Origin of the sequence: Fibrella aquatilis, assembly GCF_017353255.1 — a bacterium.
GTDB classification, from domain to species: domain Bacteria; phylum Bacteroidota; class Bacteroidia; order Cytophagales; family Spirosomataceae; genus Fibrella; species Fibrella aquatilis.
The window spans coordinates 1-229,526 of sequence record NZ_JAFMYU010000006.1 but is presented as its reverse complement, the minus strand read 5'-3'; the positions used below and the strand labels follow the sequence as shown (position 1 = coordinate 229,526).

Annotated in this window: 207 protein-coding genes and 1 riboswitch (1 of these 208 running past the window's edge); of the genes, 103 read left to right on the top strand and 104 right to left on the bottom strand. The window is 55.2% G+C overall.

Annotated features, from left to right (window positions below; all coding sequences use genetic code 11):
• Together lepA and J2I48_RS10260 are read right to left on the bottom strand one after the other, a co-directional pair.
• Window positions 1-1,263, bottom strand: the 5' portion of a protein-coding gene (gene lepA / locus J2I48_RS10265) for a translation elongation factor 4 (RefSeq protein ID WP_207335342.1). Its footprint begins 525 nt before the window's first position; only the first 1,263 of its 1,788 coding nucleotides appear in the window; it begins with the start codon at window positions 1,261-1,263; its stop codon lies beyond the left edge, outside the window.
• Window positions 1,264-1,423: 160 nt separating this feature from the next.
• Window positions 1,424-4,432: an RICIN domain-containing protein gene (locus J2I48_RS10260; RefSeq protein ID WP_207335341.1), complete on the bottom strand. Its 3,009-nt coding sequence runs from the start codon at window positions 4,430-4,432 to the stop codon at window positions 1,424-1,426.
• A 218-nt stretch (window positions 4,433-4,650) separates the two neighbouring features.
• On the opposite strand from J2I48_RS10260, the gene J2I48_RS10255 reads away from it, so the two are divergent.
• The 4 genes from J2I48_RS10255 (at window position 4,651) to J2I48_RS10240 (ending at window position 10,288) form a co-directional block, all read left to right on the top strand.
• Window positions 4,651-6,861, top strand: coding sequence for a DUF5916 domain-containing protein (locus tag J2I48_RS10255; RefSeq protein WP_207335340.1), 2,211 nt, complete (start codon window positions 4,651-4,653; stop codon window positions 6,859-6,861).
• A gap of 122 nt (window positions 6,862-6,983) precedes the next feature.
• Window positions 6,984-7,334, top strand: coding sequence for a winged helix-turn-helix domain-containing protein (locus J2I48_RS10250; protein WP_207335339.1), 351 nt, complete (start codon window positions 6,984-6,986; stop codon window positions 7,332-7,334).
• A gap of 92 nt (window positions 7,335-7,426) precedes the next feature.
• Window positions 7,427-9,988: a TonB-dependent receptor gene (locus J2I48_RS10245; RefSeq protein ID WP_207335338.1), complete on the top strand. Its 2,562-nt coding sequence runs from the start codon at window positions 7,427-7,429 to the stop codon at window positions 9,986-9,988.
• A 141-nt stretch (window positions 9,989-10,129) separates the two neighbouring features.
• Complete coding sequence (locus J2I48_RS10240) at window positions 10,130-10,288, top strand: hypothetical protein (protein ID WP_207335337.1); 159 nt, start codon at window positions 10,130-10,132, stop codon at window positions 10,286-10,288.
• 273 nt (window positions 10,289-10,561) lie between these two features.
• On the opposite strand, the gene J2I48_RS10235 is transcribed toward J2I48_RS10240, so the two are convergent.
• The 10 genes from J2I48_RS10235 to J2I48_RS10190 form a co-directional block, all read right to left on the bottom strand.
• Window positions 10,562-11,965, bottom strand: a complete 1,404-nt coding sequence (locus tag J2I48_RS10235) for a DUF4932 domain-containing protein (RefSeq protein WP_207335336.1) — start codon at window positions 11,963-11,965, stop codon at window positions 10,562-10,564.
• 57 nt (window positions 11,966-12,022) lie between these two features.
• A complete protein-coding gene (locus J2I48_RS10230; RefSeq protein ID WP_207335335.1) occupies window positions 12,023-12,772 on the bottom strand; it encodes a LytR/AlgR family response regulator transcription factor in 750 nt (249 codons plus the stop codon).
• Window positions 12,769-14,415, bottom strand: coding sequence for a sensor histidine kinase (locus J2I48_RS10225; RefSeq protein WP_207335334.1), 1,647 nt, complete (start codon window positions 14,413-14,415; stop codon window positions 12,769-12,771). Before J2I48_RS10225 ends, J2I48_RS10230 begins: the two co-directional genes overlap by 4 nt.
• 294 nt (window positions 14,416-14,709) lie before the next feature.
• Window positions 14,710-14,949, bottom strand: a complete 240-nt coding sequence (locus J2I48_RS10220; protein ID WP_207335333.1) for a hypothetical protein — start codon at window positions 14,947-14,949, stop codon at window positions 14,710-14,712.
• 127 nt (window positions 14,950-15,076) lie between these two features.
• Window positions 15,077-16,180, bottom strand: coding sequence for a Gfo/Idh/MocA family protein (locus J2I48_RS10215; RefSeq protein WP_207335332.1), 1,104 nt, complete (start codon window positions 16,178-16,180; stop codon window positions 15,077-15,079).
• 362 nt (window positions 16,181-16,542) lie between these two features.
• The gene (locus tag J2I48_RS10210; RefSeq protein ID WP_207335331.1) at window positions 16,543-17,124 is read right to left on the bottom strand and encodes a YdeI/OmpD-associated family protein; all 582 of its coding nucleotides are present in this window, start codon (window positions 17,122-17,124) and stop codon (window positions 16,543-16,545) included.
• A gap of 110 nt (window positions 17,125-17,234) precedes the next feature.
• Window positions 17,235-17,843: a hypothetical protein gene (locus J2I48_RS10205; RefSeq protein ID WP_207335330.1), complete on the bottom strand. Its 609-nt coding sequence runs from the start codon at window positions 17,841-17,843 to the stop codon at window positions 17,235-17,237.
• Window positions 17,844-17,978: 135 nt separating this feature from the next.
• Window positions 17,979-18,869, bottom strand: coding sequence for a sterol desaturase family protein (locus J2I48_RS10200; protein ID WP_207335329.1), 891 nt, complete (start codon window positions 18,867-18,869; stop codon window positions 17,979-17,981).
• Window positions 18,870-18,926: 57 nt separating this feature from the next.
• Complete coding sequence (locus J2I48_RS10195; RefSeq protein ID WP_207335328.1) at window positions 18,927-20,006, bottom strand: AI-2E family transporter; 1,080 nt, start codon at window positions 20,004-20,006, stop codon at window positions 18,927-18,929.
• Window positions 20,007-20,063: 57 nt separating this feature from the next.
• Window positions 20,064-21,851: a family 43 glycosylhydrolase gene (locus J2I48_RS10190; protein ID WP_207335327.1), complete on the bottom strand. Its 1,788-nt coding sequence runs from the start codon at window positions 21,849-21,851 to the stop codon at window positions 20,064-20,066.
• A 296-nt stretch (window positions 21,852-22,147) separates the two neighbouring features.
• On the opposite strand from J2I48_RS10190, the gene J2I48_RS10185 reads away from it, so the two are divergent.
• Together J2I48_RS10185 and J2I48_RS10180 are read left to right on the top strand one after the other, a co-directional pair.
• Window positions 22,148-24,655 (top strand): zinc-dependent metalloprotease, encoded by a 2,508-nt coding sequence (locus tag J2I48_RS10185; protein ID WP_207335326.1) that lies wholly within the window; start codon window positions 22,148-22,150, stop codon window positions 24,653-24,655.
• Window positions 24,656-24,847: 192 nt separating this feature from the next.
• The gene (locus tag J2I48_RS10180) at window positions 24,848-27,334 is read left to right on the top strand and encodes a zinc-dependent metalloprotease (RefSeq protein ID WP_207335325.1); all 2,487 of its coding nucleotides are present in this window, start codon (window positions 24,848-24,850) and stop codon (window positions 27,332-27,334) included.
• 95 nt (window positions 27,335-27,429) lie between these two features.
• Here J2I48_RS10180 and J2I48_RS10175 read toward each other — a convergent pair whose 3' ends face one another.
• Window positions 27,430-28,920, bottom strand: a complete 1,491-nt coding sequence (locus J2I48_RS10175; RefSeq protein WP_207335324.1) for a mandelate racemase/muconate lactonizing enzyme family protein — start codon at window positions 28,918-28,920, stop codon at window positions 27,430-27,432.
• 98 nt (window positions 28,921-29,018) lie between these two features.
• Here J2I48_RS10175 and J2I48_RS10170 point away from each other — a divergent pair, with 98 nt between their 5' ends.
• Together J2I48_RS10170 and J2I48_RS10165 are read left to right on the top strand one after the other, a co-directional pair.
• On the top strand, window positions 29,019-29,939 hold the full coding sequence (locus tag J2I48_RS10170; RefSeq protein WP_207335323.1) for an RraA family protein: 921 nt from the start codon (window positions 29,019-29,021) through the stop codon (window positions 29,937-29,939).
• 144 nt (window positions 29,940-30,083) lie between these two features.
• Complete coding sequence (locus tag J2I48_RS10165; RefSeq protein WP_207335322.1) at window positions 30,084-30,521, top strand: GNAT family N-acetyltransferase; 438 nt, start codon at window positions 30,084-30,086, stop codon at window positions 30,519-30,521.
• A 21-nt stretch (window positions 30,522-30,542) separates the two neighbouring features.
• Here J2I48_RS10165 and J2I48_RS10160 read toward each other — a convergent pair whose 3' ends face one another.
• From J2I48_RS10160 to J2I48_RS10150, 3 genes are all read right to left on the bottom strand, one after another.
• Window positions 30,543-33,239: a TonB-dependent receptor gene (locus tag J2I48_RS10160; RefSeq protein WP_207335321.1), complete on the bottom strand. Its 2,697-nt coding sequence runs from the start codon at window positions 33,237-33,239 to the stop codon at window positions 30,543-30,545.
• A gap of 21 nt (window positions 33,240-33,260) precedes the next feature.
• A complete protein-coding gene (locus tag J2I48_RS10155; protein ID WP_207335320.1) occupies window positions 33,261-34,445 on the bottom strand; it encodes a DUF4249 domain-containing protein in 1,185 nt (394 codons plus the stop codon).
• A gap of 64 nt (window positions 34,446-34,509) precedes the next feature.
• Window positions 34,510-35,703 (bottom strand): PQQ-binding-like beta-propeller repeat protein, encoded by a 1,194-nt coding sequence (locus tag J2I48_RS10150; protein WP_207335319.1) that lies wholly within the window; start codon window positions 35,701-35,703, stop codon window positions 34,510-34,512.
• A gap of 286 nt (window positions 35,704-35,989) precedes the next feature.
• Here J2I48_RS10150 and J2I48_RS10145 point away from each other — a divergent pair, with 286 nt between their 5' ends.
• From J2I48_RS10145 to J2I48_RS10135, 3 genes are all read left to right on the top strand, one after another.
• Window positions 35,990-36,586, top strand: coding sequence for an NADH-quinone oxidoreductase subunit E (locus J2I48_RS10145; RefSeq protein ID WP_207335318.1), 597 nt, complete (start codon window positions 35,990-35,992; stop codon window positions 36,584-36,586).
• A 183-nt stretch (window positions 36,587-36,769) separates the two neighbouring features.
• Window positions 36,770-37,315 carry a hypothetical protein gene (locus J2I48_RS10140; RefSeq protein ID WP_207335317.1) on the top strand — a complete coding sequence of 182 codons (546 nt, stop codon included), beginning with the start codon at window positions 36,770-36,772 and terminating at the stop codon, window positions 37,313-37,315.
• 95 nt (window positions 37,316-37,410) lie between these two features.
• Window positions 37,411-37,851, top strand: coding sequence for a hypothetical protein (locus tag J2I48_RS10135; protein WP_207335316.1), 441 nt, complete (start codon window positions 37,411-37,413; stop codon window positions 37,849-37,851).
• 9 nt (window positions 37,852-37,860) lie between these two features.
• Here the strand turns inward: J2I48_RS10135 and J2I48_RS10130 are convergent, their stop codons facing one another.
• Window positions 37,861-38,766 carry a hydrogen peroxide-inducible genes activator gene (locus tag J2I48_RS10130; protein ID WP_207335315.1) on the bottom strand — a complete coding sequence of 302 codons (906 nt, stop codon included), beginning with the start codon at window positions 38,764-38,766 and terminating at the stop codon, window positions 37,861-37,863.
• A 148-nt stretch (window positions 38,767-38,914) separates the two neighbouring features.
• On the opposite strand from J2I48_RS10130, the gene J2I48_RS10125 reads away from it, so the two are divergent.
• From J2I48_RS10125 to J2I48_RS10090, 8 genes are all read left to right on the top strand, one after another.
• Window positions 38,915-39,676, top strand: coding sequence for a hypothetical protein (locus tag J2I48_RS10125; RefSeq protein WP_229376055.1), 762 nt, complete (start codon window positions 38,915-38,917; stop codon window positions 39,674-39,676).
• Window positions 39,677-39,773: 97 nt separating this feature from the next.
• Window positions 39,774-40,700 carry a hypothetical protein gene (locus tag J2I48_RS10120; protein WP_207335314.1) on the top strand — a complete coding sequence of 309 codons (927 nt, stop codon included), beginning with the start codon at window positions 39,774-39,776 and terminating at the stop codon, window positions 40,698-40,700.
• Between the two features lie 36 nt (window positions 40,701-40,736).
• Entirely contained in the window at window positions 40,737-41,609 is an 873-nt protein-coding gene (locus tag J2I48_RS10115; RefSeq protein WP_207335313.1) for a helix-turn-helix domain-containing protein, read from the top strand.
• Window positions 41,610-41,632: 23 nt separating this feature from the next.
• A complete protein-coding gene (locus J2I48_RS10110; RefSeq protein ID WP_207335312.1) occupies window positions 41,633-42,484 on the top strand; it encodes an aldo/keto reductase in 852 nt (283 codons plus the stop codon).
• 47 nt (window positions 42,485-42,531) lie between these two features.
• Window positions 42,532-43,020, top strand: a complete 489-nt coding sequence (locus J2I48_RS10105) for a nuclear transport factor 2 family protein (RefSeq protein WP_207335311.1) — start codon at window positions 42,532-42,534, stop codon at window positions 43,018-43,020.
• Window positions 43,021-43,052: 32 nt separating this feature from the next.
• Window positions 43,053-43,499, top strand: coding sequence for a nuclear transport factor 2 family protein (locus J2I48_RS10100; protein ID WP_207335310.1), 447 nt, complete (start codon window positions 43,053-43,055; stop codon window positions 43,497-43,499).
• A gap of 159 nt (window positions 43,500-43,658) precedes the next feature.
• Window positions 43,659-44,114, top strand: coding sequence for a (2Fe-2S)-binding protein (locus tag J2I48_RS10095; RefSeq protein ID WP_207335309.1), 456 nt, complete (start codon window positions 43,659-43,661; stop codon window positions 44,112-44,114).
• A gap of 1 nt (window position 44,115) precedes the next feature.
• A complete protein-coding gene (locus J2I48_RS10090) occupies window positions 44,116-46,368 on the top strand; it encodes a xanthine dehydrogenase family protein molybdopterin-binding subunit (RefSeq protein WP_207335308.1) in 2,253 nt (750 codons plus the stop codon).
• A 161-nt stretch (window positions 46,369-46,529) separates the two neighbouring features.
• On the opposite strand, the gene J2I48_RS10085 is transcribed toward J2I48_RS10090, so the two are convergent.
• Together J2I48_RS10085 and J2I48_RS10080 are read right to left on the bottom strand one after the other, a co-directional pair.
• Window positions 46,530-47,447, bottom strand: a complete 918-nt coding sequence (locus J2I48_RS10085) for a helix-turn-helix domain-containing protein (protein WP_207335307.1) — start codon at window positions 47,445-47,447, stop codon at window positions 46,530-46,532.
• 16 nt (window positions 47,448-47,463) lie between these two features.
• Entirely contained in the window at window positions 47,464-48,324 is an 861-nt protein-coding gene (locus J2I48_RS10080) for an SDR family oxidoreductase (RefSeq protein ID WP_207335306.1), read from the bottom strand.
• Between the two features lie 304 nt (window positions 48,325-48,628).
• On the opposite strand from J2I48_RS10080, the gene J2I48_RS10075 reads away from it, so the two are divergent.
• Together J2I48_RS10075 and J2I48_RS28235 are read left to right on the top strand one after the other, a co-directional pair.
• The gene (locus J2I48_RS10075; protein ID WP_207335305.1) at window positions 48,629-49,615 is read left to right on the top strand and encodes an aldo/keto reductase; all 987 of its coding nucleotides are present in this window, start codon (window positions 48,629-48,631) and stop codon (window positions 49,613-49,615) included.
• 42 nt (window positions 49,616-49,657) lie between these two features.
• Window positions 49,658-50,809, top strand: a complete 1,152-nt coding sequence (locus J2I48_RS28235) for a carboxymuconolactone decarboxylase family protein (RefSeq protein ID WP_229376053.1) — start codon at window positions 49,658-49,660, stop codon at window positions 50,807-50,809.
• 374 nt (window positions 50,810-51,183) lie between these two features.
• Here J2I48_RS28235 and J2I48_RS10065 read toward each other — a convergent pair whose 3' ends face one another.
• Window positions 51,184-52,842, bottom strand: a complete 1,659-nt coding sequence (locus tag J2I48_RS10065; RefSeq protein WP_207335304.1) for a carboxylesterase/lipase family protein — start codon at window positions 52,840-52,842, stop codon at window positions 51,184-51,186.
• A gap of 73 nt (window positions 52,843-52,915) precedes the next feature.
• Here J2I48_RS10065 and J2I48_RS10060 point away from each other — a divergent pair, with 73 nt between their 5' ends.
• The gene (locus J2I48_RS10060; RefSeq protein WP_207335303.1) at window positions 52,916-53,764 is read left to right on the top strand and encodes a ThuA domain-containing protein; all 849 of its coding nucleotides are present in this window, start codon (window positions 52,916-52,918) and stop codon (window positions 53,762-53,764) included.
• Between the two features lie 17 nt (window positions 53,765-53,781).
• Here J2I48_RS10060 and J2I48_RS10055 read toward each other — a convergent pair whose 3' ends face one another.
• Together J2I48_RS10055 and J2I48_RS10050 are read right to left on the bottom strand one after the other, a co-directional pair.
• Entirely contained in the window at window positions 53,782-55,818 is a 2,037-nt protein-coding gene (locus J2I48_RS10055) for a tetratricopeptide repeat-containing sensor histidine kinase (RefSeq protein WP_207335302.1), read from the bottom strand.
• A gap of 3 nt (window positions 55,819-55,821) precedes the next feature.
• A complete protein-coding gene (locus tag J2I48_RS10050; protein WP_207335301.1) occupies window positions 55,822-56,541 on the bottom strand; it encodes a LytR/AlgR family response regulator transcription factor in 720 nt (239 codons plus the stop codon).
• 161 nt (window positions 56,542-56,702) lie between these two features.
• Between J2I48_RS10050 and J2I48_RS10045 the strand changes: the two genes are divergently transcribed.
• A complete protein-coding gene (locus tag J2I48_RS10045; RefSeq protein WP_207335300.1) occupies window positions 56,703-57,581 on the top strand; it encodes an SGNH/GDSL hydrolase family protein in 879 nt (292 codons plus the stop codon).
• Between the two features lie 138 nt (window positions 57,582-57,719).
• The gene (locus J2I48_RS10040; protein ID WP_207335299.1) at window positions 57,720-58,172 is read left to right on the top strand and encodes a lipocalin-like domain-containing protein; all 453 of its coding nucleotides are present in this window, start codon (window positions 57,720-57,722) and stop codon (window positions 58,170-58,172) included.
• An 80-nt stretch (window positions 58,173-58,252) separates the two neighbouring features.
• Here J2I48_RS10040 and J2I48_RS10035 read toward each other — a convergent pair whose 3' ends face one another.
• On the bottom strand, window positions 58,253-59,146 hold the full coding sequence (locus tag J2I48_RS10035) for a helix-turn-helix domain-containing protein (protein WP_207335298.1): 894 nt from the start codon (window positions 59,144-59,146) through the stop codon (window positions 58,253-58,255).
• Between the two features lie 182 nt (window positions 59,147-59,328).
• On the opposite strand from J2I48_RS10035, the gene J2I48_RS10030 reads away from it, so the two are divergent.
• The 9 genes from J2I48_RS10030 to J2I48_RS09990 all read left to right on the top strand — a co-directional run bounded on the left by J2I48_RS10030 (window position 59,329) and on the right by J2I48_RS09990 (window position 69,007).
• Entirely contained in the window at window positions 59,329-60,264 is a 936-nt protein-coding gene (locus J2I48_RS10030) for an alpha/beta hydrolase (RefSeq protein ID WP_207335297.1), read from the top strand.
• A 44-nt stretch (window positions 60,265-60,308) separates the two neighbouring features.
• Entirely contained in the window at window positions 60,309-61,619 is a 1,311-nt protein-coding gene (locus J2I48_RS10025) for an MFS transporter (RefSeq protein WP_207335296.1), read from the top strand.
• On the top strand, window positions 61,616-62,590 hold the full coding sequence (locus J2I48_RS10020; RefSeq protein ID WP_229376045.1) for a VOC family protein: 975 nt from the start codon (window positions 61,616-61,618) through the stop codon (window positions 62,588-62,590). The genes J2I48_RS10025 and J2I48_RS10020 overlap by 4 nt, the downstream gene beginning before the upstream one ends.
• Before the next feature lie 91 nt (window positions 62,591-62,681).
• Window positions 62,682-63,395 (top strand): PIG-L deacetylase family protein, encoded by a 714-nt coding sequence (locus J2I48_RS10015; protein ID WP_207335295.1) that lies wholly within the window; start codon window positions 62,682-62,684, stop codon window positions 63,393-63,395.
• A 61-nt stretch (window positions 63,396-63,456) separates the two neighbouring features.
• A complete protein-coding gene (locus J2I48_RS10010; RefSeq protein WP_207335294.1) occupies window positions 63,457-64,053 on the top strand; it encodes a 4-carboxy-4-hydroxy-2-oxoadipate aldolase/oxaloacetate decarboxylase in 597 nt (198 codons plus the stop codon).
• 38 nt (window positions 64,054-64,091) lie between these two features.
• Window positions 64,092-64,874, top strand: coding sequence for an NAD(P)-dependent oxidoreductase (locus tag J2I48_RS10005; protein WP_207335293.1), 783 nt, complete (start codon window positions 64,092-64,094; stop codon window positions 64,872-64,874).
• Window positions 64,874-65,971: a 4-oxalomesaconate tautomerase gene (locus J2I48_RS10000; protein ID WP_207335292.1), complete on the top strand. Its 1,098-nt coding sequence runs from the start codon at window positions 64,874-64,876 to the stop codon at window positions 65,969-65,971. Before J2I48_RS10005 ends, J2I48_RS10000 begins: the two co-directional genes overlap by 1 nt.
• A gap of 31 nt (window positions 65,972-66,002) precedes the next feature.
• Entirely contained in the window at window positions 66,003-67,076 is a 1,074-nt protein-coding gene (gene hemH, locus J2I48_RS09995; RefSeq protein ID WP_207335291.1) for a ferrochelatase, read from the top strand.
• A 197-nt stretch (window positions 67,077-67,273) separates the two neighbouring features.
• Window positions 67,274-69,007: a serine hydrolase gene (locus J2I48_RS09990; protein ID WP_207335290.1), complete on the top strand. Its 1,734-nt coding sequence runs from the start codon at window positions 67,274-67,276 to the stop codon at window positions 69,005-69,007.
• 9 nt (window positions 69,008-69,016) lie between these two features.
• Here the strand turns inward: J2I48_RS09990 and J2I48_RS09985 are convergent, their stop codons facing one another.
• The gene (locus tag J2I48_RS09985; protein WP_207335289.1) at window positions 69,017-69,415 is read right to left on the bottom strand and encodes a Dabb family protein; all 399 of its coding nucleotides are present in this window, start codon (window positions 69,413-69,415) and stop codon (window positions 69,017-69,019) included.
• A 102-nt stretch (window positions 69,416-69,517) separates the two neighbouring features.
• Between J2I48_RS09985 and J2I48_RS09980 the strand changes: the two genes are divergently transcribed.
• Window positions 69,518-70,555 carry a zinc dependent phospholipase C family protein gene (locus tag J2I48_RS09980; RefSeq protein ID WP_207335416.1) on the top strand — a complete coding sequence of 346 codons (1,038 nt, stop codon included), beginning with the start codon at window positions 69,518-69,520 and terminating at the stop codon, window positions 70,553-70,555.
• Window positions 70,556-70,686: 131 nt separating this feature from the next.
• Here J2I48_RS09980 and J2I48_RS09975 read toward each other — a convergent pair whose 3' ends face one another.
• A complete protein-coding gene (locus J2I48_RS09975; RefSeq protein ID WP_207335288.1) occupies window positions 70,687-71,562 on the bottom strand; it encodes a sugar phosphate isomerase/epimerase family protein in 876 nt (291 codons plus the stop codon).
• Window positions 71,563-71,770: 208 nt separating this feature from the next.
• Here J2I48_RS09975 and J2I48_RS09970 point away from each other — a divergent pair, with 208 nt between their 5' ends.
• Window positions 71,771-73,585, top strand: a complete 1,815-nt coding sequence (locus J2I48_RS09970) for a purple acid phosphatase family protein (protein WP_207335287.1) — start codon at window positions 71,771-71,773, stop codon at window positions 73,583-73,585.
• 146 nt (window positions 73,586-73,731) lie between these two features.
• Window positions 73,732-74,928, top strand: a complete 1,197-nt coding sequence (locus J2I48_RS09965; protein WP_207335286.1) for a class I SAM-dependent rRNA methyltransferase — start codon at window positions 73,732-73,734, stop codon at window positions 74,926-74,928.
• A 10-nt stretch (window positions 74,929-74,938) separates the two neighbouring features.
• On the opposite strand, the gene J2I48_RS09960 is transcribed toward J2I48_RS09965, so the two are convergent.
• Complete coding sequence (locus tag J2I48_RS09960) at window positions 74,939-75,334, bottom strand: hypothetical protein (protein WP_207335285.1); 396 nt, start codon at window positions 75,332-75,334, stop codon at window positions 74,939-74,941.
• Between the two features lie 240 nt (window positions 75,335-75,574).
• Between J2I48_RS09960 and rpsT the strand changes: the two genes are divergently transcribed.
• The 5 genes from rpsT to J2I48_RS09935 all read left to right on the top strand — a co-directional run bounded on the left by rpsT (window position 75,575) and on the right by J2I48_RS09935 (window position 79,845).
• Window positions 75,575-75,841, top strand: a complete 267-nt coding sequence (gene rpsT / locus J2I48_RS09955; protein ID WP_207335284.1) for a 30S ribosomal protein S20 — start codon at window positions 75,575-75,577, stop codon at window positions 75,839-75,841.
• A 102-nt stretch (window positions 75,842-75,943) separates the two neighbouring features.
• Complete coding sequence (radC, locus tag J2I48_RS09950) at window positions 75,944-76,657, top strand: RadC family protein (protein WP_374758156.1); 714 nt, start codon at window positions 75,944-75,946, stop codon at window positions 76,655-76,657.
• An 89-nt stretch (window positions 76,658-76,746) separates the two neighbouring features.
• Complete coding sequence (locus J2I48_RS09945; RefSeq protein WP_207335283.1) at window positions 76,747-77,373, top strand: HAD family hydrolase; 627 nt, start codon at window positions 76,747-76,749, stop codon at window positions 77,371-77,373.
• 11 nt (window positions 77,374-77,384) lie between these two features.
• A complete protein-coding gene (locus tag J2I48_RS09940; RefSeq protein ID WP_207335282.1) occupies window positions 77,385-78,542 on the top strand; it encodes a site-2 protease family protein in 1,158 nt (385 codons plus the stop codon).
• Window positions 78,543-78,594: 52 nt separating this feature from the next.
• Complete coding sequence (locus J2I48_RS09935; RefSeq protein WP_207335281.1) at window positions 78,595-79,845, top strand: 3-deoxy-D-manno-octulosonic acid transferase; 1,251 nt, start codon at window positions 78,595-78,597, stop codon at window positions 79,843-79,845.
• A gap of 19 nt (window positions 79,846-79,864) precedes the next feature.
• On the opposite strand, the gene J2I48_RS09930 is transcribed toward J2I48_RS09935, so the two are convergent.
• Window positions 79,865-82,366 (bottom strand): glutaminase family protein, encoded by a 2,502-nt coding sequence (locus J2I48_RS09930; protein WP_229376034.1) that lies wholly within the window; start codon window positions 82,364-82,366, stop codon window positions 79,865-79,867.
• Window positions 82,367-82,732: 366 nt separating this feature from the next.
• Here J2I48_RS09930 and J2I48_RS09925 point away from each other — a divergent pair, with 366 nt between their 5' ends.
• From J2I48_RS09925 to J2I48_RS09910, 4 genes are all read left to right on the top strand, one after another.
• A complete protein-coding gene (locus J2I48_RS09925) occupies window positions 82,733-83,806 on the top strand; it encodes an NADH:flavin oxidoreductase/NADH oxidase (protein WP_207335279.1) in 1,074 nt (357 codons plus the stop codon).
• Window positions 83,807-83,910: 104 nt separating this feature from the next.
• On the top strand, window positions 83,911-85,164 hold the full coding sequence (locus J2I48_RS09920) for a metal-dependent hydrolase family protein (protein ID WP_207335278.1): 1,254 nt from the start codon (window positions 83,911-83,913) through the stop codon (window positions 85,162-85,164).
• Window positions 85,165-85,537: 373 nt separating this feature from the next.
• Window positions 85,538-88,138, top strand: a complete 2,601-nt coding sequence (locus J2I48_RS09915) for a DUF5686 and carboxypeptidase-like regulatory domain-containing protein (RefSeq protein ID WP_207335277.1) — start codon at window positions 85,538-85,540, stop codon at window positions 88,136-88,138.
• A gap of 100 nt (window positions 88,139-88,238) precedes the next feature.
• A complete protein-coding gene (locus J2I48_RS09910; RefSeq protein ID WP_207335276.1) occupies window positions 88,239-88,814 on the top strand; it encodes a Maf family protein in 576 nt (191 codons plus the stop codon).
• Window positions 88,815-88,831: 17 nt separating this feature from the next.
• Here J2I48_RS09910 and J2I48_RS09905 read toward each other — a convergent pair whose 3' ends face one another.
• The 5 genes from J2I48_RS09905 to J2I48_RS09885 all read right to left on the bottom strand — a co-directional run bounded on the left by J2I48_RS09905 (window position 88,832) and on the right by J2I48_RS09885 (window position 93,043).
• Window positions 88,832-89,641, bottom strand: coding sequence for a mechanosensitive ion channel family protein (locus J2I48_RS09905; protein WP_207335275.1), 810 nt, complete (start codon window positions 89,639-89,641; stop codon window positions 88,832-88,834).
• Between the two features lie 45 nt (window positions 89,642-89,686).
• The gene (locus J2I48_RS09900; RefSeq protein ID WP_207335274.1) at window positions 89,687-90,418 is read right to left on the bottom strand and encodes a LytR/AlgR family response regulator transcription factor; all 732 of its coding nucleotides are present in this window, start codon (window positions 90,416-90,418) and stop codon (window positions 89,687-89,689) included.
• A 120-nt stretch (window positions 90,419-90,538) separates the two neighbouring features.
• On the bottom strand, window positions 90,539-91,639 hold the full coding sequence (locus tag J2I48_RS09895) for a histidine kinase (protein WP_207335273.1): 1,101 nt from the start codon (window positions 91,637-91,639) through the stop codon (window positions 90,539-90,541).
• Window positions 91,636-92,841, bottom strand: coding sequence for a sensor histidine kinase (locus J2I48_RS09890; protein WP_207335272.1), 1,206 nt, complete (start codon window positions 92,839-92,841; stop codon window positions 91,636-91,638). Before J2I48_RS09890 ends, J2I48_RS09895 begins: the two co-directional genes overlap by 4 nt.
• 16 nt (window positions 92,842-92,857) lie before the next feature.
• Window positions 92,858-93,043, bottom strand: coding sequence for a hypothetical protein (locus tag J2I48_RS09885; RefSeq protein ID WP_207335271.1), 186 nt, complete (start codon window positions 93,041-93,043; stop codon window positions 92,858-92,860).
• A gap of 152 nt (window positions 93,044-93,195) precedes the next feature.
• Here J2I48_RS09885 and J2I48_RS09880 point away from each other — a divergent pair, with 152 nt between their 5' ends.
• Window positions 93,196-93,696, top strand: coding sequence for a DUF5946 family protein (locus J2I48_RS09880; RefSeq protein ID WP_207335270.1), 501 nt, complete (start codon window positions 93,196-93,198; stop codon window positions 93,694-93,696).
• 10 nt (window positions 93,697-93,706) lie between these two features.
• Here J2I48_RS09880 and J2I48_RS09875 read toward each other — a convergent pair whose 3' ends face one another.
• Together J2I48_RS09875 and J2I48_RS09870 are read right to left on the bottom strand one after the other, a co-directional pair.
• Entirely contained in the window at window positions 93,707-95,443 is a 1,737-nt protein-coding gene (locus J2I48_RS09875; protein ID WP_207335269.1) for a hypothetical protein, read from the bottom strand.
• A complete protein-coding gene (locus J2I48_RS09870; protein ID WP_207335268.1) occupies window positions 95,433-96,035 on the bottom strand; it encodes an RNA polymerase sigma factor in 603 nt (200 codons plus the stop codon). The genes J2I48_RS09875 and J2I48_RS09870 overlap by 11 nt, the downstream gene beginning before the upstream one ends.
• Before the next feature lie 366 nt (window positions 96,036-96,401).
• On the opposite strand from J2I48_RS09870, the gene J2I48_RS09865 reads away from it, so the two are divergent.
• Entirely contained in the window at window positions 96,402-97,013 is a 612-nt protein-coding gene (locus J2I48_RS09865; RefSeq protein ID WP_207335267.1) for a hypothetical protein, read from the top strand.
• A gap of 61 nt (window positions 97,014-97,074) precedes the next feature.
• Entirely contained in the window at window positions 97,075-97,722 is a 648-nt protein-coding gene (locus J2I48_RS09860) for a PepSY-like domain-containing protein (RefSeq protein WP_207335266.1), read from the top strand.
• A 72-nt stretch (window positions 97,723-97,794) separates the two neighbouring features.
• Here the strand turns inward: J2I48_RS09860 and J2I48_RS09855 are convergent, their stop codons facing one another.
• The 3 genes from J2I48_RS09855 to J2I48_RS09845 all read right to left on the bottom strand — a co-directional run bounded on the left by J2I48_RS09855 (window position 97,795) and on the right by J2I48_RS09845 (window position 103,852).
• Window positions 97,795-99,459 (bottom strand): peptidase dimerization domain-containing protein, encoded by a 1,665-nt coding sequence (locus J2I48_RS09855; RefSeq protein WP_207335265.1) that lies wholly within the window; start codon window positions 99,457-99,459, stop codon window positions 97,795-97,797.
• Between the two features lie 47 nt (window positions 99,460-99,506).
• Complete coding sequence (locus J2I48_RS09850) at window positions 99,507-100,346, bottom strand: M23 family metallopeptidase (RefSeq protein ID WP_207335264.1); 840 nt, start codon at window positions 100,344-100,346, stop codon at window positions 99,507-99,509.
• Between the two features lie 98 nt (window positions 100,347-100,444).
• Window positions 100,445-103,852: a SprB repeat-containing protein gene (locus J2I48_RS09845; RefSeq protein ID WP_207335263.1), complete on the bottom strand. Its 3,408-nt coding sequence runs from the start codon at window positions 103,850-103,852 to the stop codon at window positions 100,445-100,447.
• A 320-nt stretch (window positions 103,853-104,172) separates the two neighbouring features.
• Here J2I48_RS09845 and J2I48_RS09840 point away from each other — a divergent pair, with 320 nt between their 5' ends.
• Window positions 104,173-105,405, top strand: a complete 1,233-nt coding sequence (locus J2I48_RS09840) for a DUF418 domain-containing protein (RefSeq protein ID WP_207335262.1) — start codon at window positions 104,173-104,175, stop codon at window positions 105,403-105,405.
• A gap of 85 nt (window positions 105,406-105,490) precedes the next feature.
• On the opposite strand, the gene J2I48_RS09835 is transcribed toward J2I48_RS09840, so the two are convergent.
• The gene (locus tag J2I48_RS09835; protein WP_207335261.1) at window positions 105,491-105,673 is read right to left on the bottom strand and encodes a hypothetical protein; all 183 of its coding nucleotides are present in this window, start codon (window positions 105,671-105,673) and stop codon (window positions 105,491-105,493) included.
• Between the two features lie 227 nt (window positions 105,674-105,900).
• Between J2I48_RS09835 and J2I48_RS09830 the strand changes: the two genes are divergently transcribed.
• Together J2I48_RS09830 and J2I48_RS09825 are read left to right on the top strand one after the other, a co-directional pair.
• Window positions 105,901-107,118 (top strand): NADP-dependent isocitrate dehydrogenase, encoded by a 1,218-nt coding sequence (locus J2I48_RS09830; protein ID WP_207335260.1) that lies wholly within the window; start codon window positions 105,901-105,903, stop codon window positions 107,116-107,118.
• Window positions 107,119-107,249: 131 nt separating this feature from the next.
• Window positions 107,250-107,603: a Dabb family protein gene (locus J2I48_RS09825; RefSeq protein WP_374758155.1), complete on the top strand. Its 354-nt coding sequence runs from the start codon at window positions 107,250-107,252 to the stop codon at window positions 107,601-107,603.
• Window positions 107,604-107,780: 177 nt separating this feature from the next.
• Here the strand turns inward: J2I48_RS09825 and J2I48_RS09820 are convergent, their stop codons facing one another.
• From J2I48_RS09820 to J2I48_RS09795, 6 genes are all read right to left on the bottom strand, one after another.
• A complete protein-coding gene (locus J2I48_RS09820) occupies window positions 107,781-108,128 on the bottom strand; it encodes a DoxX family protein (protein WP_207335258.1) in 348 nt (115 codons plus the stop codon).
• A gap of 28 nt (window positions 108,129-108,156) precedes the next feature.
• Complete coding sequence (locus J2I48_RS09815) at window positions 108,157-108,498, bottom strand: nuclear transport factor 2 family protein (protein ID WP_207335257.1); 342 nt, start codon at window positions 108,496-108,498, stop codon at window positions 108,157-108,159.
• Between the two features lie 213 nt (window positions 108,499-108,711).
• Entirely contained in the window at window positions 108,712-110,115 is a 1,404-nt protein-coding gene (locus J2I48_RS09810; RefSeq protein WP_207335256.1) for a tetratricopeptide repeat protein, read from the bottom strand.
• A 284-nt stretch (window positions 110,116-110,399) separates the two neighbouring features.
• Window positions 110,400-111,422 carry an NAD-dependent epimerase/dehydratase family protein gene (locus J2I48_RS09805; RefSeq protein ID WP_207335255.1) on the bottom strand — a complete coding sequence of 341 codons (1,023 nt, stop codon included), beginning with the start codon at window positions 111,420-111,422 and terminating at the stop codon, window positions 110,400-110,402.
• Window positions 111,403-111,900, bottom strand: coding sequence for a hypothetical protein (locus J2I48_RS09800; RefSeq protein WP_207335254.1), 498 nt, complete (start codon window positions 111,898-111,900; stop codon window positions 111,403-111,405). The genes J2I48_RS09805 and J2I48_RS09800 overlap by 20 nt, the downstream gene beginning before the upstream one ends.
• Window positions 111,881-112,966, bottom strand: a complete 1,086-nt coding sequence (locus tag J2I48_RS09795) for an AAA family ATPase (protein ID WP_207335253.1) — start codon at window positions 112,964-112,966, stop codon at window positions 111,881-111,883. Before J2I48_RS09795 ends, J2I48_RS09800 begins: the two co-directional genes overlap by 20 nt.
• Before the next feature lie 142 nt (window positions 112,967-113,108).
• Here J2I48_RS09795 and metG point away from each other — a divergent pair, with 142 nt between their 5' ends.
• On the top strand, window positions 113,109-115,238 hold the full coding sequence (metG, locus tag J2I48_RS09790) for a methionine--tRNA ligase (protein ID WP_207335252.1): 2,130 nt from the start codon (window positions 113,109-113,111) through the stop codon (window positions 115,236-115,238).
• 104 nt (window positions 115,239-115,342) lie between these two features.
• Here metG and J2I48_RS09785 read toward each other — a convergent pair whose 3' ends face one another.
• Complete coding sequence (locus J2I48_RS09785; protein WP_207335251.1) at window positions 115,343-116,245, bottom strand: DUF2911 domain-containing protein; 903 nt, start codon at window positions 116,243-116,245, stop codon at window positions 115,343-115,345.
• A 92-nt stretch (window positions 116,246-116,337) separates the two neighbouring features.
• Here J2I48_RS09785 and J2I48_RS09780 point away from each other — a divergent pair, with 92 nt between their 5' ends.
• Together J2I48_RS09780 and J2I48_RS09775 are read left to right on the top strand one after the other, a co-directional pair.
• Window positions 116,338-116,883, top strand: coding sequence for an NUDIX hydrolase (locus tag J2I48_RS09780; protein WP_207335250.1), 546 nt, complete (start codon window positions 116,338-116,340; stop codon window positions 116,881-116,883).
• Between the two features lie 50 nt (window positions 116,884-116,933).
• Window positions 116,934-117,341, top strand: a complete 408-nt coding sequence (locus J2I48_RS09775) for a hypothetical protein (RefSeq protein WP_207335249.1) — start codon at window positions 116,934-116,936, stop codon at window positions 117,339-117,341.
• A gap of 19 nt (window positions 117,342-117,360) precedes the next feature.
• On the opposite strand, the gene J2I48_RS09770 is transcribed toward J2I48_RS09775, so the two are convergent.
• The 7 genes from J2I48_RS09770 to J2I48_RS09740 all read right to left on the bottom strand — a co-directional run bounded on the left by J2I48_RS09770 (window position 117,361) and on the right by J2I48_RS09740 (window position 124,113).
• Window positions 117,361-117,903, bottom strand: a complete 543-nt coding sequence (locus J2I48_RS09770) for an O-acetyl-ADP-ribose deacetylase (protein WP_207335248.1) — start codon at window positions 117,901-117,903, stop codon at window positions 117,361-117,363.
• Complete coding sequence (locus J2I48_RS09765; protein ID WP_207335247.1) at window positions 117,900-119,636, bottom strand: hypothetical protein; 1,737 nt, start codon at window positions 119,634-119,636, stop codon at window positions 117,900-117,902. Before J2I48_RS09765 ends, J2I48_RS09770 begins: the two co-directional genes overlap by 4 nt.
• A gap of 59 nt (window positions 119,637-119,695) precedes the next feature.
• Entirely contained in the window at window positions 119,696-121,336 is a 1,641-nt protein-coding gene (locus tag J2I48_RS09760) for a S8 family serine peptidase (RefSeq protein ID WP_207335246.1), read from the bottom strand.
• The gene (locus J2I48_RS09755) at window positions 121,323-122,012 is read right to left on the bottom strand and encodes a hypothetical protein (protein ID WP_207335245.1); all 690 of its coding nucleotides are present in this window, start codon (window positions 122,010-122,012) and stop codon (window positions 121,323-121,325) included. Before J2I48_RS09755 ends, J2I48_RS09760 begins: the two co-directional genes overlap by 14 nt.
• Window positions 122,013-122,169: 157 nt before the next feature.
• Window positions 122,170-122,826: a response regulator transcription factor gene (locus J2I48_RS09750; protein WP_207335244.1), complete on the bottom strand. Its 657-nt coding sequence runs from the start codon at window positions 122,824-122,826 to the stop codon at window positions 122,170-122,172.
• A gap of 12 nt (window positions 122,827-122,838) precedes the next feature.
• Window positions 122,839-123,648, bottom strand: a complete 810-nt coding sequence (locus J2I48_RS09745) for a sensor histidine kinase (RefSeq protein ID WP_207335243.1) — start codon at window positions 123,646-123,648, stop codon at window positions 122,839-122,841.
• 138 nt (window positions 123,649-123,786) lie between these two features.
• Window positions 123,787-124,113 (bottom strand): HesB/IscA family protein, encoded by a 327-nt coding sequence (locus J2I48_RS09740; protein ID WP_207335242.1) that lies wholly within the window; start codon window positions 124,111-124,113, stop codon window positions 123,787-123,789.
• A gap of 99 nt (window positions 124,114-124,212) precedes the next feature.
• Between J2I48_RS09740 and mce the strand changes: the two genes are divergently transcribed.
• Entirely contained in the window at window positions 124,213-124,635 is a 423-nt protein-coding gene (mce, locus tag J2I48_RS09735) for a methylmalonyl-CoA epimerase (RefSeq protein ID WP_207335241.1), read from the top strand.
• Window positions 124,636-124,913: 278 nt separating this feature from the next.
• On the opposite strand, the gene J2I48_RS09730 is transcribed toward mce, so the two are convergent.
• Entirely contained in the window at window positions 124,914-125,579 is a 666-nt protein-coding gene (locus J2I48_RS09730; protein ID WP_207335240.1) for an ABC transporter ATP-binding protein, read from the bottom strand.
• A 162-nt stretch (window positions 125,580-125,741) separates the two neighbouring features.
• Here J2I48_RS09730 and sucC point away from each other — a divergent pair, with 162 nt between their 5' ends.
• Complete coding sequence (gene sucC / locus J2I48_RS09725; RefSeq protein WP_207335239.1) at window positions 125,742-126,959, top strand: ADP-forming succinate--CoA ligase subunit beta; 1,218 nt, start codon at window positions 125,742-125,744, stop codon at window positions 126,957-126,959.
• A gap of 113 nt (window positions 126,960-127,072) precedes the next feature.
• Here the strand turns inward: sucC and J2I48_RS09720 are convergent, their stop codons facing one another.
• Window positions 127,073-127,897 carry a M48 family metallopeptidase gene (locus J2I48_RS09720; protein ID WP_207335238.1) on the bottom strand — a complete coding sequence of 275 codons (825 nt, stop codon included), beginning with the start codon at window positions 127,895-127,897 and terminating at the stop codon, window positions 127,073-127,075.
• 259 nt (window positions 127,898-128,156) lie between these two features.
• Here J2I48_RS09720 and J2I48_RS09715 point away from each other — a divergent pair, with 259 nt between their 5' ends.
• The 10 genes from J2I48_RS09715 to J2I48_RS09670 all read left to right on the top strand — a co-directional run bounded on the left by J2I48_RS09715 (window position 128,157) and on the right by J2I48_RS09670 (window position 136,518).
• Window positions 128,157-128,768, top strand: coding sequence for a fumarylacetoacetate hydrolase family protein (locus tag J2I48_RS09715; protein ID WP_207335237.1), 612 nt, complete (start codon window positions 128,157-128,159; stop codon window positions 128,766-128,768).
• 18 nt (window positions 128,769-128,786) lie between these two features.
• Window positions 128,787-130,811 carry a M23 family metallopeptidase gene (locus J2I48_RS09710; RefSeq protein ID WP_207335236.1) on the top strand — a complete coding sequence of 675 codons (2,025 nt, stop codon included), beginning with the start codon at window positions 128,787-128,789 and terminating at the stop codon, window positions 130,809-130,811.
• 108 nt (window positions 130,812-130,919) lie between these two features.
• Entirely contained in the window at window positions 130,920-131,369 is a 450-nt protein-coding gene (gene bcp / locus J2I48_RS09705) for a thioredoxin-dependent thiol peroxidase (RefSeq protein WP_207335235.1), read from the top strand.
• A 72-nt stretch (window positions 131,370-131,441) separates the two neighbouring features.
• Window positions 131,442-132,299 (top strand): transketolase, encoded by an 858-nt coding sequence (locus tag J2I48_RS09700; RefSeq protein ID WP_207335234.1) that lies wholly within the window; start codon window positions 131,442-131,444, stop codon window positions 132,297-132,299.
• A gap of 89 nt (window positions 132,300-132,388) precedes the next feature.
• Window positions 132,389-133,345: an AAA family ATPase gene (locus J2I48_RS09695; RefSeq protein ID WP_207335233.1), complete on the top strand. Its 957-nt coding sequence runs from the start codon at window positions 132,389-132,391 to the stop codon at window positions 133,343-133,345.
• Window positions 133,342-133,926 (top strand): DUF4276 family protein, encoded by a 585-nt coding sequence (locus J2I48_RS09690; protein WP_310587266.1) that lies wholly within the window; start codon window positions 133,342-133,344, stop codon window positions 133,924-133,926. The genes J2I48_RS09695 and J2I48_RS09690 overlap by 4 nt, the downstream gene beginning before the upstream one ends.
• Window positions 133,927-133,931: 5 nt before the next feature.
• Complete coding sequence (locus tag J2I48_RS09685) at window positions 133,932-134,885, top strand: transketolase family protein (RefSeq protein WP_207335231.1); 954 nt, start codon at window positions 133,932-133,934, stop codon at window positions 134,883-134,885.
• Between the two features lie 83 nt (window positions 134,886-134,968).
• Complete coding sequence (locus J2I48_RS09680) at window positions 134,969-135,529, top strand: RNA polymerase sigma factor (protein ID WP_207335230.1); 561 nt, start codon at window positions 134,969-134,971, stop codon at window positions 135,527-135,529.
• A gap of 30 nt (window positions 135,530-135,559) precedes the next feature.
• Window positions 135,560-136,057 (top strand): hypothetical protein, encoded by a 498-nt coding sequence (locus tag J2I48_RS09675; protein ID WP_207335229.1) that lies wholly within the window; start codon window positions 135,560-135,562, stop codon window positions 136,055-136,057.
• Window positions 136,058-136,080: 23 nt separating this feature from the next.
• Window positions 136,081-136,518, top strand: a complete 438-nt coding sequence (locus tag J2I48_RS09670) for a hypothetical protein (protein ID WP_207335228.1) — start codon at window positions 136,081-136,083, stop codon at window positions 136,516-136,518.
• Window positions 136,519-136,636: 118 nt separating this feature from the next.
• Here the strand turns inward: J2I48_RS09670 and J2I48_RS09665 are convergent, their stop codons facing one another.
• Genes J2I48_RS09665 through recQ form a run of 3 tightly spaced genes read right to left on the bottom strand, consistent with a single transcriptional unit; the run spans window position 136,637 to window position 140,661 of the window.
• A complete protein-coding gene (locus J2I48_RS09665) occupies window positions 136,637-137,758 on the bottom strand; it encodes a vWA domain-containing protein (RefSeq protein WP_207335227.1) in 1,122 nt (373 codons plus the stop codon).
• 24 nt (window positions 137,759-137,782) lie between these two features.
• Window positions 137,783-138,484 (bottom strand): MBL fold metallo-hydrolase, encoded by a 702-nt coding sequence (locus J2I48_RS09660; RefSeq protein WP_207335226.1) that lies wholly within the window; start codon window positions 138,482-138,484, stop codon window positions 137,783-137,785.
• Window positions 138,485-138,513: 29 nt separating this feature from the next.
• Window positions 138,514-140,661, bottom strand: coding sequence for a DNA helicase RecQ (gene recQ, locus J2I48_RS09655; protein WP_207335225.1), 2,148 nt, complete (start codon window positions 140,659-140,661; stop codon window positions 138,514-138,516).
• 250 nt (window positions 140,662-140,911) lie between these two features.
• On the opposite strand from recQ, the gene J2I48_RS09650 reads away from it, so the two are divergent.
• Window positions 140,912-141,514, top strand: a complete 603-nt coding sequence (locus J2I48_RS09650; protein WP_207335224.1) for a hypothetical protein — start codon at window positions 140,912-140,914, stop codon at window positions 141,512-141,514.
• Between the two features lie 107 nt (window positions 141,515-141,621).
• Here J2I48_RS09650 and msrB read toward each other — a convergent pair whose 3' ends face one another.
• The 3 genes from msrB to J2I48_RS09635 form a co-directional block, all read right to left on the bottom strand.
• On the bottom strand, window positions 141,622-142,125 hold the full coding sequence (gene msrB / locus J2I48_RS09645) for a peptide-methionine (R)-S-oxide reductase MsrB (RefSeq protein ID WP_207335223.1): 504 nt from the start codon (window positions 142,123-142,125) through the stop codon (window positions 141,622-141,624).
• A 56-nt stretch (window positions 142,126-142,181) separates the two neighbouring features.
• Window positions 142,182-142,826 carry a peptidoglycan DD-metalloendopeptidase family protein gene (locus J2I48_RS09640; RefSeq protein WP_207335222.1) on the bottom strand — a complete coding sequence of 215 codons (645 nt, stop codon included), beginning with the start codon at window positions 142,824-142,826 and terminating at the stop codon, window positions 142,182-142,184.
• A 118-nt stretch (window positions 142,827-142,944) separates the two neighbouring features.
• The gene (locus J2I48_RS09635; protein ID WP_207335221.1) at window positions 142,945-144,555 is read right to left on the bottom strand and encodes a hypothetical protein; all 1,611 of its coding nucleotides are present in this window, start codon (window positions 144,553-144,555) and stop codon (window positions 142,945-142,947) included.
• Between the two features lie 275 nt (window positions 144,556-144,830).
• Between J2I48_RS09635 and J2I48_RS09630 the strand changes: the two genes are divergently transcribed.
• The gene (locus J2I48_RS09630; RefSeq protein WP_207335220.1) at window positions 144,831-146,147 is read left to right on the top strand and encodes a sialidase family protein; all 1,317 of its coding nucleotides are present in this window, start codon (window positions 144,831-144,833) and stop codon (window positions 146,145-146,147) included.
• A gap of 20 nt (window positions 146,148-146,167) precedes the next feature.
• Here J2I48_RS09630 and J2I48_RS09625 read toward each other — a convergent pair whose 3' ends face one another.
• A complete protein-coding gene (locus J2I48_RS09625) occupies window positions 146,168-147,004 on the bottom strand; it encodes a ThuA domain-containing protein (RefSeq protein ID WP_207335219.1) in 837 nt (278 codons plus the stop codon).
• 86 nt (window positions 147,005-147,090) lie between these two features.
• On the opposite strand from J2I48_RS09625, the gene J2I48_RS09620 reads away from it, so the two are divergent.
• Window positions 147,091-147,942, top strand: a complete 852-nt coding sequence (locus tag J2I48_RS09620) for a sugar phosphate isomerase/epimerase family protein (RefSeq protein WP_207335218.1) — start codon at window positions 147,091-147,093, stop codon at window positions 147,940-147,942.
• A gap of 98 nt (window positions 147,943-148,040) precedes the next feature.
• On the opposite strand, the gene J2I48_RS09615 is transcribed toward J2I48_RS09620, so the two are convergent.
• From J2I48_RS09615 to J2I48_RS09580, 8 genes are all read right to left on the bottom strand, one after another.
• The gene (locus J2I48_RS09615) at window positions 148,041-149,186 is read right to left on the bottom strand and encodes a Gfo/Idh/MocA family protein (protein ID WP_207335217.1); all 1,146 of its coding nucleotides are present in this window, start codon (window positions 149,184-149,186) and stop codon (window positions 148,041-148,043) included.
• 16 nt (window positions 149,187-149,202) lie between these two features.
• Window positions 149,203-150,576 (bottom strand): Gfo/Idh/MocA family protein, encoded by a 1,374-nt coding sequence (locus J2I48_RS09610; RefSeq protein WP_207335216.1) that lies wholly within the window; start codon window positions 150,574-150,576, stop codon window positions 149,203-149,205.
• 22 nt (window positions 150,577-150,598) lie between these two features.
• Window positions 150,599-151,393: an SDR family NAD(P)-dependent oxidoreductase gene (locus tag J2I48_RS09605; RefSeq protein ID WP_207335215.1), complete on the bottom strand. Its 795-nt coding sequence runs from the start codon at window positions 151,391-151,393 to the stop codon at window positions 150,599-150,601.
• On the bottom strand, window positions 151,359-152,588 hold the full coding sequence (gene uxuA, locus J2I48_RS09600) for a mannonate dehydratase (RefSeq protein ID WP_207335414.1): 1,230 nt from the start codon (window positions 152,586-152,588) through the stop codon (window positions 151,359-151,361). Before uxuA ends, J2I48_RS09605 begins: the two co-directional genes overlap by 35 nt.
• Window positions 152,589-152,616: 28 nt before the next feature.
• A complete protein-coding gene (locus J2I48_RS09595) occupies window positions 152,617-154,320 on the bottom strand; it encodes an FAD-dependent oxidoreductase (RefSeq protein WP_207335214.1) in 1,704 nt (567 codons plus the stop codon).
• A gap of 141 nt (window positions 154,321-154,461) precedes the next feature.
• Window positions 154,462-155,802: a Gfo/Idh/MocA family protein gene (locus tag J2I48_RS09590; protein WP_207335213.1), complete on the bottom strand. Its 1,341-nt coding sequence runs from the start codon at window positions 155,800-155,802 to the stop codon at window positions 154,462-154,464.
• 150 nt (window positions 155,803-155,952) lie between these two features.
• On the bottom strand, window positions 155,953-157,629 hold the full coding sequence (locus J2I48_RS09585) for a RagB/SusD family nutrient uptake outer membrane protein (protein WP_207335212.1): 1,677 nt from the start codon (window positions 157,627-157,629) through the stop codon (window positions 155,953-155,955).
• Window positions 157,630-157,665: 36 nt separating this feature from the next.
• Complete coding sequence (locus tag J2I48_RS09580; protein WP_207335211.1) at window positions 157,666-160,743, bottom strand: SusC/RagA family TonB-linked outer membrane protein; 3,078 nt, start codon at window positions 160,741-160,743, stop codon at window positions 157,666-157,668.
• Window positions 160,744-161,059: 316 nt separating this feature from the next.
• Here J2I48_RS09580 and J2I48_RS09575 point away from each other — a divergent pair, with 316 nt between their 5' ends.
• From J2I48_RS09575 to J2I48_RS09555, 5 genes are all read left to right on the top strand, one after another.
• The gene (locus J2I48_RS09575; protein ID WP_207335210.1) at window positions 161,060-161,674 is read left to right on the top strand and encodes an RNA polymerase sigma-70 factor; all 615 of its coding nucleotides are present in this window, start codon (window positions 161,060-161,062) and stop codon (window positions 161,672-161,674) included.
• Window positions 161,675-161,810: 136 nt separating this feature from the next.
• Window positions 161,811-163,307: a glucuronate isomerase gene (gene uxaC / locus J2I48_RS09570; RefSeq protein WP_207335209.1), complete on the top strand. Its 1,497-nt coding sequence runs from the start codon at window positions 161,811-161,813 to the stop codon at window positions 163,305-163,307.
• Entirely contained in the window at window positions 163,201-164,241 is a 1,041-nt protein-coding gene (locus J2I48_RS09565) for a sugar kinase (RefSeq protein ID WP_229376029.1), read from the top strand. The genes uxaC and J2I48_RS09565 overlap by 107 nt, the downstream gene beginning before the upstream one ends.
• 99 nt (window positions 164,242-164,340) lie before the next feature.
• Window positions 164,341-164,979 carry a beta/alpha barrel domain-containing protein gene (locus tag J2I48_RS09560; protein WP_207335208.1) on the top strand — a complete coding sequence of 213 codons (639 nt, stop codon included), beginning with the start codon at window positions 164,341-164,343 and terminating at the stop codon, window positions 164,977-164,979.
• A gap of 113 nt (window positions 164,980-165,092) precedes the next feature.
• A complete protein-coding gene (locus tag J2I48_RS09555; protein ID WP_207335207.1) occupies window positions 165,093-166,415 on the top strand; it encodes an MFS transporter in 1,323 nt (440 codons plus the stop codon).
• A 202-nt stretch (window positions 166,416-166,617) separates the two neighbouring features.
• Here the strand turns inward: J2I48_RS09555 and rhaM are convergent, their stop codons facing one another.
• The 3 genes from rhaM to J2I48_RS09540 all read right to left on the bottom strand — a co-directional run bounded on the left by rhaM (window position 166,618) and on the right by J2I48_RS09540 (window position 170,480).
• Window positions 166,618-166,932 (bottom strand): L-rhamnose mutarotase, encoded by a 315-nt coding sequence (rhaM, locus tag J2I48_RS09550; protein ID WP_207335206.1) that lies wholly within the window; start codon window positions 166,930-166,932, stop codon window positions 166,618-166,620.
• A 113-nt stretch (window positions 166,933-167,045) separates the two neighbouring features.
• Window positions 167,046-169,928: a glycosyl hydrolase gene (locus J2I48_RS09545; RefSeq protein ID WP_207335205.1), complete on the bottom strand. Its 2,883-nt coding sequence runs from the start codon at window positions 169,926-169,928 to the stop codon at window positions 167,046-167,048.
• A gap of 75 nt (window positions 169,929-170,003) precedes the next feature.
• Window positions 170,004-170,480: a nuclear transport factor 2 family protein gene (locus J2I48_RS09540; RefSeq protein WP_207335204.1), complete on the bottom strand. Its 477-nt coding sequence runs from the start codon at window positions 170,478-170,480 to the stop codon at window positions 170,004-170,006.
• Window positions 170,481-170,554: 74 nt separating this feature from the next.
• Between J2I48_RS09540 and J2I48_RS09535 the strand changes: the two genes are divergently transcribed.
• From J2I48_RS09535 to J2I48_RS09515, 6 genes are all read left to right on the top strand, one after another.
• A complete protein-coding gene (locus J2I48_RS09535) occupies window positions 170,555-170,899 on the top strand; it encodes a cupin domain-containing protein (protein ID WP_207335203.1) in 345 nt (114 codons plus the stop codon).
• A gap of 24 nt (window positions 170,900-170,923) precedes the next feature.
• Window positions 170,924-171,196: a hypothetical protein gene (locus tag J2I48_RS09530; protein WP_207335202.1), complete on the top strand. Its 273-nt coding sequence runs from the start codon at window positions 170,924-170,926 to the stop codon at window positions 171,194-171,196.
• Window positions 171,197-171,312: 116 nt separating this feature from the next.
• Complete coding sequence (locus tag J2I48_RS28445; protein WP_262899087.1) at window positions 171,313-171,438, top strand: hypothetical protein; 126 nt, start codon at window positions 171,313-171,315, stop codon at window positions 171,436-171,438.
• 6 nt (window positions 171,439-171,444) lie between these two features.
• The gene (locus J2I48_RS09525) at window positions 171,445-171,717 is read left to right on the top strand and encodes a hypothetical protein (RefSeq protein ID WP_207335201.1); all 273 of its coding nucleotides are present in this window, start codon (window positions 171,445-171,447) and stop codon (window positions 171,715-171,717) included.
• Window positions 171,718-171,821: 104 nt separating this feature from the next.
• Window positions 171,822-171,974, top strand: coding sequence for a hypothetical protein (locus J2I48_RS09520; protein ID WP_207335426.1), 153 nt, complete (start codon window positions 171,822-171,824; stop codon window positions 171,972-171,974).
• Between the two features lie 60 nt (window positions 171,975-172,034).
• Window positions 172,035-172,382 (top strand): HigA family addiction module antitoxin, encoded by a 348-nt coding sequence (locus J2I48_RS09515; RefSeq protein WP_207335200.1) that lies wholly within the window; start codon window positions 172,035-172,037, stop codon window positions 172,380-172,382.
• Between the two features lie 140 nt (window positions 172,383-172,522).
• Here J2I48_RS09515 and J2I48_RS09510 read toward each other — a convergent pair whose 3' ends face one another.
• Both J2I48_RS09510 and J2I48_RS09505 read right to left on the bottom strand, forming a co-directional pair.
• On the bottom strand, window positions 172,523-173,089 hold the full coding sequence (locus J2I48_RS09510; protein WP_207335199.1) for a hypothetical protein: 567 nt from the start codon (window positions 173,087-173,089) through the stop codon (window positions 172,523-172,525).
• A gap of 109 nt (window positions 173,090-173,198) precedes the next feature.
• On the bottom strand, window positions 173,199-174,221 hold the full coding sequence (locus tag J2I48_RS09505) for a LacI family DNA-binding transcriptional regulator (protein WP_207335198.1): 1,023 nt from the start codon (window positions 174,219-174,221) through the stop codon (window positions 173,199-173,201).
• Window positions 174,222-174,316: 95 nt separating this feature from the next.
• Here J2I48_RS09505 and J2I48_RS09500 point away from each other — a divergent pair, with 95 nt between their 5' ends.
• The gene (locus J2I48_RS09500; protein WP_207335197.1) at window positions 174,317-175,672 is read left to right on the top strand and encodes a cytochrome P450; all 1,356 of its coding nucleotides are present in this window, start codon (window positions 174,317-174,319) and stop codon (window positions 175,670-175,672) included.
• 200 nt (window positions 175,673-175,872) lie between these two features.
• Here J2I48_RS09500 and J2I48_RS09495 read toward each other — a convergent pair whose 3' ends face one another.
• The 4 genes from J2I48_RS09495 to J2I48_RS09480 form a co-directional block, all read right to left on the bottom strand.
• A complete protein-coding gene (locus J2I48_RS09495; protein ID WP_207335196.1) occupies window positions 175,873-176,277 on the bottom strand; it encodes a hypothetical protein in 405 nt (134 codons plus the stop codon).
• Between the two features lie 91 nt (window positions 176,278-176,368).
• Window positions 176,369-176,848 (bottom strand): GNAT family N-acetyltransferase, encoded by a 480-nt coding sequence (locus J2I48_RS09490; protein WP_207335195.1) that lies wholly within the window; start codon window positions 176,846-176,848, stop codon window positions 176,369-176,371.
• A gap of 9 nt (window positions 176,849-176,857) precedes the next feature.
• Window positions 176,858-178,000 carry a DEAD/DEAH box helicase gene (locus tag J2I48_RS09485; protein WP_207335194.1) on the bottom strand — a complete coding sequence of 381 codons (1,143 nt, stop codon included), beginning with the start codon at window positions 177,998-178,000 and terminating at the stop codon, window positions 176,858-176,860.
• A gap of 58 nt (window positions 178,001-178,058) precedes the next feature.
• A complete protein-coding gene (locus J2I48_RS09480) occupies window positions 178,059-179,387 on the bottom strand; it encodes a DEAD/DEAH box helicase (protein ID WP_207335193.1) in 1,329 nt (442 codons plus the stop codon).
• A 115-nt stretch (window positions 179,388-179,502) separates the two neighbouring features.
• On the opposite strand from J2I48_RS09480, the gene J2I48_RS09475 reads away from it, so the two are divergent.
• Entirely contained in the window at window positions 179,503-180,822 is a 1,320-nt protein-coding gene (locus tag J2I48_RS09475; protein WP_207335192.1) for a DEAD/DEAH box helicase, read from the top strand.
• Window positions 180,823-180,840: 18 nt separating this feature from the next.
• Here the strand turns inward: J2I48_RS09475 and J2I48_RS09470 are convergent, their stop codons facing one another.
• Both J2I48_RS09470 and bla read right to left on the bottom strand, forming a co-directional pair.
• A complete protein-coding gene (locus tag J2I48_RS09470; RefSeq protein WP_207335191.1) occupies window positions 180,841-181,368 on the bottom strand; it encodes a helix-turn-helix domain-containing protein in 528 nt (175 codons plus the stop codon).
• 159 nt (window positions 181,369-181,527) lie between these two features.
• Window positions 181,528-182,439, bottom strand: coding sequence for a class A beta-lactamase (bla, locus tag J2I48_RS09465; protein WP_229376027.1), 912 nt, complete (start codon window positions 182,437-182,439; stop codon window positions 181,528-181,530).
• 73 nt (window positions 182,440-182,512) lie between these two features.
• Between bla and J2I48_RS09460 the strand changes: the two genes are divergently transcribed.
• Together J2I48_RS09460 and J2I48_RS09455 are read left to right on the top strand one after the other, a co-directional pair.
• Entirely contained in the window at window positions 182,513-184,147 is a 1,635-nt protein-coding gene (locus J2I48_RS09460) for a carboxylesterase/lipase family protein (protein ID WP_207335190.1), read from the top strand.
• Window positions 184,148-184,151: 4 nt separating this feature from the next.
• Window positions 184,152-185,195 carry an NAD(P)-dependent alcohol dehydrogenase gene (locus J2I48_RS09455; RefSeq protein ID WP_207335189.1) on the top strand — a complete coding sequence of 348 codons (1,044 nt, stop codon included), beginning with the start codon at window positions 184,152-184,154 and terminating at the stop codon, window positions 185,193-185,195.
• Window positions 185,196-185,296: 101 nt separating this feature from the next.
• Here J2I48_RS09455 and J2I48_RS09450 read toward each other — a convergent pair whose 3' ends face one another.
• Complete coding sequence (locus J2I48_RS09450; protein ID WP_207335188.1) at window positions 185,297-186,397, bottom strand: alpha/beta hydrolase; 1,101 nt, start codon at window positions 186,395-186,397, stop codon at window positions 185,297-185,299.
• Between the two features lie 175 nt (window positions 186,398-186,572).
• Here J2I48_RS09450 and J2I48_RS09445 point away from each other — a divergent pair, with 175 nt between their 5' ends.
• A complete protein-coding gene (locus tag J2I48_RS09445; RefSeq protein ID WP_207335187.1) occupies window positions 186,573-187,070 on the top strand; it encodes a DinB family protein in 498 nt (165 codons plus the stop codon).
• A 27-nt stretch (window positions 187,071-187,097) separates the two neighbouring features.
• Here the strand turns inward: J2I48_RS09445 and J2I48_RS09440 are convergent, their stop codons facing one another.
• The 6 genes from J2I48_RS09440 to J2I48_RS09415 all read right to left on the bottom strand — a co-directional run bounded on the left by J2I48_RS09440 (window position 187,098) and on the right by J2I48_RS09415 (window position 192,081).
• Window positions 187,098-187,499 (bottom strand): hypothetical protein, encoded by a 402-nt coding sequence (locus tag J2I48_RS09440; protein ID WP_207335186.1) that lies wholly within the window; start codon window positions 187,497-187,499, stop codon window positions 187,098-187,100.
• 37 nt (window positions 187,500-187,536) lie between these two features.
• The gene (locus J2I48_RS09435; protein ID WP_207335185.1) at window positions 187,537-187,932 is read right to left on the bottom strand and encodes a hypothetical protein; all 396 of its coding nucleotides are present in this window, start codon (window positions 187,930-187,932) and stop codon (window positions 187,537-187,539) included.
• A gap of 103 nt (window positions 187,933-188,035) precedes the next feature.
• Window positions 188,036-188,569, bottom strand: a complete 534-nt coding sequence (locus J2I48_RS09430) for a helix-hairpin-helix domain-containing protein (protein WP_207335184.1) — start codon at window positions 188,567-188,569, stop codon at window positions 188,036-188,038.
• A 180-nt stretch (window positions 188,570-188,749) separates the two neighbouring features.
• Window positions 188,750-190,213, bottom strand: a complete 1,464-nt coding sequence (locus tag J2I48_RS09425) for a DUF6600 domain-containing protein (RefSeq protein ID WP_207335183.1) — start codon at window positions 190,211-190,213, stop codon at window positions 188,750-188,752.
• Between the two features lie 65 nt (window positions 190,214-190,278).
• Complete coding sequence (locus J2I48_RS09420; RefSeq protein WP_207335182.1) at window positions 190,279-190,452, bottom strand: hypothetical protein; 174 nt, start codon at window positions 190,450-190,452, stop codon at window positions 190,279-190,281.
• A gap of 30 nt (window positions 190,453-190,482) precedes the next feature.
• Window positions 190,483-192,081 carry a serine hydrolase domain-containing protein gene (locus J2I48_RS09415; protein ID WP_207335181.1) on the bottom strand — a complete coding sequence of 533 codons (1,599 nt, stop codon included), beginning with the start codon at window positions 192,079-192,081 and terminating at the stop codon, window positions 190,483-190,485.
• A gap of 138 nt (window positions 192,082-192,219) precedes the next feature.
• Here J2I48_RS09415 and J2I48_RS09410 point away from each other — a divergent pair, with 138 nt between their 5' ends.
• The gene (locus tag J2I48_RS09410; RefSeq protein ID WP_207335180.1) at window positions 192,220-192,840 is read left to right on the top strand and encodes a hypothetical protein; all 621 of its coding nucleotides are present in this window, start codon (window positions 192,220-192,222) and stop codon (window positions 192,838-192,840) included.
• 80 nt (window positions 192,841-192,920) lie between these two features.
• On the opposite strand, the gene J2I48_RS09405 is transcribed toward J2I48_RS09410, so the two are convergent.
• Window positions 192,921-194,339: a Gfo/Idh/MocA family protein gene (locus tag J2I48_RS09405; protein ID WP_207335179.1), complete on the bottom strand. Its 1,419-nt coding sequence runs from the start codon at window positions 194,337-194,339 to the stop codon at window positions 192,921-192,923.
• A gap of 71 nt (window positions 194,340-194,410) precedes the next feature.
• On the opposite strand from J2I48_RS09405, the gene J2I48_RS09400 reads away from it, so the two are divergent.
• A complete protein-coding gene (locus tag J2I48_RS09400) occupies window positions 194,411-194,641 on the top strand; it encodes a DUF3820 family protein (RefSeq protein WP_207335178.1) in 231 nt (76 codons plus the stop codon).
• On the opposite strand, the gene J2I48_RS09395 is transcribed toward J2I48_RS09400, so the two are convergent.
• Together J2I48_RS09395 and J2I48_RS09390 are read right to left on the bottom strand one after the other, a co-directional pair.
• Entirely contained in the window at window positions 194,642-195,943 is a 1,302-nt protein-coding gene (locus J2I48_RS09395; RefSeq protein ID WP_207335177.1) for an alpha/beta hydrolase family protein, read from the bottom strand.
• A 77-nt stretch (window positions 195,944-196,020) separates the two neighbouring features.
• The gene (locus J2I48_RS09390; RefSeq protein ID WP_207335176.1) at window positions 196,021-196,434 is read right to left on the bottom strand and encodes a helix-turn-helix domain-containing protein; all 414 of its coding nucleotides are present in this window, start codon (window positions 196,432-196,434) and stop codon (window positions 196,021-196,023) included.
• 180 nt (window positions 196,435-196,614) lie between these two features.
• Here J2I48_RS09390 and J2I48_RS09385 point away from each other — a divergent pair, with 180 nt between their 5' ends.
• Window positions 196,615-197,334 (top strand): ClpP family protease, encoded by a 720-nt coding sequence (locus J2I48_RS09385; RefSeq protein WP_229376025.1) that lies wholly within the window; start codon window positions 196,615-196,617, stop codon window positions 197,332-197,334.
• 83 nt (window positions 197,335-197,417) lie between these two features.
• Here the strand turns inward: J2I48_RS09385 and J2I48_RS09380 are convergent, their stop codons facing one another.
• Window positions 197,418-198,425 (bottom strand): homoserine O-acetyltransferase family protein, encoded by a 1,008-nt coding sequence (locus J2I48_RS09380; protein WP_207335175.1) that lies wholly within the window; start codon window positions 198,423-198,425, stop codon window positions 197,418-197,420.
• Between the two features lie 137 nt (window positions 198,426-198,562).
• Window positions 198,563-199,879: an O-acetylhomoserine aminocarboxypropyltransferase/cysteine synthase family protein gene (locus tag J2I48_RS09375; RefSeq protein ID WP_207335174.1), complete on the bottom strand. Its 1,317-nt coding sequence runs from the start codon at window positions 199,877-199,879 to the stop codon at window positions 198,563-198,565.
• A 182-nt stretch (window positions 199,880-200,061) separates the two neighbouring features.
• Window positions 200,062-200,171, bottom strand: a riboswitch (SAM riboswitch).
• A gap of 143 nt (window positions 200,172-200,314) precedes the next feature.
• Here J2I48_RS09375 and J2I48_RS09370 point away from each other — a divergent pair.
• The 9 genes from J2I48_RS09370 (at window position 200,315) to J2I48_RS09330 (ending at window position 210,263) form a co-directional block, all read left to right on the top strand.
• Complete coding sequence (locus J2I48_RS09370) at window positions 200,315-201,139, top strand: rhomboid family intramembrane serine protease (protein WP_207335173.1); 825 nt, start codon at window positions 200,315-200,317, stop codon at window positions 201,137-201,139.
• A gap of 199 nt (window positions 201,140-201,338) precedes the next feature.
• Window positions 201,339-201,911: a C40 family peptidase gene (locus J2I48_RS09365; protein WP_207335172.1), complete on the top strand. Its 573-nt coding sequence runs from the start codon at window positions 201,339-201,341 to the stop codon at window positions 201,909-201,911.
• A gap of 139 nt (window positions 201,912-202,050) precedes the next feature.
• Window positions 202,051-203,064: a YheT family hydrolase gene (locus tag J2I48_RS09360; protein WP_207335171.1), complete on the top strand. Its 1,014-nt coding sequence runs from the start codon at window positions 202,051-202,053 to the stop codon at window positions 203,062-203,064.
• Window positions 203,061-204,968: a phosphoglycerate dehydrogenase gene (serA, locus tag J2I48_RS09355; protein WP_207335170.1), complete on the top strand. Its 1,908-nt coding sequence runs from the start codon at window positions 203,061-203,063 to the stop codon at window positions 204,966-204,968. The genes J2I48_RS09360 and serA overlap by 4 nt, the downstream gene beginning before the upstream one ends.
• Window positions 204,969-205,059: 91 nt before the next feature.
• Window positions 205,060-206,139, top strand: coding sequence for an aminotransferase class V-fold PLP-dependent enzyme (locus J2I48_RS09350; protein ID WP_207335169.1), 1,080 nt, complete (start codon window positions 205,060-205,062; stop codon window positions 206,137-206,139).
• 100 nt (window positions 206,140-206,239) lie between these two features.
• Window positions 206,240-207,025, top strand: a complete 786-nt coding sequence (locus tag J2I48_RS09345; RefSeq protein WP_207335168.1) for a hypothetical protein — start codon at window positions 206,240-206,242, stop codon at window positions 207,023-207,025.
• A gap of 108 nt (window positions 207,026-207,133) precedes the next feature.
• Entirely contained in the window at window positions 207,134-208,060 is a 927-nt protein-coding gene (locus J2I48_RS09340) for an SDR family NAD(P)-dependent oxidoreductase (protein ID WP_207335167.1), read from the top strand.
• Between the two features lie 97 nt (window positions 208,061-208,157).
• A complete protein-coding gene (gene glgP / locus J2I48_RS09335) occupies window positions 208,158-209,816 on the top strand; it encodes an alpha-glucan family phosphorylase (RefSeq protein WP_207335166.1) in 1,659 nt (552 codons plus the stop codon).
• A 51-nt stretch (window positions 209,817-209,867) separates the two neighbouring features.
• Entirely contained in the window at window positions 209,868-210,263 is a 396-nt protein-coding gene (locus tag J2I48_RS09330) for a helix-turn-helix domain-containing protein (protein ID WP_510186077.1), read from the top strand.
• A 3-nt stretch (window positions 210,264-210,266) separates the two neighbouring features.
• On the opposite strand, the gene J2I48_RS09325 is transcribed toward J2I48_RS09330, so the two are convergent.
• The 8 genes from J2I48_RS09325 to J2I48_RS09290 form a co-directional block, all read right to left on the bottom strand.
• Window positions 210,267-211,202, bottom strand: a complete 936-nt coding sequence (locus J2I48_RS09325; protein ID WP_207335165.1) for a bifunctional riboflavin kinase/FAD synthetase — start codon at window positions 211,200-211,202, stop codon at window positions 210,267-210,269.
• 88 nt (window positions 211,203-211,290) lie between these two features.
• Entirely contained in the window at window positions 211,291-212,010 is a 720-nt protein-coding gene (truB, locus tag J2I48_RS09320; protein ID WP_207335164.1) for a tRNA pseudouridine(55) synthase TruB, read from the bottom strand.
• 8 nt (window positions 212,011-212,018) lie between these two features.
• Entirely contained in the window at window positions 212,019-212,882 is an 864-nt protein-coding gene (locus J2I48_RS09315; protein ID WP_207335163.1) for an undecaprenyl-diphosphate phosphatase, read from the bottom strand.
• Window positions 212,883-213,024: 142 nt separating this feature from the next.
• Window positions 213,025-213,327 carry a DUF3098 domain-containing protein gene (locus tag J2I48_RS09310; RefSeq protein WP_207335162.1) on the bottom strand — a complete coding sequence of 101 codons (303 nt, stop codon included), beginning with the start codon at window positions 213,325-213,327 and terminating at the stop codon, window positions 213,025-213,027.
• A 12-nt stretch (window positions 213,328-213,339) separates the two neighbouring features.
• Window positions 213,340-214,218, bottom strand: coding sequence for a cell division protein FtsX (locus J2I48_RS09305; RefSeq protein WP_207335161.1), 879 nt, complete (start codon window positions 214,216-214,218; stop codon window positions 213,340-213,342).
• Between the two features lie 188 nt (window positions 214,219-214,406).
• On the bottom strand, window positions 214,407-215,675 hold the full coding sequence (locus J2I48_RS09300; RefSeq protein WP_207335160.1) for a serine hydrolase domain-containing protein: 1,269 nt from the start codon (window positions 215,673-215,675) through the stop codon (window positions 214,407-214,409).
• 25 nt (window positions 215,676-215,700) lie between these two features.
• Complete coding sequence (locus J2I48_RS09295; RefSeq protein ID WP_207335159.1) at window positions 215,701-216,474, bottom strand: SDR family NAD(P)-dependent oxidoreductase; 774 nt, start codon at window positions 216,472-216,474, stop codon at window positions 215,701-215,703.
• A gap of 108 nt (window positions 216,475-216,582) precedes the next feature.
• Window positions 216,583-217,398, bottom strand: coding sequence for a phytanoyl-CoA dioxygenase family protein (locus J2I48_RS09290; RefSeq protein ID WP_207335158.1), 816 nt, complete (start codon window positions 217,396-217,398; stop codon window positions 216,583-216,585).
• A 394-nt stretch (window positions 217,399-217,792) separates the two neighbouring features.
• Between J2I48_RS09290 and J2I48_RS09285 the strand changes: the two genes are divergently transcribed.
• The 3 genes from J2I48_RS09285 to J2I48_RS09275 all read left to right on the top strand — a co-directional run bounded on the left by J2I48_RS09285 (window position 217,793) and on the right by J2I48_RS09275 (window position 220,257).
• Window positions 217,793-218,035: a GlsB/YeaQ/YmgE family stress response membrane protein gene (locus J2I48_RS09285; RefSeq protein ID WP_207335157.1), complete on the top strand. Its 243-nt coding sequence runs from the start codon at window positions 217,793-217,795 to the stop codon at window positions 218,033-218,035.
• Between the two features lie 174 nt (window positions 218,036-218,209).
• Window positions 218,210-219,430 (top strand): MFS transporter, encoded by a 1,221-nt coding sequence (locus J2I48_RS09280; RefSeq protein WP_207335156.1) that lies wholly within the window; start codon window positions 218,210-218,212, stop codon window positions 219,428-219,430.
• 332 nt (window positions 219,431-219,762) lie between these two features.
• The gene (locus tag J2I48_RS09275; protein WP_207335155.1) at window positions 219,763-220,257 is read left to right on the top strand and encodes a DUF6036 family nucleotidyltransferase; all 495 of its coding nucleotides are present in this window, start codon (window positions 219,763-219,765) and stop codon (window positions 220,255-220,257) included.
• A gap of 77 nt (window positions 220,258-220,334) precedes the next feature.
• On the opposite strand, the gene J2I48_RS09270 is transcribed toward J2I48_RS09275, so the two are convergent.
• Complete coding sequence (locus J2I48_RS09270; protein ID WP_207335154.1) at window positions 220,335-221,396, bottom strand: agmatine deiminase family protein; 1,062 nt, start codon at window positions 221,394-221,396, stop codon at window positions 220,335-220,337.
• A gap of 75 nt (window positions 221,397-221,471) precedes the next feature.
• Between J2I48_RS09270 and J2I48_RS09265 the strand changes: the two genes are divergently transcribed.
• Window positions 221,472-223,859 carry a leucine-rich repeat domain-containing protein gene (locus tag J2I48_RS09265; protein WP_207335153.1) on the top strand — a complete coding sequence of 796 codons (2,388 nt, stop codon included), beginning with the start codon at window positions 221,472-221,474 and terminating at the stop codon, window positions 223,857-223,859.
• 34 nt (window positions 223,860-223,893) lie between these two features.
• On the opposite strand, the gene J2I48_RS09260 is transcribed toward J2I48_RS09265, so the two are convergent.
• Complete coding sequence (locus J2I48_RS09260; RefSeq protein WP_207335152.1) at window positions 223,894-225,768, bottom strand: tetratricopeptide repeat protein; 1,875 nt, start codon at window positions 225,766-225,768, stop codon at window positions 223,894-223,896.
• A gap of 108 nt (window positions 225,769-225,876) precedes the next feature.
• On the opposite strand from J2I48_RS09260, the gene J2I48_RS09255 reads away from it, so the two are divergent.
• Window positions 225,877-226,596: a universal stress protein gene (locus J2I48_RS09255; RefSeq protein WP_207335151.1), complete on the top strand. Its 720-nt coding sequence runs from the start codon at window positions 225,877-225,879 to the stop codon at window positions 226,594-226,596.
• On the opposite strand, the gene J2I48_RS09250 is transcribed toward J2I48_RS09255, so the two are convergent.
• A complete protein-coding gene (locus J2I48_RS09250) occupies window positions 226,535-227,359 on the bottom strand; it encodes a LytR/AlgR family response regulator transcription factor (RefSeq protein ID WP_207335150.1) in 825 nt (274 codons plus the stop codon). The genes J2I48_RS09255 and J2I48_RS09250 overlap by 62 nt on opposite strands.
• A 181-nt stretch (window positions 227,360-227,540) precedes the next feature.
• On the opposite strand from J2I48_RS09250, the gene J2I48_RS09245 reads away from it, so the two are divergent.
• Window positions 227,541-228,668: a dioxygenase family protein gene (locus tag J2I48_RS09245; protein ID WP_207335149.1), complete on the top strand. Its 1,128-nt coding sequence runs from the start codon at window positions 227,541-227,543 to the stop codon at window positions 228,666-228,668.
• 254 nt (window positions 228,669-228,922) lie between these two features.
• Here the strand turns inward: J2I48_RS09245 and J2I48_RS09240 are convergent, their stop codons facing one another.
• Window positions 228,923-229,456: a DUF4494 domain-containing protein gene (locus J2I48_RS09240; RefSeq protein WP_207335148.1), complete on the bottom strand. Its 534-nt coding sequence runs from the start codon at window positions 229,454-229,456 to the stop codon at window positions 228,923-228,925.
• Window positions 229,457-229,526: the final 70 nt, after the last annotated feature.

Genomic DNA, 229,526 nt, shown 5'->3' with positions numbered 1-229,526 from the left:
GCACAGGCCCATAATGCCACCCACGTAATCGGCTTTGGTGATGATCTGCGCCCGGATAAACGGCTCTTCGATGTAGTCGATCAGGTTGGGTTCGGGCATCTCGGCGGGGGCCGACACCTGTAACAGGTCGCCTTTGGTGGTCATCACCTCAAACCGAACCGAAGGCACGGTGGTGATCACGGTCATGTCGAACTCGCGTTCCAGCCGCTCCTGCACAATTTCCATATGCAGCATGCCCAGAAAGCCACACCGGAAACCGAAGCCCAGTGCCGCCGACGTTTCGGGTTCCCAGACCAGGGCGGCGTCGTTAAGCTGTAGCTTTTCCATGGCTTCGCGCAGTTCTTCAAACTCGCTTGTTTCCACGGGGTAGATGCCCGCAAACACCATTGGTTTCACGTCGGCAAAGCCCTGAATGGCGGCGGCAGCGGGCTTATCGAAACTGGTAATGGTATCGCCCACCTTCACTTCCTTGGCCACCTTGATACCTGAAATGAGGTAGCCCACGTCGCCGCATTCCATCCGGTCGCGGGGCTCCTGCTCCAGGCCAAGTATGCCAATTTCATCGGCATTGTATTCTTTGCCGGTGTTCATGAACTTCACTTTCTCCCCCTTCCGAATCGACCCGTTTTTGATGCGGAAAATAACTTCGATACCCCGGTAGGAGTTGAAGTGCGAGTCAAAAATAAGCGCCTGCAGGGGAGCGTTGGGGTCGCCGGTGGGTGGCGGAATACGCTCAACAATGGCCGCCAGAATTTCGGGTACGCCGATGCCTTCCTTGCCCGACGCCGGAATGATGTCGTCGCGGTCGCAGCCGAGCAAGTCGACCATCTCGTCTTTGATCTCTTCGGGCATGGCACCCGGCAGGTCGATCTTGTTGAGGACGGGAATAATGACGAGGTCGTTATTCAGTGCCAGGTACAGGTTTGAAATGGTCTGAGCCTCAGTGCCTTGCGAGGCATCGACCAGCAACAGAGCACCTTCGCAGGCGGCAATAGACCGCGATACTTCGTAGCTAAAATCGACGTGGCCGGGCGTGTCGATCAGGTTCAGGGTATATGTCTCGCCTTTGTGGACGTAGTCCATCTGGATGGCGTGGCTCTTGATGGTGATGCCTCGTTCGCGCTCCAGGTCCATATCGTCGAGCAACTGGGCTTGCATATCACGGGCACCGACGGTTTGGGTGAATTCCAGCAGCCGGTCGGCAAGGGTACTCTTGCCGTGGTCGATGTGGGCGATGATGCAGAAATTTCGAATGTGCTTCACGTTGAAAGAACGGGGGTTGTGCCTATGATTTAAGGGGCAAAAGTACGAAAAAAGGAGGAAAGGAGGCGGGAAAGCCGATGGGCTACTATAGCAAACGCCTGATTGACTGTAGCGCAGGCTTCAGCCAATCAGGCGTTTGCTATAGTAGTCTCTGGTTGTTCTATCGCTGAATCAGCAGCCGCAGCGTGGTGGGTACCTGTCTGGCTGGCGTAATCTGCATCAGATAAAGCCCTTCAGGTAGTTGGTCAGTACTATAGCTGTAGGGCGTAGCCGGAGCAGCCTCTATCTCTGTTTGCCGAAGAGTGCGCCCGAGCATGTTGTGCAACGTCAGTTGTACGGGTAGGCCCTCGCTGGCACTCAGGTCAATCAGCACCTGGTTGCTGGCGGGCGTGGGATAGAGCGAAAACGACCGGCTTGGCTCGGCTGCGGCCATGCGTGCTTCCGTGGCCATGCGCCCTCCCGCCGGGCAGGTGGTTTCTACAAGGCTCCACTGCTGCTGGTTGCCTGTACCCAGCGTTTGCTGGACAATGGCAGCTCCTTCGGCGGTGCTGGCGTTCAGTACCGAAATAACCTTATTGGCATTGCGGTTGCTAAACGTGTAGTAGCCTTCGTTGTTGCGTTGCGCTGTCCACTGCTGATGGCCACCACCCCAGTAGGTCCACTGTTCGAGCAGGGCGTTTTCCGCTGTAGAGGCATTAACAACCTGAATGCCTTTGAGCGTATGCAGCACCGACATCCGGTAATACGTCCCGTCGGGGGTGAACCGCCACTTCTGCCAGGCCTGATCGGCATTGGCACGTTGCTGTAGACCAACACCGTCGGCACTTGCCCCGGCGGGTACGGTCAGCACCAGTCCGCTACTCCGCGACTGAATGCGGTAGCACTTGGCGGGGTCGATAGATGCGACCGGAGCCGGATTTTGCAAGGCAACGTAAAACGTTTGCACAGGGCTTCGAAGACCCTTGTTGTCGATGACCGTCAGCCGAACCGTGTAGTTGAGGATTAGTCCGATACCCAGTTTGGCGGGCTTGGCCACAAACACTTTTACGGGGTTGGCCTCGGTCACGTAGGAAGTCTCATCGCCAAAGTCCCATTCGTAGGTGATGGGGTCGCCATCCGGGTCGTACGATTTACTACCGGTGAAGGTAACGCTTAGGGGCGAGGTGCCACTGAGCGAGGTGGCTGTGGCCACGGCCACGGGGGCACGGTTGGTGGGGGCGGTGGCATTGCAGGTGCGTTCTTCAATGCGCCACTGTTGCTGTTGACCAGCCCCCGGTATTTGCTGACCAACCTCGGCCCCGTCGGCAGTGTTGGCGTTCAGCACCGTCATGGCCTTGTTTGAGTTGCGATTGATAAAGGTAAAATAACCCTCGTTAGTGCGCCGAACGGTCCACTGCTGATGGTTACCTCCCCAGTAAGTCCACTGTTCGAGCAGGGCATTTTCCGCTGTAGAGGCGTTAACAACCTGAATGCCTTTGAGGGTGTGCAGGGCCGAGATGTTGTAGTAGGCACCGTCGGGCGTAAAGCGCCAGCCCTGACTTAACAGATTGCCGTCGGTACGCTGCCGTATAGATGCCCCGTCGTTTGTGGCGTTGCCTTCTACCCCCAGTACCTTACCGCTTAGCCGCGACACCAGCCGGTAGCACTTGCCCGGTTCCACCGCCGTTACGGCTGTTGGCGAGGTGGTAGTGGCCGCCGGGATGGTAATGCTCGTTTCGATACCCCCTGACCAGGCTTTGTCGGTGATTGCGTTGGGAACGCGCGTGTAGACCCGGAAGAAATACCGTTGCCCCGGCGTGAGGTTGGTAACCACCAGCGACGAGTCCAGCCCCTGATACAGGGCCTTACCACCGTCGTAAGCGGCCCCGTTGCCCGTGAAACTAGTGCTTGTTATGTAACTGGCGCTGGCCGGGCGGTCGGTGAAGCTGCCGCCTGCTCTGCCCACCACCAGCACATCGTGCGAATTGTTGCGAACAACTATGCCTTTATTCCAATTCAGCTTTACGCTACCGTTGGCAAGTGTGGTGGCGGTTAGCCCACTGATGTTTACGTTGACAATACTGCAATCGGAGATAGGGTAAGCTCTTGACGTGTCTGTAAATGTCAGGCCTTGTCCATCGGTCACTTTAAGGGTGATCAGGTAATAATAGTTTTCGCCGTTGCAGCCTACCGGTTCAAAGGTCGTTTGGGATCTAACGCTGCCATTCAAAGACCCATTGACGGTGATGGGCGGCTGCGGAAACTCCCGGTTGTTGTAGTGCAGAGTGGCCTGCCAGGTAGTAATTGGATTGCCTACCGTAAACACCTTTGCCGACAAGGGATAGACCTGTGCTTCCATAAGCCGATAGGAACTGATTTTGCTTGGCGATTCAATCGTAACATCGGGGCCAACATTTGTGAGTTGAATGCGAATACGGCCCGAGAAGCTGACCCCGCCCCCGGCATCCCGAACAAGCAACTCCACTTCGTAGGAGGTTATCAGGTTGCCGCCCCGAGTTTGTTGGGGATAGAACGTCAGCACGGGATTAGCCTCGTTGGAGAGTGTTTTGAACGTGTTGGCATCCCGCCATTCGTAGTAAATAAGTGCGTCGCCGTCGGGGTCATACGTTTTGCTGGTGTTGAACGAAACGCTAAGGGGAGATGTGCCGCTGAGCGACGTGGCCGTAAACAAAATGACCGGCGCCCGATTGGCAACCCTAACTGGCAACTCTACGCCCTCGTTCCAGACCGTCCCTTTCCGGGTGAACACCCGCAAATAGTACAGCTGTCCGGCAGTCAGGTCTGTGATGACCACACTCTCGTTTCTTCCCTGATAAAGCACCTTACCACCGTCGACGGTACCGCTGCTTGTGCTGGTAAAACTGGCAGCTGCCGTATAGGTTGCGCTGGTAGGCTTGCCGGTTAGGGAAGCCCCCAGTTTGCCAACCACCAAAATATCATCGAAGGCGACCAGCGGGTTACCCCAGCTGAGCCGGACGCTGGTGGCCGAAAGGGGGGTGAACCCTATACCCGTAATAGCCAGATCGTCAGCGTAGTGATCCGGTGTCGACGTGCGTGTGGGGTTCGTGGGTCGGGCGTGGCCGACAGTAGTTGTGAGGAGTACCAGCCAGAGGCAGGCAGGTAGCGTGCTTCTCCAGCCAATGGAGCGCTTTGGGGCGTGGGTAAACATGGATCAATACGGAGTGATATGGGTTAGAAAAAAATGGAATGCACGAAACTATCCGAGACAACATGACCAGATTGGATCGCTTCTTAAGTTACTATTCTTGTGAATTTTTGACGATAATAATACATTCCGTCACTTGAATACACCGCTCATAATGAATGAATAAAATGGACATAGCCGCCTGCCAGGACAGCTGGTCTGTTAGGTACCTTTGTACCCATATGCATCAACGACTACTATTTATCCTGCTCTTCCTGCCTCACCTGCTCAACGCCCAAACCCTGCATGTGGCCCCAACTGATTCAGCCGTTCACCTCGACGGGCTGCTGACGGAGGGCATCTGGCAACGGGCGGCCGTGGCCACCGGCTTTATTCAAAACTTTCCCAACGACACTGCACCGGCCTATAACGACACGCAGGTACGTATGACCTTCGATGCCACGCACCTGTACGTGTCGGTGGTTTGTTTTGACAAAAACCCGGAGAAACGGTTCATCGCTTCGTCATTGAAACGGGACTTCGAGTGGGACCAGAACGATAACTTCACGGTTTACCTTGACCCGTTCGGCGACCGCATCAACGGCTTCACCTTCAATGTGACGCCCTATGGTGTGGAGCGCGAGGGGCAGATGTTCAACGGCGAACGGGTGGCCTCGGAGTGGGACAACAAATGGCGGTCGGCGGTGAAAGTGCTGCCTGACCGCTGGCAGGCCGAAATGGCCATTCCATTTAAGAGCTTTCGGTACCGGAAAGGGGCCGCGTGGTTTTTGATGAACTTCGCCCGGCATGACCTGAAAAATAACCAGCGCAGTAACTGGCGGCGGGTGCCCATTGCCTACCGACCGTCGGCGCTGGCCTTTGCCGACACCGTCCGGTTCAGCCGCCCCCTGCCCGACCCCGGCCCTAATGTCTCGCTTATTCCGTATGTCAGCTCTCGTTATTCCGACGACCTGGGCGATCCGGGTGATTTGGGGGGCAAACGGACATTCAAGCAAGGCATTGGCTTCGATGCCAAGATTGGTGTCACGCCCTCATTGAACCTCGATCTGACCGTAAATCCCGATTTCTCGAACGTCGAGGCCGATCAGCAGGTGACCAACCTCAGCCGATTCGAGATTTTTTACCCCGAACGGCGGCAGTTTTTCATTGAAAATCAGGACCTCTTTGCCAGCTTTGGCTTCGAGCAGAACCGCCCGTTTTTCAGTCGCCGAATTGGCATCAGCTACGATACTACCACCAGCGTAATTGTGCAAAACCCGTTGCTCTACGGGGCGAGGCTGAGTGGCAAAATTGGTAAAGACTGGCGCGTGGGGCTGCTGAACACCCAAACGGCCAGCCAGCCCGACAAGGGCATTACGGGGCAGAACTACACCATGGCCGTATTGCAGCGGCAGATTTTTGGGCGGTCCAACATCTCGGCCATTCTGGTAAACCGGCAAGGCATTGGTGCCCTGCCCGACAGTATGCGCTACACCCGGCTGGCGGGGCTGGAATACAAACTACAAACCGACGACAACCGCTGGAGTGGCAAGCTGTTTTATACCCGCGCGTTTCGTGCTGCCCAACCCGGCGAAGCCCGCAACGGCGTAGACATCGACCAGGATGCCTACACCCACGGGGCTACCCTCAGCTACACCAGCCGCAACCTGACCCTGACCTGGACGCACGAGTACGTAGGGCAGCAGTACAAGATCAACGACGTGGGCTTTGTGAACCGACGCGGGTTCTGGCGGGTGTTGCCCGAACTGGAGACCACCTTCTACGTACCGGGCAACCGCAAGCTGATCTCGCACGGTCCCTTCACCGACCTCATGCTGATTCGCAATAAAGACGGCCGCCTCACCGACCGCGAGTGGAACGTGGGCTATAACCTTCAGTTTCGCAGCACCGCGGAAGGAGGGCTGGGCTACTACGCTTACTACACTTACCTGTTCTTCCCTTATGATCCCACTAACTCCGACGGCCGCGAACTGCCCGAAGGCTCAGGCTTTGCCACGCGGGGGTGTTTTGGCTACTTCAATACCGATAAGCGTAAACTGCTGAATGCCAGCGTAGAAGGGTATGCTGGCGGGTATTTCAACGGGCAAAATACCAGCTTCACGGCCCAGCTACAGTACCGGTTTCAGCCCTACGGTGCGCTGAGCGTCTACAGCGAATACAACAATATCCGGTTGCCGGAACCCTACAAGTCAGCGCAGTACCTGCTGGTTGGCCCCCGGCTCGACGTGACCTTTTCGCGGAAACTGTTCTGGAGTACCACCGTGCAGGTAAACAGCCAAACCGACAATACTCTGCTGAACACCCGCCTGCAATGGCGCTACGCCCCCGTGTCTGACTTGTTTGTGGTCTATCAGGAAAACTATTTTCCCGGCTCGCTCACCAGCAAAAACCGGGCATTGGTGCTGAAGCTCTCGTACTGGTTTAATGTGTAGGCAATGGGTTATTCAGTGGTCATTCGCTGCGCTGTCATTTGGTGCAAAAACGATGAATGACTACTGAATGACCATCGAATGACCGGTACGCCGGTGCGGGCGTAGCGAATGACCAATGACCAATGACTAATCTAACCCTGAATGGCCGAATTTGGCTTGAAACCACGTCTGGCGACGTAACCGAGCGTTTTATGGGCATTGGGCGGCTGGAACTGCTGGGTCATATTCAGCGGACAGGCTCGATCAATCAGGCGGCCAAGGCTATGCAAATGTCTTATAAGCGTGCCTGGACACTAGTGCATTCGATGAATCAGCAGGCCGACCACGATTTAGTTATTACCCAAACCGGCGGCGAGAAGGGAGGGGGCACGCTGATCACCGCCGAGGGCGAAAAGTACCTGAACCATTTTCAGGCGTTACAGGAACGGTTTCAACAATTCTTGCGCGACGAAATAAGCCGACTACCCGGTTGATAGGCCCTCTTTAATCTGCTACCTCGCTTAACATACCGGGAAAGCTGACCAACGGCCCGAAGGGTTATATTTGTTTGGAAATAACGCCCTTTATGAATTACCTCTTCCCGGCTTTACTGCTGATTAGTGCCACGCTGAAGGCGGCTGTCCTGCCCGATAGCACGATTACCCCGCACGATTCGCTACGGCAGATTCAGTTGAGCGACGTAGTAGTGTCGGCGTCTCGGGTTGCCGAAAACATCCTGACATCGCCCGTTAGTATTGAGGTGATCGACGCCCGGCGCATCCGGCTGTCGGCCCAGCCTTCCTATTTCGACGCCATCGAAAACCTGAAAGGCGTTCAGCTGCTCACCTCCAGCCTGGGCTTTAAGGTCTACAATACCAGGGGTTTTGCTGCCACCACCAACGTCCGTTTTGTGCAGCTTGTCGATGGCCGCGATAACCAAGCTCCGCACATTGGGGCACCCATTGCCAGTGCCCTGGCTCCGTCTGACCTCGACATTCGGCAGGTAGAGCTGGTGCCGGGTGTGGCGTCGGCGCTTTATGGCCTCAATGCGCTCAATGGTCTGGTCAACGTGCTCACCCGAAGCCCCTTCGATTCGCCGGGGCTGAGTATTGGTCAGAAGACGGGTGTCAACCACGTAAACGATCCGGCTGTTGGCCCCAAACTGTATGCCGAAACCTCGCTACGCTATGCCCATCGGCTGGGCAATCGGGTGGCGTTTAAGGTGAATCTGGTCTATCAGCAGGGGTATGACTGGGTGGCCGACAACCGCGCCGACCTGAACCCCAACGGGAATGCCTCGCTCAACTTATTCGGCCCTGATAATCCCGCCTACGACCCGGTAAACGGCTATGGCAACGAAGCCGCCAACCGCCGAACGCTCACGCTGGGCGGCAAACGCTACAGCGTGGGCCGGACGGGTTATTACGAAGCCGAGGCAACCAACTACGGCCTGCGGAACCTGCGGGGCGACGTGTCGCTGCATTACCGCTTCTCGCCAACGGTCGAACTGGCCTATACCTACCAGGGCGCTACCCTCGACAACGTATATCAGCGCACCAACCGTTTTCGGCTCGACAAGTACCGGCTCGATCAGCACAGCCTTACGTTTACCACGCCGTCGGTTCAGATTCGGGCCTACCAAACCCACGAAAACACGGGTAATTCCTACAACATCCGGTCGATGGCCGAAAATATTGATAAAGCCTACAAATCTGACAATCAATGGTTTGGTGATTTTGTGAGCCAGTTCAATGCCGATACCAAAGCCGGTATGGCCGTGCCCGCTGCCCTGCGCGATGCCCGTGCCGTGGCCGACAGAGGGCGCCCGGTACCCGGTACGCCCGTGTTCAACGACCTGGTTGCCCGGCTGCGCGACATCAACAACTGGGACATTGGTGCTGCCCTGCGGGTGCAGTCCTGGATGTATCATGCCGAAGGGCAGGTGGAACCAACGCGGGTATACTGGCAGCGGTTTCGTGAGCAGACAGGCCTGACTATTCAGGCGGGGTTCGACTTCCGGCGGTATGTGGTGTTTCCCGATGGCAACTATTTTATCAACCCTTCCGAGCCGGGCCGCAACCTGGTGTATGGCAAAACTGGCGGGTTTGTGCAGCTCAGCCGCCTGTTTTTCAACGAAAAACTCAAGGTGGCGGGGTCGCTCCGGCTCGACAAAAATGACTATTTCGCTGCCCGCCTGAACCCCCGGCTGTCGACGGTGTATTCACCGGCCGAGGCGCACACCATCCGAGTGTCATACCAGAATGGCTACCGCTTTCCGTCGCTCTTCGAGGGGTTCACCAACATCAATTCGGGTGGGGTAAAACGAGTGGGTGGCTTACCGATCATGTCGCAGGGGATCTACGAGAACGCCTACCTGGTTACCTCCATCAATGCTTTCCAGTCGGCGATCACCACCGACGTCAACACCAACAAACTCACCACCGATCAGGCCATTGAGAAAAATAAGGCGTTGTTAAAACAAAGCCTGTACAACTACCTGAAACCCGAGCAGGTGAATAGTATAGAACTGGGCTACAGGGGGTTAGTCTGTCGGCAGCGTCTTTACCTAGACGTCGATGTGTACTATAGCGCTTATCAGGATTTTATTGCGCAGGTCAACGCCAACCTGGCCAAAGGCAAAAACCCCGATTCGCTGGCCTCCTATTTTTCGGCCTCAACGACTCAGGATCGCTACCGGCTCTGGACCAACTCGCAAACGAGGGTCTACAACTACGGGGCCAGCCTTGGGCTGCGCTATAGCCTGACCCAACACTGGTCGGTGGGGGGTAATGCGTCGTTTTCCAAACTCGACCGGGCCGAAAACGGCGATGGGCTGGAAAGCTCGTTCAACACCCCCCGCTGGATTACCAACCTGAGCATCTCGAATGGCAGTTTAGGGCGGGGCTTTGGCTTTTCGGTCAATTATAAACACCAGGACGCATTTTTGTGGCAGTCTGAACTGGCTACGGGCAGCGTAGCGGCCATCAACACGCTGGATGCTCAGGTCAGTTACCCGCTCCGGGCGTTGCATCTTTTCATAAAAGCAGGCGGGACGAACCTGACTAATAAACCTTACTATACCTTCATTGGCGGTCCGGCAGTGGGTGGGTTTTACTACACAAACCTGGTCTGGGAGCCTAAATTGTAGGCCAGGGCAGCGTATGGGGAGGCAAGAAAAGCAACGGAGCGGAGAATAGACCAGCCCTTGTTGCGAATGGGAACGGGGCAAAAACGTTATTGGTAACCAGAACGTTGTATGTTTACGAACAACTAGTCAACGAAGCTGGCCATGGAAACGAAACCGAAAGTTCATGATTTGGGTAAAGCCATTCAACGTATGAAAGCAGATAAGGAAGCTATTAACAAGCACTTAGACGAGCACGGTACGCTGAAAAATTTCACTGGTGTCAAGATTATCCAACCTCCCAAGTTACCCACTGAGCAGTAACGGTAAAGACTTCTATTTTGTAACAGACGATGCTGTTCCTTATGAAATCTACCTCACAGCTGGAGAGGATTATATTCCTGAAGAACCCTTCTCTACGCTTGTTCGGATGGTTGGTTTTAGGCCATAAAACAAAGCATTAGTTGCGAAATCAGGTGCTGATGCACGCGTTCATCAGACAATTATCAAGGCCCTATCGTTGTACTTTCAGGAACAGCCAGACATTGTATTGGTCTACGTCTGCGATATGATGGACGGCCCAATGGCACTCGACCCTTAGTTGGTGGCGACCTTGATATTGATACGACTGTATGGCGGCAGATCAACGCCCTTACTATTGCGGAGGGTGATTTGGGTTTTCCAGGGATAATTGAAGACAAGGGTATTCACGGCTCCGTTTAGCAGCGGCAGAGTAAACAACAGGGTCGTATTTTGCGCTGTCCAGACCAGCTTGTTTGTTTCAGGGGTCAATACCAGCCGGTCCTGCCTGGCGCTACCTCCCTGCTCAACTACCCTGATAAGATCGAGTGACTGGCAGGGGGTCATCGGTTCGGAGAAGTGAAGAATAACTGTGGTTATCGAATCTGTAACCGTCTGATTATCAAAACTAAAATCGGTAATCGCTGGTTGGCTCAGCGACGCCTGCCGGATGCCCAGCCGCTTGACCAAAGCCGGATAAAGATCCCGAATGGTTTGGCCCCGTCGGCGGTTGTTGTAGAGGTGGGTCAGCTCCTGATTGACTAACGAACTGGCAAAAAAACCGCGCGTGGCGTTCTGTAAGGCCCAATCTTGGCTTACGTTGGCCGCCACGGCGGGGAAGTAGGTCTGCACGTACAGGTCATACACGGCCCAGGTCATGTATTCGTTAAATGTCGATACGCTGTCTTTGTCATACCCGCTACCCTTGTCCCACTTTGTAACGGTAAAATTGGCCCGCAGCAATGCCCGGTGCTGGTAGGTGAGCGGATTTACAAAGGCGTGGTCCAGTTCGGTAAATAGCATGTGCGTACCGGAGGCAATCTCTGCCTGGGTGACTGTGTGTGGGGCTTTGCCCGTGAGCAGAAAATCGGGCAGGGAAATAAAGTCGGTGCCTACGCCCGCCACTATGCGGTGACAGTTCATGCGCCCCACCAGCGGCGAGACCACGATGGCATAGGTGGCTATTTCCGGTCGTTCGCCGAACTCACGTTCCAGGAAGTGCCGCATCTCGCCATACCGTTGCGACTGCAAATAAGCCGTGGCCAGGTCCTGATAATAAGGCAGGTGATCGCGGTAAAACCGGCGGAATCCGGTCGTTTTCACAAAGTCATGAATCAGCTCCAGATGCTCCTCGAACGGATTAAAGCCCTGATTCGCGTGAAAGTCAATGGTCCTGACCAGGCGGCTGTTGGTGTCGAATGAAAAGGCGTAGGCATCGGTGCGGAAACTGAGGTAGCTCTCCCATTTTTCGCGCGAATAATTCACCCTGGTCAGGAGAGGATGGCTGGCATAGGGCGCAAAGTAGGCACGCACCTGCTGGTAATAGGCCGACTGCTGAGCCACTTCCCAACGGTCTGTTTTGCCATAGTCGGTGAGTGCCAGAATGATGTTGGCCAGTTCGTAAGTTTCCGACAACCGAACGGGGCTGCTGGCTTTGGGGGGTGCGCTTGCGGGCGACTGATGCCCTAAAAAAAAGAGCATAAGGATAGTAGCGACTGAATTTCGCATCAGCGTAGAAATTTAATTAAATAGATTGATTTACAGCAGGTTAAGCGCTCGTTTGATCGCTTCGCGCTTGCCCCTGGAGATGGGTATTTCAGTGCCGTTGGTTAAGAGCAGGAAGTCGCCGTATACCTTTTTCCAGCTTTTGATCCACTGCTTATTCACCAGATGAGACTGGTGGCAGCGCAGAAAACCGTGGGGCTGGAGCAGTTCTTCGTATTCGTAGATGGGCTTGCACACCAGCAATGCCTCGCCATCACCCAGAAAGAACGTCGTGTAGTTATTGGCCGACTCGCAACGGATGATCTCGCCCACTTTCACGAGCCGGGTTTCCTTTGCGGTGGCCAGGGCTATGCGTTGCTCTTCGTTGGCTTGGCCGCTCGTGAGCAGAGCTAACAGGTTGGTTAACTGTTGGTTATGTGCTTTTAGTCGGCGCTGCTTCATGGCCTTGTCTACAGCCGCCTGTAACTCGCCGATGTCGACCGGTTTGAGCAGGTAATCGACGGCGGCCAACCGCATGGCCTGAATGGCGTACTGATCGTAGGCGGTCACGATGATGACCTCGAAATCATAAGCGGGCAGGCTCCGAAGCAGGTCGACCCCACTTTGGCCGGGCATCTGAATATCCAGAAACACCAGGTCGGGTTGGTGTGCATAGAGCATGGCGCGGCCCGCTGCTGCCGATAGTGCCGTGGCGCACAACGTCACTTGCGGGCAGTAGGTCTGTAGCAGCGCCTGTATGTTGTCCAGGCTGTGGGGTTCGTCGTCGATCAGAATCGCCTTCATGCAAACCAGTTATTAAACCGTAGTAGTACCTCAGTACCGTTAGTAACCAGCTGATTGATAGTTAGTTGAATAGGCTGTTCGCTGTTCAGTTCATTCAGCAGCTTGATCCGGTCGTGGGTTAGTTTCAGGCCAAATCCGCCCGTTGGCTGGCTGGCGTCGAAGCCCCGGCCATTATCAGTAATGCAGATGGTCATGGCCTCGCCGGTTTTGTCGAAACGGACCGTGATCAGACCCACCTCCCGAAGCGCCGAAACGCCGTGCTTCACGGCATTTTCGACCAACGGTTGCAACAATAGGGCAGGCAGGCTGGTGTCGAATTGGTTGATGGCTTCGTCGAGGGTGAGTTGATACCGAAACCCAAACCGGAGTTGTTCCAGCTTCAGGTATGTGTCCAGCCCCTGAAGTTCTTTATCCAGCGATAGTTCTTCCTTGTTGCTGTTGGCCAGCGACTCGCGCATGAGCCGGGCAAAATCAGCCAGGTACGTGTTGGCTCCCTGAATGTCGCCCGTGTTGATCAGGCCCTGAATAGAGCTTAGGGCGTTGAACACGAAATGGGGGTTCAGTTGAGCATAAATGGCCTTTAGCTCCAGTTGCAGCTTGGTTTTGTTGGCCACTGCCTCGCGGTTTTTCTGTTTCTGCCGGACAAAAAGCACCCCAAAAGCACCCGCCCCCAGACAGGCGGTAATAAACAAGCCCACCATACTCCTGAACCACAGCGACTGATACCAGGCTGGTTGCACGGCAAAATAATAGCTGGTTACGTGCTGCGGCTGCACAGTGTAGCGAATGTTAAGCCGGTAACTGCCGGGCGTATAGTCTTTGAGCCAGATGAAGCTGTTATCGTACTCATTCGACTGCCAGGGCCTAATAACCTGCCCATCCCAAATCAACTCATACTGCACCTGCTCTTTGCTATAAATCTCCGCGTCGGTTAAATAGAAGATCAGGTTTCTATTGGTAGCTGGTAACGTCAGCGGGTCGGATGGCTTGTCTACCCGGCCCGACAGGCTGCCCGTGCCCGCATCGGTTTCTTTTGCCCAGGGGTATTGCAACTTCTTCAGAAACGCATCCAGGTTGTTTGACGTGTACAGACTGGAAATGGCGGGGCTGATGGGCACCCAGGCAATTAGCGAGGCACCCACGAGTTGCTGGTTGCCCGTTTGGCGAGCCTCCACGCTTATCATGTGGCCCAGGGGAGCCGTGAAACCACCCAAATAAGCCATTTGAGGCCAATCGCGGCGGTTAGACTCGGTGAATCGGTGGGGGCTACCCCAGGGCACCAACACCGTTTGGCCAGGATATTCTTTCACCCGAAACTGATACTCAGCAGCGTTTTTTGGGGTCACGCCGTGCAGGAAAAAATGCACACGGGCGGTATCAAACGTGGTGCGGGCTACGATATCGGCGAGTGGAAATCCCCGAAACAGTGAATCGCCAGCCAGTTGAGCCAGTTTATCAGTGCTGGCTTTCATATCCCAATACGAATCGTTCGGTTTGGGAACTGCCGCTATAATCCCAACTACTGAGGGATTGTCTGTCGTGCCGTCGGGGAAACTATGGGAGTATTTACCCCAGTCGAACTGCGCATGGGCAGTCTGGGTGGTCAGGAGCAGCAGGAATAAAAACGAGGTTGCCTTGTTCATGCCATCGGGATTGTTTGGCAAAGGTCAATTCCTTGTTTTATCGTATTCGCTCAACTGTGAATTCGGGCCAATCGGCTGTGAATTTGTGTGGGTCGAGGAGGTTGGTGGTTGCTTCGCTAGCTAGGCCCCGCGGCGGCGGACCGTCTCGACTGCGCTCGGGGTGACAATAATCTTGTCTCAAGAACTTGAATCTAGTGGCCTGTCACCCCGAGCGCAGTCGAGACGGTCCGCCGCCGCGGGGCACTAAGCGCGAAGCAACCACCAACCACAAACTACAAACCCTTTAACCCCCCCTCAATAAGCCTCTGTCAAATAAGGCAAATAAGGCTCCAGCTTATCGGTTGATTTAAACGCGCTGACCTGCAAAATGCGGTTGGTGTAGGCGTCATGGCGGATTTCGACGTAGAAACTGTCGAGGCTATAGAGCAGGAAAATAAATTCGTCTTCGTACCGATTGGCCAGCACACTGCCTTCGAAATAAAGGGCATTCAATTGGTCTTCGGTGTCGAGGCTGGTAAAGTGCGCGGGGTCCATACGGTGTCGATTTAGGGCGAATATAGGCGGGTGGGTTTAAAGTTCAAGGTCTAAAGTCCAATGTTATTTGCGCTTAGTAAAGCCGAGTTAACGCAACATTGGACTTTAGACCTTGAACCTGAAACTCTTATAAAGTGACCCGCCGTCCTTCTTTTGCCGCCTTATAAATCGCTTCGACAATACGAATGTCGGCCAGACCTTCTTCGCCGGGGACGAGCACGGGCTTGTTTTGCATGATGGCCTGTGCGTCGTTGTCCATCTGCGTCATCTGCTGCCAGGGGGCCTTGTAGGCCACGTCGGTGGTGAAGCCGTTGCTGCCCGTGCCCTTCACGCCCTCGTAGGCCGAATAAGGCTCCATCTCTAGTTTGCCTTTCTGACCCGTCACGTTCAGGAAATTCATGTTCATGCCGTAGCTGCTCTGCACTGCCGCCCGTGCCCCGCTGGGGAATTCGAGTTGGGCCATGCTGGTCTCGTCGAGGCCATTTTTATAGACCTCCGGGCGGGTGGTATACTGCTGGGCGGTGAGGGCAATCGGCTCTTCGCCGGTGGCGATGCGGGCACCCTGTAACACATACACGCCCATATCATACATGACGCCGCCGCCCATTTCTTTCTTCTGTTTCCAGTGATCGGTGCGGCCATCGTAGTAGCCCGCCGAGCAGCTCACCATCTGGATTTTGCCAATGTTGCCATCGCGCAAAAACTTGCGGTAGGACTGCGTGTTGGGGTCGTGGTGCAGGCGGTAGCCCACCGTGAGCACGCGCTTATTTTTCCGGCAGGCATCAATCATGTTCTGACATTCTTTGGTCGTCACGGCCATGGGCTTCTCCACCCAGACGTGCTTACCGGCTTTGGCGGCCCGTACCACATATTCTTCGTGCATCGACGGCGGCAGCACCACATACACCACGTCGATATCGGGGTTATTGGCGATCTGGTCGAACGTCTGGTACGAATAGATGTTTTTGTCGGGGATGTTGTACTGTTTTTTCCATTTTTCGGCCTTGGCGGGTGTGCCCGTTACGATGCCCGCGAGGTAGCAGTGTTTGGTCATCTGGAGGGCCGGGGCCAGCAGGTCGGTGCTGTAGTAGCCCAGCCCCACCAGGGCCACGCCTAGTTTTTCCTTTTTAGGCGAGGTGGCCGCCAGCAGCGTGTGCGGCGAAACAATAGTAGAGGCTGAAGCTACGGCGGAGGCCAGCGAAAGGGTCTGAAGAACGGTTCGGCGAAGCATGGGAAGGGAGTTAACTACGGAAGTGCGAAGGTTATACCGAAAAGAGTATTGGCTGGTTGATTTACCAATTTGCTAGTTCTAAATGACTTGTGTGATATTAGCCGCTGGTTGGGTAGTTTAGGCACAGAGTGCCGCAACGTCGGTAGAAGTAAAGCCGACACCGTGGCGACGAAGCCCTAGCGGGGCGCAACATGCGGATACGGTAGCAAAATCCTAAGCTAGAACTCATCTTCTGCGTATCCGCATGTTACGCCCCGCTGGGGCTTAGCGACTCCCAACCATTTCTCTGTTTTACCGACGTTACGGCACTCTGTGCCTAAGCTACCCCAGCCTACGCTCACACAGATCGCGTAGAAACACTACTACACATCATTCAACCCCTTCCCGACCAGAATTTGCGGTACGGATTTGTCAATTCTGGCTTCCCGTGTTTTGGCTTGTTTGGGTGCCGAAAAATGGAGCAAATACGCCCGTTGCCGACCCGGCGTTAAGGCCTCAAACGCCGTTTTCAGCGCCGGATTTTCGTCCAGTCTACGTCGAAATTCTTCGGGCATGGCGTAATCTGTTGTCTGTTTCAACGCTACCGTCAAGCCAAGCTTTTCCACTTCACAGGCCTCAAAAATGTAGGCTTTCAAAACGGCCGTCATCTCCGTTATTTGCTGCAAACTAGTAAACCGAATCTGCCGCGCCGATTGCACATTTTCCGTTTGCTGAACCAAAATACCTTCGGCATCCTGTAACAGCGTCCCTTTGACAAATAACACCGCACAATAGTCCTTGAACACATGCAGCAGCGCCACGTTATTCTGCTGAAATGTATAGCAAGGCACGCCCCACTTCAATTCCTCCGCCAGCCCACAGTCGAGCATGATCGTTCTTAGAAGTGCTAACTCTTCCTGCCACTTTTCGGCTTTGTTAAAGTAAAAATCAACTTTTGGATTCATGGATTGAATATTTACTTTTGTTAAGTTATTTATTATTCAATGATATGGTTAACAACTGAAATATTGATCTGCTTGCAACCTATAAAGACACAGAAAATGCGCCTCTAAGGTTAATAGCCGGCAGTCAATCCCTCCCTTTTTAGTAATTCGACTAAACGTGTGATGTCATTCAGAACCTCGTTTGAAGATATATTTTTTTTGTTGGAAGTACGGTATGGTATTGTAATTCCATGCCAGTGATATTCTATTTTCCATCTGCCAAATTCAGCGCTTATTTTTTTTCTGTGCTCTCTTCTTATTTTGGCCATGTTCGTAAGAATCATGATATACACAACAGAATTATTTACATGGCAAATCATTGAATAACTATCAAGCTCTCCTATGAGTCCGAACTGCGTGTAATTCCATTTGCTGTCTTTGTGAGTATATATTTCGCTAAAGCCATGTTTAGTTAATTCATTGAAAGGATATTTACTTAAAGCCATTCTTGATTTTCTGTAAGTCTGAAACTCCTTAAGTGTTCCTATTGTAATTGTAAAAATAGGAAAAAATATACTTATCGAAAACAAAATAGCAAGAAACAATTCGTACTTTGGTCTGTACCCATAAAAAAAACCCACTGCAAAACCTGATATAGTTAGGATAGTAAATATCGCTGATGTCCATTTTAACATAAGCAGATACTTGTCCTTGTTGAATTCTATAAATTCTTTAAGCATATTTTTGTTCTTAGAGTATTTGGAAATCTGTATGCTTGTCTGCGCGTTTTCATTTATATGAGACCGCTGGGTACGTTGGTAGTTCGCCAATTCAATCAAGCTACATCAACGCACCCAGCAGCCCCCTCTAATGCGTTACTTGCTGTGTTCCATGCCACTTAAGGCACCTGTTTGCCGGACGTAATTGCCGGGTTGAGCATGAGGCTCACCGACGGGTTGGCGGTAGGGCTGGAAGGGGACTTTCAGGATGCCGCCGATGTGGCTGTGTTCGTGGGCGTCGGGGTGGGTATCGACGCCGTAGATGAGGTCTTTGCCCGCCCGTTCTGCGTGGGTTTGGAAGAGGCGGTCCCAGACTGAGAAAATGTTGCCGTAGTTGGTGTTCGAGTAGGGGAGTACGTAATGGTGGTGCACGTGGTGCATGTTGGGCGTGACAAGCAGCCAGTTAACAGCCCGGTCGGCCCAGCGGGGTAGCTCGATGTTGGCGTGGTTAAACTGCGACAGAATCACCGATAACGCCTGATATAGGAACACCAGCCACATGGGCGCGCCCACCACCAGCACGGCGGCGGTGGTAAACAAAAACCGAATCACGCTCTCGCCGGGGTGGTGGCGGTTGGCCGTGGTGGTGTCTACATACTGATCCGAATGGTGTACGACGTGAAACTGCCACATCCATTTTACGTGGTGCTCGGTCCAGTGGGCCAGCCAGGCACCGCCCAGATCGAGCAGGAGCAGGCCCACCACGGCCTGTGCCCAGAGCGGCATGACTACCCATTGCAACAGGCCCACGTGATTGGCCACGGCCCAGTCGGACGTTTTGACGAGGATAAACGCCAGCGAAAAGTTGACGAGGATGGTCGTGAACGTAAAAAAAATGTTGATGCCCGCGTGTTTGGGCTTGTGGTAGTCGAACCGGATCAGGGGCACGATGCTTTCCAATAACCAGAAAAAAGCAATGCCACCCACCAGAATCAGGCTGCGGTGGGCCGAGGGAATATGTTCAAAGTACTGGACAAGACGCTCCATTGGTTCTGTGATTCGTGTAATTAAACCACAAAATACGAATAAAAAAGGACTTTAAACTCACTGTTCAGCCTTTGCTTCCGCGCGTTTTTCTACGTTGGCTTCATCGAGTTCGGCTTCCTCGCGTGATGCTTTATTCTGTTTGGCGAAGACCTGCATCAGCACGATGAAAAAAGAAAGAATGGTTGGGCCGATGACCAGGCCAAGGATGCCGAAAATGGGTACGCCCACCACAATGCCCACCAGCGTAACCAGCGGGTGTACGTCGCCCATGCGCTTGGCTAGTGTGATCCGCAGGACGTTATCGATGTTGGTGATCACAATGGCCCCTACCAGCAGGATGCCCACCCCCTGCGAGGTGTTGCCCTGCGAAAGTTGGATCAGGCCCGCCGGCGCCCAGACCAGGGGCGTGCCCAGTACGGGAATAAAGGCCATAAAAAAGGCCACCGTACCCCAAAACGCGGCATCGGGAACGTCGAAGATCCAGAGCGTAAGGCCGGTGAGGACGCCCTGCACAAACGACACCACTACCTGCCCCAACACGTTGGCATTCACGTTGTTGCGTAGTTGTTCACCCAAATCACTCAGGGTGTCGCGCTTAAACGGCAGGTAGCGACGGAGACCTTCCTTAAACGTCTCTTCGTCAGACAACATGTAGAAGAGCGTGAAAAACATCAGGCCAATGATGACTAGAAAATCGAGCAGACCACCCGCCAGCGAGGGCAGCTGCCGCGAGGCCAGCGTACCGCCCTGCTGAAGGATTTTACGGACATTTTCCTGACTGGTGATCTTGATGTGCGTGAGGTTCTCTACCTGTTTCACCAACCCCAAAATCTGATCGGTATGGGCTGCGTAGTACTGGATCCGGTCGATGAGCAGGAAGCTCAGCACCAAAAAAGGCAGGATGATAGCCAGCAGTGAGAAGACAATAATGCCCGATATCACCAGCGTCCGGTTCCACTTTTTGCGGTAGACCAGCTTGTAGAATATAGACCGGAAGATGACGTATAAGATCCCCGCGCCAAAGAACGCTGAGACATACCCCTGGAGGCCCGCTATAATAAAACCACCTAGTACCAATAGGCTGGTTATGAGCAGGATGCGCTGTTGTTGTGGAGTATAGATAGGGTAGTGGGCCATAACGTGTGTTGTGTACAATGTGTATATAACCGCGTTATGAGGAAGAGTGTTGTTGGACTATTTGGCCGCGACAACGTCGCTCAGACCGGAAACACCGGTTTCATTGAAAGCCTCGACGGCGAAAAAATAGGGTACGCCGCGGTTCAGGGCACGGAGCTCGAAGGGTTTACCAGGGCGGCCAACGGGGTCGTCGGCCCAGAACTGATAGGTTTGGTAAAGCTTGTCGGGCGCAATGCCCCAGCGGACGTTGTAGCCCAGCGCCCCCGGCACCGGCTGCCAGCTCAGGTCGGCATTCCTGTCGTCTTTCTGGCGTTTTGCCAGCAGCCCGGCAGGCGTGACCGGGGCTTTGCCTGTGCCGTTTCCGAAGATGCGAAACCCGTTGATGGCCAGATAGGGTCCGGCGGTATAAACATGCTCATAGCGCACGTATCGGGCTTTTTCGGCTTTAGGGAGGGCCACATACGCGCAAGCCCGGTCGCGCTTGCCCCAGCGGGTGGTGTCGGTCAAATCGGCCAGGGGGCGCCACGTTTTTCCGTCGACCGACCCTAGCAATTTGAACTGTGTGTAAACCGACGCATCAGTTTTGAAGATCGTGTTTTTGTGGTCCACGTAGTTCACCTGCGCGGCCCGCACGGTCTGTTCGCTGCCCAGGTCAACGGTCAGGGTCTCGCCGGGTTTGTTGCGCGTGGCCCAGAATGTACGCGGGTTTTCGTCCACAGCAAACGCGGCCCGGAGGGTATCTAGTGTAGAGCTAGACGTAACAGGTTTTTTATAGTTCAGCAGCATCCAGCCCATAAATGTGTCATCGCCTTTGGGGCCGTTTTGGGTGTCCCATTTACTTGTCGGCATCTTGTGCGGCCAATCGCCGAAGCGGGTGTCAGCGTAGAGTTGATCGGTTTTGTCGAAGCCCGCCGGGTGCATCACCATCCGCCGTTCCATGCCCCAGACCAGGCCAATCCAGGTGGTGCCGGTGTTCCAGTAGTTTCCCCATTCGTCCTGAAACGTGTTGCCGTGGCCGCAACCCGTGGCATAGCCGCCGGGGTGATAGGCAATGGGGTTATAGGGCGCGTAGTCCCACGGCCCCAGCGGCGACTTACTGGTGTAGGTGCCGTTAGCGTAGACGTTGTATTCGGTGCCGGGTGCGCCATATTGCAGGTAATAGGTGCCATTGTGCTTGGTCATCCAGGCTCCTTCGGTGAAGGGTTTCACCAGGTCGGCATGGTTAGGGCCGAAGCGTTCCCAGCCGTGCACCCAAGGGTCGAGCCAGAACATGGGCTTGGCTACGGTGGCAGCGTTGCGGTCGGCGTAGGTCAGGTTGCGGCTTTTGTCCAACTCAGCCCCAAACAGCGGATACACGTTCGACGACCCCCAGTACATATACCATTTATTGGTGTCTTTGTCATGGAACAGGGCCGGGTCCCAGGGGCCAATGTCTTTGGGCAGGCGCGGTAGCCAGCGGTTATAGAACTGGAGTTTACCTGTTTCGGGGGCTGTGGACATTAGAATGGGCCGCTGCTCAAATGTAGACTGAAACAAATACAGCGTATCATTCACCGACTCGACGGCGGGGGCGCACATATCTTCCATGGGCCACATTGAGGGGGTCACAAACCGCCAGTTGAGCATATCGGTCGAGTGCCAGTAGCCGCCCTGAATGGTGGCAAAAAGGTAGTAGGCGTTCTGGTGGCGAATGATCACCGGGTCGGCCCCGGAGCGGTAGGAGATGCCCTCATTGGTCTGCTCAAAATTATAGCGGTAGTCCAAGTCGATGGGGTTGCAATAGGTGGTCTGGGCTACAGCCAGCCCACTAACCAGCAACAGGATTAAGCACACACAGGGCTTCATGGGGTGAGTCGTTGTTTTTTCTACGAAGCAGACCAGTGCACTGATTTACTTTGGCGGGCCAGGTCACCCAGGTCAACCGTGGTAATTCGCTAACCATTCAATATATAACTAAGTAGTTTTCGGCTGATAGCGCACTGAATACTTACGATTTGGAAATAGTAAAGTATGTTTACTCTTTCATGAAAACTCTACCAACTGAGTTCCATTGAGAAAAATCCGTCTTACCCGTCCAACCTATATTACCCAGCATTTAGTCTATGGTTTTACCACTACCTATACGCGTAATCCTTTTGGCTTTGGCCTTTTGTTTGCCATCGGCTAGCCTGTTTGGTCAGCAGACCTTTTTCGAGTCGGCGGCACATCTCCGTTTTTCCACACCGGCCGCTCAGACTGTTCGGGCCTCTTCGGCCTACCTGCTCAGCGCTGATAAGCTGCGTAGTTTTCTGGAAAAGGCGCCGCTTGAATTTGACCGAAAAACCCCTGCCCTGCGCCTCAACATACCCCTGCCCGACGGGACTACCGAGTCGTTTCAGGTGGTGGAATCACCCATACTTGCTCCGGCCATTGCGGCCCAGAACCCAACTATTAAGACGTATTCTGGTACGGGAACCAGCCATCCTACTTACAGCCTGCGGTTTAGCCTGACTCCCAGCGGGTTCGATGCCATCGTGTTGGGGGTGTCAGGCGATGCTGTTTACGTCACCAAAACCAGCACTGATCCTACAGACCGGCTGTATCTTACCTACTTTGCCCGCGACGTGATTAAGGCACCGGCTGTTGTTCCCAAAGCAACCAGCCAATGTGGCACCAACAGCCCTCAGGCCCTCCCCACTACCGATAAGCAAGGCCGAAAAGGGGCACAAACCAACGTGGGCACTACCCTGCGGACGTTCAAACTGGCGGTGGCTGCTACCGGCGAGTTCACCGCACAACGGGGTGGTGGTGATGTCAATGCGGCCTATACGGCGCTGGTTGCCTTTGTTAACCGGATGAACGCCGTGTACCGCCGCGAGCTAAGTGTTGCCTTCACGCTGGTTAGTGGCGTAGGCCTGGTATACCCCAACGCCGCCACCGATCCCTACACCAACACGAACCAGATCACCATGCTGGGCGAAAATCAAACCAACCTGGATAATGTCCTGGGCAATGCCGCCTATGATGTGGGGCATGTAATCAGCTATGAAGGTGGTTCGGGTGGTGGTATCGCCAGTTCGCCATCGGCCTGCGTATCGGCTGATAAGGGCAAGGGCGTGTCGGGGGTGGGAAACCCGGCGCAGTTTGCCCCCGTGTTCGACGATCAGTTGCTGAGCCACGAGGTAGGCCATCAGTTTGGCATGAGCCACACCTTCAACAGCAGCATTCCCGTTTGCACCACCCGCGAGGCTACCACCTCGGTAGAGCCGGGTGCTGGCACAACCATCATGAGCTACGGCTTTACCTGCTCCGACGCCACCGGCAACGATGACTATGAAGCTGGTTACCAGCCATTTTTAAACTTTCACACGGTCAGCTACGAGCAGGCGGTCACCTACATCAACACGCTCTCCTGCTTCACCAGCAGTGGGTTGGGCAACGCCATTCCGGTCATCACCAGCTTCCCAACTGCAGTGACGATCCCTAAATCAACGCCGTTTATGCTGTCGGGTACGGCTACTGATGCAGACGCTGCCGACGTGCTCAGCTACGCCTGGGAGGGCACCAATATTGGCACCGTAACGCCCACGCCAGCCACGCTGGCCAACACGGCCATGCCCCCATTTTCGCGCAGTTACCCGCCTGTATCATCAGGTACACGTACTTACCCTCGGCTGGAAGCCATCCTGAACGGCAGTAATTACGCCAAAGGCGACAAACTCGCCTCGGTGGGGGTGGCAACCAACCACCGGCTAACTGTGCGCGACAATGTGGGCGGGGTGACCAACCAGAGCGTGACGATAACGGTAGATGGGGGGTCGGGGCCTTTTCTGGAAACTACCAACCTGGCTGGCAGCTATCCCGGCAATTCCGTGCAGACCATTACCTGGGACGTGGCCAATACCACTGCTCCGCCCGTTAACTGCGCTGCGGTAGACATTTTGCTTTCGACCGATGGCGGACAAACGTTTCCGACTACGCTGTTGAGTAATACGCCCAACGACGGGACCGAACCAGTCACGCTGCCTACCGTACTCACCAGTACAGCCCGGATTAAGGTTAAGGGTAGCAACACCATCTTCTTCGACATATCGAACGTTAATTTTAGCATTACCGCCAGCCTCCCCGTCGAGTTGATGGTGTTCCGGGCCGAAGCAGCCGTCAATCAGGTGCGGCTGAGCTGGTCTACGGCCAGCGAACATAACAGCGATTACTTTACGGTAGAGCGCAGCCAGCAACTAGGTGAATTTGGCCCGGTGGGCAACGTGACCGCAGCGAGAGAATCAGCGCAAATTCGGCACTACGGTCTCAACGACGATGCCCCCCTGCTGGGTACGAGCTACTACCGCCTGCGCCAAACCGACCGCGACGGCCAGATTCAGTTTAGTAAGCCGGTGGCTGTCACGCTCGACCCCTCGGCTCCGCTCTTGCTGGTGTCGCCCAACCCAGTGTCGTCTACGCTCATCCGTTACCAACTCTACAACATGCCCACCCCCGATATTAGCTTGAGTACGCTGACGGGCAAAGCTGTTGCCGTACAGGTGATCAGCGCAGAGCAAGCTGGTAGTCAAGCGCTTCGTCCAGTGGGGGCGTTGCCGGTGGGTGTTTATATTTTACGCGCCGTGTCGGGTACTACGCAACTATCACAGCGTGTGCTGGTAACCGACTGATGACCTTAGCTTGCCGATTGCCGCACCCGTCAGCCTCCGGGCAGCGTAATTGGCTGTTTAAGCAAAAAGGGAACCCGCAAGGTGTTCCCTTTTTTGTTTTGTGTGCCTCAATTATAAAAGCAGCCAATCTCGGGTGGTGGTGCAAACTGCCTGAAAAACCGCTATTTTCCCGGTCTATACAACCTGCTCAATATGCGCCAACGCTACTCGCTTGTTCTGCTGCTTTCGCTGCTTACGGCTCCGCTCTTTGCCCAGACCATCGCCACCTTCGCCGCCGGCATGGAGAAACATCCGGGCTTTCTGACCTATTACTGGGATGCCAAGAAAGGCAAAATCTGGCTCGAAATTGATAAGTTCGGGCAGGAGTTGCTCTACTATCCTACCCTGGCACAGGGCGTGGGGTCCAACGACATTGGCCTGGACCGGGGCCGCCTCGGTGCCGAACACGTGGTGACCTTTGAGCGCAGCGGCAACAAAGTGCTCATGATTGAACCCAATTACGGTTACCGCGCCCTCAGCCGCGATTCGCTGGAGCGCCGCGCCGTGGCCGAGTCATTTGCGCAGTCGGTACATGCTGGTTTTGAGATCGTTGCCGAAGAAGGTGACGGTCCGACGGGTCGGAAAGTACTGGTAGACCTGACGCCGTTTCTAATGCAGGACGCTGTGGGGGCCGTGCAGGCTATTTCACAGACCAAACAGGGCAGTTTCAAAGTCGATGCCAGCCGCTGTGCGCTCTACCTGCCCCGCACGAAAGCCTTTCCGAAAAACACCGAATTCGAGGCCACCATCACCCTCACCGGCGATGCCCCCGGACCGTATTTGCGGCAGGTGGTGCCCACGCCCACGGCCGTGACCATGCGCCAACACCACTCGTTTGTGGAACTGCCCCCGCTGGATGGCTCCTATACGCCCCGCCTGTTCGACCCGCGGTCGGGGCTAAACAACATCGAGTTTTTCGATTATGCCTCGCCAGTGAGTCAACCTATTCAAAAGCGGTACATCACGCGGCACCGGTTGGCCAAGAAAGACCCGTCGGCCGCCATTAGCGACCCGGTGAAGCCAATTATCTATTATATGGATCCCGGCGCACCCGAACCAATCCGGTCGGCGCTGATGGAGGGCACGAGCTGGTGGAATCAGGCGTTTGAGGCGGCGGGCTATCGTAATGCGTTTCAGGTGAAGCTCTTACCAGCCGATGCCGACCCGATGGATATACGTTACAACCTGGTGCAGTGGGTACACCGGTCTACGCGCGGCTGGAGCTACGGGGCCAGCATCACCGACCCCCGCACGGGCGAAATTCTGAAAGGCAAGGTTACGCTGGGGTCGCTGCGGGTACGGCAGGATTACCTCATTGCCCAGGGGCTGATGGCCCGTTTCGAGAATAATGCCGCCGACACCGCCGCCTTGATGCCCATGGCTCTGGCCCGGCTGCGGCAGTTGGCGGCGCACGAGGTGGGCCACACGCTGGGGTTGCCACATAACTACATCGCCAGCACCATCAACCGGTCGTCGGTGATGGATTACCCGCATCCGCAGGTGAGCATCCTGGCGGGTGATAAACTCACGCTCGACAGTGCTTATGCCCGTGGAATTGGCGAGTGGGATAAGGCGGCGATTATATACGGCTACCAGGATTTTCCGAAAGGCACAAATGAAAAGGTGGCCCTGGATGGTCTTATTCAAGCTTATCTAAAAAAAGGCTTGAAATTTTTGAGCGATCAGGATGCCCGGCCCGAAGGCAGTGCTCACCCCCAAACGCACCTTTGGGATGCGGGCGGCACCGACGCCGTAGCTGAACTGTCGCGTACGCTGAAGATCCGGCAAATTGCCCTCGCCAATTTCAGTGCGTCGAAGATTCCGGTGGGTATGCCGATGGCTAATCTGGAAGAAGTGCTCGTGCCGATGTACATGTTTCACCGCTACCAGGTAGAGGCCACGAGCAAGGTGCTGGCCGGGGTCTCGTACAGCTATGCCCTGCGCGGCGACGGACAGCCGGTGGTCGAGACCGTCCCCGCCGATGCACAACGCCGGGCGCTGACCGTGCTACTATCTACATTGGACCCTAAAACGCTGGCCGTACCAAGGGCTATTCTGGACCTGATTCCGCCCCGCGCGTTTGGCGTCGACCCCAACCCCCGCGAGGTATTTAAACGCCATACCGGCCTTACGTTCGACCCAATGGGGCCACCCGAAGCTGCCGCTAACCTTACCCTCCGGCTGCTACTAAACCCCGAACGTGGCGCCCGCCTGTTGAACCAAAAAGCACAGAACCCCGCCATGCCCGGTCTGGCTGACGTAATGAAAGGGTTAATCGACGTTACGTTTAAACCACTGCTGTACTACAAAGGCGAGGCGCAGACTTACCCCGAAGCCATTCAGCAGATGACCAGCCGCCGCCTGCTCGAAAGCCTCATTGCCCTGGCCACCGACCGCGATGCCGACAGCCGGGTGCGGGCCGTAGCGCACGACGCCATCCAGCATATTCGCTACTATTTCGTCATAGACCACTCCGTGCGCAGCCCGCTATATCACGGCAGTGACAGCCAGTTGCAGTGGCTCATTGAACAATACCTCCGCAACCCACAGCAGCCCCCCGTAGCCAGCCCCAGCCTCTCCGCCCCCGACGGCGCCCCCATTGACCCAGGCTATGAGTGGCTGGACTGTGAAAAGGAGTGATAAGTGATGAACGATGAGTGGTGAGTTTGCTTCCGCAAGAGCATTTACGCTGGCGGAAGCAAACTCACCACTCATCGTTCACCACTCATCACTTTTTAACTCCACTCCCGATCCCACGAATCCCGCGTGTTCCAGATGTCGGTGGGGGCGAACCAGGTGCCGCCTTTTTTGAGGAATTTCTTGGCCACCTCTTCGTTTAGCTCCACACCCAGGCCGGGCTTGTCGGGTACGCGCACAAAGCCGTTGTCGACAATCGGTTTCAGGCCCGTCACGATGTCTTCCCAACCTTCTACGTCTACGCCGTGGTGCTCCAGGGCCACGAAGTTTTCGGTGGCGGCGGCGCAATGCACGTTGGCCAGCATAGAAATGGGTGATCCGGCAAAGTGCATGGCCATGGGAATGCCCGCCTCTTCGGCGTAATCACCAATTTTTTTCGTCTCCAGAATCCCGCCCGACGACGCCAGATCGGGGTGGATCATGTCGATGGCGCGGTTGTCAATAAGCTTGATGAACTCTTCTTTCAGGAAAATATCTTCGCCGGTGAGTGTGGGCGTGTCAATGGCGTTGGTGATTTGTTTCCACTGATCGGTGTAGAACCAGGGTACCATGTCTTCGAGCCATGCCAGCCGAAACGGCTCCATGGCCTTACCAATCTGAATGGCCGTGTTCACGTCGAAATGGCCGAAATGGTCGGCGGCGAGGGGGATGTCGTAGCCTACGATCTCACGCACTTTGCCCACGTGTTCCACTAGTTTGTCGAGGCCTTTTTTCGTAACCTGAATCCGGGTGAAGGGGTGCTTGGTCTGGCCATAGTTACCCACCTTATTCTCTTTGCCGTTATACTGGTTGGTAATGTCCCAGACGTTGGCGCCGACGAGCATGTCTTTTTGCCCGGCCAACATACCGATGCCGAAATCCATCTTCAGAAAAGAATATCCCTTGCCCGTCCGCTTTTTCATGTTGGTGGCAAACTCCTCATACGTGCCACCTTCGGGGGTGTCGGCGTAGAGGCGCACCTGATCGCGGTATTTGCCGCCAAGCATTTGATAAACAGGTACGTTATAGGCTTTTCCGGCTAGATCCCACAGGGCCATTTCTACGCCACACACGCCGCCCGCCGCCCGGCTGTGCCCGCCAAACTGCTTGATAGCTTTGAAAATCTGCTCCACATTACACGGGTTTTTACCCAGTAGCCGCTGCTTCAGCATCAGCGCATAGTTGGGGCTGGCTCCGTCGCGCACTTCGCCCCAGCCTACTAACCCCTGGTTGGTATCGATGCGGATGATGGGGCTACTGAAGGGCACCCCCACCAGGTTGGCGATGCGCATATCGGTGATTTTCAGGTCCGACGGAGCGCCTGCTCTGTTCACTTTCTGGGTGGTGAATTCCAGTTCCTGATCGGCGGCAAACGGGCTTTTCAGTTTGTCGAACAGCAGCCCGACAGACAGCCCGCCGAGGCTGGATTTCTGAAGAAAATCACGCCGCGAAGGGGCTGCGGATACTATGAGTGGAGGTGTGGCGCTGGAAGTTAGCGGAACAGGTTTGTCGGGCGTCTGCCGAAGCAAGTTGAGTAGGGACTTCTTCATGTGTGAAAAGGGTCATTTCCCTCAAAACCAGCCCCTCTTAGTATTTTACTTACACCTGCTTCTTTCAGCCATAAATTGGTAACAGCCAGCTCTTTCTTATGAAAAAACAACTCCTACTACCCTTACTCACCCTTGCTTGCCTGCCCGCCTTGGCGCAGATTCAGCTGCCTAAAGATCAGCTCCAGTTTTACACCGCCGCCTGGACCGGCGAACGCATGGCCGATGGTCGCCCGAAGGTGGCCGACGGACTGTTGCAGCGCCTGAAAAAAGTGTCGTTGGAAGAAGCTTGGGGTATTTTGAAAGGTGAAGGCTATACTAATCAGTTCGACGGCAACTGGCAGATCATCCGGCCCGACCAGCCTATGGTGGGGCGCGTGCTCACGGCCCAGTATATGCCCTCGCGGCCCGACATGGAGAAGCCCATTAAAGAAATGGGCAAGAATCAGGGGCGCAAAGGCAACACTAACTCGTGGCCCATTGACATGCTCCAGAACGGCGATGTCTACGTGGCCGACGGCATGGGGAAAATAGTCTGGGGTACGCTAATCGGCGACAACCTGGGCAACTCAATTTACGCCAAAACGAAGACGGGCATCATCTTCGATGGAAGTGTACGCGACCTGGAAGGGCTGGAAGACATTCCCGGCTTCAACGGTTGGGTACGCGGCTTCGACCCCAGCTATATTCAGGACATGACCATGACCTGCGTGAACTGCCCCATCCGCATTGGGCGGGCCATTGTGTTGCCCGGCGACGTGGTGCTGGCCAAAAAAGAAGGCGTCATTTTCATCCCCGCGCACCTGGCCGAGAAGGTGATTCTCAACGCCGAATTTATTGGTTTGCAGGATGGGTTCGGCCACCAGATGCTGCGCGAAGGCAAATACACGCCCGGCCAGATCGATCAGGCCTGGACCGCCGACATTAAACAGGATTTTATGAAGTGGATCGACGCCAACCCTACCAAAGTGCCCATGCCCCGCGCCGATCTCGACAAATTTTTGAAAGACAAAAACTGGTGATGGGATTTACGACTTACGATTGACGAGCGGTCCGCCGCCGCGGTTACGATTTTTGCTGACGCCAGTTGGCTGAAGCAAGCGTACACTGGCGTCAGCAAAAATCGTAACCGCGGCGGCGGACCGCTCGTCAATCGTAAGTCGTAAATGACAACCCGTTCCGCCTCCCTAGCTGACCTGCCGTTTGTGTACCAATGCCTGTGCGATTTGGAGGAAATGGTGCTGGATAAAGTCGCGTTTGGGGCTGTTTTTGAGCGAAATTTGGCTAATCCAACTGTGCATTATGTGCTTGCTGAAGCTGACAATCAATTGGTTGGCTTTGCCAGTTGCCACGTGCAGGCGCTACTACATCATGCCGGACTGGTAGGTGAAATTCAGGAAATGTACGTGCTGCCCGACTGGCGCAGCCAAGGCGTTGGGCAACAGTTAGTCGAGCATTTTATGGACCTGGCCCGCCGCGAAAACTGGGTACATCTAGAGGTAACGTCCAACCGCCGCCGCACCCAAACGCACCGTTTCTATGAACGAATCGGCTTCGTACAGCCGAGTTTGAAGTTTGTGTGGAAAGGGGAGTTTAAAGTTTAAGGTCTAGAGTTTAAACTCCCCTTACTTGAACACAAAATTATACGCCAGCGAGGCGATGGGGGCGGCGAAAATCTGGAGCTGGTAGGCCCGGGTACGGCCGTTTTCGGTTTTGAAAAAGACGGAATACGCATTGTCGCGGCCATAGAGGTTGTAGACCGTAAATGCCCAGCGCCCCTCCCAGCGCCGACTCTTCATGCTGGGATTATAGATGTTCCAGACAAAATCGAGGCGGTGGTAATCGGGCAGGCGGGCCTGGTTGCGTTCGCCGTAGTACGGGTATTGCAAATCATCAATCGTAACAAAACCCGTGGGGGCTGTGTAGGGGCGACCTGTGCTGTAGGCGAAGGTTAAGCCAAAACTATTGTGCTTGTCGACGTCGATGGTCATGGAGGCGTTGAGCGTGTGTGGGCGGTCGTAGTTGGCACGGTACCAGGTGCCGCCGTTCACGTTTTGCTCTACCGACGCACCCTCGTAGACCTGATTCAGCGTCCGGGCGTAGGTGTAGTTGATCCAGCCCGTTAGCTCGCCTTTTTTCTTCGAAATCATTGTTTCCAGTCCGTAGGCGCGGCTTTGACCCTGCAACAACTGCGTTTCAGGGTAGGGTTGCAGCAGAAAATCGGCACCGGGCCGGTAATCGATAATGTGCTGTGTACTGCGATAATACCCCTCTACGGTTAGCTCGTAAACGTTGCTGTGGAAGTTCAGAAAATACCCCGCCGTGAGCAGTTGACTCACCTGTGGCCGAATGTTAGCGTCGGATGTTTTCCAGCGCGAGGTAGGCAGCGGCGTGGTGGTGTTGGTAACTACCTGCAAAAACTGCCGCATGAGGTTATACCCCACTTTCAGCGAGGCGTTGGGGCCTAGCGTATACCGCAGGCCGATGCGCGGTTCGGGGCCACCATACGTCTTCGATACCTGCCCCGCGCCGTAGCGCACTGAGTCAATTATTGATACATCGTCGCGGGGTTCGCCGGGGCGATACTGCCGCACCAACGACGGCCCCAGCGATAAGAATTGGGCGTAACGCAACCCCACCGACACGGCTAGGTTAGGCCCCAGGTTTCGCTCATAATCGGCGTGAAGGGCCAGTTCAAGGGCATTTTCTGTGGGGGTGGTGATATAATTGACCTGCGTACTACCGCCCGGCAATAACGTGCCCGGCTCAATCTGATAATGAACACCGCTGAGACCAATTTCCAGCTTCTGGCTGGGCAACGCAATGTTCAGCGCCGACTTCACCTGCCGCTGCAATACCGACGACCGCAACTGCACCACATTACCTGAGTTGAGTTCGGGCGAGAGGATCGTGGGCACATAATGCACGTAGAGGGCGGTGGTTTGCAGGTCGGCGCGGGGCGAGAGCGTCCGAAACCAACGGGCCATCAGGTTCAGCGTCTGGTGGTCGTAGCGGGTAGCGGTGCCGTTTACGTTGGGCAGGTTGGCCAGCAGTCCCGTCTGGAAGAGGTCTTTGCTGTAATAGCCCGTGGCGGTCAAGGTATTGCGGTCATTAATGCGCCAGAATGCCTTGATAACCCCGTCGCCAAATTTGGCTCGGATATCGGCTAAGCGGTCGGAGATACGGGGCAGGAGAAAGTCGTTGAATGCCCCGCGCCCGGCCACCAAAATACCCAGTTTCCCCTTCACAATCGGAATGTCGGCGGTGATTCTGTCCGACACAAAGCTGATGCCTCCGGCCAGTTGTGCTTTGTTAAGGTCAGGGTTGCGCAGGGTCACGTCGAGCACCGCCGCGGCCCTGCCCCCAAAACGGGCGGGCACGTTGCCTTTGTAGAGATCAACCGTGCCGAGCACATCGGGTGGGAACACCGAAAACAGGCCAAACATGTGGGTGGGATTGAAAATCGGCGTGTCGTCGAGCAGGATCAGGTTTTGGTCGGTAGTGCCGCCGCGGATGTTAACCCCGTTGCTGGCTTCGCCCACGCTCGTTACGCCCGGCAGCAGTTGCAGGCCGCGCAGCAGATCGACCTCACCCAGTGCGGAAGGTATCTTTTTAAGTGTATTGATATTCAACTGATTAACGCCTAGAATTGGCTTCCGCACATAGTCATCCACACCCTGGGTAGTGACCACCACTTCTTCCAGCTGACTGGCCACGCTTTCCATGTTCACGTCGAGCGTTTCTGCCTCGCCCGTTATGCGTACCACCCGCCGCTCCGGTTTGTAGCCCACCAGCCGCAGCACCACACTATGTTCGCCCAGGTTTAGCCGTAGACTGTAATGCCCGTCGGCGTCGGTGGTAGTACCAGTAAGCTGTTTTCGGTAGTCGACCACTACGGCTACTCCTGCCAACGGTCGTTTTGTCAGCGAATCGTATACTGTGCCGCTCAGGGTGTAGGGTATACCTTTTCGACCCACCGTATTATCCTGCACTATCGGCTGCTCCGTTAGTGGTGTACCTACAGTGAGCCGAGCCGTTACGGAAAAATGTAGGGTGGCAACCGTAGGTATGCTATCTGGACTACTGGCCACAACCGTTACTGTCTGGGGACCGTCGGCAAAAGCTATTGCCAACGATGCCCAGGCTCCTGTGATGGGGTCGGCTGTTAGCACCACCGGCCCACCGGTTGAGGCCGGACCGCCAATCAGCGTAACGGCACTACCCGGCGTAGCCACCCCCGCCAATAGAGGTCTGGTACGCACTGACTGGGCAACGGCAGTCTGAGCTAACAGTAAAAAACAAAAAAAATACAGTCGGTTCATAGGCGTTGAGGTCGCAGGCGTCTATTGATTCCAGCCCGGTGGCAGTTGGTCAGTGCGGTTGCGGCTCGGAATGCACAAGGCCGAGGGTAAGCCTTTACCATATTCGGTTTCACCTTTGGGCACCTCCACGTTGGGGACGCGGCCATTTTGAGCGTAAAACAGCCCCTGAAATTTCCCCGTAGAGGTCACATTCTGCCGGTTGATCTTGTACCGGTTCACCGCCACCGACGATGCCGCGAAGTAGCCCACCACATTTTCGGCGGGGTTAGCCTGGTTTTTCACATTACCTGAAATGGGGGCGGGGGGGGCATCGGCCAGGGTGCCCGTATTTTGCACCTGATCGGCGAAGAGTTTGTAATACCGATACGCGTTGGGCGACAGCGACAGTTGTTCAATCACGATCAGGGCCGGGTCGCGCTGGTAGACGGGTATACTCGCCACTTTATGCCCCGCCTGCGGTTGGCCGTTGGTATAGCTGTCGGCAAACACGTCGATGCTGGTGCTATAAAAAATATCCCAGCAATTGCCCCGGCAAGTGTAGTCGTACAGGTTTGTGACAGACAACGACGAGTCGGGCACGCAGCCAATTACTTCAATCGGGCCGGACCCCAGCGGGCCAATGTCGCGCAAGACGTAGCGCCCCTGTTTGCAGGTGGCGCACCAGGCCTGGGTTTCGTAGAGCCGCCACCGCCAGAGGTAAAAATTACGCGTACCAGCCGGGTCAGCAAAGTCCACATAAACATCGTTGGCGGGAATGGGCAGGCCGTCGGCGTTGGTTTTTGGGCCGCGTGGGTTGAATTGGTCGTAGGCCCGGTCAATGCCCGGAACCGCCGCCATCGCCTCCTCCGACGAGGCATAGCGTCCGCCTTCGGACGTTCGAAAACGAAGTTGATAGGTGTTACCCACCTTGCCGCGAAAACCGGTTGGCAGCACATACGTGCCCGGTTGTGTTTCGGTTAGCAGTAGCGTCTCGGCCCCGTTCACTACCACCTCGGCTACGGCGTTGCTGATGGGCGTGCTTACATTGGCGCTGTCCCGGCCAGAGCGCGATCGACTCAGCGTAATTACTTGCTGCTCAGGCAGATCAGTAAGGGTGCCGCTTACCACCACCAGCCGGGCGTTCAGCGCCAGGTCGGGGTCATAGGTACTGACGCACCCCAGCAGTAGCCCCAGCAACCCAATAAGTCCATACTGTCGAACGTGCATATTCATTCCTTTTCTTCCGGCAGTTGCCAGCGCGTTAGCCACTGCCAAACTGCCACTTGCTTAGCTACTTGCCTCCCCCACTCACGGTTGGGTAAGCACCCAGGGCCACTTCTTTTTGGGCCGCCACTGGACTCGACACCACTACGCCGCCCGTCTGGAAGGACCACCGGGCCTGCTTCGTGGCGCGGTCAACGGCATATATGCGCCCGTCGTTGCTGCCCACATAAACCGTTCGGCCAGAGACAAAGGGCGTCCCGTATATATCGAACTGGGTTCGAAATGTCCATTGCACGGCCCCGGTGGTGGCACTAAGGGCGTAAAGAGCATGGTCACGACTACCGATATAGACCGTGCCGCCCGCCACCACCGGGCTGCCGTTGATGCCCGCAGTGGTCTGAAACGCCCATTGCTGTTGGCCGGTGGTGGCGTTCAGCGCGTATAACTTACCGGAAGCCTCTGCCACATACAGCCTCTCGCCTGCCACCACCGGGCTGCTGTCGATAGCCGAACCAGCTTGAACAAACCATCGGGGTTTTCCTGTGAGGGCATCTACGGCATATATTTTTTTGTCGTTGCTGCCGATATACACAGTTCCGTCCGCCACCACCGGGCTAGAGAGGATGTAGTCGTTTGTTTTTGTCAGCCATTTCAGCGTGCCGGATTCGGTCGTTAAGGCGTAGAGGTTTCCATCGAGGCCACCGACATAGACCAGGCCATTAGCCACGGCGGGGCTGGCGTAGAAACCGTAGTTTGCCCTGTATAACCAAAGCGGTCGGCCCGTCATGGCGTCAAGGGCGTAAATGTTGTTGTCCATGCTGCCCACAAACACCCGACCGTCCACTACTGTGGGGCTTGCGTAGACGTATGACCCTGTTTTGAACTGCCACCGCTGCTTGCCCGTCGCGCCGTCAATGGCATGAACAGACTTGCCATTGCTACCCACAAACACCAGTCCGTAGGCTACCACCGGACTGGATTTGATAGACGTATCGGCTCGGAACGTCCAACGGGGTTGGCCGGTGAGGGTGTCAAGGGCGTACAAATTGCCGTCGAAGCTGGCCGCGTAGAGCAGCGGGACCGAGATAGACGCGGCCACGGGCGGGGTTACGGATGTGGAAGCAGGCTGCGAAATGGGCGTCAGATCGGGCGTGTTTCTCTGCTCGCAACCCACCATACCCATTACGACCACAGCCCAACAGCCTAGCAAACAGACGCATACCCCCAAACGGCGAACCGCATATCGGCAGAAGAACGACATAGCGCAGTGAGTGAACGTTGAGTTAACCAAAAAACCCACTTATTTGATTGATCTACTTTACTGAGGAAAGGTTGGCATCGTCTCTTGTAGACTTGCAGTGGGGGGGGTATTGGTTGGTGGTTGCTACGCACACGCGACAGCAACCACCAATCAATACCCCCGATTATCAAAATAACCCCCTCTTTATAAGCGCATCACCCTCATCACCACAAACCATTTACCCTATTTATATAATCCCTTGCGGCCTGAGCGCGTTGTAAAGAAGCGTCTTTATCCAACTTATTCTATGCGTGTACCTGCCGGTCTGTTGGCCGTATGTATTGGTCTGTCGATGTCGGGTTGCCACCGACCCACCGCTACGTTTCAGCGCGCCCACCGCGACGTTTTTTACACCCCTATTACCGCCCGGCCTGCCACAGATCCTGCCCTACCCGCCACCGAACCACCCGCTGAGGCTACAACGCCCCCTGTTGCCTACGTTGACGTTACGCCCTCGGCTATACCAGCCAGCCAGCGTATTCAGGAGCACCACGCCCGTGCGCAACGGCTGCTAACCCGCCGCCCTACTTCACCTGCCGCGCCTGATCAGAGAAACAAACCAGCCGACGAACTAGAAAACGGCCCTGGGCCTGGCCCCAAGCAGCGCAAAACCCTACGCGAAATTTTGGGCTTGCCACCCAAGAAAAAACTGAACTGGTGGCAGCGTATCTCGTGGCAATTGAAAGCGTCGGTGATCGTGATTTTGGTGGCCGTTGTGTTTGCTATTTTGCAGATCACCATTCTGGCCATCATTTTCGGCCTGATTGGCGCCTACCTGCTGGTCCGGGGACTGAAAAAGAGTTTCAAAGTGCGGCGGGGCTTATTTGGCCTGGGAGGTGGTTAACGAATATAGCCAGTTAGTACCGGTTACGAAATATAGCAACGTTAAGCCACTGATAGCCAGCAGGGTTTTAGTTGACGTACGGTTGTTTACTCGGTTTGCCTGAACATCGCTTAGCTGTTACCGTTCTAAAACTATCGGTTAAACAGGTTAGCCGATGGCATTCAACAAAACCACAACCTTAGTATGACTACTGATTCGATGGGCAGCCAGAACACCACGACTGGGCAAGGCACTATGCCAATGATGACTGAACTTTTCAATGATCGCCAGCAGGCCGAGCAGGCTTACAATTCGCTGATCAGCCACGGCTTTTCAAAAGAAGACGTAAACCTGGTGATGACCGACGAAACCCGCGAACGGCATTTCGCCCATGACAACGCAGGCACCGACCATTCGGCGCTGGGCGACAAGGCCATGGAAGATGCAGGTAAGGGGTCGGCCATTGGGGGTACCATTGGCGCGGTAGCTGCTGCCATTGCGGCTATTGGTTCTAACCTGGTGTTGCCGGGCCTGGGTCTGGTGGTAGCGGGTCCGTTGGCGGCGGCGTTTGCTGGCGCCGGCGTAGGTGGTTTGGCAGGCGGTTTAGTAGGTGCCCTCGTAGGCTCGGGTATACCCGAAGCCACGGCACAGGCTTATGAAGAAGGTTTGAAAGGCGGTGGCATTGTGGTGGGCGTTCACCCCCGCAACGAAGCCGACCGTACGTACTTAACACAGCAAGGGTTCCACTAAGCGAACATCGTTTTCGCCTTAATTAAAAGCGGGTTGGAAGTATGCTTCCAGCCCGCTTTTTGCATCTACCAGTACATCATAATCTTTGGTAGCTTATGCAGGTCCTAATTGGTAAATACAGCCTCATGGCGCTGGTATTGATAGTAGGATCAGCCACTCACCTATACGCTCAGGAGCCATATATCCCAGGCGTAACAGATATTACTACTATAACGACACCATCGGAGCTTGACTCGGCCGGTATGGTGAAGTTCCTGAAAAAGAGTTGCCAGGATACCACACAATTTGTACAGCAAGTAGTCGATTGTGAAGGCTTTGTCGAATACAGAGACGACCTAAAATCGTATGTGATTAGCACCGGGGTGCCCAACACCATTGACAGCGTCTGGGTAGGTATTGTTTGCAATTGGCCCCAGGCATCTCGTTGGCTTGGTAAGCGGGTAGTCTTCAACGGCCGGTATTTTCAGGCCCGTGGTTTTGACCCAAAATATGGGGGCGAAACCATTTATTACCTGCACCTGTCGGCCATTCGGTAAGTCCACTTGCTATACATTCTTTATTTCCATTGGCAGATGTGCCAGAATTTCTTTGCGGAGGGCGTTGATGAGGCTGCGTTTCAGGAAACTGCGGTGCATAACCAAGCTGATGTCGCGGGCGGGTTGCTCCCCGGCAAAACGACGGATGCGGGCCTGCCGGGCGGGGTCGAGGTCGAGGGTGGCGAGTTCGGGGAGGAGCGTGAACCCACCCTGCCGGTCGATGAGTTTGATGAGCGTTTCCAGCGACCCCGTCTCGTATTGTAGCGGTGTTTCGCGGACGCGGTTAGATCCACACAGATTCAGCACCTGCTCGCGAAAACAGTGGCCTTCCGACAAAAGCCAGAGGCCGTCGGCTGCCAGGTCGGGGGGCGAGATAACCTTTTTTTCCAGCAAGGGATGCCCAACGGCGGCGTAGACCGTAAACGGTTCGCGGAAGAGGGGCAGTTCGGTCATGGTGTTTTCGCGGAGGGGCGTCACCACAATGCCCACGTCGAGCAGGCCGTTGCGCAGGCGTTCGGTGATCTGGTCGGTCAGTAGCTCCTGGAGATGCACCGTCACCTGCGGGTGGCGTTTCATAAAGGCACCGATGAAGTGGGGGAGTAAGTACGGTGCCAGCGTCGGAATAATGCCCAGCCGCAGTTCGCCACCCACCTCATCACGCGATTCCTGCGCCATTTCGGGAATCCGTCGCGACGTTTGCAATACCATACGGGCCTGTGCTACAATGAGTTGCCCCATATCGGTCGGCACTACCGGTTGCTTCGACCGGTCGAACAAAAGCACGCCGAGTTCATCTTCCAGCTTCTGAATCTGCATACTCAACGTAGGCTGCGTCACGTGGCAGTGTTCAGCCGCCGTGGCAAAGTGGCGATGGGTATCTATAGCAACGATATACTCAAGCTGGGTGAGGGTCATGGGAGGGAGTTTTCAGTTTGAAGTTCAAGAAAGTTTACAGTTTAGACGTAAGCGATGGCCTTCCAACTGAAAACTCCCTTAAACTCTAAACTGTAAACTGTTATGAATCGGCTTTCTTTGTTACCTCATCTCAATCTCGTCATCGTCCATGAACCGCTTTTACCCTTTCTTGCTTTTGCTGTTGCTGGTGACCATGCCCCTGCTGGCCCAAAAAAAGAATAACCCCGCCGCGCCCGGCTTCGACATGGCCGGTTCGGATAAACGCGCCATTCAGATTGCCGATGAGGTGATGGCTGCACAAGGTGGCCGCAAAGCCTGGGACCAAACCCGCCACATTGCCTGGACGTTTCTGGGGTTTCGTCGCCTGCACTGGGACAAGTGGACAGGCAACGTGCGGGTAGACAACCTCAAAAATGACCAGTCGGTGGTGCTCAACATCAACACCGACAAAGGCCGCGTGTTTCGCAATGGCAAGGAAGAAACTCAGCCCGACAGCGTGGCCAAGTTTGTGAAAGCCGCCAAAAGTGCCTGGATTAACGACTCGTACTGGCTGCTGATGCCCTTCAAACTGAAAGATTCGGGCGTGACGCTCAAAGACCTCGGCGAAGCCAAAACGCAGGATGGCCAACCCGCCGATTTGCTTCAGATGACGTTCAAAGGCGTAGGCGACACCCCCCAGAATAAGTATCAGGTGTGGGTTGACAAAACCACGCGCCTGGTGTCGCAGTGGGCTTATTACCCCAAATTTTCGGACGAAAAACCGGGCTTCGTCCTGCCCTGGACCGACTACAAAGATTACGGAAAAATTAAGCTGTCTGGCAAGCGCGGCCCCCGCGAACTAAGCGACATCAAGGTAGCCGATACCCTGCCCGACGCCGTGTATACGTTGCTGGACCGGCCAAACCTATAAGGTCGAAAGAGACCTTATAGGTTGCATCAGCGTAGCTTACGCCAGTTCAACCTATAAGGTCTCTTTCGACCTTATAGGTTTACTCCTCTCAACGCTTGTGACGAAACTGCATCTTACCTGCGCTGGGCTGCTCTTGTCTGTGGCCGTTGCTACTGCTCAACCTGATTCGGCGTCGTTTTTAAATCATCGCTACAACGAGTTTTTCCGGGCCAACCGTGATCCGTCCTACATATCGCCCAATGGCGAGTTGGGGGCACCGGGCAAATATGCGCTTAATGGTGAGCTGATTGCGGCTTATTTTCTGCTTGACAATCCCAAGTCGCGGCTGTCGGTGGCGGTTACGCAGCGATTCATGGCCCGTGTGCGCACCGACCGCTCGTCGCCCATTCGTACGCCAAGTTTCCGGCTGGGGGCGCAGGTGTTCTACCGCCTCAGTGCCAACGTGATTCACTACAAGTACTTGGAAGGCCAATATTTTCATCACTCCAACGGGCAGGATGGCGAGGTATTCCGGCCCAACGGCACCTACAACACCGAAACCGGTGATTTTTCGACCAACTACCTTCAGGCTACCTACAACTGGGGTACGCACGGCAAAGGGCAACACGGTACCTACTACAATCTCGGTTTCCGCTGGCACGCCCCCGTTTTCAATGCGTCGGACGGGTTGGCGGGGCAGTATGGTTTTGCCCGCTTGCTGGGACAGGCCACCTACCGAATTTTTTCCCGCAAGAATACTACGGTATCGTCTGCGGTCACCACCGAACGCCTACGCATGACCCTACAGGCCTCCTACGCTACCAACAGCCTGAACGGCTGGCCTATTGATGCCGCCGGGCGACGATTCAACGCTGAACTCACCGTTTGGTACATACCGCCCTTCAGCCGCGACGCGGGCTTGTTTACTACCCTGGGCTACTACGGCGAAGACCCCTACAACATCTACTTCAACGACCGCTACAGCTTCATCCGCGTAGGCATTGCCGCCGGGTTTACCCGCTACACCAACACGCTGCGGGAGTAGCAGGCTGTGTTTGTTTGAATTTATTAAGTTTGCACGATGACAAATCAACCTGACACGCAGAACGCCGAGGCCAACTCAAGCGAATTAAAGCTGAAGGGCTTTAAGGTGTATGCCGTTGACTCGTCAGTCAGTCGCCCGCACCTGTACGCCCGCCGGGACTTCTACAAGGTCGTATTGAGCACGGGGCATCTGCTGATTCACTATGCCGACCGGAGCCTGGAACTACAGGGTACGTCGCTATTTTTCGCCAATCCGCACGTGCCGTATTCAGTAGAGCGGCTCGCCGACCTGCAAACGGGCTATGCCTGCGTGTTTACCGAGGAGTTTCTCAAGCCCCACGACCGCTCGGAGAGCTTGCAGCAATCGCCCCTGTTCAAGATTGGTGGCACCCCCGTTTTCCTGCTCAACGACGAACAGCGGGCGGTCATAACCCCCCTTTTTCAAAAGATGCTGGCCGAACAGGACACCGACTATGTCTTTAAGGGTGAACTGATTCGTACCTACATCAACCTCATTATCCACGAAACCTTGAAGCTACAGCCCCCCGACGGGCTGGTGAAGCCCCAAAATGCCGCCTTCCGCATTGCCTCGCTGTTTCTGGAACTGCTGGAACGACAATTTCCCATTGAAAACCCCGACAAACCCCTGACGCTACGTACCGCGCAGGATTATGCACTCCGGCTGTCGGTACACGTCAATCACCTGAACCGGGTGGTAAAGGAAGTGACGGGGCGCCCCACCACGGCCCATATTGCCGACCGGGTCATCAGCGAAGCCAAAGCCCTGCTGCAACATACCGACTGGAGCATTGCCGACATTGCCTACGGCCTGGGCTACGACTACCCGACGTATTTCAACAACTTCTTCAAGAAAATAACCGGTGCCAGTCCCAAGTCCTTCCGGTCCTGATGGCACGCTACCCTAACAAGCCCATGCAACACGTAACCTTGAACAACGGCGTGACCATGCCCATCCTGGGCTTTGGGGTCTTTCAGGTGCCTGACCTGGCCGAATGTGAACGCAGCGTACTGGATGCCATCGACGTAGGCTATCGGCTGATCGACACGGCGGCGGCATACAGAAACGAAGAAGCCGTTGGGCAGGCCATCAAAAAATGTGGTGTCCCCAGAGAAGATCTGTTTATCACCACCAAACTCTGGATTCAGTCAGACGGGTATGAGGGAGCAAAAAAGGCGTTCGACAGTTCGCTCAACAAACTGGGACTGGATTACGTAGACCTGTACCTGATTCACCAGCCCTTCGGCGATGTGTATGGCGAATGGCGGGCCATGCAGGAAATCTATAAAGAGGGCCGGGCGCGGGCCATTGGCGTGAGCAATTTCCACCCCGACCGACTGATCGATCTGATTATCCACAACGAAATCGTTCCGGCGGTGAACCAGATCGAAACGCACCCGTTTCACCAACAGGTTGCTAGTCAGCAGTTTATGGTGGAGCAAAAGGTGCAGATCGAATCGTGGGGGCCGTTTGCGGAAGGTAAAAACGACATTTTCCAGAACGAACTACTGCGTTCCATCGGCGCGAAATACAACAAATCGGTTGCCCAGGTTATTCTGCGCTGGCTGACACAGCGCGGTGTGGTGGCCATCCCGAAATCGGTTCGGAAGGAGCGCATGGCCGAGAATTTCAACAGCCTCGATTTTGAGTTAACGGCCGACGATATGGAGGCCATCAAAACGCTGAATACCAACGCCAGCCTCTTCTTCGACCACCGCGACCCGGCGATGGCGAAATGGCTGGGCGAACGAAAAATAACCGATTAAGGCACGTTAACCAGATACCCAATCACCATAAACTTCTAATAATCAGCATGAAATCAACCATTCTTGGCCTGTGTTTTTTCATCATGGGTGCCTCATCGGCCATTGCCCAATCTAACCCGACTAGTGCCTCAGCAGCCACTCCGCCTACCAAGGCTGAACAGGAAATCATTGACCTCTCGAAGCAAAAGTGGCAATGGATGGCCGACAAGAACGTAGACAAACTGGCCACCCTCTTCGACAACAAGTCGAAATTTGTCCATATGAGTGGCACCTGGAAAAAGGACGAAGAACTCGATATCATCAAGACTGGCAGTATCTGGTACAAGCAGGCGGATGTACACGATGTAGCGGTAGAGCTTTTCGACGACAATACGGCCATTATCTGGAGCCGGATTACGCTGGTGGCCATGGTTCGGGGTACCGAGGCAAAGACCGAGTTTACGGTTACTGAGGTCTACAAAAAACAGGCGAAGGCCTGGAAAATCTTAGCCCTGACCTTCAGCAGTGTGCGCGACACCCACGTAATCAAGCATTAACACAACTATTGCTAACCCTTTATCAATCAAATATGAAAGCATCAATTTTCGGCCTGTGTTTCTTCATCATAGGCGCATTATCGGCCTCTGCGCAAACCAAGGCAGAGCAGGACGTCATCAACCTCTCAAAGGAAAAATGGCAATGGATGGCCGACAAGAACGTGGACAAGCTCGCTACGCTCTTCGATGCCAAGTCGATGTTTGTTCACATGGGCGGCTCGTGGGGCAAAGAGCAGGAGCTGAACGTCATCAAAAGCGGAAATATCTGGTACAAAAAAGCAGAGGTATATTCGGCCACGGTGAACATGATTGGCAACACGGCTATCCTCTTAAATGACATCGACCTGGTGGCTGTAGTGGGTGGCAACGAAGTGGTCAACCCGTTTATGGTGACGGAGGTATACGTCAACGAAAACGGCAAGTGGACGATGGGGTCGCTCACGTTCTCGAAGCTTATGCGGCCCGTTAAGCTGAAATAGGCCGCTACCCTACCACCTGGTTAGTAGCTTTTCCGCCAGTATGTTGTCAGCACCCGTCTATTACCCGTTTGAAATCCATACAAGATTATTTGTTTTTCGTAACGCGCAGGTTATCAGTACGAATATCTTTGTAGACGCACAAAAGACGTTTCTTCGCCGATGGCAACCATAACCTTCACACTCAACGGGAAACGCAAAACCCTCAGCGTTGACCCCCAAATGCCCCTGCTGTGGGCACTCCGCGACACCATGGGCCTTAAAGGCACCAAATATGGCTGCGGCATTGCCCAGTGCGGCGCCTGCACGGTACACGTCAATGGCGTAGCAACGCGCTCGTGCCAACTGCCTATGTCGGCGGTGGCGAGTCAGCAGATCACGACCATCGAAGGGCTATCGGTCACCGGCGACCACCCTGTGCAGAAAGCGTGGCTGGAACACGACGTAGCCCAGTGCGGCTACTGCCAGTCGGGGCAGATCATGAGCGCGGCGAGCCTGCTCAAGACCACGCCTAACCCAACCGCCGCCGACATTGACGGGGCCATGAGCGGCAACATCTGCCGGTGCGGCACCTATACGCGTATCAAAGCAGCCATCCACTCAGCCGCGAAAAAATAAGATGAAGACCACGAAGACCAATCTAAACCGGCGTTCGTTTCTGAAGGCCTCGGTGCTCAGCGGCGGAGGTATGCTGCTCAGTGTCAGCTGGTTCACTACCGCGCAAGGTGCCGATAAGCTACCGGCAGAGGCACTGCCCCTCCCGTGGGTCGAACTTAATGGCTATATCCAGATTACGCCCGACAATGTCATCAAGCTGATGTGCCCGAATCCTGAGTTTGGGCAGAACGTGATGACCTCCCTACCCATGATTCTGGCCGAAGAACTGGATGCCGACTGGAAAAACGTAGTGGTCGACATGGCCGCGCACGACGGCGTAAAGTACGGGTTCCAGTTTACGGGGGGCAGTCAGTCGGTGCGGGCCTACTGGAAACCCCTCCGGCAGGCGGGTGCTTCGGCCCGGCACATGCTCCGCGAAGCCGCCGCCCAGGCCTGGGGTGTTCCCGTCGAAGAGGTCACCACGAAAGCAGGTACGCTAAGCCACGCCAGCGGTAAATCGGCTACCTATGGTGAGATGGCGTCTAAGGCCGCTACCATAACAGTACCCAAAACGGCGAAACTCAAAACCCCGGCCGACTTTTCGGTGGTTCGACACTCTAAGAAAAACGTAGAAGGCAAAAAGGTTGTAACGGGCAAACCGCTTTTCGGCATCGATTACGAGCAGCCGGGGATGTTGCTGGCCATGGTGCAGCACCCGCCCGCCTTTGGCATGAAACTCAAATCGTTCGATGCCAGCCAGGCCTTGAAAATGCCGGGTATCAACGCCATTTTTTCGTTTAAAGTGTTTGAAGACGGCTCTGAACGGGGCATGTTTGAAACCCGCACGTTCAACGAACTGGTGGCCATTGTGGGCAACAGCACCTGGGAGGTGATGAACGCCCGCAAGAAGCTGAAAGTGAACTGGGAACCCGCGCCTGACTTTAAGGAAGTGCTCAACATGCGGGGCAACAAACGCGAAGAGTTTACACCCGGTGGCCTAGAGAGCACGGCTGCTCAGTTTGCCAAAATGGACGAGCGCGCCAAACAACCAGCCACCGTGCTCCGCAAAGACGGCGACCCCGAAACGGCGTTCAAAAACGCAGCGCAGGTGCTGGAACGTACCTACACGGCTCCGTTTCTGGCCCACAACACCATGGAGCCGATGAACTGCTTTGCCCACGTCACGGCCGACAAAGCCTTGTTTGTGGGGCCGCTACAGGCACCGGGACTGGCCGAAGAAACGCTGGCAAACCGGTTTGGCCTGCCCAAAGACAAAGTAGAGATCCAGATGACCCGCATGGGCGGCGGCTTCGGGCGGCGGGCCTACCCGCATTATATGGTCGAGGCGGGCGTGATTTCGCGGCAGGTTAAGGCACCCGTTAAGCTGGTCTACACCCGCGAAGACGACATGACCTACGGCATCTACCGGCCCATGTATACGGCCACCTACCGGGCTGCCCTGGATGCCGACAAAAACCTGATTGGCTTCCACGTGAAAGGGGGTGGAATTCCCGAACACCCGGTGCATGCCCACCGCTTCCCGGCGGGGGCCGTGGCCAATTACCTGGCCGAGGGCTGGGAGATTCCGTCGAATATCACGATTGGTGCCTTCCGCGCGCCGCGTTCCAACTTTAACGCCGCCGCCGAGCAGTCGTTTCTTGACGAACTGGCCGAGTTGATGGGCAAAGACCCCTTCGACCTCCGGCTCGATCTGCTAAAACAGGCCAAAGCAAACCCTGTTGGTAAGTTCAACGACTACGACGCCGACCGCTACGCCGGGGTACTGACCCTGCTGCGCGAAAAATCGGGCTGGGACAAACCCGAAAACAAGGCCAAAAACCGGGGCGTGGCGGCGTATTTCTGCCACAACTCATACGCCGGCCACGTGGTGGAAATGACCCTGCGTAATGGACAACCTTACGTGCAGAAAACCTACAGCGCCATAGACTGCGGGGTGGTGGTCAACCCAGATGCCGCCCGCAACATGGTAGAAGGTGCCGTGGTCGATGGCATTGGCAATGCCCTGTATGGTGGCCTGGTGCAAAAAGAAGGTGTGCCTGAGCAAACCAACTTCGACCGGTACCGGATGATTCGGCACAACGAAGCACCCCAACATATTGAGGTTCATTTTGTGCAAAACGACATTGACCCCACGGGTCTTGGCGAGCCGCCCTTCCCACCGGTGTTTGGGGCCGTAGCCAACGCGCTATACAAAACCACCGGCAAACGGTCATACAATCAGCCGTTTGGGCGTGAGATTGACAAGCGAATTTGAACGCAGGCGGCTAGCCCCACTGATTATCCATCCAGAAACCCGTCAGAAGTCCGTTTTCAGGTCTTTCGGCGGGTTTCGTTTCTACTCACTGATCCGAAAACACAGGGCGTTGATCAAACTGACCACCTAGTTCAGTATACGCACTAAACCAGCCGCCCTATTTAGTTGAACGACTGCCGGAAGGCCAATGGCGACAGGTTAGTTTTGGTTTTGAACAACCGGTTGAACGACTGCGGATGCTCGAACCCCAGCGCGTAGGCGATTTCGCCTACGGTCAGCTCTGTCGTAGATAGCTTCTCTTTGGCCTTCTCAATCAGCTTGTCGTGGATATGCTGCTGCGTACTCTGGCCTGTTAGCACGGTCAGCAGGCTGCTCAGATAGTTTGGCGACACGTTGAGGGCATCAGCCACGTATTGAACTGTAGGCAAGCCGTTTTTTGCTAACGTATCACGCTCGAAACATACTCTCAAAACAGCTTCTAACTGACTCAAAATCTGATGGTTGGTAATTTTGCGCGTGATAAACTGCCGGTGGTAAAACCGTTCGGCATAGGTCAGTAGTAACGCCAACTGCGTCACCATCACGCCCTGACTGAACTGGTCGATGTTGGCGCGATACTCCCCCTCAATGTTTCGCAAAATACCTGTAACGGTGGCTTCTTCTTTTTCAGATAGATGCAGGGCTTCATGAACTTCGTAACTGAAGAATTCGTACTGCCGGATGGTTTTGGCCAGCGGGGTATTCCACAGAAAATCGGGGTGGACAATAAGCAGCCATCCCGAGTGCCGGATCGTCTCGTCGGTTTCGACGGAAAATACCTGACCAGGTGATATAAAGACCATCACGCCCTCATCGAAGTCGTATTCCTGCTGACCGTATCGCAGCTTGCCGTTGAAATCCCGCTTCAGGGCAATGGAATAAAAGTCATGCACCAGGCTACCCGGCCGTTCGCCACCCGCTACCCGTCGCATGTCGTCAAACCGGACCAGGCTGATCAGCGGATGCTCTGGCCTGGGTAGCCCCACCAGTTGGTGGTACTCGGCAATGGTCCTGATTTTATAGGGTTGCGTCTGTTTCATGGGCAGCGTCAGCGCGTTACAGCGTGTATAAAGTGGGTAAACCGTCGCGGAGTGAGGCGGGTTTGCGGCCGAGCCATGTTTCCAGGTCGGTGCTCACGGGTGCCTCCTGCCCATGTTTGATGTCGGTCATAAACCCGATGGTCCGTTGAATGGCGGTATCGGGCACTCCACGCCCCTTCATTCGTTCGGCCATAACAGTTGGGTCGATATTGGTATAGGTTACGGGCTTCCCGGATAGTTCGGTCAGCGCAGCCGCCACATCATCAAATGAGTAGGCGTCGCTGCCCGTGAAATTATAGATTCTGTTCGCACCATCATCCGCCATCAGCACGTTGGCTATGGCTTCGCCCTGTTCACGGCGGAGTGCAAAAGCCACCCGACCCTGCCCCGCCGGCAGGGCAATGCCCGTCTCGAAAACGGCTGGCCCCGTGAAGACAGGGAGTGTGTCCATATATAGGCTATTTCGAAGTAGTGCGTAGGTCAGCCCACTGGCTTTAATGTAATCTTCTGTCTCAAAATGTCTCATCATGAGTTGGTTAACCAGCGTGTCGGGGTCTTTCAGCGAACGGCTGGTGTAGGCCATATAGCCAACGCCCGCTTTTTTGGCGGCATCGACCACGTTCTGGTGCTGTTGCAGTCCATTGGGCGCGTCGCCACCAGCAATCAGCAGTACCTTGTCGACACCCTGCATAGCCCGGTCAAGGGCCTCCGTGTTGTTATAATCGCCCACCCGGATGTTCACTCCCTGCTGCTCCAAGCGGTCGGCTTTGGTTTCGTTCCGTACCAGGGCCACAACCTCATTGGCCGGGGTTTTTGTCAATAAAGTCTGGATAACGGAGGTGCCTAAGTGGCCGGTAGCGCCTGTAATTAGAATCATAACGTGATCGGTTTGTTTACGAACACAAAGTTCATTGCTATAAAGCAGCCGGTTGTAGCCGAATCTACGAACGTTGTAGCCGAAAAAGACCAGCTTACGTATGGGCTTTCCCAGCTCACCTATGCCACTATGGCCTAACTCAGTGGCACCCTGCCTGATTCTGTTTTATCAACTGGGAGGAGGATTCTGGAGACAATAACCTGTTTGATTTTCGTAAGCTATTGATTGGTTTTCATTGGCCCCGGCATAGATAATCCCGTAGGTTTGTATCGTTGTCAAAGGGCTTAACCAACTGAATACAAGTATGCAAACGCGCACATTAGGAAACAGTAACCTAAAGGTGTCGGCCATTGGGCTGGGCTGTATGGGTATGAGCTTCGGCTACGGCCCACCTGCTGATAGGGGAGAGATGATTGCCCTAATGCGAGCTGCCGTAGAGCAGGGCATCACCTTCTTCGACACCGCCGAAGTCTACGGCCCCTTTACCAACGAAGACCTGGTGGGTGAGGCGCTGGAGCCGTTTAAAGGGCAGGTAGTCATTGCCACCAAATTCGGCTTCAACATCCAGGACGGGAAAATGGCCGGGGTAAACAGCCGTCCGGAGAACATCCGCAAGGTGGCCGAAGCCTCCATGAAGCGCTTGCGCGTAGACGTGATCGACCTGCTCTATCAGCACCGCGTGGACCCAAACGTGCCCATCGAAGACGTGGCCGGCACTGTGCGTGACCTGATTCAGGAAGGTAAAGTAAAGCACTTTGGCCTCTCGGAAGCAGGCGCGCAGACCATTCGTCGTGCCCATGCCGTACAGCCCGTTACGGCCCTGCAAAGCGAGTACTCACTCTGGACCCGGCAGCACGAACGCGAGATCATTCCGACCATCGACGAACTAGGCATTGGTCTGGTGGCCTACAGCCCGCTGGGTAAGGGTTTTCTGACCGGCAAAATGGATGAAACAGCCTCGTTTGCCGAAGGCGATATCCGGAACATCCTGCCCCGCTTTACCGAAGAAGCCCGCAAGGCGAATCAGGCCCTGATTGACCTGATTAACACATTTGCGGTTGTCCACAACGCCACCCCCGCCCAAATCGCCCTGGCCTGGGTGCTGGCTCAGAAGCCTTGGATCGTGCCCATTCCCGGCACAACGAAGCTGCACCGCCTGACGGAAAATAACGGGGCCGCCGCCATTCAGCTCACAGCCGACGAGCTTCAGGAAATTGAAACCGCTTCGGTGCAGATCGAGGTGGTGGGTACGCGCTACCCCGAGCAGATGGAGAAATCGACGGGTCTGTAAGCTGCCTCCTTCACGCTGATTCACCACCAGACCCACCGCACGATGCCACCAATAGCCGTGTCTACCGTAATGGCCATGCTTGCTTTGGTACTGAATGTCAGCAGGCTAAACGCGCAAGGCAACCCCGACCAACCCGCTCTTTCGCCCCGGCAGCAGCAGATTGTGGTTATCTCGGCCCTAACTGCCAAAGGCGATCTGCAACGCCTGCCAGCAGCTTTGGCTAGGGGGCTGGAGGCAGGTCTGACTGTGAGCGAAATCCGGGAAGTACTGGTGCATTTGTATGCCTACTGTGGTTTTCCCCGCAGTATCAGGGGCCTGCAAACGTTTATGGCCACGCTGGATGAACGAAAGAAACGGGGCGTTACCGATGTCGCGGGCAACGAAGCAACGGCCACGACCAGTGGCGAGAGCAAATACGAACGGGGCAAAAAAACGCTGGAAACGCTTACCGGCCAGCCACAAACCGGCCCCGCCAGGGGGTATGCGGCCTTTAGCCCCGAAATAGACGTGTTTTTGAAAGAACACCTGTTTGCCGATATTTTCGGGCGCGACGTGCTGAGCTATGCCGACCGGGAGTTGACAACCATTGCGGTGCTCAGTAGCTTGGGCGGGGTAGAACCCATGATGCAGTCGCACATGGGCATTGGGCTGCGGGTGGGCCTTACGGCACCTCAACTCATGCAGGCTCTTGACCTGATCGAGGTAAACGTGGGCAAAGCCGAGGCCACAGCCGGGCGGGCAGTGCTGGCGGTGGTTCGTGGGGGCGTAACTGCCGCCATCAGCCCAACTGCGCCGGCCAAGCCCGATACACTCGATAGAGGCGAGCGATTACCGGCCACCCATTTCACCGGAGCCGCCTGGGTGCGTATGCTCGTCCCAGCCGACAGTGCCTTCAACGTGCCGGTTGGGCAGGTCACGTTTGAACCGGGTGCCCGAACGTACTGGCATACCCACGCGGGCGGACAGGTGCTGCTGGCTACCGATGGCGTTGGCTATTATCAGGAAAAGGGCAAACCGGTTCAGGTACTCCGAAAGGGCGATGCCGTTAAGTGTCCGCCCAATGTGCCGCACTGGCATGGTGCCTCGCCACAGAGCGGTTTTACGCAGGTGGCTATAACGCCCAATACCGCAACCGGACGAACAACCTGGCTACAACAGGTAACCGAAGCCGAATACAACAACCTGAAAGAATAAACTGGCTACCCAGCTCCATTCTGAAAGTATGTAGAGGTACTACCGGCTACGTTTCCATCTGGTGTAGCTACTCATCCCATTGGGATTTAATAGCATAGCTTTGGTAGCTGTAGGGTTGGGGTTTCCTACTCCCGCGTGCCGTAGGTACACTACTACACGTGCGCGGTCGTCGCGTACCTACGGCACGCAGGCGCAATTCGAGGCCATTTTTCTACCGACGCTACGCCATGATGTCCCGATGGGACAAGCAGCTACACCAGATGGAAACGCGCCATGTAATTCACCCGGTTAGTCTTTAGTCAGAGCATCCTAGCCAGACAGCTAAGAGCAAATAACTTTACTAACTGACTATAATATTTCGTCAACAAACCCCTCTACACCAACGCTTTGCGTGCCTCGCGGTCGGGGTCGTTGGCCAGGGCGGGGAGGTCGTCGAGGATCATGGTTTCGCCGTGCTGGACGGTGTAGGGTTTCCAGGTGGGTAAACCGCCGCCGTTGGGGTTGCCGGTTTTCATGAAATTCAGGAACGACCGCGCCATTTTCTCCGAGAGGGTACGGGGCCGTTTGCCGCCGCCCGTGTGGGTCAGCATGAGGTCGGTGTTGTAAAACCAGAAGCAGATATCGTCGCAGTGGAAAGCGCGCATACGGCCGTCGAATAGGGGCGGTTGCCAGCCAAACCAGGCCACGTAAACGGGCGCTTTCTGGCCCGTCACCTTCGCGTCGGCGGTGGCGATGGCGTTCTTGCGGTTCGAGACAATCAGCGACCATAGCTCAATGGGACGGGCCTTCGGGAAGTTTTTGGCGTAGGCATCTACGATTTCACCCGCCTTGTCGCCGAAACGGGGTTTGACTTTCTCCTTGACCTCGTCGAGCGTGATGGTCTCTAGTTTGGCGTCGGTCCGGCTGGGGCTTTGCTCGTGGAAGGTAGAGCAAATCAGCAGCGGAATAGTGGCCGAGAAATGGTTGGGATCGGTGAAGAAAGTGCCCTCGGCCAGGTACGTTCCGTCGGCCACGGGGGCGTACCCGCCGCGCTGAATGTTGAGGCGTTTGGCTTCGTCGGTCATTTTGTCCACGGCCCGGTTGGCAATGTCGATGTACTCACGCCACGGAATCTGCTGGAGCTTATCCACCTCGCCGGGTTTTAAACCTGCTTCTTCCATCACTTTCAGGCCCAGCTTTTCGGCGTATTCTTTGTTAGTTCCCGCCAGCGAACTGCCGCTCAGCGCTACGGCCTTATGAAACAGCCCTTTCGCAGCGGGCATGTTCATCAGCGTGGTCACCTTGGCCCCACCACCCGACTGCCCAATGATGGTCACGTTGGCCGGGTCGCCGCCGAAATTGGCAATGTTGGCGTTGACCCATTCCAGCGCCGCCACCATGTCCAGATTACCCACGTTACCAGAGGCCGCACTACTACCCGCCGCTTTCAGGTTGGTGTAGCCCAGCGCACCCAGCCGGTGATTGAGCGAACAGAACACCACGTTCCCCAGCCGGGCCAGGTTTTCGCCATGATAGCCGTCCTGTTCAATGCCGTTGCCATTCACAAACCCGCCCCCGTGCAGCCACACTACGACGGGGCGTTTTTGACCGTCCAGCGCCGGTGTCCAGACGTTAAGTTTCAGGCAGTCTTCCGACACGTCGTCGTAGTTCCAGTGGTCAACAAACGAGGCGTAAGTATTGGCGTAGCGCTTGTCCATGATCTGGGGCGCTGAGTTTCCCCACCACAGCGCGGGCCGGACGTCGGTCCACGAAGCTGGTTTTTGGGGCGGCATAAACCGGTTCTTCCCCGACGTATCGGCACCGTAGGGAATGCCCAGAAACTGATGGATGCCCCGCAAAATGCATCCCCGCACCTTGCCATATTCGGTGCTGGCAATGGCAATGGTATCGCCTACAAACAGCACCTGATCGTCGGCAGAGGGTTTTAAGTTTTTGGGCGGTTTTGTACCGGTGGCCGTGGCCTGCTGGGCGATGCTCAGGCTGGCAGCACCCACACCCAGCGATTGTATGAAATTGCGTCTCGACGGTTTCATGATTGAACGGTTAAGTGAAGGGTAGAAAAAAGAGGAAGCGTCTTACTCGTTTAATTTAACCTACCGTACCAACATGAAACGAATTGCTAAAGTCATTGGCTGGACCCTGCTGGGCCTTATCCTGCTGGTTGTGGCAGCAGGCGGTTTATTTATCTACAAAGTCCAGAACGGCTTTCCGGTATCCTATGAAACCGAAAAACCCGTTATTACCTTCCCACCAAACCAACCGGCTATCCTGGTTTTCTCGAAAACAACCGCCTTCCGGCATGGCGAATCGATTGAGGCGTCGTTACCCGTTTTTTCGGCGATGGCCCGGCAATATGGCTGGTTTGTGTATGAAACAGAGGACGGAGGTGTTTTTAACCCAGAGCAACTGACTCATTTCAAGGCCGTTATCTTCAACAATTCGACTGGTCCGGTGCTCAATGAGGCCCAGCAGCAGACCCTGAGCCAGTACGTAGAAGCGGGTGGCGCGTTGCTGGGTATTCACGGTGCCGGCGACGGGTCGCACCATTGGCCGTGGTACGAGCAGCACTTGCTGGGCACTCGTTTTTCCCACCACCCGCTCAGTCCCCAGTTTCAGCAGGCCGATGTACACGTGGAAACCGCCGTTGACTCGACCCTGACCCGTCAGTTGCCTGCTTCCTGGGGGCATACCGACGAGTGGTACGTTTTCCAGGGACAGCCCAAGGACGTTCAGATCGTGTCGTATATAGACGGTACCCATATTGTTCCCAATGGCAATATCCTCTGGGTGAAGGACAAAAACTTTGGCATGGGCAAGTACCACCCCGTAGCCTGGTGCCGGTCGGTGGGCAAAGGCAAAACGTTCTATACCTCCATGGGCCATGCCAAAGACGCCTGGCAGGACCCGGCCTTCGTGCGGCTGCTGGAAAACGCCATCAACTGGACCCTGCATTAGCAGCCCCGTTGAATACATCATGAAAACGCCAGCCGGAATTCTGTACCAACCCCGGGCTGAGACTGAACGCTGATCTGACAGGAAATGGCGCGGGCCAAATCGCGAATCAGGTGCAGGCCCAGCCCGCTTTTGCCGCTGATGGCCGCGTCGTCGGTGTAGAGGGCTGTTAACTGACTGTGGGACATACCGGGGCCATTGTCGCTGATAGCCAGTATAATCTGACCCTTTTTGGAGTAAGCCTGCCAGTGAATTTGAGCATCACCGCCGGTGGGGTTGGGGGTGTCTTTGAGGGCGTTTATGGCGTTGCTGGTGAGGTTTTGCATGATCGTGCGGAGGTAGTCTTCGTCGGTCGCCACCAGTAAGCTATCCGGCGCGTCGAAGCTAAGCTGAACGTTCGCTACCCCCGCAAAAAGCCGTTGCAGGTAACCAAAGAGCGTTTCGACCGGAATTTGCTTTACGTCGGGTTTGAAATGCTGCATTTGCCCCTTGCTCCACAGAAGCATCGATTCCATGGTGTCGAGCAGCCCCTCGGCGGCTTCGGTGATGTTTCGCTCATGGCGGGCCACCTGATCGGGCGGGAGCAGGTCGGGGCTTTCGCGCTGAAGGTGCAGAAAACTAATCAGGTTGGCCACGGGGCCGCGCAGGTCGTGGCTCAGGATGGCAAAGAACCGGGCCTTCACCCGGTTGGCCTCGTCGAGTTCGCCATTGAGCCGGAGCAGCGTGGTGTTGGTGCGTTTGCGAGTGCGGTTTTGCCAGTAGAGCAACCCCCCAATCACCAGGAATAGCACCAAACCGCCAGTCAGGGCAAGTTGTTGGCGGTGTTGGTTGGCAATGGTTAGGCGGTTGATCTCCAGTTGCTTATCGCGCAGATCGATTTCTCGTTTTCCTTCCAGCCCGGCAATTTTGTTCTTGCTTTCCTGCGAATACAGCGAGTCCTGTACTGCCTGATAGGCGCGAAAGTTTTGGTAAGCCCCTTTGTAATTGCCCGTTAACGCCTGTAGCTCGGCCAGATTCCCCCGGAAATGGGCCTGATCGCCCACTTCGCCCTTGTCCGCACTGAGCCGGATAGCTTCGGTTAAGTAGTGTTCGGCCAATTGCAGCCGGGCGGTGCGGTCGGTGGGTTGAATGATGGTTGTGCTTGCGTTGGGATAACGAACCAGATCAAAATACGCCACGCCGAGGTTGGCCAGATTATTGACGGCATCGAGGTGGCGGGGGTTGATGGCATCCCAAAGACGTTTGGCGCGCAGGGCGTAGTCGATCTTTTTGTCGTAGTCGCGTTGCATGGCTACAGACAAATTGCCGTAGGTTCTGGCCAGACCGTCTTTGTTGTCTATTTGCTTATGGACGGCCAACGCCTGCAAGCCGTATTGTCTGGCTTTGGGCCAATTTTCCATCTGCGTGTACAAAGCGGCCATGCTCGTGAGCGAAGCGGCCAATTCACGCCGGGCGTTGATGTCATGATTGCGTTGTTGCTGGCGCAACGTCAACGCCCGTTGCCCAAATTGCAGCGCTTTCGGAACGTTTTTCTGAATCCGGTAGATCTCCGAAATATTGTCTAAACACAGCCCTATCAGGTAGTTATCGCCCGTTTTCTCGGCCTGTTTCAGGCCCTCAAAGTAGTAGCGCGTAGCTGCCGGATAATCAGAACGGATATTCTGTTCGGCTACGCCAAGATTGTTGGTCGTGCTGGCCAGGTTCCAGGTATCGTCCAGCGTTTTGTATATAGCAATGGCTTTCAGAAAGTAGTGGCGGCAGGAGTCGTAGTTGCCTTTGTCGCTGTAGGCCCGGCCAATGTATCCGTTGAACACCCCAATACCCCGTTGCCACTTCATGCGGGTGGTGTGTTGCAGGCCCAGTTGACTGTAGTGCAATGCCTGATCGACGTTTGTAAAAAAACACTCTTCGGCAATGACCCGGTATAATCGACCCTTCACGGTATCGGTAGCCGCTTTGGGAAGCTCAGCCACCAGCGAGTCGATGAGCGCGCGACCCTGCTTTTGGGCGAAGAGGGCAGATGGCAGGAGAAAGAAGAGGAGTACTATTCGGGGCATGCGTCAGCCGTTTTTCATGTCAATGTCACTTAACACAGCTTTGTAGCTTCGCCCAACGGGTAGCGTAAACTGTTGCGCCTGAACTTGTTGCGCGCTAACCCGGTCAATGTAATGGCGTTGCACCGCATAACTCCGATGAATCCGTACGAACGAACCAAACGGTTTGCGCTGCAACAGATTCCCGATAGACGACAACACCGTGTAGTGATGCGTCGCCGTGACGAGGCGCGTGTAGTCTTTTAGCCCTTCCAGATAGACAATCTCGTGCAGGTTCAGCTTGATTTGCTCGTGGCCATCTTTGATAAACACCGTATCGGTACCAAGGCTCAGGTCGAACAGCTGGGCTTTGCGGGTTAGCTCGAAAAAAGCGGCCACCCGGCTCATGGTGTGGGCAAAGCGGTCGCGCCGGAGGGGCTTCACCAGATAATCGAAGGCATCGACGGCGAAACTCTCGGCGGCATAGTCGGGGTAAGCGGTAATGAACACACAAACCGGCACCTGCATCAGGCTTGCCCGGAGTTCCAGCCCGTTCAGGCCCGGCATATCCACGTCGAGCAGCAGGACATCGACGGGCTGATTTTGCAGAACGGAAAGGGCTTCCGTAGCTGATTCAAACGCGCCCACCACGTTGAGCAATGGGTACTGCCGGGCATGAGCAAGGGCCGTGAGCCGATCAATCTCATTATCGTCAACAATAACGCAGGAATGGGCATTGTGCGGCATCACCTTACCAGATAGTCAGCAACCAAATATAGATGCTTTCAGGTGCAAATCAACCACTTGCTCAAATGAGCCGGTTGTTGGTCGATTCAAACGGTCGTTGGTCGATACGGGCTTGTGGCGACGGGGCAATCGGGGCAGTTTTGAGCCATCAACGCACGATCATGAACACGAAACCAACACTCCTGCTGCTGAGCTTTTTGCTGGCCTGTGGCACCGCCAAAACCCCCGAACCCGATCCTAACGCGGGCAATCCGACAACCCCCACCAACCCGGCTTCCGGCGGAACGGTCAGCCTGGGCAACGGTCAGCCGGGTGTGGTAGGCCTGTCGGGCATTAGCGCCTGGGATAACCTGTCGGCCACCGAAAAAGGCAGAGTAAAGGGCTGGAACAGCCTGTTTATTCATGCCTCGGTGGGGGGCGACCTCGAAGACGGCAGCTTGAACAACGGGGTCAAGTTTGAGTTTTACGACGGCGACAAACTCAACGACGGGCCAAACGGTGCCGACTGGAATTCGATCAACAATGGCATCAACATCTCGAACGGTGAACCCGACAAAAAGATGGCGGCTTTCAAACGGGAGGCTCTTCAACAAAAAGACAAACTCCAGATCGCCATTTTCAAATTTGGCTACGCCGACATCACCGATGCCAACGTGGAGCAGGTGAAAACGGCCTACAAACAGCTGATCGATGACCTGCGGGCGGGGGGCATCAAGCGGTTTGTGCATATCACCCCGCCCCTGATCTACATTGTCACGAAAGACGATGGCAATGCGGCTAAAATGAAAGTGGGTCAGTGGATGCGCGACACCTTCAAAGCGCAGGACGTGGTGTTCGATTTGCAGGAAATAGAATCCGACAACGGGGCCTGCAAACTTGGCTCAGTCTGGACCATCTGCGCTGCCTACCGCTCTACCGCCAGTTGCCCAAGCAAAGGGCAGGGCGTGGATGCGCCCGAAGGTCAGGGTCATCTCTGCGAGAAAGAAGCCACCCGTATGAGCAAGGCGTTTCTGTACAGCATCTACCAGGCCGGACGATAACGGGTTGCTTTGGTGAAAACGTCCGTTTCTTACCACCGACCAGACTCCACATCACAACACCTTTGTCTATGAGGTAGGCTACTCAGATGGAATAGACAATGACGCGAAACCCTTACGTCAATAAAACCCAGTTCCCACATGAAACGCACCCTGATTTGCCTGCTTTTTTCGCTGTTCCTAATAACTAACGTGCTGTCGCAGAGCGTGGTTGGTACCTGGAAACGCACGGCCATGTTGCTCACCGAAGCCAACGGCAACACCGACGACTCGATGCCCGACATGACCAAAGCCATGCCCTGTACCGCCCGGATTACTTACACGTTTCTGGCCGATGGCACCATGAGTACCAACGTACCCGACGATTGCGGAGTGATCAAAAAAGCGACCGATAAGATCAACAAAACGTCCCGGTGGGCGGTCAGCGGCAACAAACTGAAGGTCTGGGTGCTCGACAAAAGCCTGCCCGATTCAGAGCAGGTGCTGACCTTCAGTGGCAACACCATGACCTGGACGTTCGACTATGCGGCCAACCCCCAAATGCCCAACCCCACCAAGGCCAAACGGCTGGTAATTAATTATGTGCGCCTATAGCTTAGCGTGAATGGGTGCCCAGGCCATCTTCCTGATTCATTCTCTGGACCCTGCACTAGCAAATTTGCGACGCGCTAGTGTTACTCCGCCTGTTTCCCTTCCCGAAATTCGGTGGGCGACAGGCGGGTGTGTTTTTTAAAAAAACGGGCGAAATAGTTGGGATACTCGAAGTGCAGCAGGTAAGCTATTTCAGATACTGAATAGTTTGTGTAGGTCAGGTATTTGCGGGCTTCGCTGATGACGTGTTCCTGCACCAGCTGGCTAGCCGATTTGCCCGCCATAGCCTGACAGATACGGTTCAGGTGTACGGGGGTAATAGCCAGTTCGTCGGCCAGTTGCACAATGCTGTGGGTAGTGCCCACCTGCCGCACCCGCTGCTGAAACCGCCTGAAATATTGTGCTGGCAGGCTGTTGGCCGTGTGCTGAACGGTCTCCCCGTGCTGCCAGAGGCGGTAGAGTACCAGAAACAGCCGTTGAATGTCGAGGTGGAGCATTGTGCGCTTTTCGGGCTGATCGCCAAACAGTTCCTCGTCAATTTGGGCAAATAATTGTCCCACCACGGGGGCCAGATAAGGCTCGTCGAATGCCTGAATGCACTGCACCGCCCCCAGCATGGCCGACAGCGCCGAAGTAGCGGGAAAAAGCTGGTCGATAAGGGAGTCGGCCAGGGTCAGGATGCGGCCTTTGGCATCGGGCGTGTAGATGAACCCATGCAACAACGCAGGCGGAATCAGCAAGATCACTGGCCCCGTTAGCTGACGCTGTTGCGTGGCCTCTGAAAATTCGACACCACCCGTTTCGAGGAAAAAGACCTGGAACAAACGGGCATGTACGTGTGGCTGAATAACCCAGTCGAACGCCCGGCTGCGGGTTTCGAGCAGTTCAGAGAACAGGTATTCTCCCCCCGACGGGACATTGGCCTGCTGCGGCCCGGCCTCACCATACAGGCCGTCGAATTGCGTGATCCGTTTCATCGGTATAGGTGTAATGGGCAACGGCCACAAATCGAGCAGCCGATGTTCGATTTGTGGCCGTCAATCATCTTTTCGTTTCCTGCTTGTGATGACGAAATAAAGCAATTTTGATCGCTTAAATCAGTCAACCGTCAATCATGATCTCAACTCATCATTTCGTACTTGCTGCGGTAGTATGCCTTATGGCAGGTACTACTCAAGGTCAGCCAACCGGCAATGGGCCTGCGGGAGGCCCTCCGCCAGGTATCCGCCCCGGCGGGCCAATGCCCAGCGCCAATACGGCAGGCATCAATAACAAGACACTCGACGTGCCTTACGCTGCCACGTCGCCCGCTCAGAAGTTAGATATTTATCTACCCAACGAAGGCACAGGCCCGTTTCCGGTGATCGTTTCTATCCACGGCGGGGCGTTTAAAATGGGCGATAAAGGTGATTTTCAGGTCAACTCTGCCTTGCAGGGGTTAAAACGGGGCTATGCCGTAGTGAGCATCAACTACCGCCTAAGTGGAGAAGCTATTTTTCCGGCGCAGATTCAGGATGTCAAAGCGGCCATCCGGTTCCTTCGTGCCAACGCAAAAACCTATAAGCTCAACCCCGACAAACTAGCCACGTGGGGCGGGTCGGCGGGCGGGCACCTGTCGGCTATGGCAGGCACTACCGGCGACGTGACTGACTTTGACGATGCCTCTCTGGGCAACGTGACGCAGAGCAGCCGGGTGCAGGCGGTGGTTGACTGGTTCGGGCCGATTCAGTTCGATCAGATGGACCCGCAGTTTAAGGTCAGTGGCAAAGGCCGCACCGACCACGACGAGGCCAATTCGCCCGAATCGGAACTAGTGGGTAAGCAAATCACGAAAGCCCCTGAACTGGTGAAACGCGCCAGCCCGGCCACCTATATTTCTAAAGCCGACCCGCCGTTTCTGATTGAACACGGCACCAACGACCCCCTCGTGCCCACGCAGCAGTCTATTCTTTTTGCCGCCGAACTAGAGAAGCAACTGGGCAAAGACAAGGTAACCTACATACCCATCGACGGCGCGGGGCACGGTGGGCCTATGTTCGAGACACCAGCCAATCTGGACAGGGTGTTTGCCTTTCTGGATAAGTACCTGAAGTGAACTCCGGGCTTTGTTGGCCAACACCCCGTAACTCTTTCCGATTTATGTTAACCGCCCCTGCGCTTCAGGAAGCCCGCCCCATGTCGCGGCTTCAATACACGGCTATCTTCGTCTGTTTCCTGATGAACATGCTCGACGGCATGGACGTGATGGTGATCTCCTACACCGCCCCGGCTATTGCCAAAGACTGGGCGCGGCTGGGTATTTCGCTGGCCGCCACCAACCTGGGGCTGGTGTTTAGCATGGGACTGCTGGGCATGGCTATCGGGGCCATGTTTCTGGCCGCTCAGGCCGACGTGATTGGCCGCCGACGTATGATCTTGCTCTCGGCGGTACTCATGGGCAGTTGCGTGCTGGCAACTCAGTACGTGCAGTCGGTGCCTATGCTGGTGCTGGCCCGGTTCATCAGTGGGCTGGGCATTGGCAGTATGTTGGCCAGTACGGCTACCATGACGGCCGAATATGCCCCCGCCCGGACGAAGGATTTTTGGGTCAGTTTTGCCATGTCGGGTTATCCCATCGGGGCGGTGCTGTCAGGTATGGTGGCGGCTCGAATCATACCTGTCTACGGCTGGCAGAGCATGTTTCTTGCGGCCGGTGTGGCTACGCTACTCACGGTACCGCTCAGCTACTTTTTTCTGGCCGAATCGCTCGACTTCCTGTTAAAATCGCGTCCAAAAAACGCCCTTGTCCAGGCCAACCGGATCTTGCATAAGATGGGCGAGAAGCCACTGCCAGCCCTGCCAACCGTAGAAACCAGCGTGACGAAGGCGGCTGTTCGGGCGTTGTTTGTCGGCCACCGGCGCAGCGCCACGCTGTTGTTATGGGGTGCCTTGTTTATGTCGTTTGCCACCCTGTATTTCCTAACCATGTGGATTCCGAAACTGGCTTCCAACGCCGGTTTGGCCCTGAACCTGGCCATTTATGCCGGTACCGTCTTCAACTTGGGCGCATTTTTTGGCATCATCAGCCAGGGGTATCTGTCCGCTCAATTTGGCTTAAAACGGGTCATTAGCGGGTTTCTGGTTGCCACTGCCCTGCTTATGACTGGGTTTGGGTGGGTAAATGGGTCGGTGTGGGTGCTGGTATTCTTCGGGCTGATCGGCTTTGGAGTTCAGGGCGGCTTTGTAGGCATGTATTCGCTGGCCGCCCGGCTTTACCCCACGCGCATCAGGGCCACGGGCGTGGGCTGGGCAGTGGGGGCCGGGCGTATCGGTGCCGTAGTTGGCCCCCTGGTGGGGGGCCTGCTGATTGGGGCTGGTTGGCCCATGTCGGCCAGTTTCGTTGCTTTTGCCGTACCTGCTCTCATCGCAGCGCTCGTCACCCTCTTTATTCGTGTACCCGACCAATTATGATGAACGACCCAACGAGCGAACCCATTTGGGATCTGGCCCACCTGGCCCATGTGGAGTTGCTGACACCCAAACTGGACCAAAGTACCCGCTTTTTCACCGACATCATGGGCATGTCGATCACCGCCACGCAGGGTGATTCGGTCTACCTGCGGGCCTATGACGACTACGAACACCATACGCTGAAACTCACGGCCAGTTCGGAGGCCGGTATGCGGCACTACGCCTGGCGCACCCGCAGCCCACAAGCCCTTGCCCGACGTGTGGCGGCTATCGAGGCCACCGGCCTGGGCATTGGCTGGAACGGCGGCGACCTCGGCCACGGCCCCGCCTATGCGTTCCGGTCGCCCGATGGCCACCTGACAGAGCTTTACTTCGAGACCGAAAAGTACGCTTGCGGGCCACACGACCAGTCGGCGCTGAAAAACACGGCGAGCCGGTTTCCGGGGCGGGGTATCAACGTGCGGCGCATTGATCACCTCAACCTCTTTGCCGCCGACATCAGGGCCTTCCGCGATTTCCAGCTTAGCAATCTGGGCGGTATCCTGACCGAGACCATCGTAGACAATCTGGACGAACGGAACCCCCGTGCCGTGTGGTTTATGGTCAACTCCAAGTCGTATGACCTGGCCGTAACGCTCGATTACCTGGGTGCAAGAGGGCGTTTTCACCACCTCACCTACGCCGTTAACAGCCGCGAAGAGGTGCTCATTGCCGCCGACATTTGCCTTGAAAATGGTATTCAGATCGAAACGGGACCACACAAGCATGCCATTCAGCAAACGTTTTTCCTCTACGTCTACGAACCCGGCGGCAACCGCATTGAAGTAGCCAACACCACCGCCCGCCTCATCACCGACCCCGATTACCAAACCGTTTTCTGGACTCTGGAGGAACGCAAAAAAGGCCAGGCCTGGGGCCTTCCCACCATCCCCAGCTTTCATACCCAAGGCACACCAATGGTGAAAGAGTGAAAGTTCCTGATGCAAACGAATGCTGGCATAAGCAACTTTCCGCTCTTTCACCATTCGCTCTTTCCCTCTTTCACCATTCACTCTTTCACTCATGAAACTCCTTGTTATCGGTGCCCATAGTGGCGATTTTGTTTGGCGGGCGGCAGGAACCATCGCCAAAGCCCTGGAAGACGGGGCCGAAACGTTGGTGGTTGCCCTATCCTACGGTGAACGCGGCGAGTCGGGGGAACTCTGGAAAGAAGACCCCAACCGCAGCGTCGAGAGCGTGAAAGTGATCCGCCATGCGCAGGCGCAACAGGCCGCCGACATCATTGGGGCGCCCATCCGGTTTCTGGATTGGGGCGACTACCCCATGCTGTTGTCCGACGAGCGGATTGAACAACTCACCCACCTCATCGGCGATTTCGAACCGACGGTGATCCTGACCCACAGCAAGGAAGACCCCTTCAATCCCGACCATCCACTGGCGTTTCAGGCGGTGCAGCGGGCGCGGCTGCTGGCGTCGGGGGCGGGTGTGCCGAGTGCGTTTAAACAGATTGACCCGCCAGCCTGGTATGCGTTCGAACCGCACCAGCCCGAACTGTCGGGGTTTGTGCCCGATACGTTCGTGGATATTACGTCGGTGATGGAGAAAAAGCGGGCGGCTATGGCCTGCATGGGTGCGCAAACGTACCTGCGCGACTATTACGCCGAACTCGCCAGTCGCCGGGCTAACCATGCCCGCCGCATTTCGGGCCAAAAGCAGGTATTGTTTGCCGAAAGCTTTCAAAGCCAGGTGCCAAGAGTAACAGACACTATTTTTTAGTCATTGGTCATTTCGCTGCGCCCGCACAGGGCGCAGCGAAATGACCAATGACCAATCACCAATGACAAACGTCCTTTCTCAATTCTCGACCGCAACCCTTCATGAAGCCCTTGGGCGGATTGGTAATTTACCGTCAGTGATCAAGCCGATCTCGCCAGGCATGAGACTTTGTGGTCCGGCCTACACGGTACAGACCATGCCCCGCGACAATAAAATTCTGCACCGTGCCTACGCCAACGCGAAAGCCGGTGATGTGCTAGTGGCCAGTTGTTCAGGCTTTTACGAATCCGGTTACTGGGGCGACCTTATGAGCCTGGGTGCCCAGACAAGAGGCCTGGCCGGGCTGGTGATTGACGGTTGCGTGCGCGACGCTGATGACATCGAGGCCATGGGGTTTCCGGTGTTCAGCCGGGGGTTGTGCATCCGGGGAACCACCAGTTTTGAAGATGGTACCCTGAATCAACCCATCGTCATCGGCGGGGTTATTATCTACCCCGGCGACATTATTGTGGGCGACCGCGACGGCATAATGGTCGTGCCACAGGCCCGCATTCAGGAGGCCATAGAGAAAGCCACCGCCCGCGAAGCCCGCGAAGAAGCCATCCGCCAACAACTCCGCCAGGGAAAAACCTCCGTCGAGATATATGGGTGGGAGTAGACATAATTCGCTCATTCACTCAATCACTCACTGAAATTATGCAGATAGCCATCTTAGGCCTGGGTGAAGCAGGCAGCCACTTCGCCAATGATCTGGTCGATTTAGGTGTAACCGTAACGGGTTATGATCCAGCCTGGACTGGCCCGGCATTGAAACGGGCGCTGCATCCTTCGGTACGGCAGGCGGCAAGCAATGCCGAGGCAGCGCAGGGGGCCGATATTATCTTCAGTGTGAACCTCTCGGCAGTGGCCGAAACGGTAGCCGCTGAGGTATTGCCCGTACTAAAGCCGGGGCAACTTTACGCCGAAATGAACACCGCCTCGCCGGGCACCAAGCAAGCCGTTGCCGCCCTCATCGAGCCATCGGGTGCGTTGGCAGTCGACGTGGCCATTATGGCCCCCGTCCCCCCCAAAGGCATCCTGACACCCTTGCTGATATCGGGTCCGGGGGCAGCTTTGTTTGCCGAAAAATTTTGTCCGTTAGGCCTGATTATCAGCGTAGTAACTGGCACAATGGGCGATGCCGCCACGCGAAAATTGCTGCGTTCCATCGTCTACAAGGGCCTTGCTGCCGTCATTGGCGAGGCCATAACAGCAGGGCGTTCGTTCGGGCTGGAACCTTATATCCGTGAGCAGATCGGCACGTTGATTGGAGGCAACGACGCGCTGATCGACCGGTTTCTAGAAGGCAGCAAAACCCACGCCCTCCGCCGTAGCCACGAGTTGGAAGCCGTCGTAGCTATGTTGACCGCCCAAGACGTCGACCCCATTATGTCGGCGGCTACGCTCACGAGTTTACAAAACCTGATCGACCCATCGTAATGCCACAAATCGCCATTCCTTACATGCACTTTCGGGGCGGCTCGTCTAAGGGGTTGTTTTTCAACGCCCACGACCTGCCTACCAACTCAATCGAGCGTGACCGGCTGTTGCTGGCCGCCATGGAAGGCGTGGGCATGGGCGATCCACGCCAGATCGACGGGCTGGGGGGGGCTACTTCATTGACCAGCAAAATAGCCGTGGTTAGTCTGTCTGACCACCCCGCCGCCGATCTCGACTATTTGTTTCTCCAGGTCGTTTTGGGAAAAGGGCGGGTGTCGGCCGGGCAAAACTGTGGCAATATGCTGGCGGCGGTGTTACCGTTTGCCATCGAATCGGGGTTGTTTCCGGCGGATAACCCCATCACCACCGCCCGCATTCATATGGTCAACACGGGCGGAATCTGCGAGGTAACGGTACAAACGCCGGGCGGATACGTGGCGTATGCAGGGAACGCAGGCGTGGGCGAGGCCAAAGTAGATGGCGTACCAGGAACAGCCGCCCCCATCCTCTGCAACTACCTCGACATTGCCGGGTCGAGTTGCGGGGCTTTGTTGCCCACCGGCCACGTGCGCGACGTGGTAGATAGCCTGGCCGTAACCTGCATTGACAACGGTATGCCCGAAGTGATTATCCGTGCCACCGACCTGGGGCTGACGGGCTATGAATCTCCGGGACAACTTGAAGCGAATGAGGTACTTAAGCAGCGTCTCGAACGTGTTCGGCTGGCCATTGGCCCACTGATGAACCTGGGCGATGTGGCCAACAAAACCGTGCCCAAGCTGTGTCTCATTGCCGCGCCCCGGCAGGGGGGCATGGTCAGTACCCGCACCTTCATTCCGTATACAGTACACGAAGCCATTGGCGTATTGGGTGCCGTTTCAACCGCCACGGCCTGCCTCCTGCCTGGTTCTGTAGCCGAGGGCGTGGCTGTTTTGCCTGCCAGCCCGGCAGCAGGCTACTCTGTTGAGCACCCATCGGGCGAGTTTACGGTGCAACTCGATGTCACAACCCAAAACGGAACAATGCAGGTTGGCAAATCGGGCGTGATCCGAACGGCGCGGCTGCTGAGCCGGGGAGAGGTGCTGGTGCCGCAGTAAACCGATTTTGGCCAAATTGGGTTATTCACCTATGGAAGCCACTGCTTTACAATCTCCCATGTCAACGGCCAACGGGTCGGGGCAAAAATCGCTCGGAAAAACCGGCGTACTCCTGGTTAACCTCGGCACGCCCGACAGCCCGGCCGTGCCCGACGTGCGCAAATACCTCCGCGAATTTCTGATGGATGGCCGCGTCATCGACGTGCCCTACGCCGTGCGGACCGTGCTCGTGAATGGCATTATCGCCCCGTTTCGCGCGCCCAAATCGGCCAAGATCTACAAAGAACTCTGGGACGAACAGGGGTCACCGCTGAAATATTACGGCTACAAAGTAGAGAAACTGGTGCAGGCCGAACTCGGCGACGATTACGTGGTGAAACTGGCCATGCGCTACCAAAGCCCCAGTATCGACACGGCCCTGGATGCGTTTCAGAAACTGGCCCTGACCGACATTGTGGTGCTGCCGTTTTTCCCGCAGTACGCTTCGGCCAGCACCGGTTCGGTGTATGAAAAAGTGATGGATATCCTGAAAACGTGGCAGGTAATTCCGAAGGTGCGGTTTGTGAATCGGTTTTTAGAGCACCCCAAGTTCATCGAGGGGTTTGCGCAGAATGCCCGCAACTACATGGCTACCCACGAGTTCGACCACTTTCTATTCAGCTACCACGGCCTGCCCGAACGCCAGATCCGCAAGGGCGACGTGAGCAAGGCGGTGTGCAAATTTGGGGCGTGCTGCGAATCATTACGTGCTGATAATCAGTATTGTTACCGCGCTCAGTGCTTTGAAACTACCCGCCTGCTGGTGAAAGCGCTGAACATTCCCGAAGGCAAATACACCACCAGTTTCCAGTCGCGGCTGGGCAACGACCCCTGGATTAAGCCCTACACCGACGACATCATTAAGGAGATGCCGGGCAAAGGCATCAAGAGTGTACTGGCCTTTTCGCCCGCCTTCGTAGCCGATTGCCTGGAAACCACCATTGAAGTAGGCGAGGAGTACAAAGAGATCTTTGAAGAAGCCGGCGGCACCCACTGGCAACTCGTCGAAAGCCTCAACGACAGCCCGCTCTGGATTGAGACCGTGGTTGATTTGGTGAAGGGCTAGAAATGTACAATGTATAATGAACAATGTACAATGGGCCGGGCGGCGGACCGCTTATGCGAGCACACCCATGCGTCAGCCCATTGTACATTGTTCATTATACATTGTACATTTCTCCCCCCGTTCATCCAATTTCTATACCCCTCTTTCCTGCGTCGGTATACCTTGTGCTATTGATTGGATCATACCCCACTTAGCACATGAACGCACGCATACGTATAGGACTCGCCATTGGGCTGCTACTACTCAGCCACGGACTGTCATTTGCCCAGACCAAGGCCGCTAAAATTGACGATCTTGTCCGGCAATATGTTGATAACAAGCAGTTTAACGGCACCATACTCGTGGCCGAAAAAGGGCAGGTCATCTTTAAGAAAGGCTATGGCATGGCCAATATGGAGTGGGCCATTGCCAACACGCCCGACACCAGGTTCCGGCTGGGGTCCATCACCAAGCAGTTTACAGCCATGCTCATCATGCAGCTGGTAGAGCAGGGAAAACTGAAGCTAACCGACCCCATCACCACCTACCTGCCCGACTATCCTAAAGCCACCGGTGACAAGATCACTACGCATCACCTGCTCACCCACACAGCAGGCATTCCCAACTACACCAGCTTTCCGGGGTTCTTTGAAAACCAATCCCGCGAGCCATCTACGCCCACAGCGTTCGTGAAGAAATTCCAGGATATGCCGCTGGAGTTCGAGCCGGGTAGCAAGTTTTCGTACAGTAATTCGGGCTATTTTTTGCTGGGTGTGCTCATCGAAAAATTGACAGGTAAGCCTTACGCGCAGGTCTTGCAGGAAAACATTCTTTCACCACTGCAAATGAAGGATACGGGCTATGACCTGTTTGCGCCAATTATGCCTAAACGCGCGGCTGGGTACGAAAAAGCAGGTGGCAGCTACATAAATGCGCCCTATCTGGACATGTCAATTCCCTACGCGGCGGGGTCGTTGTATTCTACCGTCGAAGATCTGTACAAATGGGACCAGGCGCTGTATACAGATAAACTAGTGTCGGCAAAGGGAAAAACCGCCATGTTTACGCCGTTTAGAGATGGCTATGCCTATGGCTGGGGCGTGGGTAAGACTAAAGTGGGCGACCGCAAAGACAGTCTGCTGGTTATTGGTCACGGCGGGGGCATCAATGGTTTCAACACAGACATCAGTCGGCTTCCGCAGGATAAACAACTGGTCGTGCTGCTCAACAACACGGGCGGTGCTCCCCTTGGCGACATGCGCCGCAATATTCTCCGTATCCTGTATGATCAGCCCGTGCAGGCTCCCAAAAAGCCCATCGTTGATCTGCTTCGCCAATCGGCGCTGACAGATCCGGTGGCTACCGTACGGCAGAAATTTGCGGGCTGGCGGGCCAATAAAGCCTATGATGTCAGCGAAGAGGCGATTAACAGCCTGGGCTATGAGTTGCTGGGCAGCAAAAAACTAACCGAAGCCATCACCGTCTTCGACCTTAATGCCGAGGCATTCCCCACTTCGTTTAACGTTTACGACAGCCGGGGCGAGGCCTATCTCGCAGCTGGTGACAAGGCTCAGGCCATCCGCGACTACAAGAAATCGGTAGAACTGAATCCAAAAAACACGGGTGGCCTGGCTAAGCTAGCAGAACTGGGCCAACCCGTAGCCGCCGCAGCACCCACAACTGCCACCGTAGACAGCACCGTGTTGGCATCGTATGTGGGTGAGTATCAGCTGGCTCCTTCGTTTTCTATCAAGGTCACGCAGCAGGGTAGCCGCCTGCTGGCACAGGCTACAGGGCAGGAGCAGTTTGAAATTTTCGCCCAATCGCCCACCGAGTTTTACTACAAAGTGGTTGACGCGCAGGTGTCGTTTGTGAAAAACGATAAGGGTGAAGTAGACGGCATGGTGCTTCACCAGGGTGGCCGCAACATTCCCGGCAAGCGGGTAAAATGAGTCTAAGGTCTACGGCTGAATCTCAGCATTCACCACTAGGGTCTTAGCCCAGTTGGCTTTGTTCTCGTTAACGAAGGTTTTGTAGGCTTCGCTTTGGGCGAAGGCCTTCATATCTTCTTCGCTTTGGAAGGTCAGGTAATGCATGGCATCGTAGTCCTGATTGGTCGTTCCTGCCACAAACGTCTTTCCGGCCGTGTAGCCCACGACCTGTGGAATTTCGTGTTTTAGGGTAGCAAAATCGCGCATATGCTTTTCAACAGCTTGCGTTTTTACATCTTTCACGAAAGAAAAGCAGAAAATCTGCTGTTTCTGGGCTTTGCGAGCGGGTGAATAGGCACCATATATTAATAAACCGAGGATACAAAACAGGCCTACGATGAGGGCATATCCTTTAGATTCGCGTTGCATTACTTTGGCAATTATGTGGTTTGACAGAATTTTCTTTGCTATTTGTCATGCTTTTATTTGATACATCTTATTTTGTCTTCAAATAGTACCATGACTGAACAAATGTACAGGAATAGTATTTGGCGGTATATTTTTCACGAAAAATATTTTTTGCGGGCTTGCCTTGCGCTTGTCTGCCTGTTTGCCATTGCTCCGTTACGAGCTAACCCAAAGCCCATCAGGATGGCACCACAGTGGGGGTTCTTTGCCCATCAGCAGATCAACCGCATGGCCGTGTTTACCCTGCCACCTGAGATGATGCCGCTCTACAAAAGTCGCATTCAGTTTTTGACCGACAATGCCATCAATCCCGACAAGCGACGCTATGCCGTAGTGGACGAGGCTCCGCGCCACTTCATCGACCTCGACATCTATGCCGACACCACCCGCGAAACCCTGCCCCGGTCCTGGTCGGCGGCAGCAGCGAAATTTGGGGCCGACACCCTGGCCATGCATGGCATTGTGCCCTGGCATATTCAGTTGGTGAAATACCAGCTAACAGAGGCGTTTAAGGAAGGTAACGTCCGCAAAATCCTCCGCCTCTCGGCCGACATTGGTCACTACATTGCCGACGCCAACGTGCCGCTGCACACCACCCGCAACTACAACGGGCAGCTAACCAATCAAACGGGTATTCACGGGTTCTGGGAATCGCGTCTGCCTGAACTGTTTTCTGCTGATTACGACTGGGTAGTTGGCCCCGCCGATTACCTCGAAAAGCCTCAACAGCGAGCCTGGCGAGCCGTTTTCGATGCCCACGCCGCGCTTGATTCTGTCCTATTAATGGAGCGCAATCTCACTACCGAACTGGGTGAGGCGGGCAAGTGGAACTTTGAAGACCGCAATGGTCAGACAATCAAGGTGTATTCGGCGGCATTTTCGGCGCGGTATCACGAGCGCCTGCGTGGGCAGGTGGAGCGACAAATGCGGGCATCCATAAAAATGGTCGGCGATTTCTGGTACACCTGCTGGGTAGACGCGGGCCAACCCGACCTGAAAAAATTAGCCCGCCAAGTGGGTGACGAGGACGAAGAGCAGGCAGATATTGTTGAAAAGAAAAGCTGGCTAAAAAGGCTCTTCCAGGCGCGGGAAGAAAATTAGTCATTGGTCATTCAATGGTCATTCGCTGCGCTGTCATTTGCCTACGGCGTCATTCAATAGTCTATAACGAATGACTACTGAATGACGCCGTAGGCAAATGACAGCGCAGCGAATGACCATTGAATGACCAATCAAACTCGCAATGCCTTCATATAGGCCGAATCGGCTTCCATGCTGTTCATGGGTGCTTTTGGGTACTCTTCCTGCTCTACCAGGAAATACTTCATACCGCTTTTGCGGGCCTGTTTCAGGATGGCTTTGTAGTTCACGATGCCCTCGCCTAGGTTCTGCTGCACCACCTTGGTCCCCTCGCGTTTGTAGTCTTTGATGTGACAAAGCTCGTAGCGGCTGCCGTGCTTCTTGAGGTGATCTACTGCATTCTGGCCCGCCGCTTCTATCCAGCACATGTCCAGTTCAAACATCACGTTGAGCGGGTCGGTATTGGTCAACAGGTATTCCTGCGGCAGTTTGCCGTCCTGCGTTTTGAACGAGTAGTCGTGGTTGTGGTACCCGAATTTCAGGCCTGAACCTGAATTCCGCACGGCCTCACCCACGCGGTTGAAGCTGTCGGCCACGCGCTTCCAGTCGTCCCACGTTTTTTGGGGACCGATGTAGGGGCAGAGCATGTATTTCAGCCCCGCGCCGCTGGCCATGTCGATGTATTTGCTTAGGGTATCCGGGTTTTCCGAAGCGCCCTTAAAATCGAAGTGAGTGCTGACCATGCGCACACCGATACCATCGAGAAATGATTTCATGGCGGCGGGTTCCATGCCCCACAAAAAGCCCTGTTGCCCCTGGTAGCTTTCAAATTGCTTGTAGCCCATGTTGGCCAGTTGGGTCATCACACCTTTGGGATCATTAGGCAGCACATCGCGCACACTGTAGAGTTGCAGGCCGTACGTTTTGAACGAACCACCAAGGGCATCGGTCAGGGAAGTAGATAAAGCTACAGTACTGGCCGACAGCAGGCCCGCCTGTTTCAGAAAGTCACGTCTAGTTGATTGCATAAGGTTCGATTTTGGGCAAAAGTGCAAAAATAAGGCGATCTAATGGGCACTGGATATTGGTTGCCGAGACGTGACTACCAGACCAGCACCAGGCCAGTGGGTCGTTGCCAAGCCGCCTACGGTCTAACAGCCAACTACCAACGTCTACATTTTTGCGTACTATTGTCAAACCAAACTTGCAATAATTAACTAGCTGACTGTCAGTACAATGAAACTTATAAAGCGATGGTTTGTCGTGGTTACTGCGCTGCTGGTAAGTACTTCTTACGACACGGTATCGGCCCAGACGCCCGTCATTACCCGTGGACCATACCTGCAACTGTGTACGACCACCACCATGACCATCCGCTGGCGCACCGACCTGACCAGCGTTGGTCGGGTTACCTACGGCCTGTCGGCCAGTAGCCTTACCGGTGTAATGAGTGAAACGGCCAGCACCACCGAGCACGAATTACAACTGACAAACCTGTTACCCGACCAGCGGTACTACTATGGCGTGGGGACCACCACGGCCGTTATGGAACAAACCACCGCCAACTTCTTCCAGACCAACCCGCCCGCCACCACCAAACGCCCCCTGCGTATTGCGTCTTTTGGCGACTGCGGGGTGCTTAATACCAATCAGGCTAACGTCCACACGGGCTTTCTGAACTACCGGGGCACTACCCCCACCGACCTCTGGATGCTCATTGGCGACAATGCCTACGACGGCGACGATGCGCAGTATCAGAACAGCTTTTTTCAGCCCTACCGCGACAACCTGCTGAAGAACACCACTCTATTCACTATTCCCGGTAACCACGACTACATCAACAGTGCCGCTCTGGCCGCCAGCCACGCTATTCCCTACTTTTCTATATTCACCCTGCCCGCCAACGCCGAAGCAGGCGGGGTGGCATCGGGCACACGGGAGTGGTACTCGTTCGACTATGGTCCCATCCATTTTGTCATGCTCGACGGCTACGGTACCCGCACCGTGGGCGGCATGCAAAAGAAAGTATACGACGACACGCTAAACCACCCGCAGGCCATTTGGCTGAAGCAGGACCTGACGGCCAACACCAAAAAATGGACCATCGTCTACCTCCACTTTCCGCCCTATACGCAGGGGTCGCATAACTCCGAAACAGAGGGCGACCTGATTGCCATTCGGCAGCGGGTGAACCCCATCCTGGAGCGGTTTGGTGTCGATATGGTGGTCACGGGGCATAGTCACGTCTACGAACGGTCGTACCCGATTCATGACCACCGCGGCCCCATGGCTGAGTTTGCGGCCAGCCCCGCCAACTTTCGCTACCCTGCCGATGCCAGTTCGGGCCGCTACGACGGTTCTGCCAACTCGTGTCCCTACCTCCGGAAGTCGGCGAAGCAGAAGCAGGGCACGGTCTATGTGGTGTCGGGGTCGGCCGGGCAGCTGGGCAAAATTGCCGGTCTGGGTAACCACCCTGTGATGGCTTTTACGGAAAAAAACGTGGGCGGGTCGTTCTATATGGAGGTGGAAGACAACCGGCTCGATGCCAAATTTATCCAAGCCAATGCCCCCAGTTTCGGTGTGGTAACGGATCAGTTTACGCTTATGAAAGACGTGAGCAAAACGCAGTCGCTGACTAATACAGCAGGTCAATCTGTCACACTAACAGCTTCGTTTATAGCCGATTACCAGTGGAGTAATCCCGCCAGCAGCACGTTTACTGCCGTGGGCCGTACGCTGACAGTGACCCCGTCAGCAGGCACGGTACAGACTTACGTGGTTACCGACAGCAAGCAATGCCTCCGCGATGTGTATACCGTTTATACCTACGACGGCGACCTGAGCACAACCAAAGTTGGCAACTGGAATGATCCCTCCGTCTGGTCGGCCAACCGAGTACCCAACCGTTTCGACATGGTACGCATTGGACACGCCATTACGATCCCCGCCAATGTGCAGGCGCTAGCCGGGCAGGTACGTTACGCCTCCGGAAAACGTCTGTTCTACGCTACCGGGGCTAGGCTGCAAATCAGTATGCAGCCTTTACGGTGAACAGTTCTACAGTATGCAGTATGCAGTGTTGTCTATGCCAGAGCACTATATGCTAGCCTATTCTCTTGCGCTGAGATGTCGGACCGCAGCAACACTGCATACTGTAGAACTGTTCACTGCATACTGTAAACTACCTTTGCCCCACAATGACATACCCCCAAGTTATTCTCCAAAAAGGCCGCGACGAGGCCGTGCGCCGGTTTCACCCCTGGGTGTTTTCGGGTGCCGTAGCCAAACGCGACCCACACCTCGAAGACGGTGATATCGTTGATGTGCTCGATAGCCGCAATACCTACCTCGGCACAGGGCATTTTCACGACGGCAGCATTCTGGTACGCCTGTTTTCGTTTGCGGCCCACACCAACGGACAAACCATAGTACCCGACGTCGATTTCTGGACCCAAAAACTCGCGCAGATCCGGGCGGTACGCACCGCGCTGATTCCTCCACATACCAACTGCTACCGCCTGGTTCACGGCGAAGGCGATGGTTGTTCGGGCCTCATTATCGACATCTATGACGGAGTGGCCGTGTTGCAGGCGCACTCCATTGGTATGCACCGACAGCGGCAGCCCATTGTAGAGGCTCTGCAACGCGTTTTCGGCCCTGACCTGGTAGCCGTTTATGACAAAAGCGTGGAATCACTGCCCGACAATTACGCCGCCGGGGTGCAAAACGGCTACCGCTACGGCCGCGCCGACACACCGCGGCCCGTTATGGAAAACGGCCACATGTTTATGGTCGACTGGATTACGGGGCAGAAAACGGGTTTTTTCCTCGATCAGCGTGACAACCGCCAACTATTGGCTCGCTATGCACCTGGCAAACGCGTACTAAACGCGTTTTGCTACTCAGGCGGGTTCTCGGTCTATGCCCTCACGGCTGGTGCCAGCCTCGTGCATTCCGTCGACGTGTCGCAAAAGGCTATCGAACTGACTAACCAGAATGTGACGGCCAACCCCGGTTTTCCCGGCACGCACGAGGCCATTGCCGACGACGTAATGCACTATTTGAAAGAACACGATCATCAGTATGACGTGGTGGTGCTCGACCCACCGGCCTACGCCAAAAGTCAGTCGGCCCGGCACCGGGCGGTGCAGGGCTACAAACGGCTGAACGTGGAGGGCCTCAGGCGCGTGGCACCGGGCGGCATTCTGTTCACGTTTTCGTGTTCACAGGTAGTAGACCGTGAGCTATTCTACAACACTATTGTGGCCGCCGCCATCGAAGCCGGTCGGCAGGTGCGTGTACTCCACCACCTGAGCCAGCCTGCCGACCACCCCGTGAGCCTCTTCCACCCCGAAGGTGGCTACCTAAAGGGGTTGGTGCTGTGGGTGGAATAGTGGTCAATGACTAATTCAAGTGCACCAAGGCCGATTTGTAGACGCGTGATTCGAGCGTGTCGAGCCACTGGTTGAGGTGGTCGCTTTGGTCGCGGGCAGTAGCAAGCTCGGCGTCTACCTGGCGGAGCAGGAAATAAAGCTCGTGCACATGGCACCACTGCTGGTTGAGGGCGGCGGCATGGTCGGCGGAGCTAGGGCGCTGGCGGCTTTCGGCGGTGAGACGGCGGAGGCTCTGGCGCAGGTGATAGCGCAGGGTCATCAATCGGCTGGCTACTGGCAGCGACTGGTATTGCCGCTCTAGTTGCGTGATACCCCGCGAGAGGAGGGTGTTGCGCTGATTGAGCTGGTCGGAAACGACCATCCAAGCTTGTTCGGCCTGAAGGGCTTCATACGTGATGCTTCTCATAGTAGTAAATGTTACGGACTCAAATCTATCAATTTGACCGAATAAATACCGTGCCGGTTTAGTGAATTAATAGATTAAATTTTGCATATAAATGAATTGGCCAAATAACTACTCAGTTTTTGTCCACCGTCAGCCTGTTGGAACAAATACAGCTCTGAATTGGGGGTAATTGCTTGTGATTACCGGCATAAACTGCTACTTTTGCGCACTCATTTCGGAAACCGAACACATTCAGTACCAATGGCAAATCATAAAAATACCAAGAAAGCGATACGGACTAATGCCAAAAAGCGTCTTCTGAACCGCTACCAGGCCGTAACCGCCCGCAACCTCGTGAAGCGGCTGCGTCTGAGCAACGATCACGCTGAAGCCAACGACCTGCTCAAGACCGTGATCTCGAAGCTTGACAAACTGGCTAAGAAAAACATCATCCACAAGAATAAAGCCGCCAACAATAAGTCAAAGTTGACGCGTATGGTGAACAAACTGGCACCTGTGGCCGCCTAAGTAACAGGCCGGTTTGCCCAGTACCACACGGACCTTATCTGCCTAGTCGGATAAGGTTTTTTGTTGTCCGGGCCGTACTTTGCAGCACCACCTGTAACCTACCTGACCGTGAACGATACGCCTGCTTACCAGCCCCTTCGCAGTATTAAAAGCTGGGCCGAAGAAGACCGCCCCCGCGAAAAACTGATGCTCAAGGGCAAAGCCGCCCTAACCGACGCCGAACTACTGGCTATCCTGATCAATTCCGGCACCGCCGACCTGTCGGCGGTTGACGTGGCGCGAAAGATTTTGGAAGGAGTGGGGGGCAGCCTGCATGAACTGGCCAGGCGCAACGTAAAAGAGCTGTCCAAGTTCAGGGGCATTGGTGAGGCGCGGGCTATCACCATTGTGGCGGCGCTGGAACTGGGTCGGCGGCGGCGGGAGCAGGAACCTCTGCAACGGCGGCGTATCACCTGCTCGCGTGATGCCTATGACGAAATCCGCCCGCATTTGCTTGACAAGCCACACGAAGAGTTCTGGGTGCTGCTACTTAACCGGGGGAACGAAGTGATCCGGCCTGTGCAGATCAGCGCGGGGGGTATTTCGGGCACCGTGGCCGACCCGCGCATTATTTTCAAAGCGGGACTGGAGCAACTGGCCAGCGGCATTATTCTGGTGCACAACCACCCGTCGGGCAACCTGACCCCCTCACAAGCCGACCGCGACCTGACCCGCAAACTAAAAGACGGTGCCCGCCTGCTCGACATGCCCATTTTAGACCACCTGATCCTCTCTGACCGAACCTACCTGAGCTTCGCTGACGAGGGGATACTATAGTTGGATGCTGGACACTGGATGTTGGATATTGGACACTAGACATCTGACATCCCCTATAATCCAGTGTCCAACGTCCAACTTCTTTTCCTATGAAAAACCTCATTTTCGACCTTGGCGACGTGATTATCCCGATTGATCTGCGGGCACCGTTGCGCAATTTCGCCATGCTAGCCAATATGACCGAGGAGGCTACGGAGGCGCTTTGGAAGCAGCACGGCATCTGGCAGCGTCACGAAACCGGCCTCATTGACGACGATACCTTCCGGGCGGCGGTACGCGAGATCATGGGTAACCAGCCCAACAGCCCCGCCAACTGGGCCGACGAGGTGATTGACACGGCCTGGAATACGGTGCTGCTCGATTTGCCCGTCGAGCGCATTGAGCGCATCAGGGCTTTGGCGCTAAACTACCGGCTATTTTTGCTCAGCAACACCAACGCCATTCATATTCGGGAAGTTAACCGGCGGCTGGATTCGCTGGGTCAGCCACCGCTGGAGACCCTGTTTGAGCGGGTATTCTATTCCCACGACCTGAAAATGGCCAAACCCAGTCCCGGCATTTTTCAGCACGTGCTCCGCGAAGCAAGCCTGGCAGCTGAAGAAACCGCCTTTTTCGACGATAACGCGGGGAACATCGAGGCAGCGGCGGCGTTAGGTATTCAGGCAGTACATGTAGCAGCACCGCTCACAATCCTGGACTACCTTAAGGACTACTGACTCCCTTTTTTATGCAACAACCCAAGTACTGGCTTCATATTCTGCTGTTTCTTATTACCCTAGCCACCACCACTGCCGCCGGTGCCGAGTGGATGTATGGGCGCTATTTTTTAGGGCCGCAGGCTATGGGTTGGCCCGAATTCTGGGCCGGGCTAAACTTCTCGCTTCCATTTCTGACGGTGCTTACAGTGCACGAATTCGGGCATTACTTTGTGGCCAAAGCCAACCGGGTCCGGGTTACGCTGCCTTACTACATACCCCTCTGGCTGGGGTTTGGGCTGGGGCAGAGCATTGGCACCATGGGCGCGTTTATCCGCATTCAGGAGTTTATTACCAGTCGCCGGAAATACTTTGATATTGGTATTGCAGGGCCACTGGCGGGGTTTGTGGTGGCGTTGGGGCTGCTCTGGTATGGTTTTACGCACCTGCCCCCCGTCGATTATATCTTCACGATCCACCCCGAATATAAGCAGTATGGCCTCGATTACGGCAGGCATGTGACCGAGGCCGTAGACAAAGCCAAAGCTGCGGGCAACTTGTCGGCGGTGGTGCTGGGCGATAGCCTGCTGTTCTGGTTTTTCAAGACCTACGTGGCTGACCCCAGCCGATTGCCGCACCCCTACGAAATGGTGCATTACCCCTATCTGCTGGCGGGCTACCTGTCGTTGTTTTTCACATCGCTGAACCTGATCCCCATTGGTCAACTCGACGGGGGGCATGTGCTGTACGGGCTGATTGGTCGGCGGCGGTTCAACGCGCTGGCTCCGGTGCTGTTCACCGGCTTTATCTTCTACGGCGGACTGGGGTTATTCAAGCTATCGGACTTTGCCACCTCGGATGATGCCGTTTTTCTGGACCAATTTAGCAAACTGATTTTCTACGGCGTAACGTTGTTCCTCATGTTTTCGCGGGTGAGTGAGCAGTGGGTAACCAACCTGCTGATAGCCACAAGCGTGATGGCCGTGCAGTTTGGCGTGTCGTTTTTCGTTCCGCAGGCCGAAGGCTACGCTGGCTTTTTGGTATTTGGGTTCGTGCTGGGCCGTTTTTTGGGCGTTTACCACCCCGAAACCGAGCAGGACGAACCCCTCGACACGCGCCGTATACTCCTCGGCCTGTTGGCCCTGTTGGTGTTTGTCCTCAGCTTTAGTCCGAAGCCGTTTATGGATTAGTAGTTTAAAGTTCAAGGTTTAAACTTTAGACTTTAAACCTTGAACTCATTTCATGTTCTTCTACAACCTCACCATTTTTCTCTACAGTCTGGCTGTTCGGCTGGCGGCTCCGTTCAACCGGAAGGCGCGGCTGTTGGTGGCGGGGCGGGCACGTTGGCGAGAGCCGTTTGCCCAAAAACCACTCGACCGTGACGACGGACCGCCCACGCGACCGGTGGCGTGGTTTCATGCCGCGTCGTTGGGTGAATTTGAGCAGGGGAGGCCCGTGATCGAAGCATTTCGGCAGCAACATCCTGATTATCAGATTGTGCTGTCTTTTTTTTCGCCCTCCGGCTACGAGGTGCGCAAGACCTATGCGGGTGCCGACGTGGTGACGTACCTCCCCGCCGATACGCCCGCTAATGCCCGCGACTGGATGGCGTTGGTCCGTCCGCAAAAAGCGTTTTTTATCAAGTACGAATTCTGGTACCACTACCTCCGCGCCCTGCACGAAGCCAATGTAGAAACCAGTTCGTTCTCCGCCATTTTTCGGCCAGATCAGCTGTTTTTCAAGCCCTGGGGTGGTTTCTACAGGAAACTGCTGACCTACTTTACTCATATTTTCGTGCAAAATCAGGCCTCGGTCGATCTGCTTCGGGGTATCGGGATCACCAACGTAACGCTGGCGGGCGATACCCGTTTCGACCGGGTGGCGCAGGTGGCGGCGGGCAAACGACCCATTCCCGAGGTGGCCCAATTTGTCGGTAATGACCCTGTGTTGGTGGTCGGTAGCGCCTGGGCCGCCGATATGGCCGTGCTGATTCCATTCCTGAACCAGTTTGACCAACCATTGCGCGTGATCATTGCCCCGCACGAGATTCATCCCGACGAAATCAGCGGTTGGCAGGCGCAATTGAAAAAGCCCTCGATTCGGTTTTCTGAAATTAGTGGACTGCCTGGCAGTCAGTTAGCTACTATTAACTACCTGTTCATCGACAACATCGGCATGTTGACCTCGCTGTATCAATACGGCACGTTTGCGTTCATTGGCGGGGCATTTGGCAAGGGGCTGCACAACTGCCTCGAAGCCGCCACGTTTGGCCTGCCCTTGTTTTTCGGCCCCAACTACCAGAAGTTCCAGGAAGCCACCGACCTTATCGCGCAGGGTGGTGCCTTCTCGGTCCAAAACACCGTCGACTTCTCGCTGAAATTCAACGACTTATACAAAAATGCCCCAGCACGCGAACGGGCCGGGGCAGTCTGTAAGCAGTATGTGTTGGGTAATGTGGGGGCAACTGAAAAAATCAGTAGCAGTTGGCAGTAGCACCTAGCTACTCACGGTCTCACTTCTCCAGCATCTTGATAAAATACCCCCCTACTACTGACCGGGCCTGGAAGCCTACTTTGTGGCCGTTGGTGGTTTCGTGCCAGTCGTTCAGGGGTACGCGGTCGGGGGTTTCGGTGGCGAAACGGAGGATGGGTTGAATCAGTGTCTCGAAGTCAGCCTGCTTATCGGCAAGGGTGGCCGTCCAGGCAATCCAGTCCGATTTGGTGTAGGTACGCCGACTATCGAGGGGCAGGCCGAAGGGCTGCTGTTTGGTGAGGTAGAAGGCCACTTCCTGTTGCGCCACTTCCTGCGGAAAGATATTCAGGTTCAGCAGTTTATCCCAGACGAGGTTGTATTTCTGGCTCCAGGTGCCGGGGTTGTCAAACGTCAGCGTGTAGTGTGTGCCGGTGGGGTCTTTGGCCAGCGTTATCCACTGCTTCGCCAGGCTGCGGGCCAGCGTCAGGTACTCGGTTTCGGTGTGGCTGTCGCCTAGTTTTCCGGCCAAATAACCATAGCTGGCAATGCCCATGATGGCTTTCACGCTCAGGTTAGCGTTGCGGGCAATATGACCGGCAAAGTCGTCGGTGCAGAGCTGATTGGCGGGGTCGAAACCGTCTTTCTTCAGGTAGTCAACCCAGGTGGTCAGCACGGGCCAATGTTGCCGGGCATAGTTGGCGTTGCCTTCGGCGTGGGCCAGGGCGGCGGTCAGGATCAACATGTTACCACACTCTTCCACGGGCATGTCTTCGCCGTATGTTTGGCCGTTGGCAATAGGGTAGGTGCCCACATCGTGCGCGGCAAACGGCTTGGTCCAGCGCCCGCTTTCCGAGTAGTGGAAGATGGGTTCCAGCATGCCTTTCAGCAGCGTGGGGTTGTATTTCAGGAACAGCGGTGCCGACGGGTAGGTCACGTCGACGGTGCCGATGGAGCCGTTGGAGAAATTCTCTTTCGAGAAAAACAGCGGCTGAGACGCCAGCCCGGTTCCATCAGGGCCAGCCACCAGCTTGTGGGCGGCAATAGCCTGCCGGTAGGCCAGCACACAGAGGTCGGCATAGGTGGTGCCACCGGCCTTCAGGGCATCGGCGTACAGCGTTTTGTCGAACGTGGTGCAGGCCTGTTTCAGCGTAAAATAGTCTGATTCTGCTGCCGAAAGAGCTTTTTCCATAATGAGTTCCGACCCGATGCTGCCGATCTGCTTATCGTAGCGCCGCCACCAGGCGTTAAGCGGCTGACCGAAATACTCGATGGCCTTGAGGTCGTCGTAGCCAATGAGCAGGTGTCGCTCCACGGGTTTGTCGGCCACGCGGCCCAGGCTGAACGAGGTGGCCAGCACCACGGTACTATCGGTGATCATGTTGGGTCGACCACCCGCCCGGATATCCGACACCAGTCCCTCGCGCTCGAACTGATTCACCGACCCGGCCAGTGTACCAATGCGGTGGCTCGTGCCGGGACCGTCGGGCGCGGCAATGTACAGATGCCCCCAGTCGATGCGCACGTTATCGCCTTTTTTGCCCAGCACTTTTTGCTCGGCAGTGCCCACGCGCAGCCAATGCAGCGGCTGTTTGCCCGCCACCCGCCCGCGCCGCCACGTTACAGGCTGACCGGGATTATCGACGGCAATGTCGGATGAAGCGTCCTGGTAAATCTCTACCTGATGGAGCTGACCATCAATGGCTTGAGCGCTATAGGTGACGTACTGAACGGGCCGCGACAGCACGTCGAGGTTGTCCATCAGCAGGGGTGCCATGAACGTGACCGTCAGGCGTACGCCCCCCGCCTCGAACGTGTATTGCGACTGCGTGGCCGACAGCTGTTTGCTCGTTTGAGTAGCCGCCCGCAGGTCCATGCTTCGTTCCTGCAATAACCCCAGATCAATGAACTGAGGACCACCAAAATTCTGGCTGTGGTAGGCAATCATGTTACGACCCGGCCTGAGCAAATCGGCCGCCAGCCGCCCGGTACTGGTGAGTTCGTAATTGGGCGACACACCGCCCGCACCTGCCACGCGCTGCCCGTTTATAAACAGTTCGTAGTTGTCGTTGTAGCTCGCGTTGACCAGCAATCGGCCCTTCGGCACCTGATCGAGAATCACTTCCCGACGCACCCAGATATCGTTGGTTGTCCAGGCCGTTTTGTCGGTAGGGCGGGAGCCAAACGGAGCCTGCCCGTGCTGCCACTGGCTATCGTCGAACGTGGGTTGCATCCAGGCATCGGAGCCGGGTGAATCAGTTCGGAATTTGGCCTCGTAGGGCATACGCTGTCCCGACCGAGCCACCGTGTCGCCCACGAACGTAGGGTTGCCCATGAAGCGAAAAACGGTGCCGTCGACGCGCAGGAGGCCGTTTAAGGCGTGGGAGCGGCCTGTCCAGTGGCGGGTGGGCTGGTCGTTGAGTTGGTCGCCAAACGACCAGATGCTGGTATAGGGGTCAATGGTAATAAGGGGTGTGGCGGGCGGATTCAACGCCGCGCTGGCCACACCGATGAGGGACTGAGAGCGTCCGTCGCTGAGGTTCATAAAGACGAGAAGTAGTGCAAGTACGAGTGGTGTTGCAAACATACATTTCAGCGATAAACTATTGCACCTATAGAACATATTTTTTAACTATTTTAATTTGATACAGATAAGAGGTGAGAGACAAGAGTTGAGAGACAAGAGTTGAGAGGTAAGAGGTAAGAGGTAAGAGGTAAGAGATAAGAAATGAGCGATAAGAGTCTGTTGTGCCGCCGGATTAGGAAACCCGGCAGCACGGTATCTAACAAAGACTGGCCTGCTCCGAACATATCGGGTTCTTTTTATCTTCTAAAATGGACAGCCGTCTTCTACTGCTTAACTCTTGTTTCTTGCTTCTCATTTCTTGCCTCTCATTTCTTGCCTCTAACCATGCCTTCTCACCTCTTTTCGCCGTTTACACTTCGCGGCATTGAGTTTAAAAATCGTATCGTGGTCTCACCCATGTGCCAGTACTCCAGCGTCGATGGGTTTGCCAATGACTGGCACCTGGTGAACCTGGGTAGCCGGGCGGTGGGGGGTGCGGGGCTGGTTCTGTCAGAAGCCGCTGCCATCTCGCCCGAAGGCCGCATCACGCCCCACGACCTGGGTATCTGGTCGGATGAGCACGTGGCGGGGCTGAAACGCATCACCGATTTTCTGACTGCCAACGGTGCTGTACCGGGTATTCAACTGGCTCATGCGGGTCGAAAAGCAAGCCATAACCGGCCCTGGGAGGGTGGGAAGGGCATTTCGCCAACTGAACCCGGTGGCTGGCAGACGGTAGCGCCTAGTGCTGTTGCCTTTGCCGAAACCAGCCCGGTCCCTGCGGCATTGGACGAAGAGGGCATCCAGAAAATTCGTGCCGACTTCCGCGAAGCGACCCATCGGGCTTTATTGGCGGGGTTTGTGGTGGCCGAGATCCACGCGGCGCACGGCTATTTGCTGCACCAGTTTCTATCGCCCATCAGCAATCAGCGCACCGACCAGTACGGTGGTTCTTTTGACAACAGGGTACGGTTGCTGCTCGACATTGTGGCCGACGTGCGCGCTATCTGGCCCGCTGACTACCCTCTATTTGTGCGTATTTCGGCCACCGACTGGGCCGAAGGTGGCTGGACACCCGACGAATCGGTGGCCCTCTCGGCCTTGCTGAAAGACCAGGGCGTTGATCTCATCGACTGCTCATCGGGCGGTACTGTGCCTAGGCCCACCATCCCACTTGGCCCAGGTTATCAGGTGCCGTTTGCCGAACGAATCAAACGTGAAACGGGTATGCCAACGGGGGCTGTGGGCCTGATCACCACCGCCGAACAGGCCGAGGCCATCCTGGCCGCCGGTCAGGCAGATCTGATTCTATTGGCCCGTGAATCCCTCCGTGACCCCTATTTTCCGCTCCACGCCGCCCATACGCTGGGTGAAGACATCCCCTGGCCGGTGCAGTATGAACGGGCGAAGAAGGTTTAATGTACAATGAATAATGCACAATGTACAATGCGCGAAGCCGAGCGGTCGGAGCGCATTGTACATTGTGCATTATTCATTGTACATTAAACCTTCTTCGCCCGTTTATGCCCCAAGCCCTCCGCCCTCTGCTTCTTACGCTCTGCCTCTCTACCACCGCTTTTGCCCAAAAAACGTTGCTGTTGCGTCCGGCGCGGGTGTTTGATGGGGAGGCTGTTCACGAAAACTGGTCGGTGCGGGTGAAGAATGACCGGATCGAAGTGGTGGGGCCTGCGGCTTCGCTGGCAACGTTACCAACCGATTCGGTGATCGACCTGCCCGGTGCCACCTTGCTGCCGGGGTTGATTGAAGGGCATTCGCACCTGCTGTTGCACCCCTACAACGAAACGCCCTGGGATGATCAGGTGCTGCGCGAAGCCCGGTCTATGCGGGTGGCGCGGGCCACGGTACACGCCCAGCGAACGCTGCGGGCAGGCTTTACCACCGTGCGCGACTTAGGTACGGAAGGGGCTGATTATGATGATGTTGGTCTGAAACAGGCTATTGAAAAGGGCATTATTCCGGGGCCGCGCATGGTGGTAGCTACGCGGGCACTTATTGCCACGGGTAGCTATGCGCCCAAGGGATTTAGTCCCGACATCGACGTGCCGCAGGGAGCTGAAGAAGCCGACGGGCACGACCGGCTGATTCAGGCCGTGCGGCGGCAGATTGGCAAAGGGGCCGACGTGATCAAGGTCTACGCCGACTACCGCTGGGGCCTGATGGGCGAGGCAAAACCAACCTTCACGCTTGACGAACTGAAGACGATTGTGGCCGTAGCCAAAAGCAGCGGGCGCGGTGTGGTGGCCCATGCCGGTTCGGCAGAGGGGATGCGGCGGGCTATTCTGGCGGGCTGCGAAACCCTGGAGCATGGCGATGCCGGTACGCCCGAAATTTTTGCGCTGATGAAGCAGCACGGCACGGCGCTGTGCCCCACGGTGGCGGCGGGCGATGCCATTGCGCAGTACCGGGGCTGGAAACGGGGAACGCCCGAACCCGAACGACTCAAACAAAAGCGTGAGACCTTCCGGCAGGCCCTGGCGGCGGGCGTAACTATGTGCGCTGGCGGCGACGTAGGCGTATTTCCGCACGGCGACAATGCCCGCGAACTGGAACTGATGGTCGATTACGGCATGACACCCCTGGCGGTGCTCCGATCGGCCACGTCTATCAACGCCGATGTGTTTCATCTGGCCGACCGGGGGCGTATACGATCTGGTCTGCTAGCCGATCTGGTGGCCGTCATGGGTGATCCAACGCGGCAGATGGCCGACATACGGCGGGTATTACTGGTGCTGAAAGGTGGAGCGGTAATTAAATAGCGTTCAGCTGTATCGTAAGTATTAACTACCTGATAGCGTGTTACCAGCGATTGCATGACACGTCAAAAGGGCGCTGTGTTAGCCCATTTTACAGGCGAACACAGAGGCTTCTGACTATGTTGTTTGTACTTAGGGTATGTAAGGTGATGAATAGCACACATGCAGGTAAGTGCCTCATTTTTAACCTCGTTAATTGCCTAAAATCATGTATTTTCGTAGGCACTTGATCAACGTGTGGTGAAATGGCCGTTCGTGATCTATCAATTCTGTCGACTATTTAACCGTTTCAGGAGTGATTATTGCTGTTTCACACATTTGCACTAATCTGCCCCGCGTTCCACACCGTATATTTGCGTAAGCGTTTTTGCAACACATGCACTTCCTCTCCATAGCACGATTCGGCGCATTTGCCCTTGTCTTTTGGTTGCTTACTCAACTGACCTACGCACAGTCGCCTACCTATGTGGTCAGCGGCACGGTGGTCGACGCCCGCACAGGCGAAGGGATTCCCTTTTCCAGCGTCGCGCTTGTGGGCCGGAGCGTGGGGGTGACCTCCGATGAAAACGGTGTCTTTACGCTGAAGACCACCCGCCTCACCGACTCACTATATGTTAGCTCGATGGGGTTTGGTATCAAGCGGTTTGCTCTCAACAAAACTAAATTGAATCAGGTGCTCCTGCTAAAACTGCCCCCCGCCGGGCGCGTCTTGCAGGAAGTAGTCGTGCGGGCTGGCGAAAATCCCGCCTGGGGCATTCTTCGCAACGTGCGGAAGAACATCGACAAAAACGACCGCCGCCGTATACGGGCATATGAGTACGATAGCTACTCAAAAACGGCCGTTTCGCTCACCCATATTTCCGATAAGCTGCGGTCTAACCCGCTGATTAAGAAAGTGATGGCGGCGATGGATAAGAAAGATTCCGTCACCGATGACCTGGGTCGAAAAATGATGCCCCTCATGATGACCGAGTCAGTGAGCCGTTATTTCTACCGCGAGTCGCCGGAACGGAAGCACGAAGACATCGTGAAAACGCGCCTGAAAGGCATGGATATTGTTGAGCCGGAGATCCTTTCGCAGTTTGTGGGGGGCAACGCGCTGAGCTACAATTTCTACCAGAACTACCTGCGCGTATTGGGCAAAGATTTCGCCTCGCCGGTGGGTGCCGACTGGAAAGGATGGTATTCGATGTACCTGGCCGACACCACTAGGATCGGCGATTTTGTGTGCTACGAAATCCAGTTCGATCCTAAAAACAAGCAGGATCTGGTGTTTACGGGCAAGATGTTTATTGACACCACCACCTTTGCGCTTACCATGATTGAGGCAAAAGTAGGTGCCGAAGCTAACCTCAACTACGTGCGGCGGATGGAGATCGAGCAGGAGTTAGAGCCGGCGCTCGATTCGTTGGGTAATAAGATTGGCTGGATGCCCGTCCTGATGCGTACTACTGCCGAGGTGTATGGTGTAGGAAAAAATTCGGTGGGAGCGCTGCTTCAGCAAACTACCCGCAATAGCGGTTTTCTACTCAACCAGCCTAAGCCCCTCAGCTACTACGACCGTACCGTATCTGTTGCCGACACCGCCAAGTCGAACACGATGGCGCTGGAGGAACTGGACGGCGACGAAAAAGAGGCTGCCCTGGCCGACGAAGCCTACTGGGCCAATGCCCGAAAAAAACTTGGTGGCATGGATTCGCTCAGCACAAGCGACCGCAAAGCGCAGGGGTTGATTGACACCCTCCGCGCGGTACCCATTGTACGAACCACCGAAATCCTGACGCGCATTGCCACCACGGGCTGGTACCGGCGCGGCCCTATAGACTGGGGCCCGTATCCCTACGCCATTGCCGTTAATAACATTGAAGGGCTGCGGCTTCGGGCGGGCTTCCGTACCAATGGCAATTTCAGTCGGTCTATGGTGTTCCGGGCCTACACGGCTTATGGCACCGGCGATGCCCGCTTCAAGGGTGGGGCCGAACTGGACTTTATCCTCTCGCGCCGCAAATGGACCATCATGGGCGCACGGGCATCATATGACCTGGACCGGCTTGGATTCACCCCCGAACTGATTAATGGCAACAAGATCTTCCAGGCATTTAGCCGGTTTGGGAAGTACCAGGGCGGTTTTTATAATAATCAGCAGGAAATTTATGTACGGACCGAGCCGCTGAAAGGCGTGATGCTGACGGCTACCCTCGGTGACCGGACGTTTGTGCCTACTTTCCCGTTCCACTATCGTGTGAACCCCGAACTGGACGACAACTCGCCTACGCGGCCCGACTTTACGGATTCATACTGGTCGGTAGAAGCGCGGCTGGCCCGGCAGGAAACGTATGTCATGGACGGCAACGAGCGTATCCCGGTAGCTACCAAGCGTACGCCCGTGTTGTGGATCAAATACCAGCGGGGGCAACGCATTTTGGGTGGTGATTTCATCTACCACCGGTTTTCGTTTCGGGCGTTCCAGACCCTCAAATTTGGTAAGATGGGTCGGTCCTCGTATGTGCTTCAGGCGGGGTATATTCCGTCGCGGTTGCCGGCGCCACTGCTGTTTCCACATACGGGCAACCCCACGTTTTTCTTCGCGCCCAACACTTTCAACCGGATGCAATTCTACGAATTTGTGTCCGACCGATTCGTGACGCTCCACTGGCAGCATAATTTCGATGGTGTGATCTTTAACCGGATCCCACTCATCAAGAAATTGAACTGGCGTCTGTGGGCTAACGCCGACGTGCTGTGGGGAAGCCGTCAGGCACGAAGCCGTCAGGTAGATTCATCACGTCCGGTACCCAGCGGTCAGCCCTCTACGGTATTTGGCGTGCTGAATCCTGAGATTCCCTACATGGAAGCAGGCTATGGTATTAGCAACATCTTCAAATTCCTGCGCATTCAGGCTGTGCACCGGCTCAACTACCTCACCCCCGGCACCGACCGGTTCATCATCAAGGGCGCCGTAGAGTTTAGTTTCTAGAATTAGAGGCAAGAGCTAAGAAGCCAGAGGCAAGAAGGTACTGAGCTACTAGGATCTTGTCTCTTGCTTCTTAGCTCTTGTTTCTCTTTAGTTCCAATTCATGTTTCCCCTTAGATACCCCCTTATACTGGCATCGGGTTCACCCCGGCGGCGGCAGTTGCTGACCGATATGGGCGTGGCGTTCACCATCGAGACGCGCCCCACCGACGAGGCCTTCCCTGCTAATATGCCCGCCGACGACGTGGCCGATTTTCTGGCCCGCGAAAAGGCTGCTCAGTTTGCTGCTGACTTGGGCCAGCGGCTGGTGCTCTGCGCCGACACGGTTGTGATTTTGGACAATCAGATTTTGAACAAACCCGCTGATGCTGCTGAAGCCCATCAGATGCTGCGCCGGTTGTCGGGCCGGGCGCATCGGGTGCGTACGGGCGTGTGCCTGCTCTCGCCCGAAGGCCAAATCTCGTTCACCGATGAAGCTACCGTACAATTCACCCACCTGACCGACGAAGAAATCGACTACTACATCCGCGTGTGCCAGCCCTTCGACAAGGCTGGGGCGTACGGGGCGCAGGATTTCATTGGGTTGGTGGGCGTAACGCGCCTGGAAGGCTCATTCTACACCGTCATGGGCCTACCCACTCACCGGGTCTACGCGGCGTTGAAGGGGTTTGAGCAATAGAGTTCAAGGTCTAAGGTCTAAACTTTAAACTTCACTCCCTCCTGATCAAACGCCCGTTTCACGGCTTTGATGACTTCGCTTTGGGCGGCGAGGGGGTCTGTTTGGACGGGGTTGATCCAGCAACTGAGGGTGAACTGAACCTGGGTGTCGGCGAAATTGCGAAAATTTAGGTCCACGGGGTGGTGGGGAAGCACAAACGGTAACTGCCGCACGGCAGCCTGCGCGGCCAGTTGCGCCTTGGCCAGGTCATCGGTATACGACACCCCCGCCCCCACATCGATGCGGCGCTGTCCTGTACGCGAGAAGTTGATGATGGGCTTCTGAAAAACGTCTTTGCTGGGAATCTCGACGGTTTGCCCCTGGCCATTGTCGAGCACAATAGACCGCAGTTTCACGTCGAGTACGCGACCCTGAAAACCGTTTGTCTCTACTATGTCGCCCACCTGAATGGGCCGGGCCAGGGCAATAACGATGCCTGATATGAAGTTAGCGGTAAGGTCCTGAAACGCAAAGCCAATGGCCAGGGCAATCACGCCCGCCCCCGCCAGCAGCGAGGTAACCGTTTTTTCGAGGCCAACCACGCCCAGCGCCGCAAAAATGCCCACGGCCACCACCGCCGTTCGGACAATGGCACCCGTCAGATTAATCAGTGACTGATTGTTGCTGACGCGGTTTAGTCCCGCCGCTACCCACCGCTTTACCCACCGCGAAAGGATAGTGAAAAATAGCAGCAACAAAACGGCCACTACCAGCCGGGGCACCAGCCGCAGCCCCTGCCGCCCCCAGTCGAGCAGTTCGTTATAAACTACCATATCAGTATGCAGCATTGCTTTGTTCCAAAACGACACTGCATAGTGAACACTGCATACTGTTCACTGTTTAAACCGTGCCAGGAGTTCGTCGCGGTAGCCGGGGCTGAGGGGAATGGGAAGCTTATCGCCAACGAGCACCTGGTGGCGCTCAATTTTGTCGATGTGCTTCAGGTTCACGATATACGACTTATGCACCCGCATGAAATGGCTGGCGGGAAGTTGCGAAAGGCCTTCGGCGATGGTCATGCGTGTGACCACTTTTTTATCGCCCTCATAGAACATCAGGTAGTTTCCTTCCGATTCGACAAACAGCAGTTCGGCCAGATCGATGCGTACGTAGTCGTAGCCATCTTTCACAAACAACGTAGTCTGGGGAATTTTGCGTGTGTCAGGTGCCTGGCCTGCCGCCTGCCGGGTTTCGGCATCATAGCGGTCGTTGGCGCGGTTGGCCGCCTGCAAAAACCGACCGAAATCAATGGGTTTCACCAAGTAGTCAACGGCGTTTAGTTCAAAGCCTTTTACGGCATGTTCAGCGTAGGCGGTGGTGAAAATAAACATGGTTTGCCGCTTCGACTCACCCGGTGGTAGCAGCCTCGCTACGTCGAGGCCGGTGATATCGGGCATGTTGATGTCAGTAAACACTAGATCTACGGGGTTGTCGCGGAGGTAGGCCAGAGCTTCTACGGCGTTGACAAAGGTTTGTTTCAGATCCAGAAACGGCACTTTGTTGGCGTGAAATCGGACCACGTCCAGCGCAATGGGTTCATCGTCGATGGCAATACAGGTCAGCATAATTCAGTTTATGTTAAACCTATAAGGTCTCTAAGACCTTATAGGTTTCGTTTGTACATCCATTCTGTTCGTCTAAATGCCACGAGCTGGTAGTGATTTAGATTTATAAGTGGTTAAATACTAGCTAGTTAAGTCAATATGAAGCTCGGCTGTAGCGACCCTGTTTACGACTTGCTGGTTCAGCGTGTGCTGGTCTGGGTACAGGAATCTGAGGCGTTGGCGGACGTTCTCAATGGCTTCGCTGTCGGGGTTTGGGCTGTTGGCAGGGTAGGTTAGCTGAAGATGCAACCGTTGCTGCCGTACGCTTAGGGTGCCCGTGACGGTTGTATCGCCAGCCTGTTGCAGGGCGTGGTCTATGAGAGGCGTAAGCAACAGCGGCGGCAGCAGGGCGGGTTGTTCGTCCCAGTCATAGCTGAACGAAACAGTCTGTTCGCGGGCCAGTAGCTGCCGGTGAAACTGCACGTATTCATCCACAAACCGAAGCTCATCGGCCACGTCGACCCGCTGCGTCTGTGTCTGTTCCAACTGGTAGCGAATCAGCCGCGAGAGTTGCTGCACACCGTCGGGGGTTCGGTGGCCACCCTCAGTGAGGGCGGTGCCGAAAATGTTATTCAGCGAATTGAACAGAAAATGGGGGTTTACCTGTGCCTTCAGCGCGGTTAGTTCGGCCTGGGTTCCGGTCTCGGTGAGGGCTCGCCGCGTTTTGTTAATGTCGCGAAAATAGGCCCAAATGCCGTAGAGCATAAACCAGGCCAGCAGCCACCAGGCAATCGTGGCGTTTACCCCATTGGGGCCGGTAGTCAGCGTGATGGCGTTGGCCAGAGCACCTGCCATGATCGTAAAGGCAAACAGCCCATAGCCTGCGCGACTGAGCCAGTTGCCCCTAAACACAAACCGCTTAAGCATATAGCGGTAGTTGATGACGGCCAGACTCCAGGCCAGCCCCAGCCACGGAAAAGCCTGTTCGGGCGCATACACGAACCGAACCACAATATAGGCCAGGGTGTAGCCAAACTTATAGCCGCTCGATTTCAGTCGGTTCTGGGTGTATTGGTCCATCTTAGGTGTCGACTCCAGGTACGCGTTGATGTACCGTTCGCCATCGCCCAGCCAGTAGCCAATCAGCGATACCCCCAGGATAACAAATACGCCATATCTATGCCAAAACTGCCTGACAGACAGTGGAATGCGTTCTTGAAGGGTGCGTAGTTGACGGATCATAGCTGAATATTGAGCACAACGGTATAGATATTGTCGGCTTCGCCGATGGTTAATCGGTGCTTTTTTGGGTAAGCCAGGTACAGCCGTTTTCGCACGTTGGCAAGGCCCAGCCCGGTGCCTTTTTCCAGCTCAGTACGGGGCAGAATGCTGTTTTCCGACCGAAACGTGAGCACCCCATCGGCTACGTGCAACTGGATGCTAACAGCGCAAGGCTGCTGCATACTGATACCATACTTAAAGGCATTTTCGATCAACGGATTCAGTAACAGGGGCACCACAAAGGCGGCCTTACCATCCCAGCGCACGTCGGTGCTGATCTGAATGGTGTCGCGGTGGGGGAGGCGCAGTTTCTGCAACCGGAGGTAGTCGCGGATGAACTCGATCTCGCGCGAGATGTCCGTCTGTTGCTTTCGCGATTCTTCCAGCACATACTGCATAATACCCGCCAGTTGTGCCAGACTCTGCTCGGTGCGGGGTAGGTTCTCGCTCTGCGCCGATGCCTGTAGCTGTCGGAGTGCGTTAAAGATAAAAGGCGGGTTTACCTGCGCCGTAAGGGCCGACAGCTCGGCTTCGCGGGTGGCCTGCGCCAGGGCGTTGTCTTCGCCCTGGCGCACCCAGAGGTGCATAATAAGCAGTTGCCCCACCCAAAAACACATGGTAAACGTGGGTAGGGCTGCATCGAAGCCTGCCTTACTCGTGGTTGGGCTGATGTAGAGCGTGGTACTGGCCAGGGCAAACCAGATGAACCAGATAAAGAAAGCGGAGACAAAAAAGATCAGCCAGTTGTTTGACTGGTTGTCGAAGAGCGTTTTACGAGCAAAATGCCAGTAGATGTAGTAGCCAATGCCGGTTAGAAGAAGGCAAAACGGTAGCAGTACGGTGCCAACTAATTTCCACCAGAGTGCCACGTCTTTCATACCCGGTGCGGGTTCGCCACGTCCTCTGGCGTTCCACCCACGCATGAAATCGTCGGTGAACGTTGTTGCGCCAACCTGACCGGCGGCTTTGTGCGAAACGTGGAAAGCGTTAACCCATTCAGTAAGTGGAGCCATCGAGATCGACAGCAAAAGCCACAAAACACCGCCTGCAATCAGCACGAGTGGCCAGCGTTTTTGCCAGAACTGCCAAAGCTGGTTCACAGGACCAATTTTAGTCGGCTCACCCACGCTGGGGGGGGCTGGTGGAGTGGCTGAAGAAGTCATCAGATGAGAGCGAATATTAAGGCAGAAACAGGGTCCGCATCACGTTGGTCACAATGAGCGCATCGGATGATAGGGTGCGGGCGGCCCTGACAAACGCCTGTTTGTTGGTGCCAAGATTACGCCGGATCGTATTCACCGAAAAGGCAGACCCCAGAAAAAGAATGATCCAGAAAGTCGTTTTGAACGTTGATTTACGGTGCATAAACGGTGTGCGTTAGCGTCTGTGGTTGCTTGATGAATCAAACCTACGCACACCGTCAACCCACGCAAAGTACTTGGGATGAGTACCCCAAACTTTGGGAGGAACCGGGCAGACTTTGGGATTAACTTGCCAGAGCAAACCACTCGCACGTCATGCAACAACCAACCGAGATATGCCCTGGATGTGGCGTTCAGCTAGAGCACACGGCACTCCACGCACCTCCGCCACGATACGCCGCATCGGGTAGCTGCTGGCTGGTTTTCGGGGAATTGAGCTATTATACGCTCTCGCTGAACGATCCCTATTTTATTCATCAACTAACCATTGATGCCTACGGCGCGCAGCATTCGGGGCAGCAAACCAAACCCATCACCACCGTCTTTGCGCTGGTAGGCTTGCAGTTGGCCATTGAAAAAAGGTACACCGGGCGGCAGGTGCAGCAGGCGCATATAGCCCTGGCCCGTCAGCAGAAAGATTGGCCCACCCTCATAATGCCCGACCAAACGGGGGCTATCACCATGCAGGATGTATGGCAGGCCGAGGCAGGCCAGCACCGCAACAGGCGTATTCACGACTGGACGGAATCGGTCTGGCAACGCTGGGCACCATCGGCCGACTGGGTGCGGGACTGTGTAAATCGGTACGGGTTGTAGTAAGCAAGGTCTAGAACTGGTAATAAACCCGTGCCCTTAGCCCTACTGAGGCCGTGTTCAGACTGGGTTCGGCCAGGGCGATGGGCATGGCGGCAAACGGACTCAATTGGCCCACAAAATGCCCCCACTGCTTTTCGGCGCTGAACCCTAGTGCCCAACTGCTGTACCAACCCATAGGACGGCTCACGCTCAGGCGCTGCGGCGCATCGTCGTCGTTGCGGGGTGGGCGTAGGAATGGCCGTTCATAGTCGAAGTGGATTGTCTCAGATGGGTCAAGGCTGATGTTAAGCCCCAGAAACGGGGCCACCTGTATCTGCTTGCCTACAGCCAGTCTGTAGGCCACCTGTAGCGGAATCATCAGCGCCCGCCCCGACCGGCTGATGTCGATAACGGCGCGTGGGCTGCCTGGCGTGGGTTGGAAAGGCCCGTCGCTGGGGTACTGATTACGGAAATTGCGCCGGGTTTTTTCGGCAAACTGCGCTTCCGTTTTGAAAGCGTCGCCCTGCCAGTAGGCTTGTCCGATGCCTGCGCTGAGTGCCCAACGGCCCACAACCACCTCGGTATTTACACCCAAGCCCGACTGTGCCGTGCTCACCTCACCACCCAGGCCCAGCCGCCACTGTATGGTCGGGGGCGTTGGGCGGTTTTCTGGTGCCGCTACTGCTACGGAGGCATACGGAGACCGGTAGCGTACCCGTCGCAGCCGGTTCGCCCAGTTTGTTGCGAGCGCTTCCCTGTCCAGGCTGATTCCCAGCGGGTTCAATGGCTGGATCACCTGCTGAACAGCCTGCGGCACAGGTACAGCCAACGGCTCCACGCCCGACGAAGCCGTCTGCACTGGTTCGTCGGAGGTGGTTTGTACCAGGGCTGCTGGGGTAGCCGCTGAAGCTGCTTTAGTCGTTAACGGAGTGTAGCGCGTGTTGTCATAGGCAGGCGTAGTGGAAGCGATGTTGGGTTGACGCGTTGATTGATTGACTGAACCAGTTACCGGCTCCGGCCCGAAACGACGGCCACGGGCCAGGCGTGTAGCGGCAGAAGGAACGGTGGCATCATTCGTCTTGGGCACCGGGTCGGGACTAGCTGCGCGGCCGATAGTAGGTACGTCTATGGCTGAACTAGCCGAGGCTGGCGCGGCCATACCTGCATTATTGTCAGGAAGTGTAGTTCTGTCTGTTGCCGGGCGTGGTTGTGTATACCGAAGCCCAGGTCGTTGCGCCAATTGCACCGACGATGGTGTAACGCCCCGGCCATCGGTGGGGCGTGCGGTTATAGTGGGCTGCAACTCATCGTCTGGTTGTACTGCCCCTGTGCGCTCAGGTTGCACCAACCGCTGGGCCAACCGGGGCGGCTCTGTTTGGTACGTCAGCACCGACGCACCAGTACGGTCTTGCTGTTGCACTACATAGACCGTGTCGGGCCGGGCGTTGGTTTGGCTCAACTGCATCACCGACTGTTGCAGCGAGGTCTGCGCCCGTTCTAGCCGTTCAATGCTTTGGGTGAGTGTCTGCACATGCTGATTAAGCGTTTTGTTGGCTTGGTATTGCCACACGGAGGCCACCACCAGCCCCGTCACGGTGGCGGCGCTGAGGGCGGGTTGCCACCATTGGCGGGGACTTTGCCAAACCGAAGGTGGAAAGCCCGCCTGGTGCATGTATTGCTGAAACTGCGCCCATTTTTTCTCCTGAAACGGGGGCGAAACGCTATCCAGCTTGCGGCGGATGGCGTCGCTAAATTCGTCAGTTTTCATAGTAGCGGGAGGTGTGTTTCGTTGAAAAAGCAGTAGTGACTAATTCCTGTAGCCTGATGCGCGCTCGTAAAAAGTGAGACCGGATAGTGGCCTCGTTGGCATTGAGCGAATCGGCCACTTCGCGCAGTGAGTACCCATCAACCACGTGCATCACAAACACGGTGCGCTGCACGGGGGGCAACTGCTGCACCAGCGCCAGAATATCGTCGGCAGAAATCTGATCAACAACGTTGTCGGCAACGGGGACATCCGGCACTGTGCCTGTCAGGTTCGACTGATTAGTGACGGTGTCGAGCTTGTGGTATTTGCGGTGGTAGCTAATGGCCGTGTTGACCACAATCGTACGCAGCCAGGCCTTAAATGGCAGGGTGGTGTCGTAAGAACCTAGGTGCTGAAACACTTTCAGAAAGCTCTCGTTCAGTACGTCGTCGGCTTCGTCGGCGTTAGCCATATAGCGCATACAAACGCTTTTGGCGTAGCTGTAAAACTGCCTGAATAACGTTCGCTGGGCTTGCGGATCGTTGTCCTGACAGGCCTCGATGACGCTGAGCAGGTCACTGTCGGTAAAGGAAGATCGTCGGCGGAAGAACAAGCTGCTGAGGCGTTTAAAACGTTGACTGAACCATTGCTATAGAATACGTTCCGTCAGGGTATGTTGTTGCAGCAGGGGGAAGGGAATGAAGAATGAAGAATGAAAAATGCAGAATGTAAAATGGCCTCGCGCTTGCAGCCCTTCGACAGGCTCAGGGTGACAGGAGACTAAAATCAACTTACCCGAACTGCATTAGGTGGGCTGTCACCCTGAGCCTGTCGAAGGGCTGCAAGCGCGAAGCCATTTTACATTCTGCATTTTTCATTCTTCATTCTTCATTCCCTTCCCTACCCCCCACGCAACGGTTAGTTTAAGGAGTGCGTATTGGATGGTATTGAGAGTAATATAAACCATGAGACACTGCGTATGATATCTATTTTACTACTTGGTGGTCGGCAGGCCAGCGGGCCGGGCCTGGCGGCGGAGAACAGCTACATCGCGCAGCTGACCCGTCGGTTCAGGGCAGACGGGCTTCAGCCAACTGTGCACACCTTTTATCCCATCGACCTGAAAGAGGCAGGTAACTGGCTCAAGCTCCAGCCCCTGGCCCTGTATGACCTGGTGGTGCTCCAACCCGATTTTGGCTCGCTGTCGTCGGGCATACTTCGGCAGCAGCTCTCCATCCTGCTGGGGCACGTGCACATGGTGCGGCACCGTACGGTATTAATTACGCCATTGCCGCAACGCACCCGCAAAAGGCTGCGTACTAAACGGCGTGCAATCTGTCTTGGCGTAGCCCGAAGATGGGTAATTCCCTGCCTCGATACCTCAGCAGTCCTACAGGCTGGCGACGAGTTTTTTCAGGTCGGTACTGACGAAAATCTTAGCGCCGTGGCCCACGAGTTGCTTGCCAGTGAACTACATGATGCCTATTACAACCTACTGATGGCTGACGGGCAGCCGTCAGCAGACGATTTACCCAGTGAAGCACCCGCCTGGCGCCGTTATTTTTATTCATACATGACAACACGACGCTAAGTATTTTTACGTTGATTCTGCAAAGTACACTTTCATTACCACGATAAATTTCCTACATCTCATGTTCCAAAAACTCTTACTTGGTGCAGCCCTGCTGGCAACGGTAGCCGCCTGTACCCAACAAAACGCCACTACGCCCACCCCACAACAGGACGAGGAGTCGGTAGCGGTCATTAACTCGCTGGCTCGCCTGGGCAACCCCAACAACGCCACCGCCATTACGGGCAAGCCCTGTAGCGAGACGGTTATCGCTAAAGACAAGGTGCCAGCCGCCGCGCTGGCGTATGTAGCCAAGACCTACCCAACGGCCGTTTTTGTGCAGGCTGAACAGGGCACCGACCGCGATGGTAAAACGTTCTACGAAATTCTGTTTACAATTGACGGCAAAAATCGCCAGCTCCACTTCGACGCCGCCGGTGCCGTGCTGGTTGGGCCGGGCAACGGACCCAAAGGTGGTGGCGGCTTCGGCGACCACGGCCCCAAAGGCACCCCGCCCCTGAAAACCGAAATCACCGCCGACAAACTGCCAAAGCCCATCACCGATTACATGACGGCCAACTACAAAGGCTACACGCTGGTGAAAGCCGAGGTAGTGACCGATGCCACCAACGGCGCTGTCCTCTTCTTCGATGTGCGCTTTACTCTCAATAGTAAGACCTCAGAACTGCACTTCGACATCAACGGCAATCTGAAGCCACCCCACAAGTGAGGCTTCCTGCTTTGGCACAAAAAAGGCCCACTGCATGTGCAGTGGGCCTTTTTTGTGCTGTACTGGCTAGATTTACTTCCCTTTACTCTCGGCGTCTTTCTTCTGGTCGTCGCGCAGGGTTGGGTATTTGATGCCGAGCTGCTCCAGGTAGGTTTTGTACTTCGACGGGTCGTAATAGAAGGGGGTCAGCTTGGGTTTAAAATCTGTCATGATCTTCTGATTGAGATACACTGCCGGAAACTCTTTAGGCGAAATCAGGGGCGTGTATTTCAGGTCTTTGGTCTGCTCGTTTACGTAATAATCCCTCGCTCTGGCAATCAGATCGGGCTTCATCAGCAGGTCGAGCAGGGTCATGGCCTCGGCTTTAGCACCGGCCACAATGCCTTTGTGGGCAATGGGCGTGGCCATGGAGATGGCGTTGCTCCAGTGGTGGCCGGGCAGGTCGGGAATATTGCTGGGGTAGCGCAGCACAATCGTCGGCACCGACCAGGCAATGTCGGCAATGTCGTCTGAGCCACCGGTGAGGGGCACAAACGTCTGGCCACCCATCATCATGGTGGGGGCGGTGTTGGCGGGCAGGCCCAGGCTGTCGAGCTTCACGGCCAGGCCTTCAACCTTGCGGGCGGCCATCTCTTTCTGGGTGGCTTTGGCCAGCAGCTGATCCTCTGCCGACCAGGTGGGTAGGCCCACGCGCTTGATGTTTTCGTGCATGGCCTCGGCAATGGGCTTGTTGAAATGTCCTGGCCACGCCGACCCCAGTACGTCGTAGGTAAACTTGGTATCGGTCATCAGGGCGGCCCCTTCGGCTATTTTCAGGCCCGTTTCAAACAGCTTCCTAATCTTGGGGTAGCTCCGTTCGCGGAAATAATACCAGACCGCCGCTTTGGAAGGCACCACGTTGGGCTGATCGCCGCCATCAGAGATCACGTAGTGCGACCGCTGGGTCAGTTCGAGGTGTTCGCGCCGGAAATTCCAGCCAATGTTCATCAGCTCTACGGCATCCAGCGCGCTCCGACCCCGCCACGGTGCGCCTGCTGCGTGTGCCGCCGACCCTTCAAAATTAAACCGCACCGAGACCAGGCCGTTGTTGCCCGCGTCGCCGTAAGAGGTCACGAGGTTGTCGCCCACGTGGGTGAAAATGCAGGCGTCTACATTCTTGAAATAGCCGTCGCGGATGTAGAACGCTTTGGCCCCAACCAGCTCTTCGGCCACGCCCGGCCACAGCATCAGCGTACCCGGAATCTTGTCGCGCTCCATGATTTTCTTTACCGTCAGGGCCGCCACAATATTGAGCGCCTGCCCCGAATTGTGGCCTTCGCCGTGGCCGGGTGCACCCTCTACAATGGGGTCTTTGTAGGCTACGCCAGGCTTCTGACTGGCCTTGGGGATGCAGTCGATGTCGGACCCGATGGCAATCACGGGTTTGCCAGTACCCCAGGTGGCGATCCAGGCCGTTGGCATACCCGAAATGTTTTTCTGGATCGTGAAGCCTTCTTTCTCCAGCAGCGTAGTGAGGTAGGTAAATGTTTCCTGCTCCTGAAAACCCAGTTCCGAGAAACTAAAGAGCATGTCGTTGATTTGCTGTGCCTGATCTTTGCGGGCTTCCACCCCGGCCATGGCCTCGGTTTTTAGCTTATCGAGGGGTGACTGGGCAGCTTGTTTTTTGGCTTTCTGCGCCAGCAATGCACTCGACGTGAGGCAGGCAAACAGCAACAAAAGGGTAGTGGCTTTTCTCATAATCTGGTTGTGGTTGACCCAACCAAGATAGGTGAAAAGTGCAGATATCATTTCACTTCGGGCATATCTGACGGGTCTACCAGTACGTAGCCAGGGTTGATTTTTTCGCCATGCCAGCGTATGCCGAAGTGCAGGTGTGGGCCGGTAGTGCGACCGGTATCACCCACCTCGCCAATTTTTTGGCCCTTAGTCACCGTCTGATTTTGCTTTACATCGATGGCTTTCAGGTGAAAATATTCCGTAAGCAGGCCGTTACCGTGGTCAATATAGACCGAGTTGCCGCTGAAAAAATGGTTGGCCGCCAACACCACCCGGCCATTGCCTACGCTCAAAACGGCCTTGCCCGCCGCCAGTGGGTAATCGGTGCCGGTATGCCGGTCGGCCCCCTGCCCATTAAACGTGCGGCAGTTGCCAAACCCCTGACCAGCGGGCAATGCCGCTGCCGGTTTGCCAACGGGCAGATCGAAAACAGCGGGCTTTTCGTCGTTTTTAACCAGCAAAATAGGGTTGAGCACGTCCATCTCGCGGCGGTGCCGGGCCAGGTTTTGGGGCGATACGTTGATATAGGCCAGCTTTTTGAAGTTCTTGATGTCCTCTGTTTTACACGGCTTTTCGCTTACCGTCAGCTTGGCCGATTCCAGCTTTCCACCCGTGGTGCGGCGCGAAATGGTGAACGTGCCCGGCTTCTTTTCCATATCGATGGGGTAGTAGCAGGTGCCGTTTACGGGGTCCCAGGCGCGGTCGGCCATGCTGCATCGTTTGCAGTTGCCGGGCCAGCGCACCACCATGCCCTGTGTGGCGGTTACGGAGCGTGGCGATTGATTTTCCTGAGCTTCGGCAAGCAAGCCTGACGTAAGTAATGCCCAAATAAGTAGGAACTGGCGCATAGAAAAAGGGTGAGTTGAGTAGGTAGGCCTTATAGCCCCGCGTTACTCAACTCACCCCCAGCCAGATAGTTTCTTAAGCTTAGCTACCGAGCCATCGCTTATTTGAATGATACCTTTTCGGTAAATGTGCCATTCAGCGACTGCATCCGTAATATGCCCACCTGCAAGGCGCTTTCTTTGTGTACGTACAGCCAGATACGGTTGTCGACATGGTCCAGCACCGACGTAACCACGTTACGGCCGGCCAGATCTGTGAAGCTGAAACGCGGTTCGGCGGCATCGGTAATGACCAGTACGCGGCCGTCGGTATCGGCGGGGTTGACTACTACAAACGTCTTGTTATCAGCCGAATAGCGCACCGAGACAAGCTTCGATAATTGCGACTGCCCATCGCGGTCAACGGTCCGAAGCTGGTAGTAGCCAATGCCCAGTATGGGGTTAGTGTCGATCCAGCCGTATGTATTCAGGCTGTTTATACCACCTGTGGCCGTGATGCGGGCAACAGACTCAAACGAACGGGCGTTGGTGCTGCGTAACAGTTCAAAATGTGACGCGTTGACTTCCTGAGTGGTGGCCCAGCTAAGTGCTACCGTTTTCTCGACCTGTTTTCCCGTAAAGCGCACCAGCGTAACGGGTAGGGCAGCACTGCATTGGATGGACACTGTGACGTTGGCCTGGCAACCGTCTTTCGTGACAATGAGGTTGTAGGTTCCGTTTTGGGCCGTCGAGGTATAGGCGAAGGTGGTGGTGATGGCCGTGCCCGATGTCATGTAACTAACGGGTCCCGTCCAGGCATAAACGGTGCCGTCGCCCGCGTCGGCTGCAACTAGTTCAATCATGGCATCGGCCGAACTGGTGCCGGTGCAGCCGCCGCTGGCCCCGGCTACGGGTATGGCGTTGAAGCTCACGTTAGCAGCGGCAGTACAGCCGTTCAGGTCACGGGCTGTAAGGGTATAGGTGCCGGGGTTAATGCCGTTGTAGGCTTTGGTGGCGTTGGTGCCATTGCTGGCAAAATCGCCTTCGCCCAACCTAAATTCCCAGGGCGACGACCCACCCGACACCGTGGCGTTGATCTGTCCCTGCCCCGCCAGTATACACGACGCGTTGCCCGACGCCAGCAGGCTCATGTTCACCTGCGACCCCACCGTGATGTTGCCCGTGGCCACGCAGCCTTTGGCATCGGTAGCCGCCACCGTGTAGTTGCCCGCGCTCAGCCCGGTAAACTCACTCGCCTCCTGACCGGCACCGCCGTTGATGGCAAACTGAAAACCTGGCGAACCTCCTGTGGTGGCTACCAGTACCCGCCCGTTGCCTGGAGCGTTGCAGGGTGGTATGGTGCTGATTGTCAGTGTGGCAGTTGGGTTCACGTTGGCGAATACCGGAAGGCGGTCACTCTCGCAGCCGTTCTGGGTCTGGCTTACGTAATAAGCCGAGGTTCCTGCCGAAGCTGTCGAAACCGTTTGTGAACCTGTTCCCGTCCCGCCTGTTGCCGACGTATACCAGAGTAGTCCCGTGCCGGTGGCCGTAAGGGTGGCCGTTCCTGGCGCCTGACAGAAGTTCTGCGGGTTGGCCCCTACTGTGGGCGGTGCAGGTTTGGCGTTGATCGTCACAGCCGTGGTGTTGGTGCAGCCCCGTGAGTCGCGTACGCCCAGGGTATAGCTGCCCGCGCTCAGGCCCGAAAAGGTGCTACCCGATTGGTAACTGCCACCGTTGAGCTGGTACTCGTAGGCAGGGGTGCCGTTGCTGGCCGTCAAGTTGACCACACCCTGCCCGGTGGGGGTACAGGCGCTATAGGAGGTCACTGTCAGAGACAGGGCCTGTACGTTGGGCACTGTGGCCGTCGCCGACAGCACACAGCCATTAGCATCCTGCAAACTGATGGTATGTACGCCCGGCGTGATGAGGTTGAACGTAGCCGTAGCCTGATACGCGCCGCCGTCGATGGCAAACTGGTAGCCGGGGGTGCCACCACCTGCTTCGGCCGAAACCAGGCCGTTGTTGCCCGATAGGTTGCAGTTAGTGCCTGTTTTTAGCGAAAGGGCCAGCGGGTTGGGTGCCGCAATGACTACGCTGGCGGTTGAGGTACAGCCTTTAGCGTCAGCGGCTACCACCGAATAGGTTCCCGCAGCCAGGTTGTTGAAGGCTCCCGAACTGACAGGTGCCCCGCCGTTGAGCGCATACGTATAGCTCGGCGTGCCGCCCGATACCGATGCCAGCAATGACCCCGCCGACCCCGTCGTACAGCCTACCGTGGAGGCACTCAATGCCAGCGTAGGTTTCGGGTTGATCGTCACGTTGAGCGTTGACCGGGCACCTTCGCAGCCATTCACCGTCTGGCTCATGTAGTAGACCGTGGTGCCCACCGCGCTGGCCGAAGGCGTAGGTGCCGAGCCGCTGCCTGACCCACCCGTGGCTACCGTATACCACAGTAATCCGCTGCCCGTTGCCGATAGTTGGCTGGTGCTGGCATTGAGGCAGTAGCTTACCTGACTCACCGTAGGCGCTGCTGGCAAGGGGTTGACTACCAGTGAAATAACGTTCGAGGCGATCCGGCATTTGGTGTTGGCCATGTTGCCTGATTCTGCCGCCAGCAAGCGAAAATAACGGGTACCTGCCGCCGTGGGCGTGTTGGTGAGCGACGATGACGTGGCGCCAACGATGTCGGTAAACGTAACATTGTCGGTGCTTTGCTGCCACTGGTATGATGGCGACGTATAGCCCGCCGTAATAGTCGATGTCAGGTTGGCCGATTGCCCCAGGCAGATTGGCGAGTGACTTGCCCCCGCATTGCCCGATGCTGTGAGCGAAGGACCGCAGGGACGGAACTGAATGTCATCCAGCGCCAGGTCGTTGCCACAACCGCCGGGGGCATTGTTGATCAGTTTCAGCACCACCGACGATGTCCCCGCCGGGGTTGTGAAGAAGGTGGCGTACCGGCTCCAGACAGGTGTGCTGTTACCGACCCCCGTAGTGGGCACGTTGCCCGTCGACACGCTCTGAATCAGGTTGCCGGTGGTGGTTTCAATGCGAAACGTGAGGTTGGGAAAACGGCTGGCATTGCTGGTGCAGGCCGTAGACTTAAGCAGGTTAATGATCCAGGCCGAAAACTCGTAGGTGGTGCCGCCGCAAAGGCCCGTGATCGTTTGGTTATAAAACTGACCGGCCGTATACGATGCGTTGATAACCATCATATAGCCGTTGCCGTCGCCGGTATGATCGGAGGTAAGCGCGTGCCAACTGTTGCTGAAACAGCCTGCCGTAGATGAAGCAGGCGTGGTATACGTACTATTCCGAAGCGTGTAGTAGCCGTCGCCGGGACAGCCGTTGTTCACATACGTATAATTTGTCAGGCTGGAAATGGCAGGTCCAGGGTTGCTGCCGTTGCCAAACGTCTGGTTCAGAATTGGGTCGCCCAGTGTACCATTACAGGCCTGAGCAAAACAGGTGTAGTGGACAAAGGTCAATAACGTGCTGATTACGAGCAGCGTAAGTTGTCTCCTGCGCAAGGAGATGTTAAGTAAAGTAGAATGCATATTTACGGTGGTCACCTACCTGGAGCCAAGCAGGAAGTTGGAAAGCGGTTAGACGCAAGAATGTAAAAAATAGCACCTTAGGAGGTATTAATATATGAGCAATTTTTCTGCCAGACAATTTTTTACTTAGTGAATAGGTGTAGGTTGAAGCAGTTTTAATATATGATATGTCAGTTCGTAAACTGGCTAATACTGCTTTTGTCAGCCATAGCGCCCTTTTATAAAAATGTAGTAGCCTATCTAGTACCTGGTGATTTGTATTGCCTTTATTACATACCCTTCCTGCAACAGTTATGGAGCCGCAATCAGTTATTACCCCTACAAACGATGGCGTTAAAGACGCACGTATTCAGGTAGTAGATGCCCTACGGGGCTTTGCGCTGTTGGGCATCCTCATCGCCCACCTATCGGTTTGGTTCGACGGTGGACCGTTACCCTCGTCGGTCTATCAGGTAAATGGGCAGGGGGTGGCCAACATGATTGTGCAGACCATTGTGGGAATTTTCGTAAGCGGAAAATTCTACACCTTCTTTTCGTTTCTCTTTGGCCTCAGCTTTGCCCTTATGCTCACCCGCTCTACTGACTCGCCGGGCGCATTCCTACGGCGTTTTGCCTGGCGGCTTATCATTTTAGGGGCTATTGGGTTCATACACCACCTTCACTGGCGGGGCGACATCCTCAGCATCTATGCCATACTGGGTTTCCCCATGCTGCTATTCCGAAACGCGCCTACCCGGCTGGTGCTGGTGGTAGCGCTGCTGCTGATACTCAACGTGCCTGCCAGAGTGCGTGAGGTATATCAGACGTATGTGGTAACGCCGCCTAGTAAAGCCCAGCGTGAGGCAGCGCAGAAGGCCGACGAAAAACTGGTAACCGCTAACTACGCGATCATTAAACACGGCTCATATGCCCAGATGATTGGGGTTAATCTGCGGGAATTTAAGACAAAAATGGCCTTTCAATTCGACAGTGGCCGGATTTACATCACGCTCGGTTTCTTCTTGCTTGGCCTGTACGCGGGTCGCAAACGGTTGTTCCAGCACCTGACCGACCACCGGGCATTTTTTAGAAGATTAACCCGCTATACTGGGTTCACGGTGCTGGGCATCATTGCGTTGTTTGCCTCTGCCATTGCCATTATTGGGCAAAACAGTCAGCCACCCAAGGTTATCGAATTAATCTTTTCGGTATTGTTCGACCTGGGCAACAGTGCGCTTACTCTGTTTTACATAGCGGGTCTGACGCTACTGTTTCAGCGCACCAGCTGGCAGCGTATCATAGCGCCATTGGCGGCAGTGGGTAAGATGGCCCTGACCAACTACGTGGGCCAATCTGTTATTGGTACGCTAATTTTTTACGGCTACGGCCTTGGCCTGATTGGCGAGATGGGTGCTGCTATGGCTATACTATTGGTCATTCCCATCTTCCTGGTGCAGGTCTTGTTCAGTCGGTTCTGGCTATCCCGTTTTCAATACGGCCCCCTCGAATGGCTGTGGCGGTCAGCTACTTACCTGCGGTGGCAGTAGAGTAGATGATGGATACGGGACATTGGATGTTGGATATCGAGTAGGTACAGTATCCAACATCCAATGTCCCGTATCCGGTGCCCCCTTACGCCGTATCGCCGGTAGTGCGGATCAGGCTGATGCCCGTAAAAAAGAAAATGCCTCCCAGCACGAGGTAGACAATTGAGGCCTGCGCCACGCCGCCACTCATTAAGTCTTTACCGCCCATAATAAGGCCCACAAGCCCCAAAAGCGTGAGGATTACGCCGAAAACACGTTTGATATTCATACGTTGAGTGCGTTCTGTGAATGTTAACAGGAACAATGCTCACAACCTCATCAATCTGTTTGTGTTTAAAATTCAGCGCAACTGGCAACAGATATACTCGTTTTTAAACCGGTCTATTTTAGCCAATGACCCCGTTTGTGGTTCAATGGCTGGGGCCAAAACAGGGAAGATTCCCTATTTTTGCGGCTACTTTTTTGTATAGTTTTCAATCGTTTATACCTGTCAAAATGGAAAAAATTAAAGTGGCAAATCCGGTTGTCGAACTGGACGGCGACGAAATGACCCGCATCATCTGGAAGTTTATCAAAGACAAGCTGATTCTGCCCTACGTTGATGTTGATATCAAATACTATGACCTCGGCATTGAATACCGCGACGAAACCAACGATCAGGTAACTATCGACGCCGCCCATGCGATTCAGCAATACGGCGTTGGTATCAAATGCGCCACCATCACCCCCGACGAGCAGCGCGTTAAAGAGTTCAACCTTAAGCAGATGTGGAAGTCGCCCAACGGCACAATCCGCAATATTCTGGATGGCACCGTATTCCGCGAGCCTATCGTGATGCAAAACGTGCCCCGCCTCGTGACCAACTGGACAGCCCCTATCATCATTGGCCGCCATGCCTTTGGCGATCAGTACCGCGCTACGGATTTTGTGGTGCCCGGCAAGGGCAAACTGACTATGAAGTTTGAAGGCGAAGACGGCACCGTGCAGGATTTCGAAGTATACAACTTCAAAGGCCCCGGCGTAGCCATGGGGATGTACAACGTCGACGAGTCGATTCGGGGTTTTGCCCGCGCCTGCATGAACGTGGCCCTCGACAAAGGTTGGCCGCTGTATTTGTCGACCAAAAACACGATCCTGAAAAAATACGACGGTCGGTTTAAAGACATCTTCCAGGAAGTGTATGACGCTGAGTTCGCTGGGAAAATCGAGTACGAACACCGCCTCATCGACGACATGGTGGCCTCGGCCCTGAAATGGAACGGCAACTTTGTCTGGGCCTGCAAAAACTATGATGGTGACGTACAGTCAGACACCGTAGCGCAGGGTTTTGGCTCATTGGGCCTGATGACCTCGGTACTGCTCACGCCCGACGGCAACGTGATGGAGGCCGAAGCTGCCCACGGTACCGTAACACGCCACTACCGCGAATACCAGAAGGGCAACAAGACGAGCACCAACCCCATCGCCTCGATCTATGCCTGGACGCGTGGCCTGGCGTTCCGGGGTAAACTAGATGGTAATCAGCCCCTTATCGACTTCGCTAATGCGCTGGAAGCGGTGTGTGTGGAGGTGGTAGAAAGCGGTAAAATGACCAAAGACCTGTCGCTGTCTGTCTATCCGCAGGGTACCAAACTGGTGGCCGGTGAGCACTACCTGAACACCGAAGATTTCCTCGACGCCCTTGATCAGGCCTTGCAGGCTAAACTGGCGTAAACGGAAAACCGAGTAATTTTTCAGACCTATAAGGTTTTCAAAGCCTTATAGGTCTTTTTTCTGCCCAAACGAATCACATGAAAAAACTCGTCACTTTACTCACCATTACCCTGGCGCTGGTAGCGCAGCCGATGCTGGCCAACGTACCTAATCCGCCTAAAAAACAAGTTGCAAAAGGTATGCTCAAGCACATTGTCCTCTTCAAATTCAAACCCGAAACTACGCCCGAAAAAGTGGCTGAGATCATTGCCGCGTTTGAAGCGCTGCCTTCGCAGATCAAGGAAATAAAGGGCTTCGAATGGGGTACCAACAACAGCCCCGAAAAGTTGGACAAGGGCCTCACGCACGCGTTTATCCTGACGTTTGCCAATGCAGCAGACCGCGACACCTACCTGCCACATCCTGCCCATAAAGCCTTTGGCGGTATTGTTGGCCCCTGGCTCGCCGACGTGACCGTGGTTGATTTCACCGATAAGATGAAGTAGAACAGCGTATAATTTTCTGCTACGAACAAAGAAAGCATGCCTCATGAGGCATGCTTTCTTTGTTCGTAGACAGTGTTCGCTAAGAATATGTTAGCAAAAAACGCTGCCACATGGTGACACCATTTTATGAAAATACTGATTGTAATTGTGTTAATTGAAATCGGTACTTTTCAGTGCCTAGGCAATAAGTACGGGCTGAAAAAATAACCGAATAAAGCGTTTTCTATCAGTATCTAAACCGAATGCACTTCGCTTATTCGTATACTGAGAAATATTGCCCGGAAAAACAGCCGCAAAAAAACTAGCCGCTACTTTACCTACCGTTTCCTGATGTTTGTCTGGCGCCAATATCAGCGCGCTCCCCAGCGTAATTTCGGCAATACCTGAGTAGACAACCGTATCATCTATGGCAAGTGGTACCCAATCTGGTACCTGCGCTCTGAAATCCCGCCGGGCAAATGTCAGGTGGCTTACTCCGGCAAAAACCAGCGTGCTTCCTAATAGCACTTTTCTGAAAACCAGCATAGTGAACGAACGAGTAAGTGTTTTCTCATCATTCAATGACCATCGCGCTCACTTTCCCATCCTCAAAAGTGTACACATGAGTCACTTGACCATCAACCAAAAGTTGACCCTTTAAGTCTTTGATGACTTGGCGAACGCCAACAACGATTTCACCTCCAGGCCTCATCTGAAACGAGATCGGCATTACATTGGGGTTGATCTCCTGCCACTGACGAAGCCAATACGCTCGTACTTCATCATGGCCATGTACATAGCCCCCTTCCCATCCATTAGGCCAGGTTACGTCTGCATGTACAAATGCTAAAACGGCATCAATATCACGATTATTAAAATCCTGATAAAGCTGATTAAGTATGTTTTGATAGTCCATAATTACAAAAGTTTAAACCACCTGTTAGATAAATCAAAACTAAATCAAGGCCATCGTGCTTGCGCATCGGTGAGGCTTGAGATTATATAAGATTTACTTGAGAAAATATTATGTTTGTTGTAAAGACCAATCAATGGGCCAGAAAAGCAATCGCCCCTGTCTACCAGTAGACAGGGGCGACCAAAATTTGAACCTTAGACCCTAAATCTTGAACTACTTCTCGTGATACTGCTGAATAATCTTGTACAGGGCTTTCTGCTTTTCCAGTTCGGGGAAAAACTCGAATAGCTGCACATGGGTGTCGTAGTCCAGGGTGAGGGCGGTTTCCAGGTTTAGCAGCGCGTCGCGGTAGCTGCCACCGTAGATTTGGTACACCACAGCCCGGTAATACAAGTCGGCCTCCTGCGGCAGTTCTACCAGACCCATCTGAATAATACCGTAAGCCTTTTCGTAGTCACCCTGATCAAACGGAATCAGCGACCACATCAGGTACACGTCGGCGTTGGAAGGGTCCACTTCCGAGGCCTTCTCAAACGCCTCTACACTCGACACGACGTTGCCGATCTTGTATTCGGTTTCGGCCAGGATCACATAGTAATCGGCGTTGTTGTCGTTGAGTTTGATGGCCTTCTGCAAAAACGGAACGGCCTCATACCATTTGCCCAACTCACTCATACACACGCCGATACCGTACCAGGCTTCGTCCCAGAGGGCATCGATCTTTACGGCTTCGCGGTACTCCTTGATGGCTTCGGGCAGGCGGTCCTGACGCTCCAGGCTGGCGCCCAAATGCGTGTAGGTGTCGGCGGTCGGCTCTTCGTACTTTAGCGTCAGCCGATACGACGTTTCGGCCTTCTCGAACTGCCCCAGGTTCATGTAGGTGTTGCCCAGGTTAAAGTGCGCCGACGCGAAGTCTTCTTTGATCAGAATGGCGTAGTCATACGCCTCGGCAGCTTCGGCATACTTTGTCAGTTTGCTATAGGCGATGCCCAGGTTATACCAGGCATTGAACGAGTACGGGTCTTTGTCGATCAGCCCTTCGTAATACGGGATGTTGGCTTCGAGGTCGCCGCTGATGTCGAGGCAAAACGAGAGTTCGTAGAGGGCGCTTTCGTTGTTGGGGTTCAGGTCGATAGCCTTTTTGTAATAGGCCACGGCCTGGTCGAACTTACCCCAGTTCTGATAGCTCTGCGCCATCTGGAAATACACGTCGTCTTTGTCGTCGGTACGGTCGAGCATATCGGTCAGTACCTCGATTGACTCCTCAAAGCGCCCGGCCATGTTGAGCACCGTGCCGCGCATATACTGCACGTCGAGGTCGCCGGGGTTAAACAGGCCCGCACTGTCGAGTTGGTCTAGGCTTTCATCGAAACGTTGGTAATTGGCCAGAATCTGTGCCCGGTCAAGCATCAGTTCCAGGGCGTAGGGGAAATTGGCTAAACCCGATTCAGCGGCTTGAAACGCCCGGTCGAGGTCGGCCTCGTTGAGATAATGTTCAACCAGTCGTTCGTAGACGTCCAGGTCGAAGTAGAAATTTTCTTCGCTGGCGAGCATCTGCTCAAAGCGTTGGATGCTCTCTTTGATGTCGCCGGCTCGTTCGTCAAACTCTTGCTCCATGTAGTGTGTCGATTCACGGGCAACCGCTCACGATTTGCCAAAAAGCGGAATGCGTAAGCCGTTGTCGTACCGCACGGGATAGGGGACGCACCACGGGCGCGATTTATCCGATGTTGATATGAAATATACACAGAAAAACGCAATCTCAAGCAAGGGGGTTCAAATTGTTTTTGGCAGAGCGTAGAGGCAAGAGGTGAGAATTAAGAAACAAGAGGTGAGAACCAAGAAATGAGATCTGTGAGGGTAGCCCTACCTCTTGTCTCTTGGTTCTCACCTCTTGTTTCTCAATTCTCACCTCTTGCCTCTACACTCTTAGCTACCCTCACCAGCGTCTCTTCCAGGGCACGGTACTGGAAATCAATGACCTGCGTGATGCGGTTGCCAGGATAATAGTAGTGATGACTGGCCCCACGGGCGGTTTCGGGCGTAATGAGCGGTGCCTTGCCCGTTAGCCACGACCGCACGGCCTCTACGCGAGCCAGCACCGTGGCCAGCCCCGGCGGCACCCGAATAGTGGGCGGACGTTTGCCTAGGGCCTGCGCCAGTCGATTGAGAAAATCACGGTAAGGCAGCACACCCGCGTTCAGAATAAAGCGTTCATTGACGACCTCGCTGTGTAGCAACTTCACAATCGCTTCGGCCACATCGAGCACGTCGACGTAGTTGATGTCGCCTTCGGTGTAAAATCGTTTTTCGTCGTAGGCGTACTTGATAAGCTGGGTGCTGCTGCGGGTCCAGTCGCCTTGGCCGAGCACTACGCTGGGGTTTACCATCACCACCGGCAGGCCCTCCGCGCTACCCCGCCACACTTCCAGTTCAGCCCGGTATTTGGTCTTGGCATAGGCCGAATTCAGGGGCGATTCTTCCCATTTCTGATCTTCGGTGAGTGTGGTAACGCCCTTGCTGTCAACGTGTTTACTCTCAGGTCTGCCCAGCGCCGCCACCGAACTGAGGTACGCCAGTTTTCGGATGCCCGCCTGCAAACACACGTTGACCACGTTGGCTGTGCCCTCTACATTGATCTGTTCCATCCGGGCGCGGTCTTTGGCAATGAACGACACAATAGCCGCGCAGTGAATCACGTCGCACCCCGGCCTGATGGCATCTTCCAGCGACGGAATATCGAGCAGATCACCTTCGTGCCAGATCAATTGATCAGCCACGTCGGTCAGCAGACCATACCCATTCTCTGGGCGGTACAACGCCGAAACGGGTCGCCCGAGCGCCAGCAGGTAGCGCACCACATGCGAGCCGATCAGCCCCGTTGCCCCGGTCACGAGCGTTGTATTAGGTAGTGATGAGGTCATTCAATAGGCGTTCAAGCGTGAGGATGCCGGGTGCCTGTTTGGCGTGTAGATCGGTAAGCAGGCGAAGGTAATCGGGGTTTGAGCCAATAGCAGATGTTTTCAATACTTTACCCAGAGCTTTTACTTCATCGGGGAAATCGTAGTCGATTATATTAATAGAAACCTGTGCAGCATTCCAAAGTAAAAACGATTCAATGGCCTTATCAATGATGATCAGATAGTGTGGCAGACTATTCTTGCGCTTGAAACAGACTTTATTCGTTTCATGAATAGTGTCAAACGTTAATAAATAGGGCGGGTTACGTTTGTCTTTATCGACAACACCAATAAATCGACCTGGTTTATTAAAATCATTAGCTTCTTTCAATTCTTTCGCCACGTTTGGTATACCATAGATATGGACCACGTCTAGCGGATCGTTTATAAGAAATTGAATTAATGCCGTATCCGCATAGCACTCAGGAAATAATTGCAGCATTGGGCGTAGGAATAAACCGATCAAGATTAAAAAATACGTCTGTGCTATATTCCTGCACGAAGCTCAATTCTTCAGGTGTCAGGGCTTTTACTTTCGTTTCGTAATTTTCATAGTACGTCACGAATACGGAAAGCTGATCGTCATTCATATTTTCTACCAACGTTTGCAACAAATAAGGACTATGTGTTGATACAAAAAACTGATTGTCAGTGCTATAGATCATTCGATAGGCCACGTCTTGTGTATACGGCGGAAACGAATGAACCTCCGGCTCTTCAAAAATTAGTACCGAATTCTTGTTCGACTCAATGGCCGCGATGTAGAACATGAATCGCCGGAATGTATCTGCGATTGTGAAGTAGTCATACTTATAGATGTAAAATCCATCTTTTTTTTGAATAGTGAATGACTGATTTTCTTGATCAAGTACTAAGTCCAGTCCTTGATTAAGAAACATCTTGCCAAATTCATTTTTTAATTCTTTACTACTATCAATAATGTCAAAAAGATTTTTTCCGTCAGGTGGCATTAAATAGGTCTCGAATGTGCCGACAAAATTGTCAATGTCTCGGAACGTATAGCTTTTGTAAGGAGCAGATCTACTGCTATTATTCCACTGTCTTTTTTGATCTACCGTTATTTTCCCAGTGTTAGATACATACCATAATAAGCCGCCATTATCTAGTACATAATCCTTGATTTTATGCCTAGGAATATCTGCTTTGCTTGGAAAAGAGTAATAATCAAAATCATAATTATTAGTAAAACTGCCTTGTAGTACGGAAGTTGACTTGTCTGATGATACTTTTATCTGTCCTTTTTTATCGTTTTCATAAAAAAGATGCCTGATGTCCTTGTAACGTGCAACATCATTCATAAATCCATCAGTATATAATTCCGCCCCAAGCATCCCCAACGCCTCTAGAATATTGGACTTGCCGACGTTGGGTTTGCCGATGAAGACGTTCACCCGCTTGCAGTCGAGGCGGAGGTCTTTGATGGACTTGAAATTCTTGATCTCAACCCAGTCTAAGAAATTGCTGGTATCGGGGGCGTTGGTTTCCATAGCTCTGTCGTTGGTCGTAAACTTAACAACAATCGCCCCTGAATGGCTAATTTTGCGGTCCAACAAATTGTTTGATGTTTCTCTGGCGTAGGCCCCCTTTAGGGCGGGGGGCTACGCCAGAGAAACATTAAGCGCATTTCTAATGCCCCTCGAAAATCCACAACGCTACACCGTTACGGCGGCGCTTATTTACGCCAACGGTCCTATCCATATTGGCCATCTAGCCGGTTGTTACCTCCCCGCCGACATCTACGTGCGCTACCTCCGGGGCACGGGCCGCGACGTGGCCTTCATCTCCGGTACTGACGAACACGGCGTTCCCATTACCATCAAAGCAAAGAAAGAGGGCATCACGCCGCAGCAGGTAGTCGATAAGTATTACACCCAGATCAAGACCTCGTTTGAGCAATTTGGCATCTCGTTCGATATCTACTCGCGGACGTCGAACAAGGTACACCACGAGACTTCGCAACAGTTCTTTACTACGCTCTACGACAAGGGCTATTTCGACGAGGAAGTGACCGAACAGTACTACGATGCCGTGGCCAATCAGTTTCTGGCCGACCGGTATATTGTGGGTACGTGTCCCGTTTGTGCCAACCCAGATGCCTATGGCGATCAGTGCGAACGGTGCGGTACGGCGCTCAGCCCCAACGAGTTGATTCAACCGCACTCAACGCTGTCGGGGTCGCAACCGGTGAAGCGGCAGACCAAAAACTGGAACCTGCCCCTCGACCGGATGCAGCCGGAGATTGAGGCGTATGTGAACAGCCATACCGAGTGGAAAACCAACGTGTTTGGGCAATGCCAGTCGTGGTTGAAGGAGGGCCTGCGTCCCCGCGCCATGACCCGCGACCTCGACTGGGGTATCAAAGTACCCCTGCCCGACGCCGAAGGCAAGGTGCTCTACGTTTGGTTCGACGCGCCGATTGGCTACATCTCGATGACCAAAGAATGGGCCGAGCAGCAGGGGCGGGACTGGGAACTGTACTGGAAAGACGACAAGACCAAGCTGGTGCATTTTATCGGTAAGGACAATATCGTGTTCCACTGCATCATATTCCCCGCCATGCTGATGGCCGAGGGTAGCCTGATTCTGGCCGACAACGTGCCTGCCAACGAGTTTATGAACCTCGAAGGCGACAAGATCAGCACCTCCCGCAACTGGGCTGTCTGGCTGCACGAATACCTGGAGGAACTGCCCGGCAAAGAAGACGTACTGCGCTACGTGCTGGCTGCCAACGCCCCCGAAACGAAGGATTCTGAGTTTACGTGGAAAGATTTCCAGACCCGCAACAACTCGGAACTCGTTGGCATCTTCGGCAACTTCGTGAACCGCGCCGTGGTGCTGACCGAGAAGTTCAACAACGGCTTGGTGCCCACCGTGAGTACGCCCGACGATGACGCGCAACTGGCTGTGGATCAGGGGTTAAAAGACGAGTTGGCGCAGTATCCCGACCGGATCGGGCAGGCCATTGAGCAGTACCGTTTCCGCGAAGCGCTGACTCTGCTGATGGACGTGGCGCGGCTGGGCAACAAGTATTTCGCCGAAACCGAGCCGTGGAAAGTGGTGAAAACTGACCCCCAAAGGGCGCACACGATCCTGAACCACGCCTTGCAGGTGGCCGCGAACCTGGCCATTCTCTGCGAGCCGTTTTTGCCCTTCACCGCCCAGAAACTCCACGACCAACTGGGTCTGACCACCAAGCTGGACTGGACCAACGCGGGCCGCACCGATCTGCTGACAGAAGGTCACCAACTGGCTCCCGCCACCCTGCTCTTCGCCAAGCTGGACGATGACTTCATCCAGATCCAGATCGACAAACTCAACAAGACCAAAGAAATGAACAATACCGAAAATGCTGGAGCCACCCCCGCTGAAACTACCAATGGCACACCCGAAGCCCTGGAAGAAGCCGCTTTGAAGACCGTAGCCTCCCTCAAAGACACCATCACCTACGACGATTTCGCCAAACTCGACATCCGCATCGGCACCATCACCGAGGCCGAGCGCGTACCCAAGAGCGACAAGCTGCTAAACCTCCGCGTAGACGATGGCATGGGTGGTCGGCAGATTCTGAGCGGAATCGCTAAACATTTCACCCCCGAAGAGTTGATTGGTAAGCAGGTGACGTTCCTGGCTAACCTTGCCCCCCGCAAGATGATGGGTCACGAATCACAAGGCATGATTCTGATGGCCGAAGACGCCGACGGTGCCCTGGCCATGCTGCCGCCGAGTAAGCCCGTCTGGAATGGGGGAGGGGTGTCGTAGACAGTTTAAAGTGTAAGGTCTAACGTTTAAGGTTGCTTCGCGCGTTACCTAGAGCGCGAAGCAACCTTAAACGTTAGACCTTACACTTTAAACGTTAAACCCTTCTAGGCCTTCTTTTTGCCTTTGCTTTTCATAGTGGGAGCGGCTACTGGCATCTTGGCCTGCATGTCGGCAACGCCTTTGGCAATGGCGTCTTTGAAGAACGGGAAAGCGGCGTCGCCGGAGGTTTCGCCAATAGACAGGGCCTTCTGCGCAATGGGTAGGGCCTCGGCGGTTTTGCCCATTTTACCCAGAATCTGGGCCTTCACCCACAGGTTGCGGAACGTCTCTTTGGCGGCAATGGCCTTGTCTACATACGACAGTGACTGCTCCAGGTTGCGGCCTTTCGAGAGGTTGTAGTTGGCAGCGGCCATCAGCGTACCCGCATCATCGGGCTTCTCCATCACGGCCTTGTCAACGTTGGCCATCGTGATAGCGCTAGTGTTCACGCCCAGGTTGGCCGAGGCTTTTACGTCGGCCCACATGATATCCATAGTGGCGGTGCTGTCGGTGACGTTGTTAATGCCGATGGTGAAGGTTTCTGCTTTCTCGGCGGTTTTGGCGGGCGTCAGGTCCACGCGTAGTACGTCGTCATCCTGCTTATAAGTCTGCTCGGTCACGGTGTTATTTTTGCTGAAAATCAGCGTCCACTTGTCGGCGGTGGGCATCGACATGATGGCATAGGTACCAGCGGCGAGGTTCTGCCCATTCACCGTCATATCCGTCGAGGTAGTGAAGGCGGTGGCCCCGTTGGCACCCGTGCGCCATACTTTCCCATAAGGCACAAACTCACCCGTGAAGGGCGTACGACCTTTCAGGCTGGGCCGCGAATATTTAATGGTTACGTCGGTTACGCCAATGGTTTGCATCACGGTGGCACCGGGGCTGGGCGACGGCAGTTTCACCTGAGCGGTAGCGAGTTGCGCAACCAGCACCAGCCCAACGGCCGAAAGCATCATTTTTTTCATGGTACGAAATGGTTTACTAGATTGTTTCGGTGCGAAATTGGACCAAACCTATAAGGTTTCCAAAACCTTGTAGGTTTATAAACCAAAGCCCCATGCACCGCCGACCGCTGCTTACACTTCTTCGTCAACACACGCCTGCCGATGCCAACGAGGCAGCCATGACGGCGCAGACCATTGCGTTTGTCGAGGCTAACCCCGACTGTTTCGAGCGGTCGCTGGCTCAGGGGCACGTAACTAGCTCGGCCTGGATTACCTCGCCCGACGGCTTGCGCGTGGTGCTTATTCACCACCGAAAACTAGACCGCTGGTTTCAACCCGGTGGCCATGCCGACGGCGACCCCGATGTGGCGGCGGTGGCCCTGCGCGAGGCCCAGGAAGAAACTGGACTACCTGATCTAAAGCTAGTCAACGCTGCTGTCTTCGACGTTGACGTACACCATATACCCGCCCGGGGTGACGTAGCGGCACACTTACACTATGATATTCGCTTCAGATTAAAATCTGATGAAAAAATTATTGTTGGCGAAAACAGCGAAGTAAAGGAGATTCGTTGGCTAAATCTGGACGAATCCGAAGTACTGGCTGAATCTGAATCGGTTGGCAGAATGATACGAAAAACCCGCCAACTAAGCCGGTAATCTATATTTGTTGTTTCGCGTTTTAGAGGTCAACGAATCGACAAAGCGCTATGAAACGGACCCTAAATGTACTGGCAGGTTTTGGCCTGCTGATCGTCAGCCTGTCGGCGGTAGCCCAAGGCAATACGCATGAAGAAGCATCCAAACTACGGAATGATCCTACCTACTCGACGCGAAACTACAAGCACCCAAACAAGGCTACTACGGCTCAGCGTTGGGAAGGAGCCACAGGTGTTGAGGTACGGCCGCCCTACGCCCCTGCCAACCGGGTGAGCAGCTATAAAAATCAGGCACCTAATCAGATACCGTCAGGTGGGGTTACGGTAGACCATGCCCCGAACGAACGCGTAGCTAACCGGAACTATAAGGCCCAGCAACAGAAGCCAAGTGAATCGGCTGCCGAGATTGCCCGGAAACGGACAGACACCAAAACAACCGACACACCCTCGGGCGACTAGCCATGGCGAAGGCCGCTTGCTAGCTCGGTTGATAAAGCGACGTTAGTGCTGTTTCGTACAGGGCGAAGTTTTCGTCGTCGAAACAGACAAAGACAATGCGTTTTAGGCTCGAATTCTGATCCAGAAAGCCTGTCACGGCCGCCACGGCGGTCTGGCAGGCTTTATCTTTGGGATAGCCGTAGATGCCCGTGCTGATGTTAGGAAAGGCAATGCTGGTAAGTCCCGCTTCAGTAGCCAGCGTGAGCGAATGCCGGTAGCAATTGGCCAGCAGTTCGGGCTCGTTTTTATGCCCGCCGTTCCAGACCGGCCCCACCGTATGAATGATGTGCCGGGCGGGTAGTCTATAGCCGTTGGTCATTTTGGCATCGCCGGTTTTACAGCCGTGCAGCAATCGACATTCGTGCAAGAGATCAGGCCCAGCCGCCCGGTGAATAGCCCCGTCTACGCCCCCGCCACCCAGCAGGCTGCTGTTGGCCGCGTTCACAATGGCATCTACGTCGAGGCGGGTAATATCGCCCTGAACAAGCTCCAGGGAGGCATTTTGGTATGAAATAAACGTCATGGCAAGGCCGGTTGAGTGGGCTTTTTGTAGACGTAATAGGTTTTGGAATGCGATGGTTCGTCGAATGTTTTCAACTGGTCGTAGGGCAATGCCAGTTCCGTAACCAGGTAGTCATACTGACCCGCTCTGAAGTCGGCAAGAGCCTGTTTTTTGTCGATGAAGTAATTGGTGAACCCGCTTACGTCGGCCATGAAATAGAAATCGGGGAAGCGATCTGGCGGGGTTTGTTGCGCCTGCACCTGCCGTTGCAGCATGGTCAGCCGGTCGTCTTCCAGCAGGGTGGTTTGCATAGCAACAGGCACATTCAACGCCGTTTTACCGCCAAACTGCCGGGCAAATTTTTGCCCGGTCAGCACCGGATTTTGCAGCGCCTGAAGTTCGCGCAGGGCCGTTTTCTGGCTGCGGGCCAGGGTATTGTCGAACGTGGCGTCGATGAGTACGCGGGCGTTGGCAGGCAGAGTATTGGCGTAGGCGTTGGCCCGCATCAGGTTGGAGGGCAGTAGTAGGTCGTGTTCCAGCATTACGCTTTCCGCCACGTTGCTGAGTGCGATGAGGCCCGTGGCGGCATAAAGTACCCACATCCGGTTGCCCAACCAGCGGTAGAGGCCGTAGGCACTATAGGCCAGCAGAAAGACGCTAAGGGTGCGCAGGGGCAGCGTATGGGTAATGTAAATGACCGACGAATGGAATATAGACAGGGTCAGCAGTAGCAGATTGCCTACCAGCAGGGCTGCAATAAGCCGGTTGGGGTAAAACCGCCAGAACGCCAGACTACCCAGCAGGGTCAGCACCGGTAGCCAGGCCGTGGGGGTAGGCAGCACCATGGTTTGCACGTAGTCCCAGTTGAAAAACGATGCCTGCGCCCCGCCATTCACTTTCATGAGCAGTCCACCGAAAAATGACTTCAGCAGCACCAGCGAATCGGTTACCAAAAACGGCATAGTCAGCAGTAAACAAACCAGCAACCCGCCCACGATGCGTCCCGCTTGCCGCCAAGTGAGACCGGTTCGCACCAGCATAGTGCCCAAAATAAACGGCATGGTAAACACAAACAACAGCCGCTGACTGAGCAGTAAGGCCGTCAGCACCAGCAGTATGGTTCGCCAGCCGCGCTGCGCCTGTTCGCCAAACAGCAGTTGTACCGCCAGGCAGGTAAACAGGGCGTAGGCCAGCCCCTCAGGGCGGATGGCCGGTGGCCACACCAGGCAGTCGTACTGCAGACAAAGGATAACGACCAGCGGCAGGCGCAACACGGGCGGCAGTCGCAGTGAATCAGCGCGGTAGATGGTGCGCACGGTATTGAACAGCAGCAGCGCCACCAGCAGCAGTTGCACCATACGCCCCGCCCGGATCAGGGGTATGCGGTCTAGCAGATACGCATTAGCCGTCTGGTCAATAATTCCAAACACGCCCACAGCCGACAGCCCGCCGTGGCTTGCCGCGCTGATAACGTTGAGCGCCGATTGCCCCAGCCCAAGCAGGTAAAACACCAGCACCATCGGAATGCCCGGCCAGTCGAGGCAGCGGGGGGTGGCTCCGTAGAGCATGAACACGCCCGAATCGGCAATAAACTGCTCGTCGGTGGTGAAATAGCCACCGTCGGGAGGGTAAATGAGCGTGACGAAAAGGTGAAAACAGATGACCAGCGCTACGCTCAAATAGGCCCAGGTTATTGGCGGAAGGGGCGATCCGGTGGGCGAATGACTACGGGAAAAGGGGGGAGATGACTGCATGAACACGGCGAAACACGGCTGGTGAAGAGGCCACCAAGACCGCCCGCAAACTTACGGCACTATTGTTTCAATACGCGAATGGTTCGTTTCTGATCTCCCGCCGTGAGGGTTAGCAGATATAGCCCCGCTTGCAGGTTGAGGGCCTGCGCTACCAGAAAAAGGCTCTGCCCGGCGCCAAACCGCTGCTGCGTCAGCACTCGCCCGCTCAGGTCGGTAAGCCGGAGGTCAACGGGTGTGGTGTTGGGTATCTCCTGCCATTGAATCTGTAGCCGGTCGGTGCTGGTAAACGGGTTTGGGTAGATCGAAAAAGCCAGTTTCCCAGTCAGCAGCTGCGCGGCTCTGGGAAACGACGGCACGCCATACCCAAACTGATTGTCGGGCCGGTCGGCCTGCGATCCCGAACGCCGGAGCAGGTCACGCACCTGCGCGGCTGTCAGGCGCGGAAATGCCTGCCAGAAGCCCGTGGCCAGCCCCGCCACCAGTGGTCCTGAGTAGGAGGTGCCATTGCCCCGGCTGATGGCTCCGCCCGGCGTTCCGATCACCGTGCTTACGCCCAGCGCCACCAGGTCGGGTTTCAGGCGGCCGTCGGCGGTAGGGCCGGTAGAACTGAACCGGGCTAAGTTACCCGCCTGGTCAATGGCCCCAATGCTCAGCACCCCCGGCGAATCGGCGGGGGCACCCACGGTTTGCCAGCTGCTGCCGCCTTCGTTGCCCGCTGAATTGATGACGACGATGCCCGCCTCTGCCGCCCAGGTAGCCGCCCGGCTCACCAGCGTTTTGGTGCCCGTTAAATCGGCCACGGTGTGGTTGTCGGCGGGGTTGTCGAATTTAGTATAGCCTAAGGATGAGTTGATTACGTCGGCACCGGTGCTATCGGCATATTCGGCACCCAGCAGCCAGTAGGCCTCCTCAACGGGGTTTTCGGTGGCGGCTACTTCCGTGCGTAGCAGTATATACGACGCTTTAAAGGCTGGACCATAAAGTTGGTTAGGTACGTCGGCAGCCATGATCGACAGCACGTTCAACCCGTGGCTATCGTCATCGTACACATCAGCTTCGCGGTCGGCAAAGTCGTACGTGCTGATGATCCGTTTGTCGGTAAACAGCGACTGCAGAAACGGCACCTTGTCGGCTCTCAGGAAGCCTGCATCCAGAATGGCCACCAGCATGCCTTCGCCCCGGAATCCCTGCGCGTGCATCTGGTCGACGCCCAGGGCCGTGAGTTGCGCCGCCGAGGAGCCATAGGCAGGTACCGCGTCGGCCTGCCCAAACTTGCTCATGGTGGGTTGCAGTGCGCCTGCCTCTGTACCAACGCGCACGTTGTTAAGTACCCGCCCCGTCTCCTGCCCCGCCACATAGGGCAGCGCCAGCAACGGAGCCATGCCCGCAGGGGCCACTTCCACCAGCGCCGCGTTGAGCCACCGCGACGTATAGACCACTTTCGCCCCGGCCTGCCGTAGCCCCTGTACGTAGGCAGGCACCACGGGCAAGTCGCGCTCGGTCACGGCAATGCCCTGCCGCTGCCGCCGACTAATGGCCCGTGCCGACAGGAATTGCTCCGGCTGATCGATCCGAAACGGCGTGCCGGTTTTATCACGAAAACGCAGTAGATATAGCCCCGGACGCTGCGCCCATGCCGATTCATTCGGCCAGAAGCTTATCAGTAAACCACAGATTATGAACCACTTATTCTTTGCCATAGCTTGACACGCGCACGTATCGCCGCACGCCGAAATCGATTTGCCCTTTCCCCACACACCCCCCCGACGAGCAAAACTGGAGCTGCACCACTTCACGGTAGACCATTCCAATCTGTTTGGCATAGACTTCTACGCGTTTGTCCTGCGTCACCAGGTTCGAATCGCTGTGTTGCACCACGGTGGCCGTTTCGGCAAAGGTTTGTGCACCCACAGTATACGGTTTGCGCACCTGCCGCAGGCTATATACATCCTTCTGAAATTGGTTGTAAGCGTTGCCATTCCACTCGGTACGTTCGGCAAGGGGAAACACCAGTTTAACGAAATCGGCCCCATTTTCGGTACGGATGGCTGCCTGCGCACTGTTCCGGGCCGTATAGAGCGAATCGACTTGCCAGCTTGCCTGAGCATTGGCCCGGCGGTAGCGCTGTAGCCGAAAAGCGGGTTGCCCCGTCACGTCGGCGTAGGGGCTGCCCACGGTTTCTTTCAGTTGGTAGGTGCTGGTTGCGGGCGGGGCCGTTAGCGAATACCGTTGCTCGGTTACGTCATAAATAATGAACCGCCCCGCTTCCAGCGGCGCATAGTCCGTGCCGGGGTCTGCAACGGTAACGTCGTTTTGTTGGCAGGAAAACAAGAGTACCAACACCAGGCAGGGTAGCAGCGAAGACAGGCGAAGCATAGAACGGTAGATTTCCTGCAAAGGTCTGAAGAAAGAGAGTTTAAGGTTTAAAGTTTAGGGTTTAAAGTTGCTTCGCGCGCTACCAACAGAGCGCGAAGCAACTTTAAACCTTAGACTTTGGACATTAGACTTTAAACCTTTAACCTTAAACTCCCCTTCACACCAGATCATTCTTGAACGCGTAAGCCACCATGCCCGCTGTATTTTTGGTGCCGGTTTTTTCCAGGATGCGCAGGCGGTGGCCCTCTACGGTGCGGGGGCTGAGGAAAATCTTGTCGCTGATTTCGGCAGTTGATAAGCCCTCACAAATGAGTTTCAGCACCTCTTTCTCGCGCTCCGACAGCAGAATTTTGCTGTTATAGAGTGTAGTTTGCTTCACCACCGTGGTCTTGTTGGTCATCTTTCGCAGCATAGCCCGCGACACGAATTCGTTCAGGTAAACGCCTTCGTCCATCACCTTCCGGATGGCGCGTTCTACCTCGTCGGGATCCGAATCTTTCAGCAGATAGCCACTCACGCCCTTCTCCAGCAGGTGTAGCACCATCCGATCTTCGTCGTGCATGGTGAGCACAATAATCTTGATCAGTGGGTAATGTTCGCGGAGGTAGTCGGCCGTGGCGGTGCCGTCTAAAACGGGCATCTGGAGGTCCAGCAGCACCACATCGGGCATTTTGCGGGGTATCTTGTCAATAAACTCCTGACCGTTGCTGGCTTCGAGCACCAGATCAAAGTCGGCTACTTGCCCCAGAATAGAGGCAATACCACGCCTGAAGAGGTTATGGTCGTCTACTAACGCTAATTTTATTCGGGTCATGGCAGGAATAGTTTAGGCAGTTACGGGTACTTCTTCATTTACTACGTCGGTCAGTTGGGTTTGTACGTGAATACGCGACCCCCGGCCGGGCGCCACGTCAAACGTCACGTGACCATCTACCACCGTCAGGCGGCTTTCAATGTTGCGCAGGCCCAGGCCGCTCCGGCGGTCTTTCACGGCTTCGTCATAATCGAACCCCCGCCCGTTGTCTTCTACCGACATGCGGATGGCGTCGTGGAAATAGACGAACTGCACGTTCACCTGTGAAGCGGCAGCGTGTTTAATGGCGTTGTTGAGCAGCTCCTGGGCAATCCGGTAAAACAACAGCTGTGTGGAAGCGGGTAGTCGGTCAACCATGTCGGGGCATTCGAGGGTAACAACCACGTCGCCAGAAGTAGCTTTCTCAGCCAACTCTTCCATCGCCGCCAGTAAACCAAACCGTTCGAGGGTAGTGGGCACCAAGTCGCGGCTGATGCGCCGCACGTTGCTCATCGTTTCGTCGAGCAAGGCCCTCGTTTTTTGCACCAACAGCAGCGCCCCGGTATGCACATCAGGAATTTTTCGGTCTAATTGATTGACGTTCAGCTTAGTTACCGAAAGCATGGTGCCGATTTCGTCGTGCAGGTCGCGGGCCAGGCGGCGGCGTTCCTGTTCCTGTCCCTGAAACGTGGCGGCCATCAGTTCTTTTCGGTACGCTTCGCGCAATGCGTTGAGTGCCAGCAGGTGTTGAGCCTGCCGGTGCTGATAAAATGCCACGAAGAGAATGATGAACAGGGTCATCATTAACAACATCACCGATCCGACGGCAATGTATAACTTCATGTACAGATCCAAACGTGTGTGGTGTCTAGTATTCCGCTAAAAATAAAAAACCGCCCAAAAGATCACAACTTTAGGGCGGTCACAGCGCGTATTCGGTTAGAATAGCGTGTAAACGGTCGATTTTGTAACCAGCACAAACTACACGGCGAAGCTTTCGCCGCAACCACAAGTACGGCTGGCATTGGGGTTTTTAAACTGAAATCCCTTGCCATTCAGCCCGTCAGAGAAGTCCAGTTCCGTACCGGCCAGATACAGCAGGCTCTTTTTGTCGACATAAATACGGATACCTTTGTCCTCGACAATATGGTCGGTTGGTTGCTGCGCCGTGTCGAACTGAAGGTCATACATCAACCCCGAACACCCACCACCCTGCACCGCCACCCGAATGGCAAACGCCTCATTGAGGCCGTCTTTTTGGCGCAGTTCAATAATTTTATCTTTCGCTTTTTCCGTTACCGTAACCATATCGAATGGATGTCTTGTGAGCCAACAAAGCTCTACAGCATCAAAACGGGTGCGTAGCCGGGAAAAGTTCAGCACGAACCTCAGACCTTGCACTCATTTATGTTCACCAACGTCGAACACATCGGCATTGCCGTCCGCGACCTGACAGCCTCCACGCAACTGTTTGCCACAATACTCAATCGCGATGCCTATAAATCGGAAGAAGTAGCTTCGGAGGGGGTACTGACCACTTTTTTTCAGGTGAATCAGACCAAGATAGAACTACTAGCCGCCACCCGCCCCGACAGTGCCATTGCCACCTTCATTGACAAAAGGGGTGAAGGCACTCACCACATTGCCTTTGAGGTAGACGATATCGTAGCCGAAATGGCGCGGCTGAAAGCGGCGGGTTTTACACTGCTCAATGAAATACCCAAACAGGGGGCCGATAATAAGCTGGTTTGCTTTGTTCACCCCAAAACGGCCAATGGCGTACTTATTGAACTATGCCAGGACAGGGGTGCTGCGAGCGGAAAAGTATAGACACAAAAAAGCCAAGCGAGACACCCCCTTGGCTTTCTGATTTACTCAACGTTATGAAAAACTTTTCTTTTCGATACAAGTATAAAGCATTTTGCAAGATAAAATGTTCTACAGTGTGAAAAAAATTTCACACTGTAGAGTAACTTGCTCATAATCAGGCGCAGTACCTTTGAAAAAAATACTCATAACCCGATAGACTACTTAGTTAGTATTTGGATAAAGATCAGTTTTTCTGCTAAGTACTAGTAGCCAAGGAGCAGCAACTGCGGCGTTACGGTTCAACTCTCAGCTTTGATTTGTCCGTCGAGAAGTGTAATAGTACGGTCGGCGAGGGCGGCAAGGGCCTCGTTGTGGGTCACGATAATAAAGGTCTGACCAAACTCGTCGCGGAGGTCGAAAAAGAGCTGGTGAAGTTCTTCGGCGTTGCGCGAATCGAGGTTGCCGCTGGGTTCATCGGCGAAGACCACGGCGGGCTGATTGACCAATGCCCGTGCCACGGCTACCCGTTGCTGCTCACCGCCCGACAACTGAGCAGGAAAATGACTCAGCCGGTCGGTTAGGCCCAGGCGTTTAAGCAAATCAGTAGCGCGTTGCCGCACGTCGCGTTCGGACCGGTTAGCAATGAAGCCGGGCATACAGACGTTTTCGAGCGCCGTGAACTCAGGCAACAGGTTATGAAACTGAAAAACGAAGCCGATTTTTTCATTTCGAAAACGCGCCAGTCCCTTATCGTCCAGCGAAAAAACATCCTGGTTAGCCAGCGTTACGCTGCCCCCGTCGGGCCGGTCGAGGGTGCCGAGAATGTGGAGCAGGGTACTTTTGCCCGCCCCGGAAGCCCCCACAATAGAGACCACCTCGCCCGGACCAACCGACAAACTGATGTCTTTTAAAACAGGCAAAGGCCCGTAGGCCCGACGAAGATTAGTGGCGATAAGGAGCGACATAAATGCAGTTTACTGTTTACTGTTTACCGTTTTCTGTTCAAACCCACCTCGCCAGTCCGTCGCCCAAACGGCAAGGGAGCGTAACAGAAGACAGAAAACGGAAGACAGAAAACTCTTTTACGCTTAACTTGCGGCTGTAAAATTAACGCTGTTGCTGTCTGTATGAACATCCACGAATATCAGGGTAAAGAAATATTGAAACGCTACGGCGTGCGCATTCAGGAGGGCATCGTGGCCGAATCGCCCGAAAAGGCGGTGGAAGCAGCCAAGCTCATCATGGCCCAAACCAACTCGAAGTTTGTGGTGGTGAAGTCGCAGATTCATGCGGGTGGCCGGGGCAAAGGTCAGATCAAAGGCGGCACCCAGCGCGGCGTGGCCCTTGCGAAATCGGTCGATGATGTACGCGACATTGCCAAAAACCTGATCGGCAATGTGCTGGTGACCATTCAGACCGGGCCGGAAGGTAAAAAAGTGAATAAGGTGCTGGTGGCGCAGGATGTGTACTACCCCGGCGAGAGCGAGGTGAAAGAGATGTATCTGGGCATTTTGCTCGACCGGTCGAAGGCCTGCAACGTAATCATGGCCAGCACCGAAGGCGGTATGGACATTGAAGAAGTAGCCGAACACACGCCCGAAAAAATCGTGAAAGAATGGATCGACCCGTCTGTTGGGTTGCAGCCATTCCAGGCCCGCAAAATTGCATTCGGTCTGGGACTGACTGGCGAGGCGTACAAGGAGATGGTTAAATTCGTCACCAACCTCTACAAAGCCTACGTTGATACCGATGCCTCGATGTTCGAGATCAACCCCGTGCTGAAAACGTCGGACAATAAGATTATGGCCGTCGATGCGAAAGTGAACATCGACGATAACGCCCTCTACCGTCATCCCGATCTGGCCAATTACCGCGACGTGACGGAGGAAGATCCCCTCGAAGTAGAGGCCTCGGCCAATGACCTGAACTACGTGAAACTCGACGGGAACGTGGGTTGCATGGTGAATGGCGCTGGTCTGGCTATGGCTACCATGGACATCATCAAACTGTCGGGTGGTGAACCGGCCAACTTCCTCGACGTGGGGGGCGGAGCCAACGCCAAGACCGTAGAAGCCGGTTTCCGCATTATCCTGAAAGACCCGAATGTGAAGGCCATTCTGATCAACATCTTCGGCGGTATTGTGCGTTGCGACCGCGTGGCCACGGGTGTGGTGGAGGCCTACAAAGCCATTGGCGACATTCCAGTGCCGATCATTGTCCGTCTGCAAGGCACCAACGCCGCCGAAGGTGCCCGCATAATCGACGAGTCAGGCCTGAAAGTACAGTCGGCCGTAGCCCTCTCCGAAGCCGCCGAAAAAGTGCGGGCGGTGGTAGCCGCCTTGTAGCAGAGAGCCAAGAGCTAAGAGCTAAGAGTCAAGACACAAGGAAAGCCCCTTCAGACACCGCGTTGGTGACCTGAAGGGGCTTTCCTTGTGTCTTGACTCTTAGCTCTTAGCTCTCAGCTATTCTTCTTCGCGTACTGGATTGCTTCGGGAAGTTCGGCTTTGAGGTCGGCGATGCGGCGTTGGTCAGATGGGTGGTCAGAGAAGAATTCGGCGGGGGCTTTGCCTGCACTTGCCTGCGCCATCCGGGTCCAGAACGTGATGGCCTCGTTGGGGTCATAGCCCGCCATCGACATAAAGATCAGGCCCAGGTGGTCAGCCTCGGACTCCTGCTTCCGGCTATGTGGCAGGCCCACGCCAAACTGGTAGGCCAGCGGGCCAACCACGCCAACGGCCTGCTGGAAGATGGCCTGCGTTTGACGGGTTTTGTTGGCTAGCGCAATGCCTGTGGCCACCTGTCCGGCCTGTAATAAGCCATTGGCCACCAGGCTTTCGCTCATACGCTCGTTGCCATGTTGAGCAATAGCGTGCGAGATCTCGTGAGCTAACACCGTGGCCAGTCCCGCTTCATTTTGCGTATAGGGCAGAATACCCGAATACACCACGATCTTACCACCGGGCATACACCAGGCGTTCACCTGCTTGTCCTGCACCAGGTGATATTCCCATTTGAATCCTTCCAGTCGGGCGGCGTAGCCATTCTGGTTCATATACGATTCTACGGCCTGCCGCAACCTGTTGCCTACCCGGTCTACCATGGCCGCGTCGGCGGTGCTATTAACCACCCGACTGGTGTCGAGAAACTGTTTGTACTGAGTTGAACTCAAGGCAAGCATCTGGTCATTGGGGACCAGCAAAATCTGGTTGCGGCCTGTGAGTGGGACTTTGGAACAGGCAAAGGCAATGGCGGCAACAAGCACACCGAAGATTAATTTTCTCATGGTTATCATATTTCTGAAAGGTGAATAATGGTTGTTAGCTTGGTTAGACGCAACAGGTAGGTAATAGGTTGCATGGATAGGCCGTTGTTACAACCGGTTAGTACTCGCGAGGCAAAGCTTTTGTTTGCTGCAATTAGTGTGTTAAACTGGTTGGGCCGCGCTTATGGCTTAGATTTGCGGTAGTCAGCGAGGTTTAATCGCCACCGCGCCGCCGTTAGTAAACCGGGCCAGTTTCAGGCCCGGATCTTTTTGTCAGACTATGAAAATTATTGCTGTTGGCCGTAACTACGTCGATCATATTCGGGAGCTTAATAACGAACAGCCCGACGACCCGGTCATTTTTCTAAAGCCCGAAACGGCTATCATTCACCGCAATGCGCCGTTTTTTTATCCTGATTTTTCGTCCGACGTTCACCACGAAGTAGAGGTGCTGGTGAAGATTAACCGGGTGGGTAAAAACATTGAAGAACGGTTTGCCCATAAATACTACGACGAAGTAGGTCTGGGTATCGACTTCACTGCCCGCGACTTGCAGAGCAAGCTGAAAGCGAAAGGCCTTCCCTGGGAATTGGCCAAAGCCTTCAACGGCTCGGCTCCGGTGTCGCCGTTTGTGTCCAAAACTGAATTCGCCGATTTGCAGAACCTCAACTTTGCGCTGACTGTCAACGGTGAAACCCGGCAGGTTGGTAATACCAGTCTGATGCTGTTCAAAATAAATTACCTCATTTCGTTTGTGTCGCGCTTTTTTCTCCTTCAGAAAGGCGACATCATTTTTACTGGTACTCCTAAAGGAGTTGGCCCCGTGCAGGTTGGCGATCAACTAGTAGCGACGCTGGAAGGCCGCGAGATGCTCAATTTTGGGGTAAAGTAACTTGTACCTGGTTTATTCATGCGCATACTAACACGCTGTTTTCCTGCTATTTTATTATGCTGGGTCTTGGTAACCGGGGCCGTTAGTCAGGCGAAGCGCCCTTTCAGTTCCGTCATCCAGCCCGGCTATCTGCTGTTTCCTATTAATCCCGGTACGGCAGGGTCATTGTCGGGCGGTATGGGCGACTTGCGGGGTAATCACTTCCACGCCGGTCTGGATATCCGCACGGGTGGGGTAGAGGGGGTGCCCGTTCATGCCGCCGCCGACGGCTACGTGTCGCGAATTGCCGTGTTTACGGGGGGCTATGGCAACGTCATTTTCCTGAAACATCCCAACGGCCTGACCACGGTCTACGGCCATCTAAAAACCCTCAACGACACGCTGGGAGGCTATTTGCGACAGGCGCAATATGCCAGACAAACCTTCGAGATCGACCTGCAACCCACGCCAAATCAGTTTCCGGTAGCCAAAGGCGACGTGATTGCCCTATCGGGAAATACGGGCGGGTCGGGTGGACCGCATCTGCATTTCGAAGTGCGCGACAGCCAGGATAACTTGCTTAACCCGTTGCTTTACGCCTTCCCTGAACTCTCGGACGATGTGCCGCCCTACTTCGAGCGCATTGCCATCCGTACGCTGTCGCCCACGTCGCGGCTCAATGGCGAGTTTGGGCGGCAGACCTTCACGCCCACGCGCCGGCCCGACGGTTCATACACTATCAGCCAGCCCATTTCGGCGTCGGGGCTGCTGGGACTGGAGTTGCTGGCCTACGACAAAGCCAACGGGTCACCTTACCGAAATGGCCTTAACTGCGTGGAAATCAGGCTTGATGGGGCCGAGGTATTTGCCTACAGTATGAACTCGTTTCCGCATGAGCAGACGCGGTTCATCAACGTACACATGAACTATGAGGCCGAGCAACTGTCGGGTCAACGCTACCATCGGGGCTACGTGGCCGATGGAAATCTGCTGTCACTCTACCATACCAACGCTTACCGGGGCAAACTGCTCCTCACCGATGGCAAACCCCACGAGGTAACGATCACGCTCTTCGACAGCTATGAACATGCCGCTGTGTTGCACTTTACGGTATCTCCCGAAACAACGCCGGTAGTGCAAGCTGCTGCCAGTCAGGTAATTAGTTCGGAAGATAGCACCGATATGGCCAGTATATCAGCGCCGGTAAGTGTGCCCTCGGCCACAATCACGCCCGACGATGACGTGCTGAAACTAACCATCCGGGGGTTACCCGGCACCCCACCCAAGGCGCTGTTGTTTACCGGCAAAAAGACTACCGAACTTCCTGTGGCCTACGTGCGCGGCGACCGGACTGTGTACCTGATTGACCTCAACCGCACCCTGCCCGACTCGGTGCAGATAGGCCGCGGACGGGTACCGCTCAATTTCAGGCAGCGGGTAATACCGGGCCGCACCGAAACCGTCGATGCCGGGGCTGTCAGCCTGCGGTTTAACCCGGCTTCGCTGTTCGATACACTGTACCTGGCTACTCGTATTTCGCCTGCCAATGGGTTGGAAATCAACCAGAACACTATTCCGTTGAATGACTATATCGACGTTCGGTTTACGCCCCCTTATCCTGCGGGTATCGATACCCTGCGCACGAAAATGTATGCGGTGAACAACGGCCGCGAAACGTTTTTGGGGGGCGTCTGGACCAAAAACCGCATCGAGTTCCGCACGCGGGTGCTGGGGAAATTTGCCCTGCTCACCGACGTAACGCCCCCCGCCATCCGGGTAGTGAGTGCCACGGCCAGCGGCATCACAGCCCGCATCTCGGACGAGCGGTCGGGGATCGACAAATTCCGGGTGTTTGTTAATGGCGAGTGGGTACTGATGCAATATGACTACAAACGCGCCCTGATCTGGTCGGACAAGCTGGACCCTGAGGTGCCCTTTGAAGCGGGGCATGAGGTGAAAATTCAGGTACGCGATCAGGCAGGCAACGTAGCCGAGGTAGTCACCGCTATTGCTGAGCCACCCGCCCCCCGCCCGGTACGTCGTCCAGCGAAGCGGAGACGGTGATTTTGATTGTTTACCTGTGTGACTTTTGGTCTATTTGAAGGGCCAGACAAACAAACGAACAGACAAACAATCAAACAGCCCTTGTATGTTTGCAGTAAATTTCTGACTATGACGCTCTCCGTTGGCGATCCCGCCCCCGATTTTACTACCACTGACCAGCATGGAAAGCCGTTGCGGCTGGCCGATCTTCGGAGTAGAAAAGTGGTCCTCTATTTTTATCCGAAAGACGACACCCCCGGCTGTACGGCGCAAGCCTGTAGCCTCCGCGATAATTACGCTGACTTAAAAAAGGCGGGTTATGAGGTGTTGGGCGTGAGTGTTGACGACGAGAAATCGCATCAGAAATTCACTAAAAAATATGATCTGCCTTTTGCCCTGGCCGCTGATACGGATAAATCGGTGGTGGAAGCATACGGCGTGTGGCAGGAAAAGTCGATGTATGGCCGGACGTACATGGGTACAGTACGAACTACGTTCCTCATCGACGAAAACGGCTTTATCACCGACATCATTGAAAAAATAGACACCAAAAATCACGCACAACAGGTATTGAAATAGGATGTTGGACATTAGACACTGGAGATACCAAATAGTCCAGGATCTAATAGCTAATATCCACTGTCTAAGATTATGGAAATACAACAACTCGAACACATCGCCTCGCAGGTGCGGCGCGACATATTGCGGATGGTTTCGGCCGTCAATTCGGGGCACCCCGGCGGCTCATTAGGCTGCACGGACCTGTTTGTGGCCCTTTATTTCGACGTGATGCGCCGTAAGCTGGATGCCGATGGCAAGCCTGTTTTCAGCATGGATGGTCACGACGAAGACCTCTTCTTCCTGTCGAACGGCCACATCTCGCCTGTTTTCTATTCGGTACTGGCCCGGTCGGGCTATTTCCCGGTAGCTGAACTGGCTACGTTTCGTAAGCTGGACAGCCGATTGCAGGGCCACCCTACCACCGCTGAACACCTGCCGGGTGTGCGCATCGCGTCGGGGTCGCTGGGGCAGGGGCTATCGGTAGCGGCGGGTGCTGCCTTTGCCAAGCGTCTGAACAAGGACGACAAGCAAGTGTACGTGCTCATGGGCGACGGTGAGCAGCAGGAGGGGCAGGTATGGGAAGCCGCGCAGTTCATTCCAAACAAAAAGCTCGGCAACGTCACGGCCATCATCGACTACAACCTCGCGCAGATTGATGGTACCACTACCGGCGTAAACGACAACCGCGATCTGGCCGCTAAATACCGCGCATTTGGCTGGGATGTGAAAGAGATGCAGGGCAACGACATGGCCGATATCATCAAAACCCTGAAAGACGCCAAATACGATCATGATGTGCCGACCTTGATCTTGATGCATACCCTGATGGGCTATGGCGTCGATTTTATGGCGGGTAACTACAAGTGGCACGGCACCGCCCTCAACCCCGAACAAATGGCCAACGCCCTGGGCCAATTGCCGGTGTATGCCGGTATGGAAGACTATTAATCATGATTGCTGACGCGTCTAATTGCTGACGCCCGTGTAGAGACGCAAAATCTTGCGTCTCTACGCCGCCGGATGGTACGCCGCACCTTATGAACATCAAACGCCTCGTCATCGAAAATTTCAAGTCAATCGAAAAAATTGAACTTGAAAATCCGAATCCGTTCACGGTCTTTGTCGGCCCCAACGGTTCCGGCAAATCGAATATTTTCGAGGCATTAGAGTTTGCTGAACTTCTGCAACAAATTGGCGACAACAATCTCGTGAGGAGTCTGTTTGGTGGAGGCGAAAATTTTGGTCGTAGACAGTCGAATATTATTAAATTTACATTTGAATGCAATGCTTACGATTTCGTGATTCATATATTAATAGATGATACAGGTGCAAGTCATGGTAGGGAAACTTTCAACGATATTGAAAGTTATAAGCAGTTTACGAATTTTACCCGGCTCTTTATTGGTAACGAGCGTTTAGTAAAATTAAAATACACAGATAACAAACGTTTGACGTTATCAGCCAGTAATATGGAAACTGTACTGAAGCGATTGTTGACTGATACTATTTTAAAAGAAGAAATTCATGAGTGGCTTGATCTATTCATTCCTGGATTCAAAGCTGTAGAAGTTGTTTCAGGTACGTTTGATAGTAAAGACACCCTGCTCGTTTATGAAGCAGGTATCGACAAGCCTTTTACGAAAGACCTTATCTCAGATGGTACGTACTACATCATCACCTTGCTTGTTGCAGTATACCAAAGTGATGAACCACAATTTCTGTGCATTGAAGAGCCTGAGAATGGTTTGCATCCTCAAGTAATGATGTCGCTGGTCGAATTCTTTCGTAAAATCTGCGAAGAAAAAGGACATTATATCTGGCTCAATACGCATTCTGAGGCTATTGTTCGAAAACTCTCTACGGATGAGATTGTACTAGTTGACAAGCGAAATGGCGCAACACAAACCAGGCAGATTAAAGGTCGGAATATTTATGATATTCCAACTGATGAAGCTTGGCTAACAGGTGCTTTAGGAGGAGGGTTGCCGTGGTGAGAATTGGAATCATTGTTGAAGGAGATTGTGAGCGTATTGTCCTGAAATCAATTGCGTTCCGAAATTATTTAGCGCTCAAAAAAATTGAACTTGTTGATGATATTATCAATATGGGTGGTAAGGGTAATTTGACGCAAAGTAGCAAGCGAATGTTAAGCCAAGTACAGACACTGCGTGACCTGGGCGCAGACCACATTGTTGTGTTGCGTGATTTAGATGAACCAGAGAGCTTGGAATCAGTAGCAAGGATAAAAGCAGAAATTCAGCGAGCAGATAATATGTCGGTTTGTTTGGCTATTCAAGAACTTGAGGCATGGTTCCTGGCTGATTCAGCTACTTTATCAATATTATTTAATACGGCATTCTATTGTGAAAAGCCACAGATTATTAATAAGCCTGCAATTCATTTGAGTGAATTACGAATGACTTACATACAGCGAGGAATTTCCGATAAAAAAGGATTTGCCAGCGCAATGATTAATAACGGCTTCACCATTGAACGCGCCGCCGTGCACCCCAACTGCCCGTCGGCGCGGTATTTCTTGAGTACATTGCAGACCATCGCCTCGGCGACTATTTGATAAGCATGAAAAAATTCGACTACACAGACAAGAAAGACACCCGGTCAGGGTTTGGCGCGGGGATGCATGAACTGGGCAAAACCAACCCGAATGTGGTGGCCCTCACCGCCGATTTGGCCGGATCGCTCAAACTGGATGCCTTCATTAAGGACTTCCCGGATCGGTTCATCCAGTGCGGCATTGCCGAGGCTAACATGATCGGCGTGTCGGCGGGGTTGACCATTGGGGGGCACATTCCGTTTGCGACCACGTTCGCCAACTTCGCTACGGGGCGGGTGTATGACCAAATCCGGCAGTCGGTGGCCTACTCGGAGAAGAACGTAAAAATATGCGCGTCGCACTCGGGGCTTACCTTGGGCGAAGACGGGGCCACACACCAGATTCTGGAAGACCTGGGCATGATGAAAATGCTGCCCAATATGACTGTCATCTGCACCTGCGATTACAACCAAACCAAAGCCGCTACCCTGGCCATTGCCGAACACGTGGGGCCGGTATACCTGCGTTTTGGTCGCCCGGTGCTGCCGGTGTTCACCCCCGCCGACCAGAAATTCGAGATCGGAAAGGCCTGGCACATGAACGAAGGCGATGCCTGCTCGGTGTTTGTAACGGGCAACCTGGTATGGGAAGCTGTGCTGGCGGGCGAGCAACTGGCTGCCGAAGGCATCGAAATCGACCTGATTAACATTCACACGATCAAGCCGCTGGATTCGGAGGCGATTTTGAATTCGGTCAAGAAAACGGGCTGCGCTGTTTCTGTAGAAGAACACAATATTCTGGGTGGGCTTGGCGAAAGTATCGCTCACGTGTTGGCGCAAAATTTGCCGCGTCCTCAGGAGTTCGTAGGTACGAAAGACACCTTCGGCGAGAGCGGCACCCCCGACCAGCTACTCGAAAAATACGGCCTCAAAGCCGCCAATATTGTTGAAGCCGTTAAGAAGGCGATGGCAAGGAAATAAGTGGTGAGTGGTAAGTGCTAAGTGGTGCGTGCTTTGCGTCAGCTAACTCACCACTTAGTACTCACCACTCACCACTCTTAACAATGACTGACAAGGAATTACTCGAAAAATACCGCGATCCGTCGAGCCGGAATTATGCCTTCAATATGCTGGTCAAAATGTATCAGCAGAAGATCTATTGGCATATCCGTAAGATGGTGATCGACCACGACGATGCCGACGACCTGGTGCAGGATACGTTTGTGAAGGTGTGGGCGAGCCTGGAACAGTTTCGGGGTGATAGTCAGTTGTATACGTGGATTTACCGCATTGCCACCAACGAATGCCTGAACTTCCTGAACAAGAAACGCCGCCGGTTTTTTCTGCCCATTGGCGATGTGGAAGGGGAGTTGATGGAGAAATTAGAAACCAACGCTGACTACGTGACCAGCGGTAATGACCCCAGCGGCGAGGAGGTACAACTTGCCTTGCAAAAAGCCCTGCTGAAACTGCCCGACAAACAGCGCCTGGTATTTAACATGAAATATTTCGACGACATGAAGTACGAAGAGATTTCTGAAATCACCGGTACATCAGTCGGGGCGTTGAAGGCATCATACCACCTGGCGGTTAAAAAAATAGAGGATTTTTTAACCAACCGTTAAACTTCGGCATAGCCTGAACGTCCAATAGTTATGAATACGAAACCACCATTCCGGCTTGATGAGCTCGACGCAGGGCATCCCCTTCGGCAGCATCCGTTTGAGGCTACGGGGCAGGGCGTACCCGATCAGTATTTCGATTCGCTGGCCTCGCGGGTGCAAGCCCGGATTGCTGATCAGCGCAAGCAGGAAGAAGCCCATGCGGGTCCGTTGGTGAGCTGGTCATGGGGGCGCACATTGGCTTCACTGGCGGGAGCTGGCCTAGTGGCGGCATTGGTGTATGTAACCTGGCCGCAACGGCAGGATTCTATTGGCCGCGAAACGTTGAGTGGCGTAAGTGATGCGGCTATTGTGGCTTATCTCGATGAGCAAGGCCTGAATCCCGACGAGATTGCCAGTACCCCCGCCGCCGATGCGTCGATGATGGATGACTCAACAACAATTAAGTACCTTGACCTGAAACCTGACGCTATCCGACAGTATCTGGATATGCAAAATATTGATAATGAACAGCTTAACGCCGGTTCATGAGCTAAATTTTACGACCTACACTTATGAAGCACCTATTAGTGAGCCTTTTGCTGTTGACTACCCTGTCTGTAGGAAGCGTGTCTGCCCAAAATGACAGCCAGCGTATTGAGTCGGCCAAGATTGGGTATATCACCAATCGGTTGAACCTGACCACCGAGCAGGCACCCCAATTTTGGGCGATCTACAACGATTACAACGGCAAGAAGAAAGACCTCAACCGGCGGGTACGTCAGTTGATGGGTGAAAATTCGCGGCAGGGTGTGCAGAAATTAAACGACGCCGACTTGTTGAATCAATTGAAAGATATCAATGCGTCGAAGCAGAAAATTGCTGATCTGGACGACGAGTACATGCCGCGCTTTTTGAAGGTAATTAGTCCAGCCCAACTTCAGGAACTCTACAAAGCCGAACGTGATTTTAACCGTCGGCTGCTGGAAAAGCTCAATACGAATCAGGATTGAGGGAAAGGAGGAAAGGCAGGAAGGGAGAAAAGGAGAAATGGAACAAGGTTGCTGACGCCAAAACATAAAACCTGCGTCAGCAACCTTGTTCCATTTCTCCCTTCCTACCTTTCCTCCTTCAAAGCCACCTCCCCAGCGCCCGCAGACTTGCTACGTTGTGTACGGCGGCGAAACCATCGAGCAGGGGCAGGGCAGCCTGCATGGCGGCAGTGGTAGGCTCGAAGGTGGGACTGCCCGCGAGGGGGTTAAGCCATACCAGCTTTTTAGCTTTTGTCTTAATACGCCTTAAACTGTCGGTGAGGCGTTGTGGGTCATCGGTGTCCCAGCCGTCGCTGAGAATGAGCACGAGGGTGTGGTTGTTCACCAGCGACAGATGCTCATCCACAAACTGTTCCAGCGAAGCGCCAATCCGGGTGCCGCCGCCCCAACCCGGTGCCGTTTCGGCTACGTGTTGCAGGGCATCGGTGAAGGGTCGGCTCTTGAGCGCCGATGAGATTCGGTGCAACTCGGTGCTGAATACAAACGTGTCGATGCGCCGATACACCGACTGAAAGGCGTACATGAACTGAATCAGAAACGTGCTGTACAGATCCATCGACTGGCTTACGTCGGCCAAAATGACCACGTTGAGGCGGTTTTTGCGGGGTTTCTGATACGCCAAATCAATCAGCTCGCCCCCCCGCCGGAGGTTCTTTCGTAGCGTACGGGGCAGGTCGAAGCGGCGGGCTGATGCGGTTTTTTGGTGGCGACGATTGGCCTGGCGGGCCAGCGTGAGTGACAGTTCGCGGATATATTGCATCACCGCTTGCAGGTCGTCGGCGCTAATGGTGGCAAAATCCTGCTGCGCCAGATTCTGCTGCGTGGAGTAGGTAACGAGGCTGGTTTCTTCGGTAGGTTTGTTGCCATAGAGCCACGATTTCAACTGGTTAAAATCAGGTCCCTGCTTGGGCTGAGTACGTTGTTTTTGCTTTGGGTCGTCCTTGCGCTTGGCGTCAACGGCCTTTTCCAGTTCTTTCCAGTATTGCGCAAACAGCGTGTCAAACGCCTCCAGGTCACTTGCCCGCCGACAGAGTACCGTGCGCAACGCCAGCCGAAACTCATCCCGGTCTCCCAACCTGATAGTAGCTAATGCTAACAAAGCTGACGCTTCTTCGTCAGGGCCAATACCCATCCCGTTTGCCCGCAAAAAGCGGCAAAACGCCACAATATTGTGTGATAGGGAGGTGCGGCGGGTGATCACGGGTTGATTAGCTAGGGGAGCCTATTACGCTCGGAGGTCCTTGAATTTGGCTTCTAATGTACGATTAGCCTGCCCGGTTAACGTAGTGCCATGACCAAAAACGGCTTTATCGAACTTGTGTTTAGAAACGGCCAAAATGCTTTCGATACCCAGGGCGCGGTCTTCGTAGACGGTGCTGAGATCGAGGCCAACGACGTTTGCACAGAGATCTCCTGCTATCAACACGCCTTCTTTCTGAAGTAACAGCGCAATGTGGCCTGCGCTGTGGCCGGGCGTATGTAGCACCTGAAGTCCGCCCGCAATGGGGAGTACGTCGTTGTGCTGTAGCGTCTGATCTACCGTCGCCGCTTCGATAGCAGGACTCATATTTTTTATGAGCAACTTGAATATGAGCCAGTTAATGATTCCCGGTGACACGGTAATGGCCGACCGTCCACCAACACCCTGTGCCACCAGCGCCGCATCCTGCTCATGCGCCAACAGCGGAACACCCAGCCTGTTTTTAATCGCGGCCGCACTTCCTGCGTGATCGGGGTGGGCGTGGGTCAGGATGATCTGCCTGATGGCTTCCGGGTTTTCGCCCCTCTTGCGAATGGCCGCAACGATTTTGTCTGTACTATCCTTGTAGCCCGTGTCGATCAGCGTTAGCCCGTCGCTGTCTTTGATCACAAACACATTGACGGCTCCCAGTGAGATCTGGTACAGCGACGGTGTTATCTGTTTCATAGCTGACTTTATTTATCAGCTAGTTACGATTACCGCCGCATGAGTGCAATGGTCAAATTGATTTTGCCGTAGTCGTAGCGGCCTTCGAGGTGGTCGTAGATGGGTTTGGTGCGGTTTTCTTCCAGGCCCACCACTGCAATGGCGGCTTCTACCTCGCGGCGTTCGGCGGGGGTAATAAGCGTCTCCAGGTCGATGTCGTACCCCGCCTGACTAAGTTGAAACAGGTGGTTCGCCACGCTCGACGGGCCAAGCTGCCGCGCCTGCGAGATCTCCTCGATGCTCATGCCTTTGTTGTAATAATCGAGCGTAACGAGCTGGGTTGATCCTTTTGGCTTCTCACCCGCCTCCACTTTGCCCATCACAAATTCCACGATTTCGGCCAAGAACACCTTGCCAAACATCTCCAGCTTGCGCTCACCCACCCCCGACACGTTGCGAAGGGCTTCGGGTGTGGTGGGGCGCTGCCGGGCCATATCTTCCAGCGTCGAGTCGGTGAAGACCACGTAGGGTGGCACATTTTGCTCGTCGGCGAGGCGCTTGCGCAGGGCGCGGAGCTTTTCGAACAGGGCATCCCGTGTGGCCTCGGTGCGGGCGCGGGGTGCTTTTTCGGTCACCACCGGCTTGGGTGCATCGTCGGGGCGTACCAGGCTGATGGTCTTGCCGTTATAGAGAATGTCTTTGGCTAAAATCCCCTGACGCAGGGCGTAGTGGTGTTCATAGGCCACCTCAATCACGCCGATGTTGATGAGCTGATGGAGGTACGAGCGCCAGTCTTCAAACCGCAGATCGGCCCCGGCGCCGTAGGTCTTGATCTTGTCATATCCGTTAGACAGCACCGCCGCCGACCGCGACCCGCGCAGCACGTCGATGAGTACGTTCATGGGTACGCGTTCGCCCAGCCGGATAATGGCCGACAGGGCTTTTTGGGCCAGCACGGTGGCATCGAACGTCACGCGGGGGTTGCGGCACACGTCGCAGTTACCGCATGGTTCGGGCAGTTCTTCCGAGAAATACGACAGCAAAATCTGCCGCCGACAGGTGTTGGCTTCGGCATATTGCTTCATCCGTTCCAGCTTCGCCAACTGCAACTCCAGGTTGGCGGGCTTGTTGTCGGTGAGCATCTGCGTGTAGGTGGCTACGTCGGCGAAGCTGTAGAAAAGGACCGTCTGCGAGGGTAGCCCGTCGCGCCCGGCGCGGCCAATTTCCTGGTAGTAACCCTCAATGTTTTTGGGCATATTGTAGTGCATCACCCATCGTACGTTGCTCTTGTCGATGCCCATGCCGAAGGCGATGGTGGCGCACATGATCCTGACGTCGTCGCGAAGGAACGCCTCCTGAATCCGGCCTCGTTCCGACGAGTCCATGCCTGCGTGGTAAAACGCCGCCGAAAACCCTTTCTCCATCAGCTTCGCCGCCAGCGTTTCGCACGACTTGCGGCTGAGGCAGTAGATGATGCCAGAGGTGTCGGGTTTTTGCTGTAACAGCTTCACAATCTGACCAATGCGGTTGTTGCCGGGCAGCACTTGCAGGCTCAGGTTGGTGCGGTTGAACGAGTCGATAAACACCGCCGGGTCGTGCATGTCGAGCCGCTGAGAGATGTCGAGCCGGGTGAGGCGGTCGGCGGTGGCGGTGAGGGCAATGATGGGCACCTGCGGAAACCACCTGCGCAACTGGTTTAGCTGGGTATATTCAGGCCTGAAGTCATGACCCCATGACGAAATACAGTGTGCCTCGTCAATGGCGAACATCGAAAGTTGAAGGCTGTTGAGGAACGTGTAGAACGAATCGGACAGCAGCTTTTCGGGCGATACGTAGAGTAGTTTGATCTTGCCCTGCCGGCAGTTGGCCTCTACCTCCCGCCACTCTTTGGTGCCCTGCGATGAGTTGATGTAAGCCGCCGCAATGCCGTTGAGGTGCAGGGCCTCCACCTGATCTTTCATGAGCGCAATCAGGGGTGAGACTACTACGCACAGGCCGGGCATCATAAGCGCCGGAATCTGAAAACAAACCGACTTACCACCCCCCGTTGGCATAAGCACCACAGTGTCGCGTCCGCTCGTAATCGACTGAATAACAGCCTCCTGCATAGGTCGGAAGCGGTCGTAACCGTAGTAGCGTTTAAGGTAAGAGACGGGGTCCTGCTGGGTAGTTTGCACGCTGGCGTTGGAGGTAAGCATACGGCGGAAATAAGGTATACGAAGATACGAAAAAGAGCCAAGAGGTGAGAGCCAAGAGGCAAGAGTTGCTGACTGGTTTGCTGGTGCAGCAGGAGGACACTTGCGTTAGCATCTCTTGGCTCTTGCTTCTCACCTCTTGCCTCTCACCTCTTAAATTTCCCTTAACTCGTTGTTTTCCTGCGACTTTTGCCGCACATTTCCGTCGAAGTACCGAAACCAGTTTTCTTAACCACTTATCAAATCGATTTTCATGAAAAAGCCCGTTGCATTACTCACCCTGTTTCTTGGCTTGTTGATTGCATTTGCCGCCCCGGCACAGGATGCCAAGCCGAAAAAAGAGAAAGCCAAGAAAGAAAAAGCTGAGAAGGTAGACGCTGCCAAAGACGCTAAAGCACAGGCAAAGGCCGACAAAAAAGCGGCTAAAGAAGCTGAAAAAGTAGCCAAAACCGACGCCGGTAAAGACGCCGCCAAAGCAGCCAAGGAGCAGGCTAAAGCTGATAAAAAAGCGGCCAAGGAAGCCAAAAAAGACGCGAAAGAGGCTGCCGACGACAAAATAACGAAGGCCGACAAGAAAGCCGCTAAAGCCGACGCCAAGATGAAAGATGATGCTGCTACGACCAAGGCCGACAAAAAAGCCGCCAAGGCCGATAAGATGGAGGCCAAAGCTGACAACAAAATGGCAAAGGCATCATCGAAAGCCGAAACCAAGGCCAGCCCTGCCGACTACAAAGCCCCCGTTGACCGGAGCATGAAAGGCCCCAACGGCGAACAGGTAATGACCGGCCCCCGTGGTGGCAAGTACTACATCAATAAGAACGGTAACAAGACGTACCTGAGCAGTTTGAAAGACTGAAAAAGAAGAGTCTAAAATCCAAGGTCTAACGTCTAAAGTTAGCTGACGCAAGAGTATAGGTGCGTCAGCCAACTTTAGACGTTAGACCTTGGACTTTTAACCTTAGACTACTTTTCAAACACCATCGCGTCGCCGTTCATGCAGTAGCGGAGGCCGGAGGGTTCGGGGCCGTCAGGGAAGACGTGGCCGAGGTGCCCGTCGCACACGGCGCAACGTACTTCGGTACGGTTGCCGTCGGGTTCGGTATAGATTGCGTTGGGCACGATAGGGGCAAAGAAACTGGGCCATCCGGTGTTGGAATCGAACTTGGTTTTCGAGGAAAACAGCGGGTTCCGGCAACCGGCACAGACGTAGATGCCAGCGCGTTTTTCATGGGTGAGGTCGCTGCTGTTGGGCCATTCGGTATGGCTTTCGCGCAGCACCGCATATTGGGCCTGCGTGAGGTGTATCCGCCAGTCGGCGTCGGTTTTGGTCATGCGCCGCCCACCCGGCGAGGTGGCTCCCGGTGGCCGTTGGTGCGGTGGCCGGGGCGTGGCAAAGTAGGTGCCATAGAGCCAGATGCCGCCTCCCAAAAGCAACGCCAGGAGCAGAAAAAGCTTATTCTGATTCATTAAACCATTAAACATACAAGGTTTTAAACGGGGGCACCTAGCCCTTATAGGTTTGTTTATAAGTTTCTTATATTCAGCCACTTATTTGGATTTGGGCATCGCGTCAGCCACTCGTTTCGTTCCGATGGGCGGCACACACCGGGGTAGTCGCCGTGCAGGCCAAGCATATCGTGCATAAGCTGGAAATGGAGGTGCGGGGGCCAGTCGCCATTTTCGGGGTAGGGGCCGAATTCGGCCAGTTTCTCACCCGCCCGGAACGGTTTTCCGTCGTACAAATCGGTCAGTGAGGCGCGGGACAAATGGCCGTAGAGGCTGAAACGCGGGAAGCCTTCGGTATTGTGTTCCAGAATTATGGTCGGGCCGTAATCAGCGTATTGCGCATTATCCCGAAAGCTATGTACTACCCCATCAACGGGGGCAAACACGGGCGTACCGGCTGCGGCCCAGAAGTCGATGCCGAGGTGAATGGAGCGGGGTTCGTCGCCTGTGGGCGTAAAGTGCGGACTATTGCTATACACCACTCGGTCTTCGTTGTACCCACCCACGCCCACCACAGCCCCCGCCGCCCTGATCTTGCCAAAGACGTAATTGGTAAACGTGTCGATGTTAGTCAGATTCAACGTAGCCAGATCGGGATTAGCAGCGGTGAAATCAAGGACTAGGTAAGGGTCTCGGTCGAAATAGAAAGGGAGCAGGTGCATGTGTTGACAATAAATTTTTTGTCAAAAAAGTTGACAATAGAATTTTTGTCAAAAAATCTGGCAAAAATAAACCCCGACCAATGCATTAGTCGAGGTTTGGGAAGCGTAGGAAAGGCGTTTACTGGCAGTTGGTGTAATCCAGCGCAATCTGTTTAATGTCGAACGGGGTGCTGGCTTTCTGGTACTTGTCGTTGAGCGACGAACATTCCTTCAGGTATTCCAGCGCGTTGCGGCGGGCATTGAGCAATGATGATTTCACGCCTTTGTCATCGCCGGGCTTGAGCAGTACGTATTCGCTCGTGGTGGGTAGCGCCGACCGGTAGACGGTAATCTTGGGCGACTGGTAGTCAGAGCGAAGCATGTACCACACAGACCCGCCGAGACCAACCGTGCCGAATTTCCGAAACTGGTAATCCGTGCCGTCGTTGCCTTTCAGCGACTTCACCACCGAACTACGAATCAGCGTTGGCTTCACGGCCCCGGATGCATCGGTAACAGGCACGGTCAGCACCAATTCGGCTGCCCCCATATTAAGGACACCACCCCCGCTACCGTTACCCCCGCCGCCGCGCAGGAGACCGCCACCGCCCAGCAGACCGCCACCACCGCCGCTACCACCACTGGGTGCGTTATCAGCTACAGGCTCCGGCTCTGGCCGACGTACCTGAATCGCGCCCTGATATGTACCGGCATGTTTACCTTCCACCACGATGGTGCCGTCGACGGTCAGGAAGTTGTTGAGCTTGACCACGTCTGAGGCTGTCAGGACTTTGTCAGACACGGGCTTGATATCATCTTCTGGTTTGGCCTGTAACTGGGCAAGCAGGTGTTCGAGGTCGTCGCTGTTGCGGTGACTGGCCAGACCAAACAACGCTTTCTCGGTTTTGTCGATTGGTTTGTAGGCCTCTACATAGCCGGCGGCTTTGGCGTAGTCGCCTTTTAAAATCTGGAACAAGGCCAGGTTTTGCAGGGCTGCCCGCTTCACCTCGTTTACCTCGCCTTCGCCGCTGTAGCTGGCCATCTTCTCCCAAAAAGGTACGTAAGGCTCACTGGCGGCAATGAAACTGACCACACCCTGTCGATTCAATACCTTGCGTATTTCGTCGACCTGGGTTTCGAACTCTTTTAGTTCTGATTTCTTCTTCACGTCGTCGAGGTAAGCTAATCGCGAGTTGAGCGATGCTTTATACCCATAAATTTTACCTGCAAACGGCTCCAGCGACTGGCTGATGGCTTCCTGCGTAGCAATCAACGTCCGCGACTTGCCGGTGAGTGCGCCCCAGCGACCATTGTCCGGAATGAGCAGTTCGGGGTAGTTCTGCCCGGCGTCGTAGAGTAGCGTACCAAACTTATCGTAGACGCGCGTGTGCAGGGCGATGCTGACGGCCTGGCCAGAATTGACCGTTGTTGGCTTCACCCATTTAAACCGGTGGATGAGCGCAATGATGTGAAAGTCGCCCGTTGAATCGGTTTGCTTAAACCGCCCGAAGGCAGCCCGCATAGGTGTGCGAAACAACTCCCGGATATCGTTAATGTCTTTGGCCGACATGAACGAATCGCTAATCTTGTCGGTGATCGAAACGCGCAGGTCGAACGTGGCGTTTTCCTGCAAAGATGGATAGACTGCGGGAATAGCCTGTTCGAAATTGACACCTTCGTAGTTAACTTCCTGTGCCCGCAGTTGAGCAACTGAACAAACTAATAGACAGGCCAATAGTATTTTTTTCATCAGTGAATGTGGTGATTGATAAGGGACTTGTTTTTCGTAAGAAGCGACAATTTACTCTGCATCGGTATATAGATGTTTCGTTGGCCGAGATAATATTTTCATTGGTTAATTCTATCATTTGAATAGGCTTTTGGTTGGGATGACTGCATCGAATTGACCATAAGCACTATCTGTTTGTGACGTTTAACTGGAAACAAATAATTTTGAATCGTTCTAAACAAGGTATAGTTTTGTCGTATCAATCTTGCTTTCAACTGCCCAATAGGCTCCTCTCTATGCGCTCGCTTTCAGTTCTTTCCCTTGCCGTTGCCCTGCTGACTCAGCCGGGGTATGGCCGCCCCGGTAACCCACTTGTGGCCGACGATACCCGCGCCGTAGCCACGCCCATGCTCACCCAAACCAAAAACGGTCAAGTGTTGCTGTCGTGGACCGAAAAAGACCCCAGCGGTCTGGTCTCACTCTATACGGCGCGCTCGGCCGATGCGGGCAAAACGTTCTCGGAGAAAGCCCTTGTCTACGCTGCCAACGGCCTGGGCAACAGCCGCCTGATGAAACCCCGCATTCTGGTGCAGCCTACCGGGACGCTGGTGGCCGTGTTTGTACTCCGCACCGAGACTACCCCGGCCACAACTACCCCAGCCGCACCTGCTCCGGCCGAACACAACCACGCAGGTATGAACCATGGTGACATGAAGCCCACAGAAGCCCCAAAACCTGCCCCCCCAACGGGCGAACGCGGCGGACGTCCTGGCCGTGGTCCCGCTACAACGCAGATCATGGTGGCATCGTCAACCGACAATGGTCAAACCTGGACCGCGCCGAAAGCCGTCGACTCTGATCCCACGCCCAACCTGCTCCGTGGCTTTTTCGACGCGGCAGTATTGCCCAATGGTGAACTGGCCATAGCCTACCTGAAAGATGTGGCGGGCAGTACCAAACACGAAGAGCGTAACCTGCGGCTGGTAGTGACCAAAAATGGCCAGTTCCAACCCGAGCGCATCATCGACCCCGTGGCCTGCGACTGCTGCAACGTAGGTCTGCTGGTGGATGCCAACGGGGCGCTTAACGTATACTACCGCGACAACAACGACGACATCCGTGACATGTCGCGCATGGTGTCTACCGACAATGGCCTGACGTTCTCATCGCCGAAAACGATCTATGCCGACAACTGGAAGATCAATGGTTGCCCCCACAGTGGCCCTGCAGCTATAAAGATGGGCAACTCGGCCTTAGTAGCCTGGTATTCAGGTACAACCAACAACACCGCTGGTTTGCGGGTGGTAACCCAGGCCGGTGAGCGGCTGGCTGTGATTGAGGAGCCATCGGCTAAAAATGCCTCGCTGGTTGAGGCTTCGGGCGCGGGCGTACTGCTCTGGGATCAGGTGCGTAGCACCACCGAAACGCCCACGTCGGCTATTGCTTACCGCACGTTCCGGGGTGGAAAATCGTCGGAAACGAAATGGCTGGCGGACTCTGATCAGGGTCAGAACGCGAGTGGGCTGGTGGTTAATAACCAGTTGATCGTGGCCTACGAACTTAAGCGTCCCGGCAAACCCAACGCCCTTCAGCTTGGGTACGTGTCGTTGTAAATGTGTTGATTCAACACTCCTCAATACTGCACCGGCGTATCGCGGTCCGTAGCGTAGGCACGATTAAAATCGACCGTTTTAACCTGGCCCGCTATGAAGCGAATTCCCTGGAAGAGGTGGTTTACATAGGTAGGGTCAGTGTAGTCTTTTTTGTCGTGGCCCAGGGTGGTGCACCAGGTGTAGCCCCCGTCGTAGGCATAGGTCCAGGCGGCGGGGTAGAGGTTGGTAAACATCCCCCGGTTGGCTGTGATCTTTTCGGTTTCGTCGGGGTTGAGGCCCGCCAGGTTATGCGCCAGTAAAACAGTGGGGCCGGGCGTCATTTCCTTGATGAAATAACACTCGTCGCTATGTTCCCAGGTTGCCGGTACACCCTCCATCGACGGGTGACGGCTATTGAGAACGGTCAGCCTCAGTGGTTGAAATTTCGGGTGCCACGCGAATGTGCCGCCTAATAACTGTTTGAACCACGGCCAGTTGCGTTCTGTGCCCAGCACCGAATGCACCCCCACAAACCCGCCGCCCGCTTCAATGTATCGCCGGAACACAAGCCGTTGCGCATCGGTGTCGAAGACGTCATTATTGGTATTCAGGAACAGGAGCAGTGTGTAGCGCCGCAGGTTGTCTTCCGAAAAGACGGTCGGGCTACTCGACGTATCGACACGAAAACCGTATTGCGTTCCCATGCGCTGAATAGCCTTCGTCGCTTCGGGAATGTTGTCGTGGACGTAGCCCTTGCCGTTTTTGGTATACACCAGCACCGACACCTTTTTCCAGTTGACGGTGGTTTGCGCCGTTGCTATGGGGCAAATGACGGCGGCGAGAAGGAATAGCAGGGGGCAGAGAGCTAAGCGGGTCATAAAGAAGGTACAAACAACGGGTGATAGTATGCTTATGGCCGACAGCTCTTTGTGTTTGGACTACATAGCCAACGGCTCTTACTCACATGAAAAAACAAATGCTTGCCGGTTGTTTACTGCTCTCGGCCACCTTGTCCTTTGGGCAGAAACAGGGCGCTCCGCTCTATAAAGCGGCATTCGGCGTACAGGCGTACACGTTTCGCAACAGCTTCCCAAAGGGGACACTCGCCACCCTCGACACCATCAAGGCACTGGGGTTCACCGAGATGGAAGGCGGTGCCACCAAAGACATGACCCCGCAGGAATTTAGAAAAGCCTGCGACGAACGGGGTATCAAAATCACGTCAACGGGCGGCGGCTATGAACAACTGGTGAAAAACCCGCAGGAGGCTGCCGCTACGGCCAAAATCCTGGGTGCCACCTACCTGATGTGCGCCTGGATTCCGCATCAGAAAGGCAACTTCACCATCGAAAACGCCAAAAAAGCGGTCGACGATTTTAACGCTATTGGCAAGGTGATGAAAGAAAACGGCATCACCTTCTGCTACCACGATCACGGCTACGAATTTCAGAAATACGGCGACGGGACCCTACTCGACTACATCATTCAGCACACCAACCCGGCCTACGTGTCTTTCGAAATGGACGTGCTCTGGACCGTTTTCGGCGGTGGCGACCCCGTGGCATTACTGAAAAAATACGGTAGCCGCTGGAAGCTGATGCACGTAAAAGACCTCAAAAAAGGCGTAGTGGGCAATCTAACCGGCGGCACTGCTCCCGAAAACGACGTGGTAGTTGGAGATGGACAAGCCGATTTCCCGAACATCATTAAAGAGGCCAACCGAATCGGTATCAAACACTTCTACATCGAAGATGAAAGCAACAAAGAGTTCGAGCAGATCCCGAAAAGCATCGCGTATTTGAAGAGTCTGAAGTAGACGATGTTGGATATTGGACGTTGGATACTAAACACTGGGTCAGATTACTAGCGTCCAGTGCTTAGTATCCAATATCCAACGTCCAGCATCCAGCGTCGCTACTTTGCCAGCTTAATCATCTCCGCTTTTTTCTGCGCTTTCAGGGCCAGTTCGGTGGCCAGGAAACAATGCGCCTGCGTCATGGCGGTTTCGGTACGGTTCAGCACGTCGTCGATAAGTTGGCCACCGTAGGGGAGGGGTTCCTGACTGCAGTCGATGTGCTTGGTTTCTTTCTGGTTTACCAAAAACAGGTGACTACCCCCCGTACGACCGCCAATGTCGACGTATTTGCGAAGTTCCATGTAGCCGTCGGTGCCCAGAATCGTGAGCCTGCCGTCGCCCCAAGTGCTGAGGCCGTCGGGGGTGAACCAGTCAACGCGGACGTAGCCCATGCCACCGTTACCGCGCAGCATTAGATCGCCAAAATCCTGAAATTGAGGGTATTGCGGGTAATGCACGTTGCCCGCCTGCGCCGCCACGACATCGGCCGTGTTCGAGCCGGTGAAATACAAAAACTGGTCGCACTGATGCGAACCGATGTCGCAGAGGATGCCGCCGTAGTTTTTTTGGTCGAAAAACCACTCAGGCCGCGACTTGGGCGTCATGCGGTGGGGGCCTAGTCCGATGGTCTGAATCACGTTGCCGATAGCCCCGGCTTTCACCAGTTCACCCGCCTTCACCGTAGCCTGATTTTCGAAGCGTTCGCTGTACGAAATCGAATAAATGCGTTTGGTTTCGCGCTGCACTTTCTTTACCTCAGCCAGTTGCTCCAGCGACGTAATGCCGGGTTTATCCACCATCACATCTTTGCCGTGGCGCATGGCAGCCATGCCAATCACCGCCCGCTCGGCCGGAATGGCCGACGACGCAATGAGTTGGATTGACTTGTCGTCCAAAATTTCGGCCTGTGACCGGGCTACTTTCGCCTGTGGAAATTCTTTGGTGAAGGCCGCCAACAGATCGGGTTCAACAGCATATACTGAAATCAGTTCGCCCCCATTTCGGAGCAACGCCTTAACCATGGAATAGATGTGTCCGTGGTTGATGCCGATTACCGAAAACCGCATTCGCGTGGCACCGGTGTAGGTTATGGGAATGGAAGGTGATTTGGGCGAGGCAGACAGGGCCATTTCAGGTAGGGCTACCAGCCCCGCTGCCGAGGCCATACTTTGCTGAATAAACTGGCGGCGGTTGTTGTGTTTCATAGGGGAGGGAGGAAACTCATTTAATAGCATACAACGGCCGTTGCGGGCGCGAGAGCATGGCGGTGGCTTCGGGGTCGTTTTTGAACTGTTCGGTTTTGGGGTTCCAGTGCAGGTGGCGGGGCAATTTCATCGCCATGTGGTGCAGCAGGCAGGTACTGCACGAACGGTGCCCTACTTCGGCGGGGGCAATAGGCTGTTTGCGGCTCACAATACTCTCCAGCCAGTTGCCGTGGTGCTCCTTGCTGGGCGGTACGTGAAACTCGTTCGGCCCAATCACCGACGTCAGTAATTTCGGGTCCGACGCGTCCAGCTTCTTCGACGATTGTAACAGAATCGGGTCCGTAGACGTGACGGGGGCATCGCCGCGCGAGACGAACAGCCAGCCGTCGGTACCCTCGAACCGGATGCCGTTGGGGCGGTCATTGCTGATGACCATCTTCAGGCCGTTTTCATACAGTGCGTGGGTTTCAAACAGCCCGTGGACGTTCCAGAGGCCACTTTTTGGGAAATCGGCTTTACCCCAAATCTCTACCGGACCGGTGTGTTCGAGGTCCATAGCCCAGTGCGCAATGTCGACGTGGTGCGACCCCCAGCCCGTAATCATACCCGCGCCAAACTGTTCGCAGCGGAGCCAGCCGGGGCGGTCGTAGCCGGTTTGCGGATGCACCCGTTTTTCGGTGTAGTACACGTCGGGGGTGGTGCCGAGCCAGCGGTCGTAGTTCAGGGTTGCGGGCACCGGCATGGGCGGCTCTTCATTGCCCGACGGATCGCCGGGTAGGCCGATGTAGATGTTTTTGACTTTGCCAATCCGTCCGTTGCGCACCAGTTCAACGGCATACCGAAACTGCTCCCACGACCGTTGCTGACTGCCTACCTGCATAATCCGTCCCGATTTCTTGACGGCATCGGCCATGGCGCGGCCTTCCGAGATGGTGAGCGAGGCGGGCTTCTGCATGTATACGTCCTTACCCGCCCGTACGGCGTCGATCACCATCGGTGCGTGCCAGTGGTCGGGCGTGCTGATGAGCACGGCGTCGATGTCTTTGTTTTGAAGCAGTTCGCGGTGGTCGGTATAGACTTTTACGCCATCGTAGTCTTTGCCCGTCTTTTTGGCGTAGACCCCGTTAACGAGCGTTTTGGCATCGTTGGCGCGGTTTACATCAACGTCGCAGACGGCCATGATCAGGGCGTTTTCATATTGCCAGACGCCGGGCATGTCGTGCGTCCGCGAGATGCGCCCCGTGCCAATGGCACCCACGTTGATGCGGTTGCTGGGGGCGTTTTTGCCAAAAACAGAGGCGGGCACGATGGTCGGAAAACCGGCCACAACGGCCGTGGTGAGGGCACCGGTTGCTTTCACAAAACCGCGTCGGGTAAGGGGAGAAGGCATAAGGTAAGAGGTTTAGGCTTGCTTAAAAACCAATAGAATTACCGCCATCGACGGGTAAGGAGACACCAGTAATGTAGCGGGCGGCGTCGGAAGCGAGAAAAACTGCCGTCCAGCCCACGTCGTCGGGGTGACCAAAATCACCCATGGGCGTTCGTCGCAGGGCACGGTCGCGGCGGTCGGGGTCGCTGTTCATGGCGGCGGCGCTCATGGCCGTTTTGATGAACCCCGGTGCCAGCGCATTCACCCGGACGTTGTGCGGTGAAAACTCCGACGCCAGCACCCGCACCATGCCTTCCACCCCCGCCTTCGAGGCTGCATAAGCCACCACCCGGTCGATGCCGTAGTAGGCGGCCATCGACGAAATCATAATAATTGACCCCTGCTTTCGCGCCACCATTTGCCGGGCACACGCGCGGGTCAGCGCAAAAACGGCGCTGAGGTTCGTCTGGATAATGCGGTCGAAATCGGCGTCAGTAACATCTAAAGCTGGTTTTTTCAGGTTTATACCCGCGTTGTTCACCAGGCAGTCAATTGGCCCAAACTCACTGCCGATCTGATCAACCAGTTCGTCCAGCCCGTCCAGTTTCGACACGTCGTTGACAATGTAACGTGCCTTGCCCGTACCGTTTTGACCATCCATTTGACCCGCGTTCAGTTCCGCTACTGCTTCGCGCAGTGATTCTTCCCGCCGACCGGTGATGATGACTTCAGCACCAGACAGCACCATGCACCGGGCCGTAGCCAGCCCAAGACCGCTGCCCCCGCCAGTGATAAGGGCGCGTTTATTTTCGAGGGAAAAGATTAGGTTTGTGGCCATGAGGGTGGGGTAATGATCGCTTAATGCCCAGTTCTAACCCCCGCAATTCGGCCAGGCCACGGAGGCGACCAATGGCGGAGTAGCCGGGGTAGGATCGGGCAGAATTTTGTAGGTCGCTCAGCATCTGGTGGCCGTGGTCGGGGCGCATTGGTATAGATGGTTCACCTTCACCCGCTTCCAGACGACGGCGTTGTTCCAGCACGATTTCGCGGAGTACGGCATACATATCCACGTCGCCAGCCAGGTGGTCGGCTTCGTGGAAATTGCGCGGATTGTCTTCGCGTTTGGTAGACCGCAGGTGCAGAAAATGAATGCGATTTCCGAAACGGCGGATGATGGCGGGCAGGTCATTGTCAGCGCGCACACCCAGCGAACCGGTGCAAAACGTGAGGCCGTTGGCCGGGTGGTCGTAGGCAGCCATCAGTTGAGCAATGTCGGCTTCGGTGCTGAGCACGCGGGGCAGTCCCAGTAGGGGCATTGGCGGGTCGTCGGGGTGGATACAGAGGTTGATGCCTACTTCCTGCGCGACGGGAGCCACCGCCCGGATGAAGTAATACAGGTTTTCGCGAAGCCGGGCATCATCTACCTCGACGTACTCATTCAGGTAGTCCTGAAAGCCGCTCAGCGTAAAACTCTCTTCCGAACCGGGCAAGCCAAGCAGCACAGTATCAGTCAGATGGGTAATAGCTTCGGGCGAAAATTGGGCGAATTGCTGACGAGCTGCGTTGGCTACGTCGGCGTCGTAATCAGCTTCGGCACCGGGGCGTTTCAGGATGCAGAGGTCGAAAAGGGCAAAGTCTTCCCACACAAACCGCAGCGCCCGTGAGCCGTCGGGCATCTGATAGCTGAGGTCCGTTCGTGACCAGTCGAGCACGGGCATGAAGTTGTAGCAAACCGTTTTCACACCACAGGCCGCCAGATTTCGTAGCGACTGCTGGTAGTTTTGAATGTACCCGTCGCGTGAAGGCTTGCCTTTTTTTATGTCTTCGTGAACGGGCAAACTTTCCACCACCGACCAGTGCAGCGGCGTATGGGTTTGGTTGTCCTGTTCAATCAGGCCGATGCGTTCCTGAATGGCTTCCACGGGCCAGACAGTGCCCACGGCTAGTTGGTGAAGGGCGGTAACGATGCCGGTGCAGCCCGCCTGCCGGATGTCCATCAGCGACACCGGGTCATTGGGGCCAAACCAGCGCATGGTATGGAGAAGATTGGTAGTCAAGGTATTAGAGGTTTTTCTTTTTCAATTCAGTTACGGCAAAGTTGGCCGCGCGGGCGGTCAGCGCCATGTAGGTTAGCGACGGATTCTGGCAGGCCGTTGAGGCCATCGCCGAGCCGTCGGTGACAAACACATTCTTCACGGCATGGAGTTGGTTATGCGCGTTGAGCATCGATGTTTTGGGGTCGCGTCCCATGCGGGCGGTGCCCATTTCGTGCACCGAGAAGCCAGGTACGTTATGGTCTTCTGTTTGCTTCACGTTTTTCAGACCTATTGTTTCCAGCATCTCCACCGCCGACGCACCCATGTCTTTGCGCATGGCGATTTCATTCTCGCGGAATTTTGCGTCAATATTCAGGGTCGGCAAACCGTTCACATCCAGCACGTTGTGGTTCAGTGTTACCCGGTTGTCGGCATAAGGCAGGCACTCGCCGTAGGTGCTTAGCTGCATCCGCCAGGGGCCGGGATGGGTGGCGGCGACTTTCAGTTCGGCACCGAAGCCGGGTTGTTGAAGCACCTGCTGCCAACCCGCCCGTGATGCACCGCCGTAGGTCATAAAGCCCCGCACGTAGTCTGTCCGTTGGGTTTCGGGCGAGATATTGCGGAACCGCGGAATCATCACCTGCGCCGGTCGCCGACCGTAGTAATACGAATCCTCGAAACCCTCTACCGAAGCCGACGCGCCGATGTTCTTCTGGTGGTCCATCAGATACCGGCCCAGGGTGTCGCTGTCGTTGCCCAATCCGTTCGGAAACCGGTTCGAGACCGAGCGCATCAGCAGGCCAGTGGTGTTGAGGGTGCCGCCGTTGAGAAAGATGATTTGGGCAAAATAATCGGTTGTTTTGTTCGTGGCTACGTCCAGCACACGTACCCCGGTAGCGCGTTGCCTTTGAGCGTCATAGAGGACTTCCACCACCACTGATTCGGGTTTCAGGGTTAATCTGCCGGTGGCGCGGGCGTCGGGGATAGTGCTTGAGACGCTGCTGAAATAGCCACCAAACGGGCATCCCCGTTCGCACAGGCTTCGCGCCTGACACAGGCCCCGGCCCCGGTGCTGCACTGTGAGGTGCGCCACGCGGCTGATACTCATACGCCGACCCGGAAACTGCTTTTCGATTTTGCCCTTCACCATTTTTTCCACGCAGTTCATCGCGAATGGTGGCAAAAATTCGGAGTCGGGCAAGTGCGGAATGTGCTCGGCCTGTCCGCTGATACCCACGTATTTCTCGACGTAGCTATACCACGGAGCCAGATCAGCGTAGCGAATGGGCCAGTCGACGCCGTGCCCGTCGCGGGCGTTGGCCGTAAAATCGAGGTCACTCCAGCGGTAGGTTTGCCGCCCCCAGATCAGCGATTTACCGCCCACCTGATACCCGCGAATCCACCAGAACGGCGATTGTTGGGTGTAGGGGTGGTCAACATCTTTGACATAAAAGTGCTTCGTAGCGTCGCTGAAGGCGTAGTTCTGGCTCTGCACGGGGTATTCGGCCACACGGTCGCGGGTGTCGCGACCCCGGTACGGAACTTCCCAGGGGTTCCAGAGCGCAGTAGGGTAGTCGGTTACGTGTTCTACGTTTCGGCCCCGTTCCAGCACCAGCGTACGCAGGCCTTTCTGCGTCAGTTCTTTCGCCGCCCAGCCGCCCGTTATGCCCGACCCCACCACGATGGCATCGAACGTATTGGCCGCTGTCGCTTTACCAATCACATTCATATACGTTGATCTATTTATCGGGAAAACGCAGAAAATGAGACAATTAATTCAGTGCATTAGGGCTACATCAGACTGCCCCGTTTCCTCCCGTTGGACAAAGCGGAGAAACCGGGGCAGCTTGACACAGAAGCGAGTATTGACTTAGCTGACAACCATATCTTGCTTCACCGAATCCCAGGTTACGCGCTTACCCGTGTGCAGGGCCGTGGTGGCCATGATGTTGGCAACCGAGTGGTTGAAACCAACCCGCGCCGGGGCGTTTGGCTCCTGCCGACTACGCACGCACTCCATCCAGTTACGCACGTGGAGTGAGGTCATCGGGTCACCACCGGTGTTGGCACTCGTCGACATTTTCACGGCGTTGGCCAGCGACTGTTCGGCTAGCATATTTGCCTGCATACCCATCTCTTTGGCCGAGCCTGCCGACAGTCCGCCTTCCGGCGAAATCTTGTTGGTGTCAAGGTTGATCATGCCGCCGTTCGAGAAGTAATATTCTTTCACGCCACCGGCATCGTTGTGCATCCGCGACGAATACAACACCTGGAATCCTTTGGCTTTGTCATTGTCGGGGCCGTAGTCAAATACCGCCGTAAACGTGTCAGGGTTCACGCGGCCATCTTTCCAGACGTACACGCCGCCATTAGCCACCACGCTCCGTGGGTGATCTAACCCGCTGAACCAGTGTACGGTATCGATCTGGTGCGACATCCACTGCCCCGGAATGCCCGACGAATACGGGTAGAACAACCGGTATTCAAGGTACTTGCGCGGGTCCCAGGCCACGTTGGGACGGTTCATCAAAAAACGTTTCCAGTCGATGTCTTCCTGCCGGATTTCGCTCACGAGTTTGGGTCTGCGCCACCGGCCCGGTTGATTCACGTTCCACGTCATTTCCACCATCGAAATGTCGCCGAACTTGCCCGACTTGATGTATTCATTGGCGGCGTGGTAGTTGGGAGCCGACCGCCGTTGTGAACCCACCTGGACAATTTTTTTGGAATTGGTCACGGCCTTCAGCGCTTTGCGGGCATCCTCCAGCGACTCGGCGAAGGGCTTCTCCACATACACGTCCCGGCCCGATTCTACGGCGGCGGCGCAATGCAGCGCATGTTGGAAATCGGCGGTCGAGATCATCACCGCATCGACATCTTTACGGTCGAGCAGTTCGTCGTTATTGCGGCATTTCACAAATCCCGAACTGGCCAGGCCCTTCTCTTTTAAAAAGGCTTCGGCCTCGTTGCGGCGACGTTCCCAGAGGTCCGACACGGCCACAAACTCGAAGTTGAGTTCTTTGGCGTGGTTGGCAAACGACGGTGCCAGCGACTGCCGAAACCGGTCTGAAAAGCCAATGACCCCCACCCGAACGCGCTCATTAGCCCCGATGATGCGGGCGTAGCTACTGGCCGAAAACGTGACACCCGGCATGGATATGCCCAGCCCGGCCAGCGTTGTTTTTTTGATAAAATCTCTGCGGTTTTCCATAAAGTTATAAACGATGATTAGGGAGCTTCTACTGGAAAGAAGGGGTTTAAGGTTTAACGTTTAGAGTCTAACGTTGCTCTGTCAGACATGGGCGAAGCAACCGCAACGGCGGACCGTTTAGACTTTAAACGTTAAACCTTGAACTCCCTTTTAATACCCCGGATTTTGTGGGAAGCCAGGGCTGCCGTCGGCGGCTTTGGCACTACGGTCTATCTGCGTTTGTGGAATGGGGCGCAGGTTGTGAATGGCTTTAATGGTATTGGCGGCGTCGGGGTTGTATTTTTTCACCCGGTCTACCAGATTACCCCAACGTTTCAGATCGAACCAGCGGGTTTGTTCGCCGGCCAGTTCGCGGGCGCGTTCTTCCATCAGCAGGTCCATGTTCACGTCGGCGGCTTTTACTTCCATGGCAGCCTCTTTGCCCGGCCATGCCGCCCGCCGACGGATCAGGTTGATGTTGGTGGTAGCCTCGGCTGTTTTGTTCTGTTGAATCTGGGCTTCGGCCAGCATTAAGTGCGTGTCGGCCAGGCGGAAAGCCAGGTAATCGCGGCTACCGTTGGTGTAAGTCTTGTCGGGCCGCAGGGGGTCGAAAAACTTCTGGAGCGTGGGGAACAGGGCCGCGCTGTAGGCGCTGGGCACGAGCACCTGGTAGGGGCGCTTGGCCCGCTCGGCCAGGGTCATTTCGTAGCCGGGAATGAAGATGGTTGTGTCGCCGCTTTTGAACGTCACCTTTGCTTTCGAGGCATCAAAGGCTGTATTGTAGGTACCCGGCAGGTTTGAGAGCCAGGTGTCGCGGAACGACTTTTTGTAGCGCGAATCATTCACCCGCTCTTTAAACACGGTCTCGGTCAGGTAGGTGGTGGGGCGCAGCCGCTTGAACGGACGACCGTAGAAAATGTCCCGTTGCATACCCGCCTGCACGTCATACTGCATCCCGAAATACAGGTGTAGCGAGTTACCATCGGCGTTGGTGAGGGGGTCGGACGTATACTGCACGGCGAACACTACTTCGTCGTTGATCTCACCAGCCCCCTGCGCAAACACGCTGGCAAAGTCGGGCAGGAGTTTGAAGCCGTAGTTGTTGATTACGTTTTTGGCGTAGGTCTCTGCCTTGGCATAATCGTCGGCGGCTTTGGCGCTTGATGTGGCTTTGGTCAGGTATACCCGTGCCAGCAGGTGTTCCGAGGCGGCTTTGGTAGCCCGGCCGTAGTCTGTGGCTTTGGCTTTGTTCTCCAGGTCGGGCAGGGTGGCCTCCAGGTCGGCAATGATGGCCTTGTACATATCGACTTCCGATGCCCGCGTGGTGGTTTTGGTGGGGGCCAGCGTCTCGGTCAGGCGCAGGTCAACGCCACCAAACTCCTGCAACAGCAGGAAATAGTAGTGCGCTCGCAGAAACTTAGCCTCGGCTACGCGCTGCTTCTTCACGGCGTCGGTCAGGCCCGTCACGGCGGGTGCCCGGTCAATGATGGCGTTGCAGGTATTGATGCCCCGGTAGAGTTCATCCCAGACTTCCTGGATGATGCTCACCGTGCCAATCAGTTGCGAATCGTAGAAGTGAAAGCCTTTGAAGCTGCCGTCGGCCCCGGTGGTGTAGAGGTCGGTGCCGTATTCAGACATGGTCAGGCCGCGCTCAGTGCCGTAGAATGACCGCAATGAGGAGTAAGCCGCTTTCACGGCGTCGTTGAAACCCGCCGTGGTGTTGATGTAGTTGTTGCCGATATTCGACACCACCACTTCGTCCAGCACGTCCTTACACGACTGTCCCGTCAGCATAAAAGCTGCCAGTGCCAGCACTTTCAAGGGTTTGATAGAGAGACTATTTTTCATGATATAAAGGCAATAAAAGATCTGTTTGTCAGGTGGTTAGAAGCGCACGTTTAAGCCGAAGGTAGTCACCCGCGTGGCGGGCGTTACGTCGTTATTGACGTTACCATCTGACGACTCAGGATCGACACCGTTGTACTTGGTGCGGTAGGTCGAGAAGATAAACGGCTGCTGAATGCTGGTGAATAACCGCAGCGATTGCAGCCCCATTTTCTGGGCCAGGGCGGGGGCGAACGTGTAGCCGAAGTTGATGTTACGCACTTTCACAAACGAGCCGTCGAAGTAGATAATGGCCGTGTTGTAGACCGGGAATTCCTGGTTTACGTTGGGCCGTGGGAACTCGTTGGTGGGGTTGTTGGGCGTCCAGTAGTCTACCTTGATCTGCCCGTAGCGACCCGCCAGGGCGTTGCTGTTCTGGTGGAACCGGCTCACGATGGTCTGACCAATGCGGGCGAAGATAAAGAACGACAGGTCGAAGCCTTTGTAGTTGAACCGGTTGGTGATACCTCCCTGCCACGACGGAATGTCTGAGCCAATCAGCACCCGGTCGTCGGCGGTGATCTTACCGTCGCCGTTGGTGTCCTGCACTTTAATCTGCCCTACCGAACTGGCAAACGACTTGGCGGCGTCGGCTTCGCTGGTTTGCCAGATGCCCGCCTTCTTGTAATCGTAGTACGAGTTCAGCGGCTGACCAATAAACCAGCGGTTGCCCGGATCGTCGATAGCCCCGTTATAGAGCGACAGGATGGCTTCCGAGTTTTTGTAGAACGTGAAGTCCGTTGACCATTTGAAGCCGCTGTTGGTGTTGACGTTGACCGTCGAGAGGCTTAGTTCGATACCCCGGTTGCGGGTCTCGCCCACGTTACGCGTTACGGCGTTGAAGCCCGTTGAGGTGGGCAACTGATCCGATAGCAGCAGGTCGGTGGTATTGGTCTGGTACAATTCCAGCGAACCCGCTACCCGGCCCCGGAAAAGCGAGAAATCAACACCGAAGTTGCCGGTAGTAGAGGTTTCCCACTTCAGATCGGGGTTGCCAATGGTGTTGGGGCGATAGCCGTAGGCAGGGGTTGCGTTCCAGGCATAGGCCGTGCGGCTCAGCAGACCCTGCGTCTGGTAGGGCGATACCCCCTGGTTGCCGGTTTGTCCGTAGCTCACGCGCAGTTTCAACTGATCGAGCCAGGTGGTGCTTTTCAGGAAGTCTTCATTGCTGATGTTCCAGGCCAGGGCCAGGCCGGGGAAGTTACCGTACTTGGTGTTTTCACCAAACCGGCTCGACCCATCGCGACGGATGGTGGCCGTCAACAAGTACTTGTCTTTGTAGTCGTAGTTGACGCGGGCCATGTACGAGTTGATCGTCCACTGCGTCAGGCCGCTACCCACGCCCAGCACCAGGCTGGCGTTGCCCACGTTGTAGAACTGCTGGGTTTCGGCGGGGATACCCTGCACCGAAATACCGCTTGCCTCGAAGTTGTCGCGCTGAATGGACTGAAGCGCCGTAACGCCCAGGTTGTGTACCCCGTTGAACACCTTATTGTAGGTCAGGATGTTTTCAATGGTGTAGTTGAAACCAAATTGGCTGTTTGTCGAAGCCGTAGGGTTGCCGCCTTTGATCTCATTGGTTTGCGCACCCACAAAACGGCCGGCCCGGGCAATGGTGAAGTCGGGACCCACGTTGAGACGGTATTTGAGTCCATCGAGGATGTTGGCTTCTACATAAACGCTGTTGAAAATCCGGTACTTCTTGGTTTCGTCTACCTGCGCTCCCGGCACCAGTTCGGCCATGGGGTTGGTTAGCAGGGCATCATTGGTGGGCGAGAAAATAAGGTTGCCCTGATCGTCGTAGGGTTTGCCCAGCGGGTTTTGCGAAATCGTGAAACCGTAGGGGTTCCGGTTAGCTCCATTACGGATGCTGTTCATCGTATAGGATGACAGACCCACTCGGAACGTTTTGTTGATCTGGTGGTCAATATTGACCCGGAACGACGCCCGCGTGTAGTCCAGGCCCGGAATGATGCCCTTATCCTGGAAAAAGCCGCCTGAGATATAGAACTGCGTTTTATCATTGCCCCCCTGCACGCCCAGCGAGTGGTTTTGCTGGAAACCTGATCGCAACATCATGCTCTGGTAATCAGTGTTGCGACCAGCAGCGATGCCCTCTAACTCAACTGGTTCGAACAGTTTCGAGTCGGCAAAGGCATCGGCCACGCCCGTGGGTACGGGGGTACCGTCGGCACTTTTGTAGGTACCTACCGTGCGGCGCGATTCGCGTTTGTATTCGGCAAATTCGGCACCGGTAAACAGATGGATTTTGTCGAGTGCTTCGGTACTGCCCAGGTACGTGTCGTAGTTGACAGTGGTGCGGCCATTGACGGCCCCCCGTTTGGTCGAGATGATGACCACACCGTTGGCACCCCGTGCACCGTAGATGGCCGTTGAGGTGGCATCTTTCAGGATTTCCATGGAGGCCACGTCGTTGGGGTTGAAGTCTTCGTACCCCGCCGACAGCGGAATACCATCCACCACATACAGCGGGTCATTGCCTGCGTTGAACGACCGCCGCCCCCGGATCAGGATCTTGGGTACGGTGCCGGGCTTGCTACCCGACTGCGCCACGTCGACCCCCGCCACGCGGCCCTGTAGCGCCTGACCGAGGTTAGTGATGGGCATTTCGGTAATCTGCTTGGACGACACCGACGAGATGGCCCCCGTGAGCTGACTCTTCTTCTGGGTACCATACCCCACCACAACCACTTCGTTGAGGTTCTTCAAATCGGCCTCCAGGCGAATGTTGACCGACTCGCGGTTGCCAATCACGATTTCCTGTGCGTTGAACCCTACCGATGAAAACACCAGAATGGCTTTGTCGTCGGGAACGCTGATGCGGAAGTTGCCTTCGGCGTCGGTGGTGGTGCCACGGGTGGTGCCTTTCACGGCCACGTTTACACCCGGCAGCGTGTTGTTGTCTTCCGTTGACCGTACCGTACCCGTCACGGTGCGGTCCTGAACGAAATGGGTAGGCGAGTGCCCCAGGGCCTTATTGCCGGTGGGCAACAGCCCCAGTAGGCAGGCCGTCAGCAACCCGGCAGAGACGGTCCGAATGAGTAAGCGTTTCTTCATGGTAAAAGCAAGTGAGGTTAGTGCCTGAAGGACCCCGCGGTGAAAGACGATGGCAAAACAGCGCATAGGTCCCGTAATTAGTGCACAATCATAGACGACAAAACGCCCACCCACTACTTAGCCTGGTCAGAGAAATAAATAAATTTTTTCTGGAAAAAGTGATTTCGTTACTGGCATCGTTGCCGGGAACGATTGCGTAGAAAAATAGGCTGTTTTTGAGAAAAAATAGCGCCGATCTAAGGGGTTGGGGGCTATTTTAGTGTGCAGGCAGCAACAGTATAGGCTGTCTGAACCAACCTTCCCTACCGAACCTGTAATGGCAACACCGCAACTTTTTGCCGAAAAACTACCCGTACAACTGCCTAAACGAACGGGTGCCGCCGGGCTGGCCGATACCTTGTTTCGGCGGGTAACGGCTGCCAACGATTACCCGGCCTTCCGGCAGTTGTTCAGTTTGCACTACGCTCCCCTCTGTAGCTATGCCACGCGCTTTGTACGCTGCCCGCAAGTGGCCGAAGAACTAGTGGCCGACGTGTTTGTGAAGCTCTGGCGCAACCGGGCGCAGATTGAGATCTACGCGTCGTTTCAGCCCTACTGCTACCGGGCGGTGAAAAACCAGTCGCTGGATTACCTCAAAAGCCGAAGCTGTCACGAAAACAGTCACTGCGAACTGACCAGCGATCACCACGCACCCACCGCCCCAAGCGAATCGCCCGAGCAGCGGATTATCGACTATGAGTTCGATGTCCGTTTCAACCGGGCCGTGGCGCAGTTGCCCCGGCAGGGCCAGCTGATCTACCGCCTTAGCCGCGAACAGGGCCTGAAATACCGCGACATTGCCGGGCAACTGGGCATATCGGTACGCACCGTAGAAGCCCACATGAACCGGTCATTGCACGTGCTAAGAAATTCATTGATAGGGTATTATTAATAGCGAAGAGGTGAGAGGTAAGAGTCAGGAAACAAGAATGAGCATACCTCATGACTCTTGGCTATCACCTCTCGACTCTTGTTTCTTGACTCTTACCTCCCCGCCCTTCGCTCCCCGCTCTCTCCTCTCCGCTAGTATGTCTTCATTCATCCACGATAATTTCCTCCTCCAGTCTGACCCGGCGCGGCAATTGTACCACGGCTACGCGAAAGCTATGCCGATCATCGACTACCATTGCCACCTCCCGCCCGACCAGATTGCCGCCGATACGCAGTTTGACAACCTGACCCAGATTTGGCTCTACGGCGACCATTACAAGTGGCGGGCCATGCGAGCTAACGGCGTCGATGAACGCTATTGCACGGGTGGGGCTTCTGACCGGGAGAAGTTCCAAAAATGGGCCGAAACCGTGCCCTACACCGTCAGGAACCCACTTTATCACTGGACCCACCTGGAATTGCAACGCTATTTTGGCATCACCGAACTGCTCGATGGGCGATCTGCCGGGCGGATTTATGACCAGTGCAGCGAACAACTGAACACGCCCGACTATTCGGTGCGCAACCTGCTGCTGAACATGAACGTGCGCGTGGTCTGCACCACCGACGACCCCGCCGATTCGCTCGAACACCACCGCCAACTGGCCACTGAGGGCTTTGGCGTACGGATGCTGCCCACGTTCCGGGCCGACAAGGCTATGGCCGTTGATGAGGCTGCCCCCTACAACGCCTACCTCGACCGCCTCGAAGCCGCCGCCGACGTGGCCATCAACACCTACGACGACCTGCTGACGGCCCTGCGCAACCGCCACGATTTCTTCGCCGCCCACGGCTGTAAACTGTCGGACCACGGCCTGGAACAACTCTACGCCGATTCGTACACGGAGGCAGGCGTTCGGGCCGCTTTTGCCAAAATCAGGGCGGGACAGTCGCTCACGCAGGCCGAAATAACGGGCTTAAAATCGGCTCTGCTGGTGTTTTTGGCCGAAATGGACCACGAAAAGGGATGGACGCAACAGTTTCACCTCGGCGCGTTGCGTAATAACAACACCCGCCGCCTGCGCGACCTTGGCCCCGACACGGGCTGGGATTCTATCGGCGATTTTTCGCAGGCACAGGCGCTCTCGCGGTTTATGGGTGGGCTGGACGACCGCAACAAACTGACCAAGACCATCCTTTACAACCTCAACCCCGCCGACAACGAAGTGATGGCCACCATGGCGGGTAATTTCAACGATGGCACCGTGGCGGGCAAGGTTCAGTTTGGGTCGGGCTGGTGGTTTCTGGATCAGAAAAAAGGGATGGAAGCCCAACTCGACGCCCTCTCGAATATGGGTTTGTTGAGCCGGTTTGTGGGTATGCTCACCGACTCCCGCTCTTTCATGTCTTTCCCACGTCACGAATACTTCCGGCGAATCCTGTGCAACCTGCTGGGCAACGACGTGGTAAATGGTGAACTGCCCGCCACGATAGACTGGCTGGGTGAGGTAGTGCAAAACATCTGTTACAACAACGCAAACTCCTACTTTGGCTTCGATAACACCCATACCACTGCCGGGCAAACTGGTCACCTTCGGCGAAGTGATGATGCGGCTTTCGCCACCGTTGAATTACCGGTTCGTACAGGCGCGTGAGCTGGACATTACTTACGGCGGCGGCGAGGCCAACGTGTCGGTGTCGCTGGCCCGGCTGGGCTTGCCAGCCGAACACGTAACCGTTTTTCCCGACCATGAGCTGGGGCAGGCGGCGGCGCAACACCTTCGTCAGCAGGGCGTTAGCCTGGCGCATACCGTTTTCAGGGGGCACCGGTTGGGGCTTTATTTTCTGGAATCGGGGGCGTCGGTGCGGGCTAGCCACATTGTGTATGACCGCGCCGATTCGGCTTTTGCCAATCTTCAGGCCGACTGGTTCGACTGGGAAACCATCCTGACCGGCGTTGGCTGGCTGCACTGGACGGGCATTACCCCGGCCATTTCGGCGCAGGCAGCGGCGGCCACAGCGGCGGCTATTCAGGCTGCCCGGCGGCTGGGTATCACCGTCAGTGCCGACGTGAACTACCGGCGCAACCTTTGGCAATACGGGCAGCGAGCGCAGGACGTGATGCCCCCGCTCGTGGCTGGTTGCGATATAGTAGTTTGTGCCGAAAATGATGCTGAAGATCTGTTTGGCATCGCCACCGGACCGCACTCCAACGACTCGTTTGCCCAGATGGCGGCGCAGTTGCTGGACCGCTTTCCAGGTATTAAACAAGTCATTACCACCCGCCGCGACACGTTGAGCGCGTCGCACAATCAACTGCGCGGCCTGCTCTACGACCAGACGGGTATAACCACCGAAACGCCGACTTACGACATCGTACCCATCGTAGACCGAATTGGTGGTGGCGATGCGTTTATGGCCGGGTTTATCTACGGCACCCATACCTACGCCACCGCCGAAGAAGCCCTGCGCTGCGGGGTAGCGGCATCGGTCCTGAAACACTCCATCCACGGTGACGCCAACCTGGCTACCCGCTCCGAAATCGAAGCCGTCATGGCGGGTGATACGGCGGGGCGGCTGTTAAGGTGAAAAATAGATATTGGATGTTGGATGCTGGCTATTGGATGTGTCGGCAAGGTCAACATCCCGCATCCAATGTCTGGTATCCAACGTCCAACATCTATACCCATGCCCCCCCAAACCCTCCTCGACCTCTGCCAGCGGTTTCCCATTGTGCCCGTTTACTATAACGCCGACGTTGCGCAGGCCAAAGCCGTTGTGAAGGCTTGCTATGACGGTGGACTGCGGGTGTTTGAGTTTACTAACCGGGGCGAAGCCGCCAACAAGGTGTTTGGTGAACTGGTGCCGTTTGTGCGTGAACACTGCCCCGATATGGCCTTGGGTATTGGTACCATTCTCACCGCGCAGGCGGCCACTAACTTCCTCGACCTAGGGGCCGATTTTGTGGTGCAACCCATCACTACGGCGGCGGTGGCAGCGATATGTCAGGAGCGAAATGTGGCCTGGGTGCCTGCTGCGGCTACCTTAAACGAGATTCATCAGGCCACGCTGCTTGGGGCCGACCTTGTGAAAGTGTTTCCCGGCAACGTGCTTGGGCCGGGTTTTGTGAAGGCTATTCTTGGTCCTATGCCCCACCTGAAGCTGATGGTGACGGGCGGCGTGGAGCCTACCGCCCAAAGCCTGTCTGAATGGTTTGGGGCGGGCGTAACCTGCGTGGGCATCGGCTCGCAACTGTTTGGCGGAGGCGCTAATGCCGATGCCCTCCGCGACCGCGTGGCAGGCCTGATGAAGTATATCGATACATAGTGCTTTTAGGTTTGTTTGTGAGCCGTGTTTTGACCGTGCTGTCAGGTCGGAATGCCGCACCACCCCCGACCTGACAGCACGTCCGAAAACTAGAACTATTCCCAACGCCCTCTATGAACCTTCCACAAAACACTGCCGCGCCCGTGGGCCGTTACCGCTGGGTGGTGGTGGCACTACTGTTTTTTGCCACCACGATCAACTACATCGACCGGCAGGTGATTGGGCTGCTGAAACCAGTACTATCCGACCAGTTTAATTGGACAGAAACCGACTACAGTCACATCACCATGGTGTTTTCAGCCTCCTACGCCCTGGGTCTGCTGTTGTTCGGGCGCATCATCGACAAGATCGGCACTAAAACGGGCTACACTATTTCGCTCATCGTCTGGAGTATCGCCGCCATGCTACATGCCGTGGCCAGAAGTACGGTGGGTTTTGGGGTGATGCGGGCACTGCTGGGGTTGGGTGAGGCAGGCAATTTTCCGGCAGCCATCCGGGCCGTGACCGAGTGGTTTCCCAAAAAAGAGCGGGCATTGGCCACGGGCATTTTTAACTCAGGAGCCAACATCGGGGCAGTAGTGTCGCCGGTAGTAGTGCCTTGGATATTAGGCGTTTATGGCTGGGAGATGGCGTTTCTGCTTACGGGTGCCATTGGCTTTGTCTGGCTTATTTTCTGGCTCATCTTCTACGAAATTCCAGAGCGGCAGTCGCGGGTGACGCCCGCCGAAGTGCAGTACATCCACAGCGACAATGAAGCCGCCACCGACACCGGCGCGGCTATGGGCTGGCCACAGCTGTTTCGTATTCGGCGCACCTGGGCCTTCGTGGTAGGCAAGTTCATGACCGACCCTGTCTGGTGGTTTTTCCTCTTCTGGCTGCCGTCTTATTTCTCGTCGACGTTTAAGCTGGACCTCAAAAAGCCTAGCTGGCCGCTGGTGATCATCTATACGGCCACCACTATTGGGAGCATTGGCGGCGGGTATTTGTCGTCGTACCTGATTCGGCGGGGGTGGGTTGTATCCAGGGCGCGCAGCACGTCGATGCTCTTTTTTGCGCTGGCCGTGGTGCCTATCATAACGGCCCGCTTCGCCACCGACATCTGGCAGGCGGTGGCCCTCATCAGCCTGGCCGCCGCCGCGCATCAGGCCTGGAGCGCCACCATTTACACCACCGTGTCCGACACCTTCCCCAAGCGGGCTGTCAGTTCAGTGATTGGTATTGGCGGCATGGCGGGGTCTATTGGGGGCATTTTGTTCCAGTGGCTCATTGGGCCGCTGCTGGATTATTACAAGGAGGCTGGCAATCTAACGCTCGGTTACAACGTCCTGTTTATCTTCTGTGGGTCTGCTTACCTCATTGCCTGGGTCATCATGCAGTTCCTCAACCGCCCCACCAAAGCCACGCAACTTGCCGCACAGCAGGAGGTGATTTTGTAAAGGGTTGGTGGTTTGTAGTTGGTGGTTGGCTGACGCACGGCTGAACCGTCGGACCGCCCTCGACTGCGCTCGGGGTGACAACCACCTTGACTCAATTCGAGAAGATTGCTCTACTTGCCTGTCACCCCGAGCGCAGTCGAGGGCGGTCCGACGGTTCGGCCGTGCGTCAGCCAACTACAAACTACAAATCACCAACCACCAACTATTCCTGATGAAACACCCGCTCCAGCGGCACGGATACCGGTGAATTACCGGGGTTAACGTCCATTAAATCAGCCATATAGGCCCACCAGCGTTTCACGACGGGATGATCCGGCAGCGCATCGGCGGTATGACTATCGGTGCGCTTTTGGACGGCGAACAACGTACCTGTGGCGCGGTCCAGGTAGATAGAATAGTCGCGAATACCCGCCTCGGTGAGGGCGGCGGCCAGTTCGGGCCATATCTCGTCATGTCGGCGGCGATACTCCGCTTCGTTGCCCAGTTTCAGGCGCATGAGAAAGGCGATTTCCTGCATGAAAAAGCGCTGATTTACGATGTACGATTTACGAATTACGATTTTTGCTGTCGCCAAAGCAATGGTACGCTGGCGACAGCAAAAATCGTAATTCGTACATCGTAAGTCGTAAATCACTCCAACGGTGTCAGTGTCACCGGTCCGAGTAGCCCGCTGGGTTGGGGAGACCAATTTTTGGTGGTAAAGAGGCCGTTGGCGTCGCGGTTTTCCTTGAAGCGGGCGGGGAAGTTGATGTTGTAAAAGTTACGCCAGACTACACCCTGTTTGTCGAGGTTGATAATGCGGTTAGCCATGCTGTTCGAGACGGTGATAATCAGCGTGTTTTGCATTTGGAGGCTGTTTCTGGGCAAGAAAAGCTGGTAATCAGGGCCAATGAGCGTACCCATGTTTTGCCCATTCATCGTCACCCGCGCACTGGAGAATACTTTGCCCAGATCGAGTTGATAAGCTGCGGCTGAACCATCAGGTTTGGCAAAAGTGGTGGTGTAGGTTGCCGACCCCGAAAAGGCGTTCATAGATGAATCGCGGAGGTTGGTCCAGAGCCGGATTCCGGGCAGTTGAACAGGCGCGGGTAGGGTAGGACCACCCGATACGAAGTGCAATGTCCAGGGGCCGGCCAGGAGTTGCGCTGGCCCCGATGGCGTGGCATAAGGATACGCCGGACCAGCTACAGCGGTAGGCGATGTTTCCAGCAAAACGGCCTCCTGATGTCCCAGCGGCAGATAAACTGAAACCAGACCATTGGCGGCAGACCTGATTCGGGCCATGCCTGTTTGCCCGGTCATGGGGTTAAATAAGGCCACCGACTTCGCTGACGTAGCCAGCGTGACCCAGCCCGCACGGGTGGAATCGCTACGTTGATTGACAATGAAATAGATTGTTTTTGGGCCTACTTTCCGCCGCATACACGTCAGTCCTTCGTCGGCCATTAGTTCGCGGGACACACCGGCTTGGGTGAGCAAGCTGGTTACGTCGGCACCAACCAGGATACGGCCTTTGCCTGCTTTGGCTACGCAGACAGCGGCGTTTTCGTCGGGTGAAAGGGAGAGATTGGCCAGCAGGTTTCGGAACGCCGTTTGGCGGGTGGTAAGGGTGGCAAAGCCAGGTAGGTCGATAGGCAGCTTGTTCACAAAAATAACCGTTGCACCTTGCTGAGCCAGTTTTAACAACTGTTGCATCGTACCTAGCGGCATCAGCCGGGCGTCAGGAACAAGGATAGTCTGGTAGGCAGTGCCGCCCGTTTGCAGCTTACCCAGGCGGGTGCTTACACCGAGTAATTGCCGGTCAGAGATGAAGTCGAATGCATAGCCTCTGGCTAGTAACTCCTCAGCAATGTGCGCCACCGGCAGGTTTTTAAAGCCGTGCTCGATCCCGTCGAAGTGTTGCAGCAAATACGGCGGCGACCCGGCCCGGACGGTGGTTTGGCTGTAGGCATCATACATAGGCAGATACACCAGCACGTTGTTGTACGGTTTGCCCCGTTGCAACATGGCCTGGCAACGGGCTACGTAGCGGTTCAACTGCCCAAAATCGGTCCAGAAGGGATTATTGGGGTTAAAATGGACCGCGGCGTAGAACAGCCAGCCGGGCCAGGCGGCGGCCTGCGGCGAGTAGTTGGTGCCGTGATAAAACGTGTGGTTCACGCCCCCCAGCAGGTAGCGGTCCATCGTCTTTTTAATGCCGCTCAACGTTGATAAAAAATGCTCATCATCCCAGGTGGCCGACTCCGCTGAAATCAGCGGTTTGCCCGTGACGTTTCCCGCCGACGAAGCAAATTTGATGCGCAACAGTTCGGTACCTTCCGCTTCGGGAATGTCCGTAGCGGCATAGAGATCGAGGATGTTGGCCGGTGAGCCGTGCGCCTGATTACGAATACGTTGCCCCCGTTGGTGCGACCAGGTGGCCCAGGTTTGGGTATAGTTTTCGAGCAGCAGATCGCCAATGGTTTCGCGGTAATCGCACAGGATACGGGCGGTGGTCGCGGCGGTATCCTGCCCGACCAGGGCGTTGCCAAAGAGGGCGGGCAGGTAGGGTTTCAGGTCGTAGCCCCGTCGTTTTTTGAATTCCGCAAAGAAGGTCGGCGTCCAGTTGGCTTCGCCCTGCGCGTCGTCTACTTCATACGAATCATTGAAAAACGCCCGGATGCCGCCTACGTTGCGCCCCCGAAACGCCTCGTCGAATCGGGCCAGGTAATGCTGCGTGGCTGCGGGCGAAAAATGGTCGATCACGTCGCCCTCGCCGCCCGGTCCGGCGCGTTCTACCTGCTTGCCGTGCCATCCCTGAAACAGGGCGTAGAGCGTCCATTGACCGTTTTTAGGCAGTTTCGGAGCTGTCCAGTTTAGCTTGCCGTCGGCAGATACACGCTTTGTGAGGTCTACCTGCCCACCCGAACTAGCGTAGGCCATGAGCGTTTGCAGGGGTAGCGGTTTGGGAAATCGTACCTGATCAAAAGCATGGCGTTGCAGGTCGGGGTTTTGGGCAATCGGGTCGGTCAGCTTGTCGATAGAGATGGGTTCGCCCACGGCCCGTACCAGGGCTTTTTGGTCGTAAAAGACCCGTTCGGCCAGCGATTCACCCCCCGCCAGCGTGTAGGTTTTGTATGCCACGTACTTGCACGCATCTGTCGGCGTTACCCACGGTCCGCCAAACGGCCACCCCGACGCCTGCGCCAGATCGACACCCAGATTGAGGCGTTTGGCCACCGTCAGCGTGTGCGTCAGCCGGTCCATCCAGGTGGGAGAGAGGAAGTTGGTGAACTGGTCTTCGGCCCCTTTCACGCCATAAATCGGGGTGATTTCTACGCCGCCGAGGCCCGCCCTCTGGTAGTCGGTGAGCAGCCGCGTCAGGTCGGCGTTGTTAACGGCGCTACCCATCCACCACCAGCGGGTCCAGGGCTTGGCTTGCTGTGTAATGACGGGCCACGCGGGTTGCGCCATTGCGCCAAGCGGAAGCAAAAAAGCCAGTTGCAGGCTGCAACGGCGTATAAATCGGTTCATCGGTTTCGCTACAGGGGAGCAATCTGTACGCGTCGGTTTGGCTGGAAAACACAGTGTGGGACAACTGCAAATGGATTATTGTGGCAGTTTCGTAGCCTGACGAGCCAGCAGTACCCAGCTACCTTTCCGCTTCAGCCACACCTGCAACACCGACAGCTTTGTTGTGGCAGGCACGCCTTTGTTGACGATCTGTCCCAGCAGCACATGCCGCACCACAGCCGTGTTTTCGACCACCGTAACCGTCTGGTTACTGATGTCTATGCTGACAAAATCGGACGTACCGCTTACCAGCGCGTTCACAAAATCGGCCTGCGTTTCTATGTTGCCTGCTGAATGACCATAACTAAGTTCAGGGGCAGTAAGGGTCATAAGCACCTCCTTGGTAGGGTCGATCATGGCGAGGCGCAGTTGCTCGGCGGCTTTGGTAACGGCGATTTCGTCGGGGGTAAGGTGGGCCAACGTTTGGTAGGCATGCATCCGGGCCGGGCGAAGGGAAGTAAGGCAGCATGTGCTCAGCAGAAGGAGTAGGAGGAAGCTGGCCGGTGTCTTCATGGGATGAGGTATTGCGTGAAAAATCGTAGTTACTTGTAGACGAAACTAAGAACCCAGCCCGACTTACTTCCCTGATGACCCACCCTGCCTTTGAAAATCGCTTTGCCACTGCCGACAACCCTGCCTGGGAGATTGTGGGCGAGGGCGTAAAACGCAAGATCATGGCTTATGATGCCACCCTGATGATGGTGCTTGTGGCCTTCGACACCGGCGGCATTGGCGCGGCGCACCGCCACGAACATACGCAGGCGAGCTACGTAGAAAGCGGCCGCTTCGTCATCACCATCGACGGCACTGAACGCACCCTCGGCGCGGGTGATGCTTACTTCATTCCCGCCAACGTCTGGCACGGGGCCGTCTGCCTCGAAGCTGGTACGTTAGTGGACGTGTTCACGCCCATGCGAACTGACTTTGTGTAGCATAGATCGTGTTTTTGTCAAAGATTGGTCCCGATTCTGGCGGGCAACCCCGTCTTCCCCTCCACCCGCAAGATTTACGAGAAAGAATTGGCTCCCATCGGCCTCTTCGGACCTGCCAAGGCCCTTTTGCACCATGAAGACTACGTGGTCATGGCCACCGCCACCCTTGGCAAAAGCCGCGTTTTCGCCCCCGGCGACCCCTGGCTCTACAACGAATACGTCGACGGCCGCCGCATCCCCGCTCAGTACGAAAACGTTAAAGCGGGTGGGGAATTAGCGCGGTGGTTGTTAAGGTAGGATAAACTACAATTGACTTGTTACACAGCGTAACAAAAGCTATGTTTGCTTTGTTAAACCAGCACCGCCAACTTGTGGATGATGAACAACGCAAACGAATAATTGTCAACGTTCGGATGCAACTAGCCCACCTACGTCAGTACCTCCGCGATGCCAGTGAGCAGATGGATGAAGACGAGAAGAATGCTATACTAGACAAGCTGATTATGTTCACTAAACTATTAAGTGAGCTAGAACAATGAACGGATATGGAAACGATCACTAAAAAACAGACTTTTCAGGAGTTAATGGCTGATAGTGAAGCTATTATAGGAGAAGCAACGGCTTTCCTTCAGCAAAATGGCACGAAATTTCCCCTGACAGATTGGCTCACGCCCGCTGAATACGCTAAGCGCTTCGGTCTGAAATCGACCAATGTGGTCAGCAACTGGATTAAGCGGGGCGTAATTCCGACCGAAAACATTTTGCATGTACCAGAGCTAAATGACATTCGGCTTATCAAAGCGGTACCGTACCAGTAAGCGTTAGCACCAAAGTCAACCAACCACCCGTCACCCACTCACGGTTTTTTCGACCTTTGTGCTGTTGAGCACCGGCACGCAGCTCTGCGCTTGATGCATAGCACATGAGGCCCACCGCCACGCTGGGCAAAGGTCGCGTCTTCGCCCTCGGTGCCCCCTGGCTCTACAACGAATACGTCGATGGCCGCCGCATCCCCGCTCAGTACGAAAACGTTAAAGCAGGTGGTGAATTAGCCCGGTGGCTGTTGGGAAACTGATAGTTTAGTTATGGAGGTTGCCTTGTTTAGATAATACACGTCTGAAACCGATTATCACTGATGACACTCAGCAGTTTAGGCGAAGAAATTTTTCCGGCTCACCCCACGCATCCAGGCGAAATGCTAGCCGACGAATTAGAAGCGAGGAATATCACTCAGAAGCACTTGGCGGAGCTGCTTGGCATAAGTGCTACGTTCATTTCTGAATTAATCCGTGGCAAGAAAAGCGTATCGGTAGCGATGGCTTTAAAGCTTGAGCAAGCATTACAGATAGACGCCTCTTTCTGGCTCAACGCGCAGCGAAACTACAACCGCGATATGGTTTACCATAAAGCTAAGCGTGAGATGAAACGGCTGAACGTACCAGAGGCCAGGCAGAAAGAATTGCTCAAAGCTGTAGCCTCATAACTTTACATCGTGTACAACAGCCTACCGCGCCACATTCTCGCTTACTACTTAAGGTTGTTAGCAATACGCCCGTTGTGCCTATCCTATGGTTTGACCACCCAATGCCCGCAGCTACCCCCACGCAGAGCGAAAATTTCCCTTCACTTGCTGTAGCCTAATATCCAATGTGGCTCATAAGTTGAAATGTCTTCAACAGGGAGCCACTGCAAGAAAGCGGAAAAGTCTTTAAAGCGACCGACACCATTACTGTCTTCTATCCACAACTCTGGCTCTTCCATACTGTCAAACCACATTAGATAAATTCGTTCGTAACTGTCACGGTTGGCGGCAAAAACTGAAATGCGCTCTGGGCGAAACAAACGGATGGCATCGTTCTCCCAATTTTCAGCTATTGCCTTTAACCAACTCACATAGTCATTTTCAGGCTTGACCTTGTCCCAATCTCGGCAAATATTTTCCATGTCCTCTAAACTCAGCCAATTGCCAAGAGGCCCCCATGTCCAAGTTCCAAAACGTTTAAAGCGTTCATGGAGCATTGGTGAAATAGCCTGATAATAATTTGGCAACAAGGTTGGCACTTTGGTTAAATCAGAGTTTGCCGGGACAGGATGTCGTTGATATTCCTCCATCAATTCGGGGTAATCTTTCATTGATGCGTCCTGCATTAAAATGACCTTGTCAATCAATTCATTAATCTGTTCAATCATTATTAATGCTCAACTGTAGTTAAAAATCAAGACTTAGACATTGTCAGACGAGGACCGAAATAAAAGCCAAATTCGCCTAATCAGGGCTTTCGCTCTCTCGCTCTTTCACTCATTCAGTCTTTCGCTTCGTCGATTCTCTGACAATCAGGGTGTTGGGGATTTTGACGGTGCTGGTGGCGGGGGCTTTTTCTTTTAGCTCGATGAGTTCGATGAGGCGCTCGGCGGCGGTTTGGCCGATCTCCTGGGCGGGCTGCACCACCGTGCTCATGGGCGGGTCGAGGAGTTCGGCCACGCTGATGTTGGTGAACCCAATCAAGGACACCTGTTCAGGAATGGCGATATTCCGCTTGCGGAGAGCCGTCATGCACCAGAGCGCCAGCCGGTCGAAAGCCATAAAGAAGGCGTCGGGTGGGGTAGATAGCCGCAACAGGTCGTCAATGACGGGGTCGAACTCGTGTTCCTGAAACCCCACAAACCGCACCAGGTCGTCGTCGTAGGGGAGGCCGTACTGGGTCAGGGCTGCCTTGTAGCCCGCCAGCCGGTCCTGCGTGATGGCCATGTAGGGCGGGATGGCCACAAAGGCAATGCGCCGCCGCCCGGTCTGAATCAGGTGCTCGGTGGCGGCAAAGGCCCCGCCAAAATTATCGGCTACGATCTTGGGCGCGTCCAGTTCCGCCGACACCCGGTCGAACATCACAATCGGGACGTTGCGCTGCTGAATGGCGTGCAGGTGGGCCAGGTTATTGGTTTGGCTGGAGATAGAAATCAGCAGGCCATCTACGCGGCGGGCCATGGCCTGTTGCACCGTCAGCACCTCGCGTTCCAGCGACTCGTGGCTCTGCATGATAATCACGTGATAGCCCCGGTTGTAGGCAATGGCCTCGATGCCGTTGATGGCCTGCGAGAAGAAGTTATTGGCAATCTGCGGCACAATCACACCCAGCACCCGGCTGCGGTTTTCCTTGAGGCTCAGCGCAATAGGGTTGGGCTGGTAGTTGATCCGCTCGGCATAGTCCATCACCAGCCGCTTGGTTTCGGCGCTGATCTCGTAGCTGCCCCGCAACGCCCGCGATACTGTGGAGGTTGACAGATTCAGCGCACGGGCAATGTCTTTGATCGTAACGGCATCCAAGGCAATAGGCGGTTAAAAAAGCCTGTAAAAGTACGCGCAACCGGAGCAATACTGGTGTTGTATCTTTAGGAACACTTTTTCGGAACTATGTACCTATGGAAATAATTGCGCCTGTTCATCCGGGTTGGCCGTTGGTGGGCAATACCCTGGCCGTTGCCCGCGACCCGCTGGGTATGTTCATGAAGCTGCAACGGCAGTATGACCGGGTAGTGCGCATCAATATTGGCGGCCGCAACCAGTATATGGTGTTCCGGCCCGAAGACGTGAAATATGTCTTGCAGGAAAACCACCGTAACTATGGCCGGTCGCCCGCGTTTCGGGTGCTGAAACGTTTTTTGGGCGAAGGCCTCCTCACCAGCGACGGCGATTTCTGGCGGCATCAGCGGCGGCTGGCCCAGCCCGCTTTTCACCGGCAGAAGATCACGGTCCTGGCCAGTACGATGGTAGAGGAATCGGCCGCGTGGGTGGCCCAACTGCGGCAAGGCGACCTAAGCGGCCCCGTCAATATGTCGCAGGCGCTGATGGACGTGACCATGCGCATTGTGTGCAAAACCCTATTCAGCACCGACGCCGGGCAACGGCTCGATGGCCTATCGCACTCGCTGGAGACGCTCAACGTGTTGGCCAACAAGACGTTATTATCGCCCATTAAATGGCCGACGAACTGGCCCACGCCCAATAATGTTCGCTACAACAACGCCCGTCGGCAGGTCGATGCGCTGATCTACGGCTTCATTGCCAACCGCAAACGAACCGGCACCCGCCACGATGATTTGCTCGATATGCTGCTCTACGCCGAAGACGAAGACACGGGCCAACGGATGCCCGATGCCCAACTCCGCGACGAGTGCGTGACCCTGTTTACGGCCGGCCACGAGACCACCGCCGTTTCCATGGCCTGGACTATGTATCTTCTGGCCAGCCACCCGGCCATTCTCAAGCGGCTGCAAACCGAGGTAGCCACGGTGTTGGGAACGGGCGCAAGCGAAAGCCTCCCGCCGGTAGAAGCGTTCCGAACGTTACCCTACACCATGCAGGTGGTGCAGGAGTCGATGCGGCTGTATCCCCCCGCCTGGGCTATGAGCCGCATGGCCCTCGCCGACGACCACATCGGTCCGTTCCGCATTCCTAAAGGCGACACGGTGGTGGTTAGTCCCTACCTGCTTCACCATGACCCCACCAACTGGCCCGACCCTGACCGTTTCGACCCCGACCGTTTCGCGCCCGGTGCCGACGCTGGTCGCCCGGCGTATGCATACCTGCCATTTGGGGGCGGGCCAAGGCTGTGCATCGGCAACCAGTTTGCCCTGATGGAAATGCAAATTTTGCTGGCCCTACTGGTACAATCGTTTGATATACAACTGATTGATGGAAAACCGATTCGCCCCCAGCCGCTGATTACGCTACGCCCCAACCGGCACATCTGGCTACGGCTAACGGCCCGGTTGTAAGGGGCGTTTGGCATTTGCTAAGGTAGCGTGAGTTCCAGATAGATCGTTGTCAGCGTATTGCTGATGCGCGGCTCCTCGACTCCGCTCGGAGTGACAGGAAAATAAGACAGCATCCTAGCTTAAGTCAAGGTGGTTGTCACTCCGAGCGGAGTCGAGGAGCCGTGCGTCAGCAATACGCTGACCAACACCCATAACTTACCTCACTTGGCTTTCTCGACCGCTTTTGGTTTCAGGGTGCCCCGCGCAATGGGTTCGGGTTTCGAGGTGGGCGTGGTGTAGCGTAGCAGGGTTGCTTTGGCAAATTCCTCTTTGGGGTCTTTGGCAATGAGCAACTGGTACGAACGGGTGCCCACTACCAGGTTGGAGTAGGTCATGTACTTACCCGATTCGCGGGGTATGTCCCAGTTGGCGCGAGGTTCTTTTGCCAGCAGGGTCGCGTCTTCGGTTGACAGGGCGGTGTAGGCAGTGTCGGGTACGAACTGTTTGCCGGTGAGACCTTCCACCACCGACACCACCGCGGGCGGGGTAGTTGTGGCTAACTTGGTTTGGGAAAACACCGGCGCTACAGACACTGCCAACAACAATATGTTGAGTGCAATTTTCATGGCTTTTCAAGACGTTGGTACATCTGTAAAAGCACTGAAAACTCAGTTTTGTTTAGAATGTGTGTTGCATTGATCTGAAGCGCAGCCTAAATTATCTTAACATGAATACCAGTATTTTTTCTCTTTCTTGTATTAATGAATCATACATTACAAACCCAAGTTTTACTAATAAATTAATTGAGTTTGTATTTTCTGGTACTGTCGTGGCTAAAATAGGGCGTTGCTGAAGGTAGGCTAAAACGGCCCTGGTGGCCTCGTAGGCGTATCCATGGCCCATATGTATGGGCAAAAAAGCAAAACCAATATCTTCGTGATCCAGGTAATCGCGTTTTACCAATGAGACAATGCCGAGCGGTAGATTGGTTTCTATTTGAGAAACAACGAAATAATGGCGTGTTGGCGAATCAATAATTGCCTGACAAAACGTACGGGCATCGTCGGCTGAATAAACATGCCGATCACCAATAAAATCGAGCCAACCTTTTGTGTTGACCAATTCACGAATAAACTCGCTTTCGGTCACGGCCAGTGGAGCAATTGCCAGTCGGTCGGTCTGGAGTAAGGGCAGCATGGTGTTGGCCTAATAACCCGTCAGGGCCAGGTCGGCGGTGTCGGTGATGTCCACGCGCTTGCCCATCTTTTTCTGGATCACCTTGAAATGGTGTTCATCGTCGGGGGTGATGAGCGAGATGGCTTCGCCGGAGGCTTCGGCGCGGCCCGTGCGACCAATGCGGTGCACGTAGTCTTTGGGCGAACGGGGCAGTTCGAAGTTGACCACGTGGGGCAGAAACTGAATATCTATGCCTCTGGAAATGAGGTCGGTAGCTACCATCACGGTGAGTTTGCCCGCCTTGAATTTGTTCAGCGTTTCGGTGCGAGCCGCCTGCGATTTATCGCCGTGCATGGCCGCCGCCTGAATGCCGTTTTTCACCAGTTTCGCCACCACATTGTCGGCGGTGCGGGTGGAGGAAACGAAGACGAGCACCTGCTTCAGCTTCCCAGTTTTGATCAGATACCGCAGCAACACGCCCTTGCGCTCGAGCGTGGTGCGGTAGGCTGTTTGCTTAATCTGCTCAATATCAAGGGGTTCTTCGGGTATGTCGATGGTTAGCGGGTCGCGGAGGGTTTGTTCGCCCATGGCCTTCACGCCGTCGCCGAGGGTGGCCGAGAAAAGAATGGTTTGCCGGGCGGTAGGTAGCAAGTCAAACACCTGCTTCATCTCATCGGCGAAACCCAGATCGAGCATTTTGTCGGCCTCGTCAAGCACCAGTATGCTCACCGACGATAGTTTGAGCGCCTTCTGCGCCACCAGGTCGAGCAGCCGGCCGGGGGTAGCCACGAGTACGTCGGCCCCGCGCACGGCGGCGAGTTGCGGGGCAATGGATACGCCACCAAAGACAGCTACGGTTTTCACACCGCGCATGACATAGTCGCCAAACGCCTGGAATACCTCGGCTACCTGCGCTGCCAACTCACGCGTGGGCACGACCACCAGCACCCGCACGGGCTGCTTTTTGGTGACGGTAAACGCCTGCAACTTTTCGAGAATAGGCAAGACAAAACTCGCCGTTTTCCCCGACCCCGTCCGGGCAATGCCCAGCACGTCGCGCCCTGCTAAAATAGCCGGAATGGCCTGATCCTGAATGGGGTAGGGGTTCGCGTAACCCTGATTGGCAACGCCTCGTTGCAGCGATTCGGACAAGCCGAGTTGGGAGAAAGACATTTTTTTTAGTGATGAGTGAAGGGAATGTTCATTGTACATTATTCATTGTACATTCCCTTCATTTTTTCCCGCTACGCTTAATTGGCCGGCCGTATTTGCGCATTTTTTCGGCGGCGTAGTCGCGGCGGACGTTGACTTTCTGGTTCTTAGCCGATTTTTCGTGGAACGCAGGGCCGACGTCTTCGCGCTTTACCGTCTTCACCTGAATCGTTTTCATGTCGATCTGGGGTTGTTCGGCAAATGTTAACTCATTGGAAATGACCAGGTCGTCGGGAAGCGGCAGCACCGGAATGGCGTAGTTCATCAGCGCCTCAATGGCGGCTTGTTTCTCCCGTTCGGCTTCGGTGATAAACGCGATAGCTACCCCCGGCCGGTCGGCGCGGCCCGTGCGACCAATGCGGTGGATGTAGTTTTCGGGTACTTCGGGCAAGTCGAAATTGAACACGTGCGACACCTCGGCGATGTCTAACCCCCTGGCAATGATGTCAGTAGCGATCAGGACCCGGATGGTGCCCGCCTGAAATTCGTTGACGGCGGCGAAACGGGCATTCTGCGCTTTGTTAGAGTGAATGACCCCCACCTGACCGGGCAACTGCGTGTCCATTTCCTCCACCAGCTCGTCGGCGAGGTGTTTAGTGGCCACAAAGACCAGCACCTTGTTCATGTCGGAGTGGGTGCGTAGCAGCAGGCTGAGCAGGTTCACTTTCGTGTAGAAGTTCGGCACCGCATAGGCCGACTGCCGGATGTTGGTCAGGGGCGTACCTACGGGCGCGGCCTCTACCCGAATCGGGGCGTTGAAGTAGGTGTTCATCAGGGCCTCTACCTCGTCGGTGAGGGTGGCCGAGAACAGCAGGTTCTGCCGTTTGGGGGGCAGTAGGTCCAGAATCACCTTCAGTTGCGCCCGGAATCCCAGATTCAGCATCTCGTCTACTTCGTCGATGACCAGCCGTTTTAGCGCTTTCATCTTCACTGCCCCTGCCGACAGCAAATCGACTAACCGACCGGGCGTGGCCACGAGCACGTCGGCACCAGCGTGGACGGCCGCCTGCTGGGGTTTCAGGTTTACGCCGCCATATACGCCCACCGTCACGATGTTCATGTAGGTGGTCAGTTCCTGCACGGCCTCTACTACCTGCACCACCAACTCGCGGGTGGGTACCAGGATGAGCAGTTGCGGGGTTTTGTCTTTGGTGAACTGGTATTGCCGCAGGCAGGGCAGGAGGTAGGCAAAGGTTTTGCCCGTACCCGTCTGGGCAATGCCGCATACGTCGCGCCCTGACATCACCACCGAATACACCTTTTCCTGAATCACGGTAGGGGTCTCGTAGCCCTTGTCGGTCAGGGCATTCAGTAGCGGCTTGGTCAGATTCAGTTCGGCAAACGTCATAATGGTATTGGTTGTATGGGGCAAAGGTACGGCCATACAAACCTATAAGGTCCTGGAGACCTGATAGGTTTCAGCTACCCGCCGCTACCCCTCATTTCGCCGTACCTTTGCTCGCATGAATACGACACCATCGCCCGAAGCCGTTTTGGCTAATCTTGGCATTTCGACCCTGAACAAAATGCAATTGGCTGCCCAACAGGCCATTACGCCCGGTACCGATACGTTTCTGGTGTCGCCCACGGGGTCGGGCAAGACGGTTGGTTTTCTGCTACCGGTGTTGAAACTGCTTGATCCTGAGCAGACTACGGTGCAGTGCCTGATCCTGTCGCCCTCGCGGGAACTGGCCTTGCAGATTGAGCAGGTGTGGAAAAAAATGGCGACCGGCTATAAGGTTAACGTGTGCTACGGGGGGCACGACATGACCACCGAAATCAAGAACCTGAGCAACCCGCCCGCCCTGCTCATTGGCACCCCCGGCCGCATTGCCGACCATATAGACCGAAAAACATTTGATACCGAGGGCATCCATACGCTCGTGCTTGATGAGTTCGACAAGTCGCTGACGTTGGGGTTTCAGGACGAAATGGCGTTTATTATTCAGGGGCTGACCAGCCTCCGTCAGCGGGTGCTGGTGTCGGCCACGTCGGGCATCAGTATCCCTGATTTTGTGGGACTGAACCGCCCCGCCAAACTCACCTTCCGCCCCGACGAGGATGCCGAACCGACCCTGACCGTCAAGCTGGTAAAGGCTGGACAGGACAAGTTCGACACGCTGTTCCGGCTGCTCGGTACGCTCGATTCTGAACCCGCCATCATCTTCTGCAACCTCCGCGACACCACCGACCAAATCCGCGACACCCTCACCGACCGGGGCATCCGCACGATGGTGTATCACGGCGGGCTGGAACAGGACGACCGCGAACGGGCGCTGCTCCAGTTTCGCAACGGTAGTGTCCGCTATCTGGTCACTACCGATCTGGCAGCCAGAGGATTAGACATTCCCGACATGAAGTACGTGGTACATTTTCAATTGCCGCAGCATCCCCACGAGTTCACCCACCGCAACGGGCGCACGGCCCGGATGGAGACCACCGGCACCGCCTTCGTGATTATGACGTCGGACGAGCCACGCCCGTTTTTCCTGCCCGACAACCTGGACGAAGTAACGCTTCCGGCCAAAACGAGCCTGCCCAAACCGCCCGATTTCGTGACGGTCTACATCAGCGGAGGCAAGAAAAACAAGCTCAACAAAGTGGATATCGTGGGATTTTTCGCCCAGAAAGGGCAACTCGCCAAGGAGGACCTCGGCCGCATCGACGTGCAGGACTTCATCTCCTTCGCCGCTGTCCGCGCCACCAAATTAGACGGCCTGCTGAACCGGATTCAGCACGAAAAAATGAAGGGCAAGAAGTACAAGATCGAAGTGGCGCGGTGAGTTAGTTGGAGGTATCGGTTAAGCAATGTCAAGGTGTACCTGCTTGCCCATACCCAACTGCACAATTTTGTTCAGCGTTTCTAACTGTATATCCGATTTGCCGTTCTCTATCCGGGAGATATAGTTTCTGGATGTACCACTCTTGGCGGCTACTTCTGTCTGTGACAAACCAGCGGCTTCGCGGGCTTCTCGCAGTAGGTTTCCCACATCTAGCCGTTGCGTTTTTTGTGCCAATGTGCTGTTACGATATAATTCATCTGGGTCTAACTCTAACGGCTCTTCGATAACCCGTTTGGCTAGTCTAATTTGTACAGTGATCGTAGGCCACGACAACGTATTAGACTGGGAAATAGTGACTTGACTAAACGTATCGGCATCAAAAAGTGGGAAAAGCTGAACGTCGTTTTCTTGTTTCCACTGATCGAAAAGTGGAGCAAAGGCAATTTGCCGAATTTCTGAGGTTGTCCATAGCGCCGTAATGTTGAACGGTTCGATGGCTAGAAGCTTGGCAATCCAGGGCAACCGTGGTTTGTGTGCGTTGCTCATAAAGTGACAGTTAACATCTCAACAGCAATATAGCTTTAGGCTTCGCGCTTTCGGCCCTGAGCCTGTCGGGGACCGCACCGGCGGACCGGCCTAGTTGAAGGGCCGAAAGCGCGAAGCCTAAAGCTATATTGTCGATAGTCAGTCGATAGTAATAACCTCTCACCGACAATGCTCCCAAACCACCTTCGCCATATTGGCGATGACGGCTTCGCGGGTGGGGGGGGCGGCTTTGGAATCGGACACGAAGACGGCGAGGGCGAGGTGGTGGCCGTTGGGGAGGGTAATCAGGCCTACGTCGTTGGTGGCGGCGGTGAGGTTGGCCACGGTGCCGGAAGAGCCGGTCTTATGTGCCACCACCGTGCCCGGTGGCAACAGGCTTTTGAGGCGGTTGGGGCCGGTGGGGGTTTCGGTCATGAGGCGCAGCAGAAGCGCCCGGCTGGCAGGCGAGAGGCCCCGGCCCTGTTGCACAGCTTTCAGTAGCCCTACCATGCCCGTGGGTGTGGCCCAGTTGACATATTGCACGGTGTTGTCGCGGCCCAGTTCTTTTTCGGTATTCAACACCCGTATACTATTGATGTTCAGGCTTTTCAAATAAGCCATAATCGCCGTTGGCCCGCCCACCAGGCGCATGAGCACGTCTGAAGCTGACCCGTCGCTTTGCGAAACGGCATAGCGCAGCAAGTCGCCGATGCGGATGTCGATGCCGCCGGGCAGGCTGTCGCGGATGGGGCTGTGCTGTTTGCTGCCCACATACTCGCCCTTGTCGACGTGGATGAGTTGGTTAAGCGACAGTTTTCCCTGGTCAACCTGGTGCAACACGGCCATGCCGATGGGAAATTTGTAGACGCTCTGCATCGGAAACCGCTCGTTGCCGCGTATAGACAGCGTATCGCCGGTTTCGAGCACCAGTGCTGCCATGCCCACTCGGCCCTGTGCGGGTTGGGTTAGCCCATTAAGCTGCTGCCGGAGTGTGTGAAGGGAAGCCGCACGGGTTGGCGCGGTGGTGGGCTGCTGTGCCATTACCCCCAACGGTAGCACAAGCAGGACGAAGAGATAGATCGATTTGGTCATGGCTACCCAAGATACCAGTATTTCCCAATTCCCGGCCCCTTTACTTGCTTCGTACTAACCTTCCCAGTACCATATGAAAACCACCCTATCTGTACTGCTGGCCTGTGTGGGTCTCACCACCCTTGCCCAAGCCCAATCTATTAAAACCGATGTAGCTCCTCGCGTTCAAATTGCCAACGGCATTCTGGAAGGTGTGGCCGAAACCGGTGGCCTGCGCTCTTTTAAAGGCATTCCGTTTGCTGCCCCGCCCGTGGGCAACCTGCGCTGGCGGGAGCCACAACCCGCCAAAAATTGGTCGGGAGTGCGGCGGGCGCAAACCTTCGGACCACGCGCCATGCAGCGGGCCATTTTTGGCGACATGAACTTCCGGTCTGACGGCGTAAAAGAAGATTGCCTGTACCTCAACGTCTGGACACCCGCCAAATCGCCCGCCGAAAAACTGCCCGTACTGGTCTATTTCTATGGTGGTGGCTACATGGCCGGCGACGGTTCGGAACCCCGCTACGACGGCGAGGCGATGGCCCGGCAGGGTATCGTAACCCTCACGGTCAACTACCGGCTGGGTGTGTTTGGCTTCATGGCCCACCCCGAACTGACCAACGAATCGCCCAATCACGCGTCGGGTAACTATGGGTTGTTGGATCAGCAGGCCGCGCTGGCGTGGGTGCAGCAAAATATTGCCGCTTTTGGTGGTGATCCCAAGCGCGTGACCATTGCGGGCGAGTCGGCGGGGTCAACGTCGGTGAGTGCGCAGATGGCCTCGCCGCTGTCAAGAAACCTTATTGCGGGTGCCATCGGCGAAAGCGGGTCGTTGCTGGGCACGCTCACCCCCGTTACTCTGGCCGATGCCGAGGCTATTGGTGTAAAATTTGGCGAAAGCATTGGGGCACCCACGCTGGCTGCACTGCGGGCTATGCCGGGCGACCAGCTGCTGGAAACCACCGCCCGCCCCACTACGCCCCGCTTCGGCCCCTGCGTAGATGGCTACTTCTTCCCCAAGCCGGTGCTGGCTATTTTCACGGCGGGTGAACAGGCCCACGTACCCCTGCTGGCGGGCTGGAATTCGGAAGAGATGACCTATAAACTGGTACTGGGTGCTGATGCGCCTACGGTAGCCAACTATACCAAAGCGGTTCAAAAACTCTACGGCGACCGGGCCACCGAGGCCCTGAAGCACTACACCGCCACCACCGACGCCGACGTGGAGCAGGTGGCTACCGATCTGGCCGGTGACCGGTTTATTGGTTTCAGCACCTGGAAATGGACCGACCTCCACAGCCAGACCGGCGGCAAGCCCGTATACCGCTACTTCTACGCCCGCCCGCGCCCGGCCATGGTGCCCGAAATGGGCAACGCCACGGCAGGCCTGGCGGGTGGCGTAGTGAAAAACACCGATGCGGCAGCGCCAAAACAGGCACCACCAAAGGGAGCCGTACACTCGGCCGAGATTGAGTATGCGATGGGTAATCTGGGGTCCAACAAGGTCTACGCCTGGACCGCCGACGACCAAAACGTGTCGAAGACGATGATGGCCTATTTTGCTAATTTCATCAAGACGGGTAACCCCAACAAAGCTGGGATGCCCCGCTGGGATGCCGTAACGCCCGGTAAACCTGCCCCTGTCATGCACATCGACGTACACACACAGGCCCAACAAGAGGGCCACCGGGATCGTTATCTTTTCCTGGACCAGATGGTCACGAAATAAAAATATGATTGCAGCAAAAAGTTACGCCGCACAGTCGGCAACGAGTGATTTAGCCCCCTGGGATTTCGAGCGTCGCGAGGTGGGTCCCCATGATGTGCAGTTCGATATTATGTACTGTGGCGTGTGCCACTCCGATCTTCACCAAATCAAAAACGACTGGTTTCCGGGCATATTCCCCATGGTGCCAGGCCACGAAATTGTGGGTAAGGTGGTGGCCGTGGGCGAACACGTGACCAAGTTCAAGGTGGGCGACCTGGCTGGCACGGGCTGCATGGTCGACTCGTGCCGCACCTGCGAAAACTGCCAGGATGGGCTTGAGCAGTATTGTTTGAAAGGTAACACCGGCACCTACAACAGCTACGAGCGCGATAAAAAAACGCCGACTTACGGCGGCTATTCCAACACCATTGTGGTGAATGAAGACTTCGTGTTGCACGTGTCAGACAAGCTGTCGCTCCCCGCCGTAGCTCCGCTGCTGTGTGCGGGCATCACTACCTATTCGCCCCTGCGGCACTGGAACGTAGGTCCGGGCCATAAACTGGCTGTTTTGGGTCTGGGCGGACTAGGCCACATGGCCGTTAAGTTTGGCGTGGCGTTTGGTGCCGACGTAACGGTGTTGAGCACGTCGCCCGACAAGGAGGCCGATGCCAAAAAGCTGGGTGCGCACCATTTCGTTGTCACGTCTGATAAAGAGCAGGTGCGGGCCGTGAAAGGATCGTTTGATTTCATCATCGACACGGTATCGGCTCCGCACGATTTCCGCTTTTACCTCTCACTTCTCCGCCGCGACGGGGTGCATATTGTAGTCGGTTTGCCGTCTGAGGCGATTCAGTTTCCGGCCTTTGGGGTGGTTAACGGGCGCAAGAGCCTGGCCGGGTCAAGCATCGGCGGTATTGCCGAAACCCAGGAGATGCTGGACTACTGCGCCGAAAAAGGCATTGTGTCAGATATTGAACTCATTGATATAAAGGATATTACGCCCTCCTACGACCGCATGGTGCGCGGCGACGTGCGCTACCGGTTCGTCATCGACATGGCAACATTGTAAAGGAAGTCTTCTGTTTATAGTTTACTGTCTTTTGTTGCCGTGCGTCAGCCCACACCAGCTCGTAGCAACAGAAGACAGCAAACTATAAACAGAAGACTTCCTTACTTAAACGCATTGATCAACTGCGTGGCTGCCAGCGTTTGAGCTTGCTGTGCTTCGGGGAGGATAGCGTACATGCCGAAGAATTCATGCGTGATACCGGTATAGAGTTGGTAGGTGACAGTCACCCCCTGCGCCCGCATCACGTCGCGGAGTTGCATACCTTCGGTTTGCAGCGGATCAATCTCGGCAGCAATGATGGTCGTACCGGGTAGTCCCTTCAAATTCGCCACGTCGACGAGCGAGATCAGTGGGCTGTCACCATCAGCGGGGGAATTGAAATAGTTGTTTGTGAAATACACAATGCCCGCCTTGTTCAACGGTTTGGCATTGGCATATTTCTGATAGGAGGCTGTGTTCAGGTCGTTATTCGCCACAGGAAACACCGCCAGAATGTGCACGGGCAGGGCTACACCCCGGTCGCGGGCCAGCATACTGGTCGTGATGGCCATATTACCCCCCGCGCTTTCGCCACCTACGGCCACTTTGGCCGCATCACCGCCAATCTGTGATGCGTTGTTTTTTACCCACTTATAAGCCGCGAAGGCATCTTCGTGCGCAATGGGAAACTTGTTCTCGGGCGAGAGCCGGTAGTCTACCGATACCACTACCGCTCCCGTCGACTGCGCCAGGGCCAGCGTCGAGTATTCATACACTTCTGGGCTGCCAATAACCCAGCCACCACCGTGGTAATAGACCAGCACAGGCTTTACAGACGGACCCGTATTTGGCGTGTAAATCTTCACGCGAATGGGTACGTTGTTATAGCCCGGGATCTGGCGTTCGCTGATGGTCACGTTGGCCGTGGGGCGGGGTACGTTGTTTTTGTCGAGTAATGAATTAACGGCATCCTTAAACGACGGCTGCTGCCGGGCCTGCTGCGGCGTAAGCTGGTCAATGGGTGTGGGGGCCAGCCGACCCAACTCCTCTATAATGGCCAGCATCTGCGGGGTAATGGTCGGGCCCCAGTCTGGCTTGGGACTGTTCGACTGGATAATTCGCTGACCGGGCAGGTCGCGTTCCTCGCAGGAAGTGACGGTCAGGGCCACCGCAAGGGTGGTTGCTGTGGTCAGAAATGAAACAATAGTACGCAGGTTTCTCATAACGTTTGGTTGGTCTTGTTTCAACCAAACGTTCCTGTCAGGATAGGGGAGAGGCGAACCTACTAAATGGTCCACTTGATATAGTTATTTTGTAGACTAATACTTTAAAAAACCTGCTGACATAGGGCTGTCACTACCTACTGTGACCTTTGGTGCTCAACCAAACCGAACGACTATGAACATCATTGAATCGCTCACCGCAGAAATGGATATGGAAAGCAGCACCACCCGCAAGATGCTTAACCGTATTCCCGACGATAAGCTCGACTGGCAGCCGCACCCAAAAAGTATGCCTATGCGGACGTTAGCCGTACACATTGCCGAACTGCCCTCCTGGGTGCCAATGGCGCTGCACACCGACGGTATTGACTTTGCCGTGATGGATTACGCGCCAACCCATGTTGACACTACTGCCGACGTGCTGGCCCTTTTCGAGAAGTCACTGGCCGAAGGCAAAGCGGCCCTGAGCACCGCTACGGCAGCCGATCTGGAGCCAATGTTTACGCTACGTGAGGGAGATACTATTTTCAGCACCGAAACGAAAGGCGAAACCATCCGCATGGCTTATTCACAAACGGTGCATCACCGCGCCCAACTGGGCGTATACCTCCGCCTGCTCGACATCCCAATTCCCGGCAGTTACGGCCCCAGCGCTGACGAGCCGTGGACATAGTCATTGGTCATTAGTAGCTGAATATGACTAATGTCGAATAACCCCCATCAAAAAAATGATTGTCCAGCCGATGGTGCGGAGCCAGTTGGTATCGACCAGGCGGGCCAGGGTGGTGGGGGAGGCGTTGCCAACCGCAATGGCGTTGTGAATGGGCACAGAGACAAATGCCGTGGCCACCCACATCAGCCCCACCAGGATGGCCGATAGCAGGGTAGGCCACGTAAAACGCTGCCACAGCTCGGTACCCACCAGTGCCACCTGCGCCAGCATCAACGGTCCCACAATGAGCGTAATCAGGTTACTGTATTTCGGGTGCCAAATGGCCAGTTCAGTGGGGTTATAATACCGAAAACTGGGGTAAACAATCAGTTGTACGAGCCAGATCAGCACCACCAGGCCAAAATCGATAGTTATACGGGCTGTAGGCATCGAACTGTTGGGTGAATGGTTAGGACACGGACATGGGCTACGCCGCCCCGTATTTTGCCTCGCGGATGGCCTGCCACTCGCGGGCGGTGCCGCCGTTATTAAAATGGTCCTCCTCGTCCTGTATCTCCTGGTCCCAACTATACTGCACGGTATACTTGCCTTGCGCCGACAGGTCGAGCTGCAACACATTGGCACGGGATTGGCCCTGCGTTTTGCGGAGCTGGTAAAGCGCTACCACAGCCTCGGTTACGTCTTCGTGGAAATCGGTCGAGAGCGGTTTTTCATCACCGTCGGGCGTTAAATAAATGCCGTCGAACTCAACATCCAGCCCATTGTCGAGGTAGCGGCCGTTGAGGCGGCAGATGGTCCAGGGGCTGGTGAGGTTATCGGTAACGGCGGCAATCAGTTGATCGTAGATCTCGTTTTGGGTCATGTAGCGGCAGAAAAGTGGTAGCTGGAATTACCCTTTCTGCATTAACCGTAATGTATTGCCTAAAGTTGGCTCCAACACGTAGACTGCTGAACCTGCTTCCTTGTCAGGCCATTGGCTCACCCTTTGTTGTCTGATTTGGCCAGTGCGCAAGCCCGTACGGAAGCTGCGCCTCATCTGACTGACTAAACGGCTCATAGTGAGCTAGTTTACTGGCTTTTGCTGACCAGCTGGCGGCATCGTGTACGCGAAAACGGGGACCAGCAGCGTCCAGTATTTCCCGGATTCGCTCAATAGGCGTGTTGGCCAGTTGCCGAAACGTACGAATGCCCCCCGCTAGTAGCAACGCCGCCACCTCCGGTCCAATGCCGTCGACGGTCACGAAATTATCGATCTGGTCTTTATCGGGCTGGTCGGCCAGTTGTTCTTCCAGTACGATCACTTCCAGGTGGGTGCCGTCCTGTTCGTTGGCAATGTCGATGGTCTCGGCCCGCACACCATCCAGCGTTTCAACGGTGTCGGCCAGTTCAGTAACTGTGTTCCTTGGGCCAATAAATATGTCGAGGGTCGTGTTGGGGTCGATAGCCGATTTGTCATAGGCAGCGGCAATCCTGGGCGTATCAAGCGGTTGGGTTTTCATGTGTCTATGTCAGTGGAGTGGTTGTGCTGTCTTTACAGCCTGACCAACTATTCCGTTTCGACAACTTATTGAATGGCATCCATCAGCTGAGAAAAGACCAATGCGGTGATTAGAGACTCACTAACAAAAAAGCCAGCCCTGTACGGAGCTGGCCTTTTTTGTTACCATATCAGTGAATCCCTACCGTGGCCCGCGGGAACCGCGACCGCCGACACCACCACCCTGGGGTTGCTGCGGCTGGCCACCCTGACCACGCTGCTCATTGCCAGCGTTTTGCTCTCGTGCCTGAGGCTGTGCTTCTGGCTGAGGTTGCGCCTGCCGTTCGAAACCACCACCACGTTGTGTCTGTGGCTGAGGGCTGGCCTGAGCAGGTGCATCAGGTTGCGTATATCCACCACCACCCCGACGGCCACCCCAGCCGCCCTGCTGTTGCGGATACGACGGTTGCGGTTGCCGCTCTACGGGTGGGCTGTAAGGCTGATTTTGGGCAGGTGCCTCCTGTTGTGCTTGTGGTTGCGAGGGCGTAGCGTCAATGGCCCTTCCGCCACCGCTTCCCCGCGACCAGCCGCCATACCCGCCGCGTTGTGGGTACGATGGCGTGGCATCAGGTGTGGGCGTGGTAGGCGTGCGCTGTGTTTCCCCAGAATAAGTACCGCCATTGCCACGGGCGTTGCCATTCGGATACGTCCCTGCATTGGGATAACCGTTACGGCGTGAGTCGCCATAGATGGGCGCACTACCCCGGCCACCATTGCTGTTGGCGTCGTAGCGGCCATCACCCCGATTGCCATCTCTACGGGCGGCCCGGTTTTCGTTGGGGCGGTAAATGCCTACGGCGTCGCCACGTACCTCGTCGCGGCCAGGCCGACCGGCGTTTTCAATACGGTAGACTGGTACCGACCGCCGCGTTACCCGCTCGATCTCGTCGCGGCGTGGCCCATAGGCGTAGTCGCGGTTGTTCACGCGATATACGTTGTTGATGATCGTGGTGCTTTGGTAGATATTGTAAACCCGCTGACGAGGCACACAATAGCTATATAGGCGCGGGCTGGTGATGTATACCTGCGGCACAAACGTCCAGTAGGGGGCCGGAATGTTGATGTTGATGTTCACGTTAAGGCCCGGCCCCAGTGGTGCCCAGCCGTAGTAACCACCACCCGACCGCCACGACACCCAGGCTGGTCCCCAGTCGTTGCCCGGCACCCAGGCCCAGCCCCGATACCGGTCCTGATACCAGCGGCCGTAGTGAAACGGTGCCCAGCCCCAGGGGTAATCAGACACCCAGGTGTTGCCGTATTCGGTCACGACCCAGTGGCCGTTGGAGGCGTAGGGCTGGAAGTCTGGTCCGGCGTTGGGAATCCAGACGGTGCCGTATTCAGGTGTCTGCACCCACTGACCGTAGGGGCTTAACTCGCTGTAGAAGTTGGGCGACCCCTGCTGCCCATACTGGTTGTATGGCTGCTGTCCGTAGCCCGGCTGTTGCTGATTATAGCCACCCTGTTGCCCATAGTCGGGTGGGTAGTTGTTGCCCTGCTGGCCGTAGCCTGGCTGGTTGTAGCCTCCCTGCGCACAAGACAAGGCCATGCCGGCAAAGCTGATGACCAGTCCCACCGCGCCTATTCTGAAAAACCCTGATCCGTTCATCACCTGTATCGATTAACGATTTATGCAGGTTAGACGGTTCTGACGGTGAAAAGTTTAGTGGCCCGTCAACAGATTTGTGTCAGGTAGACTGGGGTGACCAGGTGGCTTCGTTCGTTGAGCTGCTGCACCCGCATACCCCTGATAAACCAGGTTGGATAAACGGGACTCCAGCCCAGCCGGTGGCCTGGCTCAAGCAGCCGGACCACTTCTTTCTGCACCCGTTGATGCCTGGCGTTCATGCGTACGTGCAGATACACGTGCACATCCAGCTACTTCGTTTTCATACCTACTTCCGAACCTGACAGTTTACCCTGGAGCACAGGGCGCTTGTCTTTGGCTTTTGTCAGTTTCGACAGGCTGCTTTCAAACGCAACAGTCATCGTATTGTCGGTGCCAAACTGACAGGTAACAGTCTCGTAGTGAGCCGTTTCAATAAACCGCCACGTCATCGAGAACGTGTTGGGGTCGGTCCAGGTGCCGGTGGCGGCGGTGCGGGTTTTGGTCTCGCCGGGAATCAGCGTTTCGGTCAGCTTCAGCGGGGTAGAGGAAAAGGTTGTCTCGCCGTTGGCCCAGCGGTTGATACCACACAACACCTGATGGTCGCCCTGGTCGTCGTGGAGTTTGAAGATGGCCCCGTCTTTGCCGAACGTGAGCGAAGCAGCGGTGGCTTTCAGTGCGTTATCGGCAAAGGCATACGTTTTTCCGCTGACACTGGCGGCCATCGCCGACGACCCTTCGCCGACTGGTAGCGGCAGGGCAAGGCTGTTTAACTTTTGCGTTAGCGGAGCCTGCACGGCAGCGGTTAATGCGGTTGGTCCAAACGCGGGTAAAATATGGGTCCAGACAGCGTTGAGTACGGCGGGCATGTTGGCCGTTTCGGAGGTAATAGCAATGACAGCGTCCTGGTCTGGCATGACGATACAGTATTGTCCGTAGGCCCCGTCGCCCCGGTAGGCGTCGTGGCGGCACCGCCAAAACTGGTAGCCGTAGCCCTGTTGCCAATCGCTGTTGGCGTCGGTGCCGGGCTGCATAATCTGCACCTTTGTGGCGTCGGTAATCCAGTTTTCGGCAATGAGCCGTTTACCGTTCCAGAGGCCCTTCTGCAAATACAACTGCCCGAATTTGGCAATGTCTTCCGTCCGCAGCCGCAACCCCCAACCGCCCGTATTGATGCCGTTGGGGTCCACTTCCCAGTCGGCCCCCTCAATCCCCAGCGGACCAAACAAGCGCGGTTTCAAATACGTCAGCACCGACTGCCCTGTCAGCTTCTGCACAATGGCCGACAGCATGTAGGTGGCGCCGCTGTTATACACAAAATGCGTACCCGGCTCATGCTCAACGGGTTGTGCCAGAAACGTCTTGATCCAGTTGGTGTTTTCTTTTCCCCGAAACGTCGGTGCCGTGTCTTTGGCATGTCCGGTGGCCATACTTAGCAGGTCTTTCACCCGCATGGCCGCCAGGTTGGCGCTGACGGTGTCGGGCAGTTGGTCCTTGAAAAATGATACCACCTTATCGTCGACCGTTAGCCGCTTCTCGGCTACAGCCATGCCCATCGCCGTAGAGGTAAAACTTTTACTAAGCGAATAGAGCGTGTGCTTCAGGTCGGACGCGTAGGGTGCCCACCAGCCCTCGGCCACCACCTGCCCGTGGCGCACCACCATCAGGCTGTGCACGTTGAGGCTTGCTTTCTCAACAGTGTTCAGAAAGTCGAGAAGCCCGGCGGGGTCGACTCCCTGAAGCCCTGGCAAACTGCGCGGCAACTTCACCGAACGCAGCGGCGCGGCCCATACGGCATTGGTAGAAGCTATGCTGAGGCCAACGGCCCCCAGGCCCAGTTGCTTCAGGAAAAGACGGCGTTCGAGATACATAAAAAGCTGGTTTAGAGTCAAATAGAAAAGCGACAGTGGGTGGGGATTTACCACGTACAGATGAAGTGATTATCCAATATAGCCTATTGTAAGAATAGGATAAAGCCGATACATTTGGTAACAAAACTTAACTTTCTGATGAAGAAGCTATTTGCCATACTGCTGACCACATCTTGGCTATGGGGTTGTTCAATCATTTCGCCAGAACCGCTAAACCCACTCGTAGCTATCCACGACCGTTTTCACGGTAAGTACAAAGTGATCAGTTCGACAACTGACTTACCTGTCGATGTGAACTTGGATGGAGTCGCCTCTACGGATCTTACGGTTGAAATACCCACGTTAGCCAGTAAAGCCGATGAGAACCATTACCCGGAGTATTATCTTGAGTTGAGAATTGGCGTTGATTACAGCAATGGTTTGCCACCCGCCAATTTGCTCACACAGTGGTGGCCATCACAAAACATTTGGCTTGGTGTTACCACGTATTGGCAGGGTGAGCAGTTGGCATATGACCCTGACTTGGGTGTCGCTTACGAAAGTGGAGGCATTTTTGGCCTTTTCGAATTTTCGGAGGGCTTTAAAAAGATCATCGTCGACGTAAAAGCTGAATCGTTTCGATTTAGGAAACCAGAATCGATCACAGTGATTCCAGGTGACATCATTCAGGTTGTCACAAAACGTCCGCTCTATACCCGACAGGGTGCGAAAAATGTAACGATCACTACACAGTACAAACGCTTCACTATTATCACCTAACCTGTCTATAGGCAGTATATGGTGGGTAATGGCCATATATGCGAAGCCTGTTTACTGCCACTACCCACTGCTTCTGATCTTTACGCCACGCTGCCAATTTTCATCTTCACCGGGTCCCAGGTCACGATCTTTTTCTGGAACAGGCTCAGGTTGCCGCATTGGGTGGGGCCGCAGGTGCGGAGGCCGAAGGTGGCGTCTTCGATGTTTGGTTTCTTGTCGCGGATGGAGCCGAAGAAGTTAACGAAGTGTTCGTAGCGGTCGCCTTTGTAGTCTTTCGGTACGGTGTATTTGAACTCCTTCGGGCCTTCCATTTCGGGCAGCGATGGGTATAGTCTGGCGTATTCGGCGACGTACAGGTCTTTCTGATCTTTCGGAAAATTATCAATCGACAGGCCTGGCGCTTTCGGAAATTTGTTTTTGCGCACCGTCAGGCTGTCCCAGCCCAGGGAGAGGTCGCCTTCGGTGCCTACCAGCCGCACCATGTAGGAGCCACCGCCGCCATCTACAAAGTTGGCGCGGGTGGTGAGGTTGAACTCCGGGTGCTGCTCGGTTTTGGGGTAATCGTAGATACTGAGCTGAATATCAGGCACATCGCGACCGTCTTTCCAGTAGCGTGTGCCCCCGCTCGAATACACCCGGTTCGGCCCCAGCGACCCCGTGACGGTGTGCAGGCTGGTGAGCAGGTGGACGTACAGATCACCCGCGATGCCGGTACCGTAGTCCTGGTAGTTGCGCCACCGGAAAAACCGGAGTGGGTCCCAGGGGCGCTTGGGGGCACTGCCCAGGTACGTATCCCAGTCTACCGTCTGGGGCGAGGCGTCGGGTGGGATGGAGTACTGCCAGGCACCCATCGCGCTGTGGCGGTCATATTGTGCTTCGGCAAACACGATCTCACCAATCTCACCTGCTTTCAGGAGTTCTTTGGCTTTGGCAATGATGATGGAAGAAGCAAACTGACTGCCCACCTGAAACACCTTGCCTGTCTCATTCGCCACTTTGATCAGCGTATGGCCGTCTTCTACTTTCTGCACCATCGGCTTTTCGCAGTAGACGTGCTTGCCCTTGCGCATGGCGTCTGACGATATTTTTTCGTGCCAGTGGTCAGTCGTGGCGTTGATTACGGCGTCGATGTCGGGGCGATCAATCAGGGTGCGGTAGTCGCGGGTTACGGTAAGGCCGTCGCCCCAGAGTTCTTTGGCCCGCCGCAATCGCCCGTCGTAGAGATCACAGGCCGCCACCATCTCTACCCCGTCGACCATGAGCGCCGTTTGTGTATCGCCGATGCCCATGCCGCCCGTGCCGATCAGGGCAATGCGCACCTTGCTGTTGGCGGCGCTGCTGGCGTGGTTTTTTATCAGGTTCAGGTACTGGGTTGTGGGTGCCGCCGTGGCTGTGGTGAGTGCTGCCGGAGCCGCCGCCACCGCGCCGAGTGTCTTGAGGAAGCTACGCCGGGTGTTGCCGGTGCCATTTTCGACGGGTGTTGACCTGTTGTCTTTCATGCTGAGGTTGTTCTATGCCGGATTGACCGTTCTTTGGAACTGAATGTACGTTGACTTAACGACGAAATACGATGGCCGAGCCTGCCCTGCCCAACGCTGAATTGCTGCTTGATCTGCTGCGCTATCCCATGCCGTTCGGCAAGTATAAGGGCCGTATCCTCCGCGATTTACCCATGTATTACCTCGAATGGTTCGCCAAAAAAGGCTTCCCTCCCGGCAAATTGGGTATGCTCCTGCAAACGCTCTACGAGATCAAACTCAACGGCCTGGATTACCTGCTGGATGAGTTAGCGAAGCGGTAATTACGGCTTGGCGTGTCGCATTTCCAGTCCCACCGATGAGCGGGGTTTGAAGCCCGTCCATACCGGGCTATCATTGGCGCTTTGCGGCACGTCGAGGTATTTGGCGTAGTCCTGTTTCTTTAGGTGCATACCCAAAAACGCCGTGACGAAGTGCTGATTGATGTTGTTGATGCGCCGCTCGTTCCAGGCGGGTTCGGCGTAGCGGTAATACTCGTCGATGTGTAGACCCGGCTTCAGCGACTCTACCGGCGGCGGGTTGGGGGCCACGTTGTGGCGGGCATTGAGGTAGGTAAGCATATACCGGTCGGCGTTTACGGCCCCGTCGAAGATGGCTTTGATTCCTTTCTCGTAGCCCGAAATGTCGTCTTTGCTGCCCGCCACAAATAGGGTGGGGAGTTTCAGTCCGGCCAGGCCGTCGGCGTCCCAAAAGCCGCGTTCCATGCCCCAGGGCGCAAACGCCACCACCGCCTTGATACGCGGATCGAGCGAGGCCTTGTAATCGGGCGAACTCATCATCCGCGACTCGAAGGCTTTGCTGCCGCCTGTCATTTGCCCGAAGAATTTACCGGCGTTGGCGCTGTAGCCCGCTCCCGTGGCGTTGAGGGCACCATAGCCCCCCATCGAGTAGCCAATCAGGCCGGTGTTGTTGGCGTCGAGCAGCCCGGCCAGGAACGTTTTACCACCTTTCTCACCCAGACGGGCCATTTCGTTCAACACAAACAGGTCATCGAGCGCCCGGTTAAGCAGTGTACTGGGGAACCCCGCCGCATCACGAAACGTGGATTCGGTATGGTCAATAGACACCACGACGTAGCCCTTCGAGGCCAGGTTTTCAGTCAGGTACGTAAACAACAACCGCGACCCCGTGTACCCGTGCGATACGATCAAAAGCGGATACGCTTCTGCGCCCCGGTTTGGCTCAGCATCACGCCCGGCCCGTCCGGCGAAGGTGAACGGAATCAGTGGCCGTTTGGGGTCGTTGAAATTGCCCATCACCTGCTCATACTCCACTCGTTCGGCCTTGCCAGTAGGGATAGTGGCGGGGTACCAGATCTCTACCGGCAGCGGACGGTCGTAGCGCGGCGTTTCGCCATTTCTGGCGTGGAGCACGTCCCACTGCCCCGTGTGCACCAGCGTCAGCGACCGTACCCCCACGGCGTATGTCCCCCGCGCAGCCAGTTCCGGCGCATCGGGTATGAGGTCGCCAAACACAAACTCAGGGTTGTTCTGCGCCCGAACGGCTACCAATGAAAACAACAACCCTACTAAAACAAGGGACAGAAAGCGGCAATGAAATCGCATGAAGCACGGGGTTTAGAAACAGACAGCCAAACTGGCCTTCAAAAGGCAAGGTAGGGGTTTTTGGCAATACTGTTGAATCAGAACCCAATCGGCGACCGCTCCTGTTTTTGGCCCATGGCGCGGGCCATTTCCATTGCGATGCGCTCGTCGTAGCGGCGTTTGTAATAATCTACCTCCAGACGCAGCTTATCGATCTGAAGTTGCTGCGTATCAATGGTTTCGTGCAGCCGTTCTACCTCGTCGGGTTGCCGAACGGTGGGTTCAACAGCGGCGATTTCGTCGCTCAGCAGGCGGATGGCGGTAGTGTCCAGCAGACCAGCAATTTGGATTAACCGGCTGACGGTCAGCTCGGTTTTGCCACGCTCGATGTCGCCGTATGCGGTGGTAGAAAGGCCCAGCAGGTCGGCCACATTTTCCTGCGACAGGCCACGTTGCAGACGAGTCAGGCGGATGCGTTCACCGGCATGGTTGGGGGTGTTGAGTAGCTTCATATCAAGCAATAACGACGAAATCTCAAGTGATTCTGGCAGGGATTCTTGCCGCAACAACGCAATTTTGTGACAGATAAGTTTTGAAACTTACCACCTCACACGTTCGTTAATTTTTAAACGAGTTTACGGTTTAACGTCTGAAGTTTAGACCTTAAACTCAATTTCCTTTAATCAACCACAATGCATTACGGAGACGAATTTCGCAAGTTTGCCGTCCACCACATGGGCCTCAATGGCCTCACGGTCGACGGATATGTTAAGCACACCGTTAACAACCATCAGGTTGAGAACATGACCCGCTCGGTAATTGAAGAGCGGCCCATGAATTTCCGGGAAGTAGACGTGTTTTCGCGCCTGATGGCCGACCGCATCATCTTTATGGGTCTGCCCGTAGATGACAACATCGCCAATATCGTGGTGGCACAGATGCTGTTCCTGGAATCGGCCGACCCCCGCAAAGACATCCTGATGTATATCAACAGCCCCGGCGGTTCGGTATATGCTGGTCTGGGTATCTACGACACCATGCAGTACGTCCGCCCCGACGTGGCCACGGTCTGCACTAGTCTGGCCGCTTCTATGGGCGCGGTGTTGTTGGCTGGTGGTGCGGCGGGTAAGCGTGCTGCGCTGCCCCACGCCCGGGTTATGATTCATCAGCCATCGGGCGGTGCGCAGGGTCAATCGGTCGATATCGAGATCACCGCGCGTGAGATTGTGAAACTCCGCGAAGAGCTGTACCAGATCCTGGCCGACCACTCAGGCAAGCCGATTGAAGAGATCGAAAAAGATTCGGACCGCGACAAGTGGCTCCGCGCCGAAGAAGCCAAAGAATATGGCCTCATCGACGAAGTCCTCCGCCGCGAACGCACCATTGGCGATAACGCTCAGAAGACGAGGTAAGCATTTAAGGTTCAAGGTCTAAAGTTGGCTGACGCAAGAACACATGCGTCAGCCAACTTTAGACCTTGAACCTTAAACTTTTTTTACCCCACCCACTTCCTGATAATCTGGGTGAGGGGTTTGAATTCGATCAGGAAGCCGTCGTGGCCGTAGAGGGATTCGAGTTCTTCATACACCGCATCCGGAATGTGGCGGGCCAGAAACTGCTGTTCGGAGGGGGGGAAGAGCACGTCGGAGTGAATACCCACCACCAGCGTCTTAGCCTCGATCAGGCCCAGCGCGTTGAGGATACTACCCCGGTTACGCCCCACATTGTGCGAGTCCATGGCTTTGGTTAACAGCCAGTAGGTGAACGCGTTAAATCGCCCGACCAGCTTTTCGCCCTGGTACTGCTGGTAGCCCGCCGCTTTGTACTGGTCTGTTTGTTCATTGTTATCCAGCGCTTGCGTGAAGGCGTAGGTTTCGTAGTTACGGTAGGAGAGCAGGGCAATGGACCGGGCGGCTTTCAAGCCGTTTTGTCCGGCGGCGGGGGCATTATCGGCCCAGGTAGGGTCGGCTTGCAGGGCCATGCGTTGCGCTTCATTAAAGGCAATGCCCCAGGGCGAAAACACCGCGTTGGTAGCAATTAGCACGAGGTGTTTAATCAGTTTCGGTTGTAAAATAGCCCATTCCACCGCCTGCTGCCCACCCACCGAGCCGCCAATGCAGGTGTGAATTTGTTCAACGCCCAGTTCCTGCCGCAACAAATCCAGCGCCCCCACCATGTCACGAATCGTGAGCGTGGGAAAATCATGAAAATACGGTTTGCCGGTGGTGGGGTTATCAGTGAGGGGGCCGGTAGAGCCATAGCAGCCGCCCAGCACATTGGCACAGATAATAAAGTAGCGGGCAGGGTCGTAGAGTTTTCCGGCCCCAACCAGCCCGCCCCACCAGTCGCTGGGGTCGGCGTTGCCGGTGAGGGCATGGCATACCCAGACCACGTTGCTGCCCGCCTCGTTGAGCGTGCCGTAGGTGGTGTAAGCCAGTCGGAAACCCGGTAATTCATTCCCTAACTCAAGGGCATACGAAAACTTATGGTCGAAGTAGGGCAAGGGGGAAAATTATGTTTAATGTGTCAAGTCTAATGTCCAAAGTTGAGTTGGCGTAGCTTCGTGTAGTTGAAGGGTACGATGCGCGAAGCTACGCCGACTCAACTTTGGACATTAGACACTGGACTTTAGACCTTAACCTACACAGATACCGCTTCTTTAATCGTCGCAAACGCCTGCTCAAAGTCGGCTTTGATGTCGTCGATGTGTTCAATACCGAGCGACACGCGCAGCAGGCCCGGCTCCACACCGGCGGCTTGTTGCTCAACATCCGACAGTTGCGAGTGGGTGGTGCTGGCGGGGTGGATAATCAGCGTTTTGGCATCGCCCACGTTGGCCAGGTGGCTCACCAGCTTTAGCGAATTCACCACATCGTCGCCCGATTCGCGGCCATTTTTAAGTTTGAACGACAGTACACCCCCGGCCCCGCGCGTCAGGTATTTTTTGGCAAGGGCGTTGTATGGGCTGTCGGCCAGGCCGGGGTAGCGCACATACTCCACGGCGGGGTGCTGTTGCAGCCATTCGGCCAGAGCCTGGGCGTTTTCGCAGGTACGTTCGGCTCGTAGCGACAGCGTTTCGAGGCCCTGAATGAGCATCCAGCTATTGAACGGACTCTGCGACGGACCCCAGTCGCGCAAGCCTTCTACGCGGGCGCGGATGATGAACTGGATGTTGCCAAACGGCCCGCCAATGCCAAAGACGTCGTTCATCACCAGGCCGTGGTAGCTCGGCGAGGGCTGCGTAAACTGCGGGTATTTGCCGTTGCCCCAGTTATACGTACCAGCATCCACAATTACGCCGCCCATAGTGGTGCCGTGCCCGCCAATCCATTTCGTAGCTGATTCGACCAGAATATGCGCACCATGCTTCAGAGGGGCACAAATGGCCCCGCCCGCGCCAAACGTATTGTCGACAATAATGGGCAGGTCGTGCTTCTTCGCCAGAGCCGCAAACGCCTCGAAATCGGGGATGCTGAAGCTGGGGTTACCGATGGTTTCCAGGTAAATAGCCTTGGTTTTGTCGTCAATCAGCGCCTCGAAACTGGCCGGATTGTCGCCGTCAGCGAAACGGGCTTCCACGCCGATTCCCTTGAACGAGTTCTTAAACTGGTTGTACGACCCGCCGTAGAGAAACGAGGTCGTCACAAAATTGTCGCCGACGGTGGTGATGTTGTTGATGGCCAGAAACTGCGCCGAGTGGCCCGATGCCGTGGCTAATGCCGCCACGCCGCCCTCCAGTGCCGCCATCCGCTTCTCGAAGACGTCGGTGGTGGGGTTCATCAGGCGGGTGTAAATGTTGCCGAACTCCTGCAAGGCAAATAGCCGCGCCCCGTGGGCCGAATCGTCGAACTGATAAGCCGTGGTTTGGTAGAGGGGTACCGCCCGTGATTTGGTGGTGGGGTCAATTTCCTGTCCGGCATGAAGCTGGAGGGTCTCAAAATGGGGTTGGTGGTCCATGAGGAATGTGAAATGAAGAATGTAAAATGAAGGATGCCTTCTATGCTGAGTGTGAGCTATAGCAGGGGGCGTGCCAAGCTGGCCGACGGTTCAGGAAGAACGGCCGGAGCGGGGGAGACGGTCAGTTTGCTGCCCGTGGGAGCATACGGCGTCGGTCGGGATGTATTGGCATACAGTCAGATCGTTTATATCTCCCACGAGCACCATGCTGTGGGCAGGAATTAGCACCTTGCCGGGTGGTAGGTTGCCTGAGGTTCAAAGAGCCTGGTCTCTCCCCTCATCTGTATAAATCAATGGGTGTTGTTATAGCCCAAAACGGGCGGCACCTGCTTGACTTGCGGTGCAATGATACGGCCCAATTAGGGTCTGAGCAACGAATAGTGAGTGAAATGCGCCAGTTTTTTGTTATTTGGTCAGATAAACTACGCTTCAATAATGGCATCTGCTGGCGGAATCGGCCTGTTGCTGGTCATCCTGACAATCGTTATTTCGTACCGGGCTTTCACCAACGAAAGCCTGATGAACCGTTACCTGTTTGCCGTTGACGGCATTCGCAATTACGGCGAATACTACCGGCTGGTGTCGGCGGGGTTCGTTCATGCCGATTGGTGGCATTTGGGCTTCAATATGTATGCGCTGTACTCGTTTGCCGGGTCGGTAGAGCGCGTTACGGGGCCATTACAGTTGTTGTTGCTCTATATGGCCAGCCTGGTAGGTGGCAATTTGCTGGCCTTGTTCATACACCGCAACGACGCTGGTTATCGAGCGTTGGGCGCCTCCGGGGCCGTGAGCGGGCTGATTTTCGCCATGATCGCGCTCTATCCGGGCAGCAACATCCGGCCATTGTTTATGCCGTTTAGTTTGCCCGCCTGGCTATTCGGGTTGGCATATAGTCTGTATTCTATCTACGGCATCAAATCGGCACGGGATAACATTGGCCACGACGCGCATCTAGGCGGCGGGGTGGTGGGTGTACTCACCGTCTGCCTCATCGTACCCGATGTGATTACCTATAACTGGCCCATTGTGCTGTTGCTGACCCTGCCCACGCTGGTGTTTCTGCTAGTGATTGCCCGCCGCCCCGACTGGCTTTATGTGCGCAGTTTCTCGCTAAACACCCGCGAAAAAGAAACCGCCGACGAGCGTTTCAACAGACAAAAATTTCGTCGTCAGCAGGAAATAGACCGGATTCTGGACAAGATCAGTGAACGCGGCTACGACAGTCTCACCAAGCAGGAACGGGAGAAATTGTCGGAATAGTCGTGGGGCTGGCACGAGCAAATGCTCGCACCAGCAACCAAACCCATCTACTCCTAAGAATCAGTAGCTTAAGCTTGATTGTGGTGATAATTCCACAGAGTTGTGGATTAAAATCAGCATTGTTTTCCTTGATATGTTTGGCTTGCTGGGCATTGCGGCATAGTTTCGGGGCATATTCCTCGCTTTAACCAAATCTTCTATGCTGAAGAAAGTGCTCCTGACAGCCGTTTTTGCTGTCTCGTTTGGCATCACCCAGGCTCAAACTACAGATCACGTAGCGCTTGTAACAGCCGAGATGAACCCTGCCACGCAAGAGGCCGCTGAGGCGTCGGCTACTAAACAGACCACCACGTTCTACGACCGTATTCCAGGCATCGGCAACCTGATTGGGTTTGCCAAAAAGCACTTGGCCATCCGCTACCGCTCTGGTGGCACTACCCCTAGCGGGTTCGATTGTTCGGGGTTCACCCGTTTCTGCTACAGCCACTTTGGTATTAACCTGCCCCATTCCAGTTCCGCGCAGGGCAACGTAGGCCTGAAAGTGGAGAAAGAGTCGGCTATGCCCGGCGATCTCATTTTCTTCAAAGGCCATTCGGCAGGCGGCTCAAGCATTGGTCACGTGGGGCTAATCACGGAAGTGGTTGGTAATCAGATCAAATTCATCCATTCGGCCTGGGGCGGCGGCATTCGCTTCGACTACCTGCACGCCGACTACTACCGCAACCGCTTCATGGGCATCCGCCGCGTGGGTCATCTGCTGGCTCAGAAGTAAGTTTAACGTTTAATGTCTAAGCGGTCCGCCGCCGCGGGTTTAAAGTTGCTTCGCGCACTACTGCATTTTAGCGCGTAGCAACTTTAAACCCGCGGCGGCGGACCGTTTGGACATTGAACCTTAAACTTATTTTTGCCCCATGCCACTGATTACCAGCTCGACGTACAGCCCGCCTGCCTACCTCTGGAATGGGCATTTGCAGACCATTATTCCGTCGGTGTTTCGCAAGATTCCGGTCAGTTACCTGCGCGAACGGATCAGCACGCCCGATGATGATTTTCTGGACATCGACTGGTGTTTAGCGCCCAATACAACCCCTATGCCCGCCGTTGGGGCAGAAAAACGGCCGCTCGTGATCCTCTCGCACGGGCTGGAGGGCGACTCCACAAGGCAATACCTGGCGGGTATGGTGCGGCAGCTTACCACCCACGGCTTCGATTGCCTGGCCTGGAACTACCGGTCCTGTTCGGGCGAGATGAACAGGCTGGCCCGCTTTTATCACATTGGCGAAACCGATGATCTGGACGCTGTGGTGCAGTATGCGCTGAGTAAAGGCTACACCGCCATTAGCCTGATCGGTTTCAGCGCGGGCGGCAACATCTCGCTTAAATACCTCGGCGAACGGGGCGTTCAGGGCCTGCCCTCGGCCATACAGCGCTGCGTGGCGGTATCGGTGCCGCTTGACCTGATGACCACCGCCGACCGCATGGAACAGTGGGACAGTATGCTCTATAACATTCGTTTTCAGCGGACGCTCAAAGAAAAAATTCGGGTGAAAACGCCGCTCCTGCCCCAGGCCATTCAGGCGGTCGATATGCGCCGAATTACGTCGCTACGGCAGTTCGATGACCTCATTACGGCCCCGCTACATGGGTTTGACAACGTAGAGAACTACTACCGAGTAAACAGTTCGCTGCCGTTTTTGTCGAAAATAACCGTACCTACGCTGGTCCTGAATGCGCGGAATGACCCATTTTTGTCACGCGAATGCCTGCCCGATGCGCTGGCGAAGGAACTCAGCCTTGTCTGGATGGAGTTCCCCCAACAGGGTGGCCACTGCGGTTTCACCTCAAAAATGGGCCTGCCAGCCCCTAGTTATGCCGAAGAACGGGCGTTGGCGTTCCTGACTGCCATACAACCACCTGAACTATGACACCCGCCGTACCGACAGATCAAACGTTTTACATCATCGACTTCGACAGCACCTTTACCAAAGTAGAGGCGCTGGATATCCTGGGCGAAATATCGTTGTCGGGCCGAAACGACCGCGACGACGTCTTGAGCCAAATCAAGATCATTACCGACCGGGGCATGGGGGGCGAACTCTCGCTGGCGCAGTCGATTCAGATGCGGCTGAAGCTGCTCAACGCCCACCGCGATCAACTGCCCGCCTTGGTGGAACGGCTGTCTACGATGGTGTCGGACTCGTTTCAGCGGAATCGGGGGTTTTTGACCGAACATGCCAACCAGATTTTTATCGTGTCGAGCGGGTTCCGGGAGTTTATCGTGCCCATTGTAACGGCGCTGGGTATCAAGGCCGAGAATGTGTACGCCAACACCTTTGAGTATGACGAGGCGGGCAACATTGTAGGCTGTGATGAAGAAAACCCACTATCGAAAGACCGGGGCAAGGTGAAGCTGATGCGCGAACTGAATTTCGACGGTGATGTATTCGTCATCGGCGATGGCTACACCGACTACGAAATCCGCGAGTCGGGGCTGGCCAATAAGTTCTACGCCTTTACCGAAAACGTGGTGCGCCCCACGGTCATTGCCAAAGCTGACCACGTGGCGGCCTCATTGGATGAGTTTCTGTTCGACAATAAACTGAGCCGGAGCCAGTCGTATCCCAAGAGCCGTATTAAGGTGCTGCTGCTTGAGAACGTGCACCCCATTGCGGTGGCGTTGCTGGAGAAAGAAGGCTTTAGCCTCGATGTGCGTAAGGGTGCCCTGGACGAAGACGAACTCATCGAGGCCCTGCAAGGCGTACATATCCTGGGTATACGTTCGAAAACGAATGTGACCCGCCGCGTGCTCGACAATGCACCCAAGCTGATGACCGTCGGCGCGTTTTGCATTGGTACCAACCAGATTGATTTAGCTGCTGCCACCGAAAAAGGTATTGCCGTGTTCAACGCCCCCTACAGTAACACCCGGTCGGTTGTAGAACTGGCTGTGGGTGAGATGATTATGCTTATTCGGAACATCATACCGAAGAGCAACAAAATGCACGAAGGTGTCTGGGACAAGTCGGCCACCAACAGTTTCGAGGTGCGCGGCAAGAAGCTGGGTCTGATAGGCTATGGCAACATTGGCACCCAACTATCTGTCGTGGCCGAGGCGCTGGGCATGGAGGTGTACTTCTATGACGTGGTCGATAAACTCTCGCTGGGTAACGCCCGCAAGTGCCAGTCGCTAGACGAACTGCTGGCCGTAGCCGACGTAGTGAGCCTGCATACCGACGGCCGCAAGGACAACAAAAACCTGATTGGTGCCCGCGAATTTGGGCTGATGAAGCAGGGTGTGATCTTCATGAACCTCTCGCGCGGCCACATCGTCGACATTCCGGCGCTGGTAGAGGCCATCAAGTCGGGCAAGGTGGCGGGTGCAGGTGTCGACGTATTTCCGTATGAACCCAAGACCAACAACGAAGAATTTGTGAATGAACTGCGTGGCCTGCCCAACGTGATTCTGACCCCCCACGTGGGTGGCAGCACGGAAGAAGCACAGGCCAACATCGGACAGTTTGTGCCGGGGAAACTGCTGGGTTACATGAACAACGGCAGCACCTACGGCAGCGTCAACTTTCCCGAACTGCAACTGCCCTTAATGCACGATTCGCATCGGCTGTTACACATCCACGCCAACGTGCCGGGCATTCTGGCCAAGATCAACAACATCTTCGCCAAGTACCACATCAACATCCAGGGCCAATACCTGAAAACCAACGAGACCATCGGCTACGTCATCACCGACATCGCCAAAGAATACGCCGACGAAGTGGTGCAGGAGTTGAAAGACATTGACAACACGATTCGGTTTAGGTTATTGTATTAATGGGTGAAAGAGCGATAGACTGAAAGTTGCTGACGGCAGTGGGTTTTCATGCAGAAGTACATTACTCTTTCGCTCCTTCACTCTTTCACTTATGAAAAACACCTACTTCACCCCCGGCCCGGCCGAACTGTACCCGACGTTTTATCCGCACCTGCAAACGGCGATGGATGAGCAGATTGGGTCTATCTCGCACCGGAGCCAGCGCTTTCGCGATATATACCGCTATACCGATGAGCAACTGCGCGAACTGCTGAGTATTCCGGCCTCGCATGGGATCTACTTCACGGGGTCGGCCTCGGAGGTGTGGGAGCGTATTTTGTTCAACTGCGTAGAGCACGAGAGCTTCCACGCCGTAAACGGGTCTTTTTCGCGGAAATTTTACGATTACGCCCAAAGCCTGCACAAGTTTGCCCACCTGGTTGAAAAACCGTTTGGCGAGGGCTTCGACATGGCCGATCTGGAGGTGCCGGAATATGCTGAGTTGGTAGCGCTGACGCACAACGAAACCTCGTCGGGCGTGCAACTGCGGCCTACGGAGATTCACAAGCTGAAGCGGAAATACAACAAGAAGCTGTTCTGTGTAGACATGGTCTCGTCGGCGCCGTACCCCGATCTGGATTATTCGCTGGTCGATTCGGCATTTTTCTCGGTACAGAAGGCTTTCGGTATGCCCGCCGGGCTGGGTGTCTGGATTGCTAACGCGGCCTGTTTGGAAAAAGCCCAGCGCCTGCAACAGTATGAATCTATGACCATCGGGGCGCACCATACGCTGCCGGTTCTGCACAAGCATTACAAAACCTGGGAAACGCCAGCCACACCTAACGTACTGTATATCTATCTGTTAGGCAAGATTGCCGCCGATTTCAATAAGATCGGCATCGGCACCCTGCGGAAGCAGACGGAAGACAAAGCCCGGCAGATTTACCGGTTTCTGGAGACCAACAGCGCCTACACGCCCTTCGTGAAAGAAGAGCGGCACCGGTCACAGACGGTAATTGTGGCACAGACCAACGCCCGCCCCGCCGCCGAGGTGATCGCCGTCGTGAAGTCGGCGGGCATGGTGGTGGGCAGCGGCTACGGTCAATTCAAAGAAGGCCAAATCCGCATCGCCAATTTCCCCGCCACCACCACCGATCAGGTTGGTGCCCTGTTGAGCAAGCTGAAGGAGTAGAGGAGGGGAATGTACATTGTGCATTGTACATTCCCCTCCTCTCAAACTAAACCTACTCTACACGGTTTATAGGGAAGTTTAGTAAACGTCCAACTCAACGATGAAAAAGATATTCCTTGCTGCCGCTTTCGTAGCGGCTTGTACGGCAACGGCTGTTGCCCAAAATGCTACATCCTCCACGACCCCGTCTGATACTACCCGTCCGCTGATCAATGAGCGTACGAAGGAAAATGTGCGGCAGAAAGCGAACGAGGTAAAGGAAGATGTGAAAGAGAAAGCCTCTGAGATAAAAGAGACTGTTCGGGAGAAAGCGCCCGAAGTGAAGCAGGACCTGAATCAGGCGGCGGACAAGGCTAAAGAGAAATTCCAGGAGGAGTACCAGGTTAGTAAGTCTTACCAGGATCGCAATGCTTTAGCATGGTTCGACAAGGGTAGCTATATGGCAAGTGCTAACTTGGGTTTTGGTACGGGTTCCAATAGCGGCACCTACGTTTCTTTCCGCCCACAGATCGGCTACTTCTTCCAACCGGGTCTTATGGGCGGTATCCGATTCGGCTTCGACCGGCGCATCAGTACCAGCTACCACGCCAACCAAACGGGTGTTTTTCTGCGTTACTACCCCTTCCGCACGCGCATAAGCGGCTTTGGCGGGTTTGGCTACAATTTCGGTCGTGAGTATTCGAGCAACATCGGTGCCGACCAAAAAGCCCGTTACAACAGCGTAAACCTCGAAATTGGTACCATGTTCTGGGTAAGGTCTAACCTGGGGGCCGAACTGGCCCTGGAAAACAACTACTACGATCAGTCCGACCCGCTGGCCGGTCGTAACAAAGGTGGCCGTTTCCGCTTCGGTATCAACTACTTCTTCGGTAGGCCAAATCGGTAGAAAACAATGTACAATGGATAATGTACAATGAACAATGGGCTGACGAGAGAGTCCCTGCGCGTCAGCCATTGTACATTGTACATTATCCATTGTACATTCCCTTGAGACATGGAAAATAAAAAAGGTACAGGAAAAACGGCCCTCATCACGGGGGCGTCGAGCGGTATTGGGCAGGAATTGGCCAAGCTGTTTGCGCAGGATGGCTATAACCTGGTGCTGGTAGCCCGGAGTGTGGATACGCTGCACCGGCTGGCCGAAGTGTTTGAACTGAATTACGGCACCGCGCAGGTAACGGTCATTGAAAAGGATCTGTCGGAAGAAGACGCCGCACGGGACGTCTACGAACGGGTACAGTCAAAAGGCATCGTGGTCGACGTACTTGTGAACGACGCGGGCGTAGGGGTGCACGGCAAGTTTGCTAATGAGACTGATTGGGAAGCCGAAAAGTCGATGATACACCTGAACGTGCTCACAACTACGTTACTGACGAAGCTGTGCCTGCGCGACATGGTGGCCCGCAACGAGGGTAAAGTGTTGAATTTAGCCTCGCTGGTGTCGATTATGCCTTTCCCGCTAATGACCGTCTACGCCGCCACGAAGGCATATATCAACAGTTTTACGCAATCGCTGGTGAACGAGCTGAAAGACACCAACGTGACCATTACTGCGTTGATGCCCAATGCTACCGACACTGATTTTTTCAACAAAGCGGGCGCATCAGATGTATTGGCCACCGACATGGTCGACGACCCCGTGGTAGTAGCGCGCGACGGCTATGAAGCCCTGATGAGCGGCAAGCCGAAAGTGGTGCCGGGTGGGCTGGTCAACAAGGCCTATGAGGTAATGGCCTACGTGGCTCCTCAGGAAACAATGGCGGGCATGATGCGCTATACGCTCACGCCAAAAAGCGAGATTGCCCGAAAGCTAGACGAGAGAAAACCCTTATTCTGGGCCGTAGGGATTGGTTTAGCGGCTGCGGCGGTGACAGGCATCACGTTGGCTGCCCGAAATCGGAGAACACTGGCCGCTGACTAGTGCACAGGTCAACAGCTACTGGTAAGGCCCCTATTTCCCCGTGGAGTAGGGGCCTTTGTTTATCTTTGGGCTTCAACTACCGTTCACGTACTAATCTATGTCTGTTTTATTACCCGCCGCCTTCCGGCATTCCTATGAATTTGATGCTGCCTTCAAGCAATCGGTAGCGTATTTCTCGATGGAGTTTGCCGTCGATCAATCACTCAAAACCTATTCGGGTGGACTTGGCTTCCTAGCCGGTTCGCACATGAAAAGTGCCTTCGACCTCGAGCAAAACCTCATTGGCATTGGTATGCTCTGGAAACAGGGCTATTACGATCAGGTACGGCAGGCCGACAATTCGATGGGTGTGCTCTTCCGCGAGAAGATGTACTCGTTTTTGCAGGATACCGGTGCCCGTTTTACTATTAACGTCTTCGGTAGGCCTATCTGGGTAAAAGCATATTTCCTTGACCCAGCGCACTTTAACACCGTGCCTATGTTCTTCCTCACCACGGATGTGGATGGTAACGACGAACAGGCCCGGTCTATCTCGTACCGCCTCTACGATAACGACCCTACACTAAAAGTGGCGCAGTGCATGGTCTTGGGCCTGGGTGGTGCCAAGTTCCTCGACGAGATCGACTACCAGCCGGAGGTGTATCACCTTAACGAAGCCCACGGAGTGTCGGCGGCGTTTCATCTGTACCAGAAACTAGGCTCGAAAGAAGCCCTGCGCAAGCGGCTGATTTTCACCACCCACACCCCCGAAGAGGCTGGTAACGAGAAACACAACATCCATTTTCTGGATAACCTGGGCTTTTTTGGCGGCATGTCGCTGGCGGCAGTACAGCAACTGACGGGCATCAACGAAGATGTGTTTAACCACTCGCTGGCGGCGTTGCGAATGGCACGTCGGGCAAATGGCGTCTCAAAACTCCACGGCGAGGTGGCCCGCAAGATGTGGGGACATTACCCCGATATTTGCGAGATCACCCACGTAACCAACGCCCAAAACTACCGCTACTGGGCCGATGCGCAACTGGGCGAAGCCTATAGGCAGAAAGACGGTGCGGCGCTGTTGGCCCGGAAAAAGGCCATGAAACAGCCCCTGCTCAATGTAGTGGCCGATCAGGCGGGTAAACTCTTCGACCCGAACGTGATTACGCTGGTGTGGGCGCGGCGGTTTGCGGCCTATAAACGCCCCGACTTGCTGCTACATAACGAAGAACGTTTTGTGCAACTACTGAGCAATACCAAATACCCCGTTCAGTTAGTCTGGGCTGGCAAACCGTACCCGTTCGATGAGGGGGCTAAGCAACTGTTCAACAAGCTCTATTACCGCAGCCACCTCCACGCCAACATGGCCGTGCTGACGGGCTACGAACTGGGGCTATCGAAGATCATGAAAGATGGAGCCGATGTGTGGCTCAACACGCCTATTGTACCGCGCGAGGCGTCGGGTACAAGTGGCATGACCGCCGCCATGAACGGGGCTATCAATCTGTCTACCAACGACGGATGGATTTGTGAATTTGCCAAGCCTACTATGAACAGCTTCATTGTGCCCGAAGCCGACCCGCAAGCCACCGCCGACGTGCGCGACGCCGCCGACTGCAACCACCTATTCGACCTGCTGGAGCAGCACATCCTGCCAATGTATTACGACCAACCATCTGACTGGCAAGGCACCGTCATCAACAGCATGACCGACGTACTCGCTTTCTTCACCGCCGACCGCATGGCGCGTGAGTATTACGAGCGGGTGTACGTGTAGGGAGTTTGAAGTCTAGGTGAACAGCGCGAAGCTTATCCGGGGAACAGGCTCATCACGCAGTTAACTCAAAACAGTCAATCTATGATGACTATTCAAAAACCGATCAGAACCGAAGCCGAATACGACGATGCTTTAGCTGAGTTAGACAGCGTTTGGGAAACTAAAATGCACACGCCCGAAGGTGATTTGAAAGAGGTGCTCGTCTTGCTTATAGACGATTACGAAAACAAGCACCACCCCATTCTGCCACTATCACCGTTGGAGGCGATCAGGTATCAGATGGAGGAAAAGGGTTTGAGTCAGCAGGATGTGGCTCCGTATTTTGGCGGAAAAAACCGGGTGTCGGAAGTGCTGAACGGGAAACGGAATCTGACCCTGAAAATGGTCCGCGAAATCAGCAAGCACCTCAATATTCCCCCGGCGGACCGTTTAGACCTTGGACTTTAGACTTTAAACGGCTAACAGCACCGCCCTCGCCCGCTGCTCGTCGAGGTGCAGTTGTTCCATGAGTGCGGGGAGGCCGTTGAATTTCTGTTCGGAGCGCAGGAACCCCCGAAACCGTAGCGTCATATGTTCGCCGTAGATGTCCTTGTCGAAATCGAAGATGTAGGTTTCAATGGTCTGATGCTCACCCGCCACCGTTGGTCGAAAGCCGATGTTGAGCATACCACCGTAGGTTTGACCTCCCTGTTCTACATCAACAGCATAAACCCCATTGGCCGGAATCAGCTTCACGGCATCGTCTACCTGCATGTTGGCAGTGGGGAAACCAATAGTGCGGCCTAGCTGTCGGCCCTTTACAATGGTGCCCGTCAGCGAATATTCCCGGCCCAGGAACCGGGTGGCCGCGTCGATGTTTCCTTCTGAAAGCGCCGCCCGAATCTTCGACGAACTGATGGCTACGGCCTCCAGGTCCTGGCGGGGGATCTCTTCTACTTCAAACCCATAGTCGGCCTGATGGGCCTGAATGTAGTCGAAACCACCCTCGCGGTCGCGGCCAAAGCGGTGGTCATAGCCGATAACCAGTTTTTTGGTGCCCAGCGCGTCGATCAGGATTTGACGGATGAACTCTTCGGACGTAAGCTGCGAAAACGAGCGGGTAAACGGAATCACCACCAGGTGATCGACGCCCGCCTGCTCCAGCAAATCAATCTTTTCTTCCAGCGTAGAGAGCAACCGCAGGTCCTGACTATCGTTGGAAACCACCGTGCGGGGGTGGGGCCAGTAGGTCATCACCACCGACTGCCCGCCCGCTTGGCTGCGGGCCACTTCATTAAGCCGCTGCAAAATTTTCTGGTGGCCCAGATGCACCCCGTCAAACGTGCCGCTGGTCACAACGGCGTAGGGAAGGGGCGTCAGGCTATCGATACCGCGATGGACGATCATAAGGAAAGAAGTCGATAGTCAATAGTCGGCAGTTGATAGTCGCCGACACAAGCGCATTGCTCACGCGCCAGCGACTATCGACTGCCGACTATTGACTATCGACTTTTTGTAAATACTGTTCAATAAACCCCTCTACTGTCTGGGCGTCTTTTACTTCAAACTCGCCGATACGAGTGCGGCGCAGGGCCGACATATAGGCGCCGTTGTTGAGCAAAAGGCCTAAATCACGCACCAGACTGCGAATGTAAGTGCCTTTGGAACACACAATGCGGAAATCGATGGTAGGGAAATCGTCGGTGAGGACGTTGAAGACGGAGACCGTGACGGTGCGGCTTTTAATGCCCCCGTCAACCTGATCGGCGGTTTCGCCGCGCCGCGCCCGTTCGTAGAGCCGTTCGCCGTTGACACGGATAGCCGAGTAAATGGGCGGAATCTGCTGAATCTCGCCGGTGAGCTGGGCGGCGGCCTCGCGGATCATATCGGGCGTAATACCCGATACGTCAAACTCGCCATCGAAGTCAGTTTCCAGGTCGACAGAGGGTGTGGTTTTGCCTAAGACGAGCGTGCCGGTGTATTCTTTTTCCTGCGCCTGGTAGCTGTCGATCTGCTTGGTCATCTTGCCCGTACACAAGATGAGCAGCCCCGTGGCCAGCGGGTCGAGCGTACCGGCATGGCCAATCTTCTTGATTTTGCACGCCCGCCGCAGTTTGTTTACTACGTCGAACGAAGTCCATTCGCGGGGTTTGTCAATCAAAATTAACTGACCAGGCTCGGGCAATGCCTCGGGGGCAGGCTGGTTGGGGTCCATGCTCGTTCCTACAAAATGTCAATCTTAACACCTGCCGCTACCAGCCCTAAAATAGCCAGCCCAACCACGATACGATAGTACCCAAACACTTTGAAGCCATACTGATTCAGGAAACCTACAAACGCCCGGATGGCCAGCAGCCCGACCACAAACGCAATGGCGTTACCGATAATGAGCGTCTGATAATCAGCCGGTTGAAGTAATTTATACGTCTTCAGCAGTTTATAGCCCGATGCCGCTGCCATAGTAGGCACGGCCAGGAAAAACGAAAATTCGGCGGCTTGCTGACGGGTTAGCCCCTGGGTCATGCCGCCAATGATGGTAGCTGCCGACCGCGAGACGCCGGGAATCATGGCGATGCACTGAAAGAAGCCCACCTTGAGCGCCTCAGGGAAGGTGATGTCGTTGTCGCGGGTCACGTTCTGCTCAATAATCCGGTCGATGAATACCAGAATTACGCCACCCACAACCAGCGAAATGGCCACTACGACCACGTTCTCCAGCAGGCTGTCGATGAAGTCGTTGAGCAGAAAACCGATGACGGCGGCGGGTAGGAAAGCCACGAGCAGTTTCAGGTAAAAATCGAGCTGCCCGGATACTGGTTTCACCAGGCTTTGCAGGCCCGCAGGCAGGGCATTGTACCAGGCCATGTCGGCGCGGGTGCGGGTGTCGCGCAGGAAACGGCGGTAGTAGAGCACTAATACTGAGAGGATACAGCCAAACTGAATGTCGACGGTGTAGAGCTTGGTGAATTCGTTGCCACTGATGCCCGCCAACGACGAGTAGATGATCATGTGGCCGGTAGACGAAACGGGCAAAAACTCGGTCAGGCCTTCAATAATGGCCAGGATAATGGCATGAAACAGACTCATAAGAGGGGTAGCAGTGACACGTTCAAACAGGCCACAAAGCTACAATGCAACGGCGCGGCTACCTATAAAAAATCGCCACACGGGCCAAACGAGCATCAACGCTGTTCAGACCATGTGGCGATCAGGTAGTTAGGCTAGCAGCCTATAACTCGGTAGTGACTGGTTTTTTCAGGATGGCAAACAGCTCGATGATGAAACCGGTCATAACCACCACGGGACCCAGCGTGAGGCCCAGAAAGCCAAAACCAAACTCTTCACTGTCGAGGCTCATGATGAAAAAGCCGACCAGCAGCACGGCAATACCGGCAACCATGAGCTGGTAGTTTACTTTGCCAAACGGCATCATGGCCGTGGGCACTGAGGGCGCATTACGCGTGGGGATGGCCGTCTGAAATTCGGGCTTTACCGCGCCCCGCTTGGGTGGACTTACTCGTGTGGCTTCCATAATCAGTGTTAATTAGTATAATTCGTTTAGGGTCAGGCCCAAATATCGATTTACGGCCTGAAGCGTACTCAGCAAGCCAATAAACATGCCCAGCACTATCAACCCCCCGGCCAGCACCAGCAGTTGCAACGGGTCGGTAAGGGTGGTCAGTTCGGGCAGGCTGTAGATGGCGGCGTACCAGCCAATACACAGCACCGTTGCCGAAATAAGGCCCGCCACCAAACCCTGGGTGAGGCCCCGCATCAGAAACGGTTTGGTAATAAATCCGTTGGTGGCCCCCACCAGTTGCATACTCCGAATCAGCAGCCGCTGCGAATACAGCGCCAGCCGAATGGTATTGTTCATCAACACAATAATGATGATTAACAACACCAGCGCAAAACCGGCCATCACGGCATAAATTTTTGTGATGTTACGGTTAATGTTATCGACCATATTTTCCGGGTAAACCACCTCAAAAACACCGTCCATCTTTTCTAAAGCTGCTTTTACTTCTTTCAGTTTCTCTTCGGCGAAGTAGCTCTCCCGCAGGCGGATGCGATAGCTGGCGTGAAGGGGATTGTCGTTCAGAAAGCGGGTGAAGTCTTCTTTGGTTTCAGCAATGAACTCCTTGGCGGCATCGTCTTTCGAGACGTACCGCACCGAGGCGGCGTTGTTGGTCAGCACAAAAGGCTCTTTGGCAATGGCAGCTGCCAGGGCCAGTCGGCTGGTCGAGTCGAGGTCATTATCCAGAAACGCCCGTACCTCGTTGCTTTCACGCACCTGCGTCACCAACCGTTTCGACTGGATGGCCAGCAACCCGCACGCGCCGATGAGCAGTAACGCCAGCGTCAGGCTAAACAAAATTCGCCCGGTGGGGTAGGCTCCGACATTCTTCTTTTTACGCGCCATTGAACAAAAATAAACCTTCTCTGTAAACCAAACGGTTTTCGCCGGGCAACCGTCTGGTGAATTAGGAAAAATTAACGGGGAAAGGTAAAGGTCACACAGAGGCATAGAGGACACATGAAGCGCACAGAGGCTGTATCAATAAAAAATCTCTATGCGCTTCATGTGTCCTCCATGCCTCTGTGTGACCCTTACTTCAATCCTGTCAAGGCCTGATAGACCAGCACTTTGAATTTGTCGTTGAGGTCGCCGTAGGAGTTGGGCACTTTCTGGGTGATTACCATGCCAATGATGCCCTGCTGCGGGTCGGCCCAATAGTCGGTGCCGAAGAAGCCACCCCAGCTAAAGGATCCTACTGACACGGGCAACCGGGCGGCCGAGGCCGGCGTGGCAATGCCAAAGCCGAGTCCAAATTTGCTATCGCCTACGTTGAGCGCTCCAATCTGGTTTTGCAGCATCAGCCGCACGGTGGCAGGCCCCAAGAGTTGCTTACCGTTATACGTGCCGCCGTTGAGCACCATTTGCAGGAACATGGCATAGTCTACTGCCGTTGACGACAAGCCCGCACCGCCCGAAAAGTAGGTGCCCGCCTGCTTGGGGTAGTCTGGCGACACGCCACCCTGTATGGGAGAGGGAATTACCTGCTTTGCCTGATTTTCGGTGAAGAGCGTAGCCAGGCGATTTTGCTTGGCGGCGGGCAGGTAGAAGTATGTGTCGTTCATGCCCAGCGGCTCGAAAATGCGGGTGCGAAAAAACTGGTCGAGCGGTTGGCCCGATACCACTTCTACCAGATAGCCCAGCACGTCGGTACTCAGGCTGTAGGTCCATTTTTCGCCGGGGTTGTGCATCAGGGGTAGTTTGGCCAGCGCCGGAATACTCACCGAGAGGCTATTCATGGGCGTACCAATGCCACTCGGAATACCCGCCTTGGCGTAGATGGCGTTGGCTTCTTTGGTGCCAATGGAGGTGTAGCTTATACCCGACGTATGGGTCATTAACTGCCGAATGGTGATCTCCCGGCTGGCCGGTTTGGTGGTGTAGCTTGAATCGGCCTCGTTGAATGTAGAAAGCACCGTAGGGTTCTTGAATGCCGGTATGTATTTGGAAACAGGCTCATCGAGCAGAAATCGGCCTTCTTCAAAGAGCATCATAGCCGCCACGGTGGTAATGGCTTTTGTCTGTGAGGCAATCCTGAAAATGGCGTCGCGTTTCAGGGGCGTTTTGGCGGCGGGATTATCCATACCAAACGCTTTGTGGTACACGATCTTGCCATTGCGAACCACCAGGGCAATAATGCCCGCCTGCTTGCCCTGGTCAACGTACTCCTGCAATACCCGGTCGATGCGGGTAAGTCGATCTGCGCTGACACTCACTGAAGCCGGTGCGGCTTCGCTTAGCAGCATAGGGGCCTGCGCATGGCACAACGCGGGCAGGAGCAGGAGGAGTAAGGTTTTTTTCATGGGGGGCGCAGCGAATGACCAATGATTACTTATAAATTTTGTATGCTGTTTTTTCGATGAAGCTTTTGGGTAGGAGCCAGGCGGCAAAGGCCCCGGCCTTATTAATGGCACCGGTGATGACCTCGGCTTTTCCGGCAAACATACCTGCAACCGACTGTTTAGCAACGGCTTCGGGTGTCATCGTAATCTTTTTGGCGGCTTCGCGGGCTTTCTGGTTAATCTGCGCCCGGTCGTTGAAGCCCGTGTCGGTGGCACCGGGACTGATGCTGGTCACACTCACGCTCGAACCCGCCAGTTCGTGGTGCAGACCCCGGCTGAAGTTGAGCACAAACACTTTGGTGGCGGCATAGAGGCTCATGCCGGGCAGCGCCTGGTAAGCTGTTGACGAAGCAATGTTGAGGATATATGCTTTGGCCTGTTGCCGAAGCTGGGGTAAAAACAACTGCGTTAAAGCTACCAGCGTGGTCATGTTCACCTGCATCATGGCCAGATTCTCGGTCAGCGAATACTGCTCAAACTGCCCGCTGAGGCCATAGCCGGCATTGTTGACCAGGATAGAAACCGCATAGTTGTTGGTCTGGCACCAGTCGAACACCTGCTGGGGGGCTTCAGGAGTGGCGAGGTTTAGGGCCAGGGTCTGCACCGAAACGCCATATTGGCGGCCAAGGTCGGCGGCAATTGTCTGGAGCGTTTCGCCCGAACGTGCTACCAGCAGCAGGTTGTACTTCCGGCTGGCCAGTTCGGTGGCAATGGCCTGACCAATACCCCGACTGGCCCCGGTGATGAGTGCGTAGGTCATAAAAAAAGTCTAAAGTCTGAAGTTCGATGTCTAAAGTTGCGCTGCCAATGGCCAGGCTTCTTCGACTATGGAACTTTAGACCTTAGACGTTTAGGCTTTAAACTTCTATTAGATGTTTACTTTCTGAATAAAGCGGTGGTAGAACGGGGTTTTGCTGAACTCGTTCTTGGGCTTGTATTTGCCCGTTACCACGGGTACATACATCACACGACGGCGGCTGGCTTCGCCGATGTGCGGCGACTGCTGTACGCGGTGCCAGATACGGCCATCGTGTACGGTAAGGTCACCGGCCTGAATATCGAGGCCTACCTCGCGCGGATCGGGGTTATTATCGACAAAGTATTTCTTGCCAAATAACATGCGGAAGGTGCTTTGCTTGTGGGTGCCGGGCAACACGCGCAAACCGCCGTTTTCCATAGGGCAATCGTCGAGGTGAATACCCACGTTGAGCATTGGCATGATCCGCTGACCCAGGAAGATGTCGCGGGGGCTATCGGTATGCCAACCCATTTGCGAGTATTGACTGGTTGGGGTGCGTACGTAATTGTTGAGCACCAGCCCGTCTTTTTCGTTCTCGCCCATGCGGCCTTCGTAGGGCTGAAGCAAGTCGGTGATGACCTGTAGGCGAGGGTCTTGTAGGAACTCGTGCAACACATCGCTGTAATGCGACAGGAAGCACGAACGCTGAATGACTTTATTGTTGGCCTCATCACGGCCGAATTTCAAGGGTACGCCATTTACTTTATCGCGTCCTTCGGTAATCCATTCCTGCTCGATGCGGGCTAGTTCACTTAAAAAAAGCGTAACGGTGTCGCGCTTTATGAAATTTGGGAAAACGATAATACCATGCTTATCAAAGAATGCTTTCTGCTCGTGGGTGAGGGTTTCGCCCAACTCAAAACGGGGGCATTGCAATTTTTTCATATTGATGACAAGTCAGCAAAAGTTGTGCAAAGTGGCTTTTAGCTCTCGGTTCAAAGTCTAAATTAAGTACAAGAAGTTGGTTCGGCCAAACTCTTTTTTCAGAATAGACTCATTCCGGGAATGAATGCGAATTTGGAAAGACGAGATGGATTAAGGGGTACAAATGTGCTACATATTTGAGTAATACACGCAGTGGGAAGCGTTAAAATTAACCGTTGCTGACGCGTAATAGTCCAATTTCGGACGCATGTACCAGTGAGTTGGTAGATTAGTTATTTATCGTTGCTATTGCTAACACAATGGCATTGGGCAACGTTCGGGTCACGAACAAAGCCCCCTATTACTAGTTGTAAATTTGTTTTTAACAACAACTCAACATAAACGAAAAACTGTCATGGGTATCTTAACGTCCATTCTCGTCGGCGCAGTAGCCGGCTGGTTAGCCGACCTTGTTTTCAAGCGGTTCTCCTTTTCTCTTTTGGTCGAAATTCTGCTCGGCATTGCCGGTGGTATTGTCGGCGGATTTGTATTTGGCAAATCTACCAGCCTGATAGACGCCATTCTGACTTCTTTTGTTGGGGCGGTGGTTATTTTGGGTATTGCGGCACTTATAAAGGGCAACACCAGCCGGGCATAGCGGCAGCTGTTGGCATAGATTGGCTCACCCCAGCCCAGGAAGCAGACTTCCTGGGCTGGGGTGACGCGTTTTAGGAGATAGCGGTTAGCATTGTGCTTTATGGAGTAGCTTCGGTCAATGACCAATAGTACATTCGCCATTGCCAAATTCATAAACGCCTAAATCAACACACGCATGTCGATCACGACCCGCCTTCAATTGTCGGCCATGATGTTCCTCCAGTTTTTCATGTGGGGGGCCTGGTATGGTCAGGTTACCAAATACATGGAGAAAACGATGGGGGCCACCGGCGTGCAGCAGGGAGCTGCTTTTGCCACGTTTTCGCTCGCTATGCTGGCTGCGCCCTTCTTCGTGGGCATGATTGCCGACCGGTATTTTGCCGCCCAACGGGTGCTGGGCGTACTCAACCTGCTGGGTGCCGCCGTGCTCTATTTCCTCATCGACGTGCGCGACGCCGACCAGTTTTTCTGGATTCTGCTGATCTACTGCCTCACCTTTGCCCCCACGCTGGCCCTGACTTCGTCTATTGCGATGCAGCAGATGAGCAGCCCCGAAAAAGAGTTTCCGGGCATCCGGGTGCTGGGTACGCTGGCCTGGATTGCCGTGACCAACATCATTGGCTATTACGGTTTCGGTGATAAGGTCGAGATCTTCAAGCTGTCGATGTACACCTCGCTGGCGTTTGGTGTGTTCGCATTTTTTCTGCCCAATACCCCACCCAAGGCTACCCAGAGCACCTCGCTAGGGCAGATTCTGGGATTCAACGCGTTTAAACTCTTCAAAGACCGGTCGTTCACGATCTTCTTTATTTCGTCGGTGCTGATCTGCATTCCGCTCTCGTTCTACTACGCTATGGCCAACCCCGCCCTGACCGATTCGGGCCTGAAAAATGTGGAGAACGTGATGTCGCTGGGGCAGGTGTCGGAAGTAGGATTTATGCTGCTTATTCCGCTGGCCTTCAGCCGATTAGGGGTAAAGAAAATGCTGATTGTGGGACTCATTGCCTGGATCGCCCGGTTCCTGTTCTTTGGTTTCGGCAATGCCGAGGCGGGCGTCTGGATGTTCTACCTGGCTATTATCCTGCACGGAGTGTGCTACGATTTCTTCTTCGTGACGGGCCAGATCTATACCGACAATAAGGCGGGCGACGACATCCGGTCGTCGGCGCAGGGGTTGATTTCGCTGGCTACCTACGGCATCGGTATGAGCATTGGCTCGTATTTGTCAGGGGCGGTGAAAGACTGGGCAAAGACAGACACGGGTATCGACTACCTCAAGTTTTGGACCGTCCCCGCCGTCATTGCCGGGGTGGTGCTGCTGCTCTTCGTGTTCTTCTTCACCGACAACAAAAAGGACGTACCTACTGAGGGTGAGTTGGTTACGGGGCCGCTTTAAGGAGTTTACAGTTTACTGTATTCTGTTGCTTGCCTCAGAATAACCCGGACGCGGGACCACCCCCGCCGACCCGTCGGACCGCCTAAAGGGGGCCTGCTGGCGTAAGCAATAGAAGACAGCAAACAGTAAACTTTAAACATTACTTAAAAGATGAGCAGGAAAATTTCATTTTACACAGACATGGGTGAGCCTAACCGGGAATTAGTCCGGGAAAACCTGCTTATGTCCCCAGAGCAACGCTGGAAGGCTTTCCTGAAAATGCGTCGATTATATGTCGGGCTGATAGGACCTTTTCCTGAAGAGCCCAAAAGAATCACCATATCACGCCCATCATGGATGTAGATAATAGGGAATTTTTAGACTTTGTTGAGCGGGCTGATGCTCACAACTTAGACTATATTCTGATTGGAGGACTAGCTCTGATTTTGAATGGAGGGGTGCGGATGACGCAGGATGTGGATATATGGCTGAAACCAACCAATGAAAATCGTGATCGGTTTGTAGCTACGTTAAGGGCGTTTGGCTATGATGACGAAGATATTGCTGATATGAGAGTTGCCGATTTTACTCAGCCTCAGATTATTAGAATACACGATGTGCCCTTGGATGTCCTCACCCAGGTACATAGTAAATTTGACTATGAACAGTGCAGAGCGCGGGCTAAACCATTCGAAACATCACGTGGCCCACGCGTCTATTTTTTACACATCAATGATCTGCGAGAATTGAAAATCCTGGCACGGCGACCCAAAGATTTGACTGACGTGCTGATGATTGACGAACTCTTAAACGAGGCCACTCAGATAAAGCCAAACAACCTCGAGTAATTTAGTTTGTGGTTTGTAGTTGGCTTGCGCCAGCGTACTGCTCCTGCGCAAGCCAACTACAAACCACAAACTACAAACTAAACCGTTGGCTCTTGCTGGCTGAGGCAGTGGAAACTTCCCAGGCCCCAGACAATTTCGGTGGAGTCGATGCCGATGATTTGGCGGGTGGGGAAGCAGCCCGCGATGATGTCGAGGGCGGGCTGGTCGTTGGCGCAGCGGAACGTGGGTACGATGACCGACTTGTTGGTAATCAGGAAGTTAGCGTAAGAGGCGGGCAGGCGCTGGCCGTCGCTTTCTACGGGCGTGGGCATGGGTAACTCGACGATGTTGAGCGGCTTGCCGTTGAGTAAGGTCATCTGCCGAAGCTCGTGGTGGATCTCCTGCAAGGGTGCGTAGTTCGCGTCGGCGGGGTTATGTTCAATGGCGGCCAGCACCGTGTCTTCGTTCACAAACCGCACCGTATCGTCAATATGCCCGTCGGTGTCGTCGCCCACGATGCCGTCTTCCACCCACAGCACCTGCTGCACCCCGTAATAGTCGCGGAGGTAGCCTTCAATTTGGGCCTGCGACAGGTTGGGATTCCGGTTTTTGTTCAGCAAACACGCCCTGCTGGTGAGCACTGTACCCGCCCCGTTGAACTCTACGGAACCACCTTCCATGATGATGCCCGGCGTAACGTAGTCCAGGTGACGGTAGTGGGCCATGGCGGTAGGAATAAGATCGTCTTTGTCGTAGGGCGGGTATTTGCCCCCCCAGGCGTTGTATCCCCAGTTCACGATCATACGCTCTTTTTTGGCCGGGTTAATCAGAAATGCCGGGCCGTGGTCGCGGCACCACGAGTCGTTGGTGGGAAAGGGTAATAGTGTAATACGGTCTATGTTGGCCCCGGCCATAAGCAGGCGCATTCGGGCCTGTTGCATAATCAACTCGTTGTGCGCGTTGATGCAAACCGGCTCACTGTCGGAGATCGCTTTTATGAAATCCAGGTAAGCAGGCATCATACGCTCAAGGCGCTCTTTGCTCCACGACGCTTCGGTATGGGGCCAGGAAAGCCAGGTGGCGGCGTGGGGGTGCCATTCGGCGGGAAAGAAAAACCCCTGTTGGGCGGGGGTAGGGGTTTCGTCCAGAAGGTTACTCATTGTGCGTAATCGGAGATAAATTGCGGCATGGGCCACAGAAATTTTCGGTCAAAAATACAACATCATCCTCGCGCTATGCCTCGATTAGTTATCCTGCTCTGTTGCCTCTTCTCGCTTTGCGGCTTTGCTCAACGTCGGGCGGTGGTTCGTGATGCGGACGGGGAGATGGTCCGTTTTTTTCCGAAGATGGGTCCCGGCGGTTCTATCAATTATTTCACGGCCAGCGACGAAGAGTACCTTAAGCAGTACACCACCTGGGCTGACCTGGCCGAGCGTAGCGCCCAAAGCAAGCGTCCTATCTCGCTGATTATCAACATGGACTCTGCCACCCAACGTTCCGACTGGGCTAGTCTGCGAAAGGTCAAGAACGTACAGATGATGGTTCTGGCGCTGCCAAACACCCTTCCTGCCGGTACGCTCGACTCGCTGCTTGATGCCTTGGCCAACTGGACCACGTTGCGGCATATTTCCCTCAGTTCGCCCCGGATTGATTTGACCAAGCCGCAGCCGTCACTGCCCAAACTGACTGAGCAACGCACCAGGCAACTCACCTCGGTAGAGTCGGCGAGTTTTTTCGGTCCCGGCAATGAGCTGACCATGTCGATCTGGCTGCTGAAGCAATGTCCGGCGTTGAAAAAGCTAACAATCAACGGGGTTAACGCGCCCGATAAACCTTTTCGCCTGCCTGCTGAACTAAGCCAACTGACCCAGCTACAGACGTTGCAACTGAGCAACGCCGGTGGGGTGGCTAACCTTGACACAGCGTTTGCGGGGCTAACCCAACTCACTTCGCTCTACATGACCAACACCGGCAGCGGGCCTAAACTGACCAAAGCCCTAAACCAGTTGCCCAAACTCCGTCGGTTGGAACTGCGCTTTGGTTTTACCGATACCGAACTGGGTGGTTTCAGACTGGCTAACCTTCGGGCACTCGATACGCTGGAACTGCACTTCATTGCCGGGACTAACTTTCCCGTCGATTCGGTGCTGGTGGGGGTGTCGTCGCTGAAATCGGTGATCCTGGAAAACGCTCTGCTCCCTACCCTCGACTGGATGGCCGACAACCCGGACCTACGGGTGCTGAACCTCACGGGCTGCCGGTTTCCGCCGTCGCACCGGCCGCTGGCGAAGCTCACCCAACTCGAAACCATTTCCATTGACCAGTCTGACTCGCTGGGGGTGTTTCCTGACCAGTTTACCACCCTGCCCAACCTGCGCGAATTGAGCATTCCCGATGCGCAACTAAGTAGCCTGCCGCCGGGTATTGGGGCCATGACGTCGCTGACGGCCTTGAATTTGTACCACAACAAACTGGCCAGCCTGCCCGCCGAACTGGGCAACCTGCGGGCGTTGAAGACGTTGAATCTGGGTAATAATCAACTGGTTAGCCTGCCCCCATCGGTACTGCAACTGACGTTGCTGGAAAGCCTGGCTCTCTATGATAATCAACTAGTTAGCCTACCCGATGGCATTGGTCAACTGGCCCGGTTGCAACACCTGTTTCTATCGAGTAATCAGTTGATCATGCTCCCCGCCCAACTGGCCCGTTGCCGAAACTTGCTGTCGCTGACGCTGGATAACAACCCACTGACGGCCCTGCCCGAAACCCTGGGCAAACTTGATTCGCTCCAGACGCTCAGCCTGCGCGACACCCGGCTGGGGGCGTTGCCAGCATCTATTGGCCAGCTGACAAACCTGCGTAACCTGATTAGTTCCGGTGGGCATCTTTCGGTGCTGCCAGTTGAACTGGGCAACTGCCAAAACCTGGACCGGCTGGTGCTGACAGACAGTTCGCTGGCGGTGCTGCCGGGTAGTTTGTCGGCTCTGAAAAAGCTGACGGTGCTTAGTCTCACCCTGCCGCAACTTCGGGCGCTACCCGACGGCCTGACGAGTCTGACCAGCTTGGAAGAACTAACGCTCCAGATGCCGCAACTATTGGTGCTCCCCACCGAACTGAGCCGCCTGACCAGCCTCCGCGAGCTAACGGTGCGCAGTCGGAAGCTGTTGGGCCTGCCCAACAGCCTGGGCCGACTGACCAAACTAACTAAACTGACCGTAGACGGAGAAGCGGCCCCGGATGCCAGCCAGCCGTTTGGGGCCATGGAATTCCTACCCGACAGCATTGGTTTTTGTAGCGCCCTGACCGACGTACGAATCGAGAATCAGCAGGCCTTCGACGGTACCGACGCGATCCGCAAAACGGCCCGGCTACCCAAGTTAAACCGGCTCAGTATGCTTCACTGTGGCATTGACCAACTGGCCGATATCGACTGGAAAACGGTGTTGTTCAGTAGCTTATACCTGGACGAAAACAACCTCCGCACGCTGCCGGAGGCCCTTTTAGAAGCGCCCAACCTGCAATCGGTTAACCTGGTAGGTAACACCCGGCTCCCCGCCAGCCTGAACCAGATTTTCATGAACAAAGAGACGTTGCGCAAGGCCATGGCTGCAACTGGTAGGTAGCGGTAGGGGGGAGGTAGGTTGCTGACGCGCGGCCCTACAACCCAATGGCGCGCAGCATACCGGCATCTACGGTTTGCCCCAACTTCTGGGCTTGCTGGGCGCTGGCTTTGGCTTCGGCTAGCTGGCCTGATTTCTGGTAAGCATAGCAGGCGTAGAGTTGCGCCTGTCCGTTGGCGGGGTTCAGGTCGATGGCCCGCTGACAGGCGGCGATGGCATCGTGATACTGTTTGTTTTGCAAAAACGCCGCCCCCAGGTTCGCCCACAACACCGGGTTCTGCCCGTCTAGCAGGCCTGCTTTCTGGTAATGGCGGATGGCTTCGGGATACTGCTTATTGGTGAAATAGGCCGACCCCAGGTTTACCCAGGTGTTCAGGTATGTCGAATCGAGGCTGAGGGAGCGCGTCAGCAGCGGAATGGCGGCGGCGGGCTGGTTTTTGCCCACCAAGGCCGTGCCCTTGATGGTCAGCGCCAGGGCGTTGTTGGGGTTGTCGCGTAGCAGAAAATCGGCATCGGCGAGGGCCTCATCGGGGCGGTTCATTTTGGACAGGAGATAAGCCCGGTTGGCGCGGAAAACAATGCGCGGATCGTTGGCTACGGCCATGCTGTAATCGGCCAGAGCCTCGTCGAGGCGGTCGTTTTGTTCGTAATACAGACCGCGATTGCTGTAGGCGGTGGCCGAAAAGGGTTGCGTTTTCAGTACGTCGGTCCAGAGCGTTTCGGGGCTTTTCCAGATGCTCACCCGGTTAAAACTCAGCACGGCGCAGGCCACCGAAAACACCGTTGCCACACCCAGGGCCGCCCTGCGTAGGGCCGGGCGTTCGAGGCGCTGAATGGTCATAGCCACGGCAAAAAACAGCCCGATATAGGCCACGTACGTATAGCGGTCAGCGTAGGCGGCACTGCCCACGGCCTTGATAATCTGAAGCGTCAGGGCCAGGTTAGCGACGAAAAACGCGCCGCCAAAAAACCATAATGCTGCCGCGCTTCTGGGAGCCGAACGCGCCTGCCAGATATACAGCCACCCCAGCAAACCAAGCCCCAGTACGCTTATGACCGTGGCCGCCAGGAAGAACCAGGGAAACACCGCGCCATAGCCCGGACGGCCATATAGCGCCGACAACCCCACCGGCCAAACGGCTTTGATGACATAGTTGACTAGGGCATAGCCTCCCAGCTGAATGCGTTCCCAGAGACTGTAGTTTTCGTTGATAGCCGCCGCCGAGGCCTGCGAGGCCAGTGTGAGCCAGCCCATGATAGCGGCCACAATAAAGAAGGGTAGTATGGGTAATAAGCGGTTGATAGTCAATTTATTATCGTGCCAAAGCGTAACGAGTACCAGCACCACGGGCAGGATAACCGCCGCCGGTTTGGCCAGGTTGGCCAGTACACCAGCCAGCAAACTCAGCAGCAGGTAACCCCACGCCCGGCTGTTCAGAAACCGCCAGTAGCAAAGGAGCGACAGCAGGAAAAAGAGGGTGTAGAGCACGTCTTTCCGCGCCGAAATCCAGGCCACCGATTCTACGTGCATGGGGTGAATGCCAAACCACAGCGCCACCAAAAACGCCACCAGCCTGCTCCCGCCCGACCATTGCCAGCATACTGCAAACACCAGCCCCACGTTGAGCAGGTGCAGCAGCAGATTGGTCAGGTGAACCTGCGCCGGTTTGCCGCCACCCAGCGCATAGTCGAAACTGAGCGAGAGCGTGGTGAGCGGGTGGCGGTTGCCCGAAATAACCGTAGTGAAGTAGGCTCGCAGGGGCGTTTTGTGCCAGTCGAGTAGGGGGTTGTTGGTGAGGTAATCGGGGTCGTCCCAGTTGGTGATGCCGTTGTGCAGGCTGTTGATATACACCAGGCCGGTGACCAGCAGGGCCAGTAGCGCCAGGCCATAGGTAGCAACGTTCGATTTCATGGGGGTGATGGGTTATCGGGCAAGGTATATCAACTTACGTGCCAGCCGAAACAGCGCTTTCGAAGGTCGGTTCGCAACCATCGGGCCGGTTAGTGAGTTTGATACTACATGAAAACGATCCTTTTCCCAACCGATTTTCTGGCCCATTCGCCGGGCACGATCAACTACCTGCGCCTGATGGCGCAGGCCTACGACGATGCCCGCGTGATTGTGCTACACGTGTACCAGCCTGTGGTGGCCGACGCCACGCTGCCTACCTTCAACGACCCCGGCATTGGCACGGTGGCCGCCATGGACCTCGAAACTATCAGTCAGCAGCACCTGACCAACATGGTGGAGCAACTGCGGGCGCAGGGCCTCGAGGCCGTGGGTGAATGGCGGGTAGGGTCGGTGGAAGACGAAATCGTGGATGCCGCCCGCACCTACGCGCCCGACCTGCTTATTACGCACCGCACCCCTGCCACGGGCTTTTTCGACCGGCTCATTGGCAGCGCCGCCACCGACGTGGCCCGTCAGGCACCTTGCCCTGTATTGTTCATCGGTCAGCGCGAAGACGCCGCCCCGGTACAGATTACGTCTGTTGCTTACGTATTGCAGCAGGGCATTACCCAACAAATGGCTACCGACCAGACCAAGCCCCTCATCGACGGCTTCGACGCGCACCTGACCGTGATTTCGCCCGACCAAATCGACGGAACTCATCCCGATATTTTCGTCATTCAGCGGAAAGAAACGGGCTTCCTGGGGGGGCTCATGGGCACCGACCCTACCGAGAAGCTGCTGGCCTCGGCCGAGGTGCCGGTGCTGGTGTTTCACGAAGTGAAGTAGTCTGCTGCTGCCACCGACCAAGCACGGCAGCAGCGTAGGTACGGCCTAGTGGCAATGTGTGCGCGGGCAGGGTAACACTCGTTGCCGACACCGAACGTACCTGTTGCCAGGCCACCCAATAAGACTTATGAATACGAACAAACTGATCGGGCGGAAACGGCCCAATCAGTTTACCTACCGAACCCTTCACAATGTGTTTGCCGGTGTCGGTGTAGAGCATGGTGTAATCTTTCAGTCCCTGGGCGTAGCTGATGCTGTCGATGGGCAGGCGCACCCACTGCGTGCCGGTTTTAATTAGCAACTCGTTGTCAGTCAAGGTAGTAGGTTCTACTTCAGATGGCGAATCGGTAGTCTTGGTTTCGCCAATAAGACTGGTTAGCAGTAAGTACCAGGTGGTGGTGAGCAGGTTGTAGGGCAGGTTTTGAAACAAGCCCTGCCGGTGCTGATCGCCAATGACGTAGCCGAAGAGGTATCGGTCATACAGTCCTTGCGCGGTGAGGTAGCCGCCTATCGACAAACAAAGTAGCCCTCCACAGGTCCAATAGGCCTTTTTCTGGTAGAAACGGGGAAGCAGCACCCGCAGGTGGAACTGGCACAGCACCACCAACAGCCCGACCCGAACCACCAGGCATTCGATGAAGTGCGGTAACCCGGCTTTCTGAATTAGGTAAGTCCGTTCGTAGAGGAAGACGAGCGTGATGGCCACCCAAAATATTAGCGAATAGTGGTTGCGGCGACGTAATTGGCGGGCGAACGTGAGCATGGCGGCTATTGGAAGTCCGTATAAAGCTAATCAGCGCACAACTGATTTTCCGCCCTTTTCGATAAACGGGCCATAAGATCGACCAACAGCCGGTGCTCAGCTTATCTACTTTCGCTGGCGTTGGTCTAGTTTAGTTGGCCCGCGGTCTGGCGCGGTTTTGCTTTGCCCAAAAGCTCAAGCTATGCATCCTGCGTCTTTAGTTACCTGCTGGTTCTGGTTGGCCGTTTCAGTGCCCACCATCGCTCAACAGCCGACCAATACAGCCACCGCCGAACCGCCCACCTGCGACTGTTGCGTCTTTGACGAACAGCGCCCCACCCACTGGCAAACGCGTCTGGCTCCCGACACGGCCACCGGGCAGCGGCTGCAACTGTCGGGCATCGTCTACGAGTCTGACGGGCGCACCCCGGCCCGGAACGTGCTGATGTATTTCTACCACACCAACGCTGCCGGGCGGTATGCCAAGCTGGGTACAGAGCCTCGCAGTTCACACGCCTGGTGGCATGGCTACTGCCGGGGCTGGCTCAAAACCGATGAACAGGGGCGCTACCAGATCAACACTATTTTGCCTGGTGCCTACCCTAACGAGCGGATCCCGGCCCATATCCATTTCTGGGTGAAGGCTCCTTCCCAGCGTAGTTGTTACTACCTCAGCGATTTTGTCTTTGCCCATGATCCCAGGCTGACGGAATCATACTGGAGCAAGGTCGAAGAGCAGGAGGGGTTTCTGCGTACCGAGGGCATCAGACTGACAAAGCGGGGTAGCACACTCGTTGGCGAACGGACCATACGTCTCCTGCCACAATACGACCGGGAAGGCAGGCAATCTGGCCTGCGGGTGGGAGATGCCTGCCCCGCCTTCGACCCGTATCATGTCTGGGGTGCCGACCGGGGTAAGCGTACCTGCCCCATGTGTGCCTACGGTCAGGGGCAGGGCGTGATGATCTGGACGCGGTCTATCGACTCCGATACCCTTCGGCGGCTGGTTCAATTTTGGGAACAGGCGGTGGCTCGGCCTTCGGTAAAGCTCGCGCGGGTATTTGTGATCTACACCAATCCAGCGCAGGCACCAGCCGGGCAGGTGCAACGCCAACTTGAGGATTTTGCGCAACGCAACAACCTGCATCACGTGGCCGTGCTCTATGTGCCGTCGCCCGTGCACCGGGGAAGCGCTTTTCTGTATAACATTAACCCGGCGGTCAGTACCACGCTGCTGTTCTACCAACGTCGGGCCGTGGTTCATAATGTGGTAGATCCTGTGGCTACGGTTGCCGAGTTGGCTCAGCAATTGTCGTGGTTACGACCGTGAAGGAGGTGAGTCAGCAACCCAGAGCACGAAGCCCTATATGTAAAGGTAAAAACCTAAAAAAGCCCCTCACCCTGGCCTGTGTCTCCACAGGCATGCTCTGGCGTAAGCCATCGCGTACCAGCATCGGCGTAGGCCTGTGGAGACACAGGCCAGGGTGAGGCTACAACCATGAGGCAGCCTCATGCACGAAGGCAAAAACCCAAAAAAACCCATTCCTGCGCAGGAATGGGTTTTTTTGGTAAAAAGAAGACAAGTTAAGCGGTTGCTGCTTCGGCTTCGGCGCGTACCTGGGCCAGGGGCTTCAGGTTGGCGGGTAGCTCTGGCCCAAGGGCTTCGTAGGGCACCACTTCCAGAATCGGGGTGAGGTTGATGTCGGTAATTTCAACGGGCACCAGCATCTGGCTGAGGTTATCAGTGAGGCGCTGATGGGCTTCGCGGAGGTTCGACCCGTTGATGAGCATGTTGCTCACGATCTTCTTCTGGCGGCCCTTGTCGTCTTCGGTCATGTAGTACGTTTTGCACTTGTACCAGTTGTCGCCGCCTTCAATGTGAAACACGTCGCTCAGGCGCATGGGGCGGATGGCTGTGATCTCGAAATCGGGCGTATTGTCGGCCACGATGCGGTAGAGGCGGGCCTCCGCGTCGGTATACGAAACGGCGTCGATGAGGTACGTTTCGTTGACGGTTTTTTGTTTAGGTGCTTCCGCCGAGCCGTCTTTTTGCGTGTCGACGGCGGCCGAATCATCTGTTTGTTGGTAGCGTATTTTGCCGATAAACCAGGTTGGCATGGGGTCAGAGATGTTAGCGGATGAGATTAATGAATGTACAATGCACCGCGCGGCGGACCGCAATGAATAA

What these genes read in the sequence shown, in the direction of transcription:
- J2I48_RS10260 (WP_207335341.1), bottom strand. Translation starts at nt 4,432, where the DNA reads ATGTTTACCCACGCCCCAAAGCGCTCCATTGGCTGGAGAAGCACGCTA.
- J2I48_RS10255 (WP_207335340.1), top strand. Translation starts at nt 4,651, where the DNA reads ATGCATCAACGACTACTATTTATCCTGCTCTTCCTGCCTCACCTGCTC.
- J2I48_RS10250 (WP_207335339.1), top strand. Translation starts at nt 6,984, where the DNA reads ATGACTAATCTAACCCTGAATGGCCGAATTTGGCTTGAAACCACGTCT.
- J2I48_RS10245 (WP_207335338.1), top strand. Translation starts at nt 7,427, where the DNA reads ATGAATTACCTCTTCCCGGCTTTACTGCTGATTAGTGCCACGCTGAAG.
- J2I48_RS10240 (WP_207335337.1), top strand. Translation starts at nt 10,130, where the DNA reads ATGGAAACGAAACCGAAAGTTCATGATTTGGGTAAAGCCATTCAACGT.
- J2I48_RS10235 (WP_207335336.1), bottom strand. Translation starts at nt 11,965, where the DNA reads ATGCTCTTTTTTTTAGGGCATCAGTCGCCCGCAAGCGCACCCCCCAAA.
- J2I48_RS10230 (WP_207335335.1), bottom strand. Translation starts at nt 12,772, where the DNA reads ATGAAGGCGATTCTGATCGACGACGAACCCCACAGCCTGGACAACATA.
- J2I48_RS10225 (WP_207335334.1), bottom strand. Translation starts at nt 14,415, where the DNA reads ATGAACAAGGCAACCTCGTTTTTATTCCTGCTGCTCCTGACCACCCAG.
- J2I48_RS10220 (WP_207335333.1), bottom strand. Translation starts at nt 14,949, where the DNA reads ATGGACCCCGCGCACTTTACCAGCCTCGACACCGAAGACCAATTGAAT.
- J2I48_RS10215 (WP_207335332.1), bottom strand. Translation starts at nt 16,180, where the DNA reads ATGCTTCGCCGAACCGTTCTTCAGACCCTTTCGCTGGCCTCCGCCGTA.
- J2I48_RS10210 (WP_207335331.1), bottom strand. Translation starts at nt 17,124, where the DNA reads ATGAATCCAAAAGTTGATTTTTACTTTAACAAAGCCGAAAAGTGGCAG.
- J2I48_RS10205 (WP_207335330.1), bottom strand. Translation starts at nt 17,843, where the DNA reads ATGCTTAAAGAATTTATAGAATTCAACAAGGACAAGTATCTGCTTATG.
- J2I48_RS10200 (WP_207335329.1), bottom strand. Translation starts at nt 18,869, where the DNA reads ATGGAGCGTCTTGTCCAGTACTTTGAACATATTCCCTCGGCCCACCGC.
- J2I48_RS10195 (WP_207335328.1), bottom strand. Translation starts at nt 20,006, where the DNA reads ATGGCCCACTACCCTATCTATACTCCACAACAACAGCGCATCCTGCTC.
- J2I48_RS10190 (WP_207335327.1), bottom strand. Translation starts at nt 21,851, where the DNA reads ATGAAGCCCTGTGTGTGCTTAATCCTGTTGCTGGTTAGTGGGCTGGCT.
- J2I48_RS10180 (WP_207335325.1), top strand. Translation starts at nt 24,848, where the DNA reads ATGCGCCAACGCTACTCGCTTGTTCTGCTGCTTTCGCTGCTTACGGCT.
- J2I48_RS10175 (WP_207335324.1), bottom strand. Translation starts at nt 28,920, where the DNA reads ATGAAGAAGTCCCTACTCAACTTGCTTCGGCAGACGCCCGACAAACCT.
- J2I48_RS10170 (WP_207335323.1), top strand. Translation starts at nt 29,019, where the DNA reads ATGAAAAAACAACTCCTACTACCCTTACTCACCCTTGCTTGCCTGCCC.
- J2I48_RS10165 (WP_207335322.1), top strand. Translation starts at nt 30,084, where the DNA reads ATGACAACCCGTTCCGCCTCCCTAGCTGACCTGCCGTTTGTGTACCAA.
- J2I48_RS10160 (WP_207335321.1), bottom strand. Translation starts at nt 33,239, where the DNA reads ATGAACCGACTGTATTTTTTTTGTTTTTTACTGTTAGCTCAGACTGCC.
- J2I48_RS10155 (WP_207335320.1), bottom strand. Translation starts at nt 34,445, where the DNA reads ATGCACGTTCGACAGTATGGACTTATTGGGTTGCTGGGGCTACTGCTG.
- J2I48_RS10150 (WP_207335319.1), bottom strand. Translation starts at nt 35,703, where the DNA reads ATGTCGTTCTTCTGCCGATATGCGGTTCGCCGTTTGGGGGTATGCGTC.
- J2I48_RS10145 (WP_207335318.1), top strand. Translation starts at nt 35,990, where the DNA reads ATGCGTGTACCTGCCGGTCTGTTGGCCGTATGTATTGGTCTGTCGATG.
- J2I48_RS10140 (WP_207335317.1), top strand. Translation starts at nt 36,770, where the DNA reads ATGACTACTGATTCGATGGGCAGCCAGAACACCACGACTGGGCAAGGC.
- J2I48_RS10135 (WP_207335316.1), top strand. Translation starts at nt 37,411, where the DNA reads ATGCAGGTCCTAATTGGTAAATACAGCCTCATGGCGCTGGTATTGATA.
- J2I48_RS10130 (WP_207335315.1), bottom strand. Translation starts at nt 38,766, where the DNA reads ATGACCCTCACCCAGCTTGAGTATATCGTTGCTATAGATACCCATCGC.
- J2I48_RS10125 (WP_229376055.1), top strand. Translation starts at nt 38,915, where the DNA reads ATGAACCGCTTTTACCCTTTCTTGCTTTTGCTGTTGCTGGTGACCATG.
- J2I48_RS10115 (WP_207335313.1), top strand. Translation starts at nt 40,737, where the DNA reads ATGACAAATCAACCTGACACGCAGAACGCCGAGGCCAACTCAAGCGAA.
- J2I48_RS10110 (WP_207335312.1), top strand. Translation starts at nt 41,633, where the DNA reads ATGCAACACGTAACCTTGAACAACGGCGTGACCATGCCCATCCTGGGC.
- J2I48_RS10105 (WP_207335311.1), top strand. Translation starts at nt 42,532, where the DNA reads ATGAAATCAACCATTCTTGGCCTGTGTTTTTTCATCATGGGTGCCTCA.
- J2I48_RS10100 (WP_207335310.1), top strand. Translation starts at nt 43,053, where the DNA reads ATGAAAGCATCAATTTTCGGCCTGTGTTTCTTCATCATAGGCGCATTA.
- J2I48_RS10095 (WP_207335309.1), top strand. Translation starts at nt 43,659, where the DNA reads ATGGCAACCATAACCTTCACACTCAACGGGAAACGCAAAACCCTCAGC.
- J2I48_RS10090 (WP_207335308.1), top strand. Translation starts at nt 44,116, where the DNA reads ATGAAGACCACGAAGACCAATCTAAACCGGCGTTCGTTTCTGAAGGCC.
- J2I48_RS10085 (WP_207335307.1), bottom strand. Translation starts at nt 47,447, where the DNA reads ATGAAACAGACGCAACCCTATAAAATCAGGACCATTGCCGAGTACCAC.
- J2I48_RS10080 (WP_207335306.1), bottom strand. Translation starts at nt 48,324, where the DNA reads ATGATTCTAATTACAGGCGCTACCGGCCACTTAGGCACCTCCGTTATC.
- J2I48_RS10075 (WP_207335305.1), top strand. Translation starts at nt 48,629, where the DNA reads ATGCAAACGCGCACATTAGGAAACAGTAACCTAAAGGTGTCGGCCATT.
- J2I48_RS28235 (WP_229376053.1), top strand. Translation starts at nt 49,658, where the DNA reads ATGCCACCAATAGCCGTGTCTACCGTAATGGCCATGCTTGCTTTGGTA.
- J2I48_RS10065 (WP_207335304.1), bottom strand. Translation starts at nt 52,842, where the DNA reads ATGAAACCGTCGAGACGCAATTTCATACAATCGCTGGGTGTGGGTGCT.
- J2I48_RS10060 (WP_207335303.1), top strand. Translation starts at nt 52,916, where the DNA reads ATGAAACGAATTGCTAAAGTCATTGGCTGGACCCTGCTGGGCCTTATC.
- J2I48_RS10055 (WP_207335302.1), bottom strand. Translation starts at nt 55,818, where the DNA reads ATGCCCCGAATAGTACTCCTCTTCTTTCTCCTGCCATCTGCCCTCTTC.
- J2I48_RS10050 (WP_207335301.1), bottom strand. Translation starts at nt 56,541, where the DNA reads ATGCCGCACAATGCCCATTCCTGCGTTATTGTTGACGATAATGAGATT.
- J2I48_RS10045 (WP_207335300.1), top strand. Translation starts at nt 56,703, where the DNA reads ATGAACACGAAACCAACACTCCTGCTGCTGAGCTTTTTGCTGGCCTGT.
- J2I48_RS10040 (WP_207335299.1), top strand. Translation starts at nt 57,720, where the DNA reads ATGAAACGCACCCTGATTTGCCTGCTTTTTTCGCTGTTCCTAATAACT.
- J2I48_RS10035 (WP_207335298.1), bottom strand. Translation starts at nt 59,146, where the DNA reads ATGAAACGGATCACGCAATTCGACGGCCTGTATGGTGAGGCCGGGCCG.
- J2I48_RS10030 (WP_207335297.1), top strand. Translation starts at nt 59,329, where the DNA reads ATGGCAGGTACTACTCAAGGTCAGCCAACCGGCAATGGGCCTGCGGGA.
- J2I48_RS10025 (WP_207335296.1), top strand. Translation starts at nt 60,309, where the DNA reads ATGTTAACCGCCCCTGCGCTTCAGGAAGCCCGCCCCATGTCGCGGCTT.
- J2I48_RS10020 (WP_229376045.1), top strand. Translation starts at nt 61,616, where the DNA reads ATGATGAACGACCCAACGAGCGAACCCATTTGGGATCTGGCCCACCTG.
- J2I48_RS10015 (WP_207335295.1), top strand. Translation starts at nt 62,682, where the DNA reads ATGAAACTCCTTGTTATCGGTGCCCATAGTGGCGATTTTGTTTGGCGG.
- J2I48_RS10010 (WP_207335294.1), top strand. Translation starts at nt 63,457, where the DNA reads ATGACAAACGTCCTTTCTCAATTCTCGACCGCAACCCTTCATGAAGCC.
- J2I48_RS10005 (WP_207335293.1), top strand. Translation starts at nt 64,092, where the DNA reads ATGCAGATAGCCATCTTAGGCCTGGGTGAAGCAGGCAGCCACTTCGCC.
- J2I48_RS10000 (WP_207335292.1), top strand. Translation starts at nt 64,874, where the DNA reads ATGCCACAAATCGCCATTCCTTACATGCACTTTCGGGGCGGCTCGTCT.
- hemH (WP_207335291.1), top strand. Translation starts at nt 66,003, where the DNA reads ATGGAAGCCACTGCTTTACAATCTCCCATGTCAACGGCCAACGGGTCG.
- J2I48_RS09990 (WP_207335290.1), top strand. Translation starts at nt 67,274, where the DNA reads ATGAACGCACGCATACGTATAGGACTCGCCATTGGGCTGCTACTACTC.
- J2I48_RS09985 (WP_207335289.1), bottom strand. Translation starts at nt 69,415, where the DNA reads ATGCAACGCGAATCTAAAGGATATGCCCTCATCGTAGGCCTGTTTTGT.
- J2I48_RS09980 (WP_207335416.1), top strand. Translation starts at nt 69,518, where the DNA reads ATGTACAGGAATAGTATTTGGCGGTATATTTTTCACGAAAAATATTTT.
- J2I48_RS09975 (WP_207335288.1), bottom strand. Translation starts at nt 71,562, where the DNA reads ATGCAATCAACTAGACGTGACTTTCTGAAACAGGCGGGCCTGCTGTCG.
- J2I48_RS09970 (WP_207335287.1), top strand. Translation starts at nt 71,771, where the DNA reads ATGAAACTTATAAAGCGATGGTTTGTCGTGGTTACTGCGCTGCTGGTA.
- J2I48_RS09965 (WP_207335286.1), top strand. Translation starts at nt 73,732, where the DNA reads ATGACATACCCCCAAGTTATTCTCCAAAAAGGCCGCGACGAGGCCGTG.
- J2I48_RS09960 (WP_207335285.1), bottom strand. Translation starts at nt 75,334, where the DNA reads ATGAGAAGCATCACGTATGAAGCCCTTCAGGCCGAACAAGCTTGGATG.
- rpsT (WP_207335284.1), top strand. Translation starts at nt 75,575, where the DNA reads ATGGCAAATCATAAAAATACCAAGAAAGCGATACGGACTAATGCCAAA.
- J2I48_RS09945 (WP_207335283.1), top strand. Translation starts at nt 76,747, where the DNA reads ATGAAAAACCTCATTTTCGACCTTGGCGACGTGATTATCCCGATTGAT.
- J2I48_RS09940 (WP_207335282.1), top strand. Translation starts at nt 77,385, where the DNA reads ATGCAACAACCCAAGTACTGGCTTCATATTCTGCTGTTTCTTATTACC.
- J2I48_RS09935 (WP_207335281.1), top strand. Translation starts at nt 78,595, where the DNA reads ATGTTCTTCTACAACCTCACCATTTTTCTCTACAGTCTGGCTGTTCGG.
- J2I48_RS09930 (WP_229376034.1), bottom strand. Translation starts at nt 82,366, where the DNA reads ATGAACCTCAGCGACGGACGCTCTCAGTCCCTCATCGGTGTGGCCAGC.
- J2I48_RS09925 (WP_207335279.1), top strand. Translation starts at nt 82,733, where the DNA reads ATGCCTTCTCACCTCTTTTCGCCGTTTACACTTCGCGGCATTGAGTTT.
- J2I48_RS09920 (WP_207335278.1), top strand. Translation starts at nt 83,911, where the DNA reads ATGCCCCAAGCCCTCCGCCCTCTGCTTCTTACGCTCTGCCTCTCTACC.
- J2I48_RS09915 (WP_207335277.1), top strand. Translation starts at nt 85,538, where the DNA reads ATGCACTTCCTCTCCATAGCACGATTCGGCGCATTTGCCCTTGTCTTT.
- J2I48_RS09910 (WP_207335276.1), top strand. Translation starts at nt 88,239, where the DNA reads ATGTTTCCCCTTAGATACCCCCTTATACTGGCATCGGGTTCACCCCGG.
- J2I48_RS09905 (WP_207335275.1), bottom strand. Translation starts at nt 89,641, where the DNA reads ATGCTGCATACTGATATGGTAGTTTATAACGAACTGCTCGACTGGGGG.
- J2I48_RS09900 (WP_207335274.1), bottom strand. Translation starts at nt 90,418, where the DNA reads ATGCTGACCTGTATTGCCATCGACGATGAACCCATTGCGCTGGACGTG.
- J2I48_RS09895 (WP_207335273.1), bottom strand. Translation starts at nt 91,639, where the DNA reads ATGATCCGTCAACTACGCACCCTTCAAGAACGCATTCCACTGTCTGTC.
- J2I48_RS09890 (WP_207335272.1), bottom strand. Translation starts at nt 92,841, where the DNA reads ATGACTTCTTCAGCCACTCCACCAGCCCCCCCCAGCGTGGGTGAGCCG.
- J2I48_RS09885 (WP_207335271.1), bottom strand. Translation starts at nt 93,043, where the DNA reads ATGCACCGTAAATCAACGTTCAAAACGACTTTCTGGATCATTCTTTTT.
- J2I48_RS09880 (WP_207335270.1), top strand. Translation starts at nt 93,196, where the DNA reads ATGCAACAACCAACCGAGATATGCCCTGGATGTGGCGTTCAGCTAGAG.
- J2I48_RS09875 (WP_207335269.1), bottom strand. Translation starts at nt 95,443, where the DNA reads ATGAAAACTGACGAATTTAGCGACGCCATCCGCCGCAAGCTGGATAGC.
- J2I48_RS09865 (WP_207335267.1), top strand. Translation starts at nt 96,402, where the DNA reads ATGATATCTATTTTACTACTTGGTGGTCGGCAGGCCAGCGGGCCGGGC.
- J2I48_RS09860 (WP_207335266.1), top strand. Translation starts at nt 97,075, where the DNA reads ATGTTCCAAAAACTCTTACTTGGTGCAGCCCTGCTGGCAACGGTAGCC.
- J2I48_RS09855 (WP_207335265.1), bottom strand. Translation starts at nt 99,459, where the DNA reads ATGAGAAAAGCCACTACCCTTTTGTTGCTGTTTGCCTGCCTCACGTCG.
- J2I48_RS09850 (WP_207335264.1), bottom strand. Translation starts at nt 100,346, where the DNA reads ATGCGCCAGTTCCTACTTATTTGGGCATTACTTACGTCAGGCTTGCTT.
- J2I48_RS09840 (WP_207335262.1), top strand. Translation starts at nt 104,173, where the DNA reads ATGGAGCCGCAATCAGTTATTACCCCTACAAACGATGGCGTTAAAGAC.
- J2I48_RS09835 (WP_207335261.1), bottom strand. Translation starts at nt 105,673, where the DNA reads ATGAATATCAAACGTGTTTTCGGCGTAATCCTCACGCTTTTGGGGCTT.
- J2I48_RS09830 (WP_207335260.1), top strand. Translation starts at nt 105,901, where the DNA reads ATGGAAAAAATTAAAGTGGCAAATCCGGTTGTCGAACTGGACGGCGAC.
- J2I48_RS09825 (WP_374758155.1), top strand. Translation starts at nt 107,250, where the DNA reads ATGCTGGCCAACGTACCTAATCCGCCTAAAAAACAAGTTGCAAAAGGT.
- J2I48_RS09820 (WP_207335258.1), bottom strand. Translation starts at nt 108,128, where the DNA reads ATGCTGGTTTTCAGAAAAGTGCTATTAGGAAGCACGCTGGTTTTTGCC.
- J2I48_RS09815 (WP_207335257.1), bottom strand. Translation starts at nt 108,498, where the DNA reads ATGGACTATCAAAACATACTTAATCAGCTTTATCAGGATTTTAATAAT.
- J2I48_RS09810 (WP_207335256.1), bottom strand. Translation starts at nt 110,115, where the DNA reads ATGGAGCAAGAGTTTGACGAACGAGCCGGCGACATCAAAGAGAGCATC.
- J2I48_RS09805 (WP_207335255.1), bottom strand. Translation starts at nt 111,422, where the DNA reads ATGACCTCATCACTACCTAATACAACGCTCGTGACCGGGGCAACGGGG.
- J2I48_RS09800 (WP_207335254.1), bottom strand. Translation starts at nt 111,900, where the DNA reads ATGCTGCAATTATTTCCTGAGTGCTATGCGGATACGGCATTAATTCAA.
- J2I48_RS09795 (WP_207335253.1), bottom strand. Translation starts at nt 112,966, where the DNA reads ATGGAAACCAACGCCCCCGATACCAGCAATTTCTTAGACTGGGTTGAG.
- metG (WP_207335252.1), top strand. Translation starts at nt 113,109, where the DNA reads ATGCCCCTCGAAAATCCACAACGCTACACCGTTACGGCGGCGCTTATT.
- J2I48_RS09785 (WP_207335251.1), bottom strand. Translation starts at nt 116,245, where the DNA reads ATGAAAAAAATGATGCTTTCGGCCGTTGGGCTGGTGCTGGTTGCGCAA.
- J2I48_RS09780 (WP_207335250.1), top strand. Translation starts at nt 116,338, where the DNA reads ATGCACCGCCGACCGCTGCTTACACTTCTTCGTCAACACACGCCTGCC.
- J2I48_RS09775 (WP_207335249.1), top strand. Translation starts at nt 116,934, where the DNA reads ATGAAACGGACCCTAAATGTACTGGCAGGTTTTGGCCTGCTGATCGTC.
- J2I48_RS09770 (WP_207335248.1), bottom strand. Translation starts at nt 117,903, where the DNA reads ATGACGTTTATTTCATACCAAAATGCCTCCCTGGAGCTTGTTCAGGGC.
- J2I48_RS09765 (WP_207335247.1), bottom strand. Translation starts at nt 119,636, where the DNA reads ATGCAGTCATCTCCCCCCTTTTCCCGTAGTCATTCGCCCACCGGATCG.
- J2I48_RS09760 (WP_207335246.1), bottom strand. Translation starts at nt 121,336, where the DNA reads ATGGCAAAGAATAAGTGGTTCATAATCTGTGGTTTACTGATAAGCTTC.
- J2I48_RS09755 (WP_207335245.1), bottom strand. Translation starts at nt 122,012, where the DNA reads ATGCTTCGCCTGTCTTCGCTGCTACCCTGCCTGGTGTTGGTACTCTTG.
- J2I48_RS09750 (WP_207335244.1), bottom strand. Translation starts at nt 122,826, where the DNA reads ATGACCCGAATAAAATTAGCGTTAGTAGACGACCATAACCTCTTCAGG.
- J2I48_RS09745 (WP_207335243.1), bottom strand. Translation starts at nt 123,648, where the DNA reads ATGAAGTTATACATTGCCGTCGGATCGGTGATGTTGTTAATGATGACC.
- J2I48_RS09740 (WP_207335242.1), bottom strand. Translation starts at nt 124,113, where the DNA reads ATGGTTACGGTAACGGAAAAAGCGAAAGATAAAATTATTGAACTGCGC.
- mce (WP_207335241.1), top strand. Translation starts at nt 124,213, where the DNA reads ATGTTCACCAACGTCGAACACATCGGCATTGCCGTCCGCGACCTGACA.
- J2I48_RS09730 (WP_207335240.1), bottom strand. Translation starts at nt 125,579, where the DNA reads ATGTCGCTCCTTATCGCCACTAATCTTCGTCGGGCCTACGGGCCTTTG.
- sucC (WP_207335239.1), top strand. Translation starts at nt 125,742, where the DNA reads ATGAACATCCACGAATATCAGGGTAAAGAAATATTGAAACGCTACGGC.
- J2I48_RS09720 (WP_207335238.1), bottom strand. Translation starts at nt 127,897, where the DNA reads ATGAGAAAATTAATCTTCGGTGTGCTTGTTGCCGCCATTGCCTTTGCC.
- J2I48_RS09715 (WP_207335237.1), top strand. Translation starts at nt 128,157, where the DNA reads ATGAAAATTATTGCTGTTGGCCGTAACTACGTCGATCATATTCGGGAG.
- J2I48_RS09710 (WP_207335236.1), top strand. Translation starts at nt 128,787, where the DNA reads ATGCGCATACTAACACGCTGTTTTCCTGCTATTTTATTATGCTGGGTC.
- bcp (WP_207335235.1), top strand. Translation starts at nt 130,920, where the DNA reads ATGACGCTCTCCGTTGGCGATCCCGCCCCCGATTTTACTACCACTGAC.
- J2I48_RS09700 (WP_207335234.1), top strand. Translation starts at nt 131,442, where the DNA reads ATGGAAATACAACAACTCGAACACATCGCCTCGCAGGTGCGGCGCGAC.
- J2I48_RS09695 (WP_207335233.1), top strand. Translation starts at nt 132,389, where the DNA reads ATGAACATCAAACGCCTCGTCATCGAAAATTTCAAGTCAATCGAAAAA.
- J2I48_RS09685 (WP_207335231.1), top strand. Translation starts at nt 133,932, where the DNA reads ATGAAAAAATTCGACTACACAGACAAGAAAGACACCCGGTCAGGGTTT.
- J2I48_RS09680 (WP_207335230.1), top strand. Translation starts at nt 134,969, where the DNA reads ATGACTGACAAGGAATTACTCGAAAAATACCGCGATCCGTCGAGCCGG.
- J2I48_RS09675 (WP_207335229.1), top strand. Translation starts at nt 135,560, where the DNA reads ATGAATACGAAACCACCATTCCGGCTTGATGAGCTCGACGCAGGGCAT.
- J2I48_RS09670 (WP_207335228.1), top strand. Translation starts at nt 136,081, where the DNA reads ATGAAGCACCTATTAGTGAGCCTTTTGCTGTTGACTACCCTGTCTGTA.
- J2I48_RS09660 (WP_207335226.1), bottom strand. Translation starts at nt 138,484, where the DNA reads ATGAAACAGATAACACCGTCGCTGTACCAGATCTCACTGGGAGCCGTC.
- recQ (WP_207335225.1), bottom strand. Translation starts at nt 140,661, where the DNA reads ATGCTTACCTCCAACGCCAGCGTGCAAACTACCCAGCAGGACCCCGTC.
- J2I48_RS09650 (WP_207335224.1), top strand. Translation starts at nt 140,912, where the DNA reads ATGAAAAAGCCCGTTGCATTACTCACCCTGTTTCTTGGCTTGTTGATT.
- msrB (WP_207335223.1), bottom strand. Translation starts at nt 142,125, where the DNA reads ATGAATCAGAATAAGCTTTTTCTGCTCCTGGCGTTGCTTTTGGGAGGC.
- J2I48_RS09640 (WP_207335222.1), bottom strand. Translation starts at nt 142,826, where the DNA reads ATGCACCTGCTCCCTTTCTATTTCGACCGAGACCCTTACCTAGTCCTT.
- J2I48_RS09635 (WP_207335221.1), bottom strand. Translation starts at nt 144,555, where the DNA reads ATGAAAAAAATACTATTGGCCTGTCTATTAGTTTGTTCAGTTGCTCAA.
- J2I48_RS09630 (WP_207335220.1), top strand. Translation starts at nt 144,831, where the DNA reads ATGCGCTCGCTTTCAGTTCTTTCCCTTGCCGTTGCCCTGCTGACTCAG.
- J2I48_RS09625 (WP_207335219.1), bottom strand. Translation starts at nt 147,004, where the DNA reads ATGACCCGCTTAGCTCTCTGCCCCCTGCTATTCCTTCTCGCCGCCGTC.
- J2I48_RS09620 (WP_207335218.1), top strand. Translation starts at nt 147,091, where the DNA reads ATGAAAAAACAAATGCTTGCCGGTTGTTTACTGCTCTCGGCCACCTTG.
- J2I48_RS09615 (WP_207335217.1), bottom strand. Translation starts at nt 149,186, where the DNA reads ATGAAACACAACAACCGCCGCCAGTTTATTCAGCAAAGTATGGCCTCG.
- J2I48_RS09610 (WP_207335216.1), bottom strand. Translation starts at nt 150,576, where the DNA reads ATGCCTTCTCCCCTTACCCGACGCGGTTTTGTGAAAGCAACCGGTGCC.
- J2I48_RS09605 (WP_207335215.1), bottom strand. Translation starts at nt 151,393, where the DNA reads ATGGCCACAAACCTAATCTTTTCCCTCGAAAATAAACGCGCCCTTATC.
- uxuA (WP_207335414.1), bottom strand. Translation starts at nt 152,588, where the DNA reads ATGCGCTGGTTTGGCCCCAATGACCCGGTGTCGCTGATGGACATCCGG.
- J2I48_RS09595 (WP_207335214.1), bottom strand. Translation starts at nt 154,320, where the DNA reads ATGAATGTGATTGGTAAAGCGACAGCGGCCAATACGTTCGATGCCATC.
- J2I48_RS09590 (WP_207335213.1), bottom strand. Translation starts at nt 155,802, where the DNA reads ATGGAAAACCGCAGAGATTTTATCAAAAAAACAACGCTGGCCGGGCTG.
- J2I48_RS09585 (WP_207335212.1), bottom strand. Translation starts at nt 157,629, where the DNA reads ATGAAAAATAGTCTCTCTATCAAACCCTTGAAAGTGCTGGCACTGGCA.
- J2I48_RS09580 (WP_207335211.1), bottom strand. Translation starts at nt 160,743, where the DNA reads ATGAAGAAACGCTTACTCATTCGGACCGTCTCTGCCGGGTTGCTGACG.
- J2I48_RS09575 (WP_207335210.1), top strand. Translation starts at nt 161,060, where the DNA reads ATGGCAACACCGCAACTTTTTGCCGAAAAACTACCCGTACAACTGCCT.
- uxaC (WP_207335209.1), top strand. Translation starts at nt 161,811, where the DNA reads ATGTCTTCATTCATCCACGATAATTTCCTCCTCCAGTCTGACCCGGCG.
- J2I48_RS09560 (WP_207335208.1), top strand. Translation starts at nt 164,341, where the DNA reads ATGCCCCCCCAAACCCTCCTCGACCTCTGCCAGCGGTTTCCCATTGTG.
- J2I48_RS09555 (WP_207335207.1), top strand. Translation starts at nt 165,093, where the DNA reads ATGAACCTTCCACAAAACACTGCCGCGCCCGTGGGCCGTTACCGCTGG.
- rhaM (WP_207335206.1), bottom strand. Translation starts at nt 166,932, where the DNA reads ATGCAGGAAATCGCCTTTCTCATGCGCCTGAAACTGGGCAACGAAGCG.
- J2I48_RS09545 (WP_207335205.1), bottom strand. Translation starts at nt 169,928, where the DNA reads ATGAACCGATTTATACGCCGTTGCAGCCTGCAACTGGCTTTTTTGCTT.
- J2I48_RS09540 (WP_207335204.1), bottom strand. Translation starts at nt 170,480, where the DNA reads ATGAAGACACCGGCCAGCTTCCTCCTACTCCTTCTGCTGAGCACATGC.
- J2I48_RS09535 (WP_207335203.1), top strand. Translation starts at nt 170,555, where the DNA reads ATGACCCACCCTGCCTTTGAAAATCGCTTTGCCACTGCCGACAACCCT.
- J2I48_RS28445 (WP_262899087.1), top strand. Translation starts at nt 171,313, where the DNA reads ATGCAACTAGCCCACCTACGTCAGTACCTCCGCGATGCCAGTGAGCAG.
- J2I48_RS09525 (WP_207335201.1), top strand. Translation starts at nt 171,445, where the DNA reads ATGGAAACGATCACTAAAAAACAGACTTTTCAGGAGTTAATGGCTGAT.
- J2I48_RS09520 (WP_207335426.1), top strand. Translation starts at nt 171,822, where the DNA reads ATGAGGCCCACCGCCACGCTGGGCAAAGGTCGCGTCTTCGCCCTCGGT.
- J2I48_RS09515 (WP_207335200.1), top strand. Translation starts at nt 172,035, where the DNA reads ATGACACTCAGCAGTTTAGGCGAAGAAATTTTTCCGGCTCACCCCACG.
- J2I48_RS09510 (WP_207335199.1), bottom strand. Translation starts at nt 173,089, where the DNA reads ATGATTGAACAGATTAATGAATTGATTGACAAGGTCATTTTAATGCAG.
- J2I48_RS09500 (WP_207335197.1), top strand. Translation starts at nt 174,317, where the DNA reads ATGGAAATAATTGCGCCTGTTCATCCGGGTTGGCCGTTGGTGGGCAAT.
- J2I48_RS09495 (WP_207335196.1), bottom strand. Translation starts at nt 176,277, where the DNA reads ATGAAAATTGCACTCAACATATTGTTGTTGGCAGTGTCTGTAGCGCCG.
- J2I48_RS09490 (WP_207335195.1), bottom strand. Translation starts at nt 176,848, where the DNA reads ATGCTGCCCTTACTCCAGACCGACCGACTGGCAATTGCTCCACTGGCC.
- J2I48_RS09485 (WP_207335194.1), bottom strand. Translation starts at nt 178,000, where the DNA reads ATGTCTTTCTCCCAACTCGGCTTGTCCGAATCGCTGCAACGAGGCGTT.
- J2I48_RS09480 (WP_207335193.1), bottom strand. Translation starts at nt 179,387, where the DNA reads ATGACGTTTGCCGAACTGAATCTGACCAAGCCGCTACTGAATGCCCTG.
- J2I48_RS09475 (WP_207335192.1), top strand. Translation starts at nt 179,503, where the DNA reads ATGAATACGACACCATCGCCCGAAGCCGTTTTGGCTAATCTTGGCATT.
- J2I48_RS09470 (WP_207335191.1), bottom strand. Translation starts at nt 181,368, where the DNA reads ATGAGCAACGCACACAAACCACGGTTGCCCTGGATTGCCAAGCTTCTA.
- bla (WP_229376027.1), bottom strand. Translation starts at nt 182,439, where the DNA reads ATGACCAAATCGATCTATCTCTTCGTCCTGCTTGTGCTACCGTTGGGG.
- J2I48_RS09460 (WP_207335190.1), top strand. Translation starts at nt 182,513, where the DNA reads ATGAAAACCACCCTATCTGTACTGCTGGCCTGTGTGGGTCTCACCACC.
- J2I48_RS09455 (WP_207335189.1), top strand. Translation starts at nt 184,152, where the DNA reads ATGATTGCAGCAAAAAGTTACGCCGCACAGTCGGCAACGAGTGATTTA.
- J2I48_RS09450 (WP_207335188.1), bottom strand. Translation starts at nt 186,397, where the DNA reads ATGAGAAACCTGCGTACTATTGTTTCATTTCTGACCACAGCAACCACC.
- J2I48_RS09445 (WP_207335187.1), top strand. Translation starts at nt 186,573, where the DNA reads ATGAACATCATTGAATCGCTCACCGCAGAAATGGATATGGAAAGCAGC.
- J2I48_RS09440 (WP_207335186.1), bottom strand. Translation starts at nt 187,499, where the DNA reads ATGCCTACAGCCCGTATAACTATCGATTTTGGCCTGGTGGTGCTGATC.
- J2I48_RS09435 (WP_207335185.1), bottom strand. Translation starts at nt 187,932, where the DNA reads ATGACCCAAAACGAGATCTACGATCAACTGATTGCCGCCGTTACCGAT.
- J2I48_RS09430 (WP_207335184.1), bottom strand. Translation starts at nt 188,569, where the DNA reads ATGAAAACCCAACCGCTTGATACGCCCAGGATTGCCGCTGCCTATGAC.
- J2I48_RS09425 (WP_207335183.1), bottom strand. Translation starts at nt 190,213, where the DNA reads ATGAACGGATCAGGGTTTTTCAGAATAGGCGCGGTGGGACTGGTCATC.
- J2I48_RS09420 (WP_207335182.1), bottom strand. Translation starts at nt 190,452, where the DNA reads ATGAACGCCAGGCATCAACGGGTGCAGAAAGAAGTGGTCCGGCTGCTT.
- J2I48_RS09415 (WP_207335181.1), bottom strand. Translation starts at nt 192,081, where the DNA reads ATGTATCTCGAACGCCGTCTTTTCCTGAAGCAACTGGGCCTGGGGGCC.
- J2I48_RS09410 (WP_207335180.1), top strand. Translation starts at nt 192,220, where the DNA reads ATGAAGAAGCTATTTGCCATACTGCTGACCACATCTTGGCTATGGGGT.
- J2I48_RS09405 (WP_207335179.1), bottom strand. Translation starts at nt 194,339, where the DNA reads ATGAAAGACAACAGGTCAACACCCGTCGAAAATGGCACCGGCAACACC.
- J2I48_RS09400 (WP_207335178.1), top strand. Translation starts at nt 194,411, where the DNA reads ATGGCCGAGCCTGCCCTGCCCAACGCTGAATTGCTGCTTGATCTGCTG.
- J2I48_RS09395 (WP_207335177.1), bottom strand. Translation starts at nt 195,943, where the DNA reads ATGCGATTTCATTGCCGCTTTCTGTCCCTTGTTTTAGTAGGGTTGTTG.
- J2I48_RS09390 (WP_207335176.1), bottom strand. Translation starts at nt 196,434, where the DNA reads ATGAAGCTACTCAACACCCCCAACCATGCCGGTGAACGCATCCGCCTG.
- J2I48_RS09385 (WP_229376025.1), top strand. Translation starts at nt 196,615, where the DNA reads ATGCATTACGGAGACGAATTTCGCAAGTTTGCCGTCCACCACATGGGC.
- J2I48_RS09375 (WP_207335174.1), bottom strand. Translation starts at nt 199,879, where the DNA reads ATGGACCACCAACCCCATTTTGAGACCCTCCAGCTTCATGCCGGACAG.
- J2I48_RS09370 (WP_207335173.1), top strand. Translation starts at nt 200,315, where the DNA reads ATGGCATCTGCTGGCGGAATCGGCCTGTTGCTGGTCATCCTGACAATC.
- J2I48_RS09365 (WP_207335172.1), top strand. Translation starts at nt 201,339, where the DNA reads ATGCTGAAGAAAGTGCTCCTGACAGCCGTTTTTGCTGTCTCGTTTGGC.
- J2I48_RS09360 (WP_207335171.1), top strand. Translation starts at nt 202,051, where the DNA reads ATGCCACTGATTACCAGCTCGACGTACAGCCCGCCTGCCTACCTCTGG.
- serA (WP_207335170.1), top strand. Translation starts at nt 203,061, where the DNA reads ATGACACCCGCCGTACCGACAGATCAAACGTTTTACATCATCGACTTC.
- J2I48_RS09350 (WP_207335169.1), top strand. Translation starts at nt 205,060, where the DNA reads ATGAAAAACACCTACTTCACCCCCGGCCCGGCCGAACTGTACCCGACG.
- J2I48_RS09345 (WP_207335168.1), top strand. Translation starts at nt 206,240, where the DNA reads ATGAAAAAGATATTCCTTGCTGCCGCTTTCGTAGCGGCTTGTACGGCA.
- J2I48_RS09340 (WP_207335167.1), top strand. Translation starts at nt 207,134, where the DNA reads ATGGAAAATAAAAAAGGTACAGGAAAAACGGCCCTCATCACGGGGGCG.
- glgP (WP_207335166.1), top strand. Translation starts at nt 208,158, where the DNA reads ATGTCTGTTTTATTACCCGCCGCCTTCCGGCATTCCTATGAATTTGAT.
- J2I48_RS09325 (WP_207335165.1), bottom strand. Translation starts at nt 211,202, where the DNA reads ATGATCGTCCATCGCGGTATCGATAGCCTGACGCCCCTTCCCTACGCC.
- truB (WP_207335164.1), bottom strand. Translation starts at nt 212,010, where the DNA reads ATGGACCCCAACCAGCCTGCCCCCGAGGCATTGCCCGAGCCTGGTCAG.
- J2I48_RS09315 (WP_207335163.1), bottom strand. Translation starts at nt 212,882, where the DNA reads ATGAGTCTGTTTCATGCCATTATCCTGGCCATTATTGAAGGCCTGACC.
- J2I48_RS09310 (WP_207335162.1), bottom strand. Translation starts at nt 213,327, where the DNA reads ATGGAAGCCACACGAGTAAGTCCACCCAAGCGGGGCGCGGTAAAGCCC.
- J2I48_RS09305 (WP_207335161.1), bottom strand. Translation starts at nt 214,218, where the DNA reads ATGGCGCGTAAAAAGAAGAATGTCGGAGCCTACCCCACCGGGCGAATT.
- J2I48_RS09300 (WP_207335160.1), bottom strand. Translation starts at nt 215,675, where the DNA reads ATGAAAAAAACCTTACTCCTCCTGCTCCTGCCCGCGTTGTGCCATGCG.
- J2I48_RS09295 (WP_207335159.1), bottom strand. Translation starts at nt 216,474, where the DNA reads ATGACCTACGCACTCATCACCGGGGCCAGTCGGGGTATTGGTCAGGCC.
- J2I48_RS09290 (WP_207335158.1), bottom strand. Translation starts at nt 217,398, where the DNA reads ATGAAAAAATTGCAATGCCCCCGTTTTGAGTTGGGCGAAACCCTCACC.
- J2I48_RS09285 (WP_207335157.1), top strand. Translation starts at nt 217,793, where the DNA reads ATGGGTATCTTAACGTCCATTCTCGTCGGCGCAGTAGCCGGCTGGTTA.
- J2I48_RS09280 (WP_207335156.1), top strand. Translation starts at nt 218,210, where the DNA reads ATGTCGATCACGACCCGCCTTCAATTGTCGGCCATGATGTTCCTCCAG.
- J2I48_RS09275 (WP_207335155.1), top strand. Translation starts at nt 219,763, where the DNA reads ATGGATGTAGATAATAGGGAATTTTTAGACTTTGTTGAGCGGGCTGAT.
- J2I48_RS09270 (WP_207335154.1), bottom strand. Translation starts at nt 221,396, where the DNA reads ATGAGTAACCTTCTGGACGAAACCCCTACCCCCGCCCAACAGGGGTTT.
- J2I48_RS09265 (WP_207335153.1), top strand. Translation starts at nt 221,472, where the DNA reads ATGCCTCGATTAGTTATCCTGCTCTGTTGCCTCTTCTCGCTTTGCGGC.
- J2I48_RS09260 (WP_207335152.1), bottom strand. Translation starts at nt 225,768, where the DNA reads ATGAAATCGAACGTTGCTACCTATGGCCTGGCGCTACTGGCCCTGCTG.
- J2I48_RS09255 (WP_207335151.1), top strand. Translation starts at nt 225,877, where the DNA reads ATGAAAACGATCCTTTTCCCAACCGATTTTCTGGCCCATTCGCCGGGC.
- J2I48_RS09250 (WP_207335150.1), bottom strand. Translation starts at nt 227,359, where the DNA reads ATGCTCACGTTCGCCCGCCAATTACGTCGCCGCAACCACTATTCGCTA.
- J2I48_RS09245 (WP_207335149.1), top strand. Translation starts at nt 227,541, where the DNA reads ATGCATCCTGCGTCTTTAGTTACCTGCTGGTTCTGGTTGGCCGTTTCA.
- J2I48_RS09240 (WP_207335148.1), bottom strand. Translation starts at nt 229,456, where the DNA reads ATGCCAACCTGGTTTATCGGCAAAATACGCTACCAACAAACAGATGAT.